Origin of the sequence: Paraburkholderia sp. RL17-347-BIC-D (genome assembly GCF_046027915.1) — a bacterium.
Taxonomy (GTDB): Bacteria; Pseudomonadota; Gammaproteobacteria; order Burkholderiales; family Burkholderiaceae; genus Paraburkholderia.
On sequence record NZ_JARESS010000001.1, the window covers coordinates 340,939 to 571,624 of the forward strand.

The 230,686-nt window shown below is 63.4% G+C and carries 201 protein-coding genes (2 of these 201 running past the window's edge); 100 read left to right on the forward strand and 101 right to left on the reverse strand.

What is annotated here, in order from left to right; genetic code table 11:
- The 8 genes from P0D96_RS01625 to hypB all read left to right on the forward strand — a co-directional run.
- Nucleotides 1-93, forward strand: partial view of a DUF6893 family small protein gene (locus P0D96_RS01625; protein ID WP_408176547.1) — the 3' portion only. The gene continues 9 nt to the left of window position 1, outside the view; 93 of the gene's 102 nt are visible here — the last part of the coding sequence; the start codon falls outside the window, past its left edge; it ends in the stop codon at nt 91-93.
- Between the two features lie 24 nt (nt 94-117).
- The gene (gene hypF, locus P0D96_RS01630) at nt 118-2,529 is read left to right on the forward strand and encodes a carbamoyltransferase HypF (RefSeq protein WP_408311028.1); all 2,412 of its coding nucleotides are present in this window, start codon (nt 118-120) and stop codon (nt 2,527-2,529) included.
- Between the two features lie 31 nt (nt 2,530-2,560).
- Nucleotides 2,561-2,836 carry a HypC/HybG/HupF family hydrogenase formation chaperone gene (locus tag P0D96_RS01635; protein ID WP_132374323.1) on the forward strand — a complete coding sequence of 92 codons (276 nt, stop codon included), beginning with the start codon at nt 2,561-2,563 and terminating at the stop codon, nt 2,834-2,836.
- Nucleotides 2,837-2,867: 31 nt separating this feature from the next.
- Nucleotides 2,868-3,575 carry a D-sedoheptulose-7-phosphate isomerase gene (locus P0D96_RS01640; RefSeq protein ID WP_408311031.1) on the forward strand — a complete coding sequence of 236 codons (708 nt, stop codon included), beginning with the start codon at nt 2,868-2,870 and terminating at the stop codon, nt 3,573-3,575.
- Entirely contained in the window at nt 3,572-4,801 is a 1,230-nt protein-coding gene (gene hypD, locus P0D96_RS01645) for a hydrogenase formation protein HypD (RefSeq protein ID WP_408282041.1), read from the forward strand. Before P0D96_RS01640 ends, hypD begins: the two co-directional genes overlap by 4 nt.
- Nucleotides 4,798-5,880, forward strand: a complete 1,083-nt coding sequence (gene hypE / locus P0D96_RS01650) for a hydrogenase expression/formation protein HypE (protein ID WP_408176554.1) — start codon at nt 4,798-4,800, stop codon at nt 5,878-5,880. Before hypD ends, hypE begins: the two co-directional genes overlap by 4 nt.
- Before the next feature lie 21 nt (nt 5,881-5,901).
- Nucleotides 5,902-6,231 carry a hydrogenase maturation nickel metallochaperone HypA gene (hypA, locus tag P0D96_RS01655; RefSeq protein WP_408311035.1) on the forward strand — a complete coding sequence of 110 codons (330 nt, stop codon included), beginning with the start codon at nt 5,902-5,904 and terminating at the stop codon, nt 6,229-6,231.
- A gap of 203 nt (nt 6,232-6,434) precedes the next feature.
- Nucleotides 6,435-7,145 (forward strand): hydrogenase nickel incorporation protein HypB, encoded by a 711-nt coding sequence (hypB, locus tag P0D96_RS01660; protein ID WP_408282044.1) that lies wholly within the window; start codon nt 6,435-6,437, stop codon nt 7,143-7,145.
- Here the strand turns inward: hypB and icmH are convergent.
- The 11 genes from icmH to tssH (P0D96_RS01715) form a co-directional block, all read right to left on the reverse strand.
- The gene (icmH, locus tag P0D96_RS01665; protein WP_408311038.1) at nt 7,129-8,385 is read right to left on the reverse strand and encodes a type IVB secretion system protein IcmH/DotU; all 1,257 of its coding nucleotides are present in this window, start codon (nt 8,383-8,385) and stop codon (nt 7,129-7,131) included. The genes hypB and icmH overlap by 17 nt on opposite strands.
- A gap of 22 nt (nt 8,386-8,407) precedes the next feature.
- On the reverse strand, nt 8,408-12,466 hold the full coding sequence (tssM, locus tag P0D96_RS01670) for a type VI secretion system membrane subunit TssM (RefSeq protein ID WP_408311041.1): 4,059 nt from the start codon (nt 12,464-12,466) through the stop codon (nt 8,408-8,410).
- A 32-nt stretch (nt 12,467-12,498) separates the two neighbouring features.
- On the reverse strand, nt 12,499-13,833 hold the full coding sequence (tssL, locus tag P0D96_RS01675) for a type VI secretion system protein TssL, long form (protein WP_408176561.1): 1,335 nt from the start codon (nt 13,831-13,833) through the stop codon (nt 12,499-12,501).
- 87 nt (nt 13,834-13,920) lie between these two features.
- Nucleotides 13,921-15,267, reverse strand: a complete 1,347-nt coding sequence (gene tssK / locus P0D96_RS01680; protein WP_408176562.1) for a type VI secretion system baseplate subunit TssK — start codon at nt 15,265-15,267, stop codon at nt 13,921-13,923.
- 12 nt (nt 15,268-15,279) lie between these two features.
- Nucleotides 15,280-15,780, reverse strand: coding sequence for a type VI secretion system lipoprotein TssJ (tssJ, locus tag P0D96_RS01685; RefSeq protein WP_408311047.1), 501 nt, complete (start codon nt 15,778-15,780; stop codon nt 15,280-15,282).
- 100 nt (nt 15,781-15,880) lie between these two features.
- Nucleotides 15,881-16,363: an Hcp family type VI secretion system effector gene (locus P0D96_RS01690; protein WP_132374334.1), complete on the reverse strand. Its 483-nt coding sequence runs from the start codon at nt 16,361-16,363 to the stop codon at nt 15,881-15,883.
- Between the two features lie 46 nt (nt 16,364-16,409).
- Nucleotides 16,410-16,895 carry a DUF3828 domain-containing protein gene (locus tag P0D96_RS01695; protein ID WP_408311050.1) on the reverse strand — a complete coding sequence of 162 codons (486 nt, stop codon included), beginning with the start codon at nt 16,893-16,895 and terminating at the stop codon, nt 16,410-16,412.
- Entirely contained in the window at nt 16,895-17,296 is a 402-nt protein-coding gene (locus P0D96_RS01700; protein WP_408176564.1) for a hypothetical protein, read from the reverse strand. Before P0D96_RS01700 ends, P0D96_RS01695 begins: the two co-directional genes overlap by 1 nt.
- Nucleotides 17,297-17,428: 132 nt before the next feature.
- Nucleotides 17,429-18,922 carry a type VI secretion system contractile sheath large subunit gene (gene tssC / locus P0D96_RS01705; RefSeq protein ID WP_408282060.1) on the reverse strand — a complete coding sequence of 498 codons (1,494 nt, stop codon included), beginning with the start codon at nt 18,920-18,922 and terminating at the stop codon, nt 17,429-17,431.
- Nucleotides 18,923-18,955: 33 nt separating this feature from the next.
- Nucleotides 18,956-19,504, reverse strand: coding sequence for a type VI secretion system contractile sheath small subunit (gene tssB, locus P0D96_RS01710; RefSeq protein WP_408282063.1), 549 nt, complete (start codon nt 19,502-19,504; stop codon nt 18,956-18,958).
- Between the two features lie 38 nt (nt 19,505-19,542).
- Entirely contained in the window at nt 19,543-22,290 is a 2,748-nt protein-coding gene (gene tssH, locus P0D96_RS01715) for a type VI secretion system ATPase TssH (protein ID WP_408311053.1), read from the reverse strand.
- A 564-nt stretch (nt 22,291-22,854) separates the two neighbouring features.
- Between tssH (P0D96_RS01715) and P0D96_RS01720 the strand changes: the two genes are divergently transcribed.
- From P0D96_RS01720 to P0D96_RS01755, 8 genes are all read left to right on the forward strand, one after another.
- Nucleotides 22,855-23,514: a TagK domain-containing protein gene (locus tag P0D96_RS01720; protein ID WP_408311056.1), complete on the forward strand. Its 660-nt coding sequence runs from the start codon at nt 22,855-22,857 to the stop codon at nt 23,512-23,514.
- Complete coding sequence (locus P0D96_RS01725; protein ID WP_408311059.1) at nt 23,511-24,383, forward strand: type VI secretion system accessory protein TagJ; 873 nt, start codon at nt 23,511-23,513, stop codon at nt 24,381-24,383. Before P0D96_RS01720 ends, P0D96_RS01725 begins: the two co-directional genes overlap by 4 nt.
- Before the next feature lie 16 nt (nt 24,384-24,399).
- The gene (gene tssE / locus P0D96_RS01730) at nt 24,400-24,945 is read left to right on the forward strand and encodes a type VI secretion system baseplate subunit TssE (RefSeq protein WP_408311662.1); all 546 of its coding nucleotides are present in this window, start codon (nt 24,400-24,402) and stop codon (nt 24,943-24,945) included.
- Between the two features lie 52 nt (nt 24,946-24,997).
- A complete protein-coding gene (tssF, locus tag P0D96_RS01735) occupies nt 24,998-26,887 on the forward strand; it encodes a type VI secretion system baseplate subunit TssF (RefSeq protein ID WP_408311062.1) in 1,890 nt (629 codons plus the stop codon).
- Complete coding sequence (gene tssG / locus P0D96_RS01740) at nt 26,887-27,984, forward strand: type VI secretion system baseplate subunit TssG (RefSeq protein WP_408311065.1); 1,098 nt, start codon at nt 26,887-26,889, stop codon at nt 27,982-27,984. Before tssF (P0D96_RS01735) ends, tssG (P0D96_RS01740) begins: the two co-directional genes overlap by 1 nt.
- Nucleotides 27,974-29,068 (forward strand): type VI secretion system protein TssA, encoded by a 1,095-nt coding sequence (locus P0D96_RS01745; protein ID WP_408311068.1) that lies wholly within the window; start codon nt 27,974-27,976, stop codon nt 29,066-29,068. Before tssG (P0D96_RS01740) ends, P0D96_RS01745 begins: the two co-directional genes overlap by 11 nt.
- A gap of 121 nt (nt 29,069-29,189) precedes the next feature.
- Complete coding sequence (locus P0D96_RS01750) at nt 29,190-29,492, forward strand: hypothetical protein (protein ID WP_408311071.1); 303 nt, start codon at nt 29,190-29,192, stop codon at nt 29,490-29,492.
- Complete coding sequence (locus P0D96_RS01755) at nt 29,492-29,707, forward strand: helix-turn-helix domain-containing protein (RefSeq protein ID WP_408311074.1); 216 nt, start codon at nt 29,492-29,494, stop codon at nt 29,705-29,707. Before P0D96_RS01750 ends, P0D96_RS01755 begins: the two co-directional genes overlap by 1 nt.
- 25 nt (nt 29,708-29,732) lie before the next feature.
- Here the strand turns inward: P0D96_RS01755 and hpaC are convergent, their stop codons facing one another.
- Nucleotides 29,733-30,272, reverse strand: a complete 540-nt coding sequence (gene hpaC / locus P0D96_RS01760; RefSeq protein WP_408311077.1) for a 4-hydroxyphenylacetate 3-monooxygenase, reductase component — start codon at nt 30,270-30,272, stop codon at nt 29,733-29,735.
- 256 nt (nt 30,273-30,528) lie between these two features.
- On the opposite strand from hpaC, the gene P0D96_RS01765 reads away from it, so the two are divergent.
- Entirely contained in the window at nt 30,529-31,191 is a 663-nt protein-coding gene (locus P0D96_RS01765; RefSeq protein WP_132374345.1) for a response regulator transcription factor, read from the forward strand.
- A 32-nt stretch (nt 31,192-31,223) separates the two neighbouring features.
- On the opposite strand, the gene P0D96_RS01770 is transcribed toward P0D96_RS01765, so the two are convergent.
- The 5 genes from P0D96_RS01770 to P0D96_RS01790 form a co-directional block, all read right to left on the reverse strand.
- Nucleotides 31,224-31,967 (reverse strand): SDR family NAD(P)-dependent oxidoreductase, encoded by a 744-nt coding sequence (locus tag P0D96_RS01770; RefSeq protein ID WP_408311081.1) that lies wholly within the window; start codon nt 31,965-31,967, stop codon nt 31,224-31,226.
- Between the two features lie 74 nt (nt 31,968-32,041).
- Entirely contained in the window at nt 32,042-33,166 is a 1,125-nt protein-coding gene (locus tag P0D96_RS01775; RefSeq protein WP_408311084.1) for an amidase, read from the reverse strand.
- Nucleotides 33,163-33,678, reverse strand: coding sequence for a nuclear transport factor 2 family protein (locus tag P0D96_RS01780; RefSeq protein ID WP_408311087.1), 516 nt, complete (start codon nt 33,676-33,678; stop codon nt 33,163-33,165). Before P0D96_RS01780 ends, P0D96_RS01775 begins: the two co-directional genes overlap by 4 nt.
- A 10-nt stretch (nt 33,679-33,688) precedes the next feature.
- Nucleotides 33,689-34,066, reverse strand: coding sequence for a hypothetical protein (locus P0D96_RS01785; protein WP_408311090.1), 378 nt, complete (start codon nt 34,064-34,066; stop codon nt 33,689-33,691).
- A gap of 60 nt (nt 34,067-34,126) precedes the next feature.
- Entirely contained in the window at nt 34,127-35,299 is a 1,173-nt protein-coding gene (locus P0D96_RS01790; RefSeq protein ID WP_408311093.1) for an acyl-CoA dehydrogenase family protein, read from the reverse strand.
- Between the two features lie 239 nt (nt 35,300-35,538).
- On the opposite strand from P0D96_RS01790, the gene P0D96_RS01795 reads away from it, so the two are divergent.
- A complete protein-coding gene (locus P0D96_RS01795) occupies nt 35,539-37,035 on the forward strand; it encodes a PAS domain-containing sensor histidine kinase (RefSeq protein WP_408311665.1) in 1,497 nt (498 codons plus the stop codon).
- Between the two features lie 7 nt (nt 37,036-37,042).
- On the opposite strand, the gene P0D96_RS01800 is transcribed toward P0D96_RS01795, so the two are convergent.
- Genes P0D96_RS01800 through P0D96_RS01815 form a run of 4 tightly spaced genes read right to left on the reverse strand, consistent with a single transcriptional unit; the run spans nt 37,043 to nt 40,594 of the window.
- Nucleotides 37,043-38,359, reverse strand: a complete 1,317-nt coding sequence (locus P0D96_RS01800) for an MFS transporter (protein WP_408176586.1) — start codon at nt 38,357-38,359, stop codon at nt 37,043-37,045.
- A 39-nt stretch (nt 38,360-38,398) separates the two neighbouring features.
- Nucleotides 38,399-38,782, reverse strand: a complete 384-nt coding sequence (locus P0D96_RS01805; RefSeq protein WP_408311096.1) for a tautomerase family protein — start codon at nt 38,780-38,782, stop codon at nt 38,399-38,401.
- Between the two features lie 31 nt (nt 38,783-38,813).
- Entirely contained in the window at nt 38,814-39,314 is a 501-nt protein-coding gene (locus P0D96_RS01810) for an aromatic-ring-hydroxylating dioxygenase subunit beta (RefSeq protein ID WP_408311099.1), read from the reverse strand.
- On the reverse strand, nt 39,311-40,594 hold the full coding sequence (locus P0D96_RS01815; RefSeq protein ID WP_408311102.1) for an aromatic ring-hydroxylating oxygenase subunit alpha: 1,284 nt from the start codon (nt 40,592-40,594) through the stop codon (nt 39,311-39,313). The genes P0D96_RS01810 and P0D96_RS01815 overlap by 4 nt, the downstream gene beginning before the upstream one ends.
- Before the next feature lie 104 nt (nt 40,595-40,698).
- On the opposite strand from P0D96_RS01815, the gene P0D96_RS01820 reads away from it, so the two are divergent.
- Nucleotides 40,699-41,619: a LysR family transcriptional regulator gene (locus P0D96_RS01820; protein ID WP_132374356.1), complete on the forward strand. Its 921-nt coding sequence runs from the start codon at nt 40,699-40,701 to the stop codon at nt 41,617-41,619.
- 13 nt (nt 41,620-41,632) lie between these two features.
- Here the strand turns inward: P0D96_RS01820 and P0D96_RS01825 are convergent, their stop codons facing one another.
- Nucleotides 41,633-42,520, reverse strand: coding sequence for a LysR family transcriptional regulator (locus tag P0D96_RS01825; protein WP_132374357.1), 888 nt, complete (start codon nt 42,518-42,520; stop codon nt 41,633-41,635).
- A gap of 103 nt (nt 42,521-42,623) precedes the next feature.
- On the opposite strand from P0D96_RS01825, the gene P0D96_RS01830 reads away from it, so the two are divergent.
- The 3 genes from P0D96_RS01830 to catC all read left to right on the forward strand — a co-directional run bounded on the left by P0D96_RS01830 (nt 42,624) and on the right by catC (nt 45,176).
- Nucleotides 42,624-43,781 (forward strand): muconate/chloromuconate family cycloisomerase, encoded by a 1,158-nt coding sequence (locus P0D96_RS01830; protein ID WP_408311105.1) that lies wholly within the window; start codon nt 42,624-42,626, stop codon nt 43,779-43,781.
- Between the two features lie 55 nt (nt 43,782-43,836).
- Nucleotides 43,837-44,745 (forward strand): catechol 1,2-dioxygenase, encoded by a 909-nt coding sequence (gene catA, locus P0D96_RS01835; RefSeq protein ID WP_408311108.1) that lies wholly within the window; start codon nt 43,837-43,839, stop codon nt 44,743-44,745.
- A 140-nt stretch (nt 44,746-44,885) separates the two neighbouring features.
- Nucleotides 44,886-45,176, forward strand: a complete 291-nt coding sequence (catC, locus tag P0D96_RS01840) for a muconolactone Delta-isomerase (protein WP_408311111.1) — start codon at nt 44,886-44,888, stop codon at nt 45,174-45,176.
- Nucleotides 45,177-45,225: 49 nt separating this feature from the next.
- On the opposite strand, the gene P0D96_RS01845 is transcribed toward catC, so the two are convergent.
- Complete coding sequence (locus P0D96_RS01845) at nt 45,226-46,203, reverse strand: PDR/VanB family oxidoreductase (RefSeq protein ID WP_408311114.1); 978 nt, start codon at nt 46,201-46,203, stop codon at nt 45,226-45,228.
- A 162-nt stretch (nt 46,204-46,365) separates the two neighbouring features.
- A complete protein-coding gene (locus P0D96_RS01850; protein ID WP_408282114.1) occupies nt 46,366-47,250 on the reverse strand; it encodes a LysR family transcriptional regulator in 885 nt (294 codons plus the stop codon).
- 150 nt (nt 47,251-47,400) lie between these two features.
- Here P0D96_RS01850 and P0D96_RS01855 point away from each other — a divergent pair, with 150 nt between their 5' ends.
- Nucleotides 47,401-48,150, forward strand: a complete 750-nt coding sequence (locus P0D96_RS01855; protein WP_408176596.1) for a sulfite exporter TauE/SafE family protein — start codon at nt 47,401-47,403, stop codon at nt 48,148-48,150.
- 196 nt (nt 48,151-48,346) lie between these two features.
- Here P0D96_RS01855 and cynS read toward each other — a convergent pair whose 3' ends face one another.
- Both cynS and P0D96_RS01865 read right to left on the reverse strand, forming a co-directional pair.
- Entirely contained in the window at nt 48,347-48,817 is a 471-nt protein-coding gene (gene cynS, locus P0D96_RS01860; RefSeq protein ID WP_408311117.1) for a cyanase, read from the reverse strand.
- Between the two features lie 27 nt (nt 48,818-48,844).
- Nucleotides 48,845-49,504, reverse strand: coding sequence for a carbonic anhydrase (locus P0D96_RS01865; RefSeq protein ID WP_408311120.1), 660 nt, complete (start codon nt 49,502-49,504; stop codon nt 48,845-48,847).
- Nucleotides 49,505-49,627: 123 nt separating this feature from the next.
- Here P0D96_RS01865 and cynR point away from each other — a divergent pair, with 123 nt between their 5' ends.
- Both cynR and P0D96_RS01875 read left to right on the forward strand, forming a co-directional pair.
- Entirely contained in the window at nt 49,628-50,542 is a 915-nt protein-coding gene (cynR, locus tag P0D96_RS01870) for a transcriptional regulator CynR (protein WP_408176599.1), read from the forward strand.
- Nucleotides 50,543-50,850: 308 nt separating this feature from the next.
- A complete protein-coding gene (locus P0D96_RS01875; RefSeq protein WP_408311123.1) occupies nt 50,851-51,597 on the forward strand; it encodes an SDR family NAD(P)-dependent oxidoreductase in 747 nt (248 codons plus the stop codon).
- 61 nt (nt 51,598-51,658) lie between these two features.
- Here the strand turns inward: P0D96_RS01875 and P0D96_RS01880 are convergent, their stop codons facing one another.
- Nucleotides 51,659-52,543: a LysR substrate-binding domain-containing protein gene (locus P0D96_RS01880; RefSeq protein ID WP_408311126.1), complete on the reverse strand. Its 885-nt coding sequence runs from the start codon at nt 52,541-52,543 to the stop codon at nt 51,659-51,661.
- Nucleotides 52,544-52,662: 119 nt separating this feature from the next.
- Here P0D96_RS01880 and P0D96_RS01885 point away from each other — a divergent pair, with 119 nt between their 5' ends.
- The gene (locus P0D96_RS01885; RefSeq protein ID WP_408311129.1) at nt 52,663-53,895 is read left to right on the forward strand and encodes a 2-aminoethylphosphonate--pyruvate transaminase; all 1,233 of its coding nucleotides are present in this window, start codon (nt 52,663-52,665) and stop codon (nt 53,893-53,895) included.
- Nucleotides 53,896-53,907: 12 nt separating this feature from the next.
- Nucleotides 53,908-54,711 carry a phosphonoacetaldehyde hydrolase gene (gene phnX / locus P0D96_RS01890; RefSeq protein WP_408176603.1) on the forward strand — a complete coding sequence of 268 codons (804 nt, stop codon included), beginning with the start codon at nt 53,908-53,910 and terminating at the stop codon, nt 54,709-54,711.
- 36 nt (nt 54,712-54,747) lie between these two features.
- Here the strand turns inward: phnX and P0D96_RS01895 are convergent, their stop codons facing one another.
- Nucleotides 54,748-55,644 (reverse strand): LysR family transcriptional regulator, encoded by an 897-nt coding sequence (locus P0D96_RS01895; protein WP_408176604.1) that lies wholly within the window; start codon nt 55,642-55,644, stop codon nt 54,748-54,750.
- A gap of 64 nt (nt 55,645-55,708) precedes the next feature.
- Nucleotides 55,709-56,932, reverse strand: a complete 1,224-nt coding sequence (locus P0D96_RS01900) for an amidohydrolase family protein (protein WP_408311133.1) — start codon at nt 56,930-56,932, stop codon at nt 55,709-55,711.
- A 255-nt stretch (nt 56,933-57,187) separates the two neighbouring features.
- Here P0D96_RS01900 and P0D96_RS01905 point away from each other — a divergent pair, with 255 nt between their 5' ends.
- Nucleotides 57,188-58,219 carry a sensor domain-containing diguanylate cyclase gene (locus tag P0D96_RS01905; RefSeq protein WP_408311136.1) on the forward strand — a complete coding sequence of 344 codons (1,032 nt, stop codon included), beginning with the start codon at nt 57,188-57,190 and terminating at the stop codon, nt 58,217-58,219.
- A gap of 13 nt (nt 58,220-58,232) precedes the next feature.
- On the opposite strand, the gene P0D96_RS01910 is transcribed toward P0D96_RS01905, so the two are convergent.
- A complete protein-coding gene (locus P0D96_RS01910) occupies nt 58,233-59,141 on the reverse strand; it encodes a LysR family transcriptional regulator (RefSeq protein ID WP_132374372.1) in 909 nt (302 codons plus the stop codon).
- A gap of 128 nt (nt 59,142-59,269) precedes the next feature.
- Between P0D96_RS01910 and P0D96_RS01915 the strand changes: the two genes are divergently transcribed.
- Complete coding sequence (locus tag P0D96_RS01915; protein ID WP_408311139.1) at nt 59,270-60,052, forward strand: glucose 1-dehydrogenase; 783 nt, start codon at nt 59,270-59,272, stop codon at nt 60,050-60,052.
- 214 nt (nt 60,053-60,266) lie between these two features.
- Nucleotides 60,267-60,647, forward strand: coding sequence for a hypothetical protein (locus tag P0D96_RS01920; RefSeq protein WP_408311142.1), 381 nt, complete (start codon nt 60,267-60,269; stop codon nt 60,645-60,647).
- On the opposite strand, the gene P0D96_RS01925 is transcribed toward P0D96_RS01920, so the two are convergent.
- From P0D96_RS01925 to P0D96_RS01940, 4 genes are all read right to left on the reverse strand, one after another.
- A complete protein-coding gene (locus P0D96_RS01925; RefSeq protein ID WP_408311145.1) occupies nt 60,644-63,487 on the reverse strand; it encodes an Hsp70 family protein in 2,844 nt (947 codons plus the stop codon). The genes P0D96_RS01920 and P0D96_RS01925 overlap by 4 nt on opposite strands.
- On the reverse strand, nt 63,484-65,343 hold the full coding sequence (locus P0D96_RS01930) for an Hsp70 family protein (protein ID WP_408311148.1): 1,860 nt from the start codon (nt 65,341-65,343) through the stop codon (nt 63,484-63,486). The genes P0D96_RS01925 and P0D96_RS01930 overlap by 4 nt, the downstream gene beginning before the upstream one ends.
- Entirely contained in the window at nt 65,340-65,909 is a 570-nt protein-coding gene (locus P0D96_RS01935) for a DUF2760 domain-containing protein (protein ID WP_408311151.1), read from the reverse strand. The genes P0D96_RS01930 and P0D96_RS01935 overlap by 4 nt, the downstream gene beginning before the upstream one ends.
- Nucleotides 65,910-66,216: 307 nt before the next feature.
- On the reverse strand, nt 66,217-67,113 hold the full coding sequence (locus P0D96_RS01940; protein WP_408176615.1) for a LysR family transcriptional regulator: 897 nt from the start codon (nt 67,111-67,113) through the stop codon (nt 66,217-66,219).
- 133 nt (nt 67,114-67,246) lie between these two features.
- Between P0D96_RS01940 and P0D96_RS01945 the strand changes: the two genes are divergently transcribed.
- Both P0D96_RS01945 and P0D96_RS01950 read left to right on the forward strand, forming a co-directional pair.
- The gene (locus P0D96_RS01945) at nt 67,247-67,906 is read left to right on the forward strand and encodes an NADPH-dependent F420 reductase (RefSeq protein ID WP_408311155.1); all 660 of its coding nucleotides are present in this window, start codon (nt 67,247-67,249) and stop codon (nt 67,904-67,906) included.
- Between the two features lie 492 nt (nt 67,907-68,398).
- Nucleotides 68,399-69,790, forward strand: coding sequence for a sensor histidine kinase (locus P0D96_RS01950; RefSeq protein WP_408311158.1), 1,392 nt, complete (start codon nt 68,399-68,401; stop codon nt 69,788-69,790).
- A gap of 157 nt (nt 69,791-69,947) precedes the next feature.
- On the opposite strand, the gene P0D96_RS01955 is transcribed toward P0D96_RS01950, so the two are convergent.
- Nucleotides 69,948-70,328, reverse strand: a complete 381-nt coding sequence (locus tag P0D96_RS01955) for a response regulator transcription factor (protein WP_408176617.1) — start codon at nt 70,326-70,328, stop codon at nt 69,948-69,950.
- A gap of 408 nt (nt 70,329-70,736) precedes the next feature.
- On the reverse strand, nt 70,737-72,965 hold the full coding sequence (locus P0D96_RS01960) for an SLC26A/SulP transporter family protein (RefSeq protein ID WP_408311162.1): 2,229 nt from the start codon (nt 72,963-72,965) through the stop codon (nt 70,737-70,739).
- A gap of 265 nt (nt 72,966-73,230) precedes the next feature.
- Here P0D96_RS01960 and P0D96_RS01965 point away from each other — a divergent pair, with 265 nt between their 5' ends.
- On the forward strand, nt 73,231-76,524 hold the full coding sequence (locus tag P0D96_RS01965) for an adenylate/guanylate cyclase domain-containing protein (RefSeq protein WP_408311165.1): 3,294 nt from the start codon (nt 73,231-73,233) through the stop codon (nt 76,522-76,524).
- 258 nt (nt 76,525-76,782) lie between these two features.
- Here P0D96_RS01965 and P0D96_RS01970 read toward each other — a convergent pair whose 3' ends face one another.
- The 3 genes from P0D96_RS01970 to P0D96_RS01980 all read right to left on the reverse strand — a co-directional run bounded on the left by P0D96_RS01970 (nt 76,783) and on the right by P0D96_RS01980 (nt 80,309).
- On the reverse strand, nt 76,783-78,294 hold the full coding sequence (locus tag P0D96_RS01970) for an MltF family protein (RefSeq protein ID WP_408311168.1): 1,512 nt from the start codon (nt 78,292-78,294) through the stop codon (nt 76,783-76,785).
- 256 nt (nt 78,295-78,550) lie between these two features.
- Nucleotides 78,551-79,126 (reverse strand): S-(hydroxymethyl)glutathione synthase, encoded by a 576-nt coding sequence (gene gfa, locus P0D96_RS01975; RefSeq protein WP_132374384.1) that lies wholly within the window; start codon nt 79,124-79,126, stop codon nt 78,551-78,553.
- Between the two features lie 73 nt (nt 79,127-79,199).
- Nucleotides 79,200-80,309, reverse strand: coding sequence for an S-(hydroxymethyl)glutathione dehydrogenase/class III alcohol dehydrogenase (locus P0D96_RS01980; RefSeq protein WP_408311171.1), 1,110 nt, complete (start codon nt 80,307-80,309; stop codon nt 79,200-79,202).
- A gap of 295 nt (nt 80,310-80,604) precedes the next feature.
- Between P0D96_RS01980 and P0D96_RS01985 the strand changes: the two genes are divergently transcribed.
- The 3 genes from P0D96_RS01985 to P0D96_RS01995 all read left to right on the forward strand — a co-directional run bounded on the left by P0D96_RS01985 (nt 80,605) and on the right by P0D96_RS01995 (nt 83,543).
- A complete protein-coding gene (locus P0D96_RS01985) occupies nt 80,605-81,642 on the forward strand; it encodes an aromatic ring-hydroxylating dioxygenase subunit alpha (protein ID WP_408311174.1) in 1,038 nt (345 codons plus the stop codon).
- 19 nt (nt 81,643-81,661) lie between these two features.
- Nucleotides 81,662-82,636: a PDR/VanB family oxidoreductase gene (locus P0D96_RS01990; RefSeq protein WP_408311177.1), complete on the forward strand. Its 975-nt coding sequence runs from the start codon at nt 81,662-81,664 to the stop codon at nt 82,634-82,636.
- Between the two features lie 100 nt (nt 82,637-82,736).
- Nucleotides 82,737-83,543, forward strand: a complete 807-nt coding sequence (locus tag P0D96_RS01995; protein WP_408311668.1) for a transporter substrate-binding domain-containing protein — start codon at nt 82,737-82,739, stop codon at nt 83,541-83,543.
- A 98-nt stretch (nt 83,544-83,641) separates the two neighbouring features.
- Here the strand turns inward: P0D96_RS01995 and hutH are convergent, their stop codons facing one another.
- The 3 genes from hutH to P0D96_RS02010 all read right to left on the reverse strand — a co-directional run bounded on the left by hutH (nt 83,642) and on the right by P0D96_RS02010 (nt 87,556).
- A complete protein-coding gene (hutH, locus tag P0D96_RS02000; RefSeq protein WP_408311180.1) occupies nt 83,642-85,216 on the reverse strand; it encodes a histidine ammonia-lyase in 1,575 nt (524 codons plus the stop codon).
- 197 nt (nt 85,217-85,413) lie between these two features.
- Nucleotides 85,414-86,343: a LysR substrate-binding domain-containing protein gene (locus P0D96_RS02005; protein ID WP_408311183.1), complete on the reverse strand. Its 930-nt coding sequence runs from the start codon at nt 86,341-86,343 to the stop codon at nt 85,414-85,416.
- Nucleotides 86,344-86,659: 316 nt separating this feature from the next.
- Nucleotides 86,660-87,556, reverse strand: coding sequence for a fructose bisphosphate aldolase (locus tag P0D96_RS02010; RefSeq protein WP_132374391.1), 897 nt, complete (start codon nt 87,554-87,556; stop codon nt 86,660-86,662).
- Between the two features lie 338 nt (nt 87,557-87,894).
- Between P0D96_RS02010 and P0D96_RS02015 the strand changes: the two genes are divergently transcribed.
- Nucleotides 87,895-88,293 carry an RcnB family protein gene (locus tag P0D96_RS02015; protein ID WP_408282166.1) on the forward strand — a complete coding sequence of 133 codons (399 nt, stop codon included), beginning with the start codon at nt 87,895-87,897 and terminating at the stop codon, nt 88,291-88,293.
- Nucleotides 88,294-88,484: 191 nt separating this feature from the next.
- Nucleotides 88,485-89,069 carry a TMEM175 family protein gene (locus P0D96_RS02020; RefSeq protein ID WP_408176632.1) on the forward strand — a complete coding sequence of 195 codons (585 nt, stop codon included), beginning with the start codon at nt 88,485-88,487 and terminating at the stop codon, nt 89,067-89,069.
- A gap of 65 nt (nt 89,070-89,134) precedes the next feature.
- On the opposite strand, the gene P0D96_RS02025 is transcribed toward P0D96_RS02020, so the two are convergent.
- The 5 genes from P0D96_RS02025 to P0D96_RS02045 form a co-directional block, all read right to left on the reverse strand.
- On the reverse strand, nt 89,135-90,898 hold the full coding sequence (locus P0D96_RS02025) for an MOSC domain-containing protein (protein ID WP_408282168.1): 1,764 nt from the start codon (nt 90,896-90,898) through the stop codon (nt 89,135-89,137).
- 79 nt (nt 90,899-90,977) lie between these two features.
- Nucleotides 90,978-92,516 (reverse strand): efflux transporter outer membrane subunit, encoded by a 1,539-nt coding sequence (locus P0D96_RS02030; RefSeq protein WP_408176635.1) that lies wholly within the window; start codon nt 92,514-92,516, stop codon nt 90,978-90,980.
- A complete protein-coding gene (locus tag P0D96_RS02035; RefSeq protein ID WP_408176636.1) occupies nt 92,513-93,592 on the reverse strand; it encodes an HlyD family secretion protein in 1,080 nt (359 codons plus the stop codon). The genes P0D96_RS02030 and P0D96_RS02035 overlap by 4 nt, the downstream gene beginning before the upstream one ends.
- A gap of 12 nt (nt 93,593-93,604) precedes the next feature.
- Entirely contained in the window at nt 93,605-95,230 is a 1,626-nt protein-coding gene (locus tag P0D96_RS02040) for an MFS transporter (RefSeq protein WP_408311187.1), read from the reverse strand.
- Nucleotides 95,231-95,648: 418 nt separating this feature from the next.
- Nucleotides 95,649-96,323: an antibiotic biosynthesis monooxygenase family protein gene (locus P0D96_RS02045; protein ID WP_408282174.1), complete on the reverse strand. Its 675-nt coding sequence runs from the start codon at nt 96,321-96,323 to the stop codon at nt 95,649-95,651.
- A gap of 480 nt (nt 96,324-96,803) precedes the next feature.
- Between P0D96_RS02045 and P0D96_RS02050 the strand changes: the two genes are divergently transcribed.
- A complete protein-coding gene (locus tag P0D96_RS02050) occupies nt 96,804-97,760 on the forward strand; it encodes a LysR family transcriptional regulator (RefSeq protein ID WP_408176637.1) in 957 nt (318 codons plus the stop codon).
- A gap of 60 nt (nt 97,761-97,820) precedes the next feature.
- Here the strand turns inward: P0D96_RS02050 and mug are convergent, their stop codons facing one another.
- Both mug and P0D96_RS02060 read right to left on the reverse strand, forming a co-directional pair.
- Entirely contained in the window at nt 97,821-98,357 is a 537-nt protein-coding gene (mug, locus tag P0D96_RS02055; RefSeq protein ID WP_408176639.1) for a G/U mismatch-specific DNA glycosylase, read from the reverse strand.
- A 180-nt stretch (nt 98,358-98,537) separates the two neighbouring features.
- Nucleotides 98,538-99,566 carry a GlxA family transcriptional regulator gene (locus P0D96_RS02060; RefSeq protein WP_408282183.1) on the reverse strand — a complete coding sequence of 343 codons (1,029 nt, stop codon included), beginning with the start codon at nt 99,564-99,566 and terminating at the stop codon, nt 98,538-98,540.
- Between the two features lie 515 nt (nt 99,567-100,081).
- Between P0D96_RS02060 and P0D96_RS02065 the strand changes: the two genes are divergently transcribed.
- From P0D96_RS02065 to P0D96_RS02095, 7 genes are all read left to right on the forward strand, one after another.
- Nucleotides 100,082-102,913, forward strand: coding sequence for a 2-oxoglutarate dehydrogenase E1 component (locus tag P0D96_RS02065; RefSeq protein WP_408311191.1), 2,832 nt, complete (start codon nt 100,082-100,084; stop codon nt 102,911-102,913).
- Between the two features lie 398 nt (nt 102,914-103,311).
- Nucleotides 103,312-105,177 (forward strand): biosynthetic-type acetolactate synthase large subunit, encoded by a 1,866-nt coding sequence (gene ilvB, locus P0D96_RS02070; RefSeq protein ID WP_408311194.1) that lies wholly within the window; start codon nt 103,312-103,314, stop codon nt 105,175-105,177.
- A gap of 83 nt (nt 105,178-105,260) precedes the next feature.
- Nucleotides 105,261-105,626 (forward strand): hypothetical protein, encoded by a 366-nt coding sequence (locus tag P0D96_RS02075; RefSeq protein WP_408311197.1) that lies wholly within the window; start codon nt 105,261-105,263, stop codon nt 105,624-105,626.
- A gap of 112 nt (nt 105,627-105,738) precedes the next feature.
- Nucleotides 105,739-107,040, forward strand: a complete 1,302-nt coding sequence (locus P0D96_RS02080) for a TolC family protein (RefSeq protein WP_408311200.1) — start codon at nt 105,739-105,741, stop codon at nt 107,038-107,040.
- A gap of 11 nt (nt 107,041-107,051) precedes the next feature.
- On the forward strand, nt 107,052-108,602 hold the full coding sequence (locus P0D96_RS02085) for an efflux RND transporter periplasmic adaptor subunit (protein ID WP_408311203.1): 1,551 nt from the start codon (nt 107,052-107,054) through the stop codon (nt 108,600-108,602).
- Nucleotides 108,599-111,817, forward strand: a complete 3,219-nt coding sequence (locus P0D96_RS02090) for an efflux RND transporter permease subunit (RefSeq protein WP_408311205.1) — start codon at nt 108,599-108,601, stop codon at nt 111,815-111,817. Before P0D96_RS02085 ends, P0D96_RS02090 begins: the two co-directional genes overlap by 4 nt.
- Nucleotides 111,814-112,167: a copper-binding protein gene (locus tag P0D96_RS02095; RefSeq protein ID WP_408311208.1), complete on the forward strand. Its 354-nt coding sequence runs from the start codon at nt 111,814-111,816 to the stop codon at nt 112,165-112,167. Before P0D96_RS02090 ends, P0D96_RS02095 begins: the two co-directional genes overlap by 4 nt.
- A 109-nt stretch (nt 112,168-112,276) precedes the next feature.
- On the opposite strand, the gene P0D96_RS02100 is transcribed toward P0D96_RS02095, so the two are convergent.
- Nucleotides 112,277-113,896 (reverse strand): PqiB family protein, encoded by a 1,620-nt coding sequence (locus P0D96_RS02100; protein ID WP_408311211.1) that lies wholly within the window; start codon nt 113,894-113,896, stop codon nt 112,277-112,279.
- On the opposite strand from P0D96_RS02100, the gene P0D96_RS02105 reads away from it, so the two are divergent.
- The gene (locus P0D96_RS02105; protein WP_408311214.1) at nt 113,882-114,994 is read left to right on the forward strand and encodes a hypothetical protein; all 1,113 of its coding nucleotides are present in this window, start codon (nt 113,882-113,884) and stop codon (nt 114,992-114,994) included. The two genes, P0D96_RS02100 and P0D96_RS02105, sit on opposite strands and share 15 nt — an antisense overlap.
- A 267-nt stretch (nt 114,995-115,261) precedes the next feature.
- On the opposite strand, the gene P0D96_RS02110 is transcribed toward P0D96_RS02105, so the two are convergent.
- The 5 genes from P0D96_RS02110 to P0D96_RS02130 form a co-directional block, all read right to left on the reverse strand.
- On the reverse strand, nt 115,262-116,215 hold the full coding sequence (locus P0D96_RS02110; RefSeq protein WP_132374409.1) for an isocitrate lyase/PEP mutase family protein: 954 nt from the start codon (nt 116,213-116,215) through the stop codon (nt 115,262-115,264).
- Nucleotides 116,216-116,253: 38 nt separating this feature from the next.
- Nucleotides 116,254-117,144: an amidohydrolase family protein gene (locus tag P0D96_RS02115; protein WP_408311217.1), complete on the reverse strand. Its 891-nt coding sequence runs from the start codon at nt 117,142-117,144 to the stop codon at nt 116,254-116,256.
- A 26-nt stretch (nt 117,145-117,170) separates the two neighbouring features.
- Complete coding sequence (locus tag P0D96_RS02120; RefSeq protein WP_408282206.1) at nt 117,171-118,106, reverse strand: isocitrate lyase/PEP mutase family protein; 936 nt, start codon at nt 118,104-118,106, stop codon at nt 117,171-117,173.
- Between the two features lie 47 nt (nt 118,107-118,153).
- Nucleotides 118,154-118,717, reverse strand: coding sequence for a hypothetical protein (locus P0D96_RS02125; RefSeq protein WP_132374412.1), 564 nt, complete (start codon nt 118,715-118,717; stop codon nt 118,154-118,156).
- A 398-nt stretch (nt 118,718-119,115) separates the two neighbouring features.
- Nucleotides 119,116-120,048, reverse strand: a complete 933-nt coding sequence (locus P0D96_RS02130; RefSeq protein ID WP_408311220.1) for a LysR family transcriptional regulator — start codon at nt 120,046-120,048, stop codon at nt 119,116-119,118.
- A 177-nt stretch (nt 120,049-120,225) separates the two neighbouring features.
- On the opposite strand from P0D96_RS02130, the gene P0D96_RS02135 reads away from it, so the two are divergent.
- Nucleotides 120,226-121,257 (forward strand): isocitrate/isopropylmalate dehydrogenase family protein, encoded by a 1,032-nt coding sequence (locus tag P0D96_RS02135; protein WP_408311223.1) that lies wholly within the window; start codon nt 120,226-120,228, stop codon nt 121,255-121,257.
- An 80-nt stretch (nt 121,258-121,337) separates the two neighbouring features.
- On the opposite strand, the gene P0D96_RS02140 is transcribed toward P0D96_RS02135, so the two are convergent.
- The 3 genes from P0D96_RS02140 to P0D96_RS02150 form a co-directional block, all read right to left on the reverse strand.
- The gene (locus P0D96_RS02140; RefSeq protein WP_408311226.1) at nt 121,338-122,708 is read right to left on the reverse strand and encodes an MFS transporter; all 1,371 of its coding nucleotides are present in this window, start codon (nt 122,706-122,708) and stop codon (nt 121,338-121,340) included.
- 116 nt (nt 122,709-122,824) lie between these two features.
- Nucleotides 122,825-123,997, reverse strand: a complete 1,173-nt coding sequence (locus P0D96_RS02145; RefSeq protein ID WP_408311670.1) for a porin — start codon at nt 123,995-123,997, stop codon at nt 122,825-122,827.
- A 49-nt stretch (nt 123,998-124,046) separates the two neighbouring features.
- Nucleotides 124,047-125,834 carry a thiamine pyrophosphate-dependent enzyme gene (locus P0D96_RS02150; RefSeq protein ID WP_408311229.1) on the reverse strand — a complete coding sequence of 596 codons (1,788 nt, stop codon included), beginning with the start codon at nt 125,832-125,834 and terminating at the stop codon, nt 124,047-124,049.
- A gap of 194 nt (nt 125,835-126,028) precedes the next feature.
- Here P0D96_RS02150 and P0D96_RS02155 point away from each other — a divergent pair, with 194 nt between their 5' ends.
- Entirely contained in the window at nt 126,029-127,039 is a 1,011-nt protein-coding gene (locus P0D96_RS02155) for a LysR substrate-binding domain-containing protein (RefSeq protein WP_132374417.1), read from the forward strand.
- A gap of 56 nt (nt 127,040-127,095) precedes the next feature.
- On the opposite strand, the gene P0D96_RS02160 is transcribed toward P0D96_RS02155, so the two are convergent.
- Together P0D96_RS02160 and P0D96_RS02165 are read right to left on the reverse strand one after the other, a co-directional pair.
- Nucleotides 127,096-128,490 (reverse strand): MFS transporter, encoded by a 1,395-nt coding sequence (locus P0D96_RS02160; RefSeq protein ID WP_408311233.1) that lies wholly within the window; start codon nt 128,488-128,490, stop codon nt 127,096-127,098.
- 58 nt (nt 128,491-128,548) lie between these two features.
- On the reverse strand, nt 128,549-129,388 hold the full coding sequence (locus P0D96_RS02165; protein WP_408311236.1) for a TauD/TfdA dioxygenase family protein: 840 nt from the start codon (nt 129,386-129,388) through the stop codon (nt 128,549-128,551).
- Nucleotides 129,389-129,612: 224 nt separating this feature from the next.
- On the opposite strand from P0D96_RS02165, the gene P0D96_RS02170 reads away from it, so the two are divergent.
- A complete protein-coding gene (locus P0D96_RS02170) occupies nt 129,613-130,365 on the forward strand; it encodes an IclR family transcriptional regulator (protein WP_165923839.1) in 753 nt (250 codons plus the stop codon).
- Nucleotides 130,366-130,416: 51 nt separating this feature from the next.
- Here the strand turns inward: P0D96_RS02170 and P0D96_RS02175 are convergent, their stop codons facing one another.
- Nucleotides 130,417-131,817, reverse strand: coding sequence for an MmgE/PrpD family protein (locus P0D96_RS02175; RefSeq protein WP_408311239.1), 1,401 nt, complete (start codon nt 131,815-131,817; stop codon nt 130,417-130,419).
- Nucleotides 131,818-132,099: 282 nt separating this feature from the next.
- Here P0D96_RS02175 and P0D96_RS02180 point away from each other — a divergent pair, with 282 nt between their 5' ends.
- From P0D96_RS02180 to P0D96_RS02200, 5 genes are all read left to right on the forward strand, one after another.
- Nucleotides 132,100-133,134 (forward strand): ABC transporter substrate-binding protein, encoded by a 1,035-nt coding sequence (locus P0D96_RS02180; RefSeq protein ID WP_408176663.1) that lies wholly within the window; start codon nt 132,100-132,102, stop codon nt 133,132-133,134.
- An 8-nt stretch (nt 133,135-133,142) separates the two neighbouring features.
- Nucleotides 133,143-134,207: an ABC transporter ATP-binding protein gene (locus P0D96_RS02185; RefSeq protein ID WP_408176664.1), complete on the forward strand. Its 1,065-nt coding sequence runs from the start codon at nt 133,143-133,145 to the stop codon at nt 134,205-134,207.
- A gap of 2 nt (nt 134,208-134,209) precedes the next feature.
- Nucleotides 134,210-135,940: an ABC transporter permease gene (locus tag P0D96_RS02190; protein WP_408311244.1), complete on the forward strand. Its 1,731-nt coding sequence runs from the start codon at nt 134,210-134,212 to the stop codon at nt 135,938-135,940.
- A gap of 55 nt (nt 135,941-135,995) precedes the next feature.
- A complete protein-coding gene (locus P0D96_RS02195) occupies nt 135,996-136,805 on the forward strand; it encodes an aldolase/citrate lyase family protein (protein ID WP_408311247.1) in 810 nt (269 codons plus the stop codon).
- Between the two features lie 127 nt (nt 136,806-136,932).
- Nucleotides 136,933-137,871 (forward strand): LysR family transcriptional regulator, encoded by a 939-nt coding sequence (locus P0D96_RS02200; protein ID WP_132374426.1) that lies wholly within the window; start codon nt 136,933-136,935, stop codon nt 137,869-137,871.
- Here the strand turns inward: P0D96_RS02200 and P0D96_RS02205 are convergent.
- The gene (locus P0D96_RS02205) at nt 137,868-138,491 is read right to left on the reverse strand and encodes a RidA family protein (protein WP_408311251.1); all 624 of its coding nucleotides are present in this window, start codon (nt 138,489-138,491) and stop codon (nt 137,868-137,870) included. The genes P0D96_RS02200 and P0D96_RS02205 overlap by 4 nt on opposite strands.
- 88 nt (nt 138,492-138,579) lie before the next feature.
- On the opposite strand from P0D96_RS02205, the gene P0D96_RS02210 reads away from it, so the two are divergent.
- A complete protein-coding gene (locus tag P0D96_RS02210; protein ID WP_408176672.1) occupies nt 138,580-138,909 on the forward strand; it encodes a hypothetical protein in 330 nt (109 codons plus the stop codon).
- Between the two features lie 51 nt (nt 138,910-138,960).
- Nucleotides 138,961-139,749: an SDR family NAD(P)-dependent oxidoreductase gene (locus tag P0D96_RS02215; protein ID WP_408282237.1), complete on the forward strand. Its 789-nt coding sequence runs from the start codon at nt 138,961-138,963 to the stop codon at nt 139,747-139,749.
- 106 nt (nt 139,750-139,855) lie between these two features.
- Here the strand turns inward: P0D96_RS02215 and P0D96_RS02220 are convergent, their stop codons facing one another.
- From P0D96_RS02220 to P0D96_RS02235, 4 genes are all read right to left on the reverse strand, one after another.
- A complete protein-coding gene (locus P0D96_RS02220; protein WP_408311254.1) occupies nt 139,856-140,998 on the reverse strand; it encodes an aminoacyl--tRNA ligase-related protein in 1,143 nt (380 codons plus the stop codon).
- Between the two features lie 384 nt (nt 140,999-141,382).
- Nucleotides 141,383-142,132, reverse strand: coding sequence for an aldolase (locus tag P0D96_RS02225; RefSeq protein WP_408311257.1), 750 nt, complete (start codon nt 142,130-142,132; stop codon nt 141,383-141,385).
- Between the two features lie 76 nt (nt 142,133-142,208).
- Nucleotides 142,209-143,381: a M20 aminoacylase family protein gene (locus P0D96_RS02230; RefSeq protein ID WP_408311260.1), complete on the reverse strand. Its 1,173-nt coding sequence runs from the start codon at nt 143,379-143,381 to the stop codon at nt 142,209-142,211.
- 39 nt (nt 143,382-143,420) lie between these two features.
- Nucleotides 143,421-144,668: a diaminopropionate ammonia-lyase gene (locus P0D96_RS02235; RefSeq protein WP_408311263.1), complete on the reverse strand. Its 1,248-nt coding sequence runs from the start codon at nt 144,666-144,668 to the stop codon at nt 143,421-143,423.
- 179 nt (nt 144,669-144,847) lie between these two features.
- On the opposite strand from P0D96_RS02235, the gene P0D96_RS02240 reads away from it, so the two are divergent.
- Nucleotides 144,848-145,324 (forward strand): Lrp/AsnC family transcriptional regulator, encoded by a 477-nt coding sequence (locus P0D96_RS02240; protein ID WP_132374432.1) that lies wholly within the window; start codon nt 144,848-144,850, stop codon nt 145,322-145,324.
- 8 nt (nt 145,325-145,332) lie between these two features.
- Here P0D96_RS02240 and P0D96_RS02245 read toward each other — a convergent pair whose 3' ends face one another.
- Together P0D96_RS02245 and P0D96_RS02250 are read right to left on the reverse strand one after the other, a co-directional pair.
- Nucleotides 145,333-146,442: a branched-chain amino acid ABC transporter substrate-binding protein gene (locus P0D96_RS02245; RefSeq protein WP_408282491.1), complete on the reverse strand. Its 1,110-nt coding sequence runs from the start codon at nt 146,440-146,442 to the stop codon at nt 145,333-145,335.
- 296 nt (nt 146,443-146,738) lie between these two features.
- Nucleotides 146,739-148,073, reverse strand: a complete 1,335-nt coding sequence (locus P0D96_RS02250; RefSeq protein ID WP_408311267.1) for an aminotransferase-like domain-containing protein — start codon at nt 148,071-148,073, stop codon at nt 146,739-146,741.
- 167 nt (nt 148,074-148,240) lie between these two features.
- Here P0D96_RS02250 and P0D96_RS02255 point away from each other — a divergent pair, with 167 nt between their 5' ends.
- From P0D96_RS02255 to P0D96_RS02265, 3 genes are all read left to right on the forward strand, one after another.
- Nucleotides 148,241-148,858, forward strand: a complete 618-nt coding sequence (locus tag P0D96_RS02255; protein ID WP_408311673.1) for a DJ-1/PfpI family protein — start codon at nt 148,241-148,243, stop codon at nt 148,856-148,858.
- Between the two features lie 560 nt (nt 148,859-149,418).
- On the forward strand, nt 149,419-150,534 hold the full coding sequence (locus P0D96_RS02260) for a glycosyltransferase family 4 protein (protein WP_408311270.1): 1,116 nt from the start codon (nt 149,419-149,421) through the stop codon (nt 150,532-150,534).
- Entirely contained in the window at nt 150,531-151,361 is an 831-nt protein-coding gene (locus P0D96_RS02265; protein ID WP_408176680.1) for a polysaccharide deacetylase family protein, read from the forward strand. The genes P0D96_RS02260 and P0D96_RS02265 overlap by 4 nt, the downstream gene beginning before the upstream one ends.
- A gap of 81 nt (nt 151,362-151,442) precedes the next feature.
- Here P0D96_RS02265 and P0D96_RS02270 read toward each other — a convergent pair whose 3' ends face one another.
- From P0D96_RS02270 to ocd, 3 genes are all read right to left on the reverse strand, one after another.
- Entirely contained in the window at nt 151,443-153,008 is a 1,566-nt protein-coding gene (locus P0D96_RS02270) for a phospholipase D family protein (protein WP_408311273.1), read from the reverse strand.
- A gap of 124 nt (nt 153,009-153,132) precedes the next feature.
- Nucleotides 153,133-154,077 carry a citrulline utilization hydrolase CtlX gene (gene ctlX / locus P0D96_RS02275; protein WP_408311276.1) on the reverse strand — a complete coding sequence of 315 codons (945 nt, stop codon included), beginning with the start codon at nt 154,075-154,077 and terminating at the stop codon, nt 153,133-153,135.
- Nucleotides 154,078-154,129: 52 nt separating this feature from the next.
- A complete protein-coding gene (gene ocd / locus P0D96_RS02280) occupies nt 154,130-155,191 on the reverse strand; it encodes an ornithine cyclodeaminase (protein WP_408311279.1) in 1,062 nt (353 codons plus the stop codon).
- A 225-nt stretch (nt 155,192-155,416) separates the two neighbouring features.
- Here ocd and P0D96_RS02285 point away from each other — a divergent pair, with 225 nt between their 5' ends.
- Nucleotides 155,417-155,848, forward strand: a complete 432-nt coding sequence (locus P0D96_RS02285; protein WP_132374439.1) for an Lrp/AsnC family transcriptional regulator — start codon at nt 155,417-155,419, stop codon at nt 155,846-155,848.
- Nucleotides 155,849-155,921: 73 nt separating this feature from the next.
- Nucleotides 155,922-157,235: a replication-associated recombination protein A gene (locus tag P0D96_RS02290; protein ID WP_132374440.1), complete on the forward strand. Its 1,314-nt coding sequence runs from the start codon at nt 155,922-155,924 to the stop codon at nt 157,233-157,235.
- A 91-nt stretch (nt 157,236-157,326) separates the two neighbouring features.
- Here P0D96_RS02290 and P0D96_RS02295 read toward each other — a convergent pair whose 3' ends face one another.
- The 6 genes from P0D96_RS02295 to P0D96_RS02320 form a co-directional block, all read right to left on the reverse strand.
- Nucleotides 157,327-158,274 (reverse strand): TauD/TfdA dioxygenase family protein, encoded by a 948-nt coding sequence (locus P0D96_RS02295; RefSeq protein ID WP_408311282.1) that lies wholly within the window; start codon nt 158,272-158,274, stop codon nt 157,327-157,329.
- Nucleotides 158,275-158,335: 61 nt separating this feature from the next.
- Nucleotides 158,336-159,709, reverse strand: a complete 1,374-nt coding sequence (locus P0D96_RS02300; protein WP_408311285.1) for an LLM class flavin-dependent oxidoreductase — start codon at nt 159,707-159,709, stop codon at nt 158,336-158,338.
- Nucleotides 159,710-159,752: 43 nt separating this feature from the next.
- Nucleotides 159,753-160,628 carry an ABC transporter ATP-binding protein gene (locus P0D96_RS02305; protein WP_408311288.1) on the reverse strand — a complete coding sequence of 292 codons (876 nt, stop codon included), beginning with the start codon at nt 160,626-160,628 and terminating at the stop codon, nt 159,753-159,755.
- Nucleotides 160,629-160,662: 34 nt separating this feature from the next.
- The gene (locus P0D96_RS02310; protein WP_408311291.1) at nt 160,663-161,541 is read right to left on the reverse strand and encodes an ABC transporter permease; all 879 of its coding nucleotides are present in this window, start codon (nt 161,539-161,541) and stop codon (nt 160,663-160,665) included.
- Nucleotides 161,542-161,584: 43 nt separating this feature from the next.
- The gene (locus P0D96_RS02315; protein ID WP_408176690.1) at nt 161,585-162,445 is read right to left on the reverse strand and encodes an ABC transporter permease; all 861 of its coding nucleotides are present in this window, start codon (nt 162,443-162,445) and stop codon (nt 161,585-161,587) included.
- An 18-nt stretch (nt 162,446-162,463) separates the two neighbouring features.
- On the reverse strand, nt 162,464-163,531 hold the full coding sequence (locus P0D96_RS02320; protein ID WP_132374446.1) for an ABC transporter substrate-binding protein: 1,068 nt from the start codon (nt 163,529-163,531) through the stop codon (nt 162,464-162,466).
- A 291-nt stretch (nt 163,532-163,822) separates the two neighbouring features.
- Here P0D96_RS02320 and P0D96_RS02325 point away from each other — a divergent pair, with 291 nt between their 5' ends.
- The 9 genes from P0D96_RS02325 to P0D96_RS02365 all read left to right on the forward strand — a co-directional run bounded on the left by P0D96_RS02325 (nt 163,823) and on the right by P0D96_RS02365 (nt 173,566).
- Entirely contained in the window at nt 163,823-165,313 is a 1,491-nt protein-coding gene (locus tag P0D96_RS02325; RefSeq protein ID WP_408311295.1) for an MFS transporter, read from the forward strand.
- Nucleotides 165,313-166,590 carry a sulfite dehydrogenase gene (gene soxC / locus P0D96_RS02330; RefSeq protein WP_408311298.1) on the forward strand — a complete coding sequence of 426 codons (1,278 nt, stop codon included), beginning with the start codon at nt 165,313-165,315 and terminating at the stop codon, nt 166,588-166,590. The genes P0D96_RS02325 and soxC overlap by 1 nt, the downstream gene beginning before the upstream one ends.
- Nucleotides 166,583-167,161 carry a c-type cytochrome gene (locus tag P0D96_RS02335; protein ID WP_408311301.1) on the forward strand — a complete coding sequence of 193 codons (579 nt, stop codon included), beginning with the start codon at nt 166,583-166,585 and terminating at the stop codon, nt 167,159-167,161. Before soxC ends, P0D96_RS02335 begins: the two co-directional genes overlap by 8 nt.
- Before the next feature lie 184 nt (nt 167,162-167,345).
- The gene (locus P0D96_RS02340; RefSeq protein ID WP_132374450.1) at nt 167,346-168,254 is read left to right on the forward strand and encodes a TauD/TfdA dioxygenase family protein; all 909 of its coding nucleotides are present in this window, start codon (nt 167,346-167,348) and stop codon (nt 168,252-168,254) included.
- A gap of 69 nt (nt 168,255-168,323) precedes the next feature.
- Complete coding sequence (locus tag P0D96_RS02345; protein ID WP_132374451.1) at nt 168,324-169,376, forward strand: ABC transporter substrate-binding protein; 1,053 nt, start codon at nt 168,324-168,326, stop codon at nt 169,374-169,376.
- A 70-nt stretch (nt 169,377-169,446) separates the two neighbouring features.
- The gene (locus tag P0D96_RS02350; protein ID WP_408311305.1) at nt 169,447-170,277 is read left to right on the forward strand and encodes an ABC transporter ATP-binding protein; all 831 of its coding nucleotides are present in this window, start codon (nt 169,447-169,449) and stop codon (nt 170,275-170,277) included.
- Nucleotides 170,274-171,152 carry an ABC transporter permease gene (locus P0D96_RS02355; protein WP_408176700.1) on the forward strand — a complete coding sequence of 293 codons (879 nt, stop codon included), beginning with the start codon at nt 170,274-170,276 and terminating at the stop codon, nt 171,150-171,152. The genes P0D96_RS02350 and P0D96_RS02355 overlap by 4 nt, the downstream gene beginning before the upstream one ends.
- Nucleotides 171,153-171,479: 327 nt before the next feature.
- The gene (locus P0D96_RS02360) at nt 171,480-172,886 is read left to right on the forward strand and encodes a selenium-binding protein SBP56-related protein (protein ID WP_408282290.1); all 1,407 of its coding nucleotides are present in this window, start codon (nt 171,480-171,482) and stop codon (nt 172,884-172,886) included.
- On the forward strand, nt 172,883-173,566 hold the full coding sequence (locus tag P0D96_RS02365; RefSeq protein ID WP_408311308.1) for a hypothetical protein: 684 nt from the start codon (nt 172,883-172,885) through the stop codon (nt 173,564-173,566). The genes P0D96_RS02360 and P0D96_RS02365 overlap by 4 nt, the downstream gene beginning before the upstream one ends.
- Nucleotides 173,567-173,649: 83 nt before the next feature.
- Here the strand turns inward: P0D96_RS02365 and P0D96_RS02370 are convergent, their stop codons facing one another.
- A complete protein-coding gene (locus P0D96_RS02370; protein WP_408311310.1) occupies nt 173,650-174,990 on the reverse strand; it encodes an epoxide hydrolase family protein in 1,341 nt (446 codons plus the stop codon).
- 160 nt (nt 174,991-175,150) lie between these two features.
- Between P0D96_RS02370 and P0D96_RS02375 the strand changes: the two genes are divergently transcribed.
- Complete coding sequence (locus P0D96_RS02375) at nt 175,151-176,101, forward strand: GlxA family transcriptional regulator (RefSeq protein WP_408176705.1); 951 nt, start codon at nt 175,151-175,153, stop codon at nt 176,099-176,101.
- 36 nt (nt 176,102-176,137) lie between these two features.
- Here the strand turns inward: P0D96_RS02375 and P0D96_RS02380 are convergent, their stop codons facing one another.
- From P0D96_RS02380 to P0D96_RS02390, 3 genes are all read right to left on the reverse strand, one after another.
- Nucleotides 176,138-176,518, reverse strand: a complete 381-nt coding sequence (locus P0D96_RS02380) for a DUF1090 domain-containing protein (RefSeq protein ID WP_408282301.1) — start codon at nt 176,516-176,518, stop codon at nt 176,138-176,140.
- A 393-nt stretch (nt 176,519-176,911) separates the two neighbouring features.
- Entirely contained in the window at nt 176,912-177,361 is a 450-nt protein-coding gene (locus P0D96_RS02385) for an ester cyclase (protein ID WP_408176707.1), read from the reverse strand.
- Between the two features lie 10 nt (nt 177,362-177,371).
- Entirely contained in the window at nt 177,372-177,629 is a 258-nt protein-coding gene (locus tag P0D96_RS02390; RefSeq protein ID WP_408282305.1) for a hypothetical protein, read from the reverse strand.
- A gap of 172 nt (nt 177,630-177,801) precedes the next feature.
- Here P0D96_RS02390 and P0D96_RS02395 point away from each other — a divergent pair, with 172 nt between their 5' ends.
- From P0D96_RS02395 to tagF, 16 genes are all read left to right on the forward strand, one after another.
- On the forward strand, nt 177,802-178,557 hold the full coding sequence (locus tag P0D96_RS02395) for a superoxide dismutase (protein ID WP_408176710.1): 756 nt from the start codon (nt 177,802-177,804) through the stop codon (nt 178,555-178,557).
- A 51-nt stretch (nt 178,558-178,608) separates the two neighbouring features.
- On the forward strand, nt 178,609-179,112 hold the full coding sequence (locus tag P0D96_RS02400; protein ID WP_408311314.1) for a DUF3455 domain-containing protein: 504 nt from the start codon (nt 178,609-178,611) through the stop codon (nt 179,110-179,112).
- 159 nt (nt 179,113-179,271) lie between these two features.
- Nucleotides 179,272-180,312, forward strand: a complete 1,041-nt coding sequence (gene tssA / locus P0D96_RS02405; RefSeq protein ID WP_408311317.1) for a type VI secretion system protein TssA — start codon at nt 179,272-179,274, stop codon at nt 180,310-180,312.
- A gap of 47 nt (nt 180,313-180,359) precedes the next feature.
- Nucleotides 180,360-180,881: a type VI secretion system contractile sheath small subunit gene (gene tssB / locus P0D96_RS02410; protein WP_408176714.1), complete on the forward strand. Its 522-nt coding sequence runs from the start codon at nt 180,360-180,362 to the stop codon at nt 180,879-180,881.
- A 10-nt stretch (nt 180,882-180,891) separates the two neighbouring features.
- Nucleotides 180,892-182,409, forward strand: a complete 1,518-nt coding sequence (gene tssC / locus P0D96_RS02415) for a type VI secretion system contractile sheath large subunit (protein WP_132374463.1) — start codon at nt 180,892-180,894, stop codon at nt 182,407-182,409.
- A gap of 53 nt (nt 182,410-182,462) precedes the next feature.
- Nucleotides 182,463-182,954, forward strand: a complete 492-nt coding sequence (locus P0D96_RS02420; RefSeq protein ID WP_132374464.1) for an Hcp family type VI secretion system effector — start codon at nt 182,463-182,465, stop codon at nt 182,952-182,954.
- A gap of 6 nt (nt 182,955-182,960) precedes the next feature.
- Complete coding sequence (gene tssE / locus P0D96_RS02425; protein ID WP_408176715.1) at nt 182,961-183,467, forward strand: type VI secretion system baseplate subunit TssE; 507 nt, start codon at nt 182,961-182,963, stop codon at nt 183,465-183,467.
- 49 nt (nt 183,468-183,516) lie between these two features.
- Complete coding sequence (tssF, locus tag P0D96_RS02430) at nt 183,517-185,370, forward strand: type VI secretion system baseplate subunit TssF (protein ID WP_408311320.1); 1,854 nt, start codon at nt 183,517-183,519, stop codon at nt 185,368-185,370.
- A complete protein-coding gene (gene tssG / locus P0D96_RS02435; RefSeq protein WP_408311324.1) occupies nt 185,355-186,383 on the forward strand; it encodes a type VI secretion system baseplate subunit TssG in 1,029 nt (342 codons plus the stop codon). Before tssF (P0D96_RS02430) ends, tssG (P0D96_RS02435) begins: the two co-directional genes overlap by 16 nt.
- Nucleotides 186,384-186,387: 4 nt before the next feature.
- Nucleotides 186,388-188,988: a type VI secretion system ATPase TssH gene (gene tssH / locus P0D96_RS02440; protein WP_408311327.1), complete on the forward strand. Its 2,601-nt coding sequence runs from the start codon at nt 186,388-186,390 to the stop codon at nt 188,986-188,988.
- Nucleotides 188,975-190,951: a type VI secretion system Vgr family protein gene (locus tag P0D96_RS02445; RefSeq protein ID WP_408311330.1), complete on the forward strand. Its 1,977-nt coding sequence runs from the start codon at nt 188,975-188,977 to the stop codon at nt 190,949-190,951. The genes tssH (P0D96_RS02440) and P0D96_RS02445 overlap by 14 nt, the downstream gene beginning before the upstream one ends.
- Before the next feature lie 9 nt (nt 190,952-190,960).
- A complete protein-coding gene (gene tagH / locus P0D96_RS02450; RefSeq protein WP_408311333.1) occupies nt 190,961-192,481 on the forward strand; it encodes a type VI secretion system-associated FHA domain protein TagH in 1,521 nt (506 codons plus the stop codon).
- Between the two features lie 4 nt (nt 192,482-192,485).
- Nucleotides 192,486-193,820, forward strand: coding sequence for a type VI secretion system baseplate subunit TssK (gene tssK, locus P0D96_RS02455; RefSeq protein ID WP_132374471.1), 1,335 nt, complete (start codon nt 192,486-192,488; stop codon nt 193,818-193,820).
- A gap of 65 nt (nt 193,821-193,885) precedes the next feature.
- A complete protein-coding gene (tssL, locus tag P0D96_RS02460) occupies nt 193,886-195,223 on the forward strand; it encodes a type VI secretion system protein TssL, long form (protein WP_408311335.1) in 1,338 nt (445 codons plus the stop codon).
- Nucleotides 195,220-198,774: a type VI secretion system membrane subunit TssM gene (tssM, locus tag P0D96_RS02465; RefSeq protein ID WP_408311338.1), complete on the forward strand. Its 3,555-nt coding sequence runs from the start codon at nt 195,220-195,222 to the stop codon at nt 198,772-198,774. The genes tssL (P0D96_RS02460) and tssM (P0D96_RS02465) overlap by 4 nt, the downstream gene beginning before the upstream one ends.
- Nucleotides 198,771-199,316, forward strand: coding sequence for a type VI secretion system-associated protein TagF (gene tagF, locus P0D96_RS02470; protein WP_132374474.1), 546 nt, complete (start codon nt 198,771-198,773; stop codon nt 199,314-199,316). Before tssM (P0D96_RS02465) ends, tagF begins: the two co-directional genes overlap by 4 nt.
- On the opposite strand, the gene P0D96_RS02475 is transcribed toward tagF, so the two are convergent.
- The 9 genes from P0D96_RS02475 to P0D96_RS02515 all read right to left on the reverse strand — a co-directional run bounded on the left by P0D96_RS02475 (nt 199,313) and on the right by P0D96_RS02515 (nt 208,102).
- A complete protein-coding gene (locus tag P0D96_RS02475) occupies nt 199,313-200,701 on the reverse strand; it encodes a serine/threonine-protein kinase (protein WP_408311342.1) in 1,389 nt (462 codons plus the stop codon). The two genes, tagF and P0D96_RS02475, sit on opposite strands and share 4 nt — an antisense overlap.
- Nucleotides 200,702-200,704: 3 nt before the next feature.
- Nucleotides 200,705-201,598 carry a c-type heme family protein gene (locus tag P0D96_RS02480; RefSeq protein WP_408252733.1) on the reverse strand — a complete coding sequence of 298 codons (894 nt, stop codon included), beginning with the start codon at nt 201,596-201,598 and terminating at the stop codon, nt 200,705-200,707.
- Nucleotides 201,599-201,629: 31 nt separating this feature from the next.
- The gene (locus P0D96_RS02485; RefSeq protein WP_408311345.1) at nt 201,630-202,481 is read right to left on the reverse strand and encodes a hypothetical protein; all 852 of its coding nucleotides are present in this window, start codon (nt 202,479-202,481) and stop codon (nt 201,630-201,632) included.
- Between the two features lie 73 nt (nt 202,482-202,554).
- Nucleotides 202,555-203,556, reverse strand: a complete 1,002-nt coding sequence (locus tag P0D96_RS02490) for an anti-sigma factor family protein (RefSeq protein WP_408311348.1) — start codon at nt 203,554-203,556, stop codon at nt 202,555-202,557.
- Nucleotides 203,557-203,844: 288 nt separating this feature from the next.
- Nucleotides 203,845-204,732: an anti-sigma factor family protein gene (locus P0D96_RS02495; protein ID WP_408176734.1), complete on the reverse strand. Its 888-nt coding sequence runs from the start codon at nt 204,730-204,732 to the stop codon at nt 203,845-203,847.
- On the reverse strand, nt 204,729-205,274 hold the full coding sequence (locus P0D96_RS02500; RefSeq protein WP_132374479.1) for an RNA polymerase sigma factor: 546 nt from the start codon (nt 205,272-205,274) through the stop codon (nt 204,729-204,731). Before P0D96_RS02500 ends, P0D96_RS02495 begins: the two co-directional genes overlap by 4 nt.
- Before the next feature lie 195 nt (nt 205,275-205,469).
- On the reverse strand, nt 205,470-206,543 hold the full coding sequence (locus tag P0D96_RS02505) for a catalase family peroxidase (RefSeq protein ID WP_408311351.1): 1,074 nt from the start codon (nt 206,541-206,543) through the stop codon (nt 205,470-205,472).
- Between the two features lie 148 nt (nt 206,544-206,691).
- The gene (locus tag P0D96_RS02510) at nt 206,692-206,886 is read right to left on the reverse strand and encodes a hypothetical protein (RefSeq protein ID WP_408311354.1); all 195 of its coding nucleotides are present in this window, start codon (nt 206,884-206,886) and stop codon (nt 206,692-206,694) included.
- 115 nt (nt 206,887-207,001) lie between these two features.
- Nucleotides 207,002-208,102 carry a TIGR03118 family protein gene (locus P0D96_RS02515; protein ID WP_408311357.1) on the reverse strand — a complete coding sequence of 367 codons (1,101 nt, stop codon included), beginning with the start codon at nt 208,100-208,102 and terminating at the stop codon, nt 207,002-207,004.
- Nucleotides 208,103-208,422: 320 nt separating this feature from the next.
- Here P0D96_RS02515 and P0D96_RS02520 point away from each other — a divergent pair, with 320 nt between their 5' ends.
- Both P0D96_RS02520 and P0D96_RS02525 read left to right on the forward strand, forming a co-directional pair.
- Nucleotides 208,423-208,866, forward strand: coding sequence for a universal stress protein (locus P0D96_RS02520; RefSeq protein WP_408176738.1), 444 nt, complete (start codon nt 208,423-208,425; stop codon nt 208,864-208,866).
- A gap of 146 nt (nt 208,867-209,012) precedes the next feature.
- Entirely contained in the window at nt 209,013-210,575 is a 1,563-nt protein-coding gene (locus P0D96_RS02525) for a class I adenylate-forming enzyme family protein (protein WP_408311360.1), read from the forward strand.
- Between the two features lie 119 nt (nt 210,576-210,694).
- Here P0D96_RS02525 and P0D96_RS02530 read toward each other — a convergent pair whose 3' ends face one another.
- On the reverse strand, nt 210,695-211,102 hold the full coding sequence (locus P0D96_RS02530) for a DUF2784 domain-containing protein (RefSeq protein WP_408311363.1): 408 nt from the start codon (nt 211,100-211,102) through the stop codon (nt 210,695-210,697).
- Between the two features lie 323 nt (nt 211,103-211,425).
- Nucleotides 211,426-211,632 carry a hypothetical protein gene (locus tag P0D96_RS02535; protein ID WP_408282350.1) on the reverse strand — a complete coding sequence of 69 codons (207 nt, stop codon included), beginning with the start codon at nt 211,630-211,632 and terminating at the stop codon, nt 211,426-211,428.
- 348 nt (nt 211,633-211,980) lie between these two features.
- Here P0D96_RS02535 and P0D96_RS02540 point away from each other — a divergent pair, with 348 nt between their 5' ends.
- Nucleotides 211,981-213,231 carry a metal-dependent hydrolase family protein gene (locus tag P0D96_RS02540; RefSeq protein ID WP_408311366.1) on the forward strand — a complete coding sequence of 417 codons (1,251 nt, stop codon included), beginning with the start codon at nt 211,981-211,983 and terminating at the stop codon, nt 213,229-213,231.
- Between the two features lie 55 nt (nt 213,232-213,286).
- Nucleotides 213,287-214,657 carry an MFS transporter gene (locus P0D96_RS02545; protein ID WP_408311369.1) on the forward strand — a complete coding sequence of 457 codons (1,371 nt, stop codon included), beginning with the start codon at nt 213,287-213,289 and terminating at the stop codon, nt 214,655-214,657.
- A gap of 120 nt (nt 214,658-214,777) precedes the next feature.
- On the opposite strand, the gene P0D96_RS02550 is transcribed toward P0D96_RS02545, so the two are convergent.
- On the reverse strand, nt 214,778-216,235 hold the full coding sequence (locus tag P0D96_RS02550) for an NCS1 family nucleobase:cation symporter-1 (RefSeq protein ID WP_408176746.1): 1,458 nt from the start codon (nt 216,233-216,235) through the stop codon (nt 214,778-214,780).
- Between the two features lie 454 nt (nt 216,236-216,689).
- Here P0D96_RS02550 and P0D96_RS02555 point away from each other — a divergent pair, with 454 nt between their 5' ends.
- The 4 genes from P0D96_RS02555 (at nt 216,690) to P0D96_RS02570 (ending at nt 220,057) form a co-directional block, all read left to right on the forward strand.
- Nucleotides 216,690-217,109: a FecR family protein gene (locus P0D96_RS02555; protein ID WP_408311372.1), complete on the forward strand. Its 420-nt coding sequence runs from the start codon at nt 216,690-216,692 to the stop codon at nt 217,107-217,109.
- On the forward strand, nt 217,106-217,720 hold the full coding sequence (locus P0D96_RS02560) for an OmpA family protein (protein ID WP_408176749.1): 615 nt from the start codon (nt 217,106-217,108) through the stop codon (nt 217,718-217,720). Before P0D96_RS02555 ends, P0D96_RS02560 begins: the two co-directional genes overlap by 4 nt.
- Before the next feature lie 37 nt (nt 217,721-217,757).
- A complete protein-coding gene (locus tag P0D96_RS02565) occupies nt 217,758-219,242 on the forward strand; it encodes a CHASE2 domain-containing protein (protein WP_408311376.1) in 1,485 nt (494 codons plus the stop codon).
- A 371-nt stretch (nt 219,243-219,613) separates the two neighbouring features.
- Entirely contained in the window at nt 219,614-220,057 is a 444-nt protein-coding gene (locus tag P0D96_RS02570) for a hypothetical protein (RefSeq protein WP_408311379.1), read from the forward strand.
- 75 nt (nt 220,058-220,132) lie between these two features.
- Here P0D96_RS02570 and P0D96_RS02575 read toward each other — a convergent pair whose 3' ends face one another.
- Nucleotides 220,133-220,573, reverse strand: coding sequence for an NUDIX hydrolase (locus P0D96_RS02575; RefSeq protein WP_408311382.1), 441 nt, complete (start codon nt 220,571-220,573; stop codon nt 220,133-220,135).
- Nucleotides 220,574-220,775: 202 nt separating this feature from the next.
- Here P0D96_RS02575 and P0D96_RS02580 point away from each other — a divergent pair, with 202 nt between their 5' ends.
- Nucleotides 220,776-220,913: a hypothetical protein gene (locus P0D96_RS02580; protein WP_408311385.1), complete on the forward strand. Its 138-nt coding sequence runs from the start codon at nt 220,776-220,778 to the stop codon at nt 220,911-220,913.
- A gap of 2 nt (nt 220,914-220,915) precedes the next feature.
- Here the strand turns inward: P0D96_RS02580 and P0D96_RS02585 are convergent, their stop codons facing one another.
- A complete protein-coding gene (locus P0D96_RS02585; RefSeq protein ID WP_408311388.1) occupies nt 220,916-221,155 on the reverse strand; it encodes a hypothetical protein in 240 nt (79 codons plus the stop codon).
- A 209-nt stretch (nt 221,156-221,364) separates the two neighbouring features.
- Between P0D96_RS02585 and P0D96_RS02590 the strand changes: the two genes are divergently transcribed.
- Nucleotides 221,365-221,676, forward strand: a complete 312-nt coding sequence (locus P0D96_RS02590; RefSeq protein WP_408311676.1) for a hypothetical protein — start codon at nt 221,365-221,367, stop codon at nt 221,674-221,676.
- A gap of 36 nt (nt 221,677-221,712) precedes the next feature.
- On the opposite strand, the gene P0D96_RS02595 is transcribed toward P0D96_RS02590, so the two are convergent.
- The 3 genes from P0D96_RS02595 to P0D96_RS02605 all read right to left on the reverse strand — a co-directional run bounded on the left by P0D96_RS02595 (nt 221,713) and on the right by P0D96_RS02605 (nt 225,652).
- Entirely contained in the window at nt 221,713-222,405 is a 693-nt protein-coding gene (locus P0D96_RS02595; RefSeq protein ID WP_408311391.1) for an NnrU family protein, read from the reverse strand.
- Between the two features lie 252 nt (nt 222,406-222,657).
- On the reverse strand, nt 222,658-224,919 hold the full coding sequence (katG, locus tag P0D96_RS02600) for a catalase/peroxidase HPI (RefSeq protein WP_408311394.1): 2,262 nt from the start codon (nt 224,917-224,919) through the stop codon (nt 222,658-222,660).
- 544 nt (nt 224,920-225,463) lie between these two features.
- Nucleotides 225,464-225,652, reverse strand: coding sequence for a hypothetical protein (locus P0D96_RS02605; RefSeq protein ID WP_408311397.1), 189 nt, complete (start codon nt 225,650-225,652; stop codon nt 225,464-225,466).
- A gap of 265 nt (nt 225,653-225,917) precedes the next feature.
- Here P0D96_RS02605 and P0D96_RS02610 point away from each other — a divergent pair, with 265 nt between their 5' ends.
- On the forward strand, nt 225,918-226,280 hold the full coding sequence (locus P0D96_RS02610; RefSeq protein WP_408311400.1) for a hypothetical protein: 363 nt from the start codon (nt 225,918-225,920) through the stop codon (nt 226,278-226,280).
- 265 nt (nt 226,281-226,545) lie between these two features.
- Here P0D96_RS02610 and P0D96_RS02615 read toward each other — a convergent pair whose 3' ends face one another.
- The 3 genes in view from P0D96_RS02615 to P0D96_RS02625 are tightly spaced (each overlapping or abutting the next) and all read right to left on the reverse strand, a layout consistent with a single transcriptional unit that may run on beyond the window.
- Nucleotides 226,546-227,283: an aspartate/glutamate racemase family protein gene (locus tag P0D96_RS02615; protein ID WP_408311403.1), complete on the reverse strand. Its 738-nt coding sequence runs from the start codon at nt 227,281-227,283 to the stop codon at nt 226,546-226,548.
- Nucleotides 227,280-228,497 (reverse strand): S-methyl thiohydantoin desulfurase family protein, encoded by a 1,218-nt coding sequence (locus P0D96_RS02620; protein ID WP_408311406.1) that lies wholly within the window; start codon nt 228,495-228,497, stop codon nt 227,280-227,282. Before P0D96_RS02620 ends, P0D96_RS02615 begins: the two co-directional genes overlap by 4 nt.
- Nucleotides 228,487-230,686, reverse strand: partial view of a sigma-54 interaction domain-containing protein gene (locus P0D96_RS02625; RefSeq protein ID WP_408311409.1) — the 3' portion only. The gene runs 119 nt beyond the window's last position; 2,200 of the gene's 2,319 nt are visible here — the last part of the coding sequence; its start codon lies off the right edge, out of view; it ends in the stop codon at nt 228,487-228,489. Before P0D96_RS02625 ends, P0D96_RS02620 begins: the two co-directional genes overlap by 11 nt.

Here is a 230,686-nt window from a genome sequence, read left to right on the forward strand (position 1 = left end):
TTTTTCAAGTACCTCTTGTTGCCGGCATTGGTGGTCGGCGTGTTGGCGAATATGAAGGACATCAAGCGCTATATCCGCATCCGCAACATGTAGGCGACAACGGCCAGGGAGATGGCGATGAGCACGCATGCACAGCCCGCCGGGCAGGGTTCGGCGCAGCATCCGGCGGTCGTGGGACCGGTCGGCGAAGAGATCCGCGTGCGCGGACTGGTGCAGGGCGTAGGCTTCCGGCCGACCGTGTGGCGGCTTGCGCATGCCTGCGGCGTGGTCGGCGACGTCTGCAACGACAGCGACGGCGTGCTGATTCACGCATGGGGCGACGCGTGGATGCTGCAGCGCTTCATCGACAGCCTGAGTGCCGAGTGTCCGCCGCTTGCGCGGATCGACGCGATCGAGCGGCATCAATTGAACGAGGCGGCCGAGGCGAACGACTTTCGTATCGTGCCGAGCGTGAGCGGCCATGTGCAAACCGGCGTCACACCCGATGCCGTCATCTGCGCCGATTGCGCGGCGGAGATCGCCGATCCGGCGAACCGCCGCTACCGCTACCCGTTTACGAATTGCACGCACTGTGGACCCCGGCTGTCGATCATACAAGCCATTCCCTACGATCGCTCCAATACCACAATGGCGGCGTTCGTCATGTGTGACGCGTGTCGCGCGGAATACGACGATCCGGCCGACCGGCGCTTTCACGCGCAACCGGTTGCGTGCCCCGCATGCGGCCCGCGTGTCTGGCTGGAGAGCCGCGACGGCGCGCGCGTGAATGGCGACGACCCGTGCCGCGCGGCGAGCCTGCTGTTGCGGCACGGCGCGATCGTCGCGATCAAAGGCTTGGGCGGTTTTCAACTCGCCTGCCATGCGAGCGATGAAACCGCGGTCGCACGTCTGCGGCGGCTAAAACGGCGCGAGCGCAAACCCTTCGCGCTGATGGCGCGCGATCTGCAAGCCATGCGGCGGTATTGCACGCCGAGCGAGGCCGAATGCGCGCTGCTCGCGAGCGCCGGTGGACCCATCGTGATCATGTCCGCCGACGGCGCCGAATGCGTCGCGCCAAGTATTGCGCCGGGCGTCGGCACGCTGGGCTTCATGCTGCCGTCCTCGCCGCTGCATCGGCTGCTGACGGAGTCGATCGATTCCGCGCTCGTCGTGACGAGCGGCAACACCAGCGACGAGCCGCCGTGCATCGACAACGCGGACGCCCGCGCGCGTCTCGGCCGTATCGCCGATGTCTTCCTGATGCACGATCGCGACATTTCGCGCCGGGTCGACGATTCGGTGGCGCGCGTCGTGCGGGGTAGCGCGCAGATCGTTCGGCGCGCGCGCGGCTATGCGCCGGCGCCGCTGCTGTTGCCCGAAGGTTTCGCCGACACCCCCGCGGTGCTGGCGATGGGCGGCGAGCTCAAGAACACCTTCTGCCTTGCGCGCGATGCGCAAGCGATCGTCTCGCATCACATCGGCGATCTGGAAGACGCGCTGACGTATGCGGACTACCGCCGCGCGGTGGCGCAGTATCTGCGTTTGTTCGAATACGAACCGCAGGTGATCGCGCTCGACCTGCATCCCGAGTATCTGTCGCGCAAGATCGGCTACGAGCTCGCGCAAGCCTCGCAGATTCCCGTGGTCGAAGTGCAGCATCATCATGCGCATCTTGCCGCGTGCATGGCCGAAAACGGGGTCGCCTTCGATGCGTTGCCGATGCTCGGCGTCGCGCTCGACGGTCTCGGCTACGGTGACGACGGCACACTGTGGGGCGGCGAATTCATGCTGGCCGACTATCGCGGCTACACGCGTCTCGGCCGCTTCAAGCCGGTGGCGATGCCGGGCGGCACGCGCGCCATCGACGAGCCGTGGCGCAATGCCTACGCGCATCTGCGGGCTGCCTTCGACTGGTACGGATTTACGCGGCACTACAGCGGTCTGGAGATGCAGCAGTTCCTGAGCGGCCGTCCGCGGGCCGCGCTCGACGCGATGATCGCGCAGCGCGTGAACAGCCCGCTCGCGAGTTCGACGGGCCGTCTGTTCGACGCGGTGGCGGCCACGCTCGGCGTGTGCCGTGAGCGTGTGCTTTACGAAGGCCAGGCCGCGATCGAACTGGAGGCGCTGGTCGATCAGCACACGCTGCGCAACGATAGCGACGCGCATGCATATCCCTTCGAACTGACCAACACCGTGCCGGGTGGGTTGCGCTGCATCGAACCCCGGCCGATGTGGGAAGCCTTGCTCGACGATCTGCTGCGCTGCACGCCTGTGCCGGTGATTGCGGCGCGTTTTCACAAGGGCGTGGCGATTGCGATCGTGCGCATGGTGGAGTGTCTTGCCGACCTGCTGACCGGCCCGGCCGACGCGCGCAGCGTCGCGCTATCGGGCGGCGTGTTCCAGAACCGCATCCTGTTCGAACAGGTGGCAACGCGCCTTGGCGAGGCGGGGTTTCGCGTGCTGACGCATGGCCAGGTGCCGGCCAACGACGGCGGATTGTCGCTCGGGCAGGCGGTCATCGCGGCGGCGCGGCAGCGCGGCGAGGGTTGATGGTTGGCACGGGGGCAGAGAGGAGAGCGACATGTGTTTGGGCATCCCGGGGCAGATCGTCGAAGTGACGGATGCGGCGAACGATCTCGCGCTCGTCAACGTCGGCGGTGTGCGGCGCGTGATCAACATCGCGTTCGTGATCGATGAAGACCGGCCGGCGAGCGCGTGCGTCGGCGAATGGGTGCTGGTGCATGTCGGCTTTGCGATGAGCCGGCTCGACGAGCAGGAAGCGGCGCGCACGCTTGCGCTGCTTCACGAACTGGGCGTCGCGCAGGGCGAGATGGATGAGTTGCGCGGCGCGCCGTGAGCGCGCCATCGCCAGCACACGGAGACCGGCAATGCCCGAACATGAATCGCTGCAAGCGTTGTATCCGTTCCTGCATGGCGCGCATCAGGATGCGGAGCGGCTCGACGCGGCCCTGCTCGAATCGGTGCGTCGCAAGGCGCAGGACAGCGTGGATGCGAAGACGCGTTTCTTCGAGGAGAGCGCACCCGAGGTCGTGCGCGCGGCTCACGCCATTGCCGACGTGTATCGCCGTGGCGGCCGGCTCTTCGCGATGGGCAACGGCGGTTCGAGTTGCGACGCGGCGCATATCGCGGTCGAGTTTCTGCATCCGGTCACGACGGGACGTCCCGCGCTCACCGCCATCAATCTTGTCGCCGACATGGCCATGTTGACGGCGGTCGGCAACGACGTCGGCTTCAATCATATTTTCGTCCGGCAACTGGTCGCGCAGGCACGGCGCGGCGACGCGCTGATCGGCGTGTCGACGAGCGGCAATTCGGAGAACCTGCTGGCCGCGTTCGCAAAGGCCAAAGAGATGGAACTGCTGACCATCGGACTCTCCGGTCACGACGGCGGACGCATGGCCACGAGCGCCGCGCTCGATCATTGCCTCGTGGTGAGAAGCGACAGCATTCATCGCGTGCAGGAGACGCATGTCGCGATTTATCACATTCTGTGGGACCTCGTGCATACGCTGCTCGCCGACGACCGCGGCGGTCTCGGCGCTTCGCCAACGGCGGCCGCCGGAGGCACGCCATGAAATACGTCGATGAGTTTCGCGACCCGGAGAAGGCGAAAACGCTCGCGAGGGAAATTCGCGCGCTGGTGTCACGCATCGAGCGCGCGAAGCAGAGGCCGCTGCAAATCATGGAAGTGTGCGGCGGCCACACTCACACGATTTTCCGCTACGGCATCCAGCAATTGCTGCCCGACGCCGTGGAGTTCGTGCACGGTCCCGGCTGCCCGGTGTGCGTGCTGCCGATGGGGCGCGTCGACGATTGCGTCGCGCTGGCGGAGCGTCCGGAAGTCATCTTCACGACGTTCGGCGACGCGATGCGCGTGCCCGGTTCGAAGAAAAGCCTGCTCAAGGCGAAGGCCGACGGCGCCGACGTGCGCATGGTCTATTCGCCGCTCGACGCATTGAAGATCGCGCAGCTCAATCCGCAACGCGAGGTGATCTTCTTCGGCCTGGGCTTCGAGACGACCATGCCGAGCACCGCGATGACCGTCTTGCAGGCGCACGCGCGAAAGGTCACGAATTTCTCGCTGTTCTGCAATCACATCACGATCATTCCGACCATCAAGGCGATTCTCGACTCGCCCGATTTGCACCTCGACGGCTTTCTTGGTCCGGGACATGTCAGCATGGTAATCGGCACGCGGCCGTATGACTTCATCGCGCGGCACTATCGCAAGCCGATCACGGTGGCGGGCTTCGAGCCGCTCGACGTGCTGCAATCGATGTGGATGGTGCTCAAGCAGATTGCGGATGGCCGCTGCGAGGTCGAGAACCAGTATGGGCGGATCGTGCCGGAGGATGGCAACGCGCAGGCTTTGTCGGCGGTCACGCGCGTGTTCGAGACGCGTGAGTTTTTCGAGTGGCGTGGACTCGGCTCGATCGATCATTCCGGCGTGCGGATGCGCGAGGCGTTCGCGGGATTCGATGCCGAGCGCAAGTTCGCGGTGCCGAACGTGAAGATCGCCGATCCGAAAGCATGTCAATGCGGCGAGGTGCTCAAGGGCGTGATCAAGCCGCATCAATGCAAGGTGTTCGGCACAGCGTGTACGCCGGAGTCGCCGCTCGGCTCGCTGATGGTGTCGAGCGAAGGGGCGTGCGCGGCGTATTACAACTATGGGCGGATCGATACGTCGCGTATCGATGAACGGCGTGAAGCGCGGCAAGCGGCGGTTCAGGGCGGGGCGTGTCCTGGCGCGGGTAGCAGGGCCGATGTGGTTGGCGTGTCCGCCGTGCGAGGTGGCCCATGAACGATCGCGCTTCTACTTCGATCAAAGCCAGTGCGCCGCACCGCGTGCGCGACGCTACCGTCAATCTGGCGCACGGCAGCGGTGGCCGCGCGATGCGCGATCTGATCGAAGACGTGTTCGTGTCGAGCTTCGACAATCCCACGCTCGCGGCGCTGGAAGATCAGGCCGTCTTCGCGCTGGCCGATCTCGCCGCGCACGGCGACCGGCTCGCTTTTACAACCGATAGCTACGTGGTCGATCCGCTATTCTTTCCGGGCGGCGACATCGGCACACTGGCCGTGTCCGGGACGGTGAACGACCTGGCGGTGTGCGGCGCGACGCCTTTATACCTGTCGTGCGCCGTGGTGATCGAGGAGGGGTTCTCCGTCGATCTTCTGCGCCGCGTCGCGGCGAGCATGCAGCGCGTCGCGCTCGAAGCCGGCGTCGCGATCGTCACGGGCGACACGAAAGTGGTGGAGCGCGGTTGCGCCGACAAGCTGTTCATCAACACCACGGGCGTTGGCGTGGTGCGCCACGATGTCTCGATTTCGGCGCGCAACGCGCGTCCGGGCGACGTGGTGATCGTCAACGGCTGTCTCGGCGATCACGGCGCCGCGATTCTGGTGGCGCGTCAGCAGCTTGCACTCGAAGCCGACATAGAAAGCGATTGCTGTCCTCTCAACGGCCTGATCGCGGCGATGCTCGACGCGTGTCCGCAGATCCACTGTCTACGCGATGCGACGCGCGGTGGTGTTGCGACCGTACTCAATGAATTCGCGCAAAGTTCGAACGTGACGATACGGCTCGATGAAGCCGCGCTGCCCTTGCGTGAACAGGTGAAGGGCGCGTGCGAGATTCTCGGCCTGGACCCGCTGTATCTGGCCAATGAAGGCAAGCTGGTGGCCGTGGTGCCCGCGGACGCCGCCGAACGCGTGCTGGCGGCCATGCGCGCGCACCCGGTGGGACGCGAGGCGGCGGTGATCGGGACGGTTGAACGGAACGAGGCGGAGGCGAATGGGCTAGTCGTGATGCGGACCGTGTTCGGCGGGCAACGCATCGTCGATATGCTGGTGGGCGAGCAACTGCCGCGCATCTGTTGAGCGGCCAACGGGGAGTGCGCCGTGCACGAGTTGAGTATTGCGAACAGCGTCGTCGAGATTTGCGCGGAACAGGCGCACGGCGCGCGCGTGCGGTGCGTGACGCTGGAGATCGGGCAACTGTCGGCGGTGATGCCGGAGGCGATCCGGTTTTGCTTCGACGTGTGCGCGAAGGATACGGCGGTGGAGGGCGCGACACTCGAGATCGTCGTTATACCGGGCGAGGCGCGCTGTCTCACATGCGGCGCGACGCTCGCGGTCGACCTGCCATTTGGGCAATGCGCGTGCGGCAGCGAGAATCTCGAACTGGTTTCCGGTCAGCAGTTGAAGATCCGGAAGATGGAGGTGGTGTGATGTGTACGACATGCGGATGCTCGAATACGCAGAGCGCGGCAGTGACCGATCTGGATGAGGCGGTGGAGGCGGGGTCTCAGTCTGAGTCGACAACCGCAGGTGCGGGCTCGGCCGGACCTGCCTATCGGCGAGTCATCCCGCGTCATCTTGTGGGTGTCAGTGCGCATTCGCATTCACACTCGCACAGCCATCACGATGATCATGTGCACGATCACGGAGATGTCCACCACCATCACGAACATCACCACGAACACAGCACCTCGATCAACCTCGAACGCGACATCCTGGCGAAAAATCAGCTACTGGCCGAACGCAATCGCGGCTGGCTCGCCGGCCGTTCGATCCTGGCGCTGAACCTGATGAGCTCGCCGGGCGCCGGCAAGACGACATTGCTCGAAAGAACGATTCGCGATCTGGGTAACGCGTTCCCGCTGACGGTGATCGAAGGCGACCAGGCCACGCTCAACGACGCCGAGCGGATTCGCGCGACCGGTGCGCGCGTGGTGCAGATCAACACCGGCACCGGGTGCCATCTCGACGCGGAGATGGCGTCGAGAGCATTGACGCAACTCGACCCGCCGCTGCATTCGGTGGTGATGATCGAAAACGTCGGCAATCTGGTGTGTCCCGCGCTTTTCGATCTCGGTGAAGCCGCCAAGGTATTGATTCTTTCGGTGACTGAAGGCGAGGACAAGCCGATCAAGTATCCGCATATGTTCCGGGCGTGTTCCTTGTTGTTGCTGAACAAGATCGACTTGTTGCCGCATTTGCGCTTCGATGTGGAGCGGTGCATTGAGTATGCGAAGCGTGTCAATCCACAAATGCAGATTCTTCAGGTGTCGGCGCAGAGCGGAGAGGGCATGGAAGCGTGGTATGGGTGGCTGCGCAGCCGCGCTGCTACTGCGTCACCGTGATCTCGACGCGCCGGTTTTTCATCCGGCCGTGAGGCGTGTCGTTGGCTGCAATCGGTTCCTCATCGCCTTTTCCTGTTGCAATGACACGATCAGACGGCAGACCCGCTGCGAGCAATATCTGCGTGACCTGTTTCGCGCGCTCTTCGGACAGCGTCTGATTGGACGCCAGCGAAGACCTGGCGACCGGCAAACTGTCCGCATATCCTGTGACCCGCACCGTTGCCGGCGTCCGGGCGACTTCTCTTCCCACGATGGCGATCAGCGGCGCAACCCAGGCGTTCACACTTGTCTCGCCCGGCAGAAACATGTCGTCAAAGCGAAGCTTAATGGTTCCCTGCTGGGCATTTTCCATCAGGCTGACCGTGCCGGCAGCAATCTCGTTCTTCAGAAGATCAGCCAGATTCCGCGCCAGTACGTCAGCCGGCTTTGCGAGTTGAGCCGGTCGCGGCTCATCAACTCGGGTGTGGAAGCCGGCGTAGGTAACGAAACCGAGCAGCGCGACAAGCATGAGGGCGAGCGCAACCCGCAGATACGCCTTGCGTCTTGGCGCCGCTGCCGCAAGCCTGACTTCCGGATCGAAGTGATCGCGTGGCGACGGAGTGAGGGCGGAGGCAGTGACTGCGGTATGAGCAAGACGCGCGGGTGCTGATCGGTTCGTTGTCGCGGCGGCGTTGTGAAGCTGCCTGCGAACCGCTTCGAGTTCGGCCTGCCCATTCGACGCGAACCGGTACCGTCCCTTGAAGCCGAGGTCCAGCACCTTCTGGATCACCTCAATCAGGTCACGATGTTCGAGCGGATCAAGCATGGCCTGCTCGATGATCGCATAGACCCGGTCGCCGCCCTGGCGATCTCCGCCGAACGCAACGGCGAGGCTATGCGCCGTCCACTCCACACCAGTCGACACGCCTTTGCCCCAGGCAGTTTGCATGGCAGCTTCGTCCAACGCCGAACACAGGCAATAACGCGCGTTCTGAACGTGATCGGGGCGAAGACGGAGTTCGGCGCAGGCTTTGTCGAATACCCTGACTTCATGCGAGAGCCACCTGTAACGCATTTCGACGGCCTGGCCGTCGAGTGCCACCGGCGTATCGGCCAGTGCGTCGAGCAAAAGGCGCGCCGCTTCGAGAAGCGGATTTGCCGCGGCCTCGGCCGCCTCGACACGCGTGCGAATCGGCGGCGATGCGGGCATGCGTGGTTGCGTGGGCAAAATGGCCGGACCGGATGTCGATGTCATGTGCATTCCCCGGATGTCGTGTGCGAGTTCAATGAGGCGTGCCCGGCGCCGCAGCCGGAGCGCCCGGCGGCAATCCCGCCGGCGGCCCGCTGTCGGTGAGGGTGAACACCGGCATCGAGCTCGGGCATCGGAAGGTTTTCAGCACATCGCTCGTCAGGGGATTGGGGACGCTGCTTACACCGGCGATATCGAGTACGGCTTTGCGGCCGTCGAAATCGAATGCGACACGTATGCGTCCGGGTGTCGTGGTCTCGACGACCTGCCCTTTCTGGACCAGCCGCATCAGCGCCCACGGACCGTCCGCTGTGATCGTCGAACTCTCCGGCCGGATGCGCGGCTCGGCCATCATCTCCGCGTGCACTCCGCCGCGAGGTCCTGGCCAGGTCACCGGGAACGACGCAACCGGCCCATGCTGATAGAGCGTCGTCTGGCCGTCGATGTCGACCATCAGGCCGGTGATCGTCGGATCGAGTTCAGGAATCCGGATATCGGCCTTCCAGGACAACTGCTTCTGATCCGGATCGGCAAAGAAGATGTCGCGAATGGTCTTGGCATGCTGGAAGGGTTCGAGGTCCGGACCTTGGACGGGTTCGGTGGCGCCAGCCAACGTCTTGTAGCGCCAGGGTTTTGCCGAGGTGTCGACGAATGCCGAGAGCGTCTTCGTGAAGAAGTCGTCAATGACGCCACCTTGTGCGAAGACGCGCGTGAAGTCATCGATACGGACATCGCGCTTGCTGTCGGCTGCGAACGGATAGTTGCCCTCGATCGTCAGCCGGCAAGTGTCGCCGACCACTGCCTGCATTTGTCGCGACAACAATTGGCCAATGCCCTGATTCACCTCGCGCGAGCCATCCCCCGCCAACGCCTGCAGTACGGCGCGAAACGGAGCCGGCATCGTGTTGGCGGTCATCTTGAGTTTGGACGCCGTGTCGCTTGCCGGCGGCATGCTGTTGTTGGCGATGGCGTTGTCGGCGACAGTCAGCGATGTGTAGTAGTCGTTCAACAAGCTCGCGACACCGTCGAGACCGGTCTTGCCGGCCTGTGCAGTGGCCGCTTGCGGCGCGGCCTGTCCGTCCGCGTTGCCCGTGACGACCTCGCGCAGCGCGGCGAAGTGGCTATCGACCAGCTCGCGTTCGATGATTTCCGAAGCCCGTATCCCGAGCGTCTTGTCCGCCTTCTGGCTTAGCTGGTCAGCCGCCTTTTGCAGGAGAGAGCCGTCCGCTGCCGCGACGGGTTGCGTCAGCGTGGTCTCGCGCGCCGCTGCGCGCGCCAGCCGGGCAAGCGGTGAATCAGGCGCCGCAAAGCTGCGCAGCACCTGCAGATTGAACTGCAGACTGGTACCGTTCACTGTACGGATGTCACCGAGAAACGCGTCCCACTGTTGTGCGTATTCCGTCAGATACTGCCGGCGGATGGCATCAGTTAGCGGGTCGTCAGCGCCGGTCACGGCGCCTACGAATTCAGATGTTTTTTTTTGAGCCTCGCCGAGATAGGAGCGACCCATCACCCACGCATCGTCGTCGCGCGCGGCCTCCACGAACTCAGGCAGGCGCTTGTCGAATAGATGCCGGTATCCGTCGAAGGTGAACAGTCCAGGCACGCCACGCGACAGCGGCGCGCCGCTCGCCCGCGTGAAGACGAGTCCGGCTTGCGGCCCGACCGAGCGGATCAACGTGAATTCGTCGGGCGCTTCCTTTTGCATCGCCGTCTTGGCCCGTTCGTACAGACGCCCGGTTGCATTGCTGCCGTCGAGAAACGAGCGGGCCTGCCGGACCAGTGAATCGTTGCGGATCAACGGTGACTGGACCACGCGGCTTCCTGAAAAGAGCTGCTGGACGTGGTCGATCATCGAGGCCCGGCCGCCGAAAGCCGTTGCGCTATCCGTGTTCGCCCAGTCGTTGAGCACCCAGGCCTTCACGTCGTCGGCGTTGAATTTCGCCTTGTTGTAGAGCATCAGGTAGACGCGCAGCGTGTCGTAGGCCGCCTTCGAATCCCTGTTGGCCACCGCCAGCGAGATGACGTCCTCCACACGCTTGACGATCTGCGGCAGCAGCAGGTTGTCCTCGAGCACGTCGTAGGTGCGACGGCTCTCAGCGACGACGTCAGGCGCGATATAAAGGCCGAAACGATATGCGCTATCCGGGTCCGACAGGTCGAGCCTCGGGAAGGTCGGCAGGTAGCGTGCCTCGGTGAGCGTATCGGGGATCGCCTCGGGTTTCGGCTCCTTGTACAGTTGCGCGACCTTCGCGGCCAGCGCCTGGGTCTTGCGGCTGATGATGGAGAGATAGTCGCTGTTGTTGCCGAAGCTGAGGCGCAGGCCGATGGCCAGCCATGCGAACAGCAGCACAGCGAGGGCATGGCCGATGAGCCGCAGGAGACGGAAACGGAATTCCCAGCGCAGATTGGGTCGCACCAACTGCGCCTCGGCGAACACGACTTTCGTGAGCAGATCGTGCAGGAAGTAGCTCTGGTTGCCGGCCGGTCTCGACGCGCGTGTGCCCAGTACCCGATCGAGCGACGCCGATAGCCGCTGCGCGATAGTCCGCCGCTCGGCGACAAGTGCGCCGCCTGCCTGGATCGCGCTGGTGAAATAGACGCCGCGCAGAGTGGCGTGAAGTTGCGTATCGTCGTAACGCGAGTCGAGGAAGACGCGCTCGACCAGCTCGCCGAGCGGTCGGGACAGAGCGGCGAACTCTTCAGATAGCGCGACAAGCTGCCGGCGTCGGGTGGCATCGAACTCGTCCTGCAAGCGCGTGTTGACGCCGTCGGCCAGACGATTTGCCAGCAAGCCGAGCTCCTCGTTGCAGCGAGTCCGAACTCCTTCCGCCGCAATGGTCTCCTTGCCGTAGGGAGGCGTAAAACCCCAGGACTGGGCGCGTCCCTCCGCTGGCAAGGAAGCAAAGTATTCGTTGAAGCCGGTCAGCCGGTCCATTTTGGTCACGACCAGATAGACCGGAAAACGGATGCCGAGCGCTTGGCGCAACTCCGCGAGACGTCCGCGCAACGCAGCCGCTTCGGCCATGCGCGCGCTGTCGTCGAGACTCGTCAGCACGGCCAGATCCAGCGTCAGTAGTGCGCCGTTGATCGGTGCGCGAGGCCGGTGCTTGCGCAGCATCGCCAGAAAGCCGAACCACTCGGCCGCATCCATTTTCTCGTGCAACGGACCGGAGGCGGGATGGACCGTGGCGGAAGCCGTAGCGGCAGCGGGCTGCACCGGGAGAGCCACGACCGATTTGTCCTTGTCGTGCGCGCTTTCGCTCTTTGACGTGGCATCCGTCTTGTCGGCAGATTTCCTTCCGGCAGTAGCGACCGTCGACAACATCCGGCTGTGTTGCGAGGTGCCGTGACGGGTGTAGTGGCCCGCGGTATCGATCAGCACCGCGTCGTTGGTCAGCCACCAGTCGACGGACTCGGTGCCGGCAAGGGCGCCGACGGTACGCTGCATCTGGCCCGCGACCGGAAACGACAGGCCGGCATTGAGCAAGGCTGCCGTTTTCCCCGAACCCTGCGAGCCGAGCGTGATGTACCACGGCAGTTCGTACAGGTAGCGCTTGCCCTGAAACAGGCGTCCGATGCCGCGTGCTCCGGTGCGCATTGCGTTCAGCCGCGCCAATGCGCCCGATACGATCGCCTGCACTTTTTCCAGCTGCGCCGCAGCCGGCGATGCCTCTTTTGCGCCACCGAAGTCGAGCAGGCTCTTGAGGAATTGCGCGTCGGTGCGCATTCTCTGCCAGAGCCGCAAAGTCCAGTACACGGCGAAAATCGCCAGCACGACTGCAATGGCGATCACGCGTGCCGACCCGGGCACAAACGGCTGTTCATGCCCGAACGCGAGGAGCGGCGACGCATACCAGATGAGCAGGCACAGTAGCGCCACGAACATCATGCTGGTGGACCAGCCGGCTAGCCACAGCAGCACGCCGCCCAGCATCAGTCCGATCACCAGCACACGCATCCCGACGGTTGCGAGCGGCTTCAGCCCACCGAACGCAACAAGAGGACCGACAAACCAGACCACCAGCGCGACAACCAGCAGCGCGACAAAGGCAAGAAACTGGCGCGATACCAGAAACGACAACTTCTTCATGCTTGAATTTCCCGAGTGTCCTGGTTGGTCCGTTATTGCGCGACCGTGATTTCGACGCGGCGATTCTGTGCGCGGCCCTGGACGGTTGCGTTATCGCCTATCGGATCGGCGTCACCCTTTCCTACTGCTTCGAGCCGGGCCGCCGGCACGCCCGCGGTCTGAAGCATCTGCATGATCTGGGTGGCGCGCTCCTCGGACAAGGCTTCGTTCGACGCGAACTGGCGGCTCTTTATCGGCAGGTTATCGGTGTAACCCAGCACCGTTACCTTGCCCGGTACCTTCACGATTTCGCCCGCGATCTTCGTGACCAATGGCGTCATCGACGTCTTCACCGTCGCGGCGCCCGGCGGGAACATCGAATCACCGTGGAACGTCACTGAACTGTGATGCGCGTCTTCGTCGACGCTCACGGTGCCCGCGGCAATCTCGTTCTTCAGCAGTTCCTTGAGATGAAGTGCGGGCGGGGCAGGCGGGGGCGTCATGCGCCCGATGTCGGCGATCTGTTTTTGCACCTCGGCACTCCGGTTCAACAGTTCGTATTTGAAATAGCCGAACAGACCGATCAGGATGACTGATAGAACGGCAAGCGTGATCCATACCGGGAAGTCGAAGAACGACACACGCTTGCCCGTCACATCCGATTGCCAGTGAGGTGATAGTGCGACGGCCAGGCTCCCGCGCTGCGACATGATCTCGTTGTAGATCCGCTGACGCACGGTTTCGTGTTTGCGTCGGCCATCCGCCTCGTAGCGGTAGCGACCTTCGAAGCCGAGGCTAAGAATCCGGTAAATGAGTTCGAGCAGGTCGAGATGTTCCTGCGACTCGCTCATCAACCGCCCGACCAACAGATAGACTTTGGTGCCGCCCTGGCGATCCTCGTGGAAAAGCGTGGCAAGACCGTTGGTATTCCATTCGACGCCGGTTTCACCGCCTTTTCCCCATACCGTTTGCATCGCGGCTTCGTCGAGTGCCGTGCACAGGCAATAGCGTGCGCCGAGCATGTGATCGCGCCGGATACTGATCTGATCGCAGAGCTTCTGGAAGCCCCGCACTTCTTGCTCCAGCAAGACTCGCAACTGATCTATTCCGTCCTTTTCCAACTGATCGGGCAAGTCCGCCAGCGCCCGCAATAGCGGGCGAGCTGCCTCGAGCAGCGGATTGCGGGCCGCTCTGATGGCGGTAAGGCGCTCCGCAGTCGATTCCCCCTGCGGCACATCTCGATGAAGAGACGCTCCGGACGCTGCCGCGCCCGCGCTCCGGGAAGACTGTCCTCCTGGTGCGGAACGCGGGACGGTGCTCTGAATGCCGTCTTGATCGCCTGGCCACCGGTCACGCTCGCCCGAACGGTTCGCTACGTCTGAATTCACTGGTTTACCTTTTTTCTCTGGAATTTCGTCGCGCCTTCTGATCTCAGGCACGAGCACCTCCCGCTGCCCGATATCGGCTGATGTGTGCTAGCCGCGCACGCCCCACAGTTCGAGCTTCAGCGACGGGAAATCACCGGCGACATGCAGGGCGAGGCCGCCGTGCCGCGCGACTTCTTCCCACAATGGGCCGCTACGCGAGAGTTCGTAGTACACGAAGCCCGCGTTGAACGGGATCTGTCGCGGCGGCACCGGCAACGCCTGCAGCGCGATGCCCGGCAGATGTCCACGCACCAGGTCCGGCAACCGTTCAGAGGGACCGGCTTTCGCCTGGGCGGCGAACTGTTGCTGGAGCAGATCCGGCGGCATCGCGGCGTGCACTGCGAGCACGACTGCCGTGAAGCCGCGCATGTCGACTGGATCGACCACCGCGTTGCGCATCCCATGTCCCTGTTCTTTCAGCGCGATGCTTTGTGCGCTGCGCACCAGCACCGCGTTGAGTAACAGGTGCGTGTCATCCACCACGGGCTTCAGGCAAAGATGTGGTGTGGTGTGCTGGTAGGCCGGATGGGAGTCGAGCGGGCGGCGGCTTTCGGGACGCACGTAGGTCGACAGTTCTCCTGCCATGCTCAGCAGCAGCGCGTACAGATCGGCCGGCGACGTGGTCGGTACCCGGCGCAGATGCTGGAGCAGAGGCTCGTAACGGTTGAGCGTCTGCAACAGCAGATAGTCGGACACTTCGGCGGTCGTGCCGGCCTTGCCGTCGCCGCCGGTCAGCCGTGTAGCGAGGGCGGTTGCGCGCAGGCGCGTGAGTTCGTGAATCTTCGCGAGCCAGCTCGTGAGCAGGTCGCTCGCCCCGAAGCCGGCCACCGGCGGAATCAATGTGTCGTCCAGAACGATGCTGCTATCCGCGTGAATCGTCTTGACGCGTGTCAGCGCAAGTCCGATCCATGCATCGGTCAATTCCTTTTCCGGCACGAGTCGCAGGCGCAGATTCGACAATTGCACGGTCTTCGGCCCTTGTCCGATCGAATTGGTGTCGCGCAGGTCGGTATCGAATACGACGTTGCGGGCGAGCGAGTCAGCGGCGTTGTCGAAAGTCGTCTCTTCGCCGTTCGGCACACGGACAGGCACGGCGAGATAGATCAACTGATCCAGGTGTTCCGCGCGGATGGTGAGCGGCGCAGGCGGGGGAGTGCTGCCGGGCGTATCGAATGGCGTGCCGTCGGCGAACACGCCGCTGGCCGATTTCACGATCACCTTGCCTAGCGCCAGCGCTTCGGTATCGAGGCTGTAATGACTGAAGCCGAAGAAGAACGGCGAGAGCGTTGCTGCGCGCTTGTGCGCATAGTGTTCGAGATACCGTTCCTGTTGCTGAAAAAGCTGCGGGCGCAGAAAGAGCCCCTCGCTCCAGACGACCTTGTTGTGCCAGCTCATGCGTTCATTCCACTATTTGGTCTCGGTAATCTTGATTGCGTTGGGTTCAAGATTGATGGTCAGTTTGAGTTTGGGCGAGGCGCGGTACCACGCCGCATCCGGCGCCGCCGGCAGCGGATAGACCGCGCGCCATACCGAGTTGGGCAGATCCCGGTAGGCCGCCAGGATTCCGACGCTGGTGGTTGCGGGATCGGCCTTGGTCTTGATGGATTTGCTCTCGCCAGGCCGCAGCTGGAATTGCTGGCGGGTGACGAGATCGTCCGCGAGAGCGGTCTTGTCTTTGTCCTGTAATGAAAAAAAGTCGGCGGAATTGAACACGCCGTCGGTTTTCAATTCATAGATCCGTACGACAATCGGCGCCGCGCGCTTCTGATCGTCGGGATTGACGCCGGCGGATGCCACGACCGACAGTTCGAGCTTGACGGGTTCCTTCGCCATTTTGGGATCGCTGCTGACGCACGCGGTCAGCGCGCATGCAAAAGCGAGAGCAATAACGTTGATGAAGAGGCGCATTAGGCAACGCAAAATGAGGCGCGATAGAAACGCCGCGGGAAGCAAACCGGAAAGGCCCAGGCGGGCCAGGACCTGCCCGGGCGACTGTTGGCAGGACGGCTTAAGCCTCCTTATTGCCCTTGATGTCGAAGGCGGCCGTCACGGCGCCGCCGCTACCGCCTTGCGCGTTCTGTACGACGTATTCCTGCTTGACCTTGGCAAACGAAAGCCGAACGTGTTCGTGAATGCCTTCGTCGGAGTTGCTGCCGGACGGATGAACCTGAGTCACGATCACGTCACTCATCGTGATCTTCAGATATTCGAGCGGGTTGCCACCGGCTTTGCGGACAACCAGCACAGCCTGGTCGACGTGCTTGCCGGTCAGGCAGTACTTCATCAGGTTCGGGCTCGCCCGGTCCACGAGGTGTTCGAACTCGAGGTCCTCGACGGTGGCCTTGCCGGCGCCGCCACCCGAACCAGCGTGCATGTTCGCTTGCTGCGATACGCGCCAGCCCCAGCTCCTCACCTCGATCTCGTTCTTGTGCGACGAGTCCGGCGACTCGCCATCAATGCCGTTAATCTTGAGAAAAATGTCTTGTGCCATCTAAAGCTCCTTGGTGTTAAACATCTACAACCTGGTTTCACAACAACTACCTGACCAAATCAGCAATCTCTGCCTGTAGTGCGTCACGGAGGCTGCGCCGATCATCACTGCCCCTGATATCGTCGATAAGCCATTTGCCACGAACCCACACCAAATCGAGCTCCACCCTGTTCGGTTTCCTGAAGTTCGTAAATGAAACGACGGCCTTTGCTTTTTGGCGCTTCGCCACCGTGACTTCAATGCCGGTCGTCTTCACGTCGAAGTCCTGACAACGGCAAATCGGATCCATGTCCAGATAGCCGGCCTCGCCCTTCAATGCCCGCTGATCTTTCCTGATCAACTGCAGGAGCGATGGCGAGGCAATGGCGTGAGAGCCCGCCGCCTCAATGCCGGGAGGATCGCCGTTGAACATGTAGGCGCTGTAGACGGTTTGCAGAAACCGCTGCGCTGACGCGGCGCTTTGTGCAAGTGCCGGCTGCATGCTCAGAACAGCCCATGCGATCACCGCCAATACGCAGGCTCGCAATCGCATCACTGTTCTCCCTGCCACCGGTACACTTTGTACGCGGGCTTGTTCTGGCGATAGCCGGGCCCGCTCCACATGTCGTTCTGGCGGAAATCGGAAACCCACCGCTGACCGTTGTACATGGTGATATGGCCGGCGATATTGCCGCCTGGGTAAGACTGAATGACGGCAACATCCCCCTTGCGCGGCGTAATGAGGTCACTTGCCGACACCTCGACAAAACCGTGCGCGCGCAGAACGGGGCCGTAGTTCTTCGCCAACTCGACCGCCGGTCCTTGAGAAATGACGATTCCGCCGGCCGCAATCGCTTGCCTGACGTAGGACGCGCATCGGCTAAGGGAGTCCGCATGTGCGTGAGCATTGAGATGCGCTACGGCTGCATCGACATCGTAATTTTCATCGGCCATATCAACGCCTTGAATCGGATCGAAAACGGTAAAGAATCACGAACGGCGAGCTGGTCCGTGCCTGGACGCACGGCTGGTTTCGGACAGCAGACATGCCGTGCATTCAGGGGGACCTACTCGCGAACGTATCGATTAAGCCGCTTCCTTGATGGACGGCAGTTTCGCGACGAGACGCAAGGACACCGTCAGGCCTTCGAGCTGGAAGTGCGGGCGGAGGAAGAACTTCGCCTGGTAGTAGCCGGGATTGCCTTCCACCTCTTCCACGACGACTTCAGCCGCGGCAAGCGGACGTCGCGCCTTGGTTTCCTGAGACGAGTTGGCGGGATCCGCGTCGACGTAGTGCATGACCCACTCGTTCAGCCAGCGCTGCATTTCCTCGCGCTCCTTGAACGCGCCGATCTTGTCGCGCACGATGCACTTGAGGTAATGCGCGAAGCGCGAGCAGGCGAACAGATACGGCAGGCGCGCGGACAGATTCGCATTCGCGGTGGCGTCAGCGTCGTGGTATTCGGCCGGCTTCTGCAATGACTGCGCGCCGATGAAAGTGGCGTGATCGGTATTCTTGCGGTGGATCAGCGGGATGAAACCGTTTTTCGACAACTCGGCTTCGCGCCGGTCCGAGATGGCGATCTCGGTTGGGCACTTCATGTCGACGCCGCCGTCGTCGGTGGGGAATGAATGACACGGCAGATTGTCGACCGTACCGCCGGATTCGACGCCGCGGATCAGCGAGCACCAGCCATACAGCTTGAACGAACGATTGATGTTCACACCCATCGCATAGGCCGCGTTGGCCCACGCGTAACGGCGGTGGTCGGAGCCGTTGGTGTCTTCTTCGAAGTCGAATTCGTCAACGGGATTGGTCTTCGCGCCATAGGGCAGGCGGGCGAGGAAACGTGGCATCGCGAGACCGACATAGCGCGCGTCTTCGCTATTGCGCAGCGAGTTCCACGGCGCGTACTCGAGATTCTGAGTGAAGATCTTGGTCAGGTCGCGCGGGTTGGCGAGTTCTTGCCACGATTCCATCTGTAGCACCGAGGGCGACGCGCCGGAGATGAACGGCGTGTGCGCCGCTGCGGCGACTTTGGCGATCGAGCCGAGCAGATCGACGTCAGGCGGCGTATGGTCGAAATAGTAGTCAGCCACCAGGCAGCCATAAGGCTCGCCACCAAGCTGGCCGTACTCTTCTTCATAGATCTGCTTGAAGAGCGGGCTCTGATCCCAGGCGATGCCTTTATAGCGTTTCATCGTGCGGCGTAATTCGTCTTTCGACACGTCCATGAAACGGATCTTCAGACGCTCGTCGGTTTCCGTGTTCGAAACCAGATGGTGTACGCCGCGCCAGGCGGACTCCAGTTTCTGGAAGTCGTCATGATGCAGAATCAGGTTGATCTGCTCGGAAAGCTTGTGATCGATCTGAGCGATGATCGCCTCGATGCTCTTGTAGGCGTCGTCGCTGATCGTGGCCGATTGCAGCAGCGCCTGTTCGGCGAGCGTCTGCACGGCGTGCTCGACGGCCTCGCGGGCCTGTTCGGTTTTTGGCCTGAATTCCTGGTTGAGCAGTTGGGTAAAGTCGGACTGCGTGCTTACTTCCGCGGTGGCCGCGTGCATTGGTTGTTTTGCCATGTTTTGTCCTCTGAATCTGTTCTTTCCCGTCGATCAGCGGGGCGCGTCCGCGGCATCCGCCACGTCGGCTGCGGCGTTCGAAAGCTGGGGTTTCGGTGTGGCCGCAAGCGATTTCAGCAGCGCCGGATCCTGCAGCAGCCTGTTGACGAGTGATTCCGCGCCGGACTTGCCGTCCATGTACGTTTGCAGATTCGCGAGTTGCGTGCGGGCTTCGAGCAGTTGCCGCAGCGAATCGACCTTGCGGGCGACGGCCGCCGGCGAGAAGTCCTCAATGCTCTCGAAGGTCATATCGACCATCAACTGCCCCTCGCCTGACAGCGTGTTCGGCACCGCGAATGCGACGCGCGGCTTGATCGCCTTCATCCGTTCATCGAAGTTGTCGATATCGATATCGAGGAAACTACGGTCGGCAACCGGCGGCAGCGGTTCGACGGGCTTGCCGGAGAGGTCCGAAAGCACGCCCATGACAAACGGCAGTTCGACTTTCTTCTCGGAGCCGTAGACTTCGACGTCGTACTCGATCTGCACACGTGGCGCCCGATTGCGCGCGATGAATTTCTGCGAACTACTGGGAACAGACATTGAGGTCTCCGTGGACGGTGGTGATGAGTCGGCAGCGTTTAGTCAACCTGCTCGACGGAAAGGGAAGGTGACATTGCGGCTGCTGATGACTCGACCAGGGCATGCGCATACGTGCATTGGAAAGTGAGCGCGACGATGGGTGGTGCGCTCGCGTCGACGACGTCGATTTCAATGCGCGTGATGGGCCATTTCGACGAAAATGCGTCGAGCCACAACGCGGATAGGCGAGGCAGCACGTGTTGTTCGATGAAGCCGATCAGTACACGAGCCCCGGTTTCCTCGACAAGACATCTGCCGACGATGTAGTCGACGACTTGCTGGTTGTAGGCAAGCGCAATGTCATGGGCACGGGCCATGCGCATGACCACGCGGTCCAGATGCAAGCGCACGATGCGCGCAAGCGATTCATCGGCAAGCGGCCGGTACGGCACCACGGTGACGCGGCCGAGAAATGCCGCGGGAAATGCCTTGAGCAACTCGTGTGTGAGGGCTTCGCGCAGCCCGTCGGCGTCGGGCGAGAGCGGTGCATCGGCACACAGGCTTGTCGTCAGTTCCGAGCCGGCGTTGCTGGTGAGCAGAATCGTCGTGTTGCGGAAATCGATGTAGCGGCCGTCACCATCTTCCATGTAGCCTTTGTCGAAGACCTGGAAGAACATTTCGTGCACGTCGCGATGGGCCTTCTCGATTTCGTCGAGCAAAACGACCGAATAGGGGCGGCGCCGAACGGCCTCAGTGAGCACGCCTCCCTCGCCGTAACCGACATATCCGGGCGGAGCGCCTTTCAGTCCGGAAACGGTATGAGCCTCCTGATACTCGCTCATATTGACGGTGATCAGGTTCTGCTCGCCGCCGTAGAGCGCCTCTGCCAGTGCGAGCGCCGTCTCGGTTTTGCCCACGCCGGACGGCCCCGCGAGCAGGAATACGCCCAGCGGCTTTTTCGGGTCCGTTAGCCCGGCGCGTGCGGTTTGCACCCGCTCGCCGATCTGATGCAGTGCATCGCGCTGGCCGATCACACGCGCCTCGAGCGTGGCCGGCAGCGACTGCACGGCGGCCACTTCGTCGGTGAGCATGCGGCCGACCGGGATGCCTGTCCAATCCGACACAACTTCGGCGACGATCGCTTCGCTCACCTCCGGAAACACCAGCGGTCCATCGCCCTGCAATTCCGTGAGCGCGCGTTCCAGTTCCTTGAGCGGATGAAGCGGTCTGCGCGTATCCATGCTTCTGTCGGGTTGCGATGCACCGGCATCGGCACCGAGCGCATCACGGGCGGCGAGCAAGGCCTGCGCCGCGAGGAGCTGTGCTTGCCAGCGCGCTTCGATGCTTTGCTCGGCGGCGACGAGTTCATCGATGCGACTCTGGGCCGCCTCCAAGGCGCGGCCGGCATCGAGGCCGATACGCGATTCCGTGGCGAGCAACGCGCTTTCGACGCGCGCTGCCCGCACGCGTTGACGCACGTCCTGCAGCTCTCGCGGGGGCGCATGCTGGGAAAGTGCGACACGCGCGCAGGCGGTGTCGAGGAGACTGATTGCCTTGTCCGGCAACTGACGGGAAGGGATATAGCGATGCGACAGGGTCACGGCCGCGCGGATCGCCTGGTCACGCACGACCACACCGTGATGCCGCGAGAACGTTTCCGCAAGTCCGCGCACCATGTCGATCGCCGCCAGTTCTTCCGGCTCCGGCACTTGCAGAACCTGGAAACGCCGCGTGAGCGCGGGATCCTTTTCAATGTGCCGTTTGTACTCCGCCCAGGTCGTCGCGCCGATCGTGCGAATCGCGCCGCGCGCGAGCGCGGGCTTGAGCAGATTGGCGGCGTCGCCGGTGCCGGCCTGGCCGCCCGCACCGATCAGCGTGTGGATTTCGTCGACGAACAGGATCACGGGGACCGTCGACTTCAATGCCGCCTCCAGCACGCCTCGCAGACGCGCTTCGAATTCCCCCTTCATGCTTGCGCCTGCGAGCAGTGCGCCCACGTCGAGATTCAGCAAGCGCACGCCCACCAGCTTGGGCGGCACGTCGCCCGCGGCGATGGCGCACGCCAACCCCTCGACAACGGCGGTCTTGCCGACGCCCGCCTCGCCGGTCAGCAAGGGATTGTTTTGCCGGCGGCGCAGCAGCACGTCGATCATGGTGCGAATTTCCAGCTCGCGCCCGACGACCGGGTCGATTTCACCGTTGTGTGCGCGCGCTGTCAGGTCCGTGCAGAACTGTTCGAGCGGCGAGTCCTTTGATACCGCGGAAAGGGCATGGGAGGCTTCACCGGGCACCGCTGGCGAGAAATCGCTGTTGTCGTAAGGTGCGTCAGCGGCTTCGGGCGACCCGTCGATGTATGCAAGAACAGCGTCGTCCAGACTTTCGACAGGTATCTTGCCGAACGCCGGTGAGATGGACAGCAGCACACGCCGCAGTTCAGGCGTCTGTACGAGTGCGGCGACGAGCCACGCGCTACGGATACTTCGGTCGTCGAAACTAAGCGTTGCAAGCACCCACGCGCGTTCGATTGCCAATTCGACGTAATGCGAGAAGTCACTGATCGAACTGGCCCCCGCGGGCAGTGCGGCCAGCGCACGCGCCAGATCGCGATCTAGCGTTGCGTGATCGATGCCACAGTGCCGCGCGATCCGATGCAGGTCCGAATCAGGCTGCTGGAGCAGTTGATGGAGCCAATGCACAAGCTCGATATACGGATTGCCGCGCAGCTTGCAGAAGGCCGTGGCGGACTCGATGCTTCTGTACAGCGTGGTTCCAAGCTTGCCGAAAAGCGCCTGACGCGAAATCGCCATGTGGTTTCTCTGAATCGTTGTTCTTGGTTTTGTGCTTTCGACTATTGCCGGACAACGTAATTTCTAATCAGCCTAACGACTATTCAATTTAGTCTGGTCGAATCAAGGTTGTATTCCGAATTTCCCGATATTCTTTGGAATAAGCAAATCGTCTTGACTGTATTAAACACATGGCTTGGATGATTCGTCAATTGACTATTGCCTATAAAACTTGCAACTTATCTAGATTGGGAAATTTCTATTCAATGTTCGGAAAGTTCTTCGTGGTGGGTATGTTGTCATTGGTGTTGTGTCTGCATGTCTTTGTTTTTATGGAATAAAAATATATCTCTATATTGTATTTAAATGTTGGTGAGTGTTGTGAGGTCGGGAGGTGTCTAGCTTTGATCAAGGTTTTTCGGCGAATGGTGTTTGTCTCAAAAATAAGATCGGTTATCGGAGTAAAATTTCATTCGACGGGTAATGGACTAATGCCCGCGAGTTGTGGTTAAAATGCGATCTCTCGCCATTGAGGAAAGGCACGGGAATCGCATGTGGATAAACAGGCTTATTAGGCGCGAGGCCATGGCGCCGACGCGCATTGAACCGGGCGCGGCCGAAACGGAATGCGGACTGCGGGAAGACATGCGCCTCGCCCGCGAGGCCGTCGACGATCCACTGCGTGCCTGTGAAGACGATGCCGAGGACCGCATCGACGAAGACTTGCGTGGCAGTAACGCCATATTCGGACTGATCGGCGGCGCCCTGGCCTCTGAAAATGGCGAATCGCGGCGCGAACGAGACGAGGCAGGTAATGGCGCCGACGATCTGATCGAGACGCTGCATGAGCAGTATCGTCGCGTGCTTGTTGATCCGCAGGCGTCGCTTACCGAAGGGTGGGGAGCACAGCCGGCGTTATCGGCGGGACTGCACCCGGCTTTGCACTACGAGTCATCGGTGGTTGCTCAGGCGCCGCACAGCGGGTCGATCGAGGCACTCCTGTCCGGCGCGCGCTTCATGGAAGACGTCTTCGGCCCGCTGGCGGCGGCTCATGAAGCTGACCTGGCGGCACCGGATCCGGTCCCGGAAATCCTGGATCTTTTTGCGCCGGAGGAATACCTCGCCGCGGCAGCGCGGCGCGCCCGCGCGTTGCCACCTGCGCTTGCGCGGCGCGAGCACCATACGTTGGGTCTTGACAGCCCATTGCCGGCCTCTCATTCATTGACACACGAAGACGCTCGATGACCGCGCAGCTATCCCGCATCAACCCGACGACCGATCACGGCATGCCGCTCGATGAGCGCATCGCGGCTGCTGAAATGCAGATTCGCACGCGCCCCGCAGCAGCCGAATTTCGCTGGGCGCTGTTCCAGTTGTTATGCGTGACCGGTCATTGGGAGCGCGCAATCGGTCAGCTCCAGGTGTTTGCGCAACTTTGCCCCGAGCAGACTCAGGCCGTTCAGGTGTATCGCGATCTGATTCGCGCCGAGCTCTGGCGCGCGAAAGTCATCGCGGGTCGCGAGCGTCCCGGGTTCGTCTTCCACGCGCCGTCATGGGTCGAGGGGCTCATCGAGGCGTTGCGTCTGAGCGCTGCCGGTCAGATCGACGCCGCCGACCAGGCGCGCTACGCGGCGCTCGATCGCGCACCGCTCGTCGCCGGTCAAGCGCCGGATTTCGCGTTCGACTGGATCGGCGACAGCGATTCGCGCTTCGGACCAGTCTGCGAAGTGGTGACGGCAGGACGTTACCGGTGGTTGCCGTTTTCAGATCTTGCCGCGTGGAAGGTCGAGCGTCCCGCCACGCTCCTTGATCTCGTCTGGGCACCGTGCACGTGGACGCTGCTCGACGGCACCACGGTTTGCGGCTTCGCGCCGGCGCGTTACCCCGGCGCGGAAGATGTGCAGGGGGACAGCGGCGAGCGCGATGCCATCCGACTAGGACGCAAGACGGTGTGGCGGGAATCGGGGGCGACCGGCGTGATCGCCCATGGCCAGAAAACGTGGACCACCAGTGCCGGCGACTTGAGTGTCTTCGAGCTTGCTGGTTGCGAATTCAGTAACGGCGCGAGCAAGCGCGGATCGAATCAGCAGGGCGGCTCAAATGAACAGGCTTAAGCCGGCGTCGAAGCCGATGTGCGGCGACGCGCGGTCGGTTCGTGATGGCGGCACCACGCCTCGGCGTGCGAATGCGCACCTGCTGCCGACCTTGCTCGACCGCCTGCGTGACGATGCCCCGCAGAGGCAGACAGAAGCGCCCAATGAATACGCGGTGACCCGTGCACAGATGCGCGACATCGTGCAGCGCGACCTGGCGTTCCTGCTCAACACGACCAGCATCGAGGACCTGATCGATCGCAAGCGACATCCGCACGCGGCTTCGTCAACCGTGAATTTCGGTGTGCCGGCGCTGGCGGGCGCCTTCACGGCAACGCGCAAGTGGGAAGACATCGAGAAGATCATCCGGACCGCGATTAGCGAGTTCGAGCCGCGGCTGATCTCCGATTCGCTCAGCATTGCGCCGCTCGCGGGAGTCGATGCCGACGTTCACTACAACGTGCTGGCATTCGAGATCCGCTGCATGATCCGCATGGATCCTTATCCGCTCGAATTCATGGTGCAGAGTTCGCTCGATCTGGAAACGAGCCAGTTGAACGTCACCGGCATGCGCGCGGGCTGAGCACCGCCCTCCGTTGCGCAAGAGAAGCTTAAAGAACAACGAGAAAACACCGATGGATCCGCGACTGCTCGACTACTACAACCAGGAATTGATCTACATGCGCGAGTTCGCCGGCGAGTTCGCGCAGGCTCATCCCAAGATTGCGCGGCGGCTCGGCATGCAGGCGGGTGAGGTGGCGGACCCGTATGTCGAACGTCTGATCGAGTCGTTCTGCTTCATGGCGGCACGCATGCAGATCAAGCTGGATGCCGAGTTTCCGCGTTTCACTGGGCGGCTTCTCGAAGTCATCTACCCGAACTACGTTGCTCCCACGCCTTCGATGGCCGTCGCGCGCCTGTACCCGAGCCCCGTCGAAGGCAATCTTGCCGAAGGTTTCCGCGTTGCACGCGGCACCGCCTTCAAGTCCCGCGTACCTGATGGAGAGCAGACGCCCTGTCAGTTCCGCAGCAGCCAGGACGTGATGCTCTATCCGCTGGAGATTGCCGAAGCAAGGTTGACCGGCATTCCGCCCGACATTGCTTCGCTCGGCCGCTACGTGCCACCGAACGTGCAGGTACGCGGCGCGCTGCGCCTGAAGTTGCGTACGACTAATGCAGCATCCATGGCCGATCTGCGAGGGCTGGACAGATTGCCTGTGTACCTGGCGGGTGACGAACAGGTTGCTTCACACCTGTTCGAGCTGATCCACGCGGCGGGCGTTGCAACGATAACCGGCGTGCCGGGTCAGTTCGGCACAGCGGGCCGGCCGCTGTCCGTGGTGAGTTCCGACGCGGTGGTTCACGAGGGACTGGGGCACGACGAGGGCCTGCTGCCGCTCACGTGGTCGAAATTTCACGGACACAACCTGTTGCATGAATACTTCGCGTGCCCGAGTCGCTTCTATTTCTTTACGCTAACCGGTCTCAAGGAGGGCCTGCGCCGCGTCAACGGCCCGGAAGCGGAAATTGTCCTGCTACTCGACCAGTCACCCGACCGGCTCGCGAGCCTCGTCGACGCGTCGCGCTTTGCGCTGTTCTGCACGCCGGTCATCAACCTGTTCCGTAAGCACACCGACCAGATCGAACTGTCGGAAGGCGACACCGAGTTCCGCATCGTGCCGGCGCGGCTTCATCCACTCGACTATGAGGTGTTTGCCGTTGAAAAGCTGTCCGGGCAGGTCACGACGACGTCCGCCGAGCGCGAATTCCGGCCGCTATTTCAAACGTTGAACAACGACGAAGGAAATTACGGACGGTATTTCTCGACGCGCCGCGAGCGCCGGCTGATTTCGGACTCGGCGCGCCGCTACGGTACACGAACACCGTACATCGGCACGGAGATGTTTGTGTCGCTGGTCGACCAGCACGAGGCACCCTACAGCGAGGAAATCCGCTACCTGTCGGTCGATGCGTGGGTCACCAACCGCGATCTGCCAAACCTTGTGCCGCGTGACGGCGTCAACGATCTTTCGGTAGCCGACGCCGATGCGGTGGCGAGCACCGGCTTGATTCGCGCCCCCAGTGTGCCGAGAGCGCCCTACGCGGAGCGCGAGATGGCCTGGCGGCTGATCCGTCAACTGAACTTCAACTATTTGCCCCTTGACGATCTCGATCACCGCGAGGGCGGGCAGGGCTTGCGTGACCTGTTGCGACTGTTCCTGGCAGCCGACGACACCGAGCACCGACGTCAGGTCGAAAGCCTCGTCGGCGTGAAGACACGGCCGGTGGCGAGGAAACTTCCTGGTGGTGGCCCGCTGGTGTTCGGACGTGGCATCGAGTGCGCGCTGACCGTCGACGAAACCGGCTTCTCGGGCACCAGCCCCTATCTGTTCGGCCTGATTCTCGAGCACTATCTGACGCGACACGTGTCGGTCAACAGCTTCACGCAGACCGAACTGCATTCGATGCAGCGCGGCCGCGTGGCGAACTGGCCCGCGCGCATGGGCACGCGTGGGATCGTCTGATGGACCGGGCCCTGCTTAAGGCGATCGTGCGCGATGCAGCGCTTTCGCCGGAGTTGATCGAACGCCTGCGGGCCGAGCCGTGGCGCTACGGCTTCCTGATGCTGCTGCGTCGCATCGGCGCCGATCCGCGAATCGATCCGGTCGGCACGGCGCAACGCCCGCAGGCGGAACCGTTTCGTCTCGGGCAGCAGCCGAGCCTGACCTTCGCCCCGCGCGAAATTGCGAGCGTCGGGCAGGCGAACGGAAGACTGAAAGTGCGCCTCTTCAGTCTGGGGATGCTCGGGCCGAACGGGCCGCTGCCGATCCACGTAACGGAGATTGCGCGCGAACGTGAGCAGAGCCGACGCGATACCACGTTGGTCAATTTCCTCGACATCTTCCACCACCGCTATCTGACGCTGCTGTACCGCGCATGGGCGTCCGCCCAGGCCGCGGCGGGACTCGATCGACCCGGCAACGAGCGATTCTCGTTCTACGTTGCGAGCCTTACCGGCCAGGATGTCCGCGAGATCGATCACGGGCCGCTGCCTGCGCATGCTCGGCTGTCGGCCGCGCCGCATCTGGTGCGCGAGGCGCGTAATCCGGATGGCCTGCGCGCCACGCTTGCGCACTACTTCGGCGTGCCAGTCGCCATCGAGGAATTTGCATTTCACTGGTTCGACGTGGATCCGAGCGAACACAGCCGTCTCGGCTGGCCTGGCTCGCCGTCGACAATGTGCGACGGCGCGACGCTCGGTGAACAGATTCCTGATCGCCAGCACAAATTCCGCATTGTCGTCGGGCCGGTCGACCTCGACGAATACCTGCGCTTTACCCCGCAGGGTGCGGATTTGCCGCGACTGATTGAATGGGTCAGGACGTTCGTCGGCAATGAGTTCAACTGGGAACTGGAACTGCGCATCCGGCCGCAGAGTGCGCCGCCTGCTGTCATGGGCGGTCCGCAGCAGCTCGGATGGTCCGGGTGGCTGGGACGTTCAGCGTCTGAAGAGCGGATTACCGGTATGCGTTTCGAGCCGGAACGCTATGTAAAGGAATTCAAGCGATGCCGTGGATGTGGCGCAGCCGCGCGGGTGATGAAGGTAGACGATGAGCAATAACAGAAAACAGGCGCCCCAGAAAGCCGCGCCGGCCAAAGGGCCAGCGCTCCACGACTGGATGATGCCGGTGGATGACAGCGCTCCTTGCGGGGCCGACCTCGAATACGATCCGGAATTCGTGGTGCTTTCGGCGAAAGTGGCCACAAGGATTGAGGCACAGTATGGCGACTTCGTGGGTTCTCCGGACCCGGTCAACTGGAGCGATGTCGATCGCGACTGCCGGCGCCTGATGATGCGCAGCAAGGACATGCGCCTCGCGGTCCTCTTTACGCGGTGCCGTACGCGCCTTGCGGGTGCCGCAGGTCTTGCCGAAGGCACCGGATTGCTCGCTGCATGGCTGGCTGCGTTTCCCGACGGGATTCACCCGCAACCGGGCGTCGACACAGACCGTGATGCCGCGCTGGAAATTCGCATGAATGCCTTGCAGACGTTGGCCGATACAGACGGTCTGCTATCGGACGTGCGCGAGATCGCGCTGACGAAGTCGACAGCGACACGCCTGCAGGTGCGCGACGTTGAACGCGCCTTTGCTCAACCGCGTCCGAGCGATGCGCTTGCGCCCGAGTCGGTGACGCGGCAACTCGATGATCTACGCGTGCAACAACCAGCGGCTCTGGCGGGATTCGATGACGCGCTGGCGAGCGTCGCCGCGATCGACGCGTGGAGCCGCGAACACCTGAATCTCTACGCCGCGGACTTGTCAGCGCTTACCCGGTTGCTGCGGCATCTGAGCGCCGGGGAAGTGCGATCGGAAAGCGCTCACCCGGCGATCGTCGCGGCCGACGCGCAGGCTATGGACGAAGTCACGAATGCCGCGTCGAGCGATTCGTTACCCGCGAACGAAGAGAGAACAGCATCGCCTGTCGCTGCCGCCGTCAATCGCCGCTTGGACGTGACACCGGCGGATCGTCAAGCCGCGCTCGAACTGGTCCGGGCAGCTCGTCAGTGGTTCGAGCAGCATGAGCCGAGCAGTCCCATTCCAGTGCTGCTGCGGCGCGCGGAACGGTTCGTCGGCAAACGCTATGCGGAGGTGGTCCTGGCGATTCCGGCCGAGTTGCTCGTGCAATGGGACAACGAAACATGACGTGCGCTGGTGAGAAACACAACCGAAAGATGCCTTGCATCAGCCCGATCAGTGACGGCAAAAGCGAACCCCGATCCATGCGCAACCGTCGCTTCCAGCATCTTTGGAATGTAGATCGTTTATGAACAAGCATGCGCATGTCCATCGTCAGGTTAAGCACGGCAAGCAGGGTTGGGTGGCAAGAGACCCGTTGATCGTGCCGATCGCGTCGCGAGACGCGTTGCGCAAAGCGATAGAGCTCGAAGGCATTTCACCGACCGAATTCAGTGACCTGCTCTGGATCACGGCGCAGGAATCGGCGGGGGTTGTGAATGCTCACAACCCGGCGTCGACGGAGCGGGGTCTGTTCGAGTTGCTGCGTGCCCAGTATGGCCTCAATCCGAATGGCGAAAACGCCCGTGGAATACAACCAGTTGCGCTTTAGTGGCCATTGCCCAGCACGGCAGCATCCGCGCCGCGGCCAAGACGGCGTGCCTGTCCCAACCCGCGTTGACCACGGCGATCCGCGAACTCGAACAGGAATTGGGCGTGCCGCTCGTGACACGCAGCGCGCGCGGCGCGCAACTCGACTGTTTCGTCGAAGCCGTCACGTCAGCGCCGCTTTTTCAATTCGACACCGATCGTGCGGACGTCGCATGAGCAGTCCACGTGCCGCGATCATGCATCAATGCGATGCCGCACGTTTGATGCGATGGAAGTTACGGTCGAAGTAGATCAAGCCATCGCCATCGCTTCGTACGCTAATGCGTGTGGTCTTCACGAACATCACCGAGTGCGAGCCGACTTCCTTCAGGTCGACGATCTCGCCTTGCAGACTCGCCAGCGCGTCGCGCAAGACCGGCACGCCGTGCGTGCCTTCGTCCCAGATGGGCCAGCCAAAGCGTTCTTCCATCGGCACCTGGGTCATGCCCGCGAAGTGGCGCGCGAGCAGTTCGTGCTCGCCAGGCAGCACGTTGATGCAAACATGCCGGTTGCTTTGGAAGGTCGCGTGCATGGCGCTCGACCGGTTCAGGCAGACGAGCAACGTAGGCGGCGTATCGGTGACCGAGCACACGGCGCTCGCGGTGACGCCGCATCGTCCATGCGGGCCCGCTGTCGTGATCACGTTGACGGCGGCGCTGAGGTGCGCCATGGCTTGACGGAATTGCTGTTTCGCGTCCATGTGAGCTTCGGCGTCGGGAGTCGCGTGTTGGGTCGGCGTCATCGTTCGGGTTCCTAGGCTGATCTCGTGTGATTGGATTCAAGCGTAAGCAATCCCCGCGGAAAATAAAATCCGCGCGAGCGGTAGCCGGGCAGCCGTGTTTCCCAGTCCGTCTAAAGCTTTCCCCAATGCATCGCCGAATGTTGGGCTGATAGGCAAAACAAAGCGCCATTTCAGGGTAACTATCGCTTTGCAGCGCTTTTTCCGCTGGTTATGATGGGCCAGTAATACGCTTCGAATCGCATCTAAAACTACCCCCATGCCCCAGCCTTCGCAGTCCGCCACACCCCTCGCACCGATCGTGTACATCGTCGACGACGACAGCGGCATGCGCACGTCGCTTGCGTGGCTGCTCGAATCGGTTGGCGTGAAGTCGGCGGGTTTTCCGAATGCCGGCGAGTTTCTCGGTGCGTTCGATCCGGACGTGCCCGCCTGTCTCGTGCTCGACGTACGCATGCCCGAGCAAAGCGGCTTCGACGTGCAAGCAGAATTGAATCGTCGCGGCGCCACGTTGCCGATCATTTTCGTCAGCGGCCACGGCGATATTCCGATGTCGGTGCGCGCGTTGCAAAACGGCGCGATCGATTTCGTCGAGAAACCGTATAACTCGCAGCAGATGCTCGACCGCGTGCAAAGCGCGCTGAAGCTCGCCGCTCAACGTCACGTGGCCGCCCAGAAGCAGCGCGAGTTGCGCAAGCGGATCGAGTCGCTGACCGCGCGTGAAAAAGAGGTATTGCGCGGCGTGATCGACGGCAAGGGCAGCAAGCGCATTGCCAGCGATCTGTCGATCAGCGTGAAGACCGTCGACGTGCATCGCGCGAGCATCAAGGACAAACTCGGTGCGGCCTCGATCGCGATGCTGGTGCGCGAGGTGATGGCGGTGTGGGATCAGGATGCGGACACAGGCGGCATGCAGCGTTGAAGCATGCCGCGCTGGTGTGCACGCCCATCGGCTTAGCGCATGAACAGACCACCGTTCACATCCCAGCACGCGCCATTCGCGAAGTAAGCATTTTCCGCGGCGAGCATCACGGCTACATCGGCGACATAGTCCGCTGAGCCGAGACGTCCGGCTGGAATGTTAGCGATCACTGCCTTCAGTTTGTCGGGGGCCACGCTTTCATGGACGATCGGCAGATCCATCGGTCCAGGCGAAACGGCGTTGACGGTCACGCCCGCAGCGCCGAGATCGCGCGCGAAGACCTTGGTGAGCGTGATTACACCGCCTTTCGCGGCCGCATAATGCGCGCCGGTTGCCGAGCCACCGTTCTGTCCCGCGAGCGACGCGATGTTGACGATACGGCCCGTGCCCGCGTCGGCGAAATGCTGGCCGAACACCTGGCAGCCGAACAACACGCTGCGCAAGTTCACGTTGATCACCTGATCGAATTGCTCGGCGGTAATGTCCATCACGGACACGACTTTCGAGGCGCCCGCGTTGTTGACCAACGCGTCGACGCGGCCCCAGCGCTGCAGGATCGCGTCGCGCGCCGCGATGAACGCGGCTTTCGCGGTCACGTCGAGATTCAGCGCGAAAGCCGTGGAACCGTCGGCGCTCAGATCGCGCGCGAGAGCTTGCGCGGCGTCGAACGCGATATCGCCGATGGCAACGGCGTAACCCGCCGCGTGAAAGCGCGTCGCGATCGCGGCGCCCAGGCCGCGCGCCGCGCCGGTGACTAGAACGACTCTTTTCTGCATTGCATCCACTCCACTTCGCTTCACTTCGAAAAATCGGCCGCCGTTCGAACGGCCCGAGGCATGGCTCAAGCGATTCAAGCGGCGAGGGCGGCCTCGAAACGCGCCGCGATCGCGCACACCTGCTCATCCTGACCCTTGCGTCCGACGATCTGCAGACCTGCCTTGAGCGGCGAGCCGCCGATCGGCAGCGGCAAACTCAATGCGGGATGGCCACTCAGATTGAACGGGCGGATCAGCGACGACATCGCGATCACCGACTTGCCGCCGCGCGCTTCGTCGAGTGTGATCGGCAGGGCGGGCAGCGTGGGGAGAATCAGCACGTCGACATTGCTTAAAGCGTGATCGACTGCCGCGGTGAAGTCGCGGCGCACCTGTTCGGCCGCATCGAGTTGCGCGGCGGTGGTGTTGGCCGCGGCGCGCAGGCGCGCGTCGAGATCCGCGCCGAGCTTGCCACTGGCCACCAGATGACCGAACGCGCGCGAAGTCTCGACATTGATGACCGCGACGCCCGCGTCGAACGCGGCGGCGAGGCCGGCGAGCGGCAGCGCGTGCGCGGTGCAGCCGGCTTGATCGGCGGCGCGTGTCACAGCTTCGAGGATCTCGGGCGCGGCGTCGGCCTGCACGATGCCGACTTTGCACGCGCCTTGCCACGCGTGCGCGGCGTTCGCATCGAAGTTAGCGGCGATGGCCTGCATCGCGGCAACGAGCATGCGCATGTCACGTGCAAACGGTCCAACGCAATCGAGCGTGGACTCTCGCGGCGCCACGCCGAGTCGCGACACGCACCCGAAGGTGGGCTTCAAACCGATCACGCCGCAACATGCGGCGGGGCCGCGAATCGAGCCGCCGGTGTCGGTGCCGAGCGCGGCGTCGGCGAGCTTCAGTCCGACTGCCGCCGCCGATCCGCTCGACGATCCGCCCGGAATGCGCGCCGCGTCCTGCGGATTCTGCGGCGTGCCGGTGTAGTCGTTGATGCCGGTCATGCCGAACGCCAGCTCATGCATGTTCGCTTTGCCGACGATGTGCCAGCCGGCCGCGAGCAATCGTTCGACGACTTCGGCATGCTTTTGCGCGGGCGGCGTGTCGGCCAGTGCGCGGCTCGCGGCGGTGGTGGCGTAACCGGCGATGTCGATCGTGTCCTTGATCGCGATGCTCGGGCCGGTGCCGCCTAACGACAGCGTCTGGATAAACTCGTTCATGGGTGCGGTTTCCTTGCATTGACTTGCCACGGCGCGTCGAACAGGCGCTCCGTGCGAAAGTGCGTGATGAGCCAGTCCCGGCCGTTGCCGGCAGGCGCGAAATCCACTTCCAGGCGCGCCGAGATCAGTTCGGCTTGCGCATCGACATAGCCAGACGCTTGCAGCATGATCCAGCGGCCTTTCGCGCTCGCGCCTTGCACGTCGATGGTTTCCGACGTGAGGAAGTGCACGTTCACCGAGAAATGCGGCGAGGGCGGCAGGTAGCGCGTGAGCATCGCGAGAATTTCAGCCTGGCCCGTCAGGCGGCCGAACTTGTTCGCGTACTGTGGGCCGATGCCTTCCCAGATCGCGTCGGTGGCGAACAGCGCCGTGAGCGTCTCGCCTTCGAGCGCGCCGGACGGCACGTCGCATAGCGCCATATAGCGCGCCATCGTGCGGCGCACGGCCGATTCGGCTTCGAGCGCGGCGAGGCGTTCGGTCAATATGGCAAGCGTATCCTGGTTCGCGTTCATTGCGGCACGCTCAAGCGGCGTTGGCATGTTGCGGCGGCACTTGCAGCGCACGTCCGACACGCGCTTCGATCTTGCCGTAGCGCCACAGGTTGTACTCGCCCACCGGCGTGGTGCGATACAGATTGCACACGGCTACGGTGGTGTCGAAATCGCGCACGTCGGCCATGATATAGAAGGTCCAAGGCGAGTTGTCGGCATGGCCTACCGTGAGGCGGTCGTCGTCCATGGTGCCGAGCACCTTGACGCCTTTCATCGCTTCGATCGCGGCCAGCATCTTGCCGTAAGCCTGCCAGACTTCGCCGATCTGTTCGCGCGGCAAGTCGAAGAAATTCTGCGTGACGCCGCAGCAGAACAGAACACGCAGCGGCAGCGTTGAAGTATCGGACATGAGGTGTTGTTCCTTTCAATCGTAGTGATGTGGGTGGATCGTGATCGATCAGAAAATGGCTTACAGGTAGCCCGGAATCGGCGGCACGCCCACGAACACCGCGCCGGCGCCGTCGTAGTTGCCTTCGCCGAGAAACGCGTGCTGCGTTACGACCATCGAGTCGCGCAACAAGCGCTGCAACGGATGCGAGCGATAAATCGCCATCGTGCCGCCGAGCCGGTAAGCGCGTTGCACGACATCGGCGCCTTCGCGGGCGATCTGCGTCGCCGAGAGGCGCAGCAGGCTCACCTGATCGGCAGTGACGGGATTGCCGGCGAGGATCGATTGCCACACTTCATTGGTCGTGTCGTAGAAAAATGCACGCGCCGAGCGCAGTTGTGCCTCCGCTTTCGCGAGTTCGATGCGGTAGTAAGCGCGGTCGGCGAGTTGCGGCGCGCCGGTCGTGGTCTTGCGACCGCCGGCCATGTGGTTGGCGACGTCGAGCGCGGCGCGCGCGAGGCCGAGGTTGACCACGGCGAGCACTTGCGCGGCGTAGGCGATAGTCGGGTAGCGATACAGCGGCTCGTCCACGCAGGGTTCGCCGCCGCGTACGAAGGTCCAATCGTCGGCGACGAACTGGTCGGAGACGCGCAGATCGTGGCTGCCGGTGCCCTGCATGCCGACCACGTCCCAGTTTTCGACGATCTCCACCTGATGCGGACGGAACACGGCCGTGCGCGGTTTGCCGCCGGTGCCAGGGGCGCCGGCGCCGATGCCCACGCCGAGCCAGTCCGCGCCTTTGCAGCCGCTCGCGAACTTCCACGTGCCGTTCACACGCCAGCCGCCTTCCGCGGGCTGCGCCGGTTGCACCGGAAAGAGACCGCCCGCGAACACCTGATCGGGGCCGTCGGCGTAGATTTCCGCCTGGGTGTGCAGCGGTAGCGCCGCCAGGTAGACATTGGCCGAGCCGAAGCTCGCAACCCACGCCGCCGAGCCATCCGCTACCGCGATGCGCTCGATCATGTCGAGAAACGCGGCCGGCGCGAGCGCGTCGCCGCCGAAACGTCGCGGCGTGGCAGCGCGATAGATGCCCGCGCGCTTGAGCTTGGCGATCACGTCGCGCGGCACATGCGAGAGACGGTCGAACTCGTCGCGGCGCGCGGCGATCTCGGCGATCACTTCGTCGAGCGTCAAACGGGCGGCATTCGATGCGCTCGATTGATCGGCAGCAACGGCGGTGGCGGTGTCGGACATGATGGGGTTTCTCCTTGATTCGTTATTGGCTCGAACTCGCGGCGCGTTGGTGCTCGACATGACGCGCCGTGCAGGTTCAGACCAGTCTAGAAATGCAAAAAGAACGCTTCAATTGGGACGCGGGCCTCAGTTTTAGGTAACGCTCCGGGTTCATCTAAAGAAATCTTCAGACGCGCAATGCGCGCACTGGTGTTATGTTTCTGCCCATACGTGATCGAACCTGTGTGCCGTACCACCCGATGAATTTCCCCGCCGAAGAAGACTTCCACCGCCTGCTCGATGCGCTCACGCTGTGCGTGCTGCTGCACGACGCCGACACCAAGGCGATCGTGTGGGCCAATCGCGCGGCCTGTGAGGCACTCGGCTTTACGCTCTCCGAATTGTTGCCGCTCAAGGCGAAGGACATGACGCGTCCGGTGCCGAAGTACCGCCGCGAGATTGGCGTCGGCGCGATGGATCGTTCGATCACCGAAGGCCCGCAGGTGTACGAGTGGTGTTACCGCTCGCGCACCGGTGCCGACATGTTGTCCGAAGCGATCGCCACTTACGTGCCACTGCGTGAGCGCGCGGTGGTGATGGTGCAGTTCCGCGATATCAGCGCCGAAGACACACTCAAGCAAACGCTGCGCCGCTACGAATCGCGGCTGCGCGAATTCATGCAGGATCTCGGCGAAGGCGTCGCGGTGCTGACGCCCACGGGCGAAGTGGAGTTCGTCAGCGAATCCGGCCGGCGCGTGCTCGGCCTGGAAGAGGGCGCGCCGATGGGGGACGTGCTCGACTATTGCAGTGAGCCAGACCGCAAGCGTCTGCTGGACCAGCTTGCCGACGCACCGCGGATTCAACCGTCGGCGCCGCAGCGTTACCGCATCACGCGTCGCGACGGTACGGCGGGCTGGCTGCGCATTACGTGCCGGCGTATCGAGATCGAAAACGACCTGAATGGGCGGCTGCTGCACTTTCGCGACGTGACGGACGAAGTCGCCGTCGAAGAAGCGCGGCGCAACGAAGCGCGTTTGCTCGAATATGCGGGGCGTTACAACGCGATGGGGGAAATGGCGACAGCGATCGCCCATGAACTGAGCCAGCCGCTTGCCGCCGTGCGCAACTTTATCGAAGGCGCGATCCGGCGGCTCGCGCAACCCGCTTCGATCGACGACGCCGTGTGGGGCCTGCGCAGCGCCGATCGTCAGGCGGAACATGCGGCGTTGATTATCAAGAGCGTGCGCGATTACATCGTCAAGCGCGAGCCGAGCGAGACGCATGCGGACCTGCGCGAGGTGCTCGCGGATGTTGCGTACTTCATCGAACTGCGTGCTCGCGAGGCGAGTGTGACGCTCAAGATCGAGCAGGCGCCGGAGCCGCTGCCTGTGTATGTTGAGCGCGTGTTGATCGGGCAGGTGGTGTTGAATCTGGCCTTCAACGCGATCGAAGCGCTTGGAGATGGGGCCAACGAAGGCGCGGCAGCGCAGCGTCGAGAGCTTCGCCTCGTCACGCACCTGCGCGGCAAGTACGCGATCGCCCAGGTGATCGATAACGGCCCAGGCGTTCCCGGCGATGTACACGGCCGGCTCTTCGACGGCTTCTCTTCGTCGAAAGCGGGCGGCAATGGCATCGGGCTTTCGCTGTGCAAGAACATCGTCACGCGGCACGGCGGCGAGATCTGGGCGAAACCGGCGCAGCAAGGCGGGCTCGAATGCAGCTTCTCGCTTCCTCTCGTCGCCGCGCCGCCCGGCTGATCGCAGCTCAATCATGCGTGGTGCTGGTGTTGCGGGGAATCGTCACGAGAGTGAGCGCGGTGATCACGCCGAAGCCGATCAACATCAGCGCGACCGGCCACGGCGCGCGCACTTTCGCATACAGTGCGGTGGCGACGAGCGGCGCGAGTCCGCCGGAAAAGACCGACGCGATTTCGTGACCGAGTGCCATGCCCGAATAACGCACTTCCGTGGGAAACAGTTCGCCCATCAATGCGGGTTGCGTGCCGATCATCGCCGCGTGGCAGAACGGCAGTCCGAGCACGAGCGACAGGAACACGAGCATCGGCTGATGCGTGTCGATCAGCCAGAACGCGGGAAACGCGATCACCACCAGGCCGAGCGCGCCGATCATATACACCGGCCGCCGCCCGATCACATCCGACAGACGCCCCCACAACACGATCGTCACGAGTTCGAGCAGCATGGCGACCATCACGCCGCCGAGCATCACCGAAACCGGCACGCCGATCGTCTTGCCGTACACCAGCACGAACGAAAGAAAGATATACGTCCCGCCGTTTTCCGCGACGCGCAGCCCCATCGCCTGCAAGACCTGCTTCGGATGATTGCGCAGCACCGTCAGCACCGGCATATGCTTCGGTTTGGCGGCCGTGAAGTCGCGGCTCTCCGGCAAGCGCCGGCGAATGTACACGCCCACGCCGAAGATCAGCACGCTGGCAAGAAACGGCACGCGCCAGCCCCACGACATGAAGCTTTCGACCGGCAAGCGCTGCACCAGATAGAACGCGGCCGCCGACAACACGAAGCCACCCGCCACGCCCAACTGGCTGAACGCCGCATAGTAGCCGCGACGATTGGCCGGCGCGCTCTCGCTGATCAGCAGCACGCCGCCGCCCCATTCGCCGCCGGATGCGATGCCTTGCACGACCCGCAGACACACGAGCGCGGCAGGCGCGAGAAAGCCGACTTGCGAGAAGGTGGGCAACAGGCCGATGCCGAAGGTCGCCACGCCCATCATCATCAGCGTGATGACGAGCGCGCGTTTGCGGCCGTGCCGGTCGCCGATATGGCCAAACACGATGCCGCCCAGTGGGCGCGCGAGGAAACCGATTGCAAAGCCCGCGAATGCGGCGAGCGTGCCCAGCAGCGGGTCGCCATGCAGAGGGAAGAACAACGGTCCGAAGATCAGTGCGGCGGCGGTGCCGTATAGAAAAAAGTCGTACCACTCTAGCGCGTTGCCGAGCACGGAGGCGACGATGATCCGCCGCAATGTTCGCGAGGTGGCCGGTGCCGCGGATGCAGGAGGCGCTCCGGCCGTGGGAGAAAACGTGTCGTTTTGCATCGTCGTGCTCGCTGTTCGCGGTGGTTAATGGGGAAGGCGCTAACGTCCGAGTGATTTCGCGGTCTGGCCACCAATGCCGAAATCGGTATTCGGAATGTCCTTGATCATCACGCGGGCGGCGGCAAGCGGCGTGTCGAGCACGTCCGCGCCGGTTTTGCTGAGCGCGGCGAACAAGGCTTCTTTTTGCGCGGGCGTGCGGCCGGCGATGAGGATCGCCACGATGGTGAGAAGCGGCCCTCGAGTGTTCGCATTGCTCGCGCCACCCAAGCCGAAATCGTGCGACGGCAATTCACTCAGCAGAATCCGCACCGATTCGGCGGGTGCGCCGATTGCAGTGACGGTAGCCTGCGTGAGACCCGCGATCAACTGCGCCTTGCGCGCCACTTCGTGACCTTCCGGCAAAAAAACTTCTAATGTGGGCATCGCTGCGCTCGTAGTTTCAAAGGCCAGGAGATCAGAGCAGGAAACCGATCGCGCTCAACGCTTCGGTCGAATCGATCAGCCGGATCACCTTCTGCACGATGCGCGGCTCGCCGCTCGCGAAACTGATGCGATGCGTGAGGTCCGCGGCGAACAGCGTCGACTTGCTGCGTTTATAGGCAACGATGACTTGCGCCGAATTCACCGTGACTTCATCGCTGGCGTCGCTCGTGAGTGTGAATCGCGACACGGTGCGCACCGTGCGGGCGGCGTCGCTCGCCGAGGCCGAATAGCCGGACGTCATGCGTTGCACGCGTTTTTCGCGCATGTCCTGATCGTCGTATGCGTAGTTCAGCGTGGCGGCGAAGTCGGTGGTGTCGTGATCGATCGGCACCACGTAGAAGCCCGCCGGGTCCCACAGCGTGAGCCATTCGCGATAGTCCTTGCGATCCAGCAGTTCGGCTTCGCGCCAGATCAGTTCGATCGCACCGGCAAATGTCTTCTGCGAAAACAGCGTGTTTCTGTCGTCCATCATGCTTGCTCCATCATCGTGCGCCATTGCGCGTACGCTTCGCGCATGCCGGTTTCGTCGGTGGCGTGGGCGGTTTTTTCGCCGTTTGGCGCCGTGCTCTCACGATTCAAGCCGCGATTCACTAGAATCGGCAGATCGGGGCCCGCCTGCGAGCCACGCTGCACGCGCTCCCACGCTTCGGCGTCATCGGGGCTGCCGAAACCGAACGGGCCCTGGAAGTGTTCGTGAATGCGCAGGCGCACGCGGTTCGCTTCCTCGGGGCCGCCGTCCATGGCGAGCGCGACGTGACGGATCTCGGTCTCGTTCGCGGAAATGGGCCGCAGCACGCGGAAAAACGCCATCGACAGCGCGAGGTTTGGAAACAGATTCAGATTGAAGCCGACGCCCATCAGCGAGCGCACGATGCGGCGCACTTCTTCCGACGTGTGGTCTTTCGCGAGTGATGCAGCGAGTTCTTCGAAGCGTTCGGGAATCGGCGCGCCGTCGTCCTTGTCGAGATCGACGATTTCCGGCACCAGCACGGCGAGGCTGTGGCCGTTGCCGAGCGAGCGGCAGAAGGCTTCGTCGCTGGTCATGAAGCTCGTGATCGCGGCGGCGGTTTCGTCGTCGATCGACTTCATCCAGGATTTGTGGACTACCGGGAAGTGATACAGGTCGGTGGTGTTCTCGAGCTGGATCTTCCAGTTGCCGTTGAAGCGGAAGCGATGCTCGCCGTTAGCCTTGATCGGATAGCCCGCGCCTTGCTTCATGAACAGATCGATCCACGGCTTGGCACCACCGAGGAAATCTTCGAGCGGCTCGATCTCCTGATTGAAGCTCGCGAAGATCAGGCCTTGATAGATGCCCACGCGCAGACTGGCGAGCGGCAGTTCGGTCTTGTCGACCACGCCTTCGTAACCGTCGCCGTATGGCAATGCGCGCAATGCGCCGTCGAGGCCATAGGTCCAACTGTGATATGGGCACGTGAAGCCTTTGGCGTTGCCCTTGTGCTGTTCGCAGACGGTCGCGCCGCGGTGACGGCAGCGGTTCTGCAGGACGTTGACTGCGCCGCTCTTGTCGCGCACCACGATCACCGGCTGACGGCCGATCGTGGTGGTGCGGAAGTCGCCCGGATTCGGCAGCTCGCTTTCGTGCGCGACCCAGATCCACGTCTTGTAGAAAATGCGCTCGAGTTCCGCTTCGAAGACGGTCGGGTCGTAGTACAGCGACGGGGCCACGCGATCGGACTGCGCGCGCTGATATAACGCGCTCGTGTCGACGGTCTGATATGAGGATTCGCTCATGGCTGTGTAGGTGGGGTGGTCGATGAAGCGCAGTCTCGCCGACTCGTTGATATGCGTCAAATTGATCTAAAATGAAATATAAAATCAACCGCATGGATATTTCGATGAACTCGCTGGACCACGTCGACCTCAATTTGCTGCGCGTTTTTCAGGCGATCGTCGAAGAACGCAGCCTCACCCGCGCGGGCGAGCGGCTGGCGCTGTCGCAACCCGCCATCAGCTATTCGCTGGGGCGTTTGCGCACGCTGTTCGACGATCCGCTGTTCATCCGCACGCGGGCCGGCATGCAGCCCACGCCGATCGCTCTGGAACTGTCCACTATCGTGTCCCGCGCGCTCGATACGGTGCGCGAAGCGCTGCGTTACGCGGAGCATTTCGACCCGGCGGTGAGCACGCGCACGTTCCGGCTATCGCTCTCGGACGCGGGCGAACTGGCCTATCTGCCGCCGATCTGCGAGGCTTTGCACCGGCAGGCGCCGCGTGTGAGATTGCGCATCGAGCCGTTGCCGGTCGAGGAAATGGAAGACGCACTGCGCGCGAGCCGGCTCGATTTCGCCATCGGCAATCTGCCTACATTGACCGCGCGCACGCGGCACCAGGCGCTGTTCGAAGAGACGTACGTGTGTATGACGAGGAAGCGCCGCGGCCTGCCGCGCACGAAGGACCTGAGCCTGAAGGCGTTTCTGGATGCGTCGCACGTGCAGATCAGCTCGGTCGAGCACAGTCACCATGCGCTCGACGACGAATTCCGCGCGCAAGGCGTCGGGCGTCATATTGCGCTGGAACTACCGCATTTCGTGGCCTTGCCGAGTGTGCTGGCCGTCACGGATTTGTTCGCCACGCTGCCGCGGCGTCTCGCGCATATTTTCAATCGCGACGGCGGCTTTCAGATCTATGAGTTGCCTGTGACCTTGCCGATCGCGGCGGTTACGATGCACTGGCACGAACATTTCGATCAGGACGAGGGCAACGTGTGGCTGCGCAACCTGATGGGGGATATCGTGCGGCGCTTCGACGAGAAGTGACTGCCGGGCCGCGTCAGGCCCGTTTGAACAGGTCCCGTGCGATCGAACACAGCAGTGTGGTGGTCGGCGATTCATCCTGCTGACGCCGGCTCATGATGATTGGCGAAGCGATATTGGCCGCCGGAATGGGCCGGTAGACCACGCCGTGCGCGCGCAGACCTTCCACGCTTTCCGGCACGAGGCACACGCCCACTTGCGCCGCCACCAGACCCAAAGCGGTCTGCAATTCCCGCACTTCGTGGATCGCTTTCGGCTCCAGCGCATGGTCGTGCATGGCCGATAGCTGCTGGTCGGCATAGCTCGGACGCGGCGTGCTCGGGTAGACGATCAGGGTTTCCTGCGCGAGGGCTGCGAGCGTCAGCGGCTTCTTCTGCCGGGCGAGCGGATGGTCTTGCGGCAGCGCGGCAATCATTCTTTCCTCTAGAAGGACTTCGCGCGCGAGTTGTGCATCGTCAAAACGCAGGCGGCCGAAGCCCACGTCGATACGGCCGCCCTTGAGCGCCGCGAGTTGTTCTATCGTGAACATCTCGATCAGCGACAGTTCGATATGCGGCGCCGCCTCGCGAAACGCGCGGATCACGGCGGGCAGCGCGCCGTACAGCGTCGATGGCACGAAGCCGATCACGACGCGCTCGGCCAGTTGCGCGAGGCGCCGCGTGAGCGGGGCGAGTTCGTCCGCTTCGTCGACGAGGCGCTTGGCCTGCGTATAGAAAATCCGCCCGGCTTCGGTCAGTCGCAGCGGCCGCGAACCGCGCTCGAACAGCGCCAGCCCGACGCTTTCCTCGATCTGCTGGATCTGGCGGCTGAGCGGCGGCTGCGTCATATGCAGGCGATGGGCGGCCCGCGTGATGTTCATCTCTTCCGCGACCGCGATGAAGTAGCGGAGTTGGCGTAGTTCCATGCATACCCCTACGGTATGGAAGTAGTCGGAATCGGTGTTGGACTGCTTCGCGGGTTGTTTCTACTATTGGGGCTCCCGGTCAAGCAGTTCAGGAGGGCAACGAATGATAGCAACACCCGTGAAGATCGAGAGCGTGGAGACGATTCTCGTCGACGTACCGACGATCCGTCCGCATCGCCTCTCGGTCGCAACGATGAATTGCCAGACACTGGTGCTGGTGCGCATCCGTTGCGCGGACGGCTTGGTCGGCGTGGGCGAGGGCACCACGATCGGCGGCCTCGCTTATGGCGAGGAAAGCCCGGAAAGTATCAAGGCCAACATCGACACCTATTTCGCGCCCCTGCTCAAAGGGTCGGACGCGACGCGTCCGGGCGCCGCGATGGCGAAACTGCGCGAGCTGTTTCAGGGCAACCGTTTTGCGAAATCCGCACTGGAAACGGCTTTGTTCGATGCGCAGGCACAACGCCTCGGCGTGCCGCTGTCGGAGTTGTTCGGCGGCCGCGTGCGCGATTCCGTGGAGGTGGCGTGGACGCTCGCGAGCGGCGACACGCAGCGCGATATCGACGAAGCCGAGCAGGTGTATGAAACGAAGCGTCATCGCGTGTTCAAGCTGAAGATCGGCACGCGCGCGGTCGCCGAGGATGTGGCGCATGTCGTCGCGATCAGAAAAGCATTGGAAGGACGCGGCGAAGTGCGCGTCGATGTGAACCAGGCGTGGAGCGAATCGGAGGCGATCTGGGCCGCGCGGCGTTTTGCCGATGCGGGCGTGACGTTGATCGAGCAGCCCATCGCGGCCGAGAATCGCGCGGGCCTCAAGCGTCTGACCGACCTCGCTCAGGTGCCGATCATGGCCGACGAAGCACTGCACGGCCCGGCCGATGCGTTCGCCGTCGCCAGCGCGCGCGCCGCCGATGTGTTCGCCGTGAAGATCGCGCAATCGGGCGGCCTCGTGGGCGCGGCGCACGTGGCGGCCATCGCGTCGGCCGCGAATATCGATCTGTACGGCGGCACGATGCTCGAAGGCGCGGTCGGCACGATCGCCTCGGCGCAACTCTTCAGCACCTTCGGCGAGTTGAAGTGGGGCACGGAGCTGTTCGGCCCCTTGCTGCTGACCGAAGAGATCCTCATCGAACCGCTGCGCTACGAGAATTTCGCGCTGCATCTGCCTCAAGGTCCGGGTCTTGGCATCACGCTCGACTGGGACAAGATCGAGCGCCTGCGGCGCGATACGCGCAAAGGCGCCAGCGTCACTACGAACTGAAGCACTGAAGGCTCATCCGTTAGCCATCCAGAACATCAATCGAAGGAGATACCCCATGAACAAGCAAGCTATCGACGCGCTGCTCGATAAAATCAACGACAGCGCCACCAGCGAAGGCAATCCGCGCACCAAGCAGATCGTCAACCGGATCGTGCAGGACCTGTTCTATACGATCGAAGACCTCGACGTGCAGCCCGCCGAGTTCTGGACCGCGCTGAACTATCTCGGCGACGCGGGCAAGAGCGGCGAACTCGGTCTGCTGGCCGCGGGTCTGGGTTTCGAGCATTTTCTCGATCTCCGTCTGGATGAAGCGGAGGCGAAGGCCGGCATTGAAGGCGGCACGCCACGCACGATCGAAGGCCCGTTGTATGTGGCCGGCGCGCCGGTCTCCGATGGGCATGCGCGCCTCGACGACGGCACCGATCCGGGCCAGACGCTGATCATGCGCGGCCGCGTGCTGGGCGAAGACGGCAAGCCGCTCGCTCACGCGCTCGTCGAAGTGTGGCACGCGAACCATCTCGGCAACTACTCGTACTTCGATAAATCGCAGCCGGCCTTCAATCTGCGGCGCTCGATCCGTACCGACGCCGAAGGCAAATACAGCTTCCGCAGCGTCGTGCCGGTCGGCTATAGCGTGCCGCCGCAAGGCCAGACGCAACTGTTGCTCGATCAACTCGGCCGTCATGGGCATCGTCCGGCGCATATTCACTTCTTCGTTTCCGCGCCGGGTTTTCGCAAGCTGACCACGCAGATCAACATCGACGGCGATCCGTATCTGTGGGACGACTTCGCCTTCGCCACGCGCGACGGCCTCGTGCCGGCGGTCAAGCAGGCTGAAGGCGCCGAAGGCAAACCGTATGGCGTGGAGGGTAATTTCGCGCTGATCGATTTCGACTTCACGCTGTTCAAGGAGCGCGACAATCTGCCGGACGCCGAAGTGGAGCGTCTGCGCGCTGAGGCCTGATGCCGCTTTCGCAGGGCTGAAACCGGGCACCTGAGAGAAAACGCCCGGACATATCGCACGAATCTGTCGGCCCTGGTTGCGCGGCGCGATTGGCCGGGCCGCCAGGGCTTTTTTGTTACCGATCAGAGAGGAGAGCAAGCATGCTGTTTCACGTTGAGATGACCGTCCACCTGCCGGCCGATATGGATGCCGAATGCGCCGCGCGCCTGAAGTCCGATGAGAAGGCGATGTCGCAAAGGCTGCAACAGGAGGGCGTGTGGCGGCATCTGTGGCGCATTGCCGGCCGCTACGCGAATATCAGCGTATTCGACGTGGAGAGCCCCGCGCATCTGCATGACGTGCTGAGCCAGTTGCCGCTGTTTCCGTATATGGATGTCGAAGTGCGCGCGCTGTGCCGGCATGCGTCGTCGATTCGCGACGACGACCGGTAAGACGAGGCGGTTGTGAAAGGTGCTGCGAACGCAGCACCTTGTTGATGCTTTAGAGATCCAGCACCAGAACCGGCGACGCGGCGCGTGAAATGCAGCAGCAGATCACCTTGCCGCTCGCGCGTTCCGCTTTGCTCAGGCAATGGTCACGATGCTCGGGCGTGCCACTCACCACGTCGACCATGCACGTGCCGCACACGCCTTCACCGCACGACGTATCCACTTCGATGCCGATCGACGCCAGCGCCGCGACGATGGTCGTGTCCTTGTCCACGCGCACGGTCGCGCCGCTGCTCGCGATCTGCACGTCGAAGGTATCGAGCGTGACCGATTCGGAGTTCGTGGTTGAAGCCGGCTCAGCGGCAAAGCGTTCGAGATGAATCGCTTCTGACGCGACATGCGTTTCGCCGATCGCCACCACACGTTCCATGAAAGGCGCCGGCCCGCAGGTGTAAACGTGCGTGCCTTCGCGCGCATTCACAAAACAATTGCCGAGCACCGCATCGAGTTGCTCGCGCGCGACGCCGAAGTGGAGCTTCACATAATCGCTGAACGGCGCGCGTGAGAGCAGCGGCAAGAACGCCGCGTGCTCCGCGCTGCGCGCGAAATAGTGCAACGCGAAGCGCTGCTGCTGCTTGAGCAGACGGTACGCCATGCTCAGGAGCGGCGTGACGCCAATGCCGGCGGCGATCAGAATATGTTCTTCGGCGCCCGGCGCGAGTTGGAACAGATTGCGCGGCGCGCCGATGGTCAATTCGCTGCCGACCGTGACGTCCTCGTGCAGCGAGCGCGAGCCGCCGCGCGACGTGTGTTCGCGCTTCACGGCGAACAAATGCGCGTCCCGCTGATCCGGGTCGCCGCACAACGAATACTGCCGCGTGACGCCGGACGGTCCGGTGACGTCGATGTGCGCGCCGGGTTCGTAGTGATCGAACGGTTGCCCGTCCAGGCGCGAGACGCTGAACGAGCGCACGCCATGCGCTTCGTCGCGAACGCTATCGACGCGCACGTTGAAGGTGGTTCTTTCCATGATCTTGCCGGCAAAAGAGAGGCGGACGGCGCATGCAGCGAGCCGCATGCGGTTGTGCGTCAAGGATAGGAAACCGCGCTAAATCAGGCAAATCGATTAAAAATGGTTAGTCAGATAAATTAGACTGATAATGCTGCGGCGCAGACGCACCAGGCCGTAGCTTCAAATCCCGGCCAGATGCCGCACCAACGCCTTTTCCGGTCGCGGCATTGCGTTCAGGTCGCGCATGCAGATCAGCAACTGGCGCGCGGCCCAGCTATCGGTCAGCTCGATCGTGCGGATGCCGGGCGTGCCGCGATAGCGCTTCGCCGCGGTGGCCGGCACGATTCCCACGCCGGCGCCTTGTTCGACCATGCAGCAGATGGCGTCGAACGTCCGCACGTGGGTGCGGAAGCTGAGCGGCTGGCCGGCCAGCAGCGCGCGCTCGCCGAGGTAGGCCTGCAACGCGCTGTCCGCGCTCAGTCCGATGAACTCCCTGTCCGCCACTTCCGCGAGCGTTGTGCGGCGGCGGGTGGCGAGCGCGTCGTCGCGGCTCGTGATCAACACGAGTTTGTCGATGGCAAAGGGGAAGGTCTGCAACGCGCCATGTTCGACCGCATCGGAAATGATGCCGATTTCAGCCGCGCCGCTCAGCACCGCTTTGACCGTCTCGCTGCTTTGACGCTCCTTCAGGTCGATCTGCACATTGGGGTGATCGCGCAGAAAGAGGCCGATCGTGGCGGGAAGGAACTCGGTGATGGCCGCCGTGTTGGTCCACAGGCGTATGCAGGCTTTGCGGCCTTCCTGATGCTCGCCCAGTTCGCCTTGCATTCTTTCGATCTGCCCGAGTACGAGCCGCGCGTGATGCGCGAGCGTGTCGCCGGTCGGCGTGGATTCGACGCCGCGTCGGCCGCGTTCGAGCAGCGGCATGCCGAGCGCGTCTTCCATGCCGCGCAGCCGCGCGCTCGCCGACGGCAGCGACATGTTCGCGCGCGCGGCGCCGTGGGTGATGCTGCCGGTTTCGAGGATATGCAGAAACAGGCGTAGATCGATGAGATCGAAGCGCATGGAGGAACGGGTTGTTGTTCGGTTGTGGGCGAGGCTCAGCCTGTGGTCACAGCCTTAGCCCCAGCCTAAGTCACAGTAAGTATCTTACGCATTGTGGCCGTCCTCGCGGCGATTGAAAATTGCCGACATCACTTCAATAACAACATTCCGATGATCTCTTCGTTTGCAATGCGTGCGGGCGTGGTCGCCGCGACTTTCGTGGTCGCCGGCTTCGTCAAGGGGGTGACCGGCATGGGACTGCCGACCGTCGCCATGGGTGTGCTCGGCACGCTGATGCTGCCGGCGCAGGCTGCCGCGATGCTGCTGTTGCCGTCGTTCGTGACGAACGTCTGGCAACTTTTCGCGGGGCCGAGCGTGCGGGCGCTCCTCAAACGCTTGTGGCCGATGATGCTGGGCATCGTCGCCGGAACGGTCGCGGCCGCGTCGTTCATTGCGGGCGGGGGCGGCGAGTGGGCCGTGGTCGGACTCGGCGCCGCGTTGACGCTCTACGCCGTGGCCGGTTTGCTGGCGTGGCGCTTTTCAGTGCCGGCGCGGCACGAGCGCTGGTTGTCGCCGGCGATCGGCGCGGTGACGGGCGTCGTCACCGGCGGCACTGGCGTGTTTGTCGTGCCGGCAGTACCGTATCTGCAGGGGCTGGCATTGAAGAAAGAGGATCTGGTGCAGGCGCTCGGCTTGTCGTTCACGGTGTCGACCATCGCGCTGGCGATCGGACTTACCAGAGAGCACGCATTTGCCGCCGGCGATCTGCGCGAATCGCTCTTAGCCGTGGTCCCGGCGCTGCTCGGCATGTGGATCGGACAGCGCGTGCGTGGACGCATTAGCGCGCAAACGTTCAGGCGCTGGTTCTTTATCTGCCTTCTCGGACTGGGCATTCAATTGATGGCGCGCGCATTCGTTTAATCAGGCAGTAGTGAAAGCGAACGTGGAAGGAGCAAATCGTGTGGCCCATTATTCTGGATACGCTCGGCGCGCTGGCGGTGCTGGCCAGCGTGGCCGCGCAGATCATGTTGCTGCGTAAGTGCTGAATTCACTGCGTCGTAAGCGGTGGCAGTGCCATTCATGGAGCCGTTCTCACCAGAACGGCTCCACGCCCGCCTCAGAACGGTTTGGTCGGCAGATACTTGCCGTCCAGCGTGATGACGGCACGGTGACCGCCTTCCGGATCGTCGACTTTCTTGATGTCGAGCTTGAAGTTGATGGCGCTGATGATGCCGTCGCCGAACTGCTCGTGAACCAGCGCCTTCAGCGTCGAACCGTAGATCTGCACCATCTCGTAGAAGCGGTAGATGGTCGGATCGGTCGGCACGCCGCCCGGAATGCTGCCGCGTAGCGGGATGGTTTGCAGCAGACGCACCGCGTCTTCGCCGAGTTCGAGTTTGTCGGCCACGACCTGGGCGGCGTTGGCCGGCAGCGGATGCTGGCCGAGCAACGCGGCGGTGACGAATGCAAGACTCAGACCCGTGCCTTCGTTGATCTGCTCGAACGTCAGATTCTTGCGAACCTTTGCGTCGATGATCGCGTCGGTCAGGGCTTCACGCGGGGCCTGGCTGTATTGGGATTGCGTCATGATGAATTTCCTCGAGGGTAAGTAAAGTCAGGCCGCGACGTTGAGTCGAGCCGGGGTGGCACATGCATGCGGATGTTCCGCGAGAGAAACGAAGCGGTTCGTCGAACCGTCGAGCGTATCGATCGAGCCGGTTTCGATGTCGTACACCCAGCCGTGCAGCGCCAGATGTCCCTGTTCGAGGGCGAGCCGCACGGAAGGATGGGTCTTGATGTTCGCGAGTTGCGCGATCACGTTTTCACGGACCATCGAGTCGACCCGGTCGCGTTCGCTTTTGTGCTCGCGCGCCTCGTTGACGATTTTCGCGGAATCCGCGTAATGCAGCCAGTTGCGCACGGCAGGCATATGGTCCATGCATTTGCAGGTCGCGATGGCCGTCATCGCGCCGCAGTCGGAATGACCGCAGATCACCACATCGGTGACGCCGAGCGCGGCGACCGCGTACTCGACCGTGGCGGTCACGCCGCCCGGCTCCGGGCCGTACGACGGCACGATATTGCCCGCGTTGCGGATCACGAACAGATCACCGGGCTCGCGCTGCGTAACGAGTTCCGGCACCAGCCGGCTGTCCGAGCACGAAATGAACAAGGTACTCGGGTGCTGGCTCGTGGCCAGCTTCCTGAACAACTCGGAGCGCTGCGGAAAGGCGTTGCGCTGAAACTTCAGGAAGCCGTCGATGATGTCTTGCATGGTTCGCTCCATCGGGGTGTGGGTTGGGAATCGATGGATGAACAATGCGCCGATCAAACTATAGCGTCCAAGACTGGTTTATTATTCTCTCGATAGGGAAGACCAATAGTTCGAGAGGACATCATGCTGCTCAGGCACATCCGATATTTTCTTGCAGTCGCCGAGCACCGCAATTTCACGCGCGCGGCCGAGGCGCTGCACGTGTCGCAGCCGACGCTGTCGCAACAGATCCGGCAACTGGAAGACACGTTGCGGGTGCAATTGCTCGACCGGTCCGGCCGCACGATCCAGCTGACCGATGCCGGCACGGCCTATGTGCACTACGCGCAGCGCGCGCTGCAGGACCTGGAGGCGGGCAAGCGGGCGATTCACGACGTACAGGAGTTGAGCCGCGGTTCGCTGCGTCTCGCGATGACGCCGACATTCACCGCCTACCTGATCGGCCCGCTTCTGGAGAAGTACAACCGCCGCTATCCGAACATCACGCTGAACATCCTCGAAATGCCGCAGGACAGGATGGAGGCGTTGCTGAACGAAGATGCGCTCGACATCGGCATCGCATTCGACGAGACGCACACACCCGACATCGAGACGCAGACGCTATTCGTCGAAGCACTGGCGATGGTGGTCGGCAACGCGCACCCGTATGCGAAGCGTCGTTCCGCGTTGAAGCTAAGCCAATTTGAAAACGAAGCGCTCGTTCTGCTTAACGAAGAGTTCGCAACGCGTCAGTACATCGATCGATATTGCAGACAGCACGGCATTTCGCCGCGCATCGCGATGGAGGTGAACTCGATTGGCGCGGTCGTTCAGATCGTGCGCCGCAGTGCACTCGCCACGCTGCTGCCGGCCGCGATCGCGCGCGAGCATAGCGATCTGTTTCTCGTGCAGCTGGAGCCGGCTCTGCCGCAGCGTACGGCTGCGCTGCTATTGCGCAAGGGCGCGTATCGGAACGCGGCAACGCGGGCCTTCATTGAGCTCGCGCTCGAAGAGCGTGCGGCTGAAACAGGTGGGCGGCGCGCAAAGGCTGTTTTGTGAAACGCTGACGGTTTGAACCGCCTACACTGACAAGGGGAGAGCACCGTTCGGTCTTATGCGCGCGCTTACTCGCGATCCCCCGTTCGCGCTGGCGGGTGACGCCGCCACTCGCATCGAGCCTTCGAGCTATCCGCGTCACCTGTCTTCCGATTGTTCGGCTCAACCGACGTATCTATTCGCCTTCAGCCGCTTTATCCCTACGGCCGACATGCCTACACTGTCACCAGTGTCAGCGCCAGTGCATTTCCACCGCAGCCCGCGAATCTTCGCGACAGCGTCGGCGCCAATCCCATTTAAAGGAATCGATCATGAGCAAACTCACAGGTAAAGTTGCTGTCGTAACCGGTGCATCGAAAGGTATCGGCGCGGCGATCGCCAAGGCATTGGCGGCGCAAGGCGCTTCAGTGGTGGTGAACTATTCGTCGAGCAAGGCGGGCGCGGACGGCGTGGTCGAAGCGATTGCCGCCGCCGGTGGCAAGGCCGTGGCCGTTGCAGGCGACGTGTCGAAAGCGGCGGACGCGCAAGGCATCATCGACACGGCTGTGGAAACGTATGGCCGTCTCGACATTCTCGTCAACAACTCGGGCGTGTATGAATTCTCGCCGATCGAAGAGATCACCGAAGAGCATTTCCACAAGCACTTCAACGTGAACGTGCTGGGTCTGCTACTGACCACGCAGGCAGCGGTCAAGCATCTCGGCGAAGGCGGCAGCATCGTCAATATCAGTTCGGTGGTGAGCCGCATCACGCCGCCGGGCAGCGCGGTCTATACCGCCACCAAGGGTGCCGTCGACGGTATTACGGGGGTGCTTGCACGTGAGCTCGGCCCGCGCAAGATCCGCGTCAATTCGGTGAATCCGGGCATGGTTGCAACCGAAGGCACGCATAGCGGCGGCATTATCGGTTCCGACTTTGAAACGTGGGCCGTCAGCACGACGCCGCTCGGCCGTATCGGCCAGCCTGACGATATCGCCGATGTCGTCGCCTTCCTCGCCTCCGACGACGCGCGCTGGCTGACGGGTGAAAGCCTGATCGCGAGCGGTGGATCGCGTTAAGCGGTTTGGCGTGAAGAAAGAAAGCCGCCCGCAGGCGTCGCCTGCCGGGCGGTTTTTAGTTTTATCCAACTGGCGTAGCAGGCGCCGGCTTCGTCAACTCCACCGCGAACAACGCGTCCAGCAGATTCGATCCCGGCCGCTCGGCGAGCCGCGTCAGCGATTCGATCATCCGCACCTGACAGTCCTGTAGCGGAATCATTCTGATCCGCCGCGATTCGTTGAATTCCGCGCGCGCGATCACGCCCACGCCCATGCCTTGCGCGACCGCTTCTTCGAGCGCCTCGCGGCCGTCCACGTACATCACCGGTTCCACCTGCAGCGATTCGCGCACCAGTTCGATCTCCAGCAACTGCTGCGTAACGGATTGCGACTCGCGGAAAATCATCGGCTGCTGCACCAGTTCGGTGTAGCTCAGCTTGCGCTTCTTCGCCACCGGATAGCTCGCGGGCACCATCGCGACCAGGGGATCGCGCCGCAATACACGCGCCTCCAGGCGGCTGTGCACTTGCGGCGCGGCGGTAATGGCCGCGTCGACGGCGCTCGAGAGCACGCGCTGCATGCAGTCCGCGGCGTTGGCGATGGACAGCGTCACGACGATGCCCGGATGCAGCTTGCGAAATGCGCTGATCAACGCGACCGCCAGATCGGGCGCGTCCGCGGCCAGCGACAGCGAGCCGGATTCGAGGCCGCCCGCCGATTCGAGCAGTTGCCGCGCGTCGCGCTCGCAACTGAGCATCTGCCGTGTCACGCTGAAGAGGCGCAGACCGAGTTCGGTGGTCTCGACGCCGCGCGGCCCGCGTTCGAACAGTTTGACGCCGTAATCCTGCTCCAGCCGCCGCACATGATCCGAAACGGCCGGCTGCGTGAGCGAGAGCGCCTGCGCCGCTTTGGAAAACCCGCCATGTTCCGCGACCGCATGAAACGCCCGCAATTGCGCGTATTGCACGTGTGCCTCGCCGAGCTATAAGTTATTGCGATACCTGCATCGATTATATCGATTTTACCGATGCTGCGCGTTTCTGTACTGTGTGAGTCACCGAAACAGCGATATCGGAGATTCCGACCATGGACAGCGTGATCGACCGCTCCCCAGCCGTGAACGCCGCAAGTTCTTCCACCGTGACGTGTGCGGCACCGGCCAAAGGCGAGCCGTACCTGTTGACGCCGGGGCCGCTCACCACGGCGTTCTCGACCAAGGAAGCGATGCTGCGCGACTGGGGCTCGTGGGACGGCGATTTCCGCGCGATGACCGCGCTGCTGCGCAGCAGCCTGCTGGAGATCGCCGGCGACACCGCCGGCGAATACGACTGCGTGCCGCTGCAAGGCAGTGGCAGCTATTGCGTCGAAGCGATGCTCGGCAGTCTGATTCCGCGCGACGGCCACGCGCTCGTGCTGGCCAACGGCGCGTACGGCAAGCGCATTGCGACCACGCTCGGCTATCTCGGCCGCGCCTGCACGGTGCTCGACAAGGGCGATTACCTGCCGCCGCGCGGCGCGGAAGTGGAGCGCATGCTGGACGCCGATCCGCGCATCACGCACGTGGTCGCCGTGCATTGCGAGACCAGTTCGGGGATTCTCAATCCGATCGAGGAAATCGCCGCCGCCACCGCGATGAAGGGCCGCAAGCTGCTGATCGATTCGATGAGCGCCTTTGGCGCGGTGCCGCTCGACGTGCGCGAGATTGCCTGCGAGGCCTTCGTGTCGTCGGCGAATAAATGCATCGAGGGCGTGCCTGGTTTTGGTTTCGTGATCGCCCGCAAGAGCGCGTTGCTGGAGGCGCAGGGCCGCAGTCACTCGCTCTCGCTCGACGTCTACGACCAGTGGGACGTGATGAACCGCACCGGCCAGTGGCGTTTCACGCCGCCCACGCACACCGTGGCCGCGTTTATCGAGGCGCTGCGTCTGCACAAACTCGAAGGCGGCCAGCCCGGACGTCTCGCGCGCTACGCGAACAATCGCGACGTGCTGGTGGCCGGCATGCACGAACTCGGCTTCGAGCCGCTGCTGAACGCACGCTGGCGCTCGCCGATCATCGTGACGTTTTTCGCGCCGGCGCACCCATCGTTCAAGTTCGAGCGCTTCTATGAATTGATGAAGGAGCAGGGCTTCATCATCTATCCGGGCAAGTTGACGGTGGTGGACAGCTTCCGTATCGGCTGCATCGGCCAGGTGGATGAGCACGTGATGCGCCGCGTCGTCGAAGCGTGCGGCAACTCGCTGCGGACGATGGGCGTCGAGCACGCCGCCCCGCCGGCGGCTGCGATCGAAGAACGCAAGACATTGGCCGATGCGGCCTGAGGAACGAAGTCAATGAAACACGTAAAAGCAGTGATTTTCGATTGGGCCGGCACGGTGGTCGATTACGGTTCGCTGGCGCCGATGGGTGCCTTCGTCGAGACATTCGAGCAATTCGGCGTGTCGATCACGATCGATGAAGCACGCGGCCCGATGGGCATGGCCAAGCGCCCGCATATCGCGGCACTGATGGCGTTGCCGCGCGTCGCGCAAGCCTGGGCCGACAAATTCGGGCACGCGCCGGGCGAAGCGGATATCGACGCCGTGTACGACGTATTCGTGCCGAAGAACATCGCGGTGGCGGCGAGCTACAGCTCGGTGATTCCGGGAGTGGCCGAGGTGGCAAGCGCGCTGCGCGGCGACGACATCAGGATTGGCACGACCACCGGCTACACGCGCGAAATCATGGCCGAGATCTTGCCGGGCGCGGCGGCGCAGGGTTTCTCGCCGGACAGCATCGTGTGCACCGGCGATACGCCGGAAGGGCGGCCGTCGCCGTACATGATCTACAAGACGTTGCCGGAATTGGGCGTCTGGCGCGCGAAGGATGCGATTAAGGTCGACGACACCGAGGTCGGCATCGAAGAGGGCATCAACGGCGGCACGTGGGCGGTCGGAGTCGCGGTGAGCGGCAATGCTTTCGGCATGGCCGAGGACGACGTCAAGGCGTTGGCGCCGGATGAGTTCGCATGGCGTCGCAAGGCGGCGATCGAGAAGCTGCAGGCGGCGGGCGCGCATTATGTGATCGACAGCGTCGCGGATCTGATGCCGGTGGTGTACGACATCGAGGCGCGCCTCGCGCGCGGCGAGCGGCCTTGATCAGGAGAGAGGCCTCAGACGCCTCTCTCAAAGGAATTACTCGAAAAACCCCACCGCCAGATCGATAAACTCCCGGATCTTGCGCGGCACGAACTCCCGGCTCGGGTACACGAGCGAGACCGCCACGTCGCCGTTGAGCACGGCGTGGTCGTCGAGAATCCGCACCAGCGTGCCCACGCGCAATTCATCGTTGACCATCTCCAGCGGCAGCAGCGCGATGCCCATCGCGCCGAGCGTCGCCTGTTTCTGCATGATCATGCTGTTGACCGTGAACGACGCATCGAGCGCGATGCTCTCTTCGCCACCGTCACCCTTGCTAAACACCCAGGTCTGTGGGCTCGTATCGAGCGGCGCGGTGATCACCCGATGCCGCGCGAGGTCGGCTGGCGTTTTCGGATGACCCGCCTGGGCGAGGTAAGCAGCCGACGCCACCGGCACCGCGTGCGAATTGATCAGGCGGCGCACCACCAGCGACTCCGAGCGAATCATGTGCTCGGTCACGATGCCGACGTCGAAACCCCCTTCGAGCAGGTCGACACGTTTTTCCGTGAGCGTGACCCGCAGATTCACATGCGGAAACTTGGCCTGATACTCCGCGAACAGCGGCGTGAGGCGAAATAGCGAAAAGCTGCCCAGCGCCACGATGCGCAGATCGCCTGCGACTTCTTTCGAGGCGGTGGTCGCGCGCGATTCGACTTCTTCGAGTTCGGCCATCAGGAGGCGGCAGCCGTCGGCATACTCTGCGCCCGCTTCGGTCAGCACCACCTTGCGCGTGGTGCGCTGGAACAGGCGAATGCCGAGATGCTTTTCAAGGCTCGACACGTGGCGCGTCACCACCGAGGTCGAGACGCTGAGTTGCTCCGCGGCCTGCGCGAAGCTGCCCGCGTCGGCGACCTTGACGAACGCCTGCATGGCCTGAAAGAGATTGATCATGTGAATGCGAAATACGTTGTAGCGGGTGACGTGGCGCGTGCGCGCAGCCGCGCCGCCGTCGTGTTCAATTCAGGGATTCGGGCGCCGCGCCGTGGCGTGCGACGATCTGGCCGTTGGCCACCACGAGCTTGCGCGGCGGCCGCGCGACGAGCGCATGTGCGAGCGTGTCGGCGTTGACCAGCACGAGGTCGGCGCGCGCGCCGGCGTGCAGGCCGTAGTCCGTGAACCCGCAGGCGCGCGCGGCCGTGCTGCTCACGCAGTCGAAGGCGAGCGCGAGATCGTCGTCGCGGCGCAGGCCGTAGCGCATCGCGATCAGCATCGCGCGCTCCAGCATGTCCGGCGAGCCGTAAGGCGTCCACGTATCGCGAATGCCGTCGTTGCCGCCGAATAGCGTGACGCCTTTTTCAAGGCAGGTTTTGAGCGGCGGCACCGGCGTCGAGGAGGGCGCGGTGGTCAGCAGCGCAACGCGCAGATCGGCGAGGCGCTCGAGCAACGCGTCGCGTTCGCGCTCGGGCAGCGCGCCGAGACAGAACGCGTGACTGACCACCACCTGGCCTTGCATGCCGAGCGCGGCGACGCGGTCGAGCAGAAGACCGAGCGTGAATGCGCCGATTTCGCCGGGCTCGTGCAGGTGAATGTCGATCGGCTTGTGATGGCGCTCCGCGAGCCCGAACGTCACATCCAGCGAAGCCACCGGATCGCCGTCGATCAACGCCGGATCGAGCGCGCCGAGCACATCGGCGCCCGCGCTCAACGCGCAGTCGAGCAATGCATCCGTACCCGCGCGGCCGAGCAGCCCCGATTGCGGAAACGCGACGATCTGCATGTCGAGCACGTCGCGCAGCGTGTCGCGCGTGGCAAGCACACCTTCCAGATGGCGCAGGCCCGCGTCGGTGTCGATATCGACGTGCGTGCGCAGGCGCGTCGTGCCCGCCTGCAGAAACGCACGCGCGAGCGCGAGCGACTGCGCGCCCGCGTCATGGCCGCTCCCGGCGCGCCAGCGTCGTTCGTTTTCGATGCGGTCGGTCAGCTTCGGCCCGACCTCGTTGCGATACCAGCGCATGCCCCAGTTGGTTTTGTCCAGATGCGTATGGCCTTCGACGAAACCCGGCAGCAGCAACGCGCCCGCGCCGTCCTCGAGCGTCACGCCGGGCTCGCGCGGCAGACCCGCGCCAATTGCGGCGATGCGGCCGTCGGCGATCGAAACGTCGACTTGGGAGCCGTCGCGAAGGCGGACGTCGGTGATGAGCAAGGCGCTCGTCGGGCGGTGTTGGGCGGTTGTCGTCATGAGAACAGGTCGGCGGCGTCGCGTGCTTGAACAAAGCGCGGCGAAGGCGTATGCAATTGTCTGTTGAAAAGGACGTGCCGCCTGTTTTTTGAGCAAACGCGGGCGGCGCGTGACCGGCGGGTGAATTGTACTTCCTGGCGCCACACGCCGATCCGCACGGCCGGCTCTGGCTTGCGCGCGGACAAGCTCCACGGCCGCTCAAGTTTCGCGTGCTGGTGCCGTTGACACGAGCTAATTACATTCTGGAACCCAGCCGTGCAACTCGCCTTCAGTAACGACCGTCTGTCCAGCCGCATGCAGTTCGATTCGTCCGCCGCCGGCGAACCCGAGGTGGAATCGTCGGTCATCGAATGGCTGTTGCACGACGATCAGGTGATGCGCGAATGCTTCACCCACGCAGCCGAAATTCTCAAGAGCGTGACCGGCGCGGCGATCACCGCGATCACGCTGCTCGACGAGGAGTACCAGCATTACCGCGCCGAGGTCGGCATGGCGATGCCGCTCGTCACGCGTGCCCGCTCGCTCGCCGACTATGCCGTGCGCGACGAGGAGCTGTTCGTCATCGAAGATGCGCACGACGACGCGCGTTTCGGCGAATGCATGCTGGTGCAGCGGCATCCCTTCGTGCGCTTTTATGCGGCGATTGCGTTGCGCGCGCCCAATGGCGAGATCGTCGGCGCGTTGTGCGCGATGGACCCGTCGCCCGGCCGCCTCGACGCGGGGCAGCGCGGCGTGTTCTACCACCTGCGCGCGATGATCGAGAACGATCTAAAAATGCGCACGGCCACCGCGATCGATCCGCTGACACAGCTGTACAACCGCCGCTTCCTGCTGGAGAGCATCACGCGCCGCTGGAAAGAGGCGCAGGACGGCGACGTGATGGGCTCGGTCGTGGTCGACGTGGACTGGTTCAAGCAGTACAACGACACCTATGGCCACCAGGCGGGCGATCAATGCCTGCGCAAAGTAGCCTCGGTGATGCAGGCGGCGGCCGATGGCGAACGCATCATCGTCGGGCGCATGGGCGGCGAGGAGTTCGGCCTGCTGGTGTTGCAAGCGGAGCACGCAGCGCTCGAAGACACGCTCGACACGCTGCGCCAGGGCGTGGTGGATCTAGCGATCGAGCATCGCGCGTCGCCGCTCGGCAGGGTGACGGTAAGCGTGGGCGCGTCGTTGACGCGCATTAGCGAAACGTCACGGCCGGCGCATCGCGAGGGTTTCGCGAGCGCGGACCGGGCGCTGTATCGATCGAAACATGGCGGTCGAAACCAGGTGACGATGGCGTAGACCGCCTCTGCGTTCAGGGAGTCTCGTGCAGCGCGCCGAGCTGGCTCACCCAGTCGGCGAACACGCGAAGTTTGGTGCTGTAACGGCGGCTCGGCGGATAGGCGAGATAAACCTGCAGCGGCTCGGGCCGCCAGTCCGTCAGGATCGGCACGAGATCGCCGCGCTCCACGGCCGGCCGCACCATGAAATCCAACGTATGAACAATGCCGAGTCCCGCGAGCGCGGTGGCCAGATGCGCATTGCTCTCGCTCACCATGACTGTATTGCGGACGTTGTCGAGCACGAGAGGCTCGCCGTCCTTGAGGAAATGCAAGGGCTGCACGAATCCGCTGCTCGCCGAAAAATAACCGACCACCGCATGCCGGTCGTCGACGATCTGACGCGGGTGCAAGGGCGCGCCATGTTCGGCCAGATACGCCGGACTCGCGCAAGTCGTCCAGCGTAGCGAGCCGATGGCGTGTGTCACCAACGCGGGGTCATCCGCCGTGCTGCGAATCGCGCAGTCGATGTTCTCCGCGATCAGGTCGGCGGTACGGTCCGTCACGCTCAAGCGCACCTGAAGGTCCGGGTAGCGCGCGCAAAATTCCGGGAGCGCGGGAATCAGAATGCCGCTCGCGGTCGAGCCGCCGGTATCGACCCGCAGCACGCCGCGCGGACTTGCGCGGTCGCGACCCAAGGTCGCCTCGATATCGTCGAGTTCGCTCAGCAGGTGCCGCGTGCGTTCGTAATACGCCGTGCCGTCCGTCGTGACATTGACGCTGCGCGTGCTGCGTTCAAGCAGCTTCACGCCCAGGTGATCTTCGAGCGACTTGACCCACTTGCTGACCGTCGCGTTGGGCATCTGCAGCGACTGCGCCGCACGGCCGAAGCCACCGGTTTCCACCACCCGCGCAAAGATGCGGATGGCCTGCAAGTGATCCATGTGGGCTCCCTTCGAGTTGATTATCCACAGTTGTGAATAAAGAAACCACAGGATACATATTTATCTCCCTGTGTGCATGAAATAAGCTGGGCGTCATGGTCAACCGACCTCATACACAGGAGCAGTTCATGAATCAATCCACACTCGAAAACGTCAATCCCCGCAAACACGCCGGCAAGATCGTGCTGGTGACCGGCGGCAGCAGCGGCATCGGCCTCGCCGCCGCTACGCGTTTCGCTCAGGAAGGCGCGACCGTCTACATCACCGGCCGGCGTCAGGCGGAACTCGACGATGCGGTGGAGCGCATCGGCCACGGCGCGGTCGCGATTCGCGCGGACATCTCGTCAACCGCCGACCTCGAGCGGATGTTCAGCACGCTGCAGGCCGCTCACGACCGGCTCGACATTCTGTTCGCGAATGCGGGCGGCGGCGAGTTTTCACCGCTCGGCGCGATTACCGAGGCGCAGTTCGACAAGTACTTCGGCATCAACGTCAAAGGCACGCTGTTCACGGTGCAGAATGCCTTGCCGTTGATGCGGCCAGGCAGCGCGATCGTCATCACGGGTTCGATCGCCGGAAGCAAGGGTATGCCGGCCTTCAGCGTGTATGCCGCGACCAAGGCCGCGCTGCGTTCATTCGCCCGCACATGGGCGACCGATCTGAAGGGCCGCGGGATTCGCGTCAATGTGGTGGCGCCGGGCGTAGTGGTCACGCCGGCCTACAAATCCGAACTCGGTATGAGCGACGAGCAAATCGACGCCTTCAGCCGGCAGGCCAGCGAGACCACGCCGCTTGGGCGCGTCGGCGAACCGGACGAGATCGCCAAGGCCGTCTCGTTCCTCGCTTCCGACGACGCGAGCTTCATCACGGGGATCGAAATGGCTGTCGACGGTGGTATGGCTCAGGTGTAGTACTACCAGGCAATCGTCGAGTCGTCATACGAAAGGCCGGTTTTTCCGGCCTTTTTTGCATGTGAAGAGGCAACGCGCCACGCGCATTCAGAAAAACATACCGATACGCATCAAGCGAATCGGTGGCGTGTATCCAATCAATGCGTCCGCGTAGCGTTTATCCGTCACGCATAAGGTTCTCTTAAGGTTCAACTGCTCAGATAGAAGGAGATGGTTGCGTCAGGCCGAAGCACAAGAACGCTTGGCCTCGCCGGCAGATGAGAGCTGCTGGTTGTACGCGCAACGAAAAAGACAACCGAGAAAAAAAACGATGCGTAACGGACGAAAATCCGCTCGAGAGACAGAGAAGGCACTCTGCAGAACCACTTACATGATGGAGTTGGCGCGCGGCAGTTCGTACATTGCCAGCACGTTGACGCCGGCGACGCAACAGGCCGCCATCGCCGAAGTCTTGAACGAATTTCGCGCGCAGCACGGCGCTGACAGACTGCTCATATTCCGCGACCTGCTTGCGGAGAGCCTCAAAAATCGCCAAGACACGCTCGCGGCGGAAGCCGTACTGAGTTTCGATCTGCCCAAGTCGCGCGAGCCTTAATTCGCGATCAGCTTCAGTCCCGCCGGCAGCGACTCGCCGAACACGCGGCCTTCGTCGGCGTTATCGAGCTCGACGCTCTCGCTCACCATGGTGATCCACGCGCGCGGCGCGTTGGCCGCTTCGAGCCGGCGCACTACCGCAAGACGCAAGTCTTCGGGCAAGTCGCGCGAGCGGTCGCCGGTCATGCGAGCGATCTGAACGGCGGCAAACGCGGCAGGATCGACCTTCTTCCAGTCGAGCGCGAGGATTGCGTTAAGCCATGCTCCGGCAATCTCAGGCGGCACGACGCTATGCGCGCTGCCGTAAAACGGCCGCCGTGCGCCGATACGGCCGACCGCCCACCAGCTCTGATGATTTTCAGCGGGTTTCTTCAGACGCATCAGCACCGATTCGCCGAGCTCGATCTTGCGCTCGACGGGAATCCGTTCGAGCGATGCGCTTAGCCGAACCATGTCGGTGAAGCCGGTTTTCGCCACGTCGAACGGCAGCTTGTGACGCGATTGCGCGGCGCCTTGCAGATACGCCATCGCGTCGAGCACGCGCAATTGCGCGCTCTCGTCGAGTCCGCCGGCGGCGCGGCGCCAGAGCGTCCACCATTCCGACCAGACCTGGCTCTCGTTGACGTACTGGATGCCGTCGTCGAAGAGCGACCAGAGTTGTTCGACGCGCCATTCGTCGAGTGGATAACCGAAGCCCGGCCGCACGCAATAGCCGGCCAGATTCAGCCAGAGGCGCTCGTGATCCGCCGAGCGGCGCCGACGTCGCGCGCGTTCCCACAGCGCGCCGAACAGTTCGCGCAGCAACGCGCTGTTCCAGCTTTCGCGCGAGCCTAGCAGTTGTTCGAGTTGCGAGCGCAGGCGCTTGACTTCTTTTGGATCGACCTTCTGCGCGCGCGAGCCGAAGCAACGGTCGATGTGTTCGATCGCCTGGTCGAGCGCCGGATGACGGGCCGGTGCGGCGTCGCCCGCCAGGTTCACTTGCGCGCCTTCACGGCGCAACTGGAATTCGAGCAGCCAGCGCTGCGCGGGGTTGTCGAGTTCGATGCAGTGGACTTCGAGCGTGCCCACTTCGGTCAGTGAGGTCGCGATCTGCACCGCGGTCTCGCGCGCGCTGCTCGCGCCGCGCGGCTGCACGATGGTCGCGATCGGCGGCAAGCGGACAAAGTCGCCGCCGGCGAGATCGATCAACTCGCCTGGTTGATACACCGTATCCGCGCTCGACGACACGAGGTGAAACCGCACCGGATGCCCGAGCCGCAGCGCGAAGGTGCGATCCGCGATCAGGATCTCGTGGCCTTCTTCCGTGCCGCGCGGCAGCAGACAGATGCCGCGTTGCACGGGCTCGGCATCTTGCTTGCCGTCGCCGGTCTCGTCGAGCACGAGGAAGTAACTGCGCGGCGCGCCGCCGCCGATTTTCGGCGCGTTGCCCGCGCGCGCGAGGGAATAGGCGACCGCGCCGCGTGCCACGGCGACATCGGGATTGTCGTTATGCAGCACGTTGAGCGCGTCGCCGCGCCACGTGCCTAAGGTGCTGGCCAGACGCTGCGTGAGCGCTTCGGCTCGAAACACGCCGCCGTTCAAGAGCAGTGTGTCGGGCACCGGCAACGCGTCTTCGTCTGGTGAACCCGATGACCCGGCGCCCAGCGCTTTACGCGACTGCGCGGCGAAGCGGCTTAGAAACGCCGCGATATGACGCGTGACCGCGGCATCGGTCGCATAGGGCAGGCCGAACTCGACGATCGCGCCACGCGGTCTGCCCGGCCGTTCATGCGACGCCACCGCCGGAAAGAAGCCGTCGACGATGATCCGCTCGACTTCCTCGCGCGTGACCTGCGCCGTGCGTGCGCCGCCGATCAGCTTCGAGCCGGCGCCGAGCAGCGTGATCGAGGTGGAGTCGGGCGCCTGCGGGCCGAGCAACTGTTCCTTGGCATTGCGGCAACGCTCGACCAGTTGCGACAGGCTTGCCGCCGACAGGCGCGTGCGTTCGCCCGCCGGGTTCGCGCCCGGCAGCCGCGCTTCCACCAGATGGGCGAGCGCCAGATCCATGTTGTCGCCGCCAAGCATCAGATGATTGCCCACGCCAATTCGCGTGAGCTGCGGCTCGCCGTCGCGCAGGCTGACTTCGATCAGCGTGAGGTCGGTGGTGCCGCCGCCGACGTCGCAGATCAGGACGAGCCGCGTGTCCGCGAGTTCGCTTGCCAGCCGCTCGCGATGATGAAACAGCCAGTCGTAGAACGCCGCTTGCGGTTCTTCCAGCAGCTTCAGGTTGTGCAGGCCGGCCATGCGGGCGGCTTCCACGGTGAGCGCTCGCGCGCCTTCGTCGAAAGACGCCGGCACCGTGAGCACCACGTCCTGGCGTTCGAGCGGCGCGTCCGGAAAACGCTGGTTCCAGGCCGCGCCCACGTGCGCCAGATAGCTCGCGCTGGCTTCGACCGGCGAGACTTTGCGGACGTCGTCGGCGGCGCCCCACGGCAGGATCGGCGCGGTGCGATCCACCGACGCATGCGAGAGCCAGCTCTTCGCGCTCGATACCAGCCGGCCAGGCACCTGAGCGCCCAGCACACGCGCGAGCCGGCCGATCACGACCGGCTGCGCGTCCGCTTGCGCGTTGGTCTGATTCGCACTGGACCACGGCAATTGCAGATCGCCGTCGTTCAGTTCGCCTAGCGCCGCGTGATAGCGCACCGAGGGCAGAAGCGGCCGCGCGGCCACTTCGCCGGGACTCACCACCTGCTCGATCTCGAAGACGCTGATCGACTGCGATCCCGCCTCCGCATAGGCGAGCACCGTGTTGCTGGTGCCGAGATCGATACCGACGCTGTACCGCTTCATCTCAATCATGCATTCGCGTTGCCGCGCACGTCGAACTCGACTTTCCAGCGCTCGTCGGTGCCACGCGGCACGGCTTCGAGTTCGAGCGTGCCCGCCTCGGTGACGCGCGCATGCAGCTTCACCGGCACGACTTCACCGGCAGTGCGGCCGGCGGCGGGCAGCGTCGCCTGAATCTCTTCGAGTTCCTGCAATTCCTCCGGGCCCCAGAAATCGAGCAGCGTGCCGACCTGATCCTGACGACGCACCGACGACCCGAAGAAACGGAAGTGCACCGGCTCGCCGACCACCAGCCCGAATTCCTGCGCGGGCAGTTCGGCATCGGTGCCTTCCTCCATCCCGAACGGCGCGACGCACAGCGCCTGGATGGGCGGCTCGAGACCGGGCACGGCGGGCATCGCCGATTCGATCGCGATGTAGTACGCGCGTGCCGTGCCGCCGCGAATCCGCACGCCGCGGCCGCGTCGCACGTAGCCGTAATAGGCCGCGCCGCGCGCCACGGCGAGATCGAGATCGGCGCCTTCGAGCAGCCGTGCCGGCGCCGCGCCTTCCGCGGCGAGCCAGTTGTTGAGCGTGCTCATGACGCGTTCGACCAGCAGCGGCGACTTGAACACGCCGCCGTTGAACAGCACCGCCGTCGGATGCAGGAAGCTCGCATTCTCCGCAGCCGCGATGCCGCTCACGCCTGCGAGTTCAGCCAGCGCGCCGACTTGACGACCGAGGAACGCCGCCAGATGCCGTGTAATGCCCGCGTCCTGCGCATACGGCAGGCCGAGCTGCGTCAGACCGGCACGCGCGCGGCTCACCGGACGCGCGGCGCTGTCCACCTGCGGGAAGAAGCCTTCGAGGATCGTCTGGGTCAGTTCGGCGCGCGTGAGCTCGGTGCGGATCGAGCCGCCGATCAGTTTCGAGCCGCGGCTCGGCACGACGAGCGGCACGGTGTCGGTGGCTGGATCGCTGAGCAGCGTTTCCTTGGCGGAGCGGCATGCATAGGTGAGCGCGCGCAGTTGCCACGCGTCGGCCTGGGTGCCTTGTGCCGCCAGCTTGCGCGCGACCACGTGCGCGAGCGCGAGGTCCATGTTGTCGCCGCCGAGCAGAATGTGTTCGCCGACCGCCACGCGATGCAGTTCGAGATTGCCTTCGCGCTCGATCACGGCGATCAGCGAGAGGTCGGTCGTGCCGCCGCCCACATCGACCACGAGGATGATGTCGCCGACCTTGACCTGCTTGCGCCAGTCGCCGCCGCTCTTCTGGATCCAGCTATACAGCGCAGCTTGCGGTTCTTCCAGCAGCGTCATGCGGCCGAAGCCGGCGGCCTCGGCGGCTTCGGCGGTCAGCTCGCGCGCGGCCGGATCGAACGATGCGGGGATCGTCACCGTGATGTCCTGCTCGCTGAACGGCGCATCGGGATGCGCGTGGTCCCAGGCTTCGCGCAAATGCGTCAGATAACGCACCGAGCTTTCGAGCGGCGAGACGCGCGCGACTTCAGGCGGCGCGTCGTTCGGCAAAATCGCCGCGCGCCGGTCGACGCCTGGATGGCACAGCCAGCTCTTCGCGCTCGACACCAGCCGGATCGGCGTGGCCGCGCCGCGGCTGCGGGCGAATTCACCGACCGCGAATTCGCGCTGCCCGGTCCACGGCAAATAGAGGTCGCCCGAGGCGAGTTCGTCCGGATGCGGCAGATAGAGGAACGAGGGCAGCAGATCGAGGTTGTCGATCGCGCCGGGGCCGGTGAGTTGCGCGATCGGCAGCACGCCTTGCGCGGTCTTTTCGCCGTCGCTGGCGGTGGTGTCCACGTAGGACAGCGCGCAGTGCGTGGTGCCCAGGTCGATGCCGATGGCGTAGCGTGATTGGCGTGCGTCGCTCATAGCTCCACCTCAGCCGGTGCGATCACTTTCGCGTTGTGGCTGTCCGTGAGTTTCGGCAGACGCACTTCGTCGACGCGCCAGCCGCGATGGCTGATGCTGCCGTTGAACGGCGCCTTACCGACGACATTGCCGGTCAGGCGGATCGAAGCGGCGTCGAAACCTTCGGCCAGCGTGACGCGGCTGCCTTCGGCTTCGTCGCGCACGGGGCGGATCGTGAAGTGCTCGCGCAGCGTCGCGCGGCAACCGTCGTGCACGAGGCGCGCCGCCGCGCCGATGTCGGCGTCGCTGTAGCTCTTGATGTCTTCCTCTACGAAATCGATGAAGCGCGCGTCACGTTGCAGCAGGCCGAGCAGTTGCAACGCGGCGTCGGGGCTCGCTTCCTTCAGCACGGGCGGCTGCGGTGCGGGTGCCGGAGCGGGAGCCGGGGCGGGCGCGGCGCTGGCGGTCACGCCGCCGTCACGCAAACGCAAAACGCCGGCGGCGAATTCGCCGTCGCCGAGAATGCGGAAAAACGTGCCCACGGCCAGGGAAATCCTGCCGAGGAAGGATGGGTTCGAATCGGTCATAAATGCTCCTGAGGTGCTCTGTTAAAGGACGAGCTGTCCTGGCTGCGCCGCACGCGATTGGCCGCCAAGCCGCGCCGGGCTTGGGCGGGCCGTCGTCGTGCGTGTTTGCGAAGGCCGGCCGCGTGCGTGCCGCCGGCATCTGATTTGGCCGGATGCGCGGCGCGGTTTGCGCGCGCGAAACCCGTATTTTGCCTTGTGGCGCGCCCGAAGCGGGCAAAGCCGGCCATTCTAGCGGGCAATGCGGCGAGATTGGCCGGTTGTCACGGGCATGTGGCAAGCATTTGCGTGCGGCTCTTTTGCGCGTTGTTCACGCGTTGTGCGGGCCGAATTCGGCCACGACCTGGTCGATGAACGCGCGCAGTTTCGGCGTGACGCGGCTGGCGGGGAATACCAGATGCATCGGCCGCGCGGTGGCCTCATAGCCGGACAGCAAGCGCACGAGGCGGCCGGCCGCGAGTTCATCCCTGACCGCCACTTCGGGTGCGAGCATCACGCCGCCGCCGTTGAGCGCGGCGGCCAGCAGCGCCTTCACGTCATTGGCCTCGAAGCGGCCGGCAATCGGCACCACGTGCTCGCCCTGAGCGTCGGCGAAACGCCATTCGGTGTCGGCCGGCATGCTCGTATAGAGGAAGCTCAGACACTCGTGCGCCGTCAGTTCTTGCGGCGTGCGCGGTTCGCCGCGTTCCGCCAGATAGCCGGGCGACGCACAGGCGACCAGGCGGTAAGGCATCAACGGCCGCGCGATCAGCGACGAATCCGACAGCGCGCCGAGGCGGATCGCAGCCTCGTAACCCTCGTCGATCAGATCGACGAAGCGGTCGGTCAGCGTCAACTCGACTCGCACCTGAGGATGCGCTTTCAGATAGCGCGTGATCATCGGCGCGAGACAGCAGGCGCCGAACGTGACAGGCGCGGTAATACGCAAGCGTCCGCGTGGCGACGCCGACAGTTCCTGGGCGACCGACTCGGCCGCCGCGGCGTCGGCCAGCAGCGCCTTGCAGCGCTCGTAGAAGATCTGGCCGATCTCGGTGAGGCTCTGGCGGCGCGTGGTGCGGTTCAGCAGACGGGCGCCGACGCGCTCTTCGAGCGTGCTGACATGCTTGCCGGCCATTTGCGACGAGATGCCGAACGCGAGCGCCGCCGCGGCGAACGAGCCGCTGTCCGCCGTTTTGACGAAGATCGCCATGCTGGTCAGCCGATCCATGATTCCCCACTCCTGCTTTCGACAGTCATCGAATCGCGGACATTTATTCCGTTGAAGTTTTGAATCATAGTGGTTCTCACCGTCGGGCGGGTGCTCGACGGAGCGATCCTCAGACATGCATGGAGTGTGAAACATGAAGATAGGCATTCTCGGCGCGGGCTTTATCGGCCGCGCGATGGCGACTTTGGCGAAGCAGAACGGTCACGAAGTCATGATCAGCAATTCCCGCGACCCGCGGACGCTGATCAGCACGGCTGCGGCGATAGGGTGCGCGCTCGGTACGGCGCAACAGGCGGCGTCGTTCGGCGAGGTGGTGGTGGTCGCCGTGCCGTTCGGCAACATCGGCGCGCTGCCGGCAGCGGCGCTGGAGGGCAAGATCGTGATCGACACGTGCAATCACTATCCCGAGCGCGACGGCCGGATCGAGGCGCTCGACAGTCACGCCACGACCACCAGCCAGATGCTTGCCGCCGCCTTGCCTGGCGCTCGCGTGGTGAAAGCCTTCAACGCGATTCTGGCGAGGGATCTCGAAACCGATGGCTCAGCGCCTCATACGCCGAAGCGCCGCGCGCTGCCATTTGCCGGTGACGACGAGCACGCCAAACGCGTCGTGAGCGGGTTGCTGGATCAGTTCGGTTTCGATCCCGTCGATGCCGGCGCGCTGGCAGACAGTTGGCGCTTCGAGCGCGCCAAGCCGGTGTATTGCATTCCGTTCGACCGCGCCGGCATGCTGGAGGGATTAGCCGCGGCACAGCGGGACGTGGAGTTGCCACATGGGTCGTGGCGGCATTGATTGCCGTTGTCGCCGATTGCTTCGGAAACTGAAGCATCGATGCGAATTGCGGCGCGCATACCATGGACCGCGTAGCTGTCCTCGTGCGCGTCGTCGCTGGCCTTGCGCCCCAGCGTTGTTGGCCGCTGATGTCGCGCACACCGCAAGAGCGCGTCACGCCGGACCTCGCCCCGCGACCCGAGCCATCTTCAAGCGCGGATAGCGATGCGGCGCAGAAAGATCGGATCGAAATACGCGCGAGAGCAGAGCGCCAGCGCGCCAGTGCCAGGCACGGCAACGCTCCGCTTGTAAGGAGATAGTCAACATTCCTATACTTAACTCGCTTGCCTGGTTTTTTCCCAGCCGGGAGATGCCGGGGGAGATGCGCAAGCGTGAGTCGCCCACGCTGCACACCAGTGTGCCGATCAAACGCATCGAGCTGGAGCCGGGATGACAGACGAAAGGCGCTCGCCGCGCAAGACCACCGTCACACTCGCTGTCGCGACCGCCGCGTTGGCGGCGGTCATCTTCATCGCCGATACGGCCACGCTGCTCGACATCGCCGTCGCGACGCTCTATGTGGTCGTCGTGCTAATCGCCGCGCGCTTTTGCAAGCCGCGAAACGTCGTGCTTGTCGGACTCGGCTGCGTGGCGCTCACGGTCTTGAGCTGGGCGCTCGCGCCGCCCGCCCGCCCGAGCGTGGAGACCCTCATCAACGAGTTCATCAGCATCGTGACGATCGGCGTCGTGACGGCCCTGGCCTTGCACGCGCAGCAAACGGTATCGACGCTGCGCAATCAGGCGAATCTCCTCGACCTGACGCACGACCCCATCTTCTCGCGCGACATGGACGGCAAGATCCTCTACTGGAATCGCGGCGCCGAGGAGTTGTATGGATTCAAGGGCGCCGAGGCGCTCGGCGCTGTCGCGCCCACGCTCCTGCAAACGACGTTCGTCACGCCGCTCGAGCAGATCATGACCAGGCTGCTGCGCGAAGGCCGCTGGGAGGGCGAGCTCATCAACCGCAAGGCGGACGGCACGTCCGTCGTCGTAACGAGCCGCTGGTCGCTCCAGCGCGACAATGCCGCACAACCCGCGCTGATCCTGGAGACCAACATCGACATCAGCGAACGCAAGCGGATGGAGGAGGCGCTGCAGCAGGCACAGTCCGATCTCGCGCGACTGAACCGCGTCCTGGTGGTCGGCGAAATGACCGCGTCGATCGCCCATGAGGTCAATCAGCCGATTGCCGCCGTCGTCACGAGTGCGAACGCGGGCCTGCGCTGGCTCGATGCCCGGCCGCCGGTGCTCGAGGAAGTCCGGCAGGCGCTCACGCGCATCGAGAAGGACGCCAACCGGGCCCGCGAGGTGGTGAGCCGCGTACGCGCGCTCGTCAAGAAGGTACCGCCACGCATCGAGCACTGGGATCTCAACGAAGCTGTCGGCGAAGTCGTGGCGCTGACGCGCCCCGAATTGCTGCGCAACGGCGTCGGCTTGCGCAACGATCTTTCGGATGACGTCCGCCTCGTCAAGGGTGACCGTGTGCAGCTGCAACAGGTGCTGATGAACCTGATCGTCAACGCCATCGAAGCGATGACCGGCGTGCACGGCAGGCCGCGCGAGCTGACGATCAGCACAGCCAGGGCCGACCCGGACACCGCCATGGTCGAGGTACGCGACACGGGCACCGGTATCGACCCCGGCCACCTCAACGGCCTGTTCCAGTCGTTCTATACGACGAAGGCCGAGGGCATGGGCATGGGCCTCGCAATCAGCCGGTCCATCGTCGAGACGCACGGCGGCAGGCTCGAAGCCGCGCCGAACGAGCCGCACGGCGCTGTCTTCCGCTTCACGCTGCCGACCAGGAAGAGCGCGCAGGCGAGCACTGAGGTGCTGCGCTCGTAGCGAGCGCGGTCTGATCGCAGGGTGAACCCGGCCATCTCACGCGGGGGCACGCGGCGTAGAGCCACGTCGTCACCAGGCGCTGTCACGAGTCTCGCGAACGCCTCACGTCACGCTCACCCGAGACGCAAGCGACGACGGCGACGGCGACGGTTTTCGATCATGGTGTGCCGAGCACACGCGTCAGATGGCGCTCGAGCGTGGCGGCGTCGGGCGGCTTTTCGAGCAGGGCCAAGGCGCCGGTCGCGGCCACCCGCGCGCGCAGCGCATCGGAGGGAAAGGCTGTCATGAGGAGCGTCGGCGGCGCAGCGCCGAGCGCGAGCAGGTGCTCGAACATCTCAATGCCCGACATGCCGGGCATGCGCACATCGGAAATCAGGCACCCCGTCCCGGCGGTGCCCGCCGGCGGCATCGACTGCAGGTATGCCTCGGCCGAATCGAAGGTACGCGTCGGCCACCCCAACGAGTGCACCAGGCTTTCGGTGGCGAGGCGGGCCGACTCGTCGTCGTCGACAATCGAAACAAGCTGGAGAGGACCCATAGGGACCGCCTGGTGTGAGGCGTTCTCAATAGCGAAGAGCGCCAGCGTCCAGGATGAACGCTTCACTAGGAAGCGTAGTGCCAAGACGGCCGGATTCCCATGATACGAACGTATGGACTGGCACAGCGGCAACCGCCTTCGGAGTCACCGGACAAGTGCGGTTTCTGCGCCGTTGCTGAGCCGATGGCCTGGCGCTCTGAGGCGGGCAGCGCGCAGTCCGTCGGGGTCTTCGCCAGAATCATGTCTGGTGGTGGGCATTCAAGCGTCACGTACCATCGGATAGCGGACTCTCGCCGCTTAAGCACGCTTCTCGTGTCATCGCTACACGCCTCGCTATACACTCCGACCGCGCGTCGGTCGCCTCCGAAGCGCCACGCCAATTACCCGAACACCGTTCCCGCCCACCGCTCAATAGGCCGCGCGCAGAGCCTCGGTGGCGAGGGTGAGCCGCGACGCGATGACCTTCACCAGAAAGCGATGAAACTGCTGCGCGGCTGCGGGGTTGTCTTGCTCGAGCGCAACGAGCGCGGCCAGCGACAGCCTGCGCACGCGCGTCGGCATCTCGGCGAACACGTCCGCGCTGCGCGGCTGCTGCGTGTACACGGCCATTTCGCCGACGACCGTGCCCGGGCCGGAAGCGCGCAGCCTCACCGACCGCCCGTTGCCGAGCGGCAGCGAAACCGCGACCCGCCCGCGTTCGATGATGTAGAGTGCGTCGCCCGGCTCCCCGCGACGAAACAGCGGCTGGCCGGCTAGCAACTCATGCACTTCGAGATAGGTGGACAGGGTGTCCAGCGCGCTGGCCGTGAAATGCCGCGCGAGCATCGCGTGGAGGTCGTCACCGCGTTTCGGCGCCAGCGCGTTTGAGGCGAGCAGTTGGTCTTCGACCCATTCCAGGCCCGCATCGAGCGTGTCGAATTCACGAATCCGCAGATTGAGCGTGCCGGTTTTAGTCAGCAGATCGCGCGAGTGCGGCGGCAGCGCGGTCAAGATCAAGTCTGCGTGGGTCGCCGCGCAGAGCTGCCGCAGTTTGACGAAGCTGATCGATACCGACGCGTCTATGCCTTGGGTCGACGCGAAGTCGAGCACGACGAATCGGACCGACGCCGGTTCGCGCGCGGCGAGCCGCTCGCGTATGCGGTGGAGAATCGAGTTGGCCGTGCCGAAGAAGAGAAACCCTTGCAGGCACATTCCGCACACCTGTGCGCCGAGTCCGCACAGCGATTCGGTCTCCTCGATGTTGCGCTCGACATTCGATGTCCGGGTGAGCAGGTCGAATTCCATGCGTATGCAACTAACCCGCCCGTAGAGCAGCGTGAACATCACGCAGGCGGCGACGACGCCCGCGACCACGCCGATGATCACGCCCCAGGCCGCGATCGTGCCGAGTATGACGGGCACGAGCAGGTACTCGTACCAATTGAGCTTCGCATAGGCGCCGACAAGCCACTGCACGAGGAGGCGCAGCCCCATGAAAAGCTGGAGGCCGACGAGCACCGGCACGGGAAAGAGCGCGACGAGACCGGGCGACGCGGCAAGCACGACGAGGCACGCGAGCGACGCGAACACGCCCGCCAGCCGGCTCGTCGCGCCAACGCGCGCGTTGAGCATCGAGCGATTGAACGATTGGTAGCCGACCATTCCGCCCAGAAGCCCGCTCGCGAGATTGGCGAGGCCCGCGGCCCGCATCTCGCGATTGAGATCGACTTCCTCGCCCGTCGCCGCGCCGATTGCCGTCGAATTCATCAGGATCGTGACAGCCGAGACCGACGTGACGATGAGGCTCTCCGGAAGATGTGCGGCGATCGCCGACCAGTCGATGCCACCCTGCGCGAGCTGCGCTGTCAGGTGCAGCTCCGGAAACCCCGAGAGCCGCAGCGCCACGCGCGGCAGCAGCAGCCCCATGCCGCGCGCTTCGTCGATCGAAAGGCCCGCGGCGCGCAGCAGGACGTAGAAGAGGACGATCCCGAAGGCGAGCGTAAGCGGCAGCGCCGCGACGTGCTTCCAGGTGCGCATCAGGATGGTGGCCAGCACCCCTACGACGAGCGCGGGGAGCCACGCGAGCCAGTGAAGATGCGTCAACAGCACGAGCGTCTGCCATTGCAAGGACTCGCCCGTCAGCACGCGGAACGCGCCGGCGAGGAGCAGATAGCCCGTGCCGGCGAGGAATCCGCCGAGGACCGGGTAAGGCAGGAATTGCAGCGAGCGGCTGCGCTTCGACGAACCGATCGCGTAGAGCACGATGCCGGTCACGAGTGAACAGAGCGCGATCGCGATCAGCACGGTCAGCAGGAGAGTTTGCGGGGAGCCGCCATCCGCGCGCACGCTGCTCGCGACGCCTGCCGCCACACCCGCGAGAAACGCCGCCGCATTGCTGTCGGGGCCGCCGATGTTCAGTCGCATCGAGCTCGTCAGGGAAATCACCAGCGCCGTGACGACACAGCTGACGAGCGCGGTGGGCACGCCGAGCATCGCGTAGCGGGCGAGATCGGCGCTGAAGATCATCGTGCCGAGGCTCATCGCGTAGCACAGCATGACGAGCGCCGATACCGCCCCGGCCGCCAGATCGCCGGGCAGCCCCGCGACGCGCGAGCGTGGCGGGACGTTGGAGACGGAAACGGTCTTGCCCGGCTTCACGTGAATTCCCGGTGGAATGCGGAGGCGCGATAGGGAGCCGTCCAGTATCCGTCCTCGATCGAAAGCCTGTCAAACGCATACGCGGGCCGTGGCGGACGCCTACACTGGGTATTCATCGGCACGATCCCCGACAGGCTCGGGGCCATTCGCATCGGCAAGCGGCGCGCGCTTTTCGTCTGCGCTTTGAGCCCATGGGAAGGAGCCGGAAGCGGACCCGGGCGGCAGAGTGGCGCGCGCCGCCCGGCATTGGATGCAGGCGGCGAACATGGATATCGAGCAATGGCTGCACGTCCTGGGACTTGAGCAGTACGCGCTAGCGTTCGCGGCAAACGACATCGATCTGTCGCTGCTCGCGCAGCTGACCGATGGCGACCTGAAGGAGCTCGGGGTGCAGTCGCTCGGCCACCGCAAACGCATCCTCGCCGCCGCCGCGCGGGACTCGGCGACCGCGGGCCAGCCGGCGGCGCGGGCGCCCTTCGCCGTGGACACCCCTGCGGACGAACGCAGGCAGGTCACGATCCTCTTTGCCGATCTCTGCGGCTTCACGGCGCTGTCGCGCACGCTCGATCCGGAGGAACTGCGCGCGCTGATCGGCCGCTACACGGCGCTCGTCGACGGCATCGTGCTCGCCTATGGCGGCACGACCGACAGGCACATCGGCGATGCGGTGATGGCGCTGTTCGGCGCTCCCCGCGCGCACGAGACGGACACGCTGCGCGCGGCCCGCGCGGCGCTCGACATCCATGACGCGTTGACCCAGTTGAGCGCGCAAGCGGGGCGGACGTTGCAGGCACATGTCGGCATTGCGAGCGGCGAGGTGGTCGCGGGCGCGCTAGGCTGCGTCGACGCGCGGGACTACACCGTGACCGGCAATCCGGTGAACCTGGCCGCACGGCTCCAGACCGCGGCGGCGGCCGGTGAGACCTGGCTTTCCGATGACGTGGCGCGCGCGCTCGGCGATGCCGTTGTCTGCGACGCGATCGGTGAGCAGCGGTTCAAGGGCATCGATACGCCGGTGCGGGCATGGCGGCTGCGCGCCATCGCGAGCGAATCGGCGAAGGCGAGCCAGAGCCTTTTCGTCGGACGCCAGGCGGAGCTCGAACAGTTTCACGGTATCGTCCACGCGTGCATCGCGAGGCGGGCCGGCCACGTGGTCCTGGTGCGCGGCGAAGCGGGCATCGGCAAGACGCGTCTCGTCGACGAGATGCGCCGCTACGCGCAGTCGCAGGGCTTCGCCATCCATCGGGGCCTCGTGCTCGATTTCGGCGTGGGCAAGGGGCAGGACCCCGTGCACGCGATCGTCGGCAGCCTGCTCGGCCTGCCGGCCGGCGCATCGAGCGACGCGCGCCAGGCCGCCGCCACGCGTCTCGCCGCTGAGGGCGTCGTCAAGGCCGAGCAGCTCGCGTTTCTCCACGATCTCCTCGATGTCCCGCTCGCGGGCGAATGGCGAGCCCTCTACGACGCGATGGACCACGGCGCGCGCAAGCGCGGCAAGCAGGCGCTCGCCGCAAGACTGACCGAGGACGCGTGCAGGCAGGCGGCGACGCTGATCGTCGTCGAAGACCTGCATTGGGCTGACCCCGAAGTGCTCGACTATTTCGCCGCTTTCGCGTCGGGCATCTCGAACGGCCCGGGCCTCCTCGTGACGACCTCGCGCGTGGAAGGCGATCCGATCGATGCGGCGTGGCGCGCGCGCTGCCGGGACACCCCGTTCGCGACGATCGATCTCGGACCGCTGCGAAAGGACGAGGCCCTGAGCCTCGCGGGCAACTTCATCGACGCGACGCAGCGTGTCGCGCGCGCCTGCATCGAGCGCGCGGGCGGCAACCCGCTGTTCCTCGAGCAGCTATTGCGCAACGCGGAGGAGGGCGGCGGCAGCGCCGTGCCCGCCTCGATCCGCAGCCTCGTGCTCGCGCGGATGGACCGGCTCGCGCCACACGACCGCCTGGCCTTCCAGGCGGCCGCCGTGATCGGCCAGCGTTTCGACATCGCGTTGCTGCGGCGGCTCATCGACGATCCCGGCTACGTCTGCGACGGCCTGCTCGCCAATGCGCTCGTCCTGCCGGAGGGCGAAGACTTCCTGTTCGCCCATGCGCTGATTCAGGAGAGCGCGTACTCGACGCTGCTGCGCGCGCGCCGGCGCGAGTTGCACCGCTGCGCGGCCGACTGGTTCGCGCACGGCGACTCCACGCTGCACGCCCAGCATCTCGACCGCGCCGAGGACGAACACGCGCCGCGGGCCTATCTGGCGGCCGCGGGCGCGCAGCGCACGGCCCACCTGGTCGAGGCCGCGCTGCGCCTCGCCGAGCGGGGCCTCGAGGTCGCGCAGACAGATGCGGACCGGCACGCCCTGAGCTGTTGCAAGGGCGAGCTCCAGCGCGACCTCGGCGACATCGCGGGATCGACCGCTACCTATCGCGCGGCGCTGGCGGCCGCCCCCGACGACGCGAGTCTGTGCCGCTGTCAGCTCGGGCTTGCGGAAGGCCTGCGCGTGAGCGAAGGTCTCGACGAAGCGCTAGACCTGCTCGCGGCGGCGCAGCGGATCGCGGAGCGCGACGACCGGGTGGCTGAGCTCGCGAGCCTTCACCATCTGCGCGGCAACATCCTCTTTCCGCTCGGGAAGATCGATGCCTGCAGCGCCGAGCACGAACGCGGGCTCGCCTATGCGCGGCGCCTCGGCTTGCCGGAGGCGGAGGCCCGCGCGCTCGGCGGCCTCGCCGATGCCGCGTACGCGCAGGGGCGGATGCAGACCGCGTTCCGCCATTTCAGCGATTGCGTGGCCTTGAGCCGCGAGCACGGGTTCGGCCGCATCGAAGTCGCCAATCGTTCGATGCAGGGCTTCAGCCGCATCTATCTGAACGACGCGCGGCAGGCGTGCGAAGACGCCGTTGCCGCCGCGCGCGCCGCCGAGCTGATCGGGCAGCCGCGCGCGCAATTGCTGGGCGAGACGCTCGGCGTATTCGCCTGTTACGAGCTAGGCGATGTGCAGGCTGCACGGGTTCATCTGGAGCAGGAAATGCGGGTGATCCGGCAGTTGGGCGCGCGCCGATTCGAAGCGCAGAACCTGGAAATGCAGGCACGCGTATGGCTGGACGATGGATGCCGCGGCGAAGCGGTGAAAGCGCTTCGCGAGGCGCTCGCGATCTCGCGCGAAGTCGGCACGCAGTTCTGCGGGCCGAAGGTCCTGGGCGCTCTTGCCCGCGCGGTCGACGAGAACGACGAGCGTGCGCGGCTGCTGGTGGAAGGCGAGAATCTCCTGCGCCTCGGCGCGGTCGGCCACAACCACCTCTGGTTCTACCGCGACGCCATCGAAGCGATGCTGTCGGCCCGCGATCCGGCCGGCGTGCTGCTCTACGTGACGGCATTAGAGGACTACACGCGCCGCGAACCGCTGCCTTGGGCCGAGCTGTTCGCGGCGCGCGGCCGCGTGCTCGCGCGCACCCTGCGGGAGCACGCGGACGAAGCCGTGCGAAGCGAGCTCGGGCGCGTGCGAATCGAGCTGCTGCAGGCTGGCTTTCGGCACTACGTTGCCGCGGTCGATGCCGCGCTCGCCGCTTGAGGCGAGCGTCACGCCAGCGCCGCGTGTCTATCCGTCCGGCCGATCGAGTCCGCGCGGTTGCATGTCGGCCGGGGTCGAAGTGAGGCCTGAGCAGATGTAGAACTTCAGGCCTGGCGTTGCGACCTTGCGAGAAGTGACGGCCACGCTCGGCATCAGCGCAACATATGTCGGCGACCTGGATGGTCAAGACGCGGCCATGTACGTCATTCGCGCGCAAGGCCATCGAGCATTCGGACGTCGGCTGCGCACCGGCAACGATCAACCGCCGGGACGCATGTTGCGAATCGCCTTGTCGCGCGTTTGCTGCGCATCGACGATCAAGCGGTATGCGGCGTAATACTTGTAGATGTTGCGCACATACGTCGTGGTTTCGATGCCGATCTTCTCCGCGACTACGATCTCGACGTTATTGAACCACTTGTCCCGATCCAGCCCACGTGCGGTGGCTTCCGCGCGCATCCTGGCAATATTGGCGGCCCCCGCGTTATAACTCGCGAACGCAAACAATGCACGATTGGTGTCATCGAAGTGCGCGTCCTGAAAGTAGCGTGTCATCAGCCGATCCATGTATTTGGTGCCCGCATGGATGTTTGATTCGGTTACACCAATGTTTCCGACTGCCATTTCCTTGCCTGTTCCCGGCATCAACTGCATGACGCCGACCGCGCCAACGTGACTGCGCGCCGACTGGTTCAGCTGCGATTCCTGATAGCCCTGGGCGGCCAGCATCAGAGGATCGAAGCCATACTGCTTGCCATACTTCTCGAAGAGGGTCAGTGTTTCTTCGAAACGCTTGCGCTCCGCAGCACCTGAAGCATCAGTGACCTGCTTGATACGCTTCATGAACTGTGCGAGCCGATAGTCGATGACACCCTGCTTTTTGGCGAACTCGTTATAGAAATCGGTCGCCGCAGCCTGCAACTGCGGGCTGTTTTTCCTGATCGCCCAACCGACATAGCCTTCGCTGCGTACCACGAGATCCTCCCTGACCTTGATTCTGGGCAGAACCTGGGCCCATATCTTTGCTTTCCAGTCGTCGACCACCACGATGCCGAGCATCCCCGCATTTAGCATTTCGAGTATGTCCTCATCTTCGAGTGCGTCGGGCAGCAGCGTGATCTGCATGACCGGCTTGCCTCCTTTCCTGAACCGGTCGTTGAGCGCGGTCAGACTCTCGTAGTAACTCGTCACCTTACGTACATACACCTGCTTTCCCGCGAGGTCGTCCAGCGTGGCGATAGCCGGAGCGCGAGGACCGGTCACGATCAGTTCGCGGACCGGCTTGCGGTCACGCGGCGCAACAAAGTCGACAAGCTTGCGCCGTTCATCGGTCGCCGTCAGGTTGCCCGCCGAAATATCGCCCAAACCGGCCTGCAGGTTCGTCAGAAGTTTGTCCCGGGTTGTCGGAATCAGAAAGACCGTGACCGGGCGTTTGCCAAGCCGGCTGGCGTAGCGGGTGTTGACGTAACGTTCGAAGTCTCGTGCGAGTTCAGCGGTCAACCCGCGTTCTCGACCTTTGTCGGCGAAGTACAGCGTCCGGCTGTACGGCACGAGAAAGCGGATCATGCGGCGCTCGAGCATCGCGTCGAAGTCGCCGGTCCACGGTTTGACCGCGAGGTTCAACCGGCGGGCTTTCGCGACAGCGGCCGGGGGCGATGATGCGGGTGCGGCAGCGGACGCACTCTGTCCCGGCTCGGCTCGCGCCGGCGACAACGACGAGAGCACCGAGATCCCAACCAGCAGGGCGGCAAGAAAACGAAGTCCCGTCATGGCGTACCCTTCCCATGCGAACGATTGCCCGGAAAACGTATGACATTTTGCGTCGGCGTATTCGCGGTTCTGTCGCAGCAGGTCGCTACGGAGCTTCGACTGGCGATCGCGGTTGCACGCCCCCTGAGCCCGTGCATCGGATGCGGTGCGTGACAGCTAAAGGCTGCCACATATGCCGCATCGCTGCCACGCTATCCGCTCCATTACGAATCCCGTGGATGGGCGGATCGGTACGGACGAGCCGCCCTGAGTTGCACTACTTCAGCACACCAGTGCGCCTGGCGATATGCGTGGACATCGCGTCCATCAACGGCGGGTTGAGCGCGTCGTACGGTGGGAGTCCGAGCTCAGTGAGCCGTGCGCGCACGTCGTCCATCTGTTCCGGTTTCGCGCCGCCAGCTTCGATTACCGACGAGACGAAGGCCGCAAAGCGCGGCTCTTCCCAGCCGCTTTCATCGGAGAGTTCGACGTGAATGAAGTCGAGACCGTAGAACGGATGGTCACGGTTTTCTATCCGGCCATACATGTGCGCTCCGCACGCCTTGCAGGCATGACGTTGGATGGCCGCTTTCTCGTCGACGATCTGGAGCTTCTCGGCATGAGCGGTGACCGTGACCTTGTCGCGCGGCACCACGCCTATCATTGCGAAAGCTGCGCCAGCCGGTTTCCAGCATTTCGTACAGCCGCAAATGTGGTTGTGCGCGACGTTACTCTCTACCCGGACTTCGACTTTGTCGCTCGGGCATTGGCAGTGGAGCGTGCCGCCGGTGAAACCGGGGGTGCCCTTCTTGACGCCGGCGTCCACTGACGGGTGTATTGTCAAGGTACTCATTCTGTCACCTCCAATGTTTCTGAATGAAAATCGGCGCGATGAAGTTGCACCGAAGACGGCGCACAGTCGTGTCCTAGTAGTTGATCACCGTGCGAATCGATTTGCCGTCGTGCATCAGATCGAATGCTTCGTTAATCTGATCAAGCGGCAATCTGTGCGTGACGAACGGGGCAAGCTGAATATCGCCTCGCATGGCGTCTTCCACCATGCCCGGCAGTTGCGAGCGGCCCTTCACGCCACCAAATGCTGTGCCTTTCCATGTGCGGCCCGTCACCAGCTGGAACGGGCGTGTCGAGATTTCCTGACCGACCCCCGCAACACCTATGACGACGGACTGTCCCCAGCCGCGGTGTGCGCACTCGAGCGCCGCACGCATGATATTGACGTTGCCGATGCATTCGAATGAATGGTCGACGCCCCAACCGGTCATCTCGACGATGACCTGCTGGATCGGCTTTTCATGGTCTTTCGGATTCACGCAATCCGTGGCGCCGAAGACTTTCGCCAGCTCGAACTTCGAAGGGTTGGTGTCGATCGCGATGATCCGGCCGGCCTTGGCCTGGCGAGCCCCCTGAATGACAGCGAGCCCGATGCCGCCGAGTCCGAACACGGCGACGCTGTCGCCAGGCTGCACCTTCGCGGTATTGTGCACGGCGCCGATACCCGTTGTGACGCCGCAACCCAGCAGGCAGACCTGTTCGTGATTCGCAGCCGGATTGATCTTTGCAAGGGAGACTTCGGCGACCACGGTGTACTCGCTGAACGTCGAGCAACCCATGTAGTGATAGATCGGCTGGCCGTTGTAGGAGAAGCGGGTGGTACCGTCCGGCATCACGCCTTTGCCCTGGGTGGCACGTACGGCGACGCACAGGTTCGTCTTGCCCGACTTGCAGAACAGGCATTCGCCGCACTCCGCGGTGTAAAGCGGGATCACGTGGTCGCCGGGCTGGACCGAGGTGACGCCTTCGCCGATTTCCACGACAACGCCTGCGCCTTCATGGCCGAGCACGCAGGGAAACAGGCCTTCAGGGTCGTCGCCCGAGAGCGTGAAGGCGTCCGTGTGGCATACGCCCGTATGGGAGATCTTTACCAGCACTTCGCCTTTGTTCGGCGGCGCAACATCGATCTCGACGATTTCCAGGGGTTGTCCTGGACCGAATGCAACTGCAGCACGTGATTTCATGACTGATCCCTTAGTGACTTGCGCGATTAAATTTGTATAGACAAGTCTGCACAATTAAAACATCTGCCGCAAGAGGTTTTGATCCGGAAGCGGTCAATCCTCGGGAAACTCCTTACATATTAAGAGTACTTAGCATCATGCCGGGAAGCGTTGCACCAAGTGAATTGAAGTGCCCTCGCGAGTGTCTTTAGAAAAACTAAGCCTCGGCTGTAGTTCAAATCGTTTGATGATCTGCTGCTGTTGTTCCTATTCTTTGCCCACTGGACGATTGATTGAACACGAAAGGGGGCAGGGAATGTATTTGCGGAACGCGTGGTATGTCGTTGCCTGGAGCGACGAGATCGAAGACAAGCCGGTGAGGCGAATCATTCTGGAGGAGCCGGTCGTACTCTATCGCGGTTTGGAGCATGCGGTGATCGCGCTTGAAGATGCGTGCCCGCATCGCAAGCTGCCTCTTTCGATGGGCGAGGTGACGGGCGACAACCTGCGCTGTGGTTATCACGGACTGGAGTTCGGTCCCGACGGCGTTTGCGTGCATGCGCCGGGTCTTGCCAGGATTCCACCGAAGGCCTGCGTGAGACGCTATCCGGTAGCCGAACGCTACGGATTGGTCTGGATCTGGACGGGCAACCCCGAGTTGGCTGATCCCGACGAAATACTGACCGTTGCGCACTACGACGATCCGGCGTGGGGCGTCAATCTCGGTCCTGCGATGGACGTCAACTGCGGCTATCAGTACATGACGGATAACCTGCTCGATCCGTCTCACGTCACGTATGTCCACAAGACTTCGCTGGGTAACGTCGCCACCGCGGATGTACCAGTCAGGATGACGGTCCTCGATAACGGCGTGCTCGCCTCGCGATGGATGCTGGACTGCGAACTCGCGCCGTTCTTCCGCCCGTATGTGAGCTTCGCCGGACATGCCGACCGGCTGCAGCATTATGAAGTGCGCTATCCGTCGCACGCGATTATTCGCGACATCATTGCACCGGCGAATTCAGGCGCGCCGCAGGGGCAATTGCATCCGGACGTGTTCCTGCTCGATTCATATAACTTCGTTACGCCGGTGACCGGGCATAGCTGTCGCTACTTCTGGTTTCAGGTGCGCAACTTCCGGCCTGATTGCGCAGCGACAGACCGCGCGCTCACCGACGATTTCATCAGCGCCTTCAATGAGGATCTGGTCGTGCTGTCCGCGGTCGATGACGGTATGACGAACAAGCGAACGCCCAATACGGACATTGAAACCGACGCTGCGCCGCTGCGTTTTCGCCGCATGCTGCAAAAGATGATCGAAGCCGAACATGCTCCGCAACAGGTCGTTTCGTGACTTCCCTGGAGATACTGCGATGAGCGCCGGTACAGATACGATTGAAGTGCGCATCATTCACGTCAACGCGGCGGCTGACGACATCCGTGTGTTCCGGCTGGCCCGTACAGACGGTGCGGCGTTGCCGGCGTATGCGCCCGGCTCGCATATCGACGTTCATCTTCCGAATGGACGGGTGCGCCAGTACTCGTTGTGCGGCGCCGACGCCAGCGCATCGGAGTACCGCATCGCCGTCAAACGCGAACCCGCGTCCCGCGGCGGATCCGCATGGCTGCATAGCGCCGCGCAGGTCGGCACGCGCATGCGGATCGGGACGCCGCGCAACGCGTTTGCCTTGAGCGATACGGCAGATCAGCACCTTTTGATTGCCGGCGGAATCGGCGTCACGCCGATTCTCTCGATGGCCTACGCGCTCGCGACATCGCAAAAGCGGTACACGCTCGCCTATTTTGCTCGCAGCGACGCGTCTGTCGTATTCCGTACGGAGTTCGGACGATTACCTCTTGCGGACCACGCGCGTATCCACGTCGGCCTCTCGCCAGCCGCGACTCGCGAGTGTATTGCCGGTCTGCTGTCAGCCGCGTTGCCCAACACGCATCTCTATGTTTGCGGACCGCCCGCCTTCATGGAGATGACGGTAGGCCTTGCCCGCGACATGCTGGGCGAATCGTTCGTGCATCAGGAGTCGTTCGGCCCTGCGGTGCCGGTTGCCGGCGACGAACGCGAGTTTTCGGTACGGCTCGAAGGCAGGACCGACGCAATACCCGTCCCGCCAGGCAAGACCGTGCTGGCGTCTCTGCGCGAGGCGGGATTCGACCTGCCATCGTCGTGCGAAGTGGGCGTGTGCGGGACTTGCATGATGCGCGTTCTCGCGGGCGAGCCCGATCATCGCGACACCTATCTGACCGATGACGAACGCGCGGCCGGGACGTGCTTCCTGCCGTGCGTATCGAGGTCGAATTCATCCGTGTTGGTGCTTGACGAGTTGGCGTGAGCGGCACGGGTATTTGCATTCAAATCCATAGGCAGGGAGACTTCAAATGAACCTCAGTCGTCGGGACGTTGTAAAGGCAGTGGCTTGCGCGGCGTCCGTCATGGCCGTCGCGTTTTCTTCAACCAGCTACGCGAAGGAGTGGAAGACCGTCACCATTGCCCTCGAGGGCAGCTATGAACCGTGGAATCTGACACGTCCGGACGGCACGCTGAATGGGTTCGAACCGGAGCTTGCGAAAAATCTCTGCACGCGTATGCGCGTCCAGTGCAAACTGATCGCGCAAGACTGGGACGGGTTGATTCCCGGGTTGAACTCCGGCAAATTCGACGTGATCATGGATGCCCTGTCGATCAGTGACGAGCGTAAGAAGGCGATCACCTTTTCAAAGCCATATGCAAATACGCCAGCCGCTTTTGTCTCGGTCGGGTCGGGCGTGCTGCCGAAGCTGCCGCCAGGCGCCGTACCCATCAAGCTGACCGGCAATCCGGCAGTTGACAGGCCGGCCGTCGACCTGCTGCGCGTCAGCTTGAAGGGCAAATCGATCGGGATCGTCACGGGGACGGTCTACAGCAAATTCATCAACGAGAACTTCAAGGATATTGCGAGCATTCGCGAATACAAGAACGCTCCGGAACACGACATCGATCTGATCGCGGGACGTATCGACGTGGCGTTCGACGACGCATCCTACTATGCGTCCGCCTTGTCGAAACCCGCCAACGCGACGTTGGGATTCACCGGTCCGAAGATCGGCGGTCCAATCTGGGGGGACGGTGAAGCGCTCGGTTTGCGCAAAGCCGACACGGACCTGAAAGCCATGTTCGATCAGGCAATTGCCGCGGCGCTTGCTGACGGGACGGTGCACACGCTCAGTCAGAAGTGGTTCAAAACGGACGTCACGCCCTGAAGCTGAATTTATGGTCGAGACGCAGTTTGGCTTGACTGGTTTTTAACGAGCCGTCGATATCCCTGGAATCGACGGCTCGTTTGCCATTAGTGGAGCAGTTATTCGTGCAGCGCGCCGGTGATGTTCTCGACGACGCTCAGCAGATCGCCCTGCGTGACCAGTTCGTGAATGTGCACCATGTCCGGGTGGAAGAAGCGATCGTCCTCCACCTTGGGCACCTTCTGCCTGATCCGGGCGTAGACCGCTGCCGTGGCAGGCGAGGCGTCTGCCGGGTCGAAGAAATCCAGAGCCTGGGTCGCCACCATCAGTTCGATCGCGAGCACATGCTGGAGTTTCTGCGACGTCTCGTAAGCCTTGCGCGCGGCAAGATACGCAAAGCTCACGGGGTCTTCCTGATTGCCGCTCGTCGATACGCTATCCACGCTCGCAGGATGAGACAGGATACGCATTTCTCCGAGCAGGCCCGCGGCGGTGTACTGAACGATCATGTAGCCGCTATTCAGACCGGGGCGCGGCGCGAGGAACGCCGGCAGTTCGCTGAAGTGCGGGTTCACCAGCCGGTCGGTCCGGCGTTCGGAGATTTTGGCGAGATTGGTCATCGCGATGCAGAGGAGGTCGCTCGCGATGCCAACGAACGTGCCATCGAAATTCGCGCCTGAAATGGCGAGGCCGTCGCCCTCGTGGGGATAGATGACGGGGTTGTCGCCGCAAGAACCGACCTCGTCGAGAATGGCCTCGCGCGCATCATTGATGGCTCGCTTCGAGGCGCCATGGACTTGCGCCATGGCTCGCAGACTGTAGGTATCCTGCAAGCGGTAATCGACAAAGCGTTCGGTCAATGCGCTGCCGGCGAGAATTCGTCGCAGATTGTCGGCCGCGTTGGACTGGTCCCGGTGTTTCTTGACCGAGTGGTAGCGCGCGTCGAGCGAGCGTGTTGTGCCCTTGAGCGGCTGCAGGGACATGGCAGCGGCAATGTCGGCGACCTTGGACGCTTCCAGCGCGTTATGCAGCGCGAGCATGCCGATTGCGGTCACCGAGGTCGTGCCGTTGACCAGCGCGAGCCCTTCCTTGCAACGCAGGGTATGAGGTTTCAGGCCGGCTTTGTGCAGCGCTTCCAGACCGCTCATCCGTTCATCGCCATAGGTTGCCTCGCCTTCGCCAATCAGGACGAGGGCCATGTGCGCTTCGGGTCCGAGGTAGCCGACCGAGCCGTCACCAGGCGCTACCGGCGTGATGCCGTGATTGAGCAATTCCGCAATCTGCTGCAGTAAGTCGAGCGTGACACCGGAATAGCCTTTTCCAAGGCTGTTCAGGATCATGAGCTGAGTCGCGCGGACGACCTCGTGCGGCAGCGGGGCGCCCACCGAGACCGCGTGCGAGCGCACGATATTGCGTTGCAGATCTTCGGCCTCTTCCGGCCGGATCACGCGGGTGGAGTTGTCGCCGAATCCGGTGGTGACGCCGTAGACGAGGCGATTTTCCTCGAGAAACCGTTCGACCAGCATGCGCGAGCGCGACACGCGCTCGCAATATTTCTGCGAGAAGCGAACCTTCGCGCCATGTTTTGCGACCGCGATAAATTCCTCGATCGATATATCGTCATCGCCGAGCAGCACTTCGCTAATGTGCTTTGGACGAGCCCGCAGGCTATCGTGCCCTGTGTTCATGTTCATGCGTGATCCCTATGATTTGGCTGGTTAGCTGAAACCATGCGGCAGGCACGCAGCGGCAAACAGCGATGGCTGATGCGCATGGATTCGCTTTCGAGCATAGGGTGGCGCATAGACGCCGACAAACCATTTAATCTGCGGAGCCTCTATAGTTTTTCTAAAACACGAGCGGTGCGCCCGGTGTCCGTAGTGATGAAGGGTCAACCAAATATCGCGTTGATGTCGCGTTGCGTCTGCGCGGCTTCCTCGGTCAGCCAGTCGAGGAATTGCCGTGCGTCCGGCGCCTCGAGCGCGCCGGGTTGCCACACCAGGTAGTACGGATACGGCATGGGCAGCGAGATCCTGAAGGGTGCGATCAGCAGTCCCTGCGTCAGGCTATCGGCGGTGAAGAGTCCCTGACCGAGCGACACGCCTCTGCCGCGCAGCGTCGCATCGACGGCCATGCCCGAAAGCGAGTAGGTCAACGGAGCCAGTGTGTCTGGCACGGGGACGCCGGCTGCGCGCAACCAGTCGCCCCAGGTCGGCGGCGACCTCTCGTTCCAGCCCCACTCGACATGGACAAGCGGGTAGTGCAGCAAATCCGCGGGCTGCTCGATCGGGTGGTCCGCCCGCAGCAGTGACGGCGAGCACACGGGTGTCACCCGGTCGGTGAACAGGAGGCGGTAGTGGGCTCCGTCCGCGGGCGGCGTTCCGTACGTCATACGGACATCCCAATTGCTTTCGCCGCGCTTCGGCTCGCGATCCGTGGCCTCCACGTGGACGCGCACGCCGGGTGATAGCGTGTGCCACTTATCCAGCCGCGACGCAAACCAATGCGTTGCAACCGAAGGGAACGTGCTGAGTGTCAGGTGAAGACCATGCTGCGCCGCTTCCAGGGCCGTGTGCGCGGCATGAAAGCATTCGAAGCCGCGGGCCACGTGCTCGTGGTAGAGCTGGCCGAGCGCGGTGGGGCGCAGGCCGGTGCTTTCGCGGTCGAACAGCGCGACGCCGAGGAATTCTTCGAGCTGGCGGATCTGTTGACTGACTGCTCCGGGCGTCACGTGCAGTGATTCGGCGGCGGCGACGACATTCTTGTTGCGAACCACGGCATCGAATGCCTGGAGGGCGCGCAGCGGCGGCAAACGGTTCATCTTCGGGGTTCCGGAACTGGGCGGCACGCTGGCTATTCGGAGCGGACGCCAGCGCCCCGATATTAGTGTAAAAAGACGGTCTGAAGCTGCTCGCCAAAATAAGCAGGATGCAGCGTTCGCCGTGTCGCGGCGAGAGGCCGAAGTTGGATCGATAGCGGTGGTTGGGCCATGTCGCGCTTTACGCGAATGTGCGAGGAAGAATTCGAGGAGCATCAGGCCGCGCGCTTTGTCCGGCCATGAGGCCGGACAAAGCAGCCCGTTCACGTTCGGCGAACCAGGGCCTCGATTCGCCAGGCGCCGTCTCCTGAAAGCCGCTTCAAACCTTGACGACGGAGGCTTGATAGATCTCGTCGACGGATTTCTCGAGCGTCGTGTTGAATTCACTGTCGCTCATCGATGCCTTGAGCTCGTTGATCAAAGCCCGTGAGAAGCTGGCGATCATGCCGTGATTCGACGCGAGCCGTTTGCACGCGTCGGCTCGCGTGTAGCCGCCGGAAAGCGCGACTACCCGTGCGACACGCGGGTGCTCGATCAGCGGACGATAGAAGTCCGCTACGTCCGGTATGGTCAGCTTGAGCATCACTTGACGGCTATCCGGCAACGCATCGAGACCTTTGGTCAGTTCCGCGAGGAGGGTGGCTTCCGCCCCCGGCTTGTCCGGACTCTTGATCGAAATCTCGGGCTCGAGGATCGGCATGAGACCGTGCGCGTCGATCTGTGCGGCCAACTCGAACTGTTGCCTGGCAATCGCAGCGATCCCGGCTGGCGAATTCAGGTTGATGACCGAGCGCATCTTGGTGCCGCAGATACCGAGCTTCGCGGCCCTGGCAAGCAGATCGTCCAGGCCGGGAATCGGCTTCATCAACTGGACACCGTCGGCTTCGGCTTCCAGGCCCTTATCGACCTTCAGGAACGGTACGACGCCGCGCTCCTCCCACAGGAAGGTCGGAACGGGTTTCCCCTGCGCCTGTCCGTCCATGGTCGCTTCGAACAGGATGGCCCCGATGATCTTCTCCCCCGTAAAGGCGGGCGCCGTGATGATGCGCACGCGCATCTCGTGTATCAGCTTGAACATCTCGGCGTCATTGCTGTAGGCGCTCTCCGGAATGCCATAAAGCCGCAATGCGCCAGGGGTCGATCCGCCGCTCTGGTCCAGGGCGGCAAAAAATCCCTGTTTTTCACAAACTTGCGCCAGCATCTTCTCATCAGCCACGATCGTCTCCCTCTTCACGGTGGAATATCAAACCAGCATTTCTCGTCGCGACACGTTGCGTTCAATACGTTCAGTGTGACGATGTTAATGCAAATGTGGGACTCGATGAAAAAACGGTCGCCGGCGTCGGCTATCGAGGCTTGTGTCGTTTTTATTACGTGTGACGCCCAAACACTATTTAACATACACTTACATCGCATTTTGCTAGGCTTGCCGTCGCACGCGGCGCGGCTGGGGAGCAGGCCCATGGCCGCTCAATAGCCAGTCTGTCAGACGCCCCTTCGCGCACCAAACCGCGTGTTAAACCGATCTCCCGCCCTTCTCTCTGGGACACTGACATGAAGTCGAGAATCATCGCACCGCTTTTGATCGCTTCGTTACTTGGCACGTCCGTGGCCGCTTTCGCGCAGCCGCACCACGATGACCACGGCAATGGCCAGTCTTCGCACAACAAGGCAAACCCAGGTCACGGGGCTCCGCATGGAAAGGGTCACGGGCCTGCTCCGCACGACGCGTCGCGCGGAGGTCCTGGTGGTCCCATTCCTCATAACGACTGGCACAAGGGCGAGCGGCTTCCGGCGGAGTACCGCGATCATAATTACGTCGTCAACGACTGGCACGGGCATGGACTGCAAGCGCCGCCGCGCGGGTATCAGTGGGTGGGCGTGAACGGGGACTACGTACTCGCTGCCATCGCGACAGGGGTCATCGCCAACGTTCTGCTTTCCGGGCACTAAGCGGCCGGATCGATATCGATCGATCCGCCGAATCGCTGGACGTTGGTCGTTCTGCGAATATGAGGACCGTGCCCGCCCTTGGCGGCCATGGTTCTGCTTATGTCGCATGTTTTGGTTTGTATGCTGTCTTGACTGTCCGAGCGCGGCCGTTGCTGTTGAAATGACTTCTTGCTTATCCCAGGGAGCCCGCCATGCGTGAAGCAAAAGCAACCGCCGAACGTCTAGCTGCTTTTTCAGACGGCGTCTTCGCAGTGATCGTGACCATCATGGTGCTGGAGCTCAAGGCACCGGAGGAGCATTCGTTCTCGGCACTGTTGCCTCTATGGCCGATCGCCCTCAGCTACGCGGTGAGCTATCTTTTCGTCGCGATCATCTGGATCAATCACCATCACCTGATGCGGTTCGTCGGTCCGCCGACGCTGGGAATGATATGGGTCAACTTCGTTCATCTCTTCCTGGTTTCGCTGTTGCCGTTTGCGACCGCGTGGGTAGCAACGACCCAGCTCGCGTCGTCGTCCGTGATGTTTTACGCAGGTCTGTTTATATGTATCGACGCGGCGTACAACGTTTTCGAACATCAGGTATTGACTCAGGCGGATGCCAGCATGGTGTCCGCGCGTATGCGGCGTACAGCGAGATACCGATCGCTGATCGTCCTTGCGGGGTTCACGTCAGCCATGCTGGTTGCGATCGTCGCCCCGCGCGTCGGCTTCGGTCTGATATGCGTAGCGTTGACGCTCCACTTGAGGCCGGATCTCTCCGAGTTCAGGCCGTGACCGATCTTCAAGGGCAGCGTTTGTGAAAAGGCTGTTCGCCTCGAAAGAGGCGGACAGGTTCGTGCTCACAAATCAATGACGACGTCACCAGCCGGCTGGGAACAGCAGACAAGCACGTTCCCTTGCGCGGGCATGTCGAGCGGCTCGGGACTATAGTTCACCGCCCCCGAAACCAGTCCGCTTTCACAGTTGTGACAAACACCGGTTCGACACGACCATCGAACCGGCACGTCACACGCTTCGGCAAGCTCCAGAATGTTCGGATACAGCGCCGCATTCCAGTGCGCCGCGACGCCGCTGCGGGCAAATGAAACCAGCGGCCCGGTGTCGGCATCCTCTGTCGGCTGGTGCGGCGCGCGCGCCGAAGTGCCGACGATGCCCGGTGTCAAAGTCTCACCACCGGTGAAGATTTCAGCGTGAATCCGTTCCGGCGCGACGCTCATCCCGGCGAGCACCATTTTCATGTCCGCCATGAAGCGCGTCGGGCCGCAGAGGTAGAAATCCGCACCTTGCGGCACGCCTGCCTCGTCGAGTGCCGTCCCCGAGAGGTGGCCGATCGCATCAAAATTCTCGCCGATGCGCTCGCTCGCATCCGGCCGGCTGTAGCAGACATAGCTGCGCCCGTGCGTCAGTTTGTGCACCAGAGCGCGGGCATCGTCCGCGAATGCATGGTGCTGCCGATCGCGAGCGCCGTGGAGCCACCACACCTGCCGCGTCGAGCCCGCCGCGGCCAGCGCGTGCAACATGGCAAGAACCGGCGTCACGCCGATTCCCGCGCTGAGAAGAACAAGCGGACCGTCTCCCGGCTGCAGAACAAAGCTGCCGCGTGGCGCACTGACATCGAGTGCATCGCCTACACGGACGTGCGCTTGCAGGTAGGTTCCCGCTGCCCCATGCGGCTCGACCTTGACGCTGATCCGATAGCGCTCGGCCGATGCTTCGCCCGAAAGCGAGTAGCTGCGAAAGAGTGGCGGGCCGTCGGCGGGCCGTGGCAGACGCAACACCACGTACTGACCGGGCAGCGCCGTTTGCAGCGGTTGACCGTTCGCGCTTTGCAACGTCAGCGAGAGCACATCGGCGCACGCCGGTTCAATCGCCGTCACCGTGAGTGACCGGAATCCGGGGGCAACCGGATGCGCGGCAGCGGCGGGTGCAAGGCCTGCATTCCCGCTCGCTGCACCCGTCGTCTGGTCGCGCAACAACGCCTCGAACGACCCACGCCAGCCGGGCGATAGTGCCTCGATGCGCAAGGCCTGCTCCAGCCGATCGCGCGGATGATGAGGGGAATACAGGAGCGCATTGATCTCGGCGACGCTCATGCGCTCTGTTGCCTCGCCGACTTTCACGATGTCGTCGCCGGCGCCGACGGCACCCTCCTGCAGGACGCGCAAATAGAAACCCGGCCGTCCGCTGGATGTCAGCAACGCAGGCATGCGGGGCTCGTTCGTCCGAATGCCGACGCGATAGCAGGTCACGCGAGGTTGCGTCACCTCGAACAAGGCCGTGCCGATCCGATAGCGGTCGCCGATGCACACGTCGGAGTCCGGCATGCCTTCGATCGTGAAGTTCTCGCCGAACTGTCCGTAGACGAAGTCGGTCCGCTTCAGTTGCGCCTGCCAATGGCGATAGGACTCGATCTGGTAGACGAACACGGCTCGCTGCTCGCCGCCGTGCCCAGCCAGATCGCCCTGGCCGTCGCCGGTCAGATTCAGGCGGCCGGCCCAACAACGCGCGTGCGCCGGCTCCTTCCAGATTCCCGTGTAGACCGTGCGGCCTTTCCAGTCAATGTCGCGCGGCAGTCCGACATTCACCGAGAGCAATCGAGCCATGCTTCCTCCTGAATCACGAGAGCGCGCCTACAACGTCAGCTCATGGCCAGCGCACAATCACACGCAATAGCATGCCACGTCAATGCGCACTGTCCTGTCTGGCATACGTTGACTCCCACCCGCCGCCGAGCACCTTGCATAACGTGATGAGATTCGCGTCGGCGTCGGCCTTGCTTTGTTCGAGGTTGCTCTGCGCATCGAGCAACTGTTTCTGCACGTTCAGCACGTCGAGAAAATCGACCGCACCGGCCTTGTACCTTTGCCGCGCAATCGACAGCGCACGCTGGTTCAGGCTCACGACCGTTTTCAGGCGATCACGCCGCCGCTGTTCCGCGTCATAGACGACGAGCGCATCGTCTACCTCGCGCCATGCCTGAAGCACGGTGTGCTTGTAGACGATCGCCGCCTCCTGCTGCTGTGCCTCGCGCAGATGAAGCGTGCCCTTGAGGCGCCCGCCTTCGAAGATAGGCAGCGTGATCGACGGTCCCACGACAAACTGCCCGGACGCCCAGTCGGCGAGATTCGAGAGCTGCAGGCTCTGGAACCCCGCGCTGCCGTTCAGCGAGATGCGTGGATAGAAGTCGGCCTTCGCCATGCCGATCGTCGCGGTGGCCGCGTGCAGCTGAGCCTCCGCTTTCCTGATGTCGGGTCTGCGCTGCACCAGTTCCGACGGCACGCCAATGGGCACCTGATCAGGCAGCGCCGGTACATCGTGCGGCTCGGCGAGCATCTGTTTTAATGCGCCCGGTTCCTTCGCCAGTAGCACGCCAATCGCATTGATGGTGGTCTCGTTGCGCGATTCGAGCGTCGGGATCAGGCTTTCGATCGACTCCGCCTGGGCCATCGCGTTGGCTACATCCAGCTCCGTGGTGACGCCTTCATGCACCCGCGTTTGCGTGAGCTTCGTGGCGTCGTGCGCGATCTCCAGGTTCTGTTTCGCGATTTGCAGCAGCGCTTGCGTGTCGCGCAACTGGATGTAGTCGCGGGCGAGTTCGGCGCGGGCAGACAACAGGATCGCGTTGCGGTCCTCGTACGACGCATCGGCGAGCGCCGACGCGGCCTCGACTCCGCGTCGGGCACGACCCCAGAAATCGAGCTCCCATGATGCATCGAAGCCGAACTGGTAGAGATCGTAAGCGGGCGAGCCTTTGGCGCCCGGCAACGGCGCCACGCCTAGCGGCGCGCTGCCCGATGCAGACTGCGGCTGACTTCCCGTCGGGGTGACGCCAAGCAGCGACAGGATGCCGTTCGGACTTCCGCGCTCGCGGTTATAGGAGGCGGCGCCGGCCAGCGTCGGATATTCTTCGGCACCGGCAATGCGCTGTTCCGCCCGGCTTTGCCGCAGGCGCGCCGACGCGGCCGCGACGTCGAGATTCGCATCGCTCAGCTGGTTCTCCAGCGAGTCCAGCACGGGATCGTTGAACAGCGTCCACCATTGCGGACTGAATTCGGATTCGACCGCTTTGCTCGAAGCCTGCGCGGTCTGGGTGCGGTTGAACACGTCGGGCGTCGCCGTCTGCGGACGTTCGAAGTTCGGGCCGACCAGGCAGCCCGTGAGCAGGGAGCTCAGCAGCAACGCGAGCGCCGGTGTGCGGAGGGAGAAGTCGCTCGCATTCATTTCGCGTCCGCTCCCGCGATGCGCATATCGGCACGCTTGCCGACGGCGACCTCCGTTTCGACGGACAGGCCCACGCTCAAAGCGGACGCGGCCTGTTGTCCGTGGTCGATCGTGATCTTGACCGGCACGCGCTGGACGACCTTCGTGAAGTTGCCCGTTGCGTTATCGGGCGCGATAGGCGCGAAGCTCACACCTGTGGCGGGGGCAAGACTATCGACGTGTCCCCGGATCACTTCGCCCGGAAAGCTGTCGACCTTGATCCGAACAGCGTCGCCGGGCCGCATCCGGGCGAGCTGGTTTTCCTGGAAGTTGGCGACGATATAGGCGTCCGACAGCGGCACGATCGCGAGCAGCGGCGCGCCGGTCGTCACGAATGCGCCGACCCTTGCCGAACGCCGTCCAACCTTGCCGTCGACGGGCGCGCGGATCTCCGTATACGACAGGTTGAGCTTCGCCTGTTCGAGCGCGGCTTCGGCGTGCGCCAACGCGCCGGCCGCCTTGTCGCGCTGGGTCTTCAGCACGTCGAGGTTCTGCTCGGTCGCCACGAGTGCGGCCCGGTTGCGGGCCTGCTGCGCGAGTTCCTCGGCCAGCGCGCTTGCGGCGTGCTGCTGCTCCTGCGTCGTGCCCGCGCCGGTTTCCGAGAGATTGCGGTAGCGCGAGGCGTTCGCACGCGCAAACTCGAGCGTCGCGTCATCCGCGCGAAGCGTGGCACGCGCCTGATCGACGAGCGCGGGCTGCCGCGCAATCTCGGCCTCGTAGTTCGCGACCGATGCCTTCGCTGCCGCCACGTCCGCCTGCGCGCTCATCAACGCGGCGTGGAAGTCGCGGTCGTCGATGCGTACCAACAATTGCCCGGCTTTCACCTGCTGGTTGTCTTCGACGAGCACCTCGGAAAGCTGGCCCGCGACACGCGGCGCGACCAGCGTGAAGTCGGCCGTCACATAGGCATCATTGGTGGTCTCGCTGGTCGAGCCGGTGAATAGCCAAAGGCAGGCCGCCAGTACAGCGACGCCGAGTATGAGCACATACGCGGCAAGACGGATCGTTCTGGGAGGAAATCGGGTAGCGGATGACATAGATAGCGGCGCTTAGCGGGAAGAGGGCGGCGTTGTGCTCCAGGGCGGATAAACGCGCACGGGTAACACCGGAATAACGAAAAGGAAGGCGACGGCGATACCCGCCATCACGCGATAGAGATCCGCCGATGTCAGCACGACGGCCTGCTCGTGGATCCGGTGTGCGAGTTCGCCGATGCTGTGAGCCGCATCGATGCTCTGGCTCGTGACCAGCGCGTTGTTGCCCAGGTGGTCCACCAGCATGCTCGAATGGAAATGCTCGCGTGCCGTACCGAGCCCATCGATGAGACCGGTTGCCGCTGCGCCGGTAAATGTTTTGAGCGTGTTGAACATGGCCGAGGCAAACGGACCTTCCGTTGGGGGCAGGCCGGTCGTGACGCCCATCAGGATGCCCATGATCACCATCGGCTGAGCAACGATCTCCAGCGACTGAAGCCAGTAAAAGTTCTCGCGAATCCACTCGGAGGTCATGAAGCTCCCCAGAAAGCACGTGGTGGCGATCAGGCAAAGTCCAATGGCCATGACCCAGCGGTGGTCGACCTGCCGGAGATTGAGCAGGGCGGCAGTCGCGGGCAGCGCAATCAGTAGCGGAATGGCGACGAGCAACGACAGCGGCGCGGTTTGCAGCGGCCGGTAGCCGTGAATCTGCGCGAGATACTGGCCGGGTATGGCGGCGACGCCCACCAGCAGGATCACCGCGCCGACCAGTGTGAGAAGCCCGTGCGCGAAGTTCCGGCGGGCAAGCAGTTGCAGTTTGAAAAACGGCAGCGGATGAAACCACTCGTTGACAAGGAATGCCACGAACAACAGCGTCCCGCCGCAAAACATCGTGGAGATAAACGTCGAATTCAGCCAGTCAAGCCGATCGCCCTGCAGCAGGCCGATGACGAGCATGGCGATGGCGGGATAGCCGAGCAGGAATCCGGTCCAGTTGAATGAACGGAACCGTTCGAGTCTGGTTGGATCGGCTGGAAGCCCCTTGTAGATCGCCACGCAGCTCACGAGGCCAAGCGGCACGATTTGCCAGAAGGCCATTTGCCAGCCGACATATTCGGTCCACAACGCGGCGAGCGGCGTGCCGAGCGCCGGTCCGAAGGTCGCGGTGAGTGCGTAGCCCGCGAGTCCGTATAACTTGACCCTCGGGGGCAGGTAACGCAGCGCGACGATGATCAGCATCGGCGGCAGACATCCGCCTGCGACGCCCTGCAGCGCACGCAACACATAGAGCGTCAGCAGGTTCGGCGCGAAGGGACACAGAAATCCAAGCAACATCACGGCCAGCACCGCGCCGATCGTGAATCGCTTCAGCGTGAACGTCACGCCGAACCACGGCGCGAACACCATCGTGGCCACGTTCGTCGCCTCGAAGAGCGCGGTCAGCCAGGTTCCATCGTCACGTCCGATCGAGAATGCGCCGCGAATATCAGCGAGCGCCACCGCGGTGACCTGTTCGTTCAGTATCGCCAGCAGCGACGCCAGCAGCATTCCGATCAGGCCGATAGCGAGGCGCAGGGGCAACTCGGCTTCGGTGGGTGTCTGCTGCACAGGAGTCCCTGTCTGGGGCACAGAGACCGGCGTCGACGATGGCGCGAGCTTCGCTTCTCCTGTTCCAGTTATCGATGGGTTGGCGGTGTTCATAGGGGTCCGGCTACCAGTGTTTAATGGGGCATTCCGTCGGGAATTCTTCCTGCCATGCCCGGTGTTCGCGAAGATCCAGCCGGCTAGCTACCGTATTGCCGCCGCGCGGTGGGTTTATGAATTCTAGGAGGCGGCCCGGCTTTCTTAAAGCTGACACATGTCGCGTATCTGGCCATTTCGTGCGCGAATCTGGCCAAGGTCATTGTCGCTCCATGGACAACGTGCGAACCCCCGGCAATGAATCTTTTCCATTCGGTCAACAGAACACGTTTCACCGACATGGGGCGGCACGAACAGCCACCTTTTTGTAGCGGCCGAGGGTAACCGTAGATGAATCGCGCGAATGCGGAAGCGGCATACCATTACGCCACTGGCCGCCGCCTCGTTACAGAAATGCCGAATTCGCGCGGCGTCCGGCTCACGCCTTGGGCTGCGCCTCGGCGAAGTATTGAGGCGCCTCGCGGCGATCGAACATTCCGTACTCCCGGACAACGCGGATGTGCCGCAGGCGCACGAACTTCGGCAGGGTCGTATTGCGCTCGAAGGCTTCAGCGGCCGCGAGGTCTTCCCACGTCGCTACCGCGATGACGTCGCCGGGTGTCATCAACGCGTCGAATGCGTCCCAGGCGACGAGACCGGGCGCCTTCGTATCGAGTCCCAGCGATTGCGCAACCGCGTCCGCGCTCACCAGCTTGACCCAATCCGGTGCGTACGTGGCATCGAGTAGCGTTATCGCCTTGCCTACTCCCGTTTCGGTGGTGTCGAGCCGTTGCTCGATCAACGTCTGCCCGGCAGGTACGCACGTATCCGCGACGGTCTGGCCAATGCGCAAACGGTAGTCGGCAAACACACGATCGCGCGCCGCCTGCTGCACCTTGTGATGGTTCGTCGTCACTCGCCAACGTATCAGCGACTTCTCATCGCGCCAGCTCGATAGAGAAAGCAGCCATCCCTCGCGTGTCAGACTTGCGTAGCGGGTATTGTCGACGAAACCATCGATCGCTTCGAGCTCCGGGCGCAGCATCTTGGCCATGCCGAGATAGGCGTCGAATTGTTCGGATAACGGATTGACTTCGAGCATTGCAGAAAACATGGATTCCTTCGTCTGGTTGAGGATGCCTGGTCATGTGGGGACAGGTAACCGTAGCGATGCAGTCGATTCATCACCATGTGACTGTCGCGCGATGGGTCATTTGATTGTCGGAGATGGAGAGGGCTTCTTGAAGCCTCATCAGGCCGCGTATTGGGCCATTCCATGCGCGAATTTTGCCAGGCTGGCTCATCACGGATCACCCAGGCGAAGCGCCGATCCGGAAACGGTCATTTTCCGTTTGGCTAACGAACAAAATCCCACTGAGATGGGATATCGCGAAGGCCACTTCGTCTGCTCGTTGAAAGAGTGCGAAATCGGCCATTCGTAGTCTTCTTCGAGTCAACCGCGGAAAGTGAGCGTCACCATGCAGGACGTGGCGCTTACTATTGCCGCATCTTCCTGGCGCCCGATGACGCCGCGTCCCCGTGAGGAGGGCGTGATCTATTGGCAGGCTGAAAACACATTCAAGTTGGAATCAAGATGGACAGATTACGTGAGATGGAGGTTTTCGTAGCCATCGTCGACCGAGGCAGTTTTACCAGCGCGTCGGAGAAACTCGGAATGTCGGCGCCTGCGGTCTCGCGGGCGCTCAACTCGCTCGAAGCCCGCTTGGGCGCGCAACTGCTGGCGCGAACAACCCGTTCAGTCCGACCGACAGAGGCGGGCATGTCGTACCTCGATGCCTGCCGCAAGGTGTTGGATGCCGTCACGGACGCAGAAGCCGATGTCGCGGCTTGCCAGGACAACCCGGTAGGCACACTGACCATTTCTGCTCCGGTGCTGTTTGGCCAGCGATTCATCGCTCCGCTAATCGATGCGTATGCCCAGCGTTATCCGGACGTCAGCATCAACGCGGTGTATGTCGATCGCACCACGCGACTTCTGGAGGAGGGCGTGGATATCGCCATCCGGATAGGCCACCTGGGCGATTCTTCGATATATGCCATTCCGTTGGGTTTTGTACGGCGTCGAACCTACGCGGCCCCGGCTTATCTCGTGGCCCATGGAGAACCCGTTCATCCCAGGGAGCTTGCAGATCATCACTGCGTGTCCCTCACGGGAGTGACGAATCCTCTCGAATGGACGTTTTATGAAAACGGCTTGAGGCTATCGGTCCGGGTTCAGCCACGAATGATCGTCAACCTGGCGCCGGCGGCCGTTATGGCAGCCGTCGACCGCGTGGGAATAACGCAATTGTTTTCCTACCAGGGGGCGTCCGAGGTACTCAATGGAACGCTGCTGCCAATCTTGACGGCATTCGAGCCCGAGTCGACGCCGGTCAACTTGCTGCATGTGGAGCGGCGAGGCGCAAGCGGTAAGATTCGAGCCTTCGTGGAGTTCGTCACCGAGACGTTGCGCAGAAACGTGCATCTTCAACACATGGAAACCGCGGTGACGATGAATGGGACCTCTGGAATCTTGAGTCCGGTCAAATAGGGCATGCTGATGAGGCAAGTCGGATCGTGCGGGCTAGTCCACGCGGCGAATTCTTCAAGCTCAAACCGAACCGGCCGGCGCGACTGCAAGACGAAGTTCCCGATAGGCGGTCACCAGCGCATCGAGGCTGAAAGTCCGGTTCAGGCCACTGGGATTGGGCAGCACCCATGCGCGAGCGCCGCCGAATGTGGCCGGTTGAAGTCCCCACTGGATGTCGCGGCTGCCCGACATTGCGCTGAGCGCCATCTTTCCGAGGAAGGCAACGCATCGCGGCGCATATCCTTCGATCTTCCGTTCGAACTCCGTCGCGGCCGCTTTGAATTCCCACTGTAATAGCTGATCCGCTCGTGCGGTCGGACGCGAGACCACCGTGGTGAGACCACAACCATACTGCAGGAGCGTGTGGTCGTCTTCGGGACCAATCTGTTCGGGAGTGAAACCCGCCAGATGAACGGTCCGCCAGAACCGATTGCCGCTGCCGGCAAAATGGCGGCCGGTCGACGCCGCGCGGACGCCCGGATTGATGCCGCAAAATACAACGGATAAACCCGGCTCAAGCAGATCAGGAAGAGATTGAAGTGAATCGGAGCGAGTCACGGATGGGTGTAGGCCTATTCAAGATGTACATTCGAGGCGCCGAGTGGCAACAACAGGCTACCTCGACGACACCACGAGCGCAGTTTGAACCACGCCGCCACGACGGACAAGCGGCAAGAGCGTCGATTTCAGGTCAAATGTGTCCCGATTCTTGCCAGCCCAACTCGGTAGACCCGAGAGCTAATCGACAGTTTCCAGTTCTGCTGTTTCGACTTGCTCCTCGACCTCGCTAGATGCCCACTGCTGCTTGCCTACCGTGCCGCGGAATCGTTGGCGATACTGTCTGGGCGTAACGTTGAGCCGTCGGAAGAAAGTGGTTCGCATATGCGTGGCGCTATGAAAGCCACAATTGAACGCCACGGTCTTCAGAGGCGCATCGGTCTCCTCGAGCAACTTCCTCGCGGTGTCGACGCGAACCTGCTCGACAAACGCGGACGGCGTCACCTTGGCATACTTCGCGAATAGCCTCGAGAACGTACGGCGGCTGACTGAAACAGCGCTGGCAAGCTGTTCGATCGATAACGCATCGGTAATGTGCTCGGTCACGTACCGGAGCACCTTGCCGACGATCGGATCCTGGTCCTTCCGTACTCCGACGTAAGGACTGTATTGAGACTGTCCTCCTTCTCGCTGGATGTAGACCACCAGGCGTTTCGCAACCCGCACGGCCAGTTCGTGCCCCCAGTCTTCCGTGACCAGCGAAAGACACAGGTCTATGCCCGCCGTCACGCCGGCAGAGGTAAAGAGGCGTCCGTCACGAATGAAGATCCGGTCCGGCTGCACGCGTGCCTGAGGGAATTCGTCAGCGAGGCGATCCGCATCTGCCCAGTGGGTCGTCACGTCCTTGCCGTCGAGCAGCCCGGCGTGTGCGAGCACGAATGCACCGTTGCAAACGGAACCGAAGCGGGTTGCGCCGCGCGCCTGGTCTTGCAACCACTTCAGAAACTCGGGCCGCGGCTCGGCATTGGGCAACCGCGGTCCGCCTGCTACCAGCAGCAAGTCGAATGGCGTGTCGAAGTCCGCATAGCTATACGGAATCGCGAGTTGCATCCCGTTCGAGCACGACACGGTGCCGGCCTCGTTACCCAGCAGAAACACCTCATACTTCTGGTGTTCAGGGAGAAATGTGTTGGCTTCCGCGAATACGTCCAGAGGGCCCGCAACATCCAGCGCCTGCACATCATCGAATACAACAATGGCGACTTTCATGTCGTGACCCTCGTTCCTCGTTGCCGGACTTCGTGTCCGCTGGAGCCACTATAAGAGCGAAGCGCCACGGGATAAATGCGTCGCGCCGAAAATCACTTATTACACGAAGTGCGGGTATGCAAGCCCGGAAATACTGGTAAAGCGGCGCGCAGACCCGTTCGTTGGCCGTCGCAAGGGCGGAGTCAGGAGAGCGCGGTTCATTGCGGCGCCCCTCATGACCCTGTTCGCAGCCGACGCGCGGGGCAACACTGGCTACGTGGCCCAAATCTCACCTCTATTGGCCCGCGACGGCGCCAAAGATGCGCACGGTCGCCGTGCCGACTACCTATGCTTTATCTCATCAATGCGGCTGGGATCTTAAAGCTCGGGCGCACCAGAGAATCTGTCGTCGGCGAAATGGTCGTCCGTCCTTAGCCCCTGGTTGCACGCCGGACTGGCCACGATGAGGCTACAGCCGCCTCAACCCATGTCACGGTCGAAGTTCAGACCGGACGCGAATCGAGGACAGATTCATCATGCTGATGGAAAAAATTCAAAGCTCTTTCCTGTTCGGGGGAAACGCCCCCTATGTCGAGGAGCAGTACGAACTCTACCTGGCTGACCCGGCATCGGTCGCGGATGAGTGGCGCGCGTATTTCGATGCGTTGCGCGAAACCCCCGCCATCGACGGCAGCGACCGCGATGACGAACCGCATGCGCCTGTCGTTTCCACCTTCGTCGAGCTGGGCAAGCGCTCGCGCGCTACGGAGACGACGCTCGAAGACGGTCTTGCGATCGCCAGAAAGCAGGTGGCGGTGCAGTCGTTGATTGCCGCGTTCCGCATGGTCGGCACGCGCAAGGCGAAACTCGACCCGCTGCTGTGGACTCCGCCGCAGGCCTCCGTCGAACTCACGCCGGCGTTCTACGGCTTGTCGGCGGCAGACATGTCCACGCGATTCAGCACGGCCGACACGTTTCTTTTCGACGAAGACGCAACGCTGCGCGAGATCGTCGCGGCGCTCGAACAGACCTATTCCGGCACACTCGGCGCCGATTTCATGCATCTGAGCGATGCCGGCGAGCGGCGTTGGTGGCAAATGCAACTTGAGTCGACGCGCGCGAGGCCTTCGTTTTCGGTAGCGGAGAAAAAACGGTTCCTCGAACGCCTGACGGCTGCTGAAGGACTGGAGAAGTACCTGCACACGCGCTATGTCGGGCAAAAACGCTTCTCGCTGGAAGGCGGCGAATCGTTGATCGTGTTGCTGGACGAGCTGGTTCGCTATGGCGCATCGAAGAAGGTCGGCACGGTGGTGATGGGCATGGCGCATCGCGGGCGTCTGAATGTGCTGGTGAACATTGCCGGCAAGCCTTTGCGCGCGCTCTTCGACGAGTTCGAGGGCAAGAGCGGCGACCCTCTGCCGGCCGGCGACGTCAAGTACCACAAGGGCTATAGCGGTGTCACGCAGACGGCCGACGGGCCTGTCGATGTCGTGCTTGCATTCAATCCCTCGCACCTGGAAATCGTCAACCCGGTGGTGCAAGGCATGGCGCGCGCCAAAGGCGAGACCTCGGGCGCGGGCGACGGAAGCGACGTGCTGCCCGTCGAAATTCACGGCGATGCGGCAATGTCCGGGCAAGGCGTCGTGATGGAGACGTTGAGCCTGACGTACACCCGAGGACACGGCACGGGCGGAACGGTCCACGTGGTCGTCAACAATCAGATCGGCTTTACGACTTCGGATCCGCGCGATACACGCTCGTCGTTCTACTGCACGGACATCGCGAAGATGATCGAGGCGCCGGTTTTGCACGTCAACGCTGACGACCCGGAAGCGGTGGCCATGGCGGTGCGCCTCGCGCTCGACTATCGCACGGCGTTCAGGCGCAGCGTGGTGATCGATCTTGTCTGTTTCCGCAAGCACGGGCATCAGGAACAGGATACGCCCGCCATCACGCAGCCGCTCATGTACCGCGCGATTACCAGCCACCCTGGCGTGAGGACCGTGTACGCGCAACAGTTGATCAGGGAAGGCGTAGTGACGCCGGAGCAGGTCAAGGACACCCTCGACGCACATCGAGACAGTCTCGAACACGCGCGAGAAGCCGAAGCGCCCGGCGTATCTGTACAGCCAGCCGAAATACCCACATGGCCGAAGTTTCTCGAGGACTATGCCGGCCCGGTCCAGTATGGTCCTCCGTTGCCCGCGCAGATGCGCGCGTTGGCGCAGCAGATCTCGACCATCCCGGACGGATATGAAATCCATCCGCTGGTCGGCAAGATGATCGCCGCGCGCCGCGAGATGGCCGCGGGGAGAAAACCGGTCGATTGGGGCATGGGCGAGCACATGGCATTCGCCTCGTTGCTCGACGCCGGGATCGATGTCCGCTTGAGCGGGCAGGACAGCGCGAGGGGCACGTTCAATCACCGCCACGCCGTTCTGCACAATCAGACACGCACGAGCCGGACGGAGGGCGTCTACATCCCGCTCGATCATATCGACGGCGCAAGCGGCCGATTTACGGTGACGAACTCCATTCTGTCGGAGGCGGCCGTGCTGGCCTTCGAGTATGGCTACTCGACGGTCAACCGCAATGCGCTCGTCGTGTGGGAGGCGCAGTTCGGGGACTTCGCGAATGGTGCGCAGGTTGTGATCGATCAGTTCATCGCAGCGGGCGCCGCAAAGTGGGGACAACTCAGCGGCTTGACCCTGTTCCTGCCGCACGGGCAGGACGGGCAGGGACCGGAACACGCGTCGGCGAGACTCGAGCGATATCTGCAGCTTTGCGCGCAGGACAACATGCGGGTCACCCAACCGACCACGCCCGCGCAACTGTTCCATTTGCTGCGGATGCAAGCGGCTGTGTTCGATCGCCGGCCGCTCGTCGTGATGACGCCCAAGTCGCTGTTGCGTCATCCGGAAGCGGTCAGCACGCTCGACGAGCTGGCCACGGGTGCGTTCCGCGAGATCCTGGTGGACACGCAGGTCGAGCCGTCGCGGGTGTCGAATGTGGAGCGCGTCATCGTGTCTTCGGGCAAGGTCTACTTCGACCTGCTCGAACAGCGCCGCACGTCGGGTGTTGACGATACGCCGCTCATCCGCGTCGAACAGCTGTATCCGTTTCCGTCCAGGCAACTCGCCGTGGAGTTTGCGCGCTATCCGAATCTGAAGACCGTGGTCTGGTGTCAGGAGGAGTCGCGCAACCAGGGGGCATCGAGCTTCGTTGAACCGCAGTTGCGCGAGATCCTGCCTTCGGGTGCGCAATTGCGGTATGCGGGGCCGGCGGCTTCCGCGTCGACGGCGCCCGGTTATCACGCGGTACATGCGGCGAGACAGGCTGCGCTTATCTCAAGTGCGTTCGCGGAATAATGGCTTGTGCATCTCGCGGTGATACCGCGCGCGGACCTTCAGTCGCTCGGGACGTGGATAAGCGGCCCGAGCGGCGACCGTTTGCATGCAACCGAAAAAGATCTGCGGACGGCGGGTCATCGCAATGGCTCAAATGCGATCTATCTTGGCCCATATACAAGCGCTTTTATGCGTGTGCGCAGCCTCAATCATTGTCAGAATGAGTAAAACCGTTTCTCACGATTCTTCCAGACGCACATCAAAAAAGTGCTGGATGGGCTGCGCTTCGTACGGAGAACCCGTCGGAGCAATCGCCCATGAGCTGGTAAGGAACATACGCTGTTCTCGAGTTGGAAGGGAAATCGTCCTTAGATTTTGGCCGCTGATGTTGTCAGCGCCCGTTTCCATGCGAGTCAGCCATGACCCAAAACCCAAACGCTGCTTTAAACGCTCTCCTGAAACCGCCGGCTGCCGGCGAATCGATGTCGGGTGCCGACATCATCCTGCGCGTGCTCAGCGAACAGGGTGTCGATACCGTATTCGGCTATAGCGGCGGCGCAATTTTGCCGACGTACGACGCCGTCTTTCGTTTCAACGAAATGCACGCGCGAACTCCCGAGCGCCAGATCAAACTCGTGGTACCCGCCAATGAACAGGCCGCCGGCTTCATGGCCGCGGGTTATGCGCGCGCGAGCGGCAAGGTCGGCGTATTCATGGTGACGTCAGGCCCTGGGGCGACGAACGCGGTGACGCCGATCGCCGACTGCAACGGCGATTCGATCCCTGTCGTCCTCATATGCGGACAGGTGCCTCGTGCCATGATCGGCACCGATGCTTTCCAGGAAGCGCCCGTTTTCAACATCATGTCGGCGTGCGCAAAGCAGGTGTTTCTGGTGACCGACCCGGCAAAGCTGGAGCAGACGCTGCGGACCGCATTCGAAGTCGCTCGCACCGGCCGTCCAGGCCCGGTTGTCGTGGATGTGCCCAAGGACATCCAGAACTGGAGCGGCGTCTATCACGGGCACGGTACGCTGGAGTTTCGAGGCTACTCCGACCGTCTTCGCATGGTGGCAAAAGGCGCTCGTCTCGAAGAGGACAAGCGCACCGAATTCTTCGATCTGCTGGCGCGCAGCAAACGACCGTTGCTGTATGCCGGCGGCGGCATTATCACGGCCGGCGCAACGGCAGAGTTGCGCCAGTTTGCGGAGCGCTTCGGGATCCCCGTGGTGACCACGTTGATGGGGCTCGGCGCGATATCCGTGAAACACGAACTGGGGCTCGGCATGCTGGGCATGCACGGCGCGGCCTGTGCGAACTACGCGGTCGAAGATTGTGACTTCCTGATCGCGGTAGGCGCCCGATTCGATGACCGGGTTGCCGGTGGCCGCCCTGACGCATTCGCTCCCAGAGCACGGTATGTCGCGCATATCGACATCGACGAGGCGGAAATCAACAAGGTGAAACGGGCGCACTGGACGCACGTAGGCGACGCGAAGGATACCTTGCTGTCGCTGATGAAGCATGGTCCAGTCGAGCAACCGCCGTTGGACTGGCTCGACCGAATCAAGGAACTGAAACGGGTCTACGGTATGAACTACGACCGCAATAGCCCGGCAATTCAGCCGCAGTTCGTAGTCGAAAAGCTCAGTGAAATTACCGGCGGGCGAGCCATCGTCACCACAGGCGTCGGTCAGCATCAGATGTGGGCAGCGCAATTTTTCGACTTCGTCGAGCCGCGCAGTTTCCTGACTTCGGGCAGCATGGGGACGATGGGCTTCGGGCTGCCCGCGGCGATCGGCGCTCAACTGGCGCGACCGGATGCGCTTGTCATCGACATCGATGGTGACGGCAGCATCCGCATGAATATTGGCGACCTGGAGACGGCAACCACCTACGGCGTGCCTGTCAAAGTACTGCTGCTCAACAATCTCGGTGACGGGATGATCCGGCAATGGCAGCGTCTCTTTTACGAGGGGCGCTTGTGTGTGAGCGACAAGTCGCTTCATCGCAAGGATTTTGTCATGGCAGCTCGGGCCGACGGGTTTGAGTTTGCCGGTCGCGTTGACGCAATCAGCGAACTCGAAGGCCAACTCAGGGCCTTCATAGAATTCGACGGACCGGCTTTCCTCGAAGTGATGGTCGACGAGAATGCCGATGTCTTTCCGATGGTCGGACCAGGGCAAAGCTACGCGAATATGATCACCGGGCCGTTCATTCCGTCCCGGGTCGAGTCGGAAACCAAAGGGAAGGGCACGGAGCGTCAAGCGGCTGCGGATATGTTCTAAGCAACTTCGTGTTGATTCACGCGCTCTTACGCGTACGCCTTTGACCGCGTGACAATGCCGATGGCTGCGCTATACTTGCGGCGATGAAAATCCTGCGGACACTTCTCGTCTTGCTGCTGTGTGTGATGCTGCCCCTCAGTGGGCTGGCAGCAAGCGGCACGACTGGAGCGTGTCCAATGGAATCCGCCATGACCGGCGACACCGCCGCCTTGTCGGCTGATATGCCCGGCTGCGATTCGGCAAGCCCCATGTCCAGTGAACACGCCAAGTCGAAGGTATCGCTGTGCAAGGTGAGCGCCCAGTGTCAGATGGGCAGCCTCTATCACCCCGTTTCTTCTCCCACCGTGACTCGACCCGCCGGGTCGTTTGTTCCCGTCAGCTTCCACTACGCACAGTCGCTCTCCATCCGCGAGCCGGATGGCCTCTGGCGTCCACCGCAGTCCCTCTAACTCCATCGTTCTGGTTCGCCGCTTTTACGCGGTGATGTCGTCCCGTTTCGGGATGTGAGTTCGTGTGTCCGCTCGCGCGGCTACACACGGCTCGACCATTCGAGGTTAGACCATGCTTTCCATCATCGGCACGCCGGCATCCCGGCGCGCCTGGGCTAGCTCGTGCGCCGTCTTCCTTGCGTTCGGCCCGTTGGCTGGCCGCGCGGCGCATGCCCAAGACGCGGGCTTGACGCTCGACGAGGCACTTCAAATAGCCACTAGTCGCTCGTCCTCGATCCAGGCTGCGCAAGCCTCGGTTCGGGGAAGTTCGGACGTGGTTGTCAAAGCCGGGCAATTGCCCAATCCCACGTTGAATCTGAGTGTCCAGGACCTGCCTGTCAATGGACCCAATGCCTTCACGATCGGCCAGGACAATTTCACGATGCGTGGCATCGGCATCCAGCAGGAGTGGGTTTCTCCTGCAAAGCGCCGGCTGCAAACAACGCTGGCCGATCGTGCCGTGGAGCGCGACAAATCGACGTACCTCGAAAAGGTGGCGGAGGTTCGTCAGCAAGTGGCGATGGCCTGGCTCAACGCCATCTACGCAAAGAAGGCCGTCGCGCTGAGTCAGGCGCTGATCGACCATCTGAGCCAGGAGTTCGCCGCGAGACAGGCGTCGTACCGTGGTGCAAAAGGGGCGGCGATCGATGTCGCCCAGGCGAGCCTGACGCTTGGCAACGCGCGTGATGAACTGATCAGCGCCCAGCAGGACGAGAAGACCGCGTTGATCACGCTGTCGCGCTGGACGGGCGCGGGCAATGTGCTCGAAGTGGGCGGCACGCCGCCGGCACTCCAGTCACACGTATCGGGTTTAAGCGTCGAACAGCTTGCTCAGGTTCAGCCTTCGTTGATCGCGGCCCGTGCAGCCATTTCGCTGGCCGATGCCGACACGGACGTTACCCGAAGCAACCGAAGCCCGAACTGGACCTGGGGGCTGACCTACTTCAAGAGCGGTGGCAAGTTCCCGGACTACGTGTCGGTCGGTGTTTCCATCCCTTTGCCGATCCATCGCGGGAACGTCGAAGACCGCGACGTCGAGCAAAAGTCCGAAATGGGTACGCAGGCGCGGCTCGTTTATGAAGACACCGAGCGGCAGGTGGTCGCGGATATCCAGAGTCTGACGGCAAAGCTCGCCAGCGGGCGGGGGCGTCTAGCCAACGCCAGACAAACCGTTCTTCCCGCGGCCGAACAAAAAGTGCAACTGGCCAATGCCGCTTACCGGTCGGGTACCGGCACGCTCTCCGATGCGTTGGACGCGAGACACACACAGCTCGAAGCGGACCTTCAGGTGTTGAACCTTGAACGGGACGTTTCCCTCGTCTGGGCGCAGCTCGAATACCAGGTTTTGCCGCCCGACCTGACCTCCGCCCAGTAAAGAGAAAAAACATGAACCAGAAACTGATCGTACGCGCCGTGGCGGCAGTGTTCACTGCCGCTGCGCTTATAGGCGCCGGCTATGTGGCCGGCAGCCATCGTGCCGCAACAGGTACACCCATGGCGTCAGCCACAGCCGCGACTGCATCCGCAGCCGGAGTCAAGATCGACCCGAAAACTGGCCGCAACGTGCTCTATTGGCACGATCCGATGGTGCCGAACCAGCACTTCGACAAGCCCGGCAAATCACCCTTCATGAACATGGAGCTTCAGCCCGTCTTCGCGGACGAAGGGAGTTCCAGCGGTATGAAGGTCGACTCGACGCTGCAACAGAATCTCGGCATCCGATACGCGACGGTGGTCCGGCAGGACGCCTCTGAAAGTTTCGACGCGATCGGAACCACCCAGTTCGATGAGTCGATGGCCGATGTCGTCCAGTCGCGGGTGACGGGTTATATCGATCACCTATACGCGAGCGCGCCAATGCAACGTGTCGTGAAGGGCGCGCCGATTGCATCGCTCTTCGTGCCCGACTGGTTGGCGCCTCAGGAAGAGTATCTGGCGCTCAAACGCGGGGGCATGGATGCCGGCCTGCTTGCCGCCGCACGTGCACGCATGCGGGCGCTGTCGATTCCGGTCGGGCTGATTGCCAGCCTCGACCGAACCGGAAAAGCGCAGACCCATGTCACGCTATTCGCCCAGCAAGCCGGCGTGCTGACGGAACTCAATGTTCGCGATGGTGCGATGGTGTCGCCTGGACAAACGCTCGCCAAGATCGCGGGTCTGTCGAAGCTGTGGCTGATCGTTGAGATACCCGAGTCGCTCGCATTGCAGGTGCGGCCCGGCATGATGGTCGACGCGACGTTCGCCGGCGACGCTTCGCACCACTTTAGCGGCCACATCCGTGAAATCCTGCCGGGCATCAGTCCGGACAGCCGGACGCTGCAGGCGCGCCTCGAAATCGACAACGCAGGACTGAAGCTGACCCCCGGGATGCTGATGCGCGCACGGGTCAGTGGAGCGAAACCGGTCTCGCGGCTGCTTGTGCCGTCCGAAGCGGTCATCACGACCGGCAAGCGCTCGATCGTCATTGTCAGGAATAGCGATGGCCGGTTGCAGCCTGTCCAGGTTGCGATCGGCCACGATAGCGGCGACGGCACCGAGGTCACGAGCGGGTTGACTGAAGGCCAGCAGGTCGTCGCGTCGGGCCAGTTCCTGATCGACTCCGAAGCAAGCCTGAAGTCCGTGCTGCCGAAACTCGAAGGAAGCGCGGCACCTGCGGCGTCGGCCTCGACTTCCGCTCCTGCTCCTGCCTCCGCGCCCGCTGCCGCGCAAACCTACGAAACGACCGGCAAGGTCGAAAAAGTCACCAGCAGCGACATCACGTTCTCACATCAACCCGTGCCGGCGCTAGGCTGGGGTGCGATGACCATGACCTTCGGCAAGCCGTCTCCGACGGCCTTTCCGGACGTCAAGGTCGGCGAGTCCGTGCATTTCGTTTTCAAGCCGTCCGACGACGGCTACCAGTTGACGCAGGTCGAACCGGCCGGAGGCGCGAAATGATTGCACGCGTCATTCGCTGGTCGATTTACAACCGGTTCCTCGTGCTGCTCGCGACAGTGCTCGTCACCGCATGGGGCGTTTATTCGCTGACTCGAACGCCGGTCGACGCATTGCCGGATCTGTCCGACACGCAGGTCATCATCAAGGCATCGTATCCCGGCAAGGCACCGCAAGTCGTCGAAGACCAGGTGACGTATCCGCTCACGACGACCCTGCTGGGGGTGCCGGGCGCCACCACCATCCGCGCCTATTCGTCGTTCGGGGACGCGTTCGTCTACGTGCTATTCGATGACAGGACGGACCCGTATTGGGCCCGCTCGCGCGTGCTCGAATACCTCAATCAGGTGCAGAGCCGTTTGCCGCAGGGCGCGACTGTCTCACTCGGGCCCGATGCCACGGGCCTTGGCTGGGTCTACGAATACGCACTCGTCGACCGCACCGGCAAACACGACCTTGGCCAGCTTCGCGCCTTGAACGACTGGTTTCTGAAGTTCGAGTTGAAATCGGTACCGGATGTTTCGGAGGTCGCCAGCATCGGCGGCATGGTGCGGCAATACCAGGTCGTTCTGGATCCGGACAAGCTGCGTGCCTACGGCGTCACGCAGGCTAGCGTCGCGGATGCCATCGGCAAGGCGAACCAGGAATCCGGTGGTTCCGTGGTCGAACTGGCCGAGTCCGAGTACATGGTCAGATCGTCGGGATATCTGCGCTCGCTCGACGATTTCCGCCACATCGTGCTGCGCACGAACAGCACTGGAACTCCCGTCTTGCTTGGCGACGTCGCACGCATTCAGATCGGACCTGAAATGCGCCGCGGCATTGCCGAACTGAACGGTGAAGGCGAAGTGGCCGGCGGTGTGATCGTGATGCGCTCAGGCAAGAATGCGCTGACGGCCATCGACGCGGTCAAGGCCAGGCTCGCCGGCCTGAAGCAGTCCCTGCCGCCGGGCGTCCAGATCGTGACGACCTATGACCGCTCGCAGCTCATCGAGCGCGCAGTCGACAACCTCAGGGACAAGCTCATCGAGGAGTTCATCATCGTCGGCCTGGTCTGCGCGGTGTTCCTGTTCCACTTGCGTAGCGCGTTCGTTGCGATCCTGTCGCTGCCGCTCGGCGTGTTGACCGCATTTATCGTGATGCGCTACCAGGGCGTCAACGCGAACCTGATGTCATTGGGCGGCATTGCGATCGCGATTGGCGCGATGATCGATGCAGCGATCGTGATGATCGAGAACGCCCACAAACATCTGGAGGCGTACGACCACACGCACCCCGATACGCCGATCACGACTGCCCGGCGGTGGGAGTTGATCGCACAGTCGGCCGCCGAAGTCGGCCCGGCGCTGTTCTTTTCGCTGCTGATCATCACGCTGTCGTTCATTCCGGTGTTTTCGCTCGAAGGCCAGGAAGGGAAGCTGTTTGCGCCATTGGCGTTCACGAAGACCTACACCATTGCCGCTGCCGCCGGCTTGTCCGTCACGCTCGTGCCCGTGCTGATGGGCTATCTGATCCGTGGCCGGATTCCGCATGAGAACGCCAATCCGATCAACCGTGTGTTGATCCGGCTTTATCGTCCCGTGCTCGAAGCGACGTTGCGCCGGCCGTGGATCGCAATCGGGCTGGCAGTGCTGGCGCTTGCCATCACGTTGATTCCCGTGTCGCGGCTCGGCGGCGAATTCATGCCGCCGCTCGACGAAGGGGATCTGCTTTACATGCCGACCGCGTTGCCCGGCATCTCCGCGGACAAAGCCGCCGAGCTTCTCCAGCAGACGGATCGCCTCATCAAGACGGTTCCGGAAGTGAAAAGCGTATTCGGCAAATCGGGACGCGCCGACACGGCGACCGATCCTGCGCCGTTCGAGATGTTCGAGACCACCATTCAGTTCAAGCCGCGCAGCGAATGGCGGGCTGGGATGACACCCGAGAAGCTGGTGGATGAACTCGACGCGCGGGTGAAGATTCCGGGGCTGTCGAATGTTTGGGTGCCGCCGATTCGCAATCGCCTGGACATGCTGTCGACCGGGATCAAGACGCCCGTCGGAGTGAAAATCTCCGGCGCGGACCTGGGGCAGATCGACAAGATCGCCACGCAGGTCGAGTCCGTCCTGAAGAACGTGCCAGGCGTCACGTCGGCGTTGGCCGAACGCCTGAACGGCGGTCATTACATCGACGTCGATATCGACCGGCTCGCGGCCGCCCGCTATGGACTGTCCGTGACGGACATCCAGTCCATCGTGTCGACTGCCGTGGGCGGCGATAACGTCGGCGAGGTGATCGCGGGCCGTGAACGCTTTCCGATCAACATCCGCTATCCGCGGGAGATCAGGGACTCCGTCGACAACCTGCGCCAGTTGCCGGTCGTCACGGATCGCGGCGCGCAGATCACGCTGGGCGATGTGGCGACGATCAGGATCTCGGATGGACCGCCAATGATCCGTAGCGAGAACGCCCGGCTATCAGGCTACGTCTACGTCGACATTCGCGATACGGATTTGCAATCGGCGGTGAAAGCGATGCAGGTCGCGGTTGCGCGGCATGTTGTCCTGCCGCCCGGCTATTCGATCGCCTGGTCGGGTCAGTTCGAGTATCTGGAGCGGGCGGCCGCGAAGTTGCGAACGGTGATTCCGGTAACGCTCGCGGTCATTTTTGTGCTGCTGTTCCTGACGTTCAACTCGGCGGCCGATGCCTTATTGCTGATGTCGACGGTGCCGTTTGCGCTGGTCGGCGGGTTCTGGTTGATCTGGCTTCTCGGGCACGCGGTGTCCGTTGCGACGGCGGTGGGATTCATCGCGTTGTCGGGCGTGGCGGCCGAATTCGGTGTCGTGATGCTGCTTTACCTGAAGGGCGCGCTTAACCATCGCCTCGACGCAGGCGAGCCCTTTACCGAGGCGACCCTGGTCGACGCCATCCGCGAAGGCGCGGTCTTGCGTGTGCGGCCCAAGGCGATGACGGTCGCGGTTGTCCTGGCGGGCCTCATCCCGATCATGCTGGGCCACGGCTCCGGCTCCGAAGTCATGCAGCGCATCGCCGCGCCGATGGTTGGCGGCATGGTGACCGCGCCGCTCCTGTCCATGCTCATCATTCCCGCCGCCTGGCTGTTGCTGCAACGCCGCGGCGTTGCGCGCATGAAAGCCACCACGCAAGAAGCGCTGCAATCCCACGTAGCACCCACTGGCACGCTTGTGCCGCAAACTCACTCTGGAGAAAACCAATGAGGAAGTTGATCACTTTGATGGCTGCGTTCTGTACCGGTCTTGCGCTCGCCGGTGCGGCGATAGCGGCGGACGACATGGCCGGCATGAAAATGGCCAACGGCGCGATGGATGCCGGGACACCGAACAACGCAGCGCTCACCGATGCGGTCATCAAAAAGGTGGATCCGTCCGCCGGCATGGTGACGCTTCAGCACGGCGAGCTGAAGAACATCGGCATGTCGGCGATGACCATGGCCTACAAGGCCAAGGATGCGGCGATGGTCAAACAGGCCAAGGCGGGCGAGAAGGTCAAGGTTCGCGTTGAAAACGTAGATGGCAAGCTGACCATCGTGAAGCTTATGAAACAGTAACGGTTCGCGGTTGCGCAGCGATGCGTCGGCGCCTTGTTCTATCGCAAACGCATTGCTGTGTCAGTGCCGACGCCGGGCCGTTGACTGATGGAGGAGGGCCATGAGGAAGTCATGGCTTGTCTCCAGGTTTGCCGCGCACGAGCGACTCCGGATGGCGCCCCAGATAGTCGGCCAACGCGTTCAGCGATTGCAGCGTGCGGGTCAATTCCTGCAGCGCCAGGTGCACGTCCGACTGCAACGGCGAATCCTGCTGCAAAGTCGCCTCGGCCGAGCCGAAGGTCTGCCGCGCGGCAGCGAGCGTATCGCGCGCCTGCGGCACGACTTCGTTGTTCAGCCGATTGAACAGCGCGTCGGCGTTTTTCAGCGACGTGTTCAGATTCGAGCCGATCTGATCGAGCGGAATCCGGTCGAGCTTCTTCGCGATGTCGGCCACCTGGGTCTGCAGCGCGTCGAGCGTGTTCGGAATGGTCGGCAGCTGGACCGGTTCGCTATTGGCGTCGAACTTGACGGGCGCGGCGTTCGGGAAGAAGTCGAGCGCAATGTACAACTGGCCCGTGAGCAGGTTGCCGGTGCGCAACTGGCCACGCAGGCCGCGCTTGACGAGACGCTCCAGCAGGTCGTGGCCGGCCGCCGTACCCGCCTCGGGCATCGCCGTGCCACGGGAACGCCGCCGTAGCCGGTCCGGGTACAGATCCAGCGTCACCGGCATGACGAAGCTGCGCGCGTGCGGATCGTATTCGACGCCGATGTCCGTCACCTGGCCAAGCACGATGCCGCGGAAGTCGACCAGCGCGCCCACCGACAGTCCACGCAGCGACTGGTTGAAGATCATCGCCGCGCGCACTGGTGCGCGGTCCGGCGCGCGCATGGCGTCCGTTTCATCGGCGGCGAGCCGGAACTCGGTTTTCTCCGCGGCCGGCGTGCCCATTTGCTGACCCGGCGGCGTCTGGAATGCGAGACCGCCGACCAGAATCGCCGCAAGTGACTGCGTGTTGACGACGAAGCCGGCCGAATCGAGCCGCACATTGACGCCGCTCGCATGCCACCAGCGCGAATTGGTGCCGACGTACTGGTCGTACGGTGCGGCGACGAACACCTGCATCGTCACTCCCGTGCCGTCCTTGTCGAGCGAAATGCCATACACCTGGCCCACCTGCACGCGCCGGTAGAAAATCGGCGAGCCGATGTCGATCGAGCCGAGCGAATCGCCATGCAGCGTGAAGCGATGGCCTTTCTGGTCGGCGGTGATGGGCGGCGGCGTCTCCAGTCCGACGAACTCGGTTTGCGTTTCCGTGGAGCGGCCGACGTCCACGCCGATATACGCGCCCGAGAGCAGCGTGCCGATGCCCGACACGCCGGTGGCGCCCACGCGGGGGCGAACTACCCAGAAGCGTGTGTCCTTGACCGCGAAGCTCTCCGCCTGCTTTGTGAGTTGTACGGCGATCTGTACGTGCGTCCGATCCTTCGACAGCGTGATCGACTTCACCGAACCGATTTCGACGTCCTTGTACTTGACCTGGGTCTTGCCGGGTTCGAGGCCTTCGGCATTGTCGAAGACGATCGTGATCGCCGGACCGCGCTCAGTGACCGACTTGATGACCAGCGCGATACCGATCAACGCCGCGATCAGCGGAACGACCCAGACGAGCGAGGGCAGCCAGCTGCGGCGCGGCGCGATGTCGGGATCGGGCAGGTCGGGCGGCAGGGCGGGTCCTTGCGGGCTACTCATGGCGGGGCTCCGAGGCGTGGCTGGGCGCGGCCTCGCTGCGGTTCGCCGCGCGCGTACCGGATCGCGCCGCAGGCGGGCAAGACCTTCGAGATTGAGCCGCTGACCGTTACCGTGTACCCCGGCGGCATGACAGGACCGGCGCAGGTGACGACGCCCGCGTTGAAACTCGTCGCGATCTTGCCGCCAGGCGCTGAAGGCATGACCACCTTTTTCGCCGCGCCCAAACTCACCGTCGAACAGAAAATCGAACCGGCGCCGGGGCACCTCGCCGTCGGCGCGCCGCTCACGCGCACGATTACTCAGCGCGCCGCGGGCACCGAGTCGATGCTGATTCCGCCCGCGATACTCGCCGACGTGGCCGGCCTCAAGCGCTACGCGAAACCCGCGGCGACGCGCAACATCGTCGAGGACCGCGCCGGACTCGTCGCCGGCGAGCGAACCGACAGCGCGAGCTACGTCGCCGATCGCAAGGGCAACTACAATCTGCCGCCCGTGACGATCGAATGGTGGAACACGACGACGCGGCGCAAGGAAAAGATCGTCTTGCCGGCGGTGCGTTTCTCGGCCGCCGCGGTACGGGAAAAGCCGCTATTCGAGCTACCCGTCGACGCCATGCGTGAAGGTATGCCGCATCAAATCGTCGTGATTCATGCGCGGCAGGTCATTGTCGGCTGTGCCGTCGTGCTGGGCGTGATCCTGTTGATTGCCTTGCGTGCACGTGTGGGGTCTTTCGTGCGGCGTAGCGAACGTGTGGTGAGTCAAGCGCGAAAGCGCTGGCTGGCAGGCGACGCGCTCGCCTGGCGCAAGCTCGCGATGGCCGCGCGCAAGGGCGAGTGGCGGCGGACCATTCCGGCCTTGTATGCGTGGATGGATAGAGGAGGCGACTTCGGTCGTCCCGCGCGCTTCGAGAACATCGATGCGACCGGCGATCAGGATGCCGCGAGTTTGATCGCCGCGGTCGAATCGAACTATGCGGGCGACGATGCGCGGCGTCGTCCTCGATGGAAAGAGATCGGCGCGGTTCTACGCCGGAGTGCAAATCGGGCGAGGACGAAGCGCAAGGACGACACCTTGCCAGGACCGCTGAACCGATATTAGGATTTGCCGAACGCGCACCCTCGACTCCGAACCGCCAGCGCCTATGGGTCACGACGCAGAACGAAAGATGGCATCGACTGCCCGCGTCCTTTCCTCCGTCGCAGACCTGCTATATCAAATGGTTGCAGTGGGTTGCAGTGGCGGCGCGACGGCCTCATGTCGAGGATTGCCGAGGAACTGGGCTTGAAGGAAGTTTTATCGACGGACGAGGAAGCGGGCAGCGAGTAAGCCTCGTCCGGTTCGCGAAGCCGCGTGCGTGCTGAAAGCCTAACGTTTCTCACGCACCACGTAGTTCGCCGCGCTCGAACCATATTTCCGCTCGATATCCTCGGGTAGCAGAAATTCCGTTTCGAGTTTGTCGATCATCGGATAGCCCATCAGGTCGGTAATATCGTCGATGCCCACCAGCAGATCGGGCCGGTCGTGCACCGTGCCGTTCTGCGCGCCGTCGCGAAACAGTTCGAGCGCGCGCATCATGCCCATGATCGCGGCCGCCGGCAACATCCGCGCGACGGTGACGCGTTTTACGCCGAGCTCCTGCAAACGACGCACGGGGATCAGCGGCGTGGTGGGCCGCGAGCGAATGCCGAAGCCCATGTTGATGCTGACGGGCGCGTTGACGCCGTCGACGAATTTTTTGATCTGCTCTTCCGATGCGATCGCGTCGGGATAGACCATGTCCGCGCCGGCGGCCACATACAGTTTCGCGCGTTCGATCGCGGCATCGATACCTTCGACGGCGATCGCATCCGTGCGCGCATTGATCACGAAGCCGGAATCGGATTTCGCCTTCACGGCGGCTTCGATCTTCTTGGCCATTTCCCGCGCGTCGATCACTTCCTTGCCGCGCATGTGGCCGCAACGCTTCGGGCTGACCTGATCCTCGATATTCACGCCGACCACGCCGGCTTCCTCGAACAACTGCACGGTGTGATACACCGACACTGGATTGCCGTAACCGGTATCCGCATCGGCCATCAGCGGCAGCGAGACGGAACGCGCCAGCCAGTGGCATGCATCGACATTTTCCGTGAGCGTCATGATGCCGATGTCTGGCTGGCTCAGGCGCGAGTTGGCCAGCCCCGCGCCGGTCGTCGAGGCCGCCTTGAAACCCATCTTCTCGATCACTCTCGCGCTGTAGCCGTCGTAGACGCCCGGTGAAATGATGATCTCACCGGAATTCAGAAGCGCTCGCATCTGCTGGATTTTCGTGCTGCCCATATGCCACTCTCCACGTTTGGAAACGCGCGGCTATACGGCTATTCGAAGCCGTATAGCCGCGCGGGATTGATGCCGAGAATCATGTCGCGGGTGCCGCCCTCGGGCGCCCACTCGCCGACGACGCCGAGCAGTACGCCCATGTTGGGCATCACGCCGTGATAGGACGAGTGCGGCCAGTCGCTGCCCCACACCAGCCGGTCAGGCCGCGCTGCCACGAGTGCTTTGGCGTACGGCAGCACGGCGGCATAGGGGGAAATGTCGTCGCCGAGGCGAAACGGCGCGGATAGTTTGACCCAGCACCGGCCGCTTTCCATGAGCGTCAGCAGCGCTTTGAAACCCGGCTGATCGAGGCCGTCCTGAACGACGATGCGCGCGAAATGATCGAGCACGACAGGCACCGGCAAACGCGCGAGGCGAGGGCCGATCTCCGGGAGGTCACGCGCATCGAGATGCAATTGCACGTGCCAGCCGAGCGGCGCCACGCGCCTTGCCATTGCGTCCAGATCGTCGAGACCCGAGCGCGTATGCAGACGCACGCCGCGGAATCCGGCAGCGTCGAGACGCCGCAACTCCGCGTCGCTCACGTCCGGTTTCAATTGCGCAATGCCGCGCCATGCGCCGGACGATGTGTTGAGCACGTCGAGTGTGATCCGATTGTCGTCATAGACAGTCGGCTGGACGATCACCGCGCGCGTGACGCCGAGCTTCGCGAGCAGTGCGCGATATTCGTCGAGGCCGACAGGCGCGGGCGTATAGCGCCGCTTATCGCGGTACGGATACCGTTCAGGCGGCCCGTAGATGTGCGCATGACAATCGCATGCGCCCGGCGGCAAGACGAACGGTAGCGCAACCGGCGAGGCATCCGGCGACTGGCAGACCGGCGGTTCATCCGTTGATGCGTGGTGGCGATCTTTGGGCAAATCGGTCATGTCAAGCTCCGCGCCAGGGTTGGCAGTCACGGCCGTTTTTCGTACGCGGCATGCTCGTATTTCTGCTGATATTGTTCCGGTGTCAGATAGCGCTGTTCGATGCGTTCGAGCTCCGCGATCCCGACCAGATCGTTGAGTTCCTCGAACGACACGACGAGGTCGGGGCGCTCGATCACATCACCGCTCGCTACCGACTCCTTCAGCGTAGCAATCGCGTTCTTCATGCCCTGAATGGCCGCCGCCGTCAGCAAGCGCGGATAGACCACCACGGCCACGCCCAACTCCTGCAATCGCCGCGCGGAAATCAACGGCGTGGTGGAGCGCTGGCGAATGCCGAATCCCATGTTGACGCAAACCGGCTTGGAGACATTCTTGACGACCGTCGTAATATGATCCGTGGCCAGCAGCGCGTCGGCGAACAGCAGGTCCGCGCCGGCTTCGGCGTACATATTCAACCGCTTGATGACTTCGTCGATGCCATGCGTGGCGAGCGAGTCGGTCCGCGACATGATGAGGAGCTCCGGATCCAGCCGCGCTTCCGCTGCGGCGCGGATTTTTTCCGCGCCTTCCTCGGCGGAGATCACCTGTTTGCCTTTCATATGGCCGCAGCGTTTCGGCCAGACCTGATCTTCGATCATCACGCCAGCGAGGCCCGCGCCGTCGAACGCGCGAACCGTGAAATGCACGTTGACCGCGTTGCCGTAGCCGGTGTCGGCGTCGGCAATCAGCGGCTGCTCGCAACAGGAGGCGAGCGCGCGCGTGACGCGCAGGTTTTCCTCGAGTCCCATGATGCCCTGATCGGCCCAGCCGAGACTGGCTTCACTCACGCCGGCGCCGGTCACAAAGCCCGCGGCGAATCCGGATGCGCCGAGCAGTCTCGTGCTGTAACCATCGAACACGCCCGGCATCACCAGGATTTCAGGGGCGGCAATCAATTCACGCAGCTTGCTTCTCTTGCTCATCGTTTCCTCCAGGCAATACGAACTGGCAATGGCTGCTCAGCTGCGCGTCACTTCGTAATGAAAAGCTCTTTGCGCCAGCGGTCCTTGTGAATGCCGATCACGTCTATCTGATCGACGTAGTACAGAATCTTGCCTTCGAGCGTGGCGGGGAATTTCGGCGCCTGTGGCGAATGCGTCAGCAGCACGTGCACGATTTCATCGGGAATGCCGTTGCGCAAGGCCAGATGCGCGGCCCAGAAGGCGTGCGGATACTGTTTGCCGATATCGGTCGCGACGACCTTGCCTTCCGCGTCCGGTGCGAACTCGACCACTTTGCTCGCGTCCTGCAACACGGCCGCTGCGATCAGATAATCGCGATTCACCTTGATGCCGTGGTGGCGTTCGAACAGATCGGCGACTGACATCGCCATCTCCAGCACACACTGGTTATGGGGCAGAGTCGGATAAGGAATTTCAGTCGATGTCGGAACCTCCGCGATCCGCTTCCAGGGGCTCATCTCCCACAGCGTCTCCCATGTGGCAATGACGGCCTTGCGCAGCGTCGCGTCGCTAATGTCGGCGACCTGGGGAAACATCGCCACGACATCGATCGGTTCTTTCGATTGACTCATTGTGTGCTCCATTGCGTCCTCTTCTGTTTGACACATATCTGGCCTACCGTACGGCGCCTCGGCTTGCTCGAGCAGGAACCGTGCTATCGGAATTGCCTCGCGCTGCACAGCAGCATGCGTGACCGATGCACTGGGTGAACGCGAGGCCGGTCGCGGCATGATTGACCGGGCGTTGCGAGAGACGCTGCAGTTCTTGCCGGCGCGATGAAGTGACTGTCACGCAATGCCGATGTAAGGCTGTGGCGCGCGTGACGTGCGAGGGGGTCTCCGTTTAGTGGTTCGCCGTCTTGCGTTTGAGGCGGCTGCGTTGTGTTGCAACCAATATAGAGCAAGCGCCCGCAACGCGGAAATACCAAAACGATGACACGGACATAGCCCAATCCTATGGTTCGCTCACGCTACTGCGGCAGCGAGAGACCATATTGATCGTGCTGCTCGATAAGCTTTGTAAACAGTGCTTTGATCGCCAGTTCCACAATGCGGATGCCGTGTGTGACCGGACGGTGAACCGCGGTCGCGAGCACGAGCCGCGTGTGCAATTGCGGCCTCGCGAGCGCCCGCGCGTGCAGCGTAGCCGCAGCCAGTTCGCTGAGCACGGCGGGTTTCGCGAGTACCGTGCAGGCGAGGCCGGCGACCACCATTTCCTTGAGCAGTTCGAGCGTGTCGACTTCGTACTGCACGTCGAGCGTCACGCCTTCCTTGCCGGCCGCGTATTCGAGCGTGCGGCGCAGACCGTGGTTGCGCGTCGGCAAAACCAGCGGTATTTGCGCAACGCCCGCGAGCGTCGTCTCGTCAGGTATCGCGAAGTTCGTGGCGGCAGCCGGCGTGACGAGGAACAACTCCGCGGCCGCCAAAGGATCGACCGCGACGGTGGACGAGCGGCGGGCGTCGTGCAGAATCGCCATGTCGAGGCGGCCGTCGATCAGCCACTCGTGCACATAGCCGCTATAGCCCGATACCACGTTCACCTGTAGATTGGGATGTGTCTCGCGCAAACCGGCGATCAAGCGCATGCCGATCAGATTGCACACGGTCGGCGTCAAGCCGACGGTAACGAGTCCATGCGGCGAGTCGCGTTCCGACTGGAGATCCGCTGGAATCGCAGCCAACTGGCGCACGAGCGGACTCGCGCGTTCGATCAGTGCGAGGCCTTCCGGCGTCAGCGAAATGCCGCGGCCGTGGCGGTAGAGTAGACGCAGTCCGCATTCCTCTTCGAGCTTCTGGATCTGCCGGCCCAACGCAGGTTGCGCGATGCCCAGCACAGTGGCGGCTTTCGAAAAACTGCCGAATGCGGACACCTGCATCAGCAATTCGAGTCGTCTCAGATCCATTCTGACGCTCCTGCTTTTTTGCGGCATAGCTGCTATGCCCGATAAATCGATTGTGAGGCGCGCACAAAGTTTTGATAATAGTGCTCTACCCGGGCATCCGGCGGCATTGCTCGCGAGCATGTCGCCGTGTATTGCCGTTGTATTGCCGTGTCTGGAACACACAGAAGGAGTTGCACGATGAGTTCAAGCAAATCATCCCCCATTCCCGCGACATTGATACCGGGCGACGGCATCGGCCCGGAAATCACCGCTGCCACAGTCAAGGTACTCGACGCATTAGGCGCGCCCTTTGCGTGGGACATTCAGCACGCGGGCATGGCCGGAATCGAACGCGGCGGCGAACCGTTGCCGGAGACGACGCTCGACAGCATTCGCCGCACGAGGCTCGCGTTGAAAGGGCCGTTGACCACACCCGTAGGCGGAGGATTCCGCTCCGTCAATGTGCGGCTGCGCGAGGCGTTTTCGCTCTACGCCAATCTCCGGCCGGTGCGCACCATCGTGCCGGGGCGCTATGACGATATCGATATCGTGCTGGTGCGCGAGAACATCGGGGGGCTTTATGTGGCGCACGAACATTACATTCCGATAGGTGACGATCCGCATGGCGTCGCCGTTCTGACGGGAATGAACACGCGCGAAGGTTGCCGGCGCATCGCGCAATACGCGTTCGATTACGCGGTCGAGCATGGACGCAAAAAAATCACCGTGGTTCACAAGGCGAACGTGCTGAAGGCGCTGACCGGTCTTTTCCTCGAGACGGCGCGAGAGGTTGCGCGCGACTACGAGGGCAGGGTGGCCGTCGACGATCGCATCGTCGACGCCTGTGCGATGCAGCTCGTGTTGAATCCGTGGCAGTTCGACATGCTGCTGTGCACGAATCTGTTCGGCGATATTCTCTCGGACGAACTCGCGGGACTGGTCGGCGGACTCGGCCTCGCGCCCGGCGCGAATATCGGCGCCGACGCCGCCATTTTCGAAGCCGTGCACGGCTCGGCGCCGGATATCGCCGGGCGCGGCATTGCCAATCCTGTCTCGCAGATGCTGGCCGCGGGCCTGATGCTCGAACACGTCGGCGCGGGCGATCTCGCGCAGCGGCTCAATCAGGCGATCAGACAGACGCTCAACGACGACAACGTGCGCACGCCCGATCTGGGCGGGCATGCATCGACGGCGGTATTTACGGACGCACTGATTGCACGGCTCGGCTGAGTGGGCCGCGAGGATATCGCTGCCGCTTCCATTGCGACGGGCGTTGCCGCCCGGCGCAGGAACCGGCAGCGATCGGCGCGTCAATGCTTCACTTCGAGATCTTCCAGACTGATGTTGGTCGTATCCACGGCGACGATCGCGGCAACGAGCGCACAGGCAAACCACGCCGCGGCGCCGATGCCGATCAACCAGCTATGCCCCGCACCGATCCCCAGCAGGAACGACGCGACGAGCGGCGCGAAAAAACCGCCCAACCGGCTGAGCGCGAAGCTGATGCCGGCGCCGCGCGCCCGGATGCCCGTCGGATAGATTTCAGCCTCATACGTATGCAGCAACGGGCCGTTGATGAAAATCATGGCCTCGGTGAGAAAGCCGAACAGCACGATCATGTAGGTCGAGTCGGCCAGCAGAAAACACAGGCCGAAGATCATATTCAGCACATACGCGAACGCCATGCCCCATTTGCGCTGGATCTTGTCCGTAATGTAGACGGAGACCAGACAGCCAACCGGGTACGCGATCTGGATGACGGCGGTGTAGGTCAGCGCGTGCACGATCGAATAGCCGCGCGAGTAAAGGAAGAACGGCACGAACGTGGCAAAGCCGTATGCACCGAATCCCTGTAGCAGTTCGATTCCCCACGCACTCATGGTTCTGCGGAGATAGGCGCGCGACAGCAGCAGGCTGATCGGCGATACGCCGCTCTCGATTTCGTATTCCGTTTTCGGCGGGGGCGGCAGCATCACGAGGTTCTTTTCGCGCATGACGCGGCGCTCGATTTTATCCATCACGTCGTCGGCTTCGTTGCGCCGGCCCATGCGTTCCAGCCAGCGCGGCGACTCGGGCAAGCCCATGCGCAGCAGAAGCGATGAAAAGCCGCCGAGCGCCGCGAGCAGCAATGCGATGCGAAATCCTGGTAGCGGCAAGTCATTCAGCGGCACGAGCAGCATCGAGGCGAAACCGCCCACCGTGCCGCCGAGAAAACCAATCGTCAGCGCGAAGCTCGACATTTTGCCGCGCGCTCGCGCGGGCGACAGTTCCTGCACGTAGGTCGTCGACAACGGCAATTCCGCGCCGGTGCCGATGCCCGCAATAAATAGCGCGATCAGCAATACCGTGGCATTCGGTGAGAACGCGGCGAGCAGCGCGCCGGTCGCGAGAATGCAGAGATCGAGCGTGAAGGCGCCGCGCCGGCCGATCTTGTCGGCCACCGTGCTCAAGCCGACCGCGCCCACGAACGTGCCGAAAAAAAGCGCCAGCGGCAATTCGGTGGCGAGATGCGGTTGCCCGAGGTAAGCGAAGAAATGCGCGGAAATGGGCCCAACTGAAAATAGCATGTACGAATCCCAGAACGTGCCAAGCGAAATCAGCAGAATCGATAAGCGCAGGTAGTTCGATTCGGGAAGGCGCTCGATTCGCGCGGCGATGGGAATGCGCAGGTTGGTTGTCATGGTGCATCCTTGTGTCCGTTGGGACTGCGCACGTTCATTGCGCGCGGGCGTCACGCGCAAACGTGGGAGAAAGCGGCTGGGGTCGGCGGCTCGGACCGCGTGCGGAGTGAGTTTCATCAGAACTTGTGGCGAAAGCCGAGCGACACGACGGTCTGGTTATTGCTGTTCGACGCGGTGACCTGATTGATCGCCGCGACCGCCGGCTTGCCGGTCGAGTCTACCCCTGAGGCGTGTTGATAAACGCCGACCAGATACAAATCGGTTCGCTTCGAAAGAAAGTAGTCCACGCCGAGCGTGCCCTGGTGGTACTGGGCCGCATCTGCACCGTTCACCGAACTGCCGCGCGTGTAGTCGTATTCGAGCCCGACCAGCAGACTGGCCAGCACCTGGTACTTGAAACTGAGTTCGACGTTATTGAATGTCACTTCACCGCCGAGGTGGCGTGGATTCGGGCCGCTTTGCGCGGTATTGCCGAGTCCCATGAATTTGGTGTTCGAATAGGTCGCGCCGAGCGTGGCGGCGCCGATCGTGTAATTGCCGCCGGCGCCGATCACCTGATAGGTATTCGCCGACGCGTAGCCGCTGTACACAGGGCTCGTGATCGAATTGGCCGCTGGCGTGGCCGTGCCCGTCGTGCTGTTGCCGAAGAAACTGACGTTCGGATTTCGCACGTTGAGATACGCGGCGCCGAGCGCGAGCGGTCCGTTCGTATAGCCGGCGCCGAGCGACCACACCTGATTCTGCGTGACGTTGCCCGCCACGCCGCCCAGACTGTACAGACCGCCGAACGTGATGCCGTCGTAGTTCGCGCTCGCGTATTTGACCGAGTTGTTGGTGCGTTGGCTATTGTCGAAGTTATCGAGGTCGCCGGGGTGCGAACCGATCGTGCCGCCCCACTGATCGCCCACCGTCAGCGGCCCGATATAGTCGACCACCGAATCATATTGACGTCCCAGCGTGACGGAGCCGAAGCGCGTGGACGCCAACCCGACGTAGGCCTGCCGGCCGAACATCAGGCCGCCCTGGCCCAGTTTGCCGGTGCCGAGATCGAAGCCGTTCTCCAACCTGAAGATGGCGCTCAGGCCGCCGCCGAGATCTTCCGAGCCACGAAACCCCCAACGGCTGCCACCCTGCGCGGCCGTGGTCAGGTTGTACAGGTGCTTGCCTCCTGCGTTGCTGTTGTATTCGGGCCCTTCGTCGATCATTCCGTACAGCGTGAGGCTCGACTGGGCGAAAGCGGATGGCGCGGTTGCGGCAATGATTGCCAGCAGTCCCGCCGTGGACATCATCTTCATGTTGTCTCCTTGCGTGTCTCTAGTTGTAGGGTGATAACCGCAATCAGGGCTCCTGGTTGAGCGCCATCGACGGCACGCTCGAAAGTGGCTGAACGGATTCGATGCTCGACATGACTTCGATGAAATAGGGCCGCTGTGCCGCGAGGCCGCGTTTGACGGCTGCGTCGATTTCGTCTGAAGCCGTGACGCGCTCGGCGTCGATGCCGAACGCGCCGGCAATCAGGGTGAAATCCGGATTGGTCAGTGTGGTGCCGATATGCCGTCCCGGATAGGTACGATCCTGGTGAACGCGGATCGATCCGTAGCAGTTGTTGTTGGAGAGAATGAAGAGGATCGGCAAGCGGCGCGCCACTGCGGCAATCATCTCGTTGCCGGTCATCGCAAAGCCGCCGTCGCCGACGAGGCAGATCGTTTTTTGCGCCGGCAAGCGGAGCTGCGTCGCAATGGCGGCCGGCGTGCCGTAACCCATTGCGCCGGACAGCGGTGACATCAGGCGTTGCGGATAGCGAAAAGGAAAATGGCGGTACACGGGCGCGGCGAACGTGCCGGCGTCGACGCAGATCACGGCATCCACGGGGGCATGCTCCGCCAGTGAGCGAACGACGTCGACGAATCGCACGCCAGCGCCAGTGTCGCCGTTGCTGTCGCCAGGTTCGACGGTGCGGTGCGGCCATTCGGCGATGTGCGTGGCGATGCCTCGCAAGCGCATAGACCATCGTTGCGAACGCGCTGGTGAACGATGCACACCAACGAGCGCATCGGCAAGCGCCACGGGATCGCACACGATACCGATATCCGGCGCCACATGCAGGCCGACGGGGTGGCCGTCCGCGTGGCAATGCACGAATGTCTGCGCCGCGCGCGGCGGCTTCGGGAAGCGATAACCCTGTGTCGTGATATCGCCGAGTCGCGTGCCGAGTGCGAGCACGAAGTCGCTCGACTCGAAGGCTTCGATCTGCTCCGCCGGATTGGCCAATCCCAGATCGCCCGCATACAGCGGATGCCGGTTGGGGAAAATGTCCTGTCGTCGAAACGACACCGCGACCGGAACGTCGTACGTTTGCGCGAACCTCAGCAGCGAGTCGCGCCCGCGCGGCGCTTCGAACGCGCCACCGGCGATGATGAGCGGCCGCTGCGCCTGTTCGAGCAGACGGGCGATACGTTCGAGCGTTGCGTCGGAGGGGATTGTCGCTACGGCAGGCGGCACCTGCCATGCATCCGACTCGACCTGCTGCTGTTGAATATCTTCGGGTACGACCAGCACGACGGCGCCGGGCGTGTCGGCCATTGCAATACGCAGCGCCTTGAACGCGGCGGTCGCCAACTGTTCCGGCGCCGTGACTTCCAAGACCCTTTTGGCGATCGACCCATACATGCTTTGATAGTCGATCTCCTGAAATGCTTCCTTGCGCAAATCCGCTTTGGGGATCTGTCCGACGATCAACAGCAGAGGAATGCCGTCCTGTTGCGCGGTATGCAAAGCAATCGACGCGTTGCTCGCGCCGGGTCCACGGCTGACCATGACGACGCCGGGACGGCGCGTCAGGCGTCCGTCCGCGCATGCCATGAAACCGGCGCCCGCTTCGTGGCGGCACGTCACCACGTCGATTTGCGGAAAGTCCGCGAGCGCATCGAGAATCCCCAGATAACTTTCACCGGGCACGAGAAAAACGCGATCGATTCCGTTTGCGGCGAGCACGGAAAGCAGGGCGTGGGATGAAGTCGTTGCGGTTGCAGGATTCATGAGCCGTAAATAGAAGTGGGCGAAAGGGGAGTCGACGAGTCCATTGTTGTTTTGATCGCCGTGCAGCATCAATTGGATCGACGGCATATCAGCTATGCCGCTATCGATGCTTTCTCTCTCGCGAAGAACGGTCTGCATTTCCTGTCGGGCGCCAGCGTGTCGGCGCGCTTGTGTGATGCCAATTGAAAGACTGTAGAAGAAGTGCGGTTTGCGTGGAAATACCAATTGAATGAGTCCATCATAGGCATAACCTCTGACCGTTAAACTCAGGATCACGAATCATGGATACCCGTCAGCTTCGGTACTTCGTTGCGATCGTCGATTGCGGCAGCATGGGCAAGGCCGCCGAGAAGCTGTATGTCGCGCAGCCTTCGCTGAGCCAGCAGATGAGCCGCCTCGAGGAGGAACTCGAAACGAAGCTGTTGATCAGAAGCCGGCAAGGCGTGGCGCCGACCGCCGCGGGCCAGTCGCTCTATCGTCATAGCCGGCTGGTATTGCGGCAAATGGAGGAGCTCAAGCAGGAAGTGCGGGAGGGTGGAAATGCCGAAAGCGGCACCGTCGCCGTGGGTTTTCCGACCACCATGGCGTCGATTCTCGCCATGCCGCTATTCGCGCGCATTCAGGAGCGCTTTCCTCGCATCCGTTTGCAGTTCTTTGAAAGCATGAGTGGCTTTATCAGCGAACTACTCGCGAACGAACGCATCGATCTGGCCATTCTGTTTCGCGATGCGGACACGCTGGGCGTGACCGCGCTGCCGGTTCTCGAAGAACAGCTGTACGTATTCGGCGAGCCGGGCGGAACAGTGGGTGCGCTTGCACAAACCTGCACCCTCGCGCAACTCAGCGGGGTGAAACTCGTCGCGCCCGGCATCTCGAACGGTTTGCGCCTGTTGCTCGAACGGGTGTTCGCGCGCGAGAACGTCGAGCTGAATATCGTCGCCGATATCGACTCGCTTCCCACGCTCATCTCCGTTGCGCAATCGGGCGCGGCGTGCACGATCCTGCCGGTGTCGGCATTGGCGCAACGCGATCCGGCACGGCGCCCGCGCGTGCGCAGAATTGTCGACCCCGCGTTGAAGCGTCCGGCGAGCGTCTGCTGGTCCAGCGCGACGCCGATGAATTCCGCGACCTCCGTGGTGTGTCAGACTATCGTCGATCTGATTCACGAGCTTTCCGCGCAGGGCGAGTGGTCCGGCATCACGCTGCTCGACCCCGCCATGAATCATGCACGCGTCACCTCGCATCGCAGCGAAGAGGCGAATGTGTTTCGCCGGTTCGCTCATATGCGGTGAACGCCTCGCGCGACGTCGTCCATGAAGCCGCGCGTGCAAACTCCTATCACTTATCTTCAGGACGCCGGCGACTTCGCATGCTTATGATCCGCGCTCAAGTCCACGCCCGCGAGAATTTCCCGCTCGACATCTTCGAGCGTTTTGCGGCGCGTTTCCGGACCGACCGCGAGCACCAGCAGGCACAACAGCAGCAGCACGCTTGCCAGCATCACGAACACGGCGAACGAGCCAAAGCCATTCAGCACGAACAACACGAAATACGGCATGATCGCGGCCGACACTCGCCCAACTGCGGTGGACGCGCCAAAGCCCGTGCCACGGATATCGGTCGGAAAGAGTTCAGGCAGGTAGACGGCGAGCACCGTATTCGCGGTGATCTGCACGAATAGCACTTCGAGAAAGCCGGTGGTGACGAGCAGCCAGGCCGGCGCATCGAGTGCGAATGCATAGCCGATGCCGACCGCGGCCGCCAGAAACGACGCCGTCGCCACCACGGTCCGGCGCCCCAGCCGGTCGACGAGAAAGATCGGAATCAGCATGCCGATCGGCGCGCCCATTGCCATCACCGCGGAGTAGGTCAGCGAGTGCACGATCGACTGGCCACGATGCAGCAGCAGCGTCGGCACCCAGCCGATGAAACCGTACTGGCTCGCAAGGATCAGCGACACGATCGCAAAACAGAACAGCGTGCGCCCGAGCCGATGGCGGCCGAACAGCGCGGTCCACGGCAACTCGTTGCGCTCCGGCAGGAAGCTCGCCGGCGCGGCGCGCGGCGCGTGCGCGTCGCCGGTATTTTCGAGCCACAGGGCGTCGAGCACCTCATGCATTTCCGCGGTGCGGCCCTGACGTTCGAGCCAGCGCGGCGATTCCGGCAGCGCCCGGCGCAGATACCAGACGATCAGTGCCGGCACCGCGCCCACCACGAACATTGCGCGCCAGCCGACAGCCGGCAGAAACCATGCGCCGACGAATGCCGACAGTGGCTGCGCGCAATTCACCAGCAGTCCGAGCGTCACGCCCCAGCGCCCGCGGCAATGCGCGGGCGTCATCTCGGCCATGATCGCGTAGCCCACCACCAACTCGCCGCCCAGTCCGATCCCGGCGATGAAGCGCAGGATCACGACCAGCGTGAACGAGGGCGCCGCCGCGGTCGCGAGCGTCGCGAGGCTGAACAGCAGCAGATTGAACTGATAGAGCGATTTGCGTCCGAAGCGATCGGCGAGCGTGCCGCTCATGACCGAACCGATCGCGAGCCCGAAGAAGGTGGCGAAGATGAATTGCGCCACGCCGCCGGTGCCGGTGAAGTTCGTGTGCACCATCGAAGCCACCACGCCCGATTGCATGAACAACTCGAACGCATCAATCAGCATGCCCGCGCCGAGCAGCCAGAACATCCGGCGGTGCGCCGCGCCGACAGGCATCTGTTCGATAGTTGCCTCTGCGATCGACATGGTGTCTTCCTCCAGAATTACGCGTCTCGTTCCCGAGTGTTTGAGGCTCCTCGCGGATCTACACCGGCCGGGTGCCGCGCAACTGGACGCGATGCATCAGGCGCCGCTGGCCGGGATAATCGTCGAGCGCGAGATGCTGGCAACAGCGGTTGTCCCAGAACGCAATCGAACCGGGAGCCCAGCGGAAGCGGCAGGTGAATTCGGGTCGCGTCGAGTGTTCGAACAGGAAGCGCAGCAACGGTGCGCTTTCGGCCACCGTCATATCCTCAAAACGTTCCGTATGCAGCGAATTGACGAACAGCGCTTTCCTGCCGGTCTCGGGGTGCGTCCTGATGACCGGATGCACCGCGGACAGCGTTGTATGGCTGCCGTAACCCTGGCCCTGCGCGAGTACATCTTCGGCTTCGAGCGACGCGAGAATGTGGCCGTTCGCATGCACGGCGCGCAGACCGGCCAGCATGGTCTTCATGCCGTCGGAGAGGGTGTCGTACGCCATGTACTGATTGGCGAACAACGTGTCGCCGCCAACTGGCGGCAGAATCCGCGCGGCAAGCACCGAACCGAGCGGCGGAATCTCCAGATGCGTGGTGTCGGAATGCCATTCCCAGCCGAACACGAGCGCGTCTTCCGGCTTCTTGTCGATGATCAGCAGTTCGGGCAGCGAGCCCGGATGCTGCCGGTGTGGCGGCAACACCGCAAGCTCACCGAAATAACGGGCAAAGTGAGCAAGATCGTTATCCGATGCATCCTGCTCGCGGAAAAAGATCACGAGGTACTCATGAAACGCGCGCCGGATCTGTGCGACCGTTGAAGGATCCAGTTCGCCGGACAGATTGACGCCGAACACTTCGGCGCCCAGGGAACCGGCCAGCGGTCTGACGATGATGCTCGATGCCATGCGAGTCTCCTCCGCGATACACGTGACGAGCGCCTGTCAGCACGGCCGAGGCGCAGTCTCCCACGCTCGGCGCCGCCCGTTCAGAAAATTTCTTGCGTTCATATATGTGAACGTCTATGCTTATCCATGAACTCAGAATAGGCGATGTGCAAACGCTGCGCAAGCGCGTTTGCCTTCCGTCCATGCGTGAATTCGGGTTTTCCTTAGGCTTTCTCGGGGGCGCAATGACGGTCGCGAACGATTCGGATGTCAAAAGCGCGCGGCGCGTAGTCGAGATTTTTCAATTGTTCGCGGAACTCAAGCAGGCGGTGCCGCTCGCGTTGATCAGCAAGCGTTTGGAGTTCCCCAAGTCGAGCTGCCTCGCGCTGCTCAAGACGCTCGAATCGAACGGCTATCTGTATCGCGTGCACGATTCGGCGGACTACTATCCCACGCGCCGTATCTTCGACGAGGCGCGCGTCATCATCGACAACGATCCGCTGCTATCGCACGTGCGGCCGGTGTTGCAGGAGCTCTGCAACGAAACCGGCGAGACGGTGTTCCTCGCCACGCGAACCGGCCATCAGTCGCACTACCTCGAAGTCGTGCAGTCGGGTCAAACGCTGCGCTACGCGGCAACGGTCGGAGAAAAGCGGCCGCTGCATATCGGCGCCGCCGGGCAGGCGCTGCTCGGCGCGATGACCGACGACGCGCGCAACGCGTTGATCGAGGAACTCGAGTTCGAGCAATACGCGCCGAATACCGTGACCAGCAAGACGCGCTACAAGCGTCTGATCGAGCAGGGCAAGGAGCGCGGCTGGTTCGTGTCGATCGGCGGATATCAGTCGGAGATCGCCTCGATCGGGCATTACGTGTGGATCAATGGCGAGGCGTATGCGATCGTCGTCGGCGCGCCGACGCAGCGGGTCAAGGGCAACGAGATATCCATCGGCCGGGCGGTCGCCAAGTACTGCAAGAAGATTTCGAGCCGGACGTAGCGGCCTGCAAGATCCGTCGAGCGCGCGGTAGGGGCACTTGCGGCGCAGGGTTCAGCCTCCGCGAAGCACGGCCCACAGGTCGCTGCTTTGCAGTTCATCGAGCGCAAGCACCGCATCGCGAACCTGTTCGGCGCGCGCGTGACTGACGGCCCAACACGCGTTCTCGAAGTACTTTGCGACGATCGCCTCATTGGAGAGCGCGCGCTCGCCGGCGCCTTTGTTGATGCGGTAATAGCGGCGATGTTGCCGGCCGTCGTCCGTATCGACGATCATGCCGCCCGAGTAGTAGGCGGGGAACGCGCTATCGGGGTCCGCGACGCATTCCACTCGCGCGGACAGCGCGAGGATGCGCTCATCGGCGAGCGTATCGGATTCCAGTTCAGCCAGTCCGAAGCGTCCACGCACGAGCGAAGCCGCCGCCACATACTGCGCGCTGAACTTCGCTTCATAGTTCGTGGTGGGCCGCCTTTTCGCTTCGAGCGGCTCGGTAACGATCGGCATGACCGGTTTGGGCAGCAGCGCCTGAATGCGGCTGATCCGGCTCACATCGATCTCGCCGCTGTGCGCCAGATCGGCGCCGGCCTCCGCGATCGAATGCAGAAAATGGCACACAGGGTAGGGTTTGATCGCCATCTGTTCCGTTTCCCAGATTTCGCCGAGACCCGCGCTCGCCATGACGTAATCGACTTCGCCCGCGTGTTGCTGCAGGTGCGAATCGAAAAGCCCGTAACGCCCTTCATACGGGCGCGACGGCGCAACAATACCGGCCTGAGCAAGCCGTGCCGCCGTGATGCCGCCAACGCAGCCCCAGCCCGGATGCAAGCGCTTGGACCACGTGCCTTCTTCGAGAAACACTTGCACGCCCGAAGCGGTGCTCGCGGCAATGCCTTGCGCCGCGGCCAGTTGCGCGGTATCCAGTCCATAGAGGCGGCCGGCGATCAACGCGGCCGAGAAGTGCGACAGCACACCGGTCGGGTGATAGCCGGCATGATGAAAGCCGCCTTTCGCCGCCGCGCCCAGACGCGTGGCGACTTCCATACCCACCAGATACGCGGCGAGCGCAGCGCGCCCGCTGGCGCCGGTTTCGTTGCCGACACACAGCGCCGCCGGCGCGCAGAAGGCGGTTGCATGCACGATGCCTTTCATATGCGTGTCGTCGTAATCGAGTCCATGCATCAGCGCCGCGTTGAGCAGCACCGCATTGCGCACGGTGTGCGTTTCGCTGCTGCCGATCACCGGACTGACTCCGCTTTCGCCGAGCGCCCTGATGCCGCGCAAGATCACGTCGGCGAATTCGTTGCGATGGGACGCGAACGCAATGCCGAGCGCGTCGAGGATCAGATGCTTGGCGCGCGTGCGTACGTGGCGCGGCACTTCGTCGAGGTTCAGCGAGTGAGCAAACGCGGCGAACGTTTGCGAAAGCGTGCGGTTGCCGGCCGGTGTGCTTGCCATCGTGAGCTCCATCGCATGTCGAAATTCGAGGCCCGAAATCGCGGGCCAACAGGATTCACGTTATAGATCGACCTGCGTGACAAGCAAGCTGTTTCGCGAAAAACACCGTGCACATCCGCGATAACCCGGATCTTCGTCCACGCTTAAATCGACGTTCAGCATATCGAAATTCCGTATGCGGCGATTATCGGCGATGCTCGGTAAAGCCCGCGACGCAGCGCGTCCGTGAGCGGCACGGGAAATACCATAAGACGATTGGAGACACAAATGCTACGAGCCCCGATGCGAACCTGGATCGGCGTATTGGCGGTGCTGCTTGCACTCTTGCCAATGGTCTCGCGCACGGCCTTCGCGAGCGATCCCGCGCTGATCGAGCAGGCGAAGAAAGAGGGCGGCCTCGTGGTCTACGGATGCGACCCGCCGCAAACGCCGGTGTATCTCGACGCATTCAAGAAGCGCTATCCGCAGATCAAGGTCAGTTCTTACGTCGCGGGCTGCTGGCAGATTTACAACCGCCATATCGCCGAGCGCAATGCAGGCAAGCAGGCGGCGGACGCGTTCTTCTCGCTGGAAGACGTCTTCACGCGGATGCAGAACGAGCAACTGCTCGACCCGTATCACTCGCCGGAGTTGAAGAACTTTCCCGCTGATGCCGCGCCCGCCGGAAAGGACTTCGAACGTGTGAAGACGTTGATTCTCGGCGTCGGTGCAAACAAACAGTATCTGAACGGCATGCAACCGCCGCAAGACTGGATGGATTTCGCCAACCCGAAGAAGGAGTGGCAAAACCAGATCACGTTTTACGACCCGCGTACGTCGTCGGCGGCTTTCTCGCTGCTTGCGACGCTGTACCAGAACTTCGGCGAACAGCGCACGGTGGCGATCTACCAGGGGCTCATCAAGTCTGGTGCTGAACTGACACCGACCACGCCGGCCGGCTTGTCGAAGATGCTGTCCGGCGAAAAGCCGCTTATGTTCTACGTGGTCAACAACCACTATAGCGGTGCGGTCGCCAAGGGCGCGCCGCTCGAATTCATCGTGCCGAAATCCGGCACCGTGTCGACGCCGTTTTCGGTCGCGGCGCTCAAGGGCGCGCCGCATCCCGCGGCGGCGAAGCTGTTCGTCGACTTCATGATGAGCGACGCGCAGACGATCATCCAGAAAGCGAACGAGTACGCATTGCGCAACGGCTCGGCGCCGCCGCAAGGCATGCCGAAGCTCGCGACGGTGAAGGTGCTGCCGCTCGACATCGACGCCGCGCTCAGGCAGCAGGCGCAGTTGATCGAGCTCTGGCAGAAAGCAACCGGAATCAGGTGAGGCCACGTATGTCGATCATCATTCGCCGCCTGCAAAAATCCTATGGCGCGCAACCGGTGCTGAAGTCGGTCAGCGAGAGTTTCGCCGAGGCGCAGATTTCGGTGCTGCTCGGCGCGAGCGGTTGCGGCAAGACCACGACGTTGCGCTGTATCGCGGGACTGGAGCGGCCTTCGGATGGCGAAATCGTGATCGCGGGACGTACCGTGTATCAGGCTACGCCCGCGCTCTGGGTGCCGCCCGAACGCCGTCATGTGTCGATGGTGTTCCAGTCGTACGCAATCTGGCCGCATATGAGCGTATTCGAAAACGTCGGCCTGCCGCTGCGGGCGGCAGGAGTGAGCGGCGCCAAGGCACGCGACGCGGTGATGGCGACGCTGCGGCTCGTCGGGCTCGACACGTTCGCCGAGCGCAGCGCGACGCAGTTATCAGGCGGTCAGCAGCAGCGCGTGGCGCTCGCGCGCGCCATCGTGTCCGAGGCGCCCGTCATTCTGATGGACGAGCCGCTCAGCAATCTCGACGCGAAACTGCGCGTGGAGATGCGCATCGAAATCCGTGAATTGCAGCGGCGTCTCGGCCGCACCATTCTGTTCGTCACGCATGATCAGGAAGAAGCGATGTCGATAGCGGACACCGTCTACCTGTATCACGCCGGCACGGTGATCCAGAAAGGCGCGCCGAAGGATCTCTACGATCGTCCCGCCACGCGTCACGCAGCGGAGTTTCTGGGGCGGGCGAACATCATCGCGGACTACGAATGGCAAATGGGCGCGAACGGCGCGGTGTTCGCGATGCCCGGCGGCCTGACGTTGCCCGCCGCGCTCGCGCAACCGCCGCGGCCCGGCGAGCTGTTGTGCATTCGTCCGGAGAAGTGGCGCGTGCTTCAGGCGGGTACACCCGGCTCGATCGCCGGGCGCGTCGCCGAGGCGAGTTTCGTCGGCAATCGCACCGAGTACCGGATCGATACCGCGTTCGGCCAGATGAGCGTCGTGCAGATCGACGCCGGTCCACGCCGGCCGGGCGACGCGGTCAGTATCGAAGTGGCGGCGGACGATATACGCGTGATAGGAGCGTGACCTTGGCCGACCTGCCTCTTTCGGAGCGTCACGCCGTGCAGCGCCACCGGTTCATGCAGCAGTTGCCGGCGATCATGGCGATCGTGCTGATCTGCTGCGCCGTCGCCGTCCTCGTGATCGCGCCGCTATGCGCCGTGCTATATCGCGCCGTATTCGACGCGGACGCGGGCACGCCGTCGGTGACGGGCCGTTACTTTGCCGAAGTGCTGGGCAAGCGGATTTACTGGGACGCGTTGGGCAACACGCTGTTCGTGTCGGGCGGCGCTGCGATGATCGCCACGCTGCTCGGCGTATCGTTCGCGTGGATTTTCGAGCGCACCGATACGTGGATGCGTGGCGTATTGCAATGGATCAGCCAGTTGCCGATCTTCATTCCGCCGTTCGTCGGCGCGGTCGCGTGGGCGCTGCTCGCCGCGCCCCGCAGCGGCATCATGAACCGGCTCCTCGCGGTGCTCGGTTTGCCGGGCGTGCTGGACGTCTACAGCCGCTGGGGCATGCTGATCGTGATCGGCCTGTATCTCGCGCCGTACGTGATGATGATCGTCGCGGCGGCACTACGCAGCATGGACCCGAGCCTCGAGGAAGCGGCGCAGGTGTGCGGCCTCACGCCCTTGCAGACCATGCGCCGCATCACCATTCCGCTACTCACGCCGGCCGTGCTGTCCGGCGCTGTCCTTGCATTCACGATAGCGATCGGCCTGTTCGGCACGCCGGTGGTACTCGGCTGGTCGCGACAGATTCTCATGCTGACCTCGCGCATCTGGATCGGCTCGCAGGAAGTGCCGCCCAACTATGGCGTGATGGCCGTCCTGTCGATCTATCTGCTTGCGTTGTCGAGCTTCACGACGTGGCTGCAACGCGTGCTGATCGGCAAGCGGGTCTATACGACCATCAGCGGCAAGGGGTTCCGGCCGCGGCTCGTCGAACTCGGCGCATGGCGCTGGGCCACCGGCGCGCTTGCCGCGCTCTATGTCGTGTCCACGATCCTCGCACCGATCGCAATTCTGATCGCCGCGGCGCTGTCACGCTACACCTGGTCCGGCGAGTACTCGTTCACCACGGCGATCGGCTATCTGCAATCGGACGACGTGTGGTTCACGCTGCAAAACAGCGTGCTCATCTCGGTGGTTTCCGCGACCACGGCGACGCTCGCGGGCATCGTGATCGCGTGGATCGTCGTGCGCACCCGGCTGCGCGGCAAGGGCCTGCTCGAATACGTGATCCTGCTGCCCATTTCGATGCCGGGCATCGCGTTCGGCGTCGGCATGCTGCTGTTCTGGATCAACGTGCCGCTCTCTGTCTACGGCACTACGTGGATCATCGTCTTTGCGTTCGTCGGCCGGTTTACCGCCTATGCGGTGCGGTCGGTGTCGGCCAGCCTGATCCAGGTGCATCTCGAGCTCGAAGAGAGCGCGCGCGTGTGCGGCTATGGACCGTTGCGCACGTTCACGCACATCACGTTGCCGCTCATTCGCGCCAGCGTGATCGCAGCGTGGCTGCTGCTCTTCAGCTTCTTCATGACCGAGCTCTCGATGGTCGTGATTCTCTACACCGCGGCGGACCGCACGTTCTCCGTGCTCGCATTCGAAGCGTGGAATGTCGGCGATTTCTCGCGGCTCGCGAGTTACTCGCTGTTGCAGATGGCGGTCGGCATCGTCTTCATGGCGATTTTGAAGACCTGCTTTCGCAGCTGGAGCGCGCCGCGTTCCATGCAACCGGTCACACCGAACTGAAGCAGACAGCCGTCTGCGTAATCTGCCCGTTGCCGGGCGTCTGGAGGAGCAGGGTATGAAACCGAAGAACATGCTGATGGACACGATGAAGTCGGGCCGCACCGCACTCGGCGTGTGGGCGAACGATCCCGAAACCGCGGAACTGTGCGCGCATCTCGGCTTCGACTGGATCATGATCGACATGATGTTTACCGGCATGGACTTCCATGACGTGCAGAACATGATCCGCACCTGCGAGGCGGCCGGCATTACGCCGGTCGTGCGCATGCAGACGAATCCGTGGCATGGCTACGATGCGCGCATTGGCGTCGATCTGTCGCGCTTGCAAGGCCTCGGCGCGGAATACGTGCTGATCTCGCATTCGGGCCTGCAGGAAATCAACGAAGCGCTCGAAATTGCGCGCGACTGGCACCGGCGCGCGCTCTGGATTCATCCGTTCAATAATCGCGAATGGGAGCAGCGCACCGACGAGATGGCGCAGGCCACGTACATCATTCCGCACGTGGAGAGCCAGGGCGGCATCGACGACTTCGACAAGGTACTCGATCATCCCGATCTGAAGATGTTCTTCTTCGCGATGACCGATCTGTCGAAAGTGCTGGGCGGCAATGCGAAGAAACCGGACTTCAATAGCCCGGATCTGTGGAAGCTGGTGGACCGTGGTGTGAAGAAAGCGCAACAGCGCGGCATCATGGTCGGCGCTAATACGAGCTACGCCTATACGTTGGAGGAAATGCGCCAGCGGGTCAAACGGCTGCACGACGCCGGTATGAACTTCATCATGATCCAGGGCGCGCAGTTCCTGTTTCAGGTCGCGATGATGGAGTTTTTGCCGAACGTGCGCAAAGACCTGGGCCTGGTCTGAATGCGCGGTTGCGAACATCGCCATGATGATGCGGCACGCCGGAGGAGGTAACATAAGCCACGCGCGAGCTCACGTGCAAAGCGTGACACCCGCGCCCCGGTTTGCCGCTGAGGAGACAATCCACGTTATGGCGACGCATTTCGATCTGACCGACATGCAGTTGATGGTGAACATTGGCGAATCATTGAGTCTCACGCGGGCGGCCGAGAAATCGCACCTGTCGGCGCCCGCGGCCAGCATGCGGATCAAGAACCTCGAAGACTATTTCCGCACACCTTTGCTGTACCGCACCAATCAGGGCGTGACGCTCACGCGTTCCGGCGAGGAACTGATGCGGCATGCGCGCATTCTGATCGCGCAGGTCGAGCAGTTGCACGGCGATATGCAGGAATTCGCGCGAGGCGTCAAAGGGCGGCTGCGCGTGCTCGGCAATACCACGGCGATGATGGAGGTGATGCCGAACATCCTGAGCCGTTTTCTCGCCTCGCATCCGGATGTCGACCTCGAACTGCGCGAGAGCGGCAGTCAGGCGATTGCAAGGGCGGTCGCCGACGGTGCCGCCGATCTCGGCATTGTCGCGGGCTGTCCGCCTGCGGAAAACCTGCGCTATCTGCCTTGCCGCGACGACCGTCTCGTGCTGATCGTGCCGAGCGGTCACGTGCTCGAGGGACGTGACGCGGTGGCGTTCGCCGAGACGCTCGCGTTCGATTACGTCGGCTTGTCGGAATGGAGTGCGATTCACGCGTTCCTCGTGCGGGCGGCTGCCGAGGCGGGGCGGCCGTTCCGCTTTCGCGCGGAGATGGGCAATTTCGATGCGGTGTGCCGGATGATCGAGGCGACCGTCGGCATTGGCGTGATTCCCGACTCCGTGGCGCGCAGGCTCGTGCCGACCATGCGCATCACCGCGATCGCGTTGACCGATAGTTGGGCGTTGCGCCGGCTGCATGTCTGCGTGCGCGACTTCGACGCGCTGCCGCTCTTCGCCCGTGAACTGGTCGATATGTTCGCAGCCGAAGCGCATGTCGGAAAAGAAGACACGCTGACGGCCGGCACGGCGACGCCCTAGCGAACCTCGAAGATAGCCTCCACCTCCACGGACGCCGCGGCGGGCAGGGTGGCGACGCCGACCGCCGTCCGTGCATGCCGGCCGCGCTCGCCGAACACCTCGAAGAAGAGATCGGACGCCCCGTTGATCACTTTCGGCACGTCCGGATAACCCGGCGTCGCGTACACGAAGCCACCGACGCGGTGGCAACAGAGCACGCGGTCCAGGTCGCCGTCCAGCGCGAGGTGCAACGCCGCCAACAGGTTCAGCGCGCAGATCTGCGCGGCTTGCTGTCCGGCTTGAAGGTCATGGACCTCGCCGACCGGACCACTGAATCGCACTTCGCCTTCCCATTCACAGATTTGTCCGGAGAGGAAGATCAACTGGCCCGAGCGTGAAAACGGTTTGAACGCGCCGCGCGGTGCGGGCACGTTCGGCAAGGCGAGGCCAAGGGCGTTCAGACGGGCGAGGGCCGTACCAGGGGAAGCATTCGATGTGGGCGTGGTCATGGCGGTGTTGAAGGTTTCCATTGAGGTGAAAGCCGGCGGGCGATCGGAGCTGGTCAGGCGTTGGTCGATGCGAAGCGATCCGGTAGGCAAATCATGACACGACCGGGCGCTGGTGAGAAACGTGTGAAGCATGCTCGACGCTTCCATGCGAGCTAACGGCAACGATATACACCCGCGCGGGCGTATGATTTCGCAACCTCTGCCAAACAGGAGCCGCCCCATGCAACCGCGTGTCCATCTTCTCTTCATTACCGTATTGGCCGGTGCATTGAGTGCCTGCGCGCAGACCGGCCCCGTCGAATTCTCCGCCTCGGGCGCCGACGCGCCGATGCTCAATCAGGCAAGCGATATGGACTTCGGTCCGATGGACAGGACGATCGCGCAATGCAAAACGGTGTCGCGCAACGCGGGGCCGGGCCAATGCACGAAAGTTCGCGCCTACGAATCGTGCATGAAGAGCAAAGGCTACATCACCGTGCTCGGGCCGGAAAACCCGCAAGGCTGCGGCGACCCGGAATGGGAGAAGGATGTGCGGAAGTGGCTTCAGTGAGGGGTTCATTGCGCAAGCCCTGTCAGCACGCATGAGATCCCGGCTGCTAACATGACGCTCCCCCTGCTTGCGCGAGAGAACGACATGCGACTGAAAGACCGGGTTGCCTTGATTACGGGTGCTCAACGGGGCATCGGACACGCGATAGCGGCAAGATTCGTCGCCGAGGGAGCAAAGGTGGTGCTCGCCGATGTAACGGACGCGACCGCGGAAGCAGATGCGCTTTGCGCCTCAGGTGGCGAAGCCTGCTACGTCCGCGCGGACGTGTCGCTCGAATCCGACGTCAGCGAGATGTTTCGCCAGGCTGAAGCCCGTTTCGGACAGGTAGACATTCTGGTCAATAACGCAGGCATCGAATTCGCGAAGACCGTTCTCGACACGACCGTTGCGGAATGGGACCGTCTGATGGCGGTCAACCTGAAAGGCGTTTTCCTATGTTCGAGAGCGGTCATCCCGTCGATGCAAATGCGCGGTGAGGGCGTCATCATTAACATTGCGTCCGAGTTGGGACTGGTGGGCGAGGCCAATGTCGCCGCCTACTGTGCGTCGAAAGGCGGAGTCGTCATGTTGACCAAGGCGATGGCGGTCGATCATGGCCGCAGCGGTATTCGTGTGAATTGCCTGTGTCCCGGCCCCGTCGCGACGCAATTGCTGGAGGATGTGTTTACCAGCAGCGTCGATCCGGCCGGTTTGCGACGCTCATTCGAAGCCGCGACGGTGTTGGGCCGAATCGGTACGCCTGGCGAAGTCGCCAGCGCCGCCGCTTTTCTGGCGAGCGACGACTCGGCCTTCATGTCGGGCGCAAATCTGGTCGTTGACGGAGGATGGACGGCGCGTTGAATCACACGGGAGATCGAGGCGGCGCGGCCGGCCAACCGGAGCGTGTGCGGATCAGCAACGATCTGGGCCCCGAAGCAGATGCCGAAGCGCACACGCGCCAGGCTACCTAACTCGCGCAAAGCGCCACGATCTCCGCCGCCGACGCCTCTTCACGCGCCAGGGTTCGCCGGTCCATCCACTCGAAGCGGCCCGACGCGAGTGCTTTGCCGCTGACCACCACGCGTTGCCGGCATGCGATCAACTCGGCGTCGGCGAGCTTTTTTCCGGCTTGCGCCAGACGATCGTCGACCAGCACGCTCAATCCTTTTGCTTGCAGTTCGCGTTGCAGCGCCTGGGCGGCCTCCTGCCGTTCCTGACGCTCCCAGTCGATGACGGTGAGCACGACGTCGAAGGTGTTGAACGACTCGCTGCCCCAAAAGCCGCGCTCGTCGCGCTGCCGGCTGAGCAGCAGCATGGCGAGGCGCGAAACGCCCACGCCGAAGCAGCCCATTCTGACGAATTCGCCTTTGGCGTTCACCAGGCCCATAGCCTTGGAGTAACGATCGCCCAGGTCGAAAATGTGCGCACATTCGAGTGATTTCTGACCGTCGGTCTCGTCCTCGCCGAGTTCGCTGAGGACATGAAACTCCTCCGAGCTTTGGCCGCCGATTTCCCCGTTGTCGCTGGACTTGACGATGGCGGCGAGCCCCAGTCGCCTGAAGATGCGCTGATAGGCTTCGCGAACGGCCTCATACGCTGCGCGTGCACCGTCTTCCGTGGCATTGAAGGCGTAGCCGTCTTTCATGATGAACTCCTTGGCACGCGCGAGGCCGCCGCGCGTCCTCAGTTCGTCGCGGTATTTGTTGCCGAACTGATAGAGGCCCAGACTCATGTCCGTCCTGTTGTAGTGCGTCTTGACCATGTTGGTGGCCAATTCCTCGCACGTGGCGCCGAGGCAAAAGAGCCGGCCGGAGCGGCTCGTGAGCCGCATCAACTCGTCGCCATACACGTCCAGTCGCCCGGTTTGCCGCCACAGATCGGCGTCCTGCAACAGGCTCATCTGAATTTCGCAAAAGCCGGCGCGCTCCATCTCCTCGCGCACGATGCTCTCGACGCGCCGCTGCGCTCTCAGTCCGAGCGACATCCAGGAGTAAAGTCCCGCGGCGTCCTGATGGACGAGGCATGCCTTGCGGGCGAGGTCGGTCAGTTCCAGCCGGGTGTTGTCCTGCTCGAAGAAACTGTTGGCGAAAAATTGCTGTGAGAATTTCATGAGTGCTCCGGATTCAGAATTCAGCGTAAAAACAGGCCTGAAATGAAAAAACGCCCGCAAGGGGCGTCCGGATCATCGATTCTCACGCGAGGCGCAGGCGCTTAGCCTCCCTGTCGCGCATATTGAGTTCTCGAGCAGACTCCGGCCGCCATAGCGGGCACCGGAGGTCGTTGCGGGAGAATGCTCAAAAAGTCCATGATGTTCTGCTGCTCGTGCTGTACTCGTTTCTATTCAATGGCGGGAGATGCTGCGCCGACATGATCGAGCGGATCGCGGGTTGGCTTCGCTTCCTCGTCTTTCATTAGTTGCTACTCTGCACGAAACGCGGCGCGGCTGCAACCCCGCCTCGCCAATGTCCGGGGCATAGGGGCACTGTCTGTGCTATTACCCAGGTTCGCCCAGCGTGCGTCTCAATGCCGTGAAGAACAGTTCCGACTGCGCCCGCTCGCTTTGCACCTGATTTGCCACGCGAGCCGCGAGGGCAGGGTCCACCGGCTTCAGTGGCCGCCCCGTGGAAAGCGCCAACACCTGGCTTTGGCAAGCCCGCTCCAGATAGTAAAGATCATCGTACGCGTAGTCGATGCGCTCGCCGCACACCACCACGCCGTGGTTGCCGAGGAACACGATGTCGCTGCCATTCATCGCATGCGCGATCCGTTCGCCTTCTCCGGCGTCCAGTGCCAGGCCGTTGTACTCGCGGTCCAGCGCGATGCGGCCGTGAAAGCGCATTGCGTTTTGCGACAGCGTGGTATCGAGGCCGCAGTCTTCGGTCAGCGTCAATGCGGTCGCATAGGGCATATGCGTATGCAGCACGCAACGCTTGCCCGCGATGTTATGGACCGCCGCGTGGATGAACATGGCGGTGGGCTCGATCTCGTGCCGGCCGGCGACGCGATTGCCGAGACCGTCCACGATGACGATGTCGTCCGCCGTAATTTCGCTCCACATCAGGCCGCGCGGATTCAGCAGGAAGAGCCCGCGGTTGCCGGGCAGTGCGATGCTGAAGTGATTGCATACCCCTTCGCCGAGACCGTGATGCGCGGCGGCACGCAGTGCCAACGCAAGATTCTGCCGCAGGGCGACGACTTCCGGGGCGTGAAAGATGGCGTCTTCAACAACCGGGGTAGCTTTCATGGCGGTGTCCGCGTTCGTAATGATGTGGAGGAGGCGGCCCTTATCGCCCGACTCTCGACAAACATTGACGAGCTTATCAGCGGCTTCGGGCGAGAGGTAGTGCGAGCCTTGCTATTTCCGCGAAGTATCGCGCACCGGTTAGCAAAATATCATCATTGAAGTCATAGGTTGAATTATGCAACGGCACGCCGCCCGTCTTGCCCGTATCCCCGTTGCCGATGAAAGCAAAGTTGCCCGGCACGACCTGCAGGAAGGCGCCGAAGTCCTCGGAGATCATCATGGGCTGCACGTTGGCTTCGACGTTTTCGGCGCCGACGATATGACGGGCCGCCGAGACGGCAAGCTCCACATAATCCCCCGAGTTCACGGTCGGTGCAAATTCGTGCGTGTATTCGAACGAGCACTGCGCCCCGTGCGCGTGGCAGATCCCTTCGCTGATTTCTCGCATGCGGGTGGCGAGCATGTGCTGCACCTCCGGCGCGTAGCTGCGCGTGTCGCCTTTGATCGTCACATTCGAGGGGATGACGTTGCGAATGCCGTCCGTGATGAACTCGGTGCAGGAAATCACCGCCTGTAAGCCCGGATCCAGGTTGCGCGAAACGATGGTCTGAAGCGCCAGCACGATTTGCGACGCGATCACGATGGGATCCACGCCCATGTGCGGCCGCGCCGCGTGCGTGCCGCGCGCCTTGATATGGATGACGAAGTTATCCTCGCTCGCCATGATTCCGCCGGCTCGGGTCGCGAATGTGCCGGCCCGCTGGCCCGGCATATTGTGCGCACCGAAAATTGCGTCGACAGGGAAGCGCTCGAAGAGTCCGTCGCTCATCATCGCTTTTGCGCCGCGGCCGTGTTCCTCCGCCGGCTGGAAGATAAACCGCACCGTACCGTTGAAGTCTCGCCGCTCGCAAAGCAGGCGCGCCGCGCCGAGGATCATGGACATATGGCCGTCGTGACCACACGCGTGCATCTTGCCGTGCGTACCCGACGCGTGCGAACGGTCAGGCGCGTTTTCGAGGATATTGAGCGCATCCATATCGGCACGCAGTCCGATCACGCCTTTTCCCGACCCAACGGTGAGATTGGCGACGAGTCCGGTACCGCCGATTCCACGGTGAACCTCGAGGCCGAGCGTTTGCAGAATGTTCGCCACGTAATCGGCGGTCGCGACTTCCTCGAAGCCGGTTTCCGGATGCTGGTGCAGATGCTGACGCCAGCTTTTCAACTGCGATTGCAGGGACGTTTCCATGGTTTCAGATCCTGTTCGAATTCAATGCATGTCGACGCGTCATGCCATATCCGCCGATGAGTGAGCGAGATGGCCGAGCCAATCGGCCTGGCGCTCCAGCACCGACGCAGCGGTTTCGCCCACGCATTGCGCGTAGACGGAGGGCGCGGTCGCACCTTCCGTGCTGATGACGAGCACGCGCGAATTCGCATTCAGTCCGACCGCTCGCGCCAGGTTCGCGTCGCTCATTAACGCGGCCAGGCCTGCGAAACCCGCAGCGCCCGACTCGCCAGCCACTAGCGGCACATCGCGCGCGGAGCCGGCGGCCAATGCGCGCATGGCAATGATCGCGTCGTCGTCCTGGATGGTCATGAAGTGATCGATGCAAGGCTGCAGGATTTTCCACGCGAGCGGCGATGTCTCGCCGCAAGCCAGCCCGGCCATAAGAGAATCGATCGCTCCGCTAGCTCTCGTCGCGCGGCCCTCGAGCGCGCTTTGATACAGGCAATCGGCCTGCTGCGGCTCGACCACCACGAAGTGCGGCCGATCCGCGCCATAGGTCTCCCAAAGAAAGCTCGCGATACCCGCGGCAAGGCCGCCCACGCCGCCTTGCAGAAAGACGTGAGTGAATGCCGGGACGTGCTGATCGCTGGCGCTTTGCTCGATGATTTCGGCGACCACGGTTCCGTATCCCTGCATCACGTCGCGAGGAATGTCCTCATAGCCTTCGTACGAGGTATCCGACACGACATGCCAGCCGTTTGCAGCAGCAAGGCGGGCTGCCTCTTCGACCGACTCGTCGTAGTTGCCCGCGATGCGGATGATCTTCGCGCCGTATGCAGCAATCGCCTGCTCGCGTTCGACGCTCACATTGGCATGCAACACGATCACGCATTCACAGCCGACCGTTTGCGCGGCTGCCGCCAACGCCTTGCCGTGGTTACCGTCCGTCGCGCTGATCACCGTCAGATGGGTGAGCATGTCCTTGCAGCGTCCCTCGATCACGGCAACCGCGTCGAGGTCGTGCATCGGCCAAAGGCGCAGGATCAGCCGGACCAGTGCGATGGGCGCGCCCAGCGCCTTGAAGCTGCCGAGTGGGGAACGCACGGATTCGTCTTTCACGCATAGCTTCGCGACGCCGAGTCGCGCCGCGGCATCGGGTAAATCCCGAAGCGGCGTTGCCTTTGGATTGAGGTGATCCCAATGTGACAGCCATGCACGGCTTTGCTGGGCCGCCGCAACGTTCAGGATCCGCGTCAGGTCATTGGGGTAGCAGGTACGCGACGCATGCTTGTTGGCGATGAGCATTGCAATTCGACTCCGGAAAGACGGTTGGACAAAGTGACTTCGGTCGGGGAAAAGGGCGGGCAGCCGTCCTCGACATGTCACCATCCAACAGAATAATATTGCTTGATCCGCGCCGATATGACGCAGAATGCAGGCTGTTTATGAAAAAAAATCTCATTTAATCGGGTTGAAGCACGACTATGGCCACGACTCTCGATACCTTCGACAGAAAGCTGCTGCGCGAAGTACAGGAAGACGCGCAGATCCCGCAGAACGAGCTTGGGTCACGCGTCAGTCTGTCCACTGCCGCCGTGAACCGGCGCCTGCGCCGTCTTGCCGACGAGGGCGTGATCGAACGGTATGCCGCAATCGTTTCGCCGGAGAAGGTGGGTTCGCCTCTCACGATCATCACGTCCATCGAGGTCGAGAGCGAACAGATCGACCTGTTGGACGCGATGAAGCGGACGTTCTCACAGTGTCCGCAAGTTCAGCAGTGCTATTACGTCGCCGGCGAGTGGGACTTCGTGCTCGTCATGACGGTGCGGCATATGGAGCAGTACAACGAGTTGACCCGGCAACTCTTCTTTGCGAATAACAACGTCAAGCGCTTCAAAACGCTGGTCAGCATGAGCCGCGTCAAGGTCGGCTTGACGGTGCCGGTCGATCTCGACGAATAGCCCGCTCGCTACCTGACGACGCTGCGATCGTGCCAGTCGCCTTGCCCGAACTGGCGAACGGTGATCGCGCCATTGCGGATGTCGCCATTGGCATCGAACTGGATGGGGCCGGTCACGCCATCTATTTTCAAAGTCTGGAGCTTGGCGAGGTAGACCTTCGGGTCGGTGGAGTCGGCTGCCTGCATCGCGCCCGCCATGGCCATCACGGCGTCGTATGCATACGGCGCGTAGAGCTGCACAGGCGTGCCGAAGCGCTGCTGGAAGCGTTTGAAGAAGGCGTCGCCCTGCGGCATCTTCGCAGGCGGCACGCCTGCGAGCGTGCAGTACATGTTGTCCGTCATGGCCGATCCGGCCAGCTTGATGAACTGCGGCGTGCACGCTTCATCGCCTGCAATCAGTTTCGCCTTCAGGCCGAGTTTCTGCGCCTGTTGCGCGAACGAGGCTGCCTGCGTATCGCCACCCGTGAACACGATGCCGGTCGGAACATGACTCTTGATCGTGGTCAGCACGGCCATCCAGTTGGTCGTTTTGTCCGTTCCGTATTCTCGAACCACGACGGTGCCACCCGCCGCCTTGACGGCCTTCTCGACTTCGTCGGCGAGGCCCTGGCCGTATGCCGTGCGGTCATCGACGATGGCGACCCTGGACGCCTTCAGGTCCTTGACGAGGTAGGTGCCGATAACCGTTCCCTGTCTGACGTCATTGGCAACCATTCGAAACACTGACTTGTAGCCTTGCGCCGTCAGCTTCGGGTTGGTCGCGGACTCCGTGATCATCGGAATGCCGGCGTCGGAATAGATCTTGGATGCGGGAATGGAGGTGCCGGAATTCGCATGTCCCACGACGCCCGCCACCTTGTCATCGATGAGTTTTTGCGCCACGGTCACTGCCGTCTTGGGATCGGCGGCGTCATCCTGGGAGTCGAGCGCGAACGTCACGGTCTGTCCGCCGATCCGCAGTTTCTTGCTGTTCAGATCCTCGATTGCGAGCCTGACGCCGTTCTCGTCATCTTTGCCGATGTGCGAGAGTTCGCCGGTTAGCGGCGACACCTGGCCGATTTTCACGGTGACGTCCGCGCGAGCCGACAACGGCGACGTCGCTAATGCCAGAGCAAACATGGCGGTGGTGCACTTCAGTGTTTTCACGATCGGATACTCGCAGAATTGGAGACGGGGCTGATGCATAGGAGGCACGGCTCGGGGCCTTTTGCTTGTCGCGAAGGCTGATGGAAATCGTACGGTGCCCGCGTGGTAGCCAAAATCGCGTGAGGTGTCGCTCGTGAAATTGCTGATCGAAAACAGCCTGCGGATCGATAATTTTTCTCGGCGGTGTTGGCGCACCGGCGAGGCGTCGGGTCGACGTGACAACGGCCGTTCGCTATTTCCGACAAAAGGAGCGCTTCCGCTTAAGCCACTCAATAGGTGTAAGAGGCGATCACGCGTTTAATCTTTTCCAACGACTCCCGGAGCGTGGTCAATTCAACAGAACCAAGCGCCACGCGAATCGCATGCGGTACATGTTCCGAAGTCGAGAAAGGCTCGGCAGTCGAGACTGAAATTCCCTCGCGCACGAGCGCCATCGCAACCACGTCCGCGCGAACCTCCTCTGCGAGAGGAAGCCAGAGGAAGTAGGACACGGGATGACAAACGCGTCGCAGTCCGGCGAGGACCTCGGCGGCCATCGATTGCCGGACCCTCGCATCCTCGCGCTTCTCTATCTCCAGACGTGTGACGGTGCCATCGTCGAGCCAGCCGCAGGCAATGGCGGTCATCACCGCGGCCGTGTTCCAGGTGGTGGCCCGGATCGCACGCTCGATCGGCGCGACCCAGCGATCGGGGGCGGCAACGAAACCGACTCGCAAGCCGGTGGCGATGCTTTTCGACAACCCCGAGACGTACACCGTCGTCTCAGGTGCGAGCGCTGCCAACGGGGGCGGCGGGTCTTCCGCGAGGAAGGCATACGCGGCGTCCTCGATGATGAGCAATCCGTGCTTTCGGGCAAGCGCCACCAACTCGTGCCGACAATGCGCGTTCATGACCCCGCCTAGCGGGTTATGGAGTGTCGGCATCGTGTAGATGGCACGCACTTTTCTGCTTCGGCACAAGCGTTCGAGCGCGTTCAGGTCGGGGCCCTGGTCGGAAACCGGAATCGGCGCCAGTTCGAGCCGGATCGTTTCGGCTAGCACCTTGAACCCCGGATAGGTCAACGCGTCGACCGCGACCACATCGCCGGGCTTCAGGAGCGCTAGAACGGTTGCTGTCAAACCATGCTGCGCGCCGTTCACGATCACGACCTGATCGCCTTGGACAGCGAGCCCCCGACACGCCAGGTGACGCGCGACGATCTCCCGTTCATGCGTCCGGCCGCCGTGCGGCTGATAGCGCAATAGCGCATCCAGGTCGCCGGAGGACGCGAGCTGGCGCAGGGCGCTTCTGAGAAGTTCGGCCTGACCGGGGAGGGACGGATTGTTGAAATTGAGGTCCGTCAAACCCGCGTCGCCGGCATGCTGGTCGACGCCCAGGCGCGGAGGCAGGGATATTTCTCGCACGAAGGTGCCGCGGCCGGTTTCGCCGCTGACCAATCCCATCGCCCCGAGTTCGGCATAGACCCGCGATGCGGTGACCAGCGCAAGTCCCTCCTTGGCGGCGAGCTGCCGGTGAGTCGGCAAGCGCGTGCCGGGCGCGAGGCGTCCCGTCCGAATCTCGGTCGCCATTCTGTCGACCAGCAATTTGTACCGCGAGGTGGGCATGCGCAAATGTATCCATGACAATTATTTGATTGTATTGATTCTCGGCCATACGATGTCACATCGCAACTCTGTTTGCGCCGTCGTGGGACTCGCCGGCTTTGGTTGGCGTGGCCTGTTGAATCGGCGGCCAACAGTCAGCGCCCCTTTGGCTCATGGACGACAACATCATGCACATCGCCATCCTTACCTTCGAAGGCTTCAACGAACTCGACTCGCTTATCGCGCTCGGCGTCCTCAATCGCGTCAAGAAGCCAGGCTGGCGTGTGTCGATCGCTTGTCCGACCGCGCGGGTCAAGTCGATGAATGGCGTGGTCATCGAAGCCCAGGCTTCATTGCAAGAGGCCTGTACTGCCGATGCGGTGATCGTGGGCAGCGGCAGACAGACGCGTGAAGTCGTCGCCGATAGTGCGTTGATGGCGCAGTTGCAGCTCGACCCGTCAAAACAGCTGCTGGCCGCGCAGTGTTCCGGCACGCTTATTCTCGCCAGGTTGGGCCTGCTCGATGGCGTGCCGGCATGTACCGATCTCACCACCAGGCCGTGGGTTCAGGAAGCGGGTATCGACGTGTTGAATCAGCCCATTTTCGCCAGCGGCAACGTGGCGACCGCCGGGGGCTGTCTGGCTTCGGCTTACCTCGCCGCCTGGATCATCGCCCGTCTGGAGGGGATCGACGCGGCGCAGAGCGCACTGCATTACGTCGCTCCCGTCGGAGAGAAAGAGGCCTACGTGTCCCGCGCGATGGCCAATATCATGCCGTTCCTGGAAGCGAACCTGACGACGGTGTAAGCGAACAAACTAAAACGCCAGCGCGGCCTATTGACTATTCCTCTTAGAAAATCGGTCATTTGAGTGAGGTCGCCTGGCGCATCGCGGCGGTCCGATCCTCCGCGATACGACCGGCTTCGATCGGTCGAAACCGCAGTCGCTACCACGGCAAAAACTGAAGGCATCGCCGATGCCTTCAACCCACGCTAAACGTCATTCCCAGTCAAGCGCTTTCTGCGTTCTCTCCTTTTCCCCGCCGCTTCAACTGCGCAAAAACCAACACTTACCCGGCGACAACGTTTGCGCCGATTCAATCCGTCGGGGTCGGTGAGTTTGGCTATTTACAGAACGGGAGGCTACCCAAATACTCCCGCCACAACTTGAAAGTCGAGTGTCAACGAGAAGTCATGCCAGTCCGTTTAACACGGACGTCAGCCGTCATCGGCTGACGCAACTTCACATTCGCTTCCCCCCATGAACATTGCGTTTGCCCTAAGGTCGCAGCGGTCCGGGGTAAATATTACCAACGATTACAAACCGGGTCGTCGTACACAGGAAGGGTCCGGGGAGACTGTCAGCGCATGAAAGCATTAAGTGTTCTCCATAGTGAGTCGTCACGGGGATGGGGAGGCCAGGAGGTTCGCACGCTCAAGGAAATGATCGCGTTGCGAGCGCTGGGTCATAACGTCGAACTCGTTTGTCCGGAAGACGCGTGCCTTGGGATTCGCGCGCACGCTGAAGGCTTTCAGGTGCATTACGCGCGCATGCGGGCGGGCGCGGATCTGCGCTCCATGCTCACGATCCGGTCGCTGCTCGAGCGTCGTCGCTTCAATGTGCTGAATACGCACAGCGGCCATGACAGCCTCGTCGCCGGCATGGCGGGGCGGCTCGCGCGGACGCCGTTCATCGTGCGCACGCGGCATCTGGCGTTGCCGATCACATCGCTTGCCACGTACAACTGGATTCCTCATCGCGTCGTCGCGGTCAGCCATCATGTGCGAAAGTACCTGATCTCCGCGGGCGTGCAGGAACACCGCGTCGAGACGATTTACGACGGCATCCTGAAGCCGGAAGCGGGGACCTGCTCCACGTTGCGCGATGAACTCGGACTGGACGCCGACACGGTTGTCGCCGGCATGGTGGCGATCGTCCGCGAGAAGAAAGGCCACGAAGACCTGATCGCGGCGGTCAGGCCGATGCTGGCCGAGCGTCCCAATCTGCATGTCGTGATGGCGGGCGACGGCGTGTGGTTCGAGAAGATCAAGACGATTGTCGATAACATGGGCTTGTCCCAGCGTATCCATCTGCTCGGCTTTCGCACGGACATTACCAATGTGCTGCGCGGCTGCGATCTGTTCGTTTTGCCGACGCATCAGGAAGCGCTCGGACAATCGTTTATCGAAGCGATGGCGGTGGGTTTGCCGGTGATCGGCACGCGCGTCGATGGCGTGCCCGAGTTGATCGACGACGGCGTGAATGGCCTGCTCGTGCCGGCGCACGACATCGATGCATTGAGGAGCGCGCTGGCGCGTCTGATCGACGATGCGCCGCTGCGCGAGCGCCTGGGGCTTGCCGCGCGTCTGAAGACCGATAACCGCTTCACGGTGGACGCCATGGCGAACGAGACCATCGACTGCTATATGCGCGGCATCTACGCCCGGCGCGCTTACTACGGCGAACGGCGGGCGGCGGCATGACGAAGTTCGCACGCGCGGTGCCCGTGCTGATGTATCACCACATCAGCACCTCGCCAGGCATGATCACGGTGTCGCCGGAACACTTTGCCGCGCAAATGGCGTATCTGGCCGAGGCGGGGTACACGACCGTCGGCAGCGCGCAACTGTCGACCTATCTGGCGGGCGAGCCATTGCCGAAGAAGTCCGTCGTGCTGACTTTCGACGACGGCTACCTCGACAACTGGGTGCATGCGCACCCGGTCCTACAGGCACATGGATTGACCGCGTTGTGCTTTCTGGTGACGAGCTGGATCGGCGAAGGACCGGTGCGTGCGCACGCGCGTTCGGGCGACGCGCTGCCTGCATTGCTCAATCACCGCGATGGCGAGGTGGCGATCGAAAACGGTGAAGCCGATCGCGCCATTCTTCGATGGTCGGAGATCGACGCGATGCGTGAAGCCGGCACGTTCGAATTTCACAGTCATACGCATAGCCATGTGCGGTGGGATCGAGTCTCCGCCAACGCAGAGGAGAAGTGCGCCGGGCTGACACGCGATCTCGCCAGCGCGCGCGCCATGCTGGAGCAAAGACTGGGCGCCGTATCGGATCATCTGTGCTGGCCACAGGGATACCACGACGACGACTATCGGCGCATTGCGGCTCAGGCCGGCTTCCGTCACTTTTACACGTGCGAGACGGGTTCGAACTATGCTGGACGTCATGACGGCGCGGCTCGCTCGATCACTCGCCTGGAAGTGCGTGACCGGCCGGCCTCGTGGCTCGCCTCGCGGTTATGGGTGCATACGCGGCCCGCGATCAGCCGGGCGTATTTGAGGATCAAACGGTAACGCGCTGGCGTCTGACTTTTCGCAGGCGCAACCTTCCCACCTCTGCGCCGTCGCTATGGCGCCCACAGCCGGGCCGCTTCATCACAACTGCGACTCGATCGGCAACAAACCGAGGAACCAGATGCCGACGCGCTTCATGCTGGACACGCCGGGTTCGTCGAGTTCGCTGACCTTGCCATCCGGCGCGGTGTCGATCCATACGATCCGGCTCGTGCCATTCGCATCCGTGCGGGTTTCGAGCCGCCACGCGATCTGATCGAGCTTCGGCTCGACCCCATCCGCGACTTGTGCGGCGAGTGGGGCACTTTCGCAGTACACGCCGATTTCCGTATTGAGCGTGATCGAACGAGGATCGAGATTCATCGAGCCGATGAAGATGCTGGTTCTGTCGAACACATAGGTCTTCGCATGCAGCGAGGCCTTTGAAGAGCCCAGGATCGATTTCTTTTTCTGGCCGGCGTCTTCGCCGGCGTTCTTGTCGACAACGGGCTTCAATTCATACAGATGCACGCCGGCGTCGAGCAGATCCTTGCGATAGCGTTGATATCCCGCGTGAACCGCCGCGACGTCGGTCGCGGCGAGCGAGTTCGTCAGCACGGTCACGCGCACGCCGCGCCGCGTTTGCGCGCGCATCCATTCCACGCCCTTTTTGCCGGGGACGAAGTACGGCGAGATGATCAGCACTTCTTTCGCGGGCTCGATACTCAACGCATTGAACTGCGACAGCAGATGTCCCTGTGGATCGTCGGGCGAGCGTGTGATTTTGGCGGGATCGTCGTACAGGAGGGTCGCCTTGCCCCAGGAGAAGTCGGTGTCGCGCGCGTTCAGCGTTTCGCCAAGGCGTGCCTTGACCTGCGTGACGTACGGCGAATCGCGCTCGGAGGCAATGAACGCCGTGAGCTTGGCACGATAAGCCGGCAGCGAGTCCGGCTCGGCTGGATGTCCGGTCAGGCTGGCGATCGGATAGGCAGCATCCGAGTTCCAGAATTCGTCGAAAGCATTGGAGACCTTGTGGACGACGGGCCCGAAAGTCAGCACGTCGAGGTCGCCAAAGTCGACCTCGCTGGATGCGCCGAAGTACTCGTCGCCGATATTGCGGCCGCCGAGAATGGCGGCCTGATTGTCCGCGATCAATGCCTTGTTGTGCATGCGCCGATTGATCCGTCTGAACTCGAGCGCCATGCCCAGCTTCTTGAAGGACCGATTGGCGATCGGATTGAAGAGCCGTATTTCGATGTTGGGGTGCGAGCTGAGGGCGAGCAGAACCTTGTCGTCGCCGGCCGTGCCCAGATCGTCCAGCAGAACGCGAACCCTGACGCCGCGATCGGCGGCTTTGAGCACCGCGTCGGCCAGATGACGGCCCGTCAGATCGTCGTGCCAGATGTAGTACTGCAGGTCGAGCGTGCGCTCGGCGGCCTCAGTCAGCACGATGCGGGCGAGCAGGGCATCGACCCCGTTGGGCAGCAGATGGAACGCGCTGTTGTCGGGATGCTTGCGTTCCTGCGGGATGAAGGCGACGGCGAGGCGCGTGCTGTCCGTGTCCGTCAATGCGTGCGTCGCGGTACGGCCGGTCTGCGGCGGCAGGCTCGCGCAGGCGGACAGCAGCGTGATCAGCAAGACTGCAACGAGACCGCGGAACGTCGCCATGGTTGTACCCTTCGAACGTGCGTGTCCGTAAGATAGCGGCAAGCGTGAGGCGCGTCGAGTGCGGCGTCAGTTGCGCCGCCATCCGGAACGCGTCCATCCCGGGTTGCATCCGGCTTCGCGCCGTTCAGACGGGTCGCCGCGACAAATGAATGCCCCCCAGCATGCAGCGGACCGAGCCCCCGGCCATTTCGATGGTGGGCACGCGCAATGGCAGCAGTCGGGCAGAGCGTTCGATCAGCGCCTTCTGCCTGGCCGTCAGGCATGACGCGGCCCGCTCCGAAAGCGCGAGCACGCGTCCGCCGCTGCCGGATAGTTCAAGCGCGTTCGCGGCAAAGTTGGCGATCTGCGCGGCGTCGAGATCGATCACGACGCGTCCGCTTTCCATCAGACGCGCCCTCACTTCGGCGCGCCGACGTTCATCGGCGATCAGGTCGAGCCCGATCAACGCGAACTCTGTTGCGACGCTCATCATGACGTTGGTGTGATACACCGCGAGACCTGCCGAGTCGACCGCGTCGAAGCATACCGGCTCGAAGTTGAAGTTCGTGCAGAACCGTTCGAGCGCCACCGGATCCGCGCGGCGCGAGCGCACGGCATACGCGATGCGCGCGATGTGGTCCAGCACCATGGCTCCCGTGCCTTCGAGAAACACGTCGTCGTATTCGAGTCCCGAATAGTCGATGACGTCCTGCACGCGATAATGTGCCTTGAACATCTCGATCACATCGCTTCTGCGCTCACGCCGGCGGTTGACGCAGTGCATCGGATACAACGCGACGTGCCCGCCGGGGTGCGTCGAGAACCAGTTGTTCGGGAACACGGAATCGGGCGTGCCCCGTGTTCCGTGGTCCTCGAAGAGATGAACGCGCACGCCCGCGGCTTCCAACGCCGCCGCAGCGGCCGTCACTTCGTCATAGGCGGCGGCCGCTAGCGATCCCGCTTCATTGGGATCTGTGAAGCCGCCGGTGCGCTGAAACGCGTTGTCGCTTGCCGTCTCGGGGTTGGGATAAAAACAGTGCGGGCGGATCACGACGACAGCGGACGGCGCCTGAATCGACAGAAGGCTCATGGATAGGGATCGCGGAAGTAAGAGAACGTGCGCGTCGATAGCGGGCTGCGCGTCAGACCGGCGCCAATACGTGGTCGACACTCGCCCGCTCGATGGCTGCCAGTGCGAGTTCGCCGAACAAGTCCTTCGGATCCGCGGCAGGCGGAATCAGCGCGACTTCGATTCCGACTTTGTGTGTCCGCGCGAGCTCATGCAAATAGCGCAGTGCCGAATAGTCTTCGAGCGCGAAGCCGGCGGAGTCGAATACGGTGACCTGCTGTGCATTTTCGCGTCCGGCGATTTCGCCGCGCAACACGCGCCACAGTTCGATCACGGGCGAGTCGGCGGCCAATTGCTGAATCTCGCCTTCAATGCGGGTCTGCGGTTCGTACTCCACGATCACGCGGCTCATGTTCAGCACATCGGCATGCAGTTCGGTCTTGCCCGGACAGTCGCCGCCCACGGCGTTCAGATGCATGCCCGGTTCGATCATGTCCGGCGTGATGATCGTCGCGTAGGCCTTGTCGGCGGTCACGGTTGTGACGATATCGGCGCCGCGCACGGCCTGCGCAACCGACGTCGCGCGGACGATGCGCAATTGCGGCCACGCCGCGAGATTGCGAATGAGTTTGTCCGTGGCGCGGTTGTCGACGTCGAACACGCGAAGCTCGTCGATGCCCACAAGTGTATGGAACGCAATGGCCTGAAACTCGCTTTGCGCGCCATTGCCTATCAAGGCCATGCGTCGCGAATCGGGCCGCGCCAGTGCTTTCGCCGCCAGCGCGGAAGTCGCCGCGGTACGCAGCGCCGTGGTCAAGGTGAGTTCGGAAAGAAACAGCGGGTAACCGGTATCCACCGAGGCCAGTGCGCCAAACGCCATGACGGTTTGCATGCCGCGCTCGGCATTGATGGGATGACCGTTCACATACTTGAAGGCAAACAGCTCAGCGTCGGCCACAGGCATCAACTCGATGACGCCGAGTCGCGAATGGCAGGCGACACGCGGCGACTTGTCGAACTCGCTCCAGCGCAGATAGTCGGCACGGATGATCTGGGCAAGTTCGTCGAGAAAGCGCGGTACGCCGATATCGGCGACGAGCCGGTACGTTGCGGGTACGTCGAGGAAGCGGGTCATGGTGATGTCTCCGTTGTTGTTGCAGGCTCCGAACCGGAGCGATAGCGAAATTATTCCGTGCCTCCACGCCAACAAAAAGACAACAAACATTGCAGTTTGGTGCTCGGAAGTGTCAAGATGCGCACTCCGAATGCGCGTTTTGTACTGTCCGCACTTCTATCTGACCCAGGTTTGCTCGACGCAGCCTGAACGGAACCCGGCCGGAAACCGGTGTAGGCACAAAAAATGATCGATCTCGACGACATCGACAGGCAGCTGATTGCCTTACTGCGCGATGACGCGCGCATGTCCGTTGTGACGCTGGCGAAGCACTTGCGGGTCGCTCGCGCCACGGTGCAGAACCGGCTGACGCGGCTGGAAAAGAGCGGCGTGATCGTGGGCTATACCGTGCGCCTGAAACCCGCGGCGGAGGCGCACCGGATCCGGGCGTTGATGTCGATTGCGGTTGAGGGCAACCGCGCGGCCGATGTGCTCAAAGTGCTTCGTGGCCACCCCAACGTCGCGACGATCCACAGCACCAATGGGCGTTGGGACCTGATCGCGGAGCTGCGGGCGGATTCGCTGGAAAACTTCGATCGGGTGCTTGGCGCGATCCGTCTGATCGACGGCATCGCCAGCACTGAAACGAGTATTCTGCTGTCGACTCACAAGATATAAGGGCGTTTTATTGCGGCCACTCAATTCCGTGAGCCCGCACGTCCGCCAAGGGAAAGCCGCTCACATCCGCACCATGACCGACCTCTTTGCCACTCAACCTCGCGCGCCGCTCGCCGAGCAGCTCCGGCCCGAATCGCTCGACGATGTCGTCGGGCAGTCTCACCTGCTGGGCCCGGGTAAGCCGCTGCGGCTCGCACTCGACTCCCAACGACTGCACTCGTTCATTCTGTGGGGGCCGCCCGGCGTCGGCAAGACGACGATTGCGCGGCTTGCCGCGCGGGCTTTCGACTACGAGTTCATCGCCGAGTCGGCCGTCGCCGCCGGCGTCAAGGAACTGAGGGAGGCCGCCGCGCGTGCCCAGCAGATGCTCGACCACCGGGGCCGCTCGACCGTCCTGTTCCTCGATGAAATTCACCGGCTCAACAAGAGTCAGCAAGACGCCTTGCTGCCGCACGTGGAAACGGGCCGGCTGACGCTCATCGGCGCGACCACGGAGAATCCCAGCTTCGAGGTCAACAGCGCGCTGCTGTCGCGGGCGCAGGTGTACGTGCTCAAGCCGCTATCCGACGAGGAATTGCGGCAGCTCTTCCGGCGAGCGCAGGCGGTGTTGGGCGAACTCGAGTTCGAGCCATCCGCGCTCGATGCCGTCATCGGCTTTGCCGACGGCGACGGCCGCAAGTTTCTGAACCTCGTCGAGCAGCTCGCCAATGCCGCTACCGCAGCCGGGCTCACACGCATCGACGCGAGCTTCGTCAGCACCGCGTCCGCGACAACGACGCGGCGTTTCGACAAAGGGGGCGAGGAGTTCTACGACCAGATTTCCGCGCTGATCAAATCCGCCCGCGGCTCCGATCCGGATGCGGCGTTGTACTGGATGGCGCGAATGATCGACGGCGGTGTCGACGTGCGTTATCTCGCGCGCCGCATCATCATCCTGGCGAGCGAGGAGGTGGGTAATGCGGATCCGCGAGCGTTGCAGGTCGCAGTGAACGCGGCCGAGGCCTATGAACGGCTCGGTTCGCCCGAAGGCGAACTGGCGCTCGCCCAGGCCCTCGTGTATATCGCCGTCGCGCCGAAGTCGAATGCGCTCAGCATGGCGTGGCATCAGGCGCTGTCATTCGTGCGCGGTGACCGCACGCGGGCGGTGCCGCTGCATCTTCGGAATGCGCCGACGCAACTCATGAAGGATCTCGGCTACAAAAAGGACTACCGCTACGCGCATGACGAACCGGATGCGTACGCGGCGGGCGAACACTACTTTCCAGAAGACGTCGCCGAACAACGCTGGTATCAGCCGGTGCCGCGCGGACTGGAATCAAAAATCGGCGACAAGCTCGCTCATCTGCGCGAACTCGACGCGCAGGCACGCGGGAAACTGAAGCGGTAGGCGCTGTCGATCTGATCGACAGCGCGGGTCAGGGTGGCGATATCTTTTTGCTGCGCCCGCTGCCGGTTTTCCGCTCGCGGAGCCTTCGTCCTCAGTTCAACGCAACCGCCGCCGCGGCGCTCACCGGCGAGCCTTCTATCGCCACCGACTGCGTGCCGTCCGGGCCAACGGGCACGTCGCCGACGAGTGTCGTGCGATACAGTTGGCGGTCGAAGTCGAGATCGAAAATGTCCGTGGGCGCGAGGTGGGCCGTCGCCCGGTTGTCCCAGAACGCGATGCTGCCGGCCTCCCATTTGAAGCGCACGGTGAACTCCGGCCGCGTCACATGTTCCCAGAGCAGTTCGAGCAACACCTGGCTTTCACGCGGGCCCACGCCGACGATCGACTTCAGGAAGCTCGGGCTGACATAGAGCGCCCGCTCGCCCGTTTCCGGATGAACTCTGACAAGCGGATGTTCGGTGACGAGCGTGCGTTGCTCGACGGCTTTGTTGAACGCCTCCGTGCCGCTCGCGCCGGCCGGCGGCGTGAAACGGTGCAGCCCGCGCAGACCATCGACGAACGCACGCAGCGGTGCGGACAGCTTCTGATAGGCGGCCACCAGGTTGGTCCACTGTGTGTCGCCGCCGTAAGGCGGAATCGTCACGCCACGCAGGATCGACGCCCAGGGCGGATTGAGCGCGGCCGTCACGTCCGTATGCCAGCCGGTCCACGGGCGTTGCAGCGTTTGCCCCTCGAAACGCGTCGCTTTGCGGTACTTCGAAATCGAGTAGATCTCCGGATGACCGTCCACGTGGCCGAACACCGGATGCCCCAAGGTCAGTTCGCCGAACTGCGCCGAGAACGCGACGTGCTGTTCGTGCGTGAGAAACTGCTCGCGAAAGAAGACGACGCGCCACTTCAGAAGCGCCGCGCGAATCTCCGCGATCTGGCGCGCATCCAGCTTTTGCGTAAGATCGACACCATGAATTTCCGCGCCGATATGGGCGGAAAGCGGCGTGACCTGAATCGACTGTACGTCCTGCACTGCGGCTGCACTCATGAAAAGCTCCTGATGTCCTGATGAAGAGAACGTGTCCGGCGGCGCGAAAGCCGCCGCTTGATCAGCTTGCCAGGGCGGCGACTTGCTGCGTCGCTGAGGCATGGCGATTCACGGGGCGCGGCAGCCCGAGGTTGTCGCGCAGCGTGCTGCCCTCGTATTCCGTGCGGAACAGTCCACGCCGTTGCAACTCCGGCACGACCTGGTCGGCGAATTCCGTCAAGCCGCCCGGCAACCACGGCGACATGATGTTGAACCCATCCGCGCCTTCTTCTTCGAACCACTGTTGCAACTGGTCCGCAATGCTCGTCGGCGTGCCGACCACCTGTCGATGGCCGCGCGCGCCCGCGATGCGCAGATACAGATCGCGGATCGTCAGGTTCTCGCGCCGCGCGAGATCGAACAGCAGCCGTTGACGGCTCTTGCCGCCATTGGTTTCCGGCAATTCGGGCAGCGGCCCGTCGACGGGATACTGGGAGAGGTCCACGCCGCCCGACATGTTCGACAGCAGCGAGAGACCCACGGTCGGATGAATCAGGTCCTGCAGCTTGGCGAATTTCTCCTCGGCTTCCTCCTGCGTGCGGCCGACAATCGGGAAAATGCCCGGCATGATCTTCAGATGATCCGGCGCGCGCCCATACTTCGCCAGACGCCCTTTGACGTCGCGATAGAACGACTGCGCTTCGTCGAGCGTCTGATGCGCGACGAAGATCACCTCCGCGGTCTGCGCGGCGAGTTCGCGCCCGGCCTCGGACGCGCCGGCCTGCACGACGACCGGCCAGCCCTGCGGCGAACGCGCGACGTTCAGCGGCCCGCGCACCTTGAAGTGCTTGCCCGCATGGCCGAGCACGTGCAGCTTGGCTGGGTCGAAGTAGACGCCGCTCTCCTTGTCGCGGATAAACGCATCGTCTTCCCAGCTATCCCACAGGCCCGCGACCACGTCGTAGAACTCGCGAGCGCGCTCGTAGCGGACCGCGTGATCCGGATGCCGATCGAAACTGAAATTGAGCGCTTCGGATTCCGTGCTCGACGTGACGAGATTCCAACCCGAGCGGCCGCCGCTCAGATGATCGAGCGATGCGAATTTGCGCGCGAGGTTGTACGGTTCGTTGAATGTCGTGGAGACCGTCGCGATCAGGCCGACGTGTTTCGTGACAACCGAGAGTGCCGATAGCAAGGTCAGCGGTTCGAAATGATCGGCGCGCGCGGTGCGAGACAGTGAAGGCAGATTCGTGTCGCGTACGCTCACGCTGTCGGCGAAAAAAATCGCGTCGAATTTGGCGCGCTCGGCGATCTGCGCGAGTTCCGCGTAGTGTGCGAAGTCGAGTCCACCCGTCGCATGCGCATCGGGGTGTCGCCATGCGGCAATGTGATGGCCCGTCTCCATCAGGAAGGCCCCCAGTTTGATCTGCCGCTTCCGCTGTGTTTCGCCGCTCATCGTCTGCTCCATGAAGGTTTGTTGTTTGGGGAGAACGCGTGCGTCACCATGCAAGCCGCCATTCCGTGATCGGGGGACTTGCTACTGGAACGCGCGTGCCTCCGTTCGGCCTGTCATCATCGCGGTCCTCTTGCGGTTCGCGTCGCGTGCCATCCTGCTCGGCGAAGTCGGCCAGCACTTCGTCGCGCAAACGGATGAAGCGCGGATTGTTGCGCTCGCGTGGCCGCGGCAATGCGACGTCGACGATCCGCTTGATGCGGCCCGGCCGCGGCGCCATCGTGACGACGCGGTCGCCGAGGTAAAGCGCTTCGTCGACATCGTGCGTGACGAGGATCATCGTGATGCGCTCGTGTTCCCAGATGCGCTGCAACTCGTTCTGCAAACGGCCGCGCGTGAGCGCGTCGAGTGCGCCGAACGGCTCGTCGAGCAGCAGCACGCGCGGACGATTGACGAGGCCGCGCGCGATCGCCACGCGCTGCGCCATGCCGCCCGACAATTGATGCGGGTAAGCATTTTCAAAACCCTTGAGTCCGACCAGCGCGATATGTTCGGCCACGGCTTCGCGTTTCTCGCGTGCGGAAAGCGGCGCGTTACGCAGCGCGGCGAGAATGTTTTGCGACGCCGTGAGCCACGGAAAGAGCCGGTGGTCCTGGAACACGATGCCGCGTTCGAGCGACGTATCGCGGACCTTGTCGCCGGCGACGACGATGTCGCCGCTATAGTCGGTGTCGAGTCCCGCGATCAGCCGCAGCAACGTTGATTTGCCGCAGCCGCTCGAGCCGAGCACGCTGACGAACTCGCCCGCGCGCACGCGCAGGCTGATGTCGTCGAGCACCGCGAGCGGCGCGCCGCCTTGCTGCGCGTAGCGCTTGCTGACGTGAAGAATGTCGATGCTTTCGGAGAGCGTGGAAACAGTCATGGGCGGTCCAGTGTGTGAGAGTTCAGGTGCGGGGTCAGCGCGTGGCCGACTGGAACCGGCGCGCAAAGATCGCCCGCTCGACGGCCCGCGCCAGCGCATTCAACGCCCAGCCCGTCACCCCGACCACGATCACGCCGAACAGCACCAGGTCCATACGGAATTGCTCGCTGCCGTCGATCAAGGTGTTGCCGATGCCGCTGCCGGCCACCAGCAGATACTCGGCGCCGAGCGTGGCGAGCCACGAATAGATCAGCGCGAGGTAGATGCCGGTAAAGATCGACGGCAGCGCGGCCGGCAGAATCACCGCGCGGATGAGCTGCCATCGCGAGTAGCGGAAAGCGCGCGCGACTTCGATATAGGCGCGCGGCACGGCGTGGATGCCGTCGCAGGTATGCGCGGTGACGGGCAAGAGCGCGGCGAGCGAGAGGAACACGACTTTCGCGGCATCGCCGAGACCGAACCACACGGAGATCAACGGGATCCATGCAAACAGCGAGATCTGTTTGAAGGTGTCGAAGCTCGGTCCGACCATGCGTGTGGCGAGCCGCGAAAAGCCGAGCGCGCCGCCGAGCAGCAAACCGCCCAGCGTGCCGATCACGAAGCCGCTCGCTTCGCGCGCGAGCGATGCCGAGAGCGCCTTCAGCAGCGCACCGCTCTCGATCTGCTGCCATGCGGTGGCGAGGACTTGCGCGGGACTCACGAGCAAGCCGCTTTTGACCACGTGCGCTTCCGAGACGGCCCACCAGATCACGATTGCGATGACGGGCAAGACGGCGCCGCGCCAGTCGACGCGTGTCAGCAGCGGGCGGCGCGGTTGGGCGGCGAGCCGGAAGGAAGCGGGCGCGCCGCAATCGCAGGACGCGTCGGCGGACTGTTGCGACTGACTGGAACGCTTGAAGAGGGCGAGACTCATCGTAGTTACCTCACGTGTAGCGTCATGGATGCGATTGATGCGATCACTCGCGAAACGCCGACGGCTGTCCGCGCCGCAAACGCGCTTCGAGCGCATCGAGCGCACGGTTCACCGCATAGCCAATCGCGCCGACCACGACCACCGACGCCATCACCAGATCGAGCTGAAAAAGTTGCCGCCCGTAGACGATCAGATAGCCGAGCCCTTCGGAAGACGCCACCAGTTCGACGACCACCAGCGCGAGCCAGGCTTTGGTGAACGCGAGCCGCACGCCCGTGGCGAGCGTCGGTACAGCCGCGGGCAGTATGAGATAGACAATCCGCTGCCAGCCGCTGTATTCGAATACGCGCGCGACTTCATCGAGCGCGGCGGGTGTCTGGCGGAATCCCTGCAGCGTGCTCAACGTGACAGGCACGAGCGCCGCATGCGCGATCAGGATGTATTTGAGCGGCTCGCCCACGCCCACGAGCAACAGCAGGAACGGCAGCCAGCCGAGCACCGGAATCTGCACCAGCGCATTGAAGCTCGGCAGCACGTAAGCCTCGAGCGTGCGCGACAACCCCAGCGCCGCGCCGAGCGCGAAGCCGAGCAGCGTGCCCGCGCCGAAACCGAGCAGCACGCGTTGCAGGCTGACCAGCGTATTGCGCGCGAGGTCGCCGCTCTTTGCCAGTTCGAGCAGCGTCCCGAACACGCGCTCGGGTGGCGGCAGAATCTGCGGCGCGATCCAGCCGCGTTCGCAACCCACGGCCCACAGCGCGAACAGCAGCGCGGGCAAGACCCACGGCGCGAGCCGCCACGCGAGCGCGCGCAGGCGCGGCTCGCGAAACAGCGGAACGTGAGGCGCGTGCGGCGTGGTGGACGACGCGAGCCGTTCGCGTTCGACCTGGATTGCGGTGTCGCTCATCGTGATCGCTCCGGTGGATTAGCTGAGCGGTTTGCCCGCAGCGTCGTAACGCGTCCAGTAGTGGTCGAGCTTTTGCGTGCGCAGCGCATTGTCGAGATATTTCGTTTCGAACCAGCCATCGACCTCGACCGGCTGGCGGATCAGTTTGAGGTTCAGCGCATCCGTCGCGACGGCTTTGTAGCGACCCACGATGAACGGATCGATCAACGGTGAGTTGCGATCCTTCAGCTTCTGATTGGCGAACTCGGCCTGCCACGACGAATAGGGCACGCCGCTTTTGGCCCATAGCTTGAAGAGGGCATCGCGGTTCGCTTCGTCGGAGGACCATTGCGCGCCTTGCACGAACACGTTGACGACACGCTGCACGATGTCCGGATGCGCATGATCGAAGTCATCGACCACAAGCAGGTGCGACTGCCGCGTGAATTGCGGACCGTCGTTCTGCGATTCGTAGACCACCTTCGCAAGGCCCTGATCGCGCAGCTTGTAGACGTGGTAATCGTTGACCGACGCGTCGATGCCCTTGGAGGCGAGCGCCGCGAGCGAACTGGCGGTGTCGAGATTGATCACGCGCAGGTCGCGCTCGTTTAGCTGATTCGCGGCGAGCGCGTTGTCGGCGACGAGCTGCAGATTGGTGCCGCGAAAGATCGACACGCGCCGGCCCTTCAGGTCCTTGATCGAACGCACATCCGAATCGGCAGGCACCGCGACCTTGATGCCGGTGCGCACGCCCGAGGCGAGCAGCAAGTGCGTTTTCAGGCCATTGGCGCGGGCGAGCACCGCCGGGAGATCGCCCTGGAAAGCGAAGTCGAGCGATTTGTCGGCGATCGCTTCATTGACCGCCGGGCCCGCGCCCTTGAAGAACAGCCACTCGACCTTGATGCCGTCGGCGGCGAATTCCTTTTCGAGTGACTGCTGCAATTGCACGGTCGCCGCCGGCGAGCCGCCGAAGGAGGGCGGATCGCCCGTGCCTTGCTGCGCGACGCCGATGCGGATCACCGCGGGCTTGTCGGCATAGGCGTGAGCCGCGGCAAGCGAGAGGGTCGCCACGGCGACGAAAGACTTCAGCAGACGGAAATAGCGCATGCGCAAATACCAATCGAGGAGTGGGAGCGAGTGTAAAAGCTCGGGTTGGCGGATAACCGGCGCGCCGGTCGCCGGAACTACACGTTAGATTCGCGTGCGCTCGAATCCAACCAATCATTGCAGATAAGAAAATCTGCAGAAGTGCGAACCGTGCGACGGGCAGCGCCACTGCGTGGCGCGCCATGAAGCCAGCGCGGAAATCCCGATTTGCATAGTTGAATTCGTCGTTTTGCCGGCGTGAATCGCATGGCTACCATGCAACGCTTCAGCCATTCATGTGAAGCCCGGATCATGTCCACTGTTGCTTTTCCGTCGACCGCCGTCGACGCTCAAACGCCCGCCGACAGCGCGGCGCGGCCCGCTATCATCCGTAGCGCGCAAGACGTTTCGCGCATCGTCAATGCCGGCGCCGCGAAGGGCAGCAATGCGCGCATCGTGATTGCCATCGCGCTCGGCGGTGTCTTTCTGGATGCTTACGATCTGACCTCGCTTGCTTATGGGATCAAGGACATCGCGCGTCAGTTCTCGCTGTCGCCGGTGCAGGTGGGTTTCGTTTCATCGGCCATTACCTTCGGCGCGATTCTCGGCGCGCTGTTCGGCGGTTATCTGACGGATCGCATCGGCCGCTATCGTGTGTTCATGGCCGACATGCTGTTCTTCGTGGTCGCCGCGATCGCGGCCGGTCTCGCGCCGAATGCGTGGGTGCTCGGCGGCGCGCGGTTTCTGATGGGTTTCGGCGTCGGTCTCGATCTGCCGGTGGCGATGGCGTTTCTCGCGGAGTTCTCGCGCGTGGCGGGCAAGGGCAACAAGGCGGCCAGCGTCGCCGCGTGGTGCCCGGCGTGGTATGCGGCCACGAGCACCTGCTATTTGCTGATCCTCGGCCTCTACGCGATTCTGCCCGACCATCAGCTTGGCTGGCTGTGGCGTCTGACGCTGGCCTTTGGCGCCGTGCCCGCCATCGCGATCATTCTCGTGCGCAGCAGTTATATCAGCGAATCGCCGGTGTGGGCCGCGAATCAGGGCAATCTCGACGAAGCCGCCCGCATCCTGAAACGCTCGTATGGCGTGGATGCTGTGGTCGAGAAAAGCGACACGCCGGTTAAAACGCCGCGTGCCGCTTCATGGCGCAACTACGGTGTGCTCTTCAACGCAACGTATCGCCGCCGCACGATTCTCGCCGCGGTGATCGGCAGTGCTTCCTCATTCGGCTACAACGCGATCATCTTCGGCTTGCCGGTGATCATCACCAGCTTCTTCCAGCAGGGGCCGCTCACGACGATCATCGCCGCGCTGGCGCTGAATCTGGCGTTCGCATTCGTCGGCGGCCTGATCGGCGTGCGCACCGCGCCGACGGTCGGCGCATGGAAAATGACGGTGCTCGGACACGCGCTGCAGTTCGCCGCGCTGATCGGCCTCGCGCTGATCGGCAAACCGGGCAGCGGCGCGCTCGTCGTGGTGGCGATCCTGCTGCTCGGCGGCTATCTGTTCGGGCAAGGTTTCGGACCGGGCTCTCATTCGATGACGTATGCGTCGCTGAGCTATCCCACCTCATTGCGCGGGATCGGCGTGGGTTTCAACCAGACGCTGGTGCGCTCCGCCTCGACGGTCTCGCTGTTTCTCTTTCCAGTGCTGGCCGCCGCGCTCGGCACGAAGGTGTTCTGGCTGATCGCGATCGCGCCGCTGAGTTCGCTGCTCACGTTGCTGGTAATTCGGTGGGAGCCGTCGGGCTATGACATCGACGGCGAGGATTACGCGGAGCCAGCCGTGACGGGAACGCGATAATGCCTGCGCGTATCGCTCAACCGGATACGCCGCCGTCGCGCGGTCGCCGTCGCGTGCTTGGCCGTTTGGCACTCGGCAGCCTCGTTGCTTCGCAAGCCGCGGCAGCGAGCGAATTGCTCAAGCCGCTCGAGGTCGCGCAGTCGAGCCGCGTGCCTGGCGCGCCCATACTCGAGCATCCGTACGGCGTGCCGTCGCCGCATGAGGCGGATGTCGTGCGGCGCAGCGCACGCGCATGGCCGCTGCCCGGCGCGGCTTCGTCGATGACCCCGCTCGCCGATTTGCACGGCACGCTCACGCCCAACGGTCTCGTCTACGAACGTCATCACGGCGGCGTGCCCGATATCGATCCCGATCAGCACAGGCTGGCGATTCACGGACTCGTGCGGACGCCGAAACTGTTCACGATGGACGACCTGCTGCGCCTGCCATCCGAATCGCGGATTCATTTTCTCGAATGTTCCGGGAATACCGGCAATGAATGGAACGGGCCCAGCGGCATGCCCGTGCAACTCACACACGGTCTGCTGTCGTGTTGCGAATGGACCGGCGTGCGCCTTTCCACCTTGCTGGAAGAGGTCGGCGGTGTATCGGTGTCCGGCAACGGAACACAGGGCGGCTGGTTACTCGCGGAAGGCGCCGACGCCTCTGCAATGACCCGCAGTTTGCCGCTCGAACGGATACTCGATCGCGCGCTCGTGGTGTACGCGCAAAACGGTGAACGCTTGCGTCCGGAGAATGGTTATCCGTTGCGTCTGATCGTCCCCGGATTCGAGGGCAATACCAACGTCAAGTGGCTGCGTCGGCTGAGGGTGGTCGACGCGCCGCTGCAAACGCGCGAGGAAACCTCGAAGTACACCAGCCTGCTCGCGAACGGCACCGCGCGTCAGTTTGCGTTCGAGATGGACGCGAAGTCGGTGATCACGCGGCCGTCACCGGGGCATCGGCTCACCACGCACGGTTATTACCCGATCACCGGTCTGGCCTGGTCCGGGCGCGGCACGGTCCGCAAGGTCGAGGTCTCGACCGATGGCGGGACGACGTGGCGCGCCGCGCGTCTCGTCGGCGCGATCCATGATCGCGCGTTGACGCGCTTCGAGGCGGACTGGCGGTGGGACGGCGGCGCCGCCGCGATTCTGTCGCGCGCCACGGATTCGACCGGTTATGTGCAGCCGACGCGTGCCGAACTCGTCGCCGCGCGCGGGCTGAATTCTCAGTACCACTACAACGCGATTCAGCAGTGGCGCGTGGACGCAAGCGGCGAGGTGCGTAATGCGTGAGAGGCTTTCGCGATACACGCTTGCTCGTGCGGCGCTGGCCGTGCTGCTGGCGCTGACGGCGCTGACGTCGTGTTCATCGGTGACGCCGGGCGCGCGCAGCGCTGATGCGAGTCACGACATCGGCACGCCGCTTACCGGGCAAGACCTCGCCGCATGGAACATCGACATCGCGCCGAATGGCCGCGGCCTGCCGGCGGGCAGCGGCGACGTCGCCACAGGCGCGCACATCTTTGCCGCGAAATGCGCGGCCTGTCACGGCGCGCAGGGCCAAGGCGGTCTCGGCGATCAGCTTATAGGCGGGCAGGGCACGTTGACGAGCGCAAAGCCGAAGCGCACGGTGGGCAGCTATTGGCCGTACGCGACCACGCTGTTCGACTATATCCGCCGCGCGATGCCCTACAACGCGCCCGAATCGCTTTCCGCCGACGAGGTGTACGCGGTGAGCGCATTCCTGCTCAACCAGAACGGCATCGTGCCGGCGAATACGCGGCTCGACGCGGCGTCGCTGCCGCGTGTGGTCATGCCCAATCGCGATGGTTTCGTCGCCGATCCACGTCCTGGGCGACTTTAAAGGCTCGGTGTATGGATGCATCCAGAGGCGATCAACCGCCCGGAACGCGTTAAAGCATCGGGTTTATCACTCCAGCAGATAACAGTATCGGATTTGCTTCGTTGTCGGCGCGCGCCCGCGCCGGTAAATTCGTCTGACTGCGCCCTAGCCGGCGTTTCCGAACAGATTCGACGAAGAGTTTCCTGTGACGACTGCCTTTGCACCTACCGCCGCCAGCGAGACTGGCCGCGTTCATCAAGCCCAGCCCATCGAAATTCGCGCTTTCGACGGCCCTGTCGGTGCCGAAGTGCTGGGCCTCGATCTCGGCCAGCCGCTGAGCGACGACGATTTCCGCCGCATTCACCGCGCGCATCTGGATCATCACGTGCTGGTGTTTCGCGACCAACGCATCACACCGGATCAGCAGATCGCCTTCAGCCGCCGCTTCGGTCCGCTGCAGATTCATGTGCTGCATCAGTTCCAGCTGATTGGCTATCCGGAGGTGCTGGTCGTCTCGAACATCGTCGAGAACGGCCAGCCGATCGGTCTCGGCGATGCCGGTCACTACTGGCATTCCGACCTGTCGTACAAGGAGAAGCCGAGCCTCGGCTCGCTGCTGCACGCGCAGGAACTGCCGGCAGAAGGCGGCGACACGCTGTTCGCCAACATGCATCTGGCGTACGAGACGCTGCCCGCGCATTTGCGCGCCGCGGTGGAAGGGCGTTCGGCGGAGCACACGTATCTCGCGAAATACGCCGAGCTGCAAAAGCGCAGCCCGTGGCGCCCGAATCTCTCCGCCGAGCAGATCGCGCAGGTGAAGCCGGTCGTGCATCCGATCGTGCGCACGCATCCGGAGACCGGACGCAAGGCGCTCTTTGTCGGCGAGCATTTCACGACCCGCGTGATCGGCTTGCCCGAAGACGAGAGCAAGCAGTTGCTCGACGAAATATTCGCGCATAGCGTGCGCCCCGAGCATCTGTACCGCCATCAGTGGGCCGAACACGACATGGTGTTCTGGGACAACCGCTCATTGATGCATCTCGCGGCCGGCACGCCGGATCATCTGCGCCGCAAACTGTATCGCACGACGATTGAAGGCGACGTGCCGTTCTGACGGCCACGTGGCCCGCTTTGGCCACTGCTTTTACCAAAACTACACGCTCACACGCTGACCGGAGTTCCGATGCTCGCCATGTTTCGCCCGACCGCCGCGCGGTCGTCTTTCGCTCGCCGTTTGACCGCGACGCTGCTGACTCTGTCGACGGCTGCGGCCGGTCTCGGCGCAGCCATGCCCGCGCATGCCGAAGGGCAGATTCGCGTGGCCGAGCAGTTCGGCATCGTCTATCTGCTGCTGAACGTGGCGCGCGATCAGCAGTTCGTCGAGAAGGAAGGGCGTAAGCAGGGGCTCGATATCAAGGTCGACTGGGTGAAGCTCTCGGGTGGCGCCGCCGTCAACGACGCGCTGCTCTCCGGCGCGGTGGATATCGCCGGCGCGGGCGTGGGCCCGTTGCTCACGATCTGGGATCGTACGCATGGCAAGCAGAACGTGAAGGGCGTGGCGTCGCTCGGTAATCTGCCGTATTACCTCATCAGCAACAATCCTGACGTCAAGACGATTGCCGACTTCAGCGAGAAGGACCGCATCGCGGTGCCGGCCGTCAACGTGTCGGTGCAATCGCGCGTGCTGCAATATGCGGCGGCGAAACGTTGGGGCGACAAGGATTACAACCGCCTAGACAAGTTCACGCAGGCTTTGCCGCATCCCGACGCGGCCGCGGCGATCATCGCGGGCGGCACGGAAATCACCGGACACTTCGGCAATCCGCCGTTTCAGGAGCAGGAACTGGCGGGCAATCCGAAGGCGCACATCGTGCTGAATTCATACGACGTGCTGGGCGGCCCGAGTTCGGCGACCGTCCTGTACGCAACGGAAAAATTCCGCGACAACAATCCGAAGACGTACCGCGCATTCGTCGACGCGCTCGCCGACGCGGCGCGCTTCATCACGGCGAATCCCGATGCCGCGGCCGATATCTATATCCGCACGAATCAGTCGAAGATCGACCGCAATCTGCTGCTGAAAGTCATCAAGGATCCGCAAGTGCAGTTCAAGGTCGCACCGCAGAACACGTTCGGACTCGCGCAGTTCATGCATCGCGTCGGTGTGATCAGGAACGAACCGAAGTCCTGGAAGGACTATTTCTTCGACGACCCGGCGACCGCCACCGGAAGCTGAACATGAGTGCATATGCGAGCATCGCTGGATATCTATCGGCCCGAGTGGTCGGCTTACAGGGAGCGATCTGATGGTGGCCAATCCTACTGTGCTGTTTCCGAACCGCGCCGAAGCAACCGCGCCGGCGACCAGCGAAAAATTGCTTGCGGTCGAAAACGTCAACCTCGAATACCGCACACGTGAGCGGATCGTGCGCGCGACCCATGACGTGAGTTTCGACGTCTACGGCGGCGACCGTTTCGTGCTGCTGGGACCGTCCGGTTGCGGCAAATCGACTCTGCTCAAGGCGGTGGCCGGCTTTATCGAGCCGACATCCGGCAGCATCTCGCTCGACGGTGAGACTATCCGAGGCCCCGGCGCCGATCGCATTGTCGTGTTTCAGGAATTCGACCAGTTGCCGCCGTGGAAGACCGTATTGCAGAACGTGGCCTTTCCGCTGCGTGTCGCGAAGAAGCTCTCGCGTGCGGAGGCCAACGAGCGGGCGCTGCATTATCTGGAGAAGGTCGGGCTTGCGTCGTTTGCCAATGCTTATCCGCATACGTTGTCGGGCGGCATGAAGCAGCGCGTTGCGATTGCTCGCGCGTTGGCGATGCAGCCGCGCGTGCTGCTGATGGACGAACCCTTCGCCGCGCTCGACGCGCTGACTCGCCGCAAGATGCAGGAAGAGCTATTGCGTCTGTGGGAAGAGGTGAACTTCACACTGCTGTTCGTCACGCATTCGATCGAAGAAGCGCTGGTGGTGGGCAACCGCATTCTGCTGTTGTCGCCGCATCCGGGCCGCGTGCGTGCGGAGCTCAACAGCCATCAATTTTCGCAGGACAGTTTTGGGCGCAGCGATTTTCAGCGCAGCGTCGCGCGTATTCATCACCTGTTGTTCGAAGAGGCGGAGGCCGTGCAATGAGTTCTCCCGCCACCTTGCTGCCGCCGGTTCGCGAGGAGTACGAGCGTCCGCTCGAACCGCTCGGCGAGCTCGTGCTCGAAGCCCCGCTGCCGCTCGGCAAGCGCCTCTTCGCGCAGAGCTGGTTGCGCAAGACGCTGATTGCGCTGGTGTTGATCGGTATCTGGGAAATCGCCGCGCGCGCGATCGACAACGATCTGCTGTTGCCGACGTTCGGCGCGACGTTCAGTGCGTTCGTACAAGGCGTGTGGTCGGGCGAACTGCTGCAAAAAACGGCGGTGTCGATGTCCGTGCTGCTGCGCGGCTATCTGCTGGGCGCGGCGCTCGCCTTCGTGCTGACGTCGCTCGCCGTGTCGACGCGTCTGGGCCGCGATGTCCTGTCGATGCTGACCGCGATGTTCAACCCGCTGCCGTCTATCGCGCTGTTGCCGCTCGCGTTGCTCTGGTTCGGCCTCGGTACCGGGAGCCTGTTGTTCGTGCTGGTCCATTCGGTGCTTTGGCCGCTGGCGCTGAACACCTATTCCGGTTTTCAGTCGGTGCCGGCGACGCTGCGCATGACCGGCCGCAACTACGGGCTCACCGGCATGCGCCATGTGCTGTTGATTCTGGTGCCGGCGGCGTTGCCGGCGATTCTGGCGGGCTTGCGGGTAGGTTGGGCGTTTGCCTGGCGTACGCTGATTGCGGCCGAACTCGTGTTCGGCGCGAGTTCCGGCAGCGGCGGTCTCGGCTGGTACATCTTCCAGAATCGCAACGAACTGTACACCGACCGCGTTTTCGCGGGCCTCGCCGCGGTAATCGTAATCGGCCTGCTGATCGAGCATCTGGTGTTCGATACGCTCGAACGCGTGACCGTACGGCGCTGGGGCGTGCAGCACTGACGGCCGCAATCATGGCGCCACCTGCGCGCGCCGCAAGAACTGAACGGTTGCGCAACGATCCTGTCGAACTATCTGGTGCTGGCGACTACTCTAGTGTAGAAGGCGCCTAAGTATGACGAAAGGTGCGCTGCACAAAACCTGACGAAACTCCCGGTTGCTGTCGCTGCCGCCGTGAACTACAAATCTAAGGGTGCGCCACGGTTCGCCACCATCGGGCCGTGCTTCTCATTGACACACGATGTTTCGTAACAAGGCAAGCGGGCCGTCCGTGACGGTGAATACGCAAAAGCCCTGGCCCCGAATCAGATAGACAAGGAGACTCCCGCCATGGGTATGCGCCCAGATCCCACGTTCCATGCATCACCGAAACTCGCGATGGATGCGCCCGCGGAGGAGTACGCCTACACCGTGCTTCTCAGCCCCGATTTCTCGCAGCCCGACGCGCTCGCCGTCATCGACGTGAAGCCCGGTTCGCCCACTTACAGCCAGGTGGTTCACACCGTGCCGGTGCCGTACAAGGGGGACGAATTCCATCATTTCGGCTGGAATGCCTGTTCGTCGTCGCTCTCGCCGCTGACCGGCCACGCATTCCTCGAGCGACGCTATCTGATCATTCCGGGCATGCGTTCTTCACGCATTTACATCGTCGACACCCATCCGCATCCGACCCAGGCGAAGATTCACAAGATCATCGAGCCCGAGGAGATTTTCCGCAAAACGGGCTACTCGCGCCCGCACACGGTTCACTGCGGGCCGGAAGGGATTTACGTCAGCACGCTCGGCGGCGCAGGGAAAGATGGCACCGACGGGCCGCCGGGCATCTTCATCATGGACTGCGAAACGTTCGAGGTCCTGGGCCGCTGGGAGATCGACCGCGGGATGCAGGAGAAGCACTACGATTTCTGGTGGAACCTGCCGCGCGACTATATGGTGTCGAGCGAATGGGCGTTGCCGCCGCAATTCGAGAACGGCATCGTCCCCGAGGATCTGCTGTCGAACAAATACGGGCACCGCATCCACTTCTGGGACTTGCGGGGCCGGCGCAACGTGCAGACGCTTGACCTCGGCGCGAACCATCAGATGGCGCTAGAAGTGCGGCCCGCGCACGATCCGAGCCGGGAGTACGGCTTCATCGGCGTCGTGGTCGATACGACGAACCTGGAAGGGTCGATCTGGACGTGGTGGCGCGAAGGGGGCGAGTTTCACATCGAGAAGACCGCCACCATTCCGCCCGAACCCGCGGCCACCGAACAGTTGCCGCCGCTGCTGCAGGGTTTCGGCGCGGTGCCGCCGCTCGTCACCGACATCGATCTCTCCATCGACGACAAATTCCTCTATGTCGCCTGTTGGGGCACCGGTGAGATGCGCCAGTACGACGTGACGGAGCCGCGCAAGCCGAAGCTCACGGGATCGGTTCACATCGGCGGGATCGTGCGGCGCACGCCGCATCCGAACGGCAAGACTTTCGCGGGTGGCCCGCAGATGGTGGAGATCAGCCGCGACGGCAAGCGGGTCTACTGGACCAACTCCCTCTATTCGACGTGGGACAACCAGTTCTATCCGGACGGCGTGCCGGGTGCGCAGGTCATGGCGCGGGCCGAGCCCGGTGGGGGGCTCGCGTTGGCCGATGACTATTGGGTGTCGTTCCCAGACGGATACCGGGCCCACCAGATCCGGCTCGAAGGCGGAGACTGCTCGACCGATTCGTTCTGTTACCCGTCGGTGGGCGTTTGATCGGGGGAGGCTGGTCGCAGACCGGCCTGTGGTTGGCCATTCTGGCGAGCGGTCTCTATCACGGGATCAACCCGGCGATGGGATGGCCGCTGGCCGTGTCGAGCGGCTTGATGGAGCGGCGCGCGCGAGCGCTGTTCAGCGCGCTCGTCTATCTCGCGGTGGGGCACGTGCTGGCCGTGTTATTGGTGATGCTGCCGTTCGCCATGCTGACCATCCTGCTTGCCTGGCAGCGCGAGATCCAGATCGGCGCCAGCGTGCTCGTGATCGGCTTCGGCGTTGTCCTGCTGATCCGGCGACGCCATCCGCGTGTCCTCGTGCGGATTCCGCCGTCACGGCTCGCGCTGTGGTCGTTCGCCGTTGCCATTGCGCACGGTGCGGGACTGATGCTCGTACCGATTTACCTCGGACTGTGCAGCGCTTACGACATGGATCGAGGACATCGGGCCGCGCAGACTCTGATCGAAGCGAATCTGGGGATGGCGCTGCTTGTCTCGGGTGTGCATGCGTGCGCGATGATGGTTGCCGGTGGGCTTCTGGCCTGGCTGGTCTACCGCTACCTGGGGTTGAAGTTCGTGTCGCGGAGCTGGTTCAATCTGGATGCGGTCTGGGCGTTGAGTCTTGTCCTGGTTGGCGCGCTCTCGTTGGCGCTTAATGCCGCGGTGGTCAGCGGCGAGGTGTGATAGGGCACGCGTGCGTTTCGCGAGGCCGGCTCTTGCCGCCGGTTGCCGCTGTGCATTCGCGTGCGGCGGCAACCGGCGGGACATCATTGATATTGCCGCAGCGGTCTGAACGCCGCGCGAAGCTCCTCGGTGAAGAGTTGCGGCTGTTCCCATGCAGCGAAGTGTCCGCCCTTGTTCACCTCATGGAAATAAGTGAGCTTGGGATAGGCGCGCTCGGTCCAGCTTCGCGGCGCCCGATAGATCTCGCCGGGAAAGACCGTGACGGCAACCGGAACCGATATCTCAGCGGTACGCTGTTCCACCGCGTTGAAGTTGTTATTGTTGTTCTCCCAGTAAAGCCGCGCCGATGAGGTCGACGTGTTCGTGACCCAGTACAGCGTAATGTCGTCGAGCATCTCGTCCTTGGTGAGCGAGCGCTCGGGATCGCCGCCGCTATAGGTCCACGCCGCGAATTTGTCGTACATCCAGGCGGCCTGGCCCGCGGGCGAATCAGCCAGGCCGTAGCCCTCGGTTTGCGGGCGCGTGACCATCATGGCGGCATACCCGCCACCCTTTTTGTACAAGTTGGCGAGCGATTGGTACGCCGCCTTCTCCCCATTCGACAGCCCGGCCGGCGCCGGCTCGCCGCTGTTGAGTGCCTTCGCGACATCCGGCGGCACCGTCGCGGGCATGTTGACGTGAATGCCGAGCAGGCCGGCGGGAGCCTGACGCCCCATCGCATCGGCGATCACGGAACCCCAGTCGCCGCCTTGAGACACGTACTGCTTGTAGCCGAGGCGCTTCATCAGGACGTCCCACGCCCGCGCGATGTGATCGGGACCCCAGCCGACGCCCGTGGGTTTGCCGGAAAAGCCGTAGCCCGGCATTGAGGGAATGACGACATCGAAGGCGTCCTCCGCGCGGCCGCCGTGAGCGGTTGGATCGGTCAGCGGACCGATGGCCTTTTCGATCTCTAGCGGCGAGCCTGGCCAGCCGTGGGTGATGATCAACGGCAGCGCGTGCGGATTGCGCGATTTCACGTGGATGAACTGGATATCCACGCCGTCGATCGTGGTCACGAACATCGGCAAGGCATTCAGCCTGGCCTCCGCCTTGCGCCAGTCGTAGTTCGTCCCCCAGTGCTGCACCAGCGCCTGAATTCTGGCTTCCTGCACGCCTTGCGATTGATCGACAACCGTCTCCTTGTCGGGCCACCGCGTCGCCGCAATGCGGTGGCGGAGGTCGACGAGCGTGTCGTCCGGGACATGGATGTGGAACGGGCGGATCGAGTCGTCTTCAGCCGCGACGCGCGGGCTCGCGGAAGGCTGATCCGCGGCCGAAGCCGGCTCGGTGTAGCTGAAGGCCGCGGCCACGGAAAGCGCGAGGGCGGCGGCTGAAGTGGCGAACGAGCCGCGCCGGATTGGCGCCGTCGAAACCATGGGCATGGGGATGTCTCCTTGAATAAAAGTGCGCAATTTGCAACTGTGCACAATGTGCATAAGACGATTGTGGTACGGATTGACGGTGGCTCAAATGACGGATAGGGTCATGATTAAGGACATCGAATTCATCGGATGTTTGACTTGACGAAGCGCGGAGGCCGCCATGCACCGGATCGGATATTTGTTGGGCGATCGTTTTCAGGTGATGGCGCTCGCGTCGCAGTCGGTTTTCGAGTACGCGAACATTGCGGCGGGCGAAACCTTCTACAGCATCGAGAACTTTTCGGTAGCGGGTGGCGAGGTGCGTTCGTCGCTCGGCATGGCGGTGGGCACGCGGCCGCTTGGCGGGCGCATGGCGATCGACACGTGGATCGCCGCGGGCGTCAACAACCCGCTCACCGCGCCGCCGTCCGCCGAAGTACTCAAGTTCCTGCGCAAGGCCGCGATGCGCGCGCGGCGCATCGCGGGCATCTGCACAGGTGGTTTCGTACTGGCCGAAGCAGGGCTGCTCGCGAACCGGCGCGCGACCACGCATTGGGCGTATGCCCGCGAGATGATGGGCCGGTTTCCGGACATCCAGCTCGACGAAGATCGCATCTACGTGGTCGATGGCCCGATCTGGACCTCGGCCGGCATGACTGCTGGACTCGATCTCGCACTCGGGATGGTCGAGAAGGACCTCGGCGCCGATATCGCGCGTTCAGTCGCGCACAAGCTGGTGATGCATCAGCGGCGCTCGGGTGGCCAGTCGCAGCATTCGGAAATGCTCGATCTCGCACCCAAGTCCGACCGCATCCAGGACGCGCTCAACTATGCGCGCAAGCATCTCAGCCGGCCGCTCACCGTCGAGGAACTCGCGAGTCAGGCGCACCTAAGCCCGCGGCAGTTCAGCCGGGTGTTCACCCTGGAGACGGGACAGTCGCCTGCCAAGGCGATCGAGGGGCTGCGGCTCGAAGCCGCGCGGTTGATGATCGAAAAGAGCCGGCACTCGCTGGAGGTGATCGCCAAAGAGACGGGGTTTCGCGATCGCCGGCATATGCGCGAAGTGTTCATGCGCGGGTTTGGCGTGCCGCCGCGGGAGATGCGGCGTGAGGCCCGGCCGGGTGAGCGATAAGACGACCACTCTGTAGACGGTGCCGAGCATGTCGGCTTACTGCGACGCTTCCAGTTGCACCCGTTCAAGCTCCGCATGCGCCTCATCGACCTTGCGTTGCCGCTCGGCGATTTTCTTCGCGCTCTTGCCGTTGGCCTTCGCTTCCTGCAGGTCGTGCTCGCGTTCAGCCAGTTTCTTTTGCGACGCGGCCACCTTGCGTTGCGCCTCGCTGCGCAGCACGGCATCCGTGCAGTTCGCATTCATTTGGGCGAGGGCGGTTTCCAGACCATCGACGCGCTTCGCATTGCCGTGCGTTTGCGCGTAGGCGATTTCTTTCTCTATCGAACTGCGCTTCGCATCGCAGCCGTTTGCTTGAGCAGAACAGACCATCGGATAGACAACCATGCCGAGCAGGAATACCTTGACCGCCGTTTTCATGAGAGACCTCACAATCGTGGTTTGTTGTTCTTCCATCGTGCGTTTTGCAGCGATGCTGGAGCTTTCGTCTCCGGAATTGATCAATGCAAGTCTGATCGGCGAGAGCGTGCAATTCAAAATGCATTGCTGGTTCTTCGACGTTTCAGCTTGAGCAGTGACTTTTCGGCCGACCAGTTTATCCTTCTTGCACGGCTCATGGGTTTGCTTGTTGCCGGTGGCAGACTTTAGCTGGTTGATCGGACTTTGATTGCGTTACGGCGCAGTCAATCGAAGCAAAGGTCAACGTCGTCGCGTTGAATGACTGCGCCGCAAACTCAAGGTTGACATTCACGGTCGACGCCCGTTATCGGCACACGGCGACGTCGAGAGATACCGGCAGCGCCGCGTCTTCGATCACACTGGCTTGATGAGTCCGAGTTGCTGCAGGGCGGTGACGCCATCGTCCAGGCCGATTTCTTCAACGATCCTGCCGTCCTTGAGCCGCAACACGGTCGTGCCGGTGAAGCGCATGGTCCGGCCGGTCGCCGCAGGCAACGAGCCGACGAGGAAATCGCGGAATGCCGGACCGGTATGCGTGCCGCCACCCTCCCAACGGCCCACGACATAGTCCCCTTCGGCGATGAGATCGGCCGCGCCCCAGAAGTTGAGGTCCGGGAACGCTTCGCGGAAACCGGTCATGAAGGCCTTGATGTCTTCGCGGCCACGGCGCGGCTCGTGCAGCGAGTATTGAAGAAGCATGTCAGGAGCGGCGAGTTCGTCGACGATGCCGAGGTTGCAGGTCTTGCCCCAGAAATCCGTAAACCAGCGGCCCACGACGGCCTTGTTGTCATCTTCTTTGGACATGGTGAATTCCTCATTGACTGTGGTTGAACGAGGAAAACGCAATCGCTTCCCTCTGCCTGAACAATATGGGCGCAAGCAGTCGGCCGCCTTCCGTTTCTTGCTGCAATACTCGCGTTGCGCGCAATTCCAGTTGAGCATTGGACAGGGGATAACGGATGCGCCCATCCATCGACACGCGTGCCGGCCGCAGTCGAAACGGGCGCCCTCCGACCGTCGTAATTTTTTCGTAGGGAATCGACCATTTTTCAATGGTCATTCTCGCTTTCATCGCATCTCCGGCTGGCGGTTTCTTCACGTGCAAGGAACAGCCGGGCAACGCAAGTTATTCTGCCGGCAGCCGCGCGCGGAGATTTCAAAGCGGCGTGGAATAGATCGCAATGACGAGGTGTTGTGTCAGCAGACCGGGTGAACTGGTCGCCCACACAACAACAGGCTCAAACATGCTCAACTCCTTCATTTCCCGGCGGCGTCTGATGGCGGCGGGGTCCATGGCCTCATTCGGCGTGCTGTTCTCGAAGCTTGCGTCCGGCGCGACCACTCCCGACGCCGAGCCCGCCGCAAGCATGGCGACGAGTGTCGTTCCGGCATTTCTCGGCTCGTCGCCGCAAACGCTGCCGGCCCTGCCATGGGCCGACAATGCGCTCGAACCGACCATTTCGGCGCGCACCATCGGCATTCATCACGGCAAGCACCACCGGGCGTATTTCGACAATCTGCACAAGCTCCTTGCCGGCACGCCGCTCGAACAGGCATCGCTCGAGCAGGTCATCATGCAGTCGCATGACCAGCCCGCGCTCGCCGACGTCTTCAACAACGCCGCGCAAGCATGGAACCACAACTTCTACTGGAACTCGCTGAGCCCGGCGCCGAGCGCGCCGAGCGCGAAGCTTCAGGCGGCGATCGTGCGCAAGTTCGGTTCCGTCGATGCGCTCGGCAAGACGCTCGTTGCGACTTCGGCCTCGCAGTTCGGCAGTGGCTGGGGGTGGCTCGTGCTCGATCGCGGAGAACTCGCGGTCGTCAAGACGAGCAACGCGGAGACGCCGTTCACGCGCGGACTCGTGCCGCTGCTCACCGTCGATGTATGGGAGCACGCGTACTACCTGGACTACCAGAACCGCCGGCCGGACTATCTCGTTGCAACGGTCTCGCGCCACCTGAACTGGGCGTTCGCCTCGGCCAATCTCGACCGCGTCTGACGAGGGGCGGTTGCAGGCTTTCATCATATCGGGTCAACAAGGAGCATCGCCATGATTCGCTTGTCACGCAGAACGCGCCATTCGATCAGCGCCGTATGGTTGTTGGCGGTAGTCGGCACGTCAGCCGGCGCCGCGCCGATCGACCCACCCGATGCGCGAGCGCTCCTGAGCGCGACCGCATCCGGCGTGCAGATTTACTCGTGTGAATACGATGCGAAGCACACGCTCGGCTGGGTGTTCCGCAGTCCGCGCGCCACGTTGTTTGACTCCAGCGGGGCCGCGGTGATCGAGCATTCGGCGGGACCGTCCTGGGAAGCCCGCGACGGCAGCCGGATCGTGGGCCATGTTCTCGCGCAGATGCCGAGCGACACGCCGAACGGCGTACCGCAGCTCCTGCTGGAAACACGTTCGACGGGCGCGCAGGGCATGTTGAGCGAGGTGCGCTACGTGCAACGCACGATGACCGCAGGCGGCGCGGCGCCAACAGCGCCTTGCACCGTCGAACACGCGGCGGGCAACTCGCCGTACATCGCCACTTATACTTTTTTCAAGTAGCAAGCGGCGGAAGACGTTGGCCTCTCGCGCATGGTGACCGGTCAAATTAATTCGGATTACTACAGTTTAAAAGTCGATGGAATAGAGGGGCCGTTCGCGTGTTTTATGAAGCAAGAGGCAAATGAACGGACCGCCTGGTTTCAACGCACAACGCAGACCATGAAAACTGAATTCATCGCTCATCAAGATTGGACGGAATGGCTGGACAGGCTGTCGGATGAAGCGCCGTGCGGCCCTGATCTCGAATACGACCCGCGATTCCGCGAACTCGAGGAAGCCGTCGGCGGACGTCCTGAAGTGGAATATGGCGCCACGCTCGTCGCCGCCGTACCGCCCGACTGGGCGGCGACGGACGCCTTGTGCGTCGAGTTGATGGCGCGCACGCGAGACCTGCGTGTGGTCGCGTGGCTTGCGCGAGCGCGGCTTGCTCACGAGGGTATTGCCGGTCTCGCGGATGGCCTCACGCTTGCCGCGGCGCTTCTCGATCGCAACTGGGATCACGTCCATCCGCAACTCGACGCGAGCGACGGCAACGATCCCACCGTGCGGATCAACGCACTCGCCGCATTCGTGGATGCAGCCGGTCTGCTCGCCGAGCTCATGGATTGCCGGCTCGTGCCGCATGACGTGCCTGTCACCTTGCGCGAGTGGTCGTATGCGAATGGCGAGACCGTTGCCCCCGACGGCCGTGGGGTCATGAGCCTTGCGGAGATCGAAGCCGCCACGGCCTCGTCGCCGGAAGCGGCGCTGCGCGCGAAGACCGCATCCGACATGGCGCTCGCCAACGCCGAGGCGCTCGAACGCGTGTTGACGGAGCGCGTGGGCGTGACGCAGGCGCTCGAACTGCACGCGCTCAAGACCTTGCTTCGCCGGGCGGGAGCACTGCTGGGCGGATGCCTGAAGGAGCAGGGCATTGCGGCGGAGCCAGCCGCGCCGGCGGACGATCGCGCAACCGAAACGAGGTCCGCGGCGGTCGGTGACGTTATCTCGAGCCGCGCCGACGTCGCGGCGACGCTGGATCGCCTGTGCACGTATTACGCCAGGCACGAGCCCGCGAGCCCGGTGCCGCTCCTGCTCGCACGTGCGCGCGGCCTGATCGACAAGTCGTTCGTCGATCTGCTCAAGGAACTCGCGCCGGAAGGGCTCGCGCAATTGACTCAGGTGATTGGAACGGCGGCCGCCGATTTGCCGGCCACCTGATTCGAATCGCGTCGCATCACATTGTTTTCACTGAGGAGGATCACAGGATGGCCAAGGAAAGCAGTCAGAAGTTCATTGCGCGCAATCGTGCGCCGCGCGTGCAGATCGAATACGACGTCGAAGTCTATGGCTCGGAGAAGAAGGTCAATCTGCCTTTCGTGATGGGCGTGCTGTCGGACCTGTCGGGTCAGACGCAAGAGCCGCTGCCGCCGGTTACCGAGCGCAAGTTCGTCGAGATCGATATCGATAACTTCGACGAGCGACTGCGCTCGATGAAGCCGCGCGTCGCGATGCACGTCGACAACACGCTGACGGGCGAAGGAAAGATCGGCGTGGACATGACCTTCGAGAGCATGGACGACTTCTCGCCGGCTGCGATCGCCCGCAAGGTCGAGCCGCTCGCGAAGCTGCTCGAGGCGCGCAGCCAGCTGCAGAACCTGCTCACCTACATGGATGGCAAGACCGACGCCGAAAAACTCGTCGGCCAGTTGCTCGAAGACCCGGCGCTGTTGAGCGCGCTCGCCGCCGCGCCCAAGCCGCAAACGAGCCAAACCGACGATTCGGAATAAAGGAGCCACCATGGCAGATACCAACCTGGAGCAATCCACGAGCACGCAGCAGCCGGCCGAGCAGCAGGTCGACGACACCAGTTCATCCGGCGAGTTTCAGAAGCTGCTGCAAAAGGCGTTTCGCCCGCGCACCGACAAGGCCCGCGAGGCCGTCGAGAACGCGGTGCGCACGCTGGCGGAGCAGGCATTGCTCGACACCCAGCGCGTGTCGGACGATGCGCTTGCGAGTATCGAATCGTTGATTGCGAAAATCGATGAAAAGCTCAGCGCGCAGATCAACGTGATCCTGCACACCGATCAATTCCAGAAGCTGGAGAGCGCATGGCGCGGTCTGCACTATCTGGTCACGAATACGGAAAGCGACGAAAGCCTGAAGCTGCGGGTAATGAACATCTCGAAGTCCGATCTGCATCGCTCGTTGCGCAAATACAAAGGCGTCGCGTGGGATCAGAGCCCGCTCTTCAAGAAGCTCTACGAAGAGGAGTACGGCCAGTTCGGCGGCGAGCCATACGGCGCGCTGGTCGCTGACTACTACTTCGACAATAGCAGCCCCGATGTCGATTTTCTGACCCAGATGGGCAAGATTTCCGCGGCGGCGCATGCACCGTTCATCGCGGGCGCTGACCCTGCGGTGATGCTGATGGATTCCTGGCAGGAGCTGGCGAATCCGCGCGATCTGACGAAGATATTCCAGACGCCCGAGCACGCCGCGTGGCGCTCGCTGCGCGACTCCGAAGATTCGCGCTATATCGGCCTCGCCATGCCGCGCTTTCTTGCGCGCCTGCCGTATGGGGCCAAGACGAGCCCGGTCGAGGAATTCGACTTCGAGGAAGACACTGCCGGCACCGATGCGTCCCGGTACGCGTGGTCGAACGCCGCGTACGCGATGGCGGTCAATATCAATCGCTCTTTCAAGACCTATGGCTGGTGCTCGCGCATTCGCGGCATCGAGTCGGGCGGCGCGGTGGAGAACTTGCCGGTGCATGCGTTTCCCACCGATGACGGCGGCGTCGACATGAAATGCCCGACCGAAATAGCAATCAGCGACCGGCGTGAAGCGGAGTTGGCGAAGAACGGCTTCATGCCGCTGGTTCACAAGAAGAACTCGGATTTTGCGGCCTTTATCGGCGCGCAGTCGCTGAACAAGCCGATCGAATATGAAGATCCGGATGCGACCGCCAACGCGAATCTGGCCGCGCGGCTGCCTTACCTGTTCGCATGCAGCCGTTTCGCGCATTACCTCAAGTGCATCGCGCGCGACAAGGTCGGCAGCTTCAAGGAAAAGGACGATATGCAGCGCTGGCTGCAGGACTGGATTCTTCAGTACGTCGACGGCGACCCCGCGAACTCGTCCGAAGAGACCAAGGCCCGTCGTCCGCTCGCGGCGGCGGAAGTCGTGGTCGAGGAAGTCGAGGGCAATCCGGGTTATTACACGTCGAAATTCTTTCTGCGTCCGCACTATCAGCTTGAAGGGCTGACCGTGTCGCTGCGGCTCGTCTCGAAGCTGCCGTCGGCCAAGGCCGCCTGACGCACACGAGCACACGATTCTTTTCACCGCAGTCATCTACATAGGGATACACCATGGCAGTCGATATTTTTCTGGATCTGGGCACCGTCAAGGGCGAATCGCTCGATTCCACGCATAAGGACGAAATCGATGTGCTCTCGTGGAGCTGGGGTCTCTCCCAGTCCGGCACGATGCACCTCGGCACGGGCGGCGGAGGCGGCAAGGTGGCGGTCCACGATCTGTCGGTCACCAAGTACACCGACCGGGCCACGCCGTCGATCATCACGGCCTGTTCGACCGGCAAGCATTTCCCCACCGGCAAGCTCACCGTGCGCAAGGCCGGCGGCACGAAGCCGCTCGAGTACTACACGATCGAAATGGAGAAGGTGCTGGTGACGAACTACTCGACCGGCGGCTCGGATGGCGAGGACCGCTTCACCGAAACCGTGACGCTCAACTTCGAGAAGTTCCACGTGACCTATCAGCAGCAGGACCCGACCTCGGGCTCGGCGCTCGGCGGGGTCGTCGAGAGCAAGTGGAACATCCCGGCGAACGCGACGGCGTAAGCGGCTATGCGCCTGAAAAACGCCGAACGTGTGCAGCCTTCGCTGCTGGAGAGGCTGACCGATCACGAGCCCGATGCGACGCGCGAAGTGCGTGAGCATCGGTCGAGTTCGGCGCGCTCGCTGCGCCGCAGCGTCATGCGCGACCTCGGTTGGCTGCTCAATGCGCAGGGTATCGCGTCGTCGCAGGACGTCGCCCGCTATCCGGGCGTCGCGGAGTCGGTGCTGAATTTCGGCTTTTCCGACCTCGCGGGCAAGAGCGCGTCGAATGTCGATGTCGCGCGGATCGAACGCCTGATGGCCGATGCGATCCGCGCATTCGAGCCACGCATCCTGCCGGGCACGCTGCGCGTTCGCGCGATCCAGACGGGCGAAACGAGTGGCCAGCACAACGCGATTGCGTTCATCGTCGAAGGCGATCTTCACGCGCATCCCGTGCCGGAGCGCCTCTATCTGCGCACGGAACTCGACCTCGAAGCGGGCAAGGTCGACGTCTCGGAAGGGACGCGCGCGTGACCCCGCCGGCGCGTCGTTGCATCGAAGCCATACCAGGAAATCCCACGCCATGAACCCGGACCTGATTCAGTACTACAGCGAGGAGCTTCAGCACGTCCGCGAGATGGGCGGCGAGTTCGCGAAGGCGTTTCCGAAGATCGCGAGCCGGCTCGGGCTGGAAGGCTTCGAGTGCGCCGATCCGTACGTGGAGCGGCTGCTGGAAGGCTTCGGCTTTCTCGCCGCGCGCGTGCAGATGAAGATCGCCGCCGAGTTCCCGCGTTTCACGGAGCATCTGGCCGAGCTGGTGTACCCGCATTACCTCGCGCCCACGCCGGCAATGACGATCGTCGAAATGCAGCCCGACATGACGCATCCCGCGCTTGCCGACGGCGTGGTGATTCCGCGCGGCACGGCGCTGTTCGGCAGGCTCGACGGCGAGCGCTCCACGCGTTGCGAATTCCGCACCGCGCACGCGCTCACGCTGTCTCCAATCGAACTCGTCGAGGCGCGCCTCTTTACGCACAGCGGCACGCTGCCCGGCGTCGATGCAAGGCTGCCGCAGGGCGTGAAGGCCGGCCTGCGCCTCAAGCTGCGCGCGCTGAACAAGCTGAAATTCAGCGACCTTGCATTCGATCATCTGCCGATTCATCTGCGCGGCGGCGACGGTCTGGCCGCGCGGCTATATGAATTGCTGCTGGGCTCGGCGCTCGGCGTGGCGCTGCCCGATGCGGTATTGCCGCCCTCGGCCCTGCGCCCCCTCGGCTTCTCCGACGATGAAGCCTTGTTGCCCGTGAGCGAGCAGTCGTTTCCCGGCTATCGCTTGCTGCAGGAGTATTTTGCGTTCGCGCAACGCTTCATGTTCATCGGCATCGACGGCTTGCGCCTGCATTTCCAGCGCTGCGAACGCGATGAAATCGAGTTGATCGTGCTGCTGTCGAAGATCGACCCGGCGCTCGAACAGATCGTCGACGAGGCCAATTTCGCGCTGCATTGCACGCCCGCGATCAATCTGTTCGCGCGCCGCACCGATCGCATTCCGGTCACGGGTGAACAATTCGAGCACCACGTCGTGGTGGATCGCACGCGCCCGCGGGACTTCGAGGTGTACCGGGTGGAAAGCGTCACCGGCTATCGGTCGGGCGGCGGCGGGCCGATCGAGTTTCAGCCGTTCTATCGTGCACGCGATCTGGGAAGCGACGAGCCGGGACACGCCTTCTATCAGGTACGGCGCGAAAAGCGGCTGCTTCCGGCGCAGCGGGACGAGCGTGGCGCCCGCTCGTCCTATACCGGCAGCGAAACCTGGCTCGCGCTGGTCGATACGCGCGAGGCGCCGTATCCGGCGGACCTCCAGCAACTGGGTGTGAGCGTGCTGTGCACGAATCGCGACCTGACGCTGAGCATGCCGCGCGGGCAGGGCGAGACGGACTTCACGCTCGAACTCGAGGCGCCCGTGTCGAGCGTGCGATGCATCGGCGGTCCCAGCCGTCCGCTGCCGTCGTATGCGGAAGGGCCGGTTGCGTGGCGTCTGCTGAGTCATCTGTCGCTCAACTATGCGTCGCTCGTGGACGATGCCGACGGCAGCGGCGCGCGCGCCATGCGCGATCTCCTCGGGCTGTACGCGCCCACCGGCGACAGCGCCGCGGCACGGCAGATCGACGGCTTGCGCTCCATCCGCTCGGCGCCGGTCACGCGGCGCTTGCCTTCGCGAGGGCCGATCGTGTTCGGCCGCGGCCTCGCGATCGAGGTGCTGCTCGACGAAAGCGGCTTTGAAGGCGCGGGCGCATTCCTGTTCGGCGCAGTGCTCGCGCGGTTTTTCACGCAGTACGTGTCGATGAACTCGTTCACCGAAACGATCGTGTCCAGTGTGACGCGCGGTGAACTCATGCGCTGGGCGCCAGGGAGCGGGCAATGCCGGACGCTCTGACCTTGCTCGATCGTTTCTCCGCCGATGCGAACCGCTTCGACTTCTTTCAGGCGGTACGTCTCGTCGAATGTGCGTATCCGGGCTTGCCGCGCGTCGGTTCGTCGCTGCGTCCGCGCGAAGATGCCGTGCGCTTCGGACAGGAGCCCGAGCTGATTTTCTTCCCGACCACGCTGCGCCATTTCGCGACCGCGGGCGAGGCTGCGCCGAAACTCGTCGTGAATTTCCTGGGCTTGCTCGGACCGAATGGCCCGATGCCGACGCACCTGACCGAATACGTGCGTGACCGCGCGCGCAATGCCGGCGATCCTACTTTCGCGCGCTTTCTCGACGTGTTTCATCATCGGATCGCGTCGTTGTTCTATCGCGCGTGGGCGGTGGCGCAGCCGGTAGTGAGCCTCGATCGCGACAACGGCGACCGTTTTTCCGCTTATGTGGGCACGACCTTCGGTCTCGGCGAGCCCGCGCTGCGCAAGCGCGACAGCGTGCCCGATTTCGCCAAGCTGCACTTCGCCGGACTGCTTGCCGGCGGCACGCGGCACGCCGCGGGTTTGCGGCTCGTCCTGGCGCGTTTCTTCGGTCTGCCGGTCGACGTGCTCGAAAACGTCGGCCACTGGATGAATTTGCCCGCGCATTCGATGAGCCGTCTGGGCACGCGCGACGAGAGCGCACGACTGGGTGTCGGCACGATGCTCGGCGCGCGCATCTTCGACCGGCAACACAAGTTTCGCGTGGTGCTCGGGCCGCTCTCCATGCGCGACTATCAGCGCTTCCTTCCGGGTGGCGCGAGCCTCGTGCGCCTGACCGACTGGGTGCGTCTCTACGTGCGCGATCCGCTCGACTGGGACGTCAATCTCCAGTTGCGTCAATCCGAAGTGCCGCGCCTCGCGCTCGGCCGTCGTCAGCGTCTGGGCTACACCACCTGGCTGCATGCTCGCGCGGCGACCGCCGACGCAAGGCAACTGATGCTCAAACCACCCACCTCACACTCCACTTCACATCGCGCAAAGGAATAGTTCAATGGCAGACATCAGCCGCGCCGTCATGTTCGGCAAACTCGACACGCTCAGCTTTCGCGCAATGGAAAGCGCGACCACGTTCTGCCGGCTGCGCGGCAATCCGTATGTGGAGTTCGTGCACTGGCTGCATCAGTTGTTGCAGTTGCCGGATTCGGACCTGCATCGCGTGATCCGGCATTTCGGTATCGAGACCGCCGTGCTCGCGCGCGACTTGACCGATGCGCTCGATCGTCTGCCGCGCGGCTCGACGTCGATCACGGATATCTCGTCGCAGATGGAGGAGGCCGTCGAGCGCGGCTGGGTCTACGGCTCGCTGCTGTTCGACGCGCAAAAGGTCCGCAGCGCGCATGTGCTGATCGGGGCCCTGCAGACGCCCGCATTGCGTAACGCGCTGCGCGGCATTTCGCGCGAATTCGATCGTGTGAAGGTCGACGAACTCGCCGACGATTTCGCCAGCGTGCTCGACGGTTCGCCCGAAGCGGCACTGGAGCCCGCCGTGACGCGCACGTTGGACACGTCACCCGGCACGCAGGACGCCTTGCAGCGCTTCACGCTCGACCTGACGGAACAGGCGCGCGCCGGCAAGCTCGATCCGATCGTCGGCCGCGACGACGAGATTCGTCAGGTGATCGACATTCTCATGCGCCGCCGGCAGAACAATCCGCTGCTGGCGGGCGAGGCCGGTGTGGGCAAGACGGCGGTGGTGGAAGGTCTCGCGCATCGCATCGTGGCGGGCGACGTGCCGCCCGCGCTGCGCGACGTGACGCTGCGCACGCTCGATGTCGCACTGCTCCAGGCCGGCGCGGGCATGAAGGGCGAGTTCGAGGCGCGCTTGCGCCAGGTGCTGGAGGAAGTGCAGTCGGCCGAGCGAGCGGTGATTCTCTTCATCGACGAAGCCCACACGTTGATCGGCGCGGGCGGCGCGGCCGGCACGGGCGACGCCGCGAACCTGCTGAAGCCGGCGCTCGCGCGCGGCAGCGTGCGCACGATCGCGGCGACGACGTGGTCGGAGTATCGGCGGCACATCGAAAAGGATCCGGCGCTCACGCGGCGCTTCCAGGTCGTGCAGGTCCGCGAGCCCGACGAGACGCGCGCGGTCACGATGATGCGCGGCATCGCGCATGCGCTGGAGGCGCATCACGGTGTGCAGATTCTCGACGAGGCCGTCGAGGCGGCCGTGCGGCTTTCGCATCGGTATCTTCCGGCGCGGCAGTTGCCCGACAAGTCCGTGAGCCTGCTCGATACAGCATGCGCCCGCGTCGCGGTCAGCCAGCACGCCACGCCGCCGGAAGTGGACGACGCCCGCAAGCGCATCGACGCGCTGAACACGGAACTGGAAGTGATCGCGCGCGAAAGTGCGATTGGTATCGACACGACGGCGCGTCATGAGGCGGCATCGGCTGCGTTGCAGCGCGAAACGGAGCGCCTCGCCGAACTCGACGCGCGCTGGCGCATCGAGCGCGAGATGGTGAAGGACATTCTCGCGCGCCGCGCCCAGCTTCGCGATGGCGCGCCCGAGGCCGATCTCGCCGCGCTGCGGGAGCAGCAGGCGCGCCTCGCGCAGCATCAAGGCGACGCGCCGCTGATTCTGCCGGGCGTCGATCGTCACGCGGTCGCGGCGGTCGTGCAGGACTGGACGGGCGTGCCCGTGCTGAACATGCTGAAGAACGAAATAGGCAACGTGTTGCGGCTGAACGAACTGCTCGACGGCCGCATCATCGGCCAGCAGCATGCGACGCAGATGATCGCCCGGCGCGTGCAGACCTCCCGCGCGGGGTTGGACAATCCGGACAAGCCCGTGGGCGTATTCCTGCTCGCCGGCACGTCCGGCGTCGGCAAGACCGAGACCGCGCTGGCGCTGGCCGAGGTGTTGTACGGCGGCGAACAGAATCTGATCACGATCAACATGAGCGAGTACCAGGAGGCGCACACGGTCTCGCTGTTGAAGGGCGCGCCGCCCGGCTATGTCGGTTTCGGCGAAGGCGGCGTGCTCACCGAAGCCGTGCGCCGCCGCCCGCATAGCGTCGTGTTGCTCGATGAAGTCGAGAAGGCGCATCCCGACGTCCACGAGCTGTTCTTTCAGGTTTTCGACAAAGGCCGGATGGAGGACAGCGAAGGCCGCTCCATCGACTTTCGCAACACGCTGATCCTGTTGACCACCAATGCGGGCACCGACTGCATTGCCGAACTGTGCCGCGATCCGAACGATTGGCCGCCGCTGGACGTCATCGAACAGGAACTGCACGCGCAATTGCTGCACACGTTCCCGCCCGCGTTGCTCGGGCGCATGGTGACGATCCCGTATTACCCGCTCTCCGACGACATGCTGCGCGCGATCATCCGCCTGCAACTCGGACGCGTGGCCGACCGCGTAACGCGCACGCACCAGGTGCCGTTCACCTACGACGAAGCGGTCGTCGCCCAGATTGCGCTGCGGTGCACGCGCCTCGAAAGCGGCGGCCGCATGATCGACGCGATTCTCACCAACAGTGTGCTGCCGCGCATCAGCACGGAGTTCCTGACACGCGTGATGGACGGCCGCTCGCTCGCGCGCGTGCACGTCGGCGTCGAGCAAGAGGAGTTCACCTATGCCTTCGACTAGCACGCGCCACGTGCGCATGCAGTGCGCGCCGCTCGGCGACGAGGCCATCTTCCTGCGGATGTCCGCGAGCGAAGCCCTGGGCCGCCTGAGCCGTTTCGAGCTGGTGTTCCTGAGCACGCGCAACGATATCGACCCCGGCACGGTGCTGGGCGAGAACCTGTCCGTCACGCTCGACTATCCGGCCGGCGGCGAGCGCCAGTTCAACGGCATCGTGACGACACTGCGTCTGATCGCGCCAGGCGACACCACCCACAACCGCATGGCGCGCTACGACGCCGTCGTGCACCCGCGGCTATGGCTGCTCACGCAGGCGTCGCACCGGCGGTTCTTCTACCAGCGCACGGTCCCGCAGATCGTCACGCAGGTGCTGGAGTCGTTCGACATCGACTTTCGCAATGCCTGCACGGCGAGCTATCCGGCGCTCGAGCATTGCGTGCAGTACCGGGAGACCGATTTCGATTTCGTCAGCCGGCTTCTGGAACGCGAAGGCATCCACTATTTCTTCGAGCATGCGGGCGGCAAGCACACACTCGTACTCACGGATTCGAGCGCCGAGCATCGGCCGATCGCGCACTACGAGTCGATTCCGTTTCAGGCCTGGGATACGCCCGAGCAGGATGAAGAATGCGTGTACCGCTGGATGTCGGGCGCGACGCTGCAGACCGGCCGCTACGAAGTGAACGACTACGACTTCGAGAAGGCCTCGGTCAGCAACAGCGAAGGGATGGTCGCGCGCGCGACGCGCAGCGCGCCCTTCGATCCGCCGCGCTATCTGATGCAGGAGCACCTGACGGGGCACGTCAAGGCAGGCGATGGAGAACGGCTTGCCCGCGTCAACGTCGAGATTCACCAGGCGCAGAACGATGCCATCGAAGGGCGCTCCACGTCGCGCGGCATGGCGGCGGGCGGACTGTTCCGGCTTCGGGATCATCCGGGCGGCGCGCAGAACCGGCAGTACCTCGTGATCGAGAATCGCGCGGAAATCGTCTCCGACGCGTATGTGTCGACAAGCGATTCCACGCTGCCCATCTTCGATTGCAGCTTCCGCGCGATTCGCAGCGACAACACGTTCCGCACGCCGAAGACCACGCCGGTTCCGCGCGTGGGCGGCCCGCAGACTGCTGTCGTGATCGGTCCGCCGGGCGAGGAGATTCTCACGGACCAGTACGGCCGTGTGAAGGTGCAGTTTCACTGGGAGCAGCTCACGCAGCCGGACGGCGCGAACCGGCTCGACCGGTGCTGGGTGCGCGTCGCGCAAAGCTGGGCGAACCGGCGCTGGGGCGCGATGTTCCTGCCGCGCGTCGGGCAGGAGGTGCTGGTCGAGTTTATCGAGGGCGATCCGGACCGGCCGGTCATCACGGGCGCGGTCTACAACTCGACGAACATGCCGCCCTACGAGTTGCCGGCCGGGAGCGCGGTATCGACGATGAAGAGCCAGTCCACCAAGGGCGGCAATGGCTACAACGAGGTGCGCTTCGACGACCGCAAGGGCGACGAACAGTTGTTCTTCCACGCCGAGCGCGATCACGAGACCTGGGTCCGGCACGACGCGCTGATGAACGTATCCGGCGAGCGCCACGTGCGCATCGATGGCAACGAATTCCGCGAGACGCGCGGCACGCGCAACGACGCGGTGCGCGGCAGCAGCAAGTCCAGCGTGCTCGGCAGCGTGTCGGCCGCGACCATGACCACGCACAACCAGTTCGTCGGCGAAGCCTATGCGCTCAACGCGGGCGTGGCGGTGCAGATCAAGGCGGGCGTGGCGGTCGAGATCGAGTCGAGCGCGACCATCGCGCTGCGAGCCGGGGCGTCGTACATCCTCATCGGTCCCGAAACGATCGAGATGTCGAGCTTCCCGATTCCGCTCGGTCCGGGCGTGCCCCCCGTGCCGTTGACGACACCGCCGCCGCCGCCCACGCCGCCGCGCGACGCTGACGACGGCACGCGCAAGGTCCGCAAATAGGAGAACCCAATGAGAATGACATTGACGGTGCAAAGCGGCGAAGGCGCGTCGCCACGCGCGATCGAGATCGAAGGCGAGGGCGCCACGATCGGCCGCGCGCCGGATTGCACGATGGTGCTGAGCGACGGGCAGCGCGGCATCTCGCGCATCCAGGCGCGCATCGAACGGCGTGAGAACGCGTATGTGCTCATCGATGCGGGCAGCAATCCGACGCTGCTCAACGATCGCGCGCTGGACGGCACGCACGAGGCGCCGCTGAAGGAGGGCGATTGCCTGAGGATCGGCGCGTACACGCTCGTTGTCTCGGCAACCGGCGACACAACCGGCGAAGCAGGCAGCGGCTTCGTGGTCGACCAGACCATCATGACGCAGTCGTGGCCCGACGCACTGCCGTCGTCGAGCGTGCAGGGCATGCCGGGTACGCCGGAGTTCGAAGCGCCGCCGCCCGCCCCCCTGATCCCCGACGACTGGAACGGGCCGCACGATGCGGCACCGGTTGATGGCGCGCACGCGCTGTTCCTGCCCGACCCGCTGGCCGCGACGCCGCTTCTGCGCGAGCCCGGCCACTTCCGCGGCGACGCCGATCAGGCGCTGATCGACGCGCTCAGTCCCGGCGATCCGCTGCGCGATATCGGCGCGCGTGCGGTGGCGAAGCCCGTGCCGTTGTCGCGCAGCTTCGAGCATGTGTCGCCGGAACAGGCTTTCTCGGTGATGCCCGCGGTGCCGGAGCCGCCTTCGCTGGCGCGAGATGACGATATGCCCGGCCTGCCTCTGCCGAATCCCGAATTCACGTCGATGCCAACGCGCTTGCCGGTTCATGAAGCGCGCGAGCGCCGCGAGCCGCATGTCAACCAGCACGCCAACCAGCACGCCAACCCGCACGCCAACCCGCACGCCAACCCGCACGCCAAACCCCACGCCAAACCGCACGCCGATCACGCCTCGTTGCTCGACGCGCTGATCGAAGGACTCGGCATCGAGCCCGCCGCCGTGAGCCACGTCGAGCCCGCGGAGCTTGCGCGCCTCGCGGGCACGATGCTGCGCGAAGCGACTCAAGGCGCCATGACGGCCTTGCGCTCGCGCGCCATGACCAAGCGCGAGACACGCATGGCGATCACGATGATCGAAGAGCGCGACAACAACCCGCTCAAGTTCTTCCCCGATGCGGACCGGGCCCTCGCGCAAATGCTCGGCGCGCGCGGCAACGGCTATCTGCCGCCGCAGGAAGCCATGCGTGCGGCGTTCCGCGATATCCAGGCGCACGAACTCGCGATGGTCGCCGGCATGCGCGCCGCGCTCGCTCACGCGATGGAGCGCATCGATCCGAGCGCCATCGAACGTTCGCTCGACGCGCCGAGCGGTCTCGACGCGCTCATCGGCAACCGCCGCGCGCGCTTGTGGCAACGCTTCGTCGAGACCTGGGAGCACGTGGCGCGCGACGCGGGCGACGACCTCCAGCGCAGCTTCGGCGAACCGTTCGGCCGTGCCTATCAGGCGCAGCTCGACGCACTGAAATCCTCAAAAAACTGACGCCATGTACTGGAACAATAAGGTTATCTGGTCGGAAGGCATGTTCCTTCAGCCGCAGCATCTGCAGCAGCACGACCGGCACATCGAGACGCAACTCGAAGGCCGCGCGGGAGGTCTGCGCGCGTATGGCTGGGGCTTCACGAAGCTGGAGCTCGACGAGGCGCTCCTGAAGCTCGGCAAGCTCGCGCTGCGCTCGGCTGCCGGCGTGTTGCCCGATGGCACGCCGTTCAACCTGCCTGCCGACGGCGATTTGCCGGTGCCGCTCGATATTCCGGAAGGCACCTCGAACCAGCTGGTCGTGCTGGCGTTGCCGGTGCGCCGGCCGGGCGCGCCGGAGTCCGGCGGCGCCGACAGCGCGGAGAATCTGGCCCGCTACGGCGCCGGCGATTTCGAGGTTCACGACAGCAACGACCCGGACGCGCTCGCCACGCTGTTGCAGATCGGCAAGCTGCGCCTGCGTCTCGCGCTCGAACCCGACGTCGCGCACGCGCACGCATATGCGGGCGTCGCGCGGGTGACCGAACGCCTGAGCGACTCGCGCATTCTGCTCGACGGCGACTATTGCCCGCCGTGCCTCGACTATCGCGTCGCGGACGGGCTCGGGCGCTTCGCGGCGGAACTGAGCGGGCTCTTGCAGCAACGCGGCGAAGCGCTCGCGGGCAGGCTTGCGCAGCCCGACGGCGCGGGCATGGCGGAGATTTCGGATTTTCTGCTGCTGCAGATCGTCAACCGCGCGCAACCGCTCGTCGCGCATTTCGGCGCGATGACCGGCTTGCATCCCGAAACGCTGTATCAGGCGTGCGTGGCGCTCGCCGGCGAGCTCGCGACCTTCAGCCAGCGCGAGCGGCGGCCGCCGCTGTTTCCGGCGTATCGTCACGAGCGCCTGAAGGAGACCTTCGCGCCGGTGATCGACGCGTTGCGGCTTGCGTTGAGCCGCGTGGCGGACCCGCAGGTCGTGTCGATCCCGCTCGAGGAGCGCAAATACGGTTTGCGGGTGGCGCAGGTCGCGGATCGGTCGCTCTTCACGAGCGCGACGTTCGTGCTCGCCGTGCGCGCACAAGTGCCCACCGAGACGCTGCTCTCGGCGTTCGGCAGCCAGGTGAAGATCGGCAGCATCGAGAAGATCCGCGATCTCGTCAATCTGCAGTTGCCCGGCATTGGCTTGCGCGCGCTGCCTGTAGCGCCGCGTCAGTTGCCGTTTCACGCGGGCTACACCTATTTCGAGCTCGACGACAAGAGCGATGCGTGGGCTTCGCTCGGCTCATCGGCCGGCATGGCGCTGCACGTGGCGGGGGAATTCCCCGGACTCGCAATGGAATGCTGGGCCATCCGCCGCTGACCATGCCGACGACGCCACGCCCATGACGCCACGCCAATCGAAGGCGCCGAAACAAGGACTCTTCCATGACCGACAACACCGATCCGACGCTTGACGACGCGGAGTTTCTCGACGCCGCGCGCACCATCAGAATGCCGACGCCGGGCCGCGGGCGCGAGTCCGCCAGGCCAGAGGCGAAACAGCAGGGAAAGCCGGACGCGCTCGCGCTTGCACCGCTCGATGCCTCGCTCGCCGGGCGCAATCCGCTCTTGCGGGCGGCCAATCCGCTCCTTGAACTGGCGCTGCCGCTGCGGAGGCTCGCGAGTCATCCGGACCTCGACGCCTTGCGCACGCAACTGATCCAGATGATGCGCCGCTTCGAAGCCGACGGCCGTTCCTTCGGCGTGCCGGATGCGCAACTCGGCCCCGCGCGCTATTGCCTGTGCACGTTCATCGACGAGGCGATCGCGGCGACGCCCTGGGGTGCGGGCGTGTGGGGCCGGCGCAGCCTGCTCGTGACGTTTCATAACGAAGCGTCGGGCGGCGAACGGCTCTTCGTGATTTTGCAGCGCCTCGTGCAGACCCCGGCGGTCGACATCGACATGCTCGAGCTGATCTACGTGATGCTCGCGCTCGGCTTCGACGGACGCTACCGGCTGATCGAAGGCGGCAAGACGCAGCTCGACGTGATCCGCGAACGGCTCGAGCAGATGATTCGCACGCAGCGCGGCACGATCGAACGGGCGCTCTCGCCGCACTGGCAGCCCGCGGCGCGCGAGCGCAAGCGGCTGCTGCAGTTCGTGCCGCTGTGGGTCGCGCTGGCGCTCGCCGGGCTGGTTCTGATGGCGACGAGCCTCGTGCTCGCCATTCGCATCAACGACTTCTCCGATCCGGTGTTCGCCTCCATGCGCGCGATCCGCGTCGCGCCGGCGCCGGTGCTGGCGGCGAAGACGAGCGCCGCGCCGAGGCTCTCGGCGGCGCTCGCCGGATTCCTCGCGCCGGAGATCGCGCAAGGCCTCGTCTCGGTCGGCGAGTCCGCCGACCGGACCACCGTGACGATCAACAACGCCGCCGAAGGCACGCAGCTGTTCGCCTCGGGCAGCGCGGAGCTCGACGCGCATTTCGCGCCGTTGATGCTGCGCATCGCGCTGGCCTTGCGGGACAAGCCCGGCAACATCGTCGTGATCGGGCACACGGACAACCAGCGCATCGTGTCGGCGCAGTTCCCCTCCAACGTCGCGCTGTCGCAGGCGCGTGCGGACACGGTGCGGGCCATCATCGCCGCGAAGCTCGACACGCCTTCGCGCGTCACCGCCGAAGGCCGCGGCGACACCGAGCCGGTCGCATCGAACGACACCCCGGCCGGACGCGCGCGGAACCGGCGCGTGACCATCGACATTCTTTCGCCAGGAGCGGCGCCATGAAGTGGTTGAACGGATTGAGGAGACCGGCAGCCGTATCGTTTGCCGGCGTGCTGGCGCTGTCGGCGCTCGTGTGGTTCGAAGGCCCATTGTTCGCATTCGACGGCCACGCGCCGCTCGAAAGCGAGTCGCGCCGCTGGCTGGCCGTCGCGTTCATCTTCGCGTGCTGGGCGCTCTGGTGGGGAGTCCGCTTCGTGAAGACGCGCATCGCGAGCTCGAATTTCGTGCGCGGGATCGTCGCCGATGCGCTCGATCCGGCGAATCGCGAACCGAGTCCGGCGCGCAAGGCCGCGGCTGCCGACCTCGCTGTCTTACGCACGCGTTTCGAAGAGGCCATCAAAACGCTGCGGCATGTGCAGGGCCCGTCGGAAGGCAAGGGCCCAGGCCAAGGCAAAATGCGCGGCGTTCTTGCATGGCTGAACTTGCGCCGCCGCACGCTCTACGACTTGCCCTGGTACATGTTCGTCGGCGCGCCGGGCGCGGGCAAGACGACCGCGCTCGTGCACTCGGGGCTGCGCTTTCCGCTCGCGGACCGGCTCGGCGCGCAGGCGATCGGCGGCGTGGGCGGCACGCGCCACTGCGACTGGTGGTTCGCCGACGACGCCGTGCTGCTCGACACCGCGGGCCGCTTCACGACCCAGGACAGTCACGAGGAGGCCGATCGCGGCGCATGGCTCGGCTTTCTCGCCTTGCTGCGCAAGTACCGGCCGCGCCGTCCGCTGAACGGTGTGATGACCGTCGTGTCGGCCACCGATCTGCTGCAGCAGACCGATGCGGCGCGCGCGAAGCATGCCGCGTCCGTGCGCGAACGCCTCGCCGAATTGAACCGGCAACTGGGCGTGCAATTGCCGGTCTATGTCGTCGTCACGAAAAGCGATCTGCTCGCCGGCTTCGCCGAATTCTTCGACGACTTGGGCCGCGACGAGCGCGAGCAGGTCTGGGGCGTGACGTTCCCGCTCGCGGAGCGCGACGACGCGGCAAACGCTGACTCTCCGCTGCAGCGTTTTCCCGATGAATTCCATTTGCTGCACCGGCAGTTGCAGGATCGCGTGCTGCAGCGCATGCAGCAGGAGACCGACGTTCGGCGGCGCGCGCTGATCTATGCCTTTCCGCAGCAGTTCGCGGGCATCGAAAGCGCGTTGCAGCGCTTCCTCGACGACGCGTTCGGCGAGTCGCGCTTCGCCCGCGCCGCGATGCTTCGCGGCGTCTACTTCACGAGCGGGACGCAGACCGGCAGGCCGCTCGACCGGATGATGAGTTCAATGGCGGCGTCGCTCGGACTTCAGCGCGAGGTGTTGCTGACGGATTCATCGAGCGGGCGCGCTTACTTCGTTAAGCGCCTGCTTCGCGATGTGATCTTCGAGGAAGCGGGCATTGCCGGCAGCAATCCGCGCGTGGAGCGCCGCCGTGCGCGTTTTCAGCGGGTCGCGATCGGTGTGATCGGCGTGTTGCTGGTGGCGGGGCTGATCGGCCTTTTCGCGGCCGACCGGGCGAACCGCCGCTTCGTCGACGAAAGCCGCCAGCAGATCGCCGCGCTGACCCAGCGCGCGCAGCAGACGACGGCCGGCGACGATCCGCTGGCGGTATTGCCGCTGCTCGACGCCGCGCGCAATCTGCCCGGCGGCGAGGCCGAGCGCGCGGCGGGCCATGACGCGTGGTGGGAGAAACTCGGCCTCGACCAGCGGCAGAAGCTCGGGCTGGAAGCGCAGCGCGTGTATCAGCGCCTGTTGCGCCAGACGTTGCTGCCGATCGTCGTGCAGCGCATGGAGGAGCAACTGCGCCGCGGCGACGCCGACAACGCCGCCACGCAATACGAAGCGCTGCGAGCGTATTTGATGCTCGGCGATCCGACGCACTTCGATCCGGCCGCGCTGCGCGTCTGGGCGATGCACGCCTGGCAGCGCGGCGCGCTCCAGAATGCGACGGATGCGCAGCGCGCCAGCATCGACGGGCATCTGGAAGCCTTGTTCCGCCGTGGGCAATTCGATGCGAACCTGCCGCTCGACCAGAACCTGATCGCGCAGGCGCGGGCCACGCTGAATCGCGTGCCGCTCGCGCAGCGTCTGGATGGACGCATCGAGCAACAACTGGCGCAGCTTCGCCTGCCGGACTTCACGATCGCGAAAGCGGCCGGACCGAGCGGTCTGTTGGTGTTCGTGAGGAAGAGCGGAGCGCCGCTCACGCAAGGCATCGATGGAGCGTACACGCGCGCAGGCTTCGATGCGTTCGTGCGTCTGCGTGAAGCCGCGCTCGCCGACTTGTCGAAGGACGACTGGGTGCTCGGCCGCGGGGAGGCGCGTCCCGATCCCGCCGGCACGGATGCGCTGCGCGCCGCGCTGACGCGGCTCTACTGCGAGGCGACGATTCGCCAATGGGACGGCCTGCTCGCCGATGTGGGCGTCGTGCCGTTTGCGGCGCCGGATCAGGGCGCGCGCATCGCGAATCTGCTGGGGTCGCCCGCCTCGCCGTTGCGCGGCCTGATTCAGGCCGCCGCGCGCGAGACGACGTTCACCCCGGCGCCCGCGCCGCCGGGCAAGCTGGACGCGCTCAAGCAGAACCTCGGCAAGGCGCTGGTGACGGGAGCGGGAGCAGGGGAAGCGCCGGCGCCCACGCTCGTCGATACGCATTTTCAGCCGCTGCACGACCTGGCCGGTCCGGCACTCGATGAATCCATCGGCGCGTTCAAGGATGCCGCCGCCACGCTGCAGGCCGACGACACCGCGCGCAAGCAGTCGTTGCCGCTGCCCGCGACCGGCCCGCTCGATCGCCTGAAGCTGCTTTCACAGAACGCGCCCGCGCCGCTCGCGGCGGTGCTGCAAGGCGTGGCCGCCAATGCCGACACCGTGCAACTGCAGAGTCAGCGCGCGCAACTGAGTGCGCTGTGGGCGGCGAGTGTGGCTCCCGCTTGCAGGCAGGCGCTCGACGGGCGCTATCCGCTCGTGAAGACATCGACGCGCGACGCCGCGCCGGACGACTTCGCGCGCATCCTGGCGCCGGGCGGTCTCATCGACGACTTCTTCCAGAAGAATTTGCAGAATCGTGTGGATACCTCGGGCGCCGTGTGGAAATGGCGGCCGGAAGCAAAATCGCTTGGTATTCCGGACGATGTGCCGGTTCAATTCCAGAACGCGGCCATGCTGCGCGACGCATTGTTCCGCGACGGCGGCCGGGATGTCTCGGTGCGTTTCACGGTGAAGATCGCGTCGCTCGATCCGTCGCTCAAGCGCTTCGTGCTCGATATCGACGGACAGCAACTCACCGCGACCAGCGACGCGCCGAACGCCACCGCCGCGTTCCAGTGGCCGAGCGGAAAAGGCACGGCGCAGGCGCACGTCGAACTCGACCCGGCGCAAGGCACGCCGCCGCACGCGGACGGACCGTGGGCGCTGTTTCATCTCTTCGATGCCGCGCGCGTCCAGCAGTCCGGTCAGGCCGATCACTTCAACGTGTCCTTCGATGGAGGCCGCGTGTCGCTCGCACTCGTCGCGAACAGCGCGGACAATCCGTTTCGCGCGGGCGTGCTCGACCGCTTTCGTTGCCCCGCCTCGCTATGAAACCTGACGATCGGATGGACGCGGGCTTCTACGGCAAAGTCCGCACGCACGGCGATTTCGTCAGGCGGGGCTTGTCGGCCGGATTCGTCGCGCAATGGGATGCATGGCTGCAGCGCGGCCTCGTGGCCGCGCGCGCGCGCTATGCCGACAACTGGCTGTGCCGGTATCTCGCCATGCCCGTGTGGTGCTTCGCTGTGCGGCGCGGCGTGATCGCCGAGGAAGCGCACACCGGCGTGCTGATGCCGGGCATCGATGCGGTGGGACGCTACTTCCCGTTCGTGATCGCGCGGCCGGTCGACGGCGACGCATGCGTGTCGGCTTCATCGTGGCATACCGATGCCGCGGCACTCGCGCTCTCCACCCTCAAGCCGGCCTTTTCGCTGACCGAGTTGGAGGCGTCATTGACCGGCTTGCGGGCGCAGTTATCCGGCACCGCGTCGCGCGCGGCAGACAGCGTCTGGTGGTCGGATGTGGGTGAGGTCGTGCATCATGACGGGCCGTTCGATGCCGCTTTGTTCCTGCGCCTGCTCGATGCCGATTAATCGCGTTCCGTATCCCACTCGCGACGTAGCGCGTCGCGGTCTTTCTGTTGCGGCACGGCGTCGAGCAGACGCGCATGGAACGTTTGCAGATCGGGCGCACTCGCAGCCGCACGCCGCGCGATGACGCGTGCGATCGGGCCCAGATAGGTCGTGAGATGACGCGCGGCGTCGCTCACCTGCTCGACGCTGATCTTTTGCGCCGGTAGCGCGCGTGATGAGCCGGCCTCCAGTTGCGACAAAAGCGAATCGAACTCGCGGCGCGCGGCGCCGTCGGGCAGGTACGTGACGAGCCGCTCGCGTAGCGCGTCGACGTCCGCGGCGCTCGCCGACGCGCGCCGCAGCAGCAAGGTCGCCACCGGGCCCACGTGACTGGCGAGCCGTTCCTCCAGTTGCGCGATCAATTCGGGCGGCCAATTCCTCGTTGCCTTCGACGCCTTCGACGTCTCTGACGCGGGCGCCATATCGAGCGTGGCGGCGGGACTCGCGTAGGCGAGCACGGTACGCTCCGGGTCCTCGGCGTTCTCGTTATAGGTGGCGAGTTCGGCAAGCAGCGTGTCGCGCCATTCGCGCGCGGAAGCGAAACGGTCTTGCGTACGCTTCGACAATGCTTTCATCAGCATGGCGTCGATATAGCCGGGCAATTCCGGCGCGATGGTGCTCGGGGCCGGCGGCGTGTCGTTGAGGACTTTTTGCATGACCACGCTCGGCGTTCCTGTGAAGGGGCACACACAGGTCAGCATTTCGTACAGCACGACTGCGGCGGAAAACAGGTCGGCGCGCGCGTCGATGGGTTCCCCGGTGAATTGCTCCGGCGACATATAGCTCGGCGTGCCGAGCATCGTGCCGGATTGCGTCAGGTACGAGGTGTCGAGATGCGCAATGCCGAAGTCCGCGATCTTGCATTCGCCACGTTGCGCGATGAGCAGATTGGCCGGCTTGATGTCGCGATGAACGACGCCCGCGCCGTGCGCGTAGTCGAGCGCATCGAGCAGCTGCACGAACCATCGCAACGCACGCGGCGCCCCCATGCGCGAACCGGCGCGCACGTGCTGCGCGAGACGCGCCGCGAGGCTCTCGCCGCGCACGTATTCCATCGTGATGAAGGCGGTGTCGTCGGCTTCGCCGTAGTCGTACACCGCCACGATGTTCGGATGAACGAGACGGCCCGCCGCCCGCGCTTCGTTCAGAAAACGGGCGGTGAGATCGTGCGTGGAGTCGTCCGGCGTTTCACCCGGCGTCAGCTCCCGCCGGATGGTTTTCAGCGCCACCTCGCGCTCGATATGCGGATCGAAGGCCAGATACACGACGCCCATCGCACCGCGTCCGAGTATCCGTTCGATGACGTAGCGGCCGAGCCGCGCGGGGAAGTCGGCCGGGGAGGGCATGGCTTAGGCCTCTTCTTCGTCGAGGATCCTGAACGCCTCGACGAGACTCGTCTGCATGCGTCCGAACGATACGGCAAGCGAGGCGATCTCGTCCGATCCGCTCGTCGGCAAGGGCGTCGCGCCGAGTTTGCCGAGGCTCATTTCATCGGCGGCGCGCGAGAGCGACTGGATTGGCCGCGTGATCAGCAGATGCATCATCACGTTCATCACGATCAGGACGACTGCGAACACGCCACCGAGCGACAGCATGAACGCGCGCCAGATCGCGCGGCCGCGTTCGATCGGCTGCGCCATCGGAACCGACACGAATTCCGCGCCGATCACTTCGTTCATCGGCCAGTTGAAGCCGTTCGCGGAACCGTACTTGTCCAGCATGGTGGCGGGCGCCGCGCTTGGGGTGCTGTGGCATTGCATGCAGGCGGAATCGGTGATGCGGCTCGGCCGCGCGAGAAAGAGGGTGCGGCCGCCGGGCGAATCGCGCTGGCCGGTAAGCTCCTTGAGTTCGGGCCGGTCATGCAGATGGCTGATCACATCGGCTTCCCAATCGGTGGGCCGGTCGCGCGGATTGGTCGGATTGACCATCGTCGACCTGTACGAAAAGTTCGGGAAATCCTTCTGCAGCAGATTGAGCATTTCGATCGCCGAGAAGGCGGGGATGGATTCCGGCACGAAGCGATATTTGATCTGCGTGGCGAGGAGCGGCGTGATGTGCGCGGCCGTATAGTTCTGCATCGACCCCGCCGCGCTGATGAGTACGTTGGCGTCGTGGACGGTTTCTTCGAGCGCCTGCTTTTGCAGAAGGCGATCCGCCACGATGCCGGCGGCGACGAGCCCGATCGAAAAGATGAGCAGGAACACGAGGTTGAATTTGACGCTGAGCGAAAGCTTGAGTTTCATGGCGTACTGTTAGCGGTTTTGGCGCGACGTTTCATGGATAGCGGACTTTGCTGCGAGCGGCGTGCGCGGGCGGGTAGAGGAACACGCGCCAGTCGGGCAGCGCGTTCAGATGACTCTCGATCGATGCGCGAAACGCGCTGTCGGCGAGCCGTGTATGAAAGCGCGCAGCGAAGCGTTTGCGCGCGGGCAGCGTGCTCGTGAGCCACGGCGCGAGGTCGTCGTAGGTCGCTGGGCGCAACGGCTTCGGGGCGGCGTCGCTGGCAGGCGTGGCGTTGATGGCGAGCGGCTGCAACGCGTCGCGAAACGCGACCGGCATGGCTGCAAGGAACGCGCTCGATGGACGCGGCAAAACGTGGGCGGGCGCGTTCCCGGAAATCTCGGCGAAGCTCCCGGCGTCGATCGTCAGTGGCGGTTTGAGGGCGAGCGTTTGCACGCCGCTTTCGCTGAACACGGCGATCTCGCCTGCGTCGCCGGGCGTGGCGACGATGGCCGCCGCGCTCGCATTCGTGCTCAGGCGAATGGCACCGCGCTCCGTCTCCACGATCCGCTGCGAACACGGTGCAGCCTTGCAGGCAGGGGCGATCTTCATCCAGCCGCCAAGCAAGCCGATGCGTTCATCTGACTGCAGCATCACGCGCGACTGCGCACCGAGTGCGACGAGCGTGCCGTTGTCGTCCTGAATCTGCACGACGCCTTGTCGCGGCGACAGAATCAGATCGTCGGCACGCAAGGACTTGCCCGCGCCCAATTCGAACACGTTGGCCGCGCGCACTACGGTGACGGGAGAATCCGCACTGACAAGCGTCCAGGCCGCGCGTGCCGGCGAGGACAGCGCGGCCAGCAAGACGATACCCAGGGTCCATGCCCGCAGTCGATAAACCATGTGCTTTGCTCGCAAGTTGACGATGCCGGACAGACAACGCCGGTCTCTTCAACACAACAGCGAAGCGGCGAAATTATTCCGTGGCGGGAAGAAGCGGCGTGTCGAGGGCGGCAAGCGGAATGGGCGCGGGCAGCGAACCGAACAGCGGCGCGGCGCGGTGGCTGGAAATGCTATTGCTCAGCGCATTCATATCGATGCCTTCGCGCGGGCCGATCAATGCGTAACCGAGTTCGGACTGACGCCAGGTGACGACCGTCATCGACGCAACCTGCTGCGTTGCCGTGCGCGCGTCGGGCTTGGCCTCCTTCATCACGCACAACGCGACAGGCGCACCCCGTTCGGGCAGATAGACGATCTGAACCAGCGGCTTGTTGTTGAAGCGCAGGCGCTGCACGCGCTTGAACGTGAGGCCGTAAGCGCTCAGATCCGGAATGCGAACGGCGAGGCCATCGTCGTCGTGAATCTGCGCGGTGGTTTTCGCCACCAGCGCGGGATCGGCTTCGATGTTGGCGAGCGTGTCGCGAGAATAGAGCTGCTGATAGCTGGCGGCGGCCGCGACCCAGGGCGACACCCCCGTTCCCACCGACGCCAACGATGCGCCTGCCGTCGACGCGGGCCCCACGCCGCTGCCGAGGCGCAGCACGAAGCCGCAGGCGAACGCCCCCGCGACGAATGCGACGGCAAGCCACGCGGGCGCGATACGCAAGCGCGAGCGGATCGGCGCTGACGCCGCGGCGCCGTCAGGATGCGGCATGACGGCGTCGTTGGCACTCGCATCGCGCCCGACCGGCGCGGCCGCGCCTTGCGGGCTCGGCGGCTCGCTCCACGCGAAATCCTGCGCAGGCTTTTTCGCCGCGCGCGCCATGTCGCCGATCCGCACGCTGAGGCTTTCGGGCACCGGCGGCAGAGTCTGCTGCGCGAACGCTTGCGCGTACGGCAGGCGCGACCTCATGAGCCACGCGACGCGTCGCGTGGCCTCGGGAGAGCCACTCAGCGCGCGCTCCACGGCTACGCACTCGCGGGCCGGCAGTGTGCCGTCCACGTAGCCCATCAATTCGATGTCGTCCAGATTCATAAGGCCTGTCTTCGCTCTTGGCGGGAATGGGACACCCCTCCCAAACCTGCATGACGCCATAAGGGCTAATGACATAACACCCGTGGCTCGACATTATTCCGTCGGGCCTTGAAGATTTTTTCGGGCCGACGCGAGCGCCTTCGCCGTTGAGCGGCGGGGTGCGCGGCTGTGTATTGGCGGCGCTTGAGGATGCCGTCTAACGCGTGGCGATGCGCGGTAAAGGCTTACCGCGCATCGCCACGCCACGGCCCGATGCGTCACTGTCGCGTGACGCGCTCGGGCATGCCGTTATCCGGACACGGGACGCGCGATCGGCGAGGCATCGCTGAAAAGCGGCGCCATGTCGAGATTGGAGATGCGCTTGCCGAGCGCGGCGAGATTGACGTTGCCCGACTGCCCGATGAGTGCATAGCTCAACTCCGCTTGCCGCCACGTTGCGACGTCCATGGCATCGACCGTCTTCGTCGCGACCGGCTGGTCCGGCTTCGAGTCTTTCATCACGCACAGCGCAATCGGCGGGCCATTTTGCGGCAGATAGACGATCTGCACGAGCGGCTTGTTGTTAAAGCGCAGCCGTTGCACCGACTTGAACGTCAGCCCGGCGCTCGTCAGGTCCGGCACGCGCAGGGCGAGCTTGTCGTCGCTGCGGATGTCCCTGACGATCTTCGCCGCGGCCGCCGGATCTTCCTCCGTGTACGCGAGGGTGTCGCGCGTGTACAGCTTCTGATACCCGACCGCCGCCGCCACCCACGGCGATACGTCGGCGTTGGCGGCCATCTGCATGCCGCCGCCCGCAAGCGGGCCGACCCGCACGAACAGGCCGCAGGCGAAAGCGCCGGCGACGCAGGCCGCCGCAAGCCAGACCGGCATGCCGCGCAGGCGCGAGCGCACGGGTTCGGAGGGTGCTTTTTCGCTGGCGGGCAGGACCGGGTCGTTCGATTCCCGGGCGCGCTGCGCGCGGACCATCTCGTCGATCTTGAGCTTCAATGAATCGGGCACTGGCGGGAGGCTCTGTTGCGCGAAGGCGTCCGCGAAATCGAGCCGCGAAGCGCGCAACAGTGCGACCTTTTGCCTTGCTTCGGCGGACTCGCGCAGTCGCGCTTCGACCGCGCTGCGATCCTCGGGCGACAGGCCGCCATCCACGTAAGCGAGCAGTTGAGCGTCGTCAGCCATCATGCGATTGAATCCTTTTGTGTCTTCGCGGGCCGGGCTTTCGGCGTCTCGCCGCCAAGCAGCGCGCCGACCGCCTGGCGGGCGCGCGACAGGCGGCTCATGACCGTGCCGATGGGCACCTCGAGCACGTCGGCGGCCTGCTGATAGCTCAGGCCTTCCACGGCGACGAGCAGCATCACGACGCGCTGCGCCTCCGGCAAGCGTTCGACTGCGTCGATGATCTGCCCGTGCATCAATTGCGTTTCGGGACCCCGGTCGACGGGGTCGGGAAGATTTTCGAGGAAGTCGTCATCCCAATCGAAACTGGACCGTCGTCGCACGCTGCGGGCGCGCAGCTCGTTGATCCAGGTCGAATGGACAATCGAGAACATCCAGCTCAAAGGAGCCGTGTCGGGCTGAAGCTGATGGGCGCGTTCGAGCCCGCGCAGGCAGGCGCGTTGCACGAGATCCTCGGCGTCATGCTGGTCCCCCGACAGGCGAAGCGCGAACGCCCACAGGCGCGGCAGCATTTCGGGAAGCATGCCAGGTAAATCTACACCGTTCATTGAACGAAAATCTCCCATGTTCCCCGAGACGGGTTCGACAGCATTGCGAACCCGTCGACCTCGCACAAAAAATTGCACTGTCGTTCGCCACCGTTTTTTTTTGCTACGAAGTTCGAACGGTGTAGTTTAACTTGAGACCGCACAACGTGTGAAAGCCGTCTTTATTCCATCGAGGAGATCTCGATGCCGCCCTTTCTAGCGGCGGTGCGTGCCAATTCCCGCCTCTTCGCGCGTGCGCCGGTTGAAAGAAACCGCGTAGACCGCCGAGCGCGCGGCGAGTAGCGGATCGTCCGAGGGCGCGATGCCATAGGGAAGGATCAACGGATCGAAATTGATGTCCCGGCAGGCGCCGTCGATCTGGCTTTCGGCGCGCTCGATCACGATCGTGCCGGCGTCCACCCGATGCAATTCGCGCTCGGGCGGCCATGCGCGCGTCGCGTCGTCGACCGGATCCCCCGGGCCTGCCGGCGTGAGCATGAGGTGCCAGGAGACGGGGCCGGCCTGCAAGCGCAGATAGAGATCGTGTGCCAGAAAGTCGGGATCGCGCGCCGGGTTCGTGCGTTCGGTCGACGGCGCATAGGGCGTGTCGGGAACCACACTCCAGCGGACGAAACGTGTGTTGCCATCGGCATCGACGAAACGGAACGCGTCGATGCTGAAGTAGCTCGCGTTATAGAAAGCCGTGGAAGGCGGATGGGTGTCGACCCACTGGTGAAAGGCCATTGTTTCGGGGTGCTGCGCAAGAAACGCGTTCAGTTTCGCGGGATCCGGCCGGCCGGTCCGCGCATCCGGGCGCAGCGCCACCAGTTGTTCGTACAACGCCTGTGGCGTGGCGACCTGGAAGATCGGCACGGAGTTCATTGCGGTGCGCCATTGCTCTGCGTTGCGCACCGAGAACAGCAATGCAAAGCTGCGCACGGATGCGTCGGCGTCGTCCTGGGCGGGATTGCCGCCCGGTGCGGAGAGGCGGCCGATCACAGGGGTGCGGCCGCGCTCGAACACGCTCGCGCGCGAAAGCGCGGCGCCGTTTCCGTTGCTGTCGAAATAGCCGCGCACGCACACGCCCTTGGCATGATTGCGGCGAAAGCCGGGGTGCCTGCCCATGCTGTTCTGGAAGGCGTCGATCATCCGGGCGGGCGTCAATGCGGGCTCGCTGCCCGGCCAGCGAATCCAGCCGGCGACCCACGCGAACGCTCCCGCGACAGCCGCAATGACGATCACGATGAAGGCGTAGCGAAGCAGAAGCGCTGATGGCTGGGGTCGGGACATGATGCAGCGTGAAAGCGAACGCGCCGATCCAAAAAGCTGACGAGTATAGAGCAGGGTACGTTTCGGTGCAGGGCCGCGTAATGAAATCCATTCGCGGCGAAACGCGTGTTTCGCTATCTCGCGGCGGAATAAAAAGGCTTATGGGGTGTTATGCGAAGCCGCACGGACGGACGTTCTTGCCGTGCAACTGACCGGGCAACGGCAACAGGCGCTGGACTATGAGGGGGGAAAAAACGCCGGCGCACTCGATTACCACCCGCACCAGAATTTGCTTCAGCCCGATCGCGCGGCCGACGCGCGGACTCTCGCGTCGTTCGTAGTGGAGGGGCTGTTCACCGGACATGGGTGGCACCGGGTTTGGCTTGCGTGGTCAGAGTCGGCGTCCGCGGCGCATGCGGATCCTGAGAGCGTCCTGGGTAGGCGCCGCTCGCGCCGCGTCCGCCGCGTCCGCCGGGTCATTACTGGGCGACGTCGAGCCGGCCGTAGACGCCGGTCGTCGGTGTCGGGCCGGCGGCGAAGAACAGGGTATTGAGCGGTTGATTGGCAGCGTTGTTGCCGAACGAGATGCCCCAGATACCCGGCTGTTTGAAAGTCGATCCGTCGGCCTGTGTCACTGCACCGATGAACGCCCCGGAATTGGGATCGAACGCGTCGAGCGTGCCGTCGCCGAAATTTCCGACCAGCAGATCATTGCTAAGTGCACCGAAATTCGCCGGCGCCACCGCAAGACCCCAAGGCGAATTCAGCGATCCGCCCACGGCAATGCGCTTCGTGAGGTGCCCCGCTGTATCGAACGCGTCGACCGCGCCGTTGCCCGGGCCGTTCACCTGTGTGTGTCCATCGGGACCGAGCTTCGCAAACGTCACATAGACGGTCGTACCGACTACACGAATGCCGAAAGGGGACAAGCCGGCAGGCAAGTTGGGATCCTTGAATTGCCCGTCGAGTTGGATCTTGTTGAACGACTTGTCGAACACATCGACCTTGCCGTTATGAAAGTCCGCCGTGTAGAGCAGGTTCTGACCGGCGTTCGTGCCGATGGCAAGGCCCTTGTAAACGGCGCCGCCGGTGCCGTCGTCGTGCGCGTTGACCGCTTGCGTCGGCAGTACTTTCGGTGACCAGCCGGCGATCGTGCCGGCGTCGGTGGCCCAGAGGAAGACCGCGTTGCTCGTGAGGCCGTTTGCGCTAATGCCGAAGTCGGTGCTGGTATTGAACACGATGCCCGTCGGCCCGGCAGCCTGTCCACTCGCCGCGGGCGGGATCGTCACGACGAGCGACTGCACCACGCCATTGCCGTCATAAAGCGTCGACTTTTTCGTATTGTTGTCGGACACCCACATGACGCCGGTCGGGTTGAAGGCGATACCCCAGCCGTTCTTGAGATTGGCGTCCGTGTTCGGTGCGCTTACGCTGCCATCGGAAACCAGCACGGTGGCTTTGAAAGGACCGGTGGCCGGGGCCGGTGGTGTGGAATTGTCGCTGCCGCCGCCACATGCGGTGAGCGTTGCCGTGCAAGCGGCGAATGACCAGGCAAGCACTGCCTTTTGACGCAGTTTCATTTCGCGATTCCTTTTATGTTCGGAGTAGCGCCCGCCGCAATCGTCTTGTATCTGCGATGCACGCGAACGAACGATCCCTGAGTGCGCAAAGGAATGGGCGTGCAATCAGCGAACAGTGAGTCCGCGGATTGAACTGCCCGATCTCTTTGGCGCTGAATCGTCCTCCTCCGAACGCCTGGTGTTTCGGTTTTATTCCGTGACGGCAAAGAGCCGCGAGCGAAAAGAAGCGTTGCGCTTTTCTGGAATACCTCGTCGGCCACGGGTGTTATGGGGATGACGCAACCGCCGCCACTCCCTACGTCGCACGATTCGAGGATCCCATGCCCGACCACTACAACCTGCTCGTCTACTACGATGGATCGCCTGAATCCAGATCGGCATTACTGCGCGCGACCCGTTTGGGATATGCGTTGACCGCTACTGTTCATGTACTGTCGGTAGTGGATATCGGCTCGGCTGTGGGCAGCAGTCTTGGATACTTATCGGACGTCGCGTGTTCACAGATGGAAGGCACGGCGAAGCAGACCTTGAAGGAGGCGCTGGATCATTTGAGAGAGAGCGGAACGGTTGCGCGCGGCTATGTCGCAGTGGGGAACGTGGTCGATAGCATGGCTAATTATGCGGGCCTGCTCAACGCGGATCTGCTCGTGCTGGGTCACCGGAATCCGCGTGGACTGGCAAGATGGTTAGGCCAGCCATCCAATCACGCGGAGCTGGTGAAACGCGCGGCAGGGCGTGCTGTTATTACCGTACCGCTGGACTAGATGACGGCGCCATGGCTCGACTTGTCGTTGTCATTGACGCGGGAAGAGGAGTTGTTTCAACACAGGCGCCGGAATAATCTGCGAGCGTTGTCTGTTGTGAGGGCAGACCTGTCATCGACAGCCAATCGACCCTTGGAGCAACCACCATGTCTTGTCCCGGAACACGCCCGCAACCCATGCAGGTACCGCAACTCGCTACTGTGCACGAACGCCTGTTCGATTCTGCGGCAGCCCGCCCGCATGCCATTGCGCTGATCGCCGGAGATGACACATGGACCTACGATCGCCTGACACGGTATATCAGAAGGCTTTCGCGAGGTCTGCTCGCTCACGGTCTGAAACCCGGCGATCGCATTGCGCTGCACATGACGAACAAACCGGAAACCGTCGCCGCGTATTACGCGTGCATGCTGACAGGCATGATTGCCGTGCCGCTGAACAACCGGCTCACACGCGCGGAACTCGAGCCGCAACTGCGACGGTTGCAGGTTTCGTTGTATCTGGGCCAGCTGGATCTATACGGTGCGATTGCCGGCATGGATGCTTCGATTCTCGTTGCGGACAAGCGCTTTCTTGTCGACGGCTCGGCGCAAGGCGCGGGCGGCAGAGCATGGAGTGAGTTGATCGAGCACGAGGCAGACGAGGTGCGGCTCGAGCCGGTGCGCGTCGATGAACCGGCGCTTCTGCTGTCGACGTCCGGCACGACGGGAGAACCGAAGTTCGTCACGCACACCCCGCGCACTGCGTGCGCGATGATGCAAGCTTACCAGGCCATTGCGTCGAGACCATACGACGTCACGCTGATCGCCACGCCCATGATGCATGCTGCAGGGCTCTTCACTGCGCTCGCGACGCTCGCCACAGACGGCACCTGCGTCCTGATGGACCGATTCGAGCCGGCGGCCGCGCTTGACCTGATAGAACGGCACCGTTGCACGATGATGATGTGGTTGCCGTTCATGTATTCGGCGGCGATCGTCGAGCAGATCGCGCAGCCACGCAACGTCGCGTCACTGGGCACCTGCCTCGTCGGAGGCGACGCGACGCCGCCGAGTCTGCAGGAGGAGTTTTTGCGGGTGTTCGGCGTCAGAATGCGCAATTTCCTCGGCATGAGCGAAAGCGCAGGCACCTTCACCTATGGATTCGATAGCGGGCCCGTGTGCCGCGCGGTCGACGCGGACCGCGTTCGTCTCGCCGACACAGAAGGCAACACGGTCGGGCGCGGCGAAGCGGGCGAACTGATGCTGCGCGGACCGAACCTGTTCGTCGGCTATTGGCTCGGCCCCGGGCGCATCGACGACGCACGCAAGGACGGCTGGTGGCCCACCGGCGACGTGATGCGCCAGGACGAGGCCGGCGACTTCTGGTACGTCGCCAGAAAGAAAAACCTGATCATTCGCGGCGGGTCGAACATCTCGCCGACCGAAATCGAGCATGCGCTCACGGTCCATCGCGGCGTGCGCGAGGCGGCGATAGTCGGCGTGCGGGACGCCGTCCTCGGTCAGCGCGTGATCGGTTTCGTTGAACTGACCGAAACCGCGACGCAGGTCGAGGACGTGTTGCGTGATCTGTCCACCAGGGTTGCGAACTACAAGATGCCGGAGCGGCTCATCGTGGTTGACCAGTTGCCGCGCAATTCGTTAGGCAAACTGGACCGGGCCAAGCTGGAAGCAATCGGCGAGCGACTGGACGATTGGCGCGCCGCGTGAGCGGGCAATATACGTGCGCCGGCGGTGGAACACGTATCTGCGCGATACGGGCCGTGGACATTCAGATGGCCATCGCACCGGTTGCTCGTCTTTGGTGTGTCCAGCGCGTTAGTTCTGACTCACGAGCGCATTGCTTTCGAACGACGTGCGCTCTCAGGAGGAATCAGCCGCCAGGTCAGCAACACCACCAGACCGAAAGCGACGTACAGAAGCGTGAAGACCCAGCCCGGCAAATCGTAGTAGAGCAGGCGGCTCACCCAGCGCTGGATGAAGCCTTGCGTGAATCCTTGCGTATCCAGCGAACCCGTACGCAGCCAGTCCTCCAGCGTCGTCAACGGGCACGCGATACCCAGCAGCGACAACGTGGCCACGATAACGATCGCTGACAGATGAACGAGCCGGAAGAAACGCTGGCGTATCCACTTCCAGCGGAGGCCGGCGCCCGCCCAGATCGCGACGAATCCGCACACGATGAACAACGCAAGCAGCGCGTGCGCGACAAGCACCGCATTGGCTAGCCAGTTCATGATCGGCTTTCTCGTGACCTGCTCGCTGCGGGTCCGCTTGAATCAATCAGGTCCGCAAGACTGCGCGCAATATCCGCATAAGCCACTTGATGCCGTGACTATCGACGCATCCGGCAGCGCGCCTTCAGCGCCTGTGGCGCATCACTTCCCAGCAATCGTGATGGTTCATTCGTCTGAGCTGCCGACGCCTGATCATCTCGAGCCAATAATGTCCGGCGACCAACAGCATGGCGACACTCAGACCACACAGACCCACGACGATTCCCGCCCCCGATTCGGCCATGCAACACTCCTTGACTGTGCAACTGATCAAGCGATACGTGTCATTCGTCGTTCAGGATACGAGCGGCGGCCTTCAGAAAAATTTGTCCGTCCTCGGTAATGAGAGGGCGTTGTTGCCCGGAAGCGAGCTCTTCCAGCGTGACGAGTTGGCGCTCCAGAAGCGCTTCCAGATCGGCACCGTCCAGACTCGGTAGATCCGGTGCATCCTTGAGCAACATGAGGGTCGCAAATTCGTGTGGACTGAGCATCGTCGTCTCCTGGCTGAGCTTGCTGCCTGGCTGGGAACCTGATCCATTGGCCTCGCTTCGCGAGCAGGATCAATTCGGTGTGGTGGCCGCTGCGGGATGTCACCTTGCGTTTGGGTGGCATGTCGCGCGCCGAGGTGCCCATCTTAATGCGGACAGCTGCAATAGATCAACATGTGGGAAAAGCTTTTTTTGGATCCGCTTTGCGGCATGTGTTGGTCAGCGCCATACTTGATACATGCGGGATTTATCCTGATGAATATCCTGGCAGCGCTTCCATACGCCAGCCTCCATACTCGAAGCGAGGCCCGTATGCCCGGCGCTGCGGTCGAAACCTGAAGGAGATAACACTTGACCAGCTTTCTCTTACGTAACGGCGCGCTTCTCGATCCCACCCGTCCTGATCTGCTGGAAGGCTTCGAAATTCTCATCGAGGACGGCTTCGTCCGCGAAGTGTCCGATAAGCCGATCAAGAGCAGCAACGCGCACGTGATCGACGTCAAAGGCAAAACGATCATGCCGGGGCTGATCGATCTGCATGTGCATGTCGTTGCAATCGAGTTCAATCTGCCGCGCGTGGCGACACTCCCCAACGTGCTCGTCACGCTGCGCGCCGTGCCGATCATGCGCGCGATGCTGCGCCGCGGCTTCACCACCGTGCGCGACGCGGGCGGGGCAGGGTATCCATTCAAGCAGGCGGTCGAATCGGGGCTCATTGAAGGTCCGCGCCTCTTTGTATCCGGCCGCGCGTTGAGCCAGACGGGCGGTCATGCCGATCCGCGCGCCCGCTCCGACTACATGCCACCCGATTCACCGTGCGGATGCTGCGTGCGCGTGGGCGCGCTCGGCCGCGTGGCGGACGGCGTCGATGAAGTGCGCCGGGCCGTGCGCGAGGAACTGCAAATGGGCGCCGACCAGATCAAGATCATGGCTTCGGGCGGGGTTGCTTCACCCACCGATCCGGTCGGCGCATTCGGTTACTCCGAAGACGAGATCCGCGCCATCGTCGCCGAAGCTCAGGGGCGTGGCACGTATGTACTGGCGCATGCCTATACGCCCGCGGCGATCGCGCGCGCCGTGCGTTGCGGCGTGCGCACGATCGAGCACGGCAATCTGATCGACGAGGAGACCGCACGTCTCGTGGCGGAACACGGCGCGTATGTCGTGCCGACCCTCGTCACTTACGACGCCCTTGCAAGCGAAGGCGAGAAATATGGACTGCCGCCGGCCAGCATCGCCAAGGTCGCGGACGTGCATGGCGCGGGACTGCACTCGATTGAAATCATGAAGCGCGCCGGCGTGAAGATGGGCTTCGGCACGGACCTGCTCGGCGAGGCACAGCGGCTGCAAAGCGATGAGTTCCGGATTCTGGCCGACGTCATGTCGCCGGCCGAGGTGATCGCGAGCGCGACCGTCGTTGGCGCGGAAGTGCTCGGTATGCAGGACAAGCTCGGCAGAATCATGCCGGGCGCGCATGCCGATGTACTGGTGGTCGATGGCAATCCGTTGAAGTCCGTCGATTGCCTGTTAGGCCAGGGCGAGCATATTCCGCTCGTAATGAAGGATGGCCGGATCTTCGTCAACGAACTCGAAAGCGCTTGACCTTATGAGCCCGCCCGCGTTCGCGGCGCCCCAATGTCCCAATCGGAGCTTGTCCATGTCGATGATTGCCGCTCGCATCGAGCGATTGCCGTTTTCAGGTTTTCACCGCCGTCTGTTGTTGATGGGCGGCCTCGGCTACACCTTCGATGCGATGGACGCCGCCGTGCTCGCATTCCTGCTGCCGGTGCTGCGCACGCAATGGGGGTTGACGAGCGTGCAGACCGGCGTGCTGGGAAGCGGTACGTTCATGGGCTATTTCGTCGGCGCGATGCTCGCGGGCATGCTCGGCGACATCATCGGCCGACGCAAGGTCATGATGTATGCGCTCGTGATTTACTGTGTCGCGTCCCTTGCCAGCGCGCTCGCGAACGACTGGGGATTTTTTCTGGCGACGCGCATTGTCGCCGGCCTGGGGACGGGGGCGGAAAGCGCCATCGTCGCGCCGTTTCTCTCCGAGTTCGTGGCACGGCGATATCGCGGCAGTTTCACCGGCAGCCTCGCGGGATTTTTCTCGTTTGGCTTCGTGGCGGCCGCACTGCTGGGCTATCTGGTGATTCCGCTCGCCCCCAATGCATGGCGCGCGGTCATGGTGATCACGGCGCTGCCCATTGTGATGCTGCTCTGGTGGCGCCGCGCGTTGCCCGAGTCGCCGCGCTGGCTCGAGGCACGCAACCGGCACGCGGAAGCCGATGTGATCGTGTCGCGAATGGAAGCGGAGGTGATGAAAGCCGGCATACAGTTGGAGCCGCTGTCTCCCGCGCGCGAGGGATCCGTTCCGCTCGCGGCCGGGCGGGCCTCGATCATCGCCAACGTCAAGGCGCTGTGGGCGGCGAAGCTCGCGCGCATCACGGCCATGACGTGGCTGATGTGGCTATCCATCACGTTCAGCTACTACGCGTTTTTCACGTGGATTCCCGGCTTGCTGGTTCAGAACGGGATGACGATCACGCGGAGCTTTTCGTATTCGCTCGTGATTTACATCGCGCAGATTCCCGGATACTTTTCGGGCGCGTGGCTCAACGAGAAGATCGGCCGCCAGGCGACGATTGCGTCGTACATGATATTGGGCGGCATCTCGGCGCTCGGGCTTGCGTTGACGGGTACGGATACCGGCATCATGGTGTCGGGCATCCTGCTTTCGTTCTTCATGAACGGCACCTATGCCGGCGTTTATGCCTACACCCCGGAGGTTTTTCCCACCGACGTGCGCGCGACGGGCACCGGGCTCGCTTCGTCGATTGGCCGGCTGGGCGCGATTGCCGCGCCTATCCTCGTCGGGTACGTCTATCCGCTGCTGGGCTTTGCCGGCGTGTTCGGGGCGACGACGCTTGTGCTGCTGATCGGCGCGTTGGCGGTGTTGCTCATGGGCGTGCCGACCCGCGGAAGATCGCTAGAGGACATTGCGGCAGGGCAGATCAACCAGTGAGAAAAACAAACCCGGCTATCGCGACGAACCGTCCGCCTGCGGGATGCAGCGCATGCTAATGCTTGGCTCTGCCTCGTGGAGCTGAACGCGGGTCACCGCGTCCAGCTCCACGAAGAAGCCTTAAGCGCGGGTCGTCACGATGGCCGTACGTGGCCGCAGCGTCGCCATGATCAGATAGGTGCCGCCACCAATCAGCACGCCGAAGAACCAGCCATAAGTGTTCCACCAGACCGGCAGCAGGTTGGTGAAGTTCGGCAGAAAGGTCGAAAACACGCTGCCGATCGCCGCCGCGATCAACGCGTTGACGTTCCAGCCGCCTTCGTAACGGTACTCGCCGTGCTCCTGATAGAGCGCCGCGACGTTGATGTTGCCCTTGGCCACCAGATAGTAGTCCACCAGAATGATCCCCAACAACGGGCCCATCGTCGCGCCGATGGCGTTGACGAAGTGCGCGGCGTTGCCTTCCCACGGCGCGAACGGGTAGAGCACCAGCGCGATGGCCGCGGCAATATAGCCGCCTTTCTTGAAGCTGATCTGCTTGGGGAACACATTGGAGATGTCGAACGCCGCCGAGACGAAATTGGCGACCACGTTGATGCCGAGCGTGGCGACCGCGAAGGTCAGCGCAGCGATGAGCGCCAGTACCCAGCTGTCGAACTTGGCTGAGATCTGCTCGGGGTGCAGCAGGACTTCGCCATACACCTTGAAGGCGGCGATGGTGGTGATGCCCGCGACCAGCGAGAACGCGATCAGGTTGACCGGCAGGCCCCACAGATTGCCTTTCTTCACGGCTTCGCGATTCTTTGCGTAGCGCGAGAAGTCACAAAAGTTCAGGTACAGCGCCGCGAAGTAGGTGATCCAGGTCGCGCCCACTGCCATCAGCGCCCAGAACGATCCCGGCTCGCCGCTGACACCGGCGTCTTTGGTTTTGTCGAGCAGCACGTCCATCGGAATGCCGTGCGAGAACGAGAAGCCGCCGGCCTTCACGCACAGGCCGATCGCGAGTATCAGCATCGCGACCCACACCGCCGGGCCGGCCCAGTCCTGAAACTTGCGCACCGTCTCCATGCCCTTCTGGATGATGAGCAACTGCAGCGCCCAGATCACCACGTAGCAGATCACCTCCAACCCCGAGTGGCCGAGGAAGTGCGTGCCCTTGTAGAACGTCATCATGCTGTCGTTGCGGATAAGCAGAGCGACCAGCGCGCCCGCTGCCGCGGCCGTCTGCGCGCCGTACCAGAAGCAGGCCACCACGGCGCGCACCAGCGCCGCGAGGTTGGCGCCCCACACGCCGAAGGAGGCGCGCGCCAGCACCGGGTAGGGCACACCGGTCTTCTCGCCGGCGTAGCCGATCAGGTTCATCAGCGCGAAGATCACCAGCGAGCCGATTCCGATCGCCAGCACGAAGTTGGTAAACGTGCCGCACAGCAGGAACAGGCTGGCTGCGAGGTAGTAGCCCCAGAGGCTGTGCACGTCCGAAGTCCAGACATTGAAGATGCTGAAGGCACCCCAGTTGCGCACCCTTGAAGGGGCGAGATCTTCGTTGTAGAGGCCGGGGGAAGGGTTGCGGATTTCCATCTGTCTTCTCCTTTGAGTTCGTGGAACTGAGGAAACACCGCCGGAAGTCCTGGGCGGCAATCCCCCCGCGTCTGAAGCAAGCTCGTATGCAAGAACTGTATGCACTTTGATGCGCAGTTCTGAATGGGTTAACCCTTAATCGAACGGCGCGGCGACGCAAACACGCTGCCAATCAAGCGTCTCGTGGCGATATGCGCGGAAGCGCACAGAGTCACCCAGGGGCGCGGCGCTAGTCTGATGGATGCCGTAGAAAAGCCTCCGCGGCTTCCAGGCCCCGTATTTCTGCAAGTCTTTCGCAAGCCCCAGCTCTGCGAGCGGTCAGGCAATGATTGCTCACACACCAGGTCGACATCAGGGAGCCGCGCTGTCCCGCGGAATGCAGCGTTTACGCCGTCAGGTGCCACCGATGCGTCTCCAAGCCGCTCAGTATGCGTTGCTTCTAGCCTGCGGATGCATGGCTGTCGCGGATGCACTTGCCGACGATGCTGCCGGCGTCGTCAAGACCGTCAAGGGCACGGTGCAGATCGAGCGGTCCGGAGCAAGTTCGGGCGCGGCCATTGGCAGCGAGGTGTATGGCAAGGATCGTATCGTGACCGGCCCGCAGTCCTCCGTCGGCATCACGCTGCGTGACACCACCCAGCTCTCGGCCGGCGCCGATACCATCCTCGACCTCAACAAATTCGCATTCAATACCACGACCCATGACGGCGTGCTCGACGCCTCCGTCAAACGCGGCTCACTGGCCGTGATTTCCGGAAAACTGGCGAAGGCGAATCCGGATGCCGTCCGTTTCAGCACACCGACTACCACGCTTGGCGTGCGCGGCACTGAGTTCATCATCGAAGTCGGGGATAAAGGGGAGGGCGCACATTGAAGGCTGCAATCCGACGTCGCGGGCTGGCATGGGCAGCGGCATTCGTCATGCTGGCCTTGCTGGCCGCGTGCAGCACTCCGGACAAAATCATTCTATTGCCGGATCCCGACGGCAAGGTCGGCGCGGTCGTTGTCCACAGTGCGACCGGAGAGCAGACCATAGACAAGGCCTATGCCGGAGTCGACGTCACGAAGGGCGGCGCCATCGAAAAAACGCTGGATAGCCAGTCCACTGTGCAGGCACGATATGGTGAACTGCTCGCGGCCCGGCCGCCGCGCCCCATGACCTTCACGATCTTTTTTCTCTTCGATTCCGCCACCGAATTGGCCCCGGAGTCGGCCGCCACGGTTAAGAAACTGAAGGCCGTCCTCGCGACCTGGCCTGCGCCCCAACTCGTGGTGGTCGGTCATACCGATCTCGCCGGCTCGCAGGACTTCAATGACAAACTGTCCATGCAGCGGGCGCAGACGGTGGCGACATTCCTGATCAAGCAAGGCATTCCTGCCCAACAGATTGAGATCGCCGCCCGGGGCAAGCGCGAACCACTGGTCCCCACGGCGGATGGCGTTCCCCATCGCATGAACCGGCGCGCGGTCATCACCGTCCAATGACCCGCGCCAGTCATCGGCGCTGAGTGGCCTTCCGTCGATGAAACGCTATTTCGACCCATGGATTGCCCGGACCAGGCATCTGCTGAAGGCCGCCCAAGGGCGTCCGGTGGCGCTGGCGTTGTTGTTCGGCCTGAGCCTGCTCAATCTGACCAGCGAATGGCCGAGCGACATACCGCGTCCGGCTTTCGTCGACGCGCTCGACGCGGCGCTGCCTGATTCCTTCAAAACCGCCCGGCAAATTCTGTTCGATCAGTATCAACGTCACTTCCCGCGGGTTCCGACCGCACAGCCCGTGACCATCGTGGAGATCGACGAGGAGACGCTGGCGACCGTCGGTCAATGGCCGTGGCCGCGAAATCGACTCGCGAGCCTGGTCGATGCCATCGACGCACTGAAACCGCTGGCCATCGGTCTCGACATCTACATGCCCGAACCGGATCAGACCTCGCCCGACAAGGTGGCCGCCAATCTGCCGAAATCGGCTGCGGCTCTGGCGGCCGGCTTGCGGGCGCTGCCCAGTCACGAGGCCATTCTCGAGCGATCGTTGCGCGCCGCGCCGACCATCCTGGGCGCCGCGCCGCTCGATCACGCAACCTCCGCCGCCAGCACCGATCTGCGCAGTGCGCCGATCCTCGTGCATGGCGCCGACCCACTCGACTCTGTGCAACGGTTCGACTATGTGCTCGCCAGCTTGCCCGAATTGCAGGCGGCGGCTCACGGTCAGGCGATGCTGAGCGTGGCACTCGAACAAGGCGTGGTCCGGCATATTCCGTTGATCATGGGTTTGCGGGAGAAGCTGGTCCCCAGTCTGCCGATGGAAATGCTCCGCCTCGCCACCGGATCATCGGCGATCGACGTGTTTGCCGACACATCGGGCGTGCAGGCGGTGGGCGTCGCGGATGTGCAGGTGCCCACGCAACCCGGCGGCGACATCTGGTTGCATTTCGCATCCATTCGCTCGACGCTGAGCCGCTACGTGTCGGCGCGCGACGTCCTGCAGGGCACAGTCGACCCCGACCGGATCCGCAACAAGCTGGTGCTGGTCGGCCTGACCGGCGCGGGCGTCACCGACATGCGGACGACCGCGCTGGGGGAACTGGTGCCGGGTATCGAGATTCAGGCGCAAGTGATCGAGACGATCGTCGAGGGGCGTTTCCTGCGTCGGCCCACCTGGCTGAAATGGGCGGAAAGCGCCTTCATCATGACGTTCGGGCTGCTGATCATCTGGTACGTGCCGCGCCGGCAATCGCGGCTTGCGGTCTTCATCCGCGCCGTCCCAAAGGGTTCCACCGTTCTGGGCTTACTCCTGCATCTGCTGAATGTCTTGTGCTGCTTCCTGATTTTTATTCGTTTCGGGCTGCTGGTCGATGCGGCCTCGATATTTATTATCCTGTCCGCCGTGATGGGCTGCTTTCTTACGCCCGCATTGCTTCATGCCGACGAACCAGGCAGAACAGAAACCGCGCACGCGCAGGGGCGTGAAGAAGCCGACGGTCGCACCGGCAAGGCGCCGGGACCCTGAGGGAAACGCTGATCATGGGGTGCGTCGGTCAGCGACGAAAGCTCGATGCAGGTGTAGCGCGCCCGCCTGAATGATGTCGGCTTGCAGCGCATCCGGCTGCAATTCTACGAGTCATCCAGGCGAGCACGAAACGTCATTATTCCATCGAATCATGGCGTCTGGGTGACCGCGCACGTTAAAGAGCTGCGGATGAATTTCACACTGGGCACGCATGGCAAACGCGGCCGTTACTCGTTGACGGGACGACTCGAACTGCGGATTTGCTGCGCTGCGTAAACGCCGGTAATCGGCACATCCTCCACGTCCGCGACTCATGCCGCCAAATAACCGTATATACTGTTTATACCGTTAATTTTTGCATGGAGATCCTGATGAGTGAGCCGAGCCTCAAGAAAGCAACGAAGAAGACTTTTCATTTCCCGAAGGGTGCTGGCGCCGCCCCCGAAACTGAGAGCGACGTTGCCGAGCCAACCGCGAGCGTCGCGGTAAAAAAGAAGAGCGCAAGCGCGAAGAAAGTGCCGAAGGAAAAGACGGTTGCCGCTGACAGGGCCGCGCCTGTCAAAGCAACTGTGGCGGTCAAAGACAAGCGCGCGAAGAAAGAGAAAGTCGTGCGTGACAGCTTCACAATGCCGAAGTCCGACTACGACAAAATTGCTGCGCTGAAACAGAAATGCCTGGAGGCTGGTGTGTCCGTGAAGAAGAGCGAAATTCTGCGCGCTGGATTGGTTCTGCTCGAATCCGCGGCACTGAAGCGTCTCCTTGCAGCCGTGTCCGCTGTGGAGCAGGTCAAGACGGGGCGCCCGGCAAAGTCGTAGGCCTCGACGAGCTTTGATTCGCTGTAGATGCCGCCCATTCAGGTCGTGATGGCTATGCTGGCCGGGGCGGTTTGATCAGCGAGAGAATTGGGCTCCGATATCGGCTGCCTGGTCATGGTCGCTGGGCAGTCTTGACGCACCGTTGGACGCCATGGCCAGCACTTCAACGATTCCCTTCGTAGAAGTACTGACCGGCAGATTGGCTACCTCCGTGACCTTTGCCCAGGTACAACGCGTAATTTCGTTGCTGGGCACGGGCTGCTCGCCATCGGCAATCGTCGCAACGAATACATGATGACAGGTGTGGATGCCGGTGAAGCCGAACATGTACCGCATGTCCATTGCATGAAGACGCGTTTCCTCCATTAATTCGCGCATCGCGGTTTCACGAAGATCTTCCCCTGTCACGGGCTTGCCGCCAGGTAGCGACCAACGGGTGCCTTCCCGGCTGACCAGGAGAATTCGCCTGCCAAGCTGGCAGACAACAGTCGCTCGTTGCTTCACGGTGTCTCTCATGTTTTTCGCCGCGTTGTGTAGAGCACGTCGCATGCCTAGGATCTGGCGAAGCGGTGCGACACTGCGGTCACTATCGTCGGGACAGCGACAGAATTTCTGCGCCGTGCCGGCCGTCCGGGCCAGGGACGGTGCAACCACCGATCGTCGTTTCAAAGTGTGACAATAGTGTGGCGACGGCGCAGCGGCGAATTTCATATGCGGCGTGGCGCGGGCGATCGAGGCTCGTCCGAAGCGCGTCTTTTCCCCGCAAGCCTTCCTGGTCGCCGACGCGACCATCGATCTCAAGGTGATTCAAGGAAGTGCCGCGCGGCGCGGCTCGATCGTCGCCGCGGGCGATTGAACTCACGCGACGTCGGTAGTGAGCCGGTCGCGCGCACCGTTATTTGCCAGGCTTTCTAACGCCTGGCTTCCGTCCGTGCGAGCGGCGTCCTCGACCGCGAAGGTTCGTTCGCTGAAGGCGATCAGTTTGAATCCGCTTCCCTTCGCGCGCGGGACCGTGATGCCCCAATGCCAGCCTCCGGCTTGCTCGAAGACATGCAATACAGGGACGGTTGGAGTGTGTGAAGACTGAGAAGTCGTCATGGCGCATTCTCCCGTCATATTGCGACCGTGGGTGCCCAATTGCAGTTGCCCCGTCCTCAGTCTACAGGTATTTGCTGCGCTGCAATATGGCGACCGTGGTAAAAATGTCAAATGACGACCCGTCACAATTTTGAAAAGATTCACCGCCCGCTGAGATGTGCGACCATGAATTGACGAATTTTCGATCCGACATGATCTACGGGGGCTCCATGGGTAGCCATTCGCTCATTTGGGCAGCGGTGCCGCACAACAGTGACGGCGTCGTCTTTCAGATTCGCATCGTCCACGGACTTCAACGTTTCTACGTCTCGCGACGCGTGCTCGAAGATGTGTTCGACCTCGAACCACGAGCTTCGGACGCGAAACAACTGCAGCACTTCTATTCGCATCTGGCGCGCATCCTGGCCCGAGCCAGCGTGAAGCGGTCGTTCTCCGGTCCAGATACGGTTCCACTTCAGGCCGCCGATTTCATCTCGACGAGCAGAGAGCAGTTCACATCGAGTCGGCATGCAGTGGCATGAAGCGCGGCTTGAGCGACGGCATTGACGAGGCTGCGTCTACAACCAGCGCCAGATGCCCGCCGCCCAGCCGGTGAGCGGGATATGAGCCCAGGTCGCCGCAAGCCAGACGACCAGCCCGCCCAGCAGCGCGTGCATGCCGAACCCGCTCAGCCGCGCGCGACCGGCGGCGATCGCCGCGAACGGCAGGTAGCTGGTCTTCGCTTCCCATGCGGGCCAGAGATCGGGTTGGAGTTGCTGCTTCTTGCGGTCCTGCAGCGCGGCGCCGACGAGCGCGAGGATCACCATGGCCGCTGCAAGAATAATGTTCTTGGCCACGGGGAACACGGCGATGTGGCACAGGCCCCAAAGCGCGAACGACCACATCATCGGGTGACGCGTGATCGCGAATACGCCGCGGGCCGCGTCGGGAAACGAGCCGGGCCGGCCGCCGGTGGGCAGCGCCGGATTGCGGATCAGGGAACCCATCAGCATGATCGACGCGATCAGCATGATCACGGTCGCAATCGCCCAGAGCCCGTCGCCTACCGGCCATAGCGGTGCGGAGAGGGGCGCCTTTCCGTAGGCCACGATCAGCCAGCCGAGCGTCAGGAACGCAACCAGCGAATAGACGCCCTGGAACGCCGTTTCGCCAATTGCGCGAACCAACGGTCCGCGCAGTGGATGGGATAAGAGAAAGTGGCTGCCCAGGAACGCGACTGCCGCTGCCGCAACTGCACTGGTGCTTCCCATTGATCCGGCTCCTCAAGTCGTTGACCGTATCGCCGTCATTGTCGATGACGCGGTGCGCGGGCTCTTGATCTTGAAACAGGATTTCGCCCATCCGCCACTCTCGCACACTCCCACGTCGTTTCGCGCAAAAACAAACGGTGCGGCTCCGATACAGCGGGGCTCGCACCGTTGGTTTAACCTGGCAGTTTATCTTTCGCCCGGCGGGGCAACGTTCCGTCAGGGCGGCAACCCTGACGGAATCGCGGCGCCCGCTCAGGCGAGATCGAACCGGTCGAGGTTCATCACCTTGACCCACGCGGCAACGAAGTCGTTGACGAATTTCTCCTTCCCGTCCTCGCTTGCATAGACTTCGGACAGCGCCCGCAACTGCGCGTGCGAACCGAACACCAGATCGACGCGGCTGCCGGTCCACTTCAACTCGCCGGTTTTGCGGTCACGTCCCTCGAACACGTCCTGGGCCGACGAGGCCGGCTTCCATTCCGTGCCCATGTCGAGCAGGTTGCGGAAGAAGTCGTTGGTCAGGGTCTCCGGCTTGCTGGTAAAGGTGGCTTGCGGATTCTGCCCGGTTCCTACCTTCAGGGCGCGCAAGCCGCCGATCAGCACCGTCATTTCCGGCGCGGTCAACGTCAGCAATTGCGCCTTGTCGATCAGTAGAGCCTCAGCCGGAACGCCGACTTTGCCCTTCAGATAGTTGCGGAAACCATCGGCGAATGGTTCGAGCGCGCCGACGGACTCGACGTCAGTCTGCTCCTGCGAGGCGTCCATGCGTCCCGGTGCGAACGGCACCGTCACCTGATGGCCGGCGCTCTTTGCCGCCTGTTCGATGCCGGCGTTACCCGCCAGCACGATCAGATCCGCCAGCGAGATTTTCTTGCCGCCGGACTGCGCGCCGTTGAACTCGCTCTGGATGCCTTCGAGGACCTTCAGCACCTTCGCCAGTTGCTCGGGCTGGTTGACGGCCCAGTCTTTCTGCGGCGCGAGGCGAATGCGCGCGCCGTTGGCGCCGCCACGCTTGTCCGAGCCGCGGAAGGTCGACGCCGACGCCCAGGCCGTCGACACCAGTTGCGAGACGGGCAGCCCCGACGCCAGGATCTTCTGCTTGAGCGAGGCAACGTCCTGGTCATTGACGAGCGGGTGGTCGACTGCCGGAATGGGGTCCTGCCAGATCAGTTCTTCAGCAGGCACTTCCGGCCCGAGGTAGCGGGCACGCGGTCCCATGTCGCGGTGAGTCAGCTTGAACCATGCACGGGCGAAGGCATCGGCGAGCTGGTCGGGATTGTCCAGAAAGCGTCGCGAAATCTTCTCGTAGACGGGGTCCATGCGCAGCGAGATGTCGGTGGTGAGCATCGTCGGCCGGCGCTTTTTCGACGGATCGTAAGCGTGCGGGATCGTCTCGTCGGCGCCCTTGGCGACCCATTGGTTGGCACCGGCCGGGCTCTTGGTCAGTTCCCATTCGTACTTGAACAGGTTCTCGAAGAAGCCGTTGCCCCATTTCGTCGGCGTGGTGGTCCAGGTGACTTCCAGACCGCTGGTGATGGCGTCGGCGCCCTTGCCGGTGCCGAAGCTGTTCTTCCAGCCGAGTCCCTGGTTCGCGAGATCGGCGGACTCGGGTTCGGGACCGACGTTGTCGGCCGGACCTGCGCCATGCGTCTTGCCGAAGGTGTGGCCGCCGGCGATCAGCGCGACCGTTTCCTCGTCGTTCATGGCCATGCGAGCGAAAGTTTCGCGGATGTCCTGTGCGGCGGCGATTGGGTCCGGATTACCGTCGGGACCTTCCGGGTTGACATAGATCAGGCCCATCTGCACGGCGCCCAGCGGATTTTCCAGGTTGCGCCCGTTGTCGTCGCGGCTGACCTCTTCGCCGTGCTTCTGTTCGTCCGCGACGATCACGCCGCCGTCGTCGTTATCGCCCGCGGCTCCCTTGCCATAACGGACGTCACCGCCCAGCCACGTCTTTTCGTTGCCCCAGTAGACGTCCAGGTCCGGCTCCCAGGTGTCGGGGCGACCACCGCCGAAGCCGAAGGTCTTGAAGCCCATGGTTTCGAGCGCGACGTTGCCGGTGAGGATCAGCAGATCAGCCCAGGAAATTTTCTGGCCGTACTTTTGTTTGATCGGCCAGAGCAGGCGGCGCGCCTTGTCTAGGCTGACGTTGTCCGGCCAGCTGTTGAGCGGCGCGAAACGCTGCTGGCCGCGCCCGGCGCCGCCGCGGCCGTCGCCGATGCGGTACGTGCCGGCACTGTGCCAGGCCATGCGGATGAAGAGCGGACCGTAGTGGCCGAAGTCCGCTGGCCACCAATCCTGCGAATCGGTCATCAGCGCGGCGAGGTCCTTTTTCACCGCCGCCAGATCGAGGCTCTTGAAAGCCTCCGCGTAATTGAAGCCGCCGTCCAGCGGGTCCGACCTGCTGGAGTGCTGGCTTAGCAGGTCCAGTCGCAGCTGCTTCGGCCACCAGTCACGGTTCGTCGTGCCGCCGCCGGCAGTATGGTTGAACGGGCACTTTGCTTCGGTTGACATGCGCTATCTCCTTGAGAGGACGTACCCACTATTTGTTCTGTTACGGTGTCTGTCTTCTGTGGCGCATTGCACGATCCCGCGCCGAGGGGGCTGCCGGAACATTACCTGGTGGGCTCTTGTGGGGGTACTGGGTGTACCACTGCGATTACCCGACGCACATGCTCTCCATCCGATACGGATATCGTGGCATGCATTGGACGAGCATAGCTCGCGTCGGCAGGCCTGCTGCTGCAACTCAAAATATAGGTGAGAGTCACCATCAATAGAATGAGATTAAGGCAATGCCGTCGATAGTACACGCCTATGAAATGCCGCGGGTTTTCGGTGTCATAGGCGGCAATGGCCGGCGCCATTGCCAGGGCGGCCGAAGGCGGCGACGTTGCGGCAAATGGACGAAACCCACTGACGGCGTTCGGGCGAACACCGGCGGAAAAAGGGGATGCGACCGGCTGGACCCAGCCGATTCATTTGACTGAAAGCGTTGTGTTTGCTCGTTGCCGGGCGGTCCGCCAAACAAGGCCAACCGGCTACCGACGCGTGTCGGCTAGCCGTTCAGTTCGGCAACGAGCCGGGACAGACGGGCAATGCGATAGCCGAACAGAGGCGCGTGTGGACAATTTTTCAGATGCTCGACGCGGTCGCGCCAATAGGTGGGCGGAAAGGGCTCTCGCGACGCGCAGGCGATTACGCGTTCCAGATGAAGGAGTTCGCTTTCGAAAATGTGGTGATGCATTGTTTGAAACCCCGTAAATGGCCAGTGTGGTCGACTCGCGAGGTCTAACAGTCTGACGCCGCGTAGGGTTGCCAATAGCAGATTCTGTTCCACGCCTGGAGCCGCGTTTTCACCGCGGTCGGCGCAGACTGATTAGAAAGAACGAGCCGCCGCTGCTTGTCCCCGGAAGGGAGGGCAACGACGGCCGAACCCCGTAGCAGCTCGCCTGGTGCATAGCCAGACGGTTTCCGCCATTTCGCAGTCGCGCATCGCAACGAACTTCTCTATGGAAGCATTCGGTCGCGATGCGCTGACACACGACAGTCACAACTACAACAACTGCACAGCCCTCTCTCGGTCTGTTGCCAACGACTCGACATCGTTGGACTCGATCGGCGCGTCAATTATTGTTCGGATCACTAACCGAATGGCCTCGCTGAATAGCGGCGGCCCGGGTGTCGGCGGCGCCGGCGATTCGGCAGCAATCTGCACGTCGCCGGACGTCGGTGTGTCGAACGCTTTGCAGCGCGTGATCTTGTTGGTCTCTCAGGTTCCCCCGGTTTGTCGGACGGATTTGCTGCGTGTTCCGGAAACCGCCTGTCCAGGGTGTTTTTTAAGGCGGCATCTTGTCTCATTATTTAAGCAATGACTGTGCCAGGCATCGAAACTGCGTCGGAGCGGGCGTGCCGGAAAATTTCACGCGCGAAATTGGTCAGTCTCGTCCATGCATACCCAGAAGATTGGACGATTTCGTCCAATTGACCGTATCCGGCAGGGCGAGAGGGCGCTTTCGTCCACATGGGGACGAAAGGCGATTGAGAGGCAGGGGAAAAAGGCGGAACTGGAAGGCGAGAGCATCCGGCGCGGCAAGCGCGCCGCGCCGGACGAGCACGGAGAGAAGTGAAGTGTCCCGCTTACGACTGGAGACTGACCTTGCTGTAAGTCAACCGGCTCGGGCGTACCTTCATCCGCACCAGCGAGACAAGGAAGCTGAAGCCGGCGTGATTCGGATCGATCACCGGCACATACGCGCCGAGCGCCTCGCCGAGCAGCGTGGAGACGCGGCTCGCGACGTCGACGAAACCCGTGCAGCCGAGCAGAATGGCTTGCGCGCCGTCGTCCTTGATGGCCTTCAGCGCCGCCTCGAAGGTGCGAACGACCACCACGTCGACGTTATCGAGATGCGCGACCGGGCAATCGATCGCGCGGATCGACGCAAACGTGTCCTGGATGCCATAGGTCTGCGGATGACCGCGCTGCATCGCCAGCGTGCTTTGCAGGATCGTGATGATCGAGAACCGCTGGCTGAGCATCAAAGCCGCGAAGGCCGAAGCGGGAAAACCGCCGATGATCGGAATGTCGATGACTTCGCGCGCGGCCTCGACGCCGCACATATCGAAGTCGGTCAGCCAGATGCCGTCGAAACCGTCGTTGGCAATGGACTGCGCGAGTTCGACCACCGGCATGCCGTTCTGCAGCCAGTTCGCGCGGCTCTCGATATCGGGATGCCCCTCGGTGATATTGCGAATTTCGACCTGCACGTCCGGCGGCACGACCGGCGCGATGGCTTTCATGATGCGGTCGTTGTAGGCCGATGTGGCGACGGGCACGAGCACGCAGATGCGCAGAGGTGAGTTCGAAGGCGAGGTCATGATGCGTCTGCCTTGCGCGCGGACTGCAGCGACTCGAGCGGCACATACGGCCCGAGATAGCCGAGCGAGTTCAGCAACTGCATGAAGCTGTCGAGAATCAGGCCGGGCTTGCGCAACTCGGCTTCCGCACGCCAGGCGATCAGCGTCACGGGGCGCTTGCCGATCACCGGGTTCAACGAACCGTCATCCTTGAGCAGGTCGCCGTTGCTGAAGATCGCCTGACCTTCGCCGCCAACGAAATACGCGACGCTGTCCGGCGCCAGCACGATCGGCTGCGGACATGCGCTGTCCCACGCGAGCAGCGACTCGTTCTGATACATCACCGTATAGGTGCGCTGTCCGGCCTGAATATGAACCTTGCCGACGTCGAAACCGCCGCTCGTATCGACTTCGGCGGAGACCAACTCGCCGGGCTCCGAGATGGCCCGCGCGGCGAGCCCGCAATGTTCGGCGAGATAGCCGATCATCTGCTGGGCGCTGCCGATCCGCCCGGCCTGCACCGCGCGCCCGAGCTCCAGTGCGCGCGTCAAGGTGCCATGAATCGGCGTCGCGCGACGGATGTCGGCCGGCTTCATCACCCACATCGCGAGGCCGCCGAACTGGCCGAACTCGGGATCGGCGACGACCGGACGCATCATCTGCTCGACGATCGCCGACACGTCGCGTTGATGGGTCGGGCCACCCTGGTTGCTGGCGCGCGGCGTCACGTCGAGTTCGACGCACAGGCCGCCCTGGCTCACGAGGAACGCCGGGCGCGGATCGATCTCGGCCGCCGCGAAGGTGAGCATCGGCAGCGAGGGTACGGCGCGGCCGGCGCCGTCGGCGTCGATCACCGCGAGGCCGAGTTTCGCCGCCACGAGCGCCGCCACCGTGAAGCCCAGCGCGCCGCTTTCCGGCGGCATCACGTAGGCGAGCTTCGTCGCTTGCGAGGCGAGGCGGGCCTGGACATTCTGCACGGCGGTCACGGGTCCGATCGGATAGATGGCGGAATTGATCGCTTCAGGCGCGCCGAGATAGGCGACCATGACGGCCGCGCCTTCGGTAGCCTCGTCGACCGACACCACCTTGACCGTGTCGGACGGGTAATAGTCGCCGTTGACGAAATGCTCGGCCAGATGCCGCGCGGATTCGATCGTGCCGCCGCCGCCGCTTCCGAAGAACGCTGCTCCCAATAGCAGCGGTTCCAGATCTTCCCGGCGTAATTCATATGCCATTTGCGATTCCTTTACTGTCGAGGTTGAAAGAAGCGTCCTGCTGAAGTTCGGCAAGCAAATTCGCGGCACTGGTGACGCGCGTGGTCGGATCCGTCGTCAGCGAGCGCAGACCGCGCTCGAGTGTGTCGATGGCTTCTGCGCCGCGGCCGATGGAGCGCAGCAGATCTGCGAGGTAGCGCGCGGCGTCCACGCGCGCCGGCACCGAACCGAAGGCGAGCGCGGTGGACAGCGCGGTGCGCAGACCGAGTTCGGCGGCGTTCACATCGCCGAGGGCCCACTGCGCGCGCGCCCGGGTGACCAGCAGTTCGCCCAGGTAGACACGTTCCTGACGGGCGAGGGTCTCGTCGATCGCGGTGGCGAGAATCGCCTCGCAGGCCTTCGCGCGGCCGGCGCGCAGCAGCAGTTCGCCGTGCTGCCACGTCTTGAAGGAATAGAACAGCGCGCCGCCATTGCAAACGACGTGATTGTCGTAGCCGTCGAGCATCACGGTTTCCGCTTCGTCGGAATGGCCGAGCGCGCTGAGGTGGCAGGCGCGGAGCACCTGGCCGACGCCGCGATAGAACGCGAAGCCGTTCGCGATCGACACCGATTCGAGTTCGCTCGCGAGACTGCCGAGCCGGTCGACGTCATCGAACAGGCAGGCGAGCCAGGCGGCGCCCTGCAGATTGACGGCGTGAGCGAGCGCGTGCGCGCCCGGTTCGGACGCGCGCAGGATCAACATCTCCATGGCACGCCGCGCCTGCCCGAATGCGCCGATCTGATAGGCGGCCAGCCCTTCGAAAGTCAACGCGAGGCTGGCCAGATCGATCCCTTGCGAGCCGGTACGGGTGTCGTTGCGCCCCACGCTGAGCAGGTTGCCGCGCGCGAGACAGGCCAGCGCTTCCTCGCTGTCGCCAAGCCAGAAAAGCGTGTTGGTCATCGCGACGTGAGCTTCGTCGAGTGAGACCCGGTCGCCGCCATTCTGTGCGCGCTCCAGCATGTTCTGCGCGGTCGCGCGCGCCTGCTTGAGCTGAAGCGTCGTCAACTGCGTGGTCCAGATGCCGAACTGGATCGCGGCGATTTCGGCGGGCTCGCAAACGCCTTCGCCGATCGTCAGCGCGGCGGCGTAGCAGGCGGTGGCCTCCGCATACAGCCAGCCGTGCACGCTGCGCAAGCTCATGCCGAGCAGCCGGTACGCGTCGAACTGCAGACGGCGCACCGCCTCCTGTTCGTGGGGCGTCTGCAACAAGTCGAGGCAGCGGCGCAACAGCGGAATGGCTTCGGCGAACTTCGACTCCTCGATCAGCGCGCTCGCATGTTCGAGACACTTGCGCGCTTCCCGGTGATGTTCCTCGCGTGACTTCAGACGCCGCTCGATGGTCTTGCGGCCCACGCCGAGCATGGTTGCGGCCGCACTCTTGTTGCCGCTGGTCCGCTCGAGCGCGCGGTCGATCAACAGGTCCTCGGCGGCCGCGAGCTTGTCGCGGCCTTCGAGTTGCAGCAGCATGTCGGCGAGGCTCGCGCGCGACACCGGTCCGCTGGTTTCGTTGGCGAGAAACGGTTCGAGCGAGTCGACATCGATGAGCGTGTTCTCGGCGAGCACGCTCAACTGGCTGATCAGATTGCGCAATTGCCGGATATGCCCCGGCCACGAATGCTGGCAAAGCCGCCGGATGGCAGCCGGCGAGAACTCGAGACGGCGCGCGTGCTGTGATGCGAAATGGGTGACCAGCGCCGGGATGTCCTCGATGCGCTGCTCGAGTCCGGGCACTGCCAGCACGAAAACCGCGAGCCGATAGAACAGGTCCTCGCGGAATAACCCTTCACGCGCGAGTTCACGCAGGTCGCGGTGGGTCGCGGCGACGACGCGCCCCGCGAAATGCAGACTGGTGGACGAACCGATCGGACGGAAGGTGCGCGTTTCAAGCACGCGCAACAGCTTGGGTTGCAACGCAAGCGGCAGTTCGCCGATTTCGTCGAGCAGCAGCGTACCCTTGCCGACCTGCTGGAAAAGTCCCTGGCGGTTTTCGCCCGCGCCGGTGAACGCGCCTTTGACATGCCCGAATAGTTCGGCTTCGACGAGGTTTTCAGGAATCGCGCCGCAGTTGACGTCGACGAACGGTTGGTCCTGGCGCTGGCTGTGGGCATGCACGCGGCGAGCGACCAGTTCCTTACCCGAACCGGTCGGGCCGAAGATGAGCAAAGGATGT

Bases quoted from the DNA above. Each gene is read 5' to 3' on its own strand.
- hypF (WP_408311028.1), top strand. From the start codon at position 118: ATGAGCACGCATGCACAGCCCGCCGGGCAGGGTTCGGCGCAGCATCCG.
- P0D96_RS01635 (WP_132374323.1), top strand. From the start codon at position 2,561: ATGTGTTTGGGCATCCCGGGGCAGATCGTCGAAGTGACGGATGCGGCG.
- P0D96_RS01640 (WP_408311031.1), top strand. From the start codon at position 2,868: ATGCCCGAACATGAATCGCTGCAAGCGTTGTATCCGTTCCTGCATGGC.
- hypD (WP_408282041.1), top strand. From the start codon at position 3,572: ATGAAATACGTCGATGAGTTTCGCGACCCGGAGAAGGCGAAAACGCTC.
- hypE (WP_408176554.1), top strand. From the start codon at position 4,798: ATGAACGATCGCGCTTCTACTTCGATCAAAGCCAGTGCGCCGCACCGC.
- icmH (WP_408311038.1), bottom strand. From the start codon at position 8,385: ATGCACATGACATCGACATCCGGTCCGGCCATTTTGCCCACGCAACCA.
- tssM (WP_408311041.1), bottom strand. From the start codon at position 12,466: ATGAAGAAGTTGTCGTTTCTGGTATCGCGCCAGTTTCTTGCCTTTGTC.
- tssK (WP_408176562.1), bottom strand. From the start codon at position 15,267: ATGAGCTGGCACAACAAGGTCGTCTGGAGCGAGGGGCTCTTTCTGCGC.
- tssJ (WP_408311047.1), bottom strand. From the start codon at position 15,780: ATGCGCCTCTTCATCAACGTTATTGCTCTCGCTTTTGCATGCGCGCTG.
- P0D96_RS01690 (WP_132374334.1), bottom strand. From the start codon at position 16,363: ATGGCACAAGACATTTTTCTCAAGATTAACGGCATTGATGGCGAGTCG.
- P0D96_RS01695 (WP_408311050.1), bottom strand. From the start codon at position 16,895: ATGCGATTGCGAGCCTGCGTATTGGCGGTGATCGCATGGGCTGTTCTG.
- P0D96_RS01700 (WP_408176564.1), bottom strand. From the start codon at position 17,296: ATGGCCGATGAAAATTACGATGTCGATGCAGCCGTAGCGCATCTCAAT.
- tssC (WP_408282060.1), bottom strand. From the start codon at position 18,922: ATGGCAAAACAACCAATGCACGCGGCCACCGCGGAAGTAAGCACGCAG.
- tssB (WP_408282063.1), bottom strand. From the start codon at position 19,504: ATGTCTGTTCCCAGTAGTTCGCAGAAATTCATCGCGCGCAATCGGGCG.
- tssH (WP_408311053.1), bottom strand. From the start codon at position 22,290: ATGGCGATTTCGCGTCAGGCGCTTTTCGGCAAGCTTGGAACCACGCTG.
- P0D96_RS01720 (WP_408311056.1), top strand. From the start codon at position 22,855: ATGGCGCCGACGCGCATTGAACCGGGCGCGGCCGAAACGGAATGCGGA.
- P0D96_RS01725 (WP_408311059.1), top strand. From the start codon at position 23,511: ATGACCGCGCAGCTATCCCGCATCAACCCGACGACCGATCACGGCATG.
- tssE (WP_408311662.1), top strand. From the start codon at position 24,400: ATGTGCGGCGACGCGCGGTCGGTTCGTGATGGCGGCACCACGCCTCGG.
- tssF (WP_408311062.1), top strand. From the start codon at position 24,998: ATGGATCCGCGACTGCTCGACTACTACAACCAGGAATTGATCTACATG.
- tssG (WP_408311065.1), top strand. From the start codon at position 26,887: ATGGACCGGGCCCTGCTTAAGGCGATCGTGCGCGATGCAGCGCTTTCG.
- P0D96_RS01745 (WP_408311068.1), top strand. From the start codon at position 27,974: ATGAGCAATAACAGAAAACAGGCGCCCCAGAAAGCCGCGCCGGCCAAA.
- P0D96_RS01750 (WP_408311071.1), top strand. From the start codon at position 29,190: ATGAACAAGCATGCGCATGTCCATCGTCAGGTTAAGCACGGCAAGCAG.
- hpaC (WP_408311077.1), bottom strand. From the start codon at position 30,272: ATGACGCCGACCCAACACGCGACTCCCGACGCCGAAGCTCACATGGAC.
- P0D96_RS01765 (WP_132374345.1), top strand. From the start codon at position 30,529: ATGCCCCAGCCTTCGCAGTCCGCCACACCCCTCGCACCGATCGTGTAC.
- P0D96_RS01770 (WP_408311081.1), bottom strand. From the start codon at position 31,967: ATGCAGAAAAGAGTCGTTCTAGTCACCGGCGCGGCGCGCGGCCTGGGC.
- P0D96_RS01775 (WP_408311084.1), bottom strand. From the start codon at position 33,166: ATGAACGAGTTTATCCAGACGCTGTCGTTAGGCGGCACCGGCCCGAGC.
- P0D96_RS01780 (WP_408311087.1), bottom strand. From the start codon at position 33,678: ATGAACGCGAACCAGGATACGCTTGCCATATTGACCGAACGCCTCGCC.
- P0D96_RS01785 (WP_408311090.1), bottom strand. From the start codon at position 34,066: ATGTCCGATACTTCAACGCTGCCGCTGCGTGTTCTGTTCTGCTGCGGC.
- P0D96_RS01790 (WP_408311093.1), bottom strand. From the start codon at position 35,299: ATGTCCGACACCGCCACCGCCGTTGCTGCCGATCAATCGAGCGCATCG.
- P0D96_RS01795 (WP_408311665.1), top strand. From the start codon at position 35,539: ATGAATTTCCCCGCCGAAGAAGACTTCCACCGCCTGCTCGATGCGCTC.
- P0D96_RS01800 (WP_408176586.1), bottom strand. From the start codon at position 38,359: ATGCAAAACGACACGTTTTCTCCCACGGCCGGAGCGCCTCCTGCATCC.
- P0D96_RS01805 (WP_408311096.1), bottom strand. From the start codon at position 38,782: ATGCCCACATTAGAAGTTTTTTTGCCGGAAGGTCACGAAGTGGCGCGC.
- P0D96_RS01810 (WP_408311099.1), bottom strand. From the start codon at position 39,314: ATGATGGACGACAGAAACACGCTGTTTTCGCAGAAGACATTTGCCGGT.
- P0D96_RS01815 (WP_408311102.1), bottom strand. From the start codon at position 40,594: ATGAGCGAATCCTCATATCAGACCGTCGACACGAGCGCGTTATATCAG.
- P0D96_RS01820 (WP_132374356.1), top strand. From the start codon at position 40,699: ATGAACTCGCTGGACCACGTCGACCTCAATTTGCTGCGCGTTTTTCAG.
- P0D96_RS01825 (WP_132374357.1), bottom strand. From the start codon at position 42,520: ATGGAACTACGCCAACTCCGCTACTTCATCGCGGTCGCGGAAGAGATG.
- P0D96_RS01830 (WP_408311105.1), top strand. From the start codon at position 42,624: ATGATAGCAACACCCGTGAAGATCGAGAGCGTGGAGACGATTCTCGTC.
- catA (WP_408311108.1), top strand. From the start codon at position 43,837: ATGAACAAGCAAGCTATCGACGCGCTGCTCGATAAAATCAACGACAGC.
- catC (WP_408311111.1), top strand. From the start codon at position 44,886: ATGCTGTTTCACGTTGAGATGACCGTCCACCTGCCGGCCGATATGGAT.
- P0D96_RS01845 (WP_408311114.1), bottom strand. From the start codon at position 46,203: ATGGAAAGAACCACCTTCAACGTGCGCGTCGATAGCGTTCGCGACGAA.
- P0D96_RS01850 (WP_408282114.1), bottom strand. From the start codon at position 47,250: ATGCGCTTCGATCTCATCGATCTACGCCTGTTTCTGCATATCCTCGAA.
- P0D96_RS01855 (WP_408176596.1), top strand. From the start codon at position 47,401: ATGATCTCTTCGTTTGCAATGCGTGCGGGCGTGGTCGCCGCGACTTTC.
- cynS (WP_408311117.1), bottom strand. From the start codon at position 48,817: ATGACGCAATCCCAATACAGCCAGGCCCCGCGTGAAGCCCTGACCGAC.
- P0D96_RS01865 (WP_408311120.1), bottom strand. From the start codon at position 49,504: ATGCAAGACATCATCGACGGCTTCCTGAAGTTTCAGCGCAACGCCTTT.
- cynR (WP_408176599.1), top strand. From the start codon at position 49,628: ATGCTGCTCAGGCACATCCGATATTTTCTTGCAGTCGCCGAGCACCGC.
- P0D96_RS01875 (WP_408311123.1), top strand. From the start codon at position 50,851: ATGAGCAAACTCACAGGTAAAGTTGCTGTCGTAACCGGTGCATCGAAA.
- P0D96_RS01885 (WP_408311129.1), top strand. From the start codon at position 52,663: ATGGACAGCGTGATCGACCGCTCCCCAGCCGTGAACGCCGCAAGTTCT.
- phnX (WP_408176603.1), top strand. From the start codon at position 53,908: ATGAAACACGTAAAAGCAGTGATTTTCGATTGGGCCGGCACGGTGGTC.
- P0D96_RS01895 (WP_408176604.1), bottom strand. From the start codon at position 55,644: ATGATCAATCTCTTTCAGGCCATGCAGGCGTTCGTCAAGGTCGCCGAC.
- P0D96_RS01900 (WP_408311133.1), bottom strand. From the start codon at position 56,932: ATGACGACAACCGCCCAACACCGCCCGACGAGCGCCTTGCTCATCACC.
- P0D96_RS01910 (WP_132374372.1), bottom strand. From the start codon at position 59,141: ATGGATCACTTGCAGGCCATCCGCATCTTTGCGCGGGTGGTGGAAACC.
- P0D96_RS01915 (WP_408311139.1), top strand. From the start codon at position 59,270: ATGAATCAATCCACACTCGAAAACGTCAATCCCCGCAAACACGCCGGC.
- P0D96_RS01925 (WP_408311145.1), bottom strand. From the start codon at position 63,487: ATGATTGAGATGAAGCGGTACAGCGTCGGTATCGATCTCGGCACCAGC.
- P0D96_RS01930 (WP_408311148.1), bottom strand. From the start codon at position 65,343: ATGAGCGACGCACGCCAATCACGCTACGCCATCGGCATCGACCTGGGC.
- P0D96_RS01935 (WP_408311151.1), bottom strand. From the start codon at position 65,909: ATGACCGATTCGAACCCATCCTTCCTCGGCAGGATTTCCCTGGCCGTG.
- P0D96_RS01940 (WP_408176615.1), bottom strand. From the start codon at position 67,113: ATGGATCGGCTGACCAGCATGGCGATCTTCGTCAAAACGGCGGACAGC.
- P0D96_RS01945 (WP_408311155.1), top strand. From the start codon at position 67,247: ATGAAGATAGGCATTCTCGGCGCGGGCTTTATCGGCCGCGCGATGGCG.
- P0D96_RS01955 (WP_408176617.1), bottom strand. From the start codon at position 70,328: ATGGGTCCTCTCCAGCTTGTTTCGATTGTCGACGACGACGAGTCGGCC.
- P0D96_RS01965 (WP_408311165.1), top strand. From the start codon at position 73,231: ATGGATATCGAGCAATGGCTGCACGTCCTGGGACTTGAGCAGTACGCG.
- P0D96_RS01970 (WP_408311168.1), bottom strand. From the start codon at position 78,294: ATGACGGGACTTCGTTTTCTTGCCGCCCTGCTGGTTGGGATCTCGGTG.
- gfa (WP_132374384.1), bottom strand. From the start codon at position 79,126: ATGAGTACCTTGACAATACACCCGTCAGTGGACGCCGGCGTCAAGAAG.
- P0D96_RS01980 (WP_408311171.1), bottom strand. From the start codon at position 80,309: ATGAAATCACGTGCTGCAGTTGCATTCGGTCCAGGACAACCCCTGGAA.
- P0D96_RS01985 (WP_408311174.1), top strand. From the start codon at position 80,605: ATGTATTTGCGGAACGCGTGGTATGTCGTTGCCTGGAGCGACGAGATC.
- P0D96_RS01990 (WP_408311177.1), top strand. From the start codon at position 81,662: ATGAGCGCCGGTACAGATACGATTGAAGTGCGCATCATTCACGTCAAC.
- P0D96_RS01995 (WP_408311668.1), top strand. From the start codon at position 82,737: ATGGCCGTCGCGTTTTCTTCAACCAGCTACGCGAAGGAGTGGAAGACC.
- hutH (WP_408311180.1), bottom strand. From the start codon at position 85,216: ATGAACATGAACACAGGGCACGATAGCCTGCGGGCTCGTCCAAAGCAC.
- P0D96_RS02005 (WP_408311183.1), bottom strand. From the start codon at position 86,343: ATGAACCGTTTGCCGCCGCTGCGCGCCCTCCAGGCATTCGATGCCGTG.
- P0D96_RS02015 (WP_408282166.1), top strand. From the start codon at position 87,895: ATGAAGTCGAGAATCATCGCACCGCTTTTGATCGCTTCGTTACTTGGC.
- P0D96_RS02020 (WP_408176632.1), top strand. From the start codon at position 88,485: ATGCGTGAAGCAAAAGCAACCGCCGAACGTCTAGCTGCTTTTTCAGAC.
- P0D96_RS02025 (WP_408282168.1), bottom strand. From the start codon at position 90,898: ATGGCTCGATTGCTCTCGGTGAATGTCGGACTGCCGCGCGACATTGAC.
- P0D96_RS02030 (WP_408176635.1), bottom strand. From the start codon at position 92,516: ATGAATGCGAGCGACTTCTCCCTCCGCACACCGGCGCTCGCGTTGCTG.
- P0D96_RS02035 (WP_408176636.1), bottom strand. From the start codon at position 93,592: ATGTCATCCGCTACCCGATTTCCTCCCAGAACGATCCGTCTTGCCGCG.
- P0D96_RS02040 (WP_408311187.1), bottom strand. From the start codon at position 95,230: ATGAACACCGCCAACCCATCGATAACTGGAACAGGAGAAGCGAAGCTC.
- P0D96_RS02045 (WP_408282174.1), bottom strand. From the start codon at position 96,323: ATGTTTTCTGCAATGCTCGAAGTCAATCCGTTATCCGAACAATTCGAC.
- P0D96_RS02050 (WP_408176637.1), top strand. From the start codon at position 96,804: ATGGACAGATTACGTGAGATGGAGGTTTTCGTAGCCATCGTCGACCGA.
- P0D96_RS02060 (WP_408282183.1), bottom strand. From the start codon at position 99,566: ATGAAAGTCGCCATTGTTGTATTCGATGATGTGCAGGCGCTGGATGTT.
- P0D96_RS02065 (WP_408311191.1), top strand. From the start codon at position 100,082: ATGCTGATGGAAAAAATTCAAAGCTCTTTCCTGTTCGGGGGAAACGCC.
- ilvB (WP_408311194.1), top strand. From the start codon at position 103,312: ATGACCCAAAACCCAAACGCTGCTTTAAACGCTCTCCTGAAACCGCCG.
- P0D96_RS02075 (WP_408311197.1), top strand. From the start codon at position 105,261: ATGAAAATCCTGCGGACACTTCTCGTCTTGCTGCTGTGTGTGATGCTG.
- P0D96_RS02080 (WP_408311200.1), top strand. From the start codon at position 105,739: ATGCTTTCCATCATCGGCACGCCGGCATCCCGGCGCGCCTGGGCTAGC.
- P0D96_RS02085 (WP_408311203.1), top strand. From the start codon at position 107,052: ATGAACCAGAAACTGATCGTACGCGCCGTGGCGGCAGTGTTCACTGCC.
- P0D96_RS02090 (WP_408311205.1), top strand. From the start codon at position 108,599: ATGATTGCACGCGTCATTCGCTGGTCGATTTACAACCGGTTCCTCGTG.
- P0D96_RS02095 (WP_408311208.1), top strand. From the start codon at position 111,814: ATGAGGAAGTTGATCACTTTGATGGCTGCGTTCTGTACCGGTCTTGCG.
- P0D96_RS02100 (WP_408311211.1), bottom strand. From the start codon at position 113,896: ATGAGTAGCCCGCAAGGACCCGCCCTGCCGCCCGACCTGCCCGATCCC.
- P0D96_RS02110 (WP_132374409.1), bottom strand. From the start codon at position 116,215: ATGGGCAGCACGAAAATCCAGCAGATGCGAGCGCTTCTGAATTCCGGT.
- P0D96_RS02115 (WP_408311217.1), bottom strand. From the start codon at position 117,144: ATGACCGATTTGCCCAAAGATCGCCACCACGCATCAACGGATGAACCG.
- P0D96_RS02120 (WP_408282206.1), bottom strand. From the start codon at position 118,106: ATGAGCAAGAGAAGCAAGCTGCGTGAATTGATTGCCGCCCCTGAAATC.
- P0D96_RS02125 (WP_132374412.1), bottom strand. From the start codon at position 118,717: ATGAGTCAATCGAAAGAACCGATCGATGTCGTGGCGATGTTTCCCCAG.
- P0D96_RS02130 (WP_408311220.1), bottom strand. From the start codon at position 120,048: ATGGATCTGAGACGACTCGAATTGCTGATGCAGGTGTCCGCATTCGGC.
- P0D96_RS02135 (WP_408311223.1), top strand. From the start codon at position 120,226: ATGAGTTCAAGCAAATCATCCCCCATTCCCGCGACATTGATACCGGGC.
- P0D96_RS02140 (WP_408311226.1), bottom strand. From the start codon at position 122,708: ATGACAACCAACCTGCGCATTCCCATCGCCGCGCGAATCGAGCGCCTT.
- P0D96_RS02145 (WP_408311670.1), bottom strand. From the start codon at position 123,997: ATGATGTCCACGGCGGGACTGCTGGCAATCATTGCCGCAACCGCGCCA.
- P0D96_RS02150 (WP_408311229.1), bottom strand. From the start codon at position 125,834: ATGCCGTCGATCCAATTGATGCTGCACGGCGATCAAAACAACAATGGA.
- P0D96_RS02155 (WP_132374417.1), top strand. From the start codon at position 126,029: ATGGATACCCGTCAGCTTCGGTACTTCGTTGCGATCGTCGATTGCGGC.
- P0D96_RS02160 (WP_408311233.1), bottom strand. From the start codon at position 128,490: ATGTCGATCGCAGAGGCAACTATCGAACAGATGCCTGTCGGCGCGGCG.
- P0D96_RS02165 (WP_408311236.1), bottom strand. From the start codon at position 129,388: ATGGCATCGAGCATCATCGTCAGACCGCTGGCCGGTTCCCTGGGCGCC.
- P0D96_RS02170 (WP_165923839.1), top strand. From the start codon at position 129,613: ATGACGGTCGCGAACGATTCGGATGTCAAAAGCGCGCGGCGCGTAGTC.
- P0D96_RS02175 (WP_408311239.1), bottom strand. From the start codon at position 131,817: ATGGCAAGCACACCGGCCGGCAACCGCACGCTTTCGCAAACGTTCGCC.
- P0D96_RS02180 (WP_408176663.1), top strand. From the start codon at position 132,100: ATGCGAACCTGGATCGGCGTATTGGCGGTGCTGCTTGCACTCTTGCCA.
- P0D96_RS02185 (WP_408176664.1), top strand. From the start codon at position 133,143: ATGTCGATCATCATTCGCCGCCTGCAAAAATCCTATGGCGCGCAACCG.
- P0D96_RS02195 (WP_408311247.1), top strand. From the start codon at position 135,996: ATGAAACCGAAGAACATGCTGATGGACACGATGAAGTCGGGCCGCACC.
- P0D96_RS02200 (WP_132374426.1), top strand. From the start codon at position 136,933: ATGGCGACGCATTTCGATCTGACCGACATGCAGTTGATGGTGAACATT.
- P0D96_RS02205 (WP_408311251.1), bottom strand. From the start codon at position 138,491: ATGCTTCACACGTTTCTCACCAGCGCCCGGTCGTGTCATGATTTGCCT.
- P0D96_RS02210 (WP_408176672.1), top strand. From the start codon at position 138,580: ATGCAACCGCGTGTCCATCTTCTCTTCATTACCGTATTGGCCGGTGCA.
- P0D96_RS02215 (WP_408282237.1), top strand. From the start codon at position 138,961: ATGACGCTCCCCCTGCTTGCGCGAGAGAACGACATGCGACTGAAAGAC.
- P0D96_RS02220 (WP_408311254.1), bottom strand. From the start codon at position 140,998: ATGAAATTCTCACAGCAATTTTTCGCCAACAGTTTCTTCGAGCAGGAC.
- P0D96_RS02225 (WP_408311257.1), bottom strand. From the start codon at position 142,132: ATGAAAGCTACCCCGGTTGTTGAAGACGCCATCTTTCACGCCCCGGAA.
- P0D96_RS02230 (WP_408311260.1), bottom strand. From the start codon at position 143,381: ATGGAAACGTCCCTGCAATCGCAGTTGAAAAGCTGGCGTCAGCATCTG.
- P0D96_RS02235 (WP_408311263.1), bottom strand. From the start codon at position 144,668: ATGCTCATCGCCAACAAGCATGCGTCGCGTACCTGCTACCCCAATGAC.
- P0D96_RS02240 (WP_132374432.1), top strand. From the start codon at position 144,848: ATGGCCACGACTCTCGATACCTTCGACAGAAAGCTGCTGCGCGAAGTA.
- P0D96_RS02245 (WP_408282491.1), bottom strand. From the start codon at position 146,442: ATGTTTGCTCTGGCATTAGCGACGTCGCCGTTGTCGGCTCGCGCGGAC.
- P0D96_RS02250 (WP_408311267.1), bottom strand. From the start codon at position 148,073: ATGCCCACCTCGCGGTACAAATTGCTGGTCGACAGAATGGCGACCGAG.
- P0D96_RS02255 (WP_408311673.1), top strand. From the start codon at position 148,241: ATGCACATCGCCATCCTTACCTTCGAAGGCTTCAACGAACTCGACTCG.
- P0D96_RS02260 (WP_408311270.1), top strand. From the start codon at position 149,419: ATGAAAGCATTAAGTGTTCTCCATAGTGAGTCGTCACGGGGATGGGGA.
- P0D96_RS02265 (WP_408176680.1), top strand. From the start codon at position 150,531: ATGACGAAGTTCGCACGCGCGGTGCCCGTGCTGATGTATCACCACATC.
- P0D96_RS02270 (WP_408311273.1), bottom strand. From the start codon at position 153,008: ATGGCGACGTTCCGCGGTCTCGTTGCAGTCTTGCTGATCACGCTGCTG.
- ctlX (WP_408311276.1), bottom strand. From the start codon at position 154,077: ATGAGCCTTCTGTCGATTCAGGCGCCGTCCGCTGTCGTCGTGATCCGC.
- ocd (WP_408311279.1), bottom strand. From the start codon at position 155,191: ATGACCCGCTTCCTCGACGTACCCGCAACGTACCGGCTCGTCGCCGAT.
- P0D96_RS02285 (WP_132374439.1), top strand. From the start codon at position 155,417: ATGATCGATCTCGACGACATCGACAGGCAGCTGATTGCCTTACTGCGC.
- P0D96_RS02290 (WP_132374440.1), top strand. From the start codon at position 155,922: ATGACCGACCTCTTTGCCACTCAACCTCGCGCGCCGCTCGCCGAGCAG.
- P0D96_RS02295 (WP_408311282.1), bottom strand. From the start codon at position 158,274: ATGAGTGCAGCCGCAGTGCAGGACGTACAGTCGATTCAGGTCACGCCG.
- P0D96_RS02300 (WP_408311285.1), bottom strand. From the start codon at position 159,709: ATGAGCGGCGAAACACAGCGGAAGCGGCAGATCAAACTGGGGGCCTTC.
- P0D96_RS02305 (WP_408311288.1), bottom strand. From the start codon at position 160,628: ATGACTGTTTCCACGCTCTCCGAAAGCATCGACATTCTTCACGTCAGC.
- P0D96_RS02310 (WP_408311291.1), bottom strand. From the start codon at position 161,541: ATGAGTCTCGCCCTCTTCAAGCGTTCCAGTCAGTCGCAACAGTCCGCC.
- P0D96_RS02315 (WP_408176690.1), bottom strand. From the start codon at position 162,445: ATGAGCGACACCGCAATCCAGGTCGAACGCGAACGGCTCGCGTCGTCC.
- P0D96_RS02320 (WP_132374446.1), bottom strand. From the start codon at position 163,531: ATGCGCTATTTCCGTCTGCTGAAGTCTTTCGTCGCCGTGGCGACCCTC.
- P0D96_RS02325 (WP_408311295.1), top strand. From the start codon at position 163,823: ATGTCCACTGTTGCTTTTCCGTCGACCGCCGTCGACGCTCAAACGCCC.
- soxC (WP_408311298.1), top strand. From the start codon at position 165,313: ATGCCTGCGCGTATCGCTCAACCGGATACGCCGCCGTCGCGCGGTCGC.
- P0D96_RS02335 (WP_408311301.1), top strand. From the start codon at position 166,583: ATGCGTGAGAGGCTTTCGCGATACACGCTTGCTCGTGCGGCGCTGGCC.
- P0D96_RS02345 (WP_132374451.1), top strand. From the start codon at position 168,324: ATGCTCGCCATGTTTCGCCCGACCGCCGCGCGGTCGTCTTTCGCTCGC.
- P0D96_RS02350 (WP_408311305.1), top strand. From the start codon at position 169,447: ATGGTGGCCAATCCTACTGTGCTGTTTCCGAACCGCGCCGAAGCAACC.
- P0D96_RS02355 (WP_408176700.1), top strand. From the start codon at position 170,274: ATGAGTTCTCCCGCCACCTTGCTGCCGCCGGTTCGCGAGGAGTACGAG.
- P0D96_RS02360 (WP_408282290.1), top strand. From the start codon at position 171,480: ATGGGTATGCGCCCAGATCCCACGTTCCATGCATCACCGAAACTCGCG.
- P0D96_RS02370 (WP_408311310.1), bottom strand. From the start codon at position 174,990: ATGCCCATGGTTTCGACGGCGCCAATCCGGCGCGGCTCGTTCGCCACT.
- P0D96_RS02375 (WP_408176705.1), top strand. From the start codon at position 175,151: ATGCACCGGATCGGATATTTGTTGGGCGATCGTTTTCAGGTGATGGCG.
- P0D96_RS02380 (WP_408282301.1), bottom strand. From the start codon at position 176,518: ATGAAAACGGCGGTCAAGGTATTCCTGCTCGGCATGGTTGTCTATCCG.
- P0D96_RS02385 (WP_408176707.1), bottom strand. From the start codon at position 177,361: ATGTCCAAAGAAGATGACAACAAGGCCGTCGTGGGCCGCTGGTTTACG.
- P0D96_RS02390 (WP_408282305.1), bottom strand. From the start codon at position 177,629: ATGAAAGCGAGAATGACCATTGAAAAATGGTCGATTCCCTACGAAAAA.
- P0D96_RS02395 (WP_408176710.1), top strand. From the start codon at position 177,802: ATGCTCAACTCCTTCATTTCCCGGCGGCGTCTGATGGCGGCGGGGTCC.
- P0D96_RS02400 (WP_408311314.1), top strand. From the start codon at position 178,609: ATGATTCGCTTGTCACGCAGAACGCGCCATTCGATCAGCGCCGTATGG.
- tssA (WP_408311317.1), top strand. From the start codon at position 179,272: ATGAAAACTGAATTCATCGCTCATCAAGATTGGACGGAATGGCTGGAC.
- tssB (WP_408176714.1), top strand. From the start codon at position 180,360: ATGGCCAAGGAAAGCAGTCAGAAGTTCATTGCGCGCAATCGTGCGCCG.
- tssC (WP_132374463.1), top strand. From the start codon at position 180,892: ATGGCAGATACCAACCTGGAGCAATCCACGAGCACGCAGCAGCCGGCC.
- P0D96_RS02420 (WP_132374464.1), top strand. From the start codon at position 182,463: ATGGCAGTCGATATTTTTCTGGATCTGGGCACCGTCAAGGGCGAATCG.
- tssE (WP_408176715.1), top strand. From the start codon at position 182,961: ATGCGCCTGAAAAACGCCGAACGTGTGCAGCCTTCGCTGCTGGAGAGG.
- tssF (WP_408311320.1), top strand. From the start codon at position 183,517: ATGAACCCGGACCTGATTCAGTACTACAGCGAGGAGCTTCAGCACGTC.
- tssG (WP_408311324.1), top strand. From the start codon at position 185,355: ATGCCGGACGCTCTGACCTTGCTCGATCGTTTCTCCGCCGATGCGAAC.
- tssH (WP_408311327.1), top strand. From the start codon at position 186,388: ATGGCAGACATCAGCCGCGCCGTCATGTTCGGCAAACTCGACACGCTC.
- P0D96_RS02445 (WP_408311330.1), top strand. From the start codon at position 188,975: ATGCCTTCGACTAGCACGCGCCACGTGCGCATGCAGTGCGCGCCGCTC.
- tagH (WP_408311333.1), top strand. From the start codon at position 190,961: ATGAGAATGACATTGACGGTGCAAAGCGGCGAAGGCGCGTCGCCACGC.
- tssK (WP_132374471.1), top strand. From the start codon at position 192,486: ATGTACTGGAACAATAAGGTTATCTGGTCGGAAGGCATGTTCCTTCAG.
- tssL (WP_408311335.1), top strand. From the start codon at position 193,886: ATGACCGACAACACCGATCCGACGCTTGACGACGCGGAGTTTCTCGAC.
- tssM (WP_408311338.1), top strand. From the start codon at position 195,220: ATGAAGTGGTTGAACGGATTGAGGAGACCGGCAGCCGTATCGTTTGCC.
- tagF (WP_132374474.1), top strand. From the start codon at position 198,771: ATGAAACCTGACGATCGGATGGACGCGGGCTTCTACGGCAAAGTCCGC.
- P0D96_RS02475 (WP_408311342.1), bottom strand. From the start codon at position 200,701: ATGCCCTCCCCGGCCGACTTCCCCGCGCGGCTCGGCCGCTACGTCATC.
- P0D96_RS02480 (WP_408252733.1), bottom strand. From the start codon at position 201,598: ATGAAACTCAAGCTTTCGCTCAGCGTCAAATTCAACCTCGTGTTCCTG.
- P0D96_RS02485 (WP_408311345.1), bottom strand. From the start codon at position 202,481: ATGGTTTATCGACTGCGGGCATGGACCCTGGGTATCGTCTTGCTGGCC.
- P0D96_RS02490 (WP_408311348.1), bottom strand. From the start codon at position 203,556: ATGAATCTGGACGACATCGAATTGATGGGCTACGTGGACGGCACACTG.
- P0D96_RS02495 (WP_408176734.1), bottom strand. From the start codon at position 204,732: ATGATGGCTGACGACGCTCAACTGCTCGCTTACGTGGATGGCGGCCTG.
- P0D96_RS02500 (WP_132374479.1), bottom strand. From the start codon at position 205,274: ATGAACGGTGTAGATTTACCTGGCATGCTTCCCGAAATGCTGCCGCGC.
- P0D96_RS02505 (WP_408311351.1), bottom strand. From the start codon at position 206,543: ATGTCCCGACCCCAGCCATCAGCGCTTCTGCTTCGCTACGCCTTCATC.
- P0D96_RS02510 (WP_408311354.1), bottom strand. From the start codon at position 206,886: ATGTCCGGTGAACAGCCCCTCCACTACGAACGACGCGAGAGTCCGCGC.
- P0D96_RS02515 (WP_408311357.1), bottom strand. From the start codon at position 208,102: ATGAAACTGCGTCAAAAGGCAGTGCTTGCCTGGTCATTCGCCGCTTGC.
- P0D96_RS02520 (WP_408176738.1), top strand. From the start codon at position 208,423: ATGCCCGACCACTACAACCTGCTCGTCTACTACGATGGATCGCCTGAA.
- P0D96_RS02525 (WP_408311360.1), top strand. From the start codon at position 209,013: ATGTCTTGTCCCGGAACACGCCCGCAACCCATGCAGGTACCGCAACTC.
- P0D96_RS02530 (WP_408311363.1), bottom strand. From the start codon at position 211,102: ATGAACTGGCTAGCCAATGCGGTGCTTGTCGCGCACGCGCTGCTTGCG.
- P0D96_RS02535 (WP_408282350.1), bottom strand. From the start codon at position 211,632: ATGCTCAGTCCACACGAATTTGCGACCCTCATGTTGCTCAAGGATGCA.
- P0D96_RS02545 (WP_408311369.1), top strand. From the start codon at position 213,287: ATGTCGATGATTGCCGCTCGCATCGAGCGATTGCCGTTTTCAGGTTTT.
- P0D96_RS02550 (WP_408176746.1), bottom strand. From the start codon at position 216,235: ATGGAAATCCGCAACCCTTCCCCCGGCCTCTACAACGAAGATCTCGCC.
- P0D96_RS02555 (WP_408311372.1), top strand. From the start codon at position 216,690: ATGGCTGTCGCGGATGCACTTGCCGACGATGCTGCCGGCGTCGTCAAG.
- P0D96_RS02565 (WP_408311376.1), top strand. From the start codon at position 217,758: ATGAAACGCTATTTCGACCCATGGATTGCCCGGACCAGGCATCTGCTG.
- P0D96_RS02570 (WP_408311379.1), top strand. From the start codon at position 219,614: ATGAGTGAGCCGAGCCTCAAGAAAGCAACGAAGAAGACTTTTCATTTC.
- P0D96_RS02575 (WP_408311382.1), bottom strand. From the start codon at position 220,573: ATGAGAGACACCGTGAAGCAACGAGCGACTGTTGTCTGCCAGCTTGGC.
- P0D96_RS02585 (WP_408311388.1), bottom strand. From the start codon at position 221,155: ATGACGACTTCTCAGTCTTCACACACTCCAACCGTCCCTGTATTGCAT.
- P0D96_RS02590 (WP_408311676.1), top strand. From the start codon at position 221,365: ATGGGTAGCCATTCGCTCATTTGGGCAGCGGTGCCGCACAACAGTGAC.
- P0D96_RS02595 (WP_408311391.1), bottom strand. From the start codon at position 222,405: ATGGGAAGCACCAGTGCAGTTGCGGCAGCGGCAGTCGCGTTCCTGGGC.
- katG (WP_408311394.1), bottom strand. From the start codon at position 224,919: ATGTCAACCGAAGCAAAGTGCCCGTTCAACCATACTGCCGGCGGCGGC.
- P0D96_RS02605 (WP_408311397.1), bottom strand. From the start codon at position 225,652: ATGCATCACCACATTTTCGAAAGCGAACTCCTTCATCTGGAACGCGTA.
- P0D96_RS02610 (WP_408311400.1), top strand. From the start codon at position 225,918: ATGGAAGCATTCGGTCGCGATGCGCTGACACACGACAGTCACAACTAC.
- P0D96_RS02615 (WP_408311403.1), bottom strand. From the start codon at position 227,283: ATGACCTCGCCTTCGAACTCACCTCTGCGCATCTGCGTGCTCGTGCCC.
- P0D96_RS02620 (WP_408311406.1), bottom strand. From the start codon at position 228,497: ATGGCATATGAATTACGCCGGGAAGATCTGGAACCGCTGCTATTGGGA.